This window comes from Pseudomonas sp. 51_B (genome assembly GCF_017491595.1).
Classification (GTDB): Bacteria; Pseudomonadota; Gammaproteobacteria; order Pseudomonadales; family Pseudomonadaceae; genus Aquipseudomonas; species Aquipseudomonas promysalinigenes.
Map to the genome: position 1 here is coordinate 1 of NZ_JAFGYW010000004.1, position 230,686 is coordinate 230,686.

At 59.5% G+C, this 230,686-nt stretch carries 189 protein-coding genes, 17 tRNA genes and 2 pseudogenes (1 of these 208 cut by a window edge); 138 read left to right on the plus strand and 70 right to left on the minus strand.

Annotation, left to right across the window (positions count from 1 at the left end; genetic code table 11):
- The first annotated feature begins 217 nt into the window (after positions 1–217).
- The 15 genes from gyrA to J5M56_RS06710 all read left to right on the plus strand — a co-directional run bounded on the left by gyrA (position 218) and on the right by J5M56_RS06710 (position 22,235).
- On the plus strand, positions 218–2,980 hold the full coding sequence (gene gyrA / locus J5M56_RS06640; protein WP_186476565.1) for a DNA gyrase subunit A: 2,763 nt from the start codon (positions 218–220) through the stop codon (positions 2,978–2,980).
- A 148-nt stretch (positions 2,981–3,128) separates the two neighbouring features.
- Complete coding sequence (gene serC, locus J5M56_RS06645; RefSeq protein WP_060480591.1) at positions 3,129–4,214, plus strand: 3-phosphoserine/phosphohydroxythreonine transaminase; 1,086 nt, start codon at positions 3,129–3,131, stop codon at positions 4,212–4,214.
- Positions 4,214–5,308, plus strand: a complete 1,095-nt coding sequence (gene pheA / locus J5M56_RS06650) for a prephenate dehydratase (RefSeq protein ID WP_027918183.1) — start codon at positions 4,214–4,216, stop codon at positions 5,306–5,308. The genes serC and pheA overlap by 1 nt, the downstream gene beginning before the upstream one ends.
- A gap of 139 nt (positions 5,309–5,447) precedes the next feature.
- The gene (locus J5M56_RS06655) at positions 5,448–7,655 is read left to right on the plus strand and encodes a bifunctional prephenate dehydrogenase/3-phosphoshikimate 1-carboxyvinyltransferase (protein ID WP_230849807.1); all 2,208 of its coding nucleotides are present in this window, start codon (positions 5,448–5,450) and stop codon (positions 7,653–7,655) included.
- Complete coding sequence (gene cmk, locus J5M56_RS06660; RefSeq protein ID WP_060480587.1) at positions 7,652–8,338, plus strand: (d)CMP kinase; 687 nt, start codon at positions 7,652–7,654, stop codon at positions 8,336–8,338. Before J5M56_RS06655 ends, cmk begins: the two co-directional genes overlap by 4 nt.
- Positions 8,339–8,462: 124 nt before the next feature.
- Positions 8,463–10,139: a 30S ribosomal protein S1 gene (gene rpsA, locus J5M56_RS06665; protein ID WP_186476568.1), complete on the plus strand. Its 1,677-nt coding sequence runs from the start codon at positions 8,463–8,465 to the stop codon at positions 10,137–10,139.
- A 352-nt stretch (positions 10,140–10,491) separates the two neighbouring features.
- Positions 10,492–10,788 (plus strand): integration host factor subunit beta, encoded by a 297-nt coding sequence (ihfB, locus tag J5M56_RS06670; RefSeq protein ID WP_012313292.1) that lies wholly within the window; start codon positions 10,492–10,494, stop codon positions 10,786–10,788.
- A 22-nt stretch (positions 10,789–10,810) separates the two neighbouring features.
- Positions 10,811–11,074, plus strand: coding sequence for a LapA family protein (locus tag J5M56_RS06675; RefSeq protein ID WP_060480353.1), 264 nt, complete (start codon positions 10,811–10,813; stop codon positions 11,072–11,074).
- Between the two features lie 102 nt (positions 11,075–11,176).
- Positions 11,177–12,631: an MBL fold metallo-hydrolase gene (locus J5M56_RS06680; RefSeq protein ID WP_207870389.1), complete on the plus strand. Its 1,455-nt coding sequence runs from the start codon at positions 11,177–11,179 to the stop codon at positions 12,629–12,631.
- Positions 12,632–12,885: 254 nt separating this feature from the next.
- The gene (locus J5M56_RS06685; RefSeq protein WP_207870391.1) at positions 12,886–14,331 is read left to right on the plus strand and encodes a mannose-1-phosphate guanylyltransferase/mannose-6-phosphate isomerase; all 1,446 of its coding nucleotides are present in this window, start codon (positions 12,886–12,888) and stop codon (positions 14,329–14,331) included.
- Between the two features lie 120 nt (positions 14,332–14,451).
- Positions 14,452–15,405 carry a glycosyltransferase family 2 protein gene (locus J5M56_RS06690; RefSeq protein ID WP_243430602.1) on the plus strand — a complete coding sequence of 318 codons (954 nt, stop codon included), beginning with the start codon at positions 14,452–14,454 and terminating at the stop codon, positions 15,403–15,405.
- A gap of 106 nt (positions 15,406–15,511) precedes the next feature.
- Positions 15,512–16,057 (plus strand): dTDP-4-dehydrorhamnose 3,5-epimerase, encoded by a 546-nt coding sequence (rfbC, locus tag J5M56_RS06695; RefSeq protein WP_207870393.1) that lies wholly within the window; start codon positions 15,512–15,514, stop codon positions 16,055–16,057.
- A gap of 99 nt (positions 16,058–16,156) precedes the next feature.
- Entirely contained in the window at positions 16,157–16,987 is an 831-nt protein-coding gene (locus J5M56_RS06700; RefSeq protein ID WP_207870395.1) for an ABC transporter permease, read from the plus strand.
- Positions 16,977–18,353: an ABC transporter ATP-binding protein gene (locus J5M56_RS06705; protein ID WP_207870397.1), complete on the plus strand. Its 1,377-nt coding sequence runs from the start codon at positions 16,977–16,979 to the stop codon at positions 18,351–18,353. Before J5M56_RS06700 ends, J5M56_RS06705 begins: the two co-directional genes overlap by 11 nt.
- Positions 18,354–18,389: 36 nt before the next feature.
- Positions 18,390–22,235, plus strand: a complete 3,846-nt coding sequence (locus J5M56_RS06710) for a rhamnan synthesis F family protein (protein ID WP_207870399.1) — start codon at positions 18,390–18,392, stop codon at positions 22,233–22,235.
- Between the two features lie 50 nt (positions 22,236–22,285).
- Here the strand turns inward: J5M56_RS06710 and J5M56_RS06715 are convergent, their stop codons facing one another.
- Genes J5M56_RS06715 through rfbB form a run of 4 tightly spaced genes read right to left on the minus strand, consistent with a single transcriptional unit; the run spans position 22,286 to position 26,098 of the window.
- Positions 22,286–23,230, minus strand: coding sequence for a glycosyltransferase (locus tag J5M56_RS06715; protein WP_243430583.1), 945 nt, complete (start codon positions 23,228–23,230; stop codon positions 22,286–22,288).
- A 2-nt stretch (positions 23,231–23,232) separates the two neighbouring features.
- Entirely contained in the window at positions 23,233–24,123 is an 891-nt protein-coding gene (gene rfbA, locus J5M56_RS06720; protein ID WP_207870401.1) for a glucose-1-phosphate thymidylyltransferase RfbA, read from the minus strand.
- The gene (rfbD, locus tag J5M56_RS06725; RefSeq protein WP_207870403.1) at positions 24,120–25,025 is read right to left on the minus strand and encodes a dTDP-4-dehydrorhamnose reductase; all 906 of its coding nucleotides are present in this window, start codon (positions 25,023–25,025) and stop codon (positions 24,120–24,122) included. Before rfbD ends, rfbA begins: the two co-directional genes overlap by 4 nt.
- The gene (gene rfbB / locus J5M56_RS06730; RefSeq protein ID WP_207870405.1) at positions 25,022–26,098 is read right to left on the minus strand and encodes a dTDP-glucose 4,6-dehydratase; all 1,077 of its coding nucleotides are present in this window, start codon (positions 26,096–26,098) and stop codon (positions 25,022–25,024) included. The genes rfbD and rfbB overlap by 4 nt, the downstream gene beginning before the upstream one ends.
- Positions 26,099–26,531: 433 nt before the next feature.
- Here rfbB and gmd point away from each other — a divergent pair, with 433 nt between their 5' ends.
- Both gmd and J5M56_RS06740 read left to right on the plus strand, forming a co-directional pair.
- Positions 26,532–27,563, plus strand: coding sequence for a GDP-mannose 4,6-dehydratase (gene gmd, locus J5M56_RS06735; RefSeq protein WP_207870407.1), 1,032 nt, complete (start codon positions 26,532–26,534; stop codon positions 27,561–27,563).
- Positions 27,564–27,585: 22 nt separating this feature from the next.
- Positions 27,586–28,542 (plus strand): GDP-mannose 4,6-dehydratase, encoded by a 957-nt coding sequence (locus J5M56_RS06740; protein WP_207870409.1) that lies wholly within the window; start codon positions 27,586–27,588, stop codon positions 28,540–28,542.
- Positions 28,543–28,557: 15 nt separating this feature from the next.
- On the opposite strand, the gene J5M56_RS06745 is transcribed toward J5M56_RS06740, so the two are convergent.
- Entirely contained in the window at positions 28,558–29,700 is a 1,143-nt protein-coding gene (locus tag J5M56_RS06745; RefSeq protein ID WP_207870411.1) for a glycosyltransferase family 4 protein, read from the minus strand.
- Between the two features lie 14 nt (positions 29,701–29,714).
- Complete coding sequence (locus tag J5M56_RS06750) at positions 29,715–31,802, minus strand: glycoside hydrolase family 99-like domain-containing protein (RefSeq protein WP_243430585.1); 2,088 nt, start codon at positions 31,800–31,802, stop codon at positions 29,715–29,717.
- Between the two features lie 462 nt (positions 31,803–32,264).
- Here J5M56_RS06750 and J5M56_RS06755 point away from each other — a divergent pair, with 462 nt between their 5' ends.
- The 3 genes and pseudogenes from J5M56_RS06755 to J5M56_RS06765 all read left to right on the plus strand — a co-directional run.
- Complete coding sequence (locus tag J5M56_RS06755) at positions 32,265–34,181, plus strand: acyltransferase family protein (protein ID WP_207870417.1); 1,917 nt, start codon at positions 32,265–32,267, stop codon at positions 34,179–34,181.
- A 296-nt stretch (positions 34,182–34,477) separates the two neighbouring features.
- Positions 34,478–34,585: an IS66 family insertion sequence element accessory protein TnpB gene (tnpB, locus tag J5M56_RS26725; RefSeq protein WP_347709419.1), complete on the plus strand. Its 108-nt coding sequence runs from the start codon at positions 34,478–34,480 to the stop codon at positions 34,583–34,585.
- A 38-nt stretch (positions 34,586–34,623) separates the two neighbouring features.
- A pseudogene (locus J5M56_RS06765) lies at positions 34,624–34,904 on the plus strand (transposase); the annotation flags it as partial.
- 289 nt (positions 34,905–35,193) lie between these two features.
- On the opposite strand, the gene J5M56_RS06770 reads toward J5M56_RS06765, so the two are convergent.
- The 9 genes from J5M56_RS06770 to J5M56_RS06810 all read right to left on the minus strand — a co-directional run bounded on the left by J5M56_RS06770 (position 35,194) and on the right by J5M56_RS06810 (position 52,746).
- On the minus strand, positions 35,194–37,506 hold the full coding sequence (locus J5M56_RS06770) for an asparagine synthase-related protein (protein ID WP_207870419.1): 2,313 nt from the start codon (positions 37,504–37,506) through the stop codon (positions 35,194–35,196).
- 136 nt (positions 37,507–37,642) lie between these two features.
- Complete coding sequence (locus J5M56_RS06775) at positions 37,643–38,839, minus strand: nucleotide sugar dehydrogenase (RefSeq protein WP_207870421.1); 1,197 nt, start codon at positions 38,837–38,839, stop codon at positions 37,643–37,645.
- A 1-nt stretch (position 38,840) separates the two neighbouring features.
- On the minus strand, positions 38,841–40,013 hold the full coding sequence (locus J5M56_RS06780; RefSeq protein ID WP_207870423.1) for a glycosyltransferase 61 family protein: 1,173 nt from the start codon (positions 40,011–40,013) through the stop codon (positions 38,841–38,843).
- Between the two features lie 9 nt (positions 40,014–40,022).
- Positions 40,023–44,132, minus strand: a complete 4,110-nt coding sequence (locus J5M56_RS06785) for a glycoside hydrolase family 99-like domain-containing protein (RefSeq protein WP_207870425.1) — start codon at positions 44,130–44,132, stop codon at positions 40,023–40,025.
- 15 nt (positions 44,133–44,147) lie between these two features.
- Entirely contained in the window at positions 44,148–45,296 is a 1,149-nt protein-coding gene (locus J5M56_RS06790) for a hypothetical protein (protein WP_207870427.1), read from the minus strand.
- 67 nt (positions 45,297–45,363) lie between these two features.
- Positions 45,364–47,784: a glycosyltransferase gene (locus tag J5M56_RS06795; RefSeq protein WP_207870429.1), complete on the minus strand. Its 2,421-nt coding sequence runs from the start codon at positions 47,782–47,784 to the stop codon at positions 45,364–45,366.
- Positions 47,784–50,255 carry a glycosyltransferase gene (locus tag J5M56_RS06800; RefSeq protein WP_207870431.1) on the minus strand — a complete coding sequence of 824 codons (2,472 nt, stop codon included), beginning with the start codon at positions 50,253–50,255 and terminating at the stop codon, positions 47,784–47,786. Before J5M56_RS06800 ends, J5M56_RS06795 begins: the two co-directional genes overlap by 1 nt.
- Before the next feature lie 146 nt (positions 50,256–50,401).
- Positions 50,402–51,850, minus strand: coding sequence for a DUF4214 domain-containing protein (locus J5M56_RS06805; RefSeq protein ID WP_207870433.1), 1,449 nt, complete (start codon positions 51,848–51,850; stop codon positions 50,402–50,404).
- Positions 51,851–51,867: 17 nt separating this feature from the next.
- A complete protein-coding gene (locus J5M56_RS06810; protein WP_207936318.1) occupies positions 51,868–52,746 on the minus strand; it encodes a hypothetical protein in 879 nt (292 codons plus the stop codon).
- A gap of 539 nt (positions 52,747–53,285) precedes the next feature.
- Between J5M56_RS06810 and J5M56_RS06815 the strand changes: the two genes are divergently transcribed.
- From J5M56_RS06815 to J5M56_RS06845, 7 genes are all read left to right on the plus strand, one after another.
- On the plus strand, positions 53,286–55,106 hold the full coding sequence (locus J5M56_RS06815; protein WP_207870435.1) for a type I secretion system permease/ATPase: 1,821 nt from the start codon (positions 53,286–53,288) through the stop codon (positions 55,104–55,106).
- Between the two features lie 12 nt (positions 55,107–55,118).
- Entirely contained in the window at positions 55,119–56,444 is a 1,326-nt protein-coding gene (locus J5M56_RS06820; RefSeq protein ID WP_207870437.1) for an HlyD family type I secretion periplasmic adaptor subunit, read from the plus strand.
- Positions 56,441–57,856, plus strand: coding sequence for a TolC family outer membrane protein (locus J5M56_RS06825; RefSeq protein WP_207870439.1), 1,416 nt, complete (start codon positions 56,441–56,443; stop codon positions 57,854–57,856). The genes J5M56_RS06820 and J5M56_RS06825 overlap by 4 nt, the downstream gene beginning before the upstream one ends.
- A 125-nt stretch (positions 57,857–57,981) precedes the next feature.
- Positions 57,982–58,947 carry an NAD-dependent epimerase/dehydratase family protein gene (locus J5M56_RS06830; protein ID WP_207870441.1) on the plus strand — a complete coding sequence of 322 codons (966 nt, stop codon included), beginning with the start codon at positions 57,982–57,984 and terminating at the stop codon, positions 58,945–58,947.
- Positions 58,947–59,951, plus strand: a complete 1,005-nt coding sequence (locus J5M56_RS06835; protein WP_207870443.1) for a glycosyltransferase family 4 protein — start codon at positions 58,947–58,949, stop codon at positions 59,949–59,951. Before J5M56_RS06830 ends, J5M56_RS06835 begins: the two co-directional genes overlap by 1 nt.
- Positions 59,952–60,056: 105 nt before the next feature.
- Positions 60,057–62,066: a nucleoside-diphosphate sugar epimerase/dehydratase gene (locus J5M56_RS06840; RefSeq protein WP_207870444.1), complete on the plus strand. Its 2,010-nt coding sequence runs from the start codon at positions 60,057–60,059 to the stop codon at positions 62,064–62,066.
- Between the two features lie 116 nt (positions 62,067–62,182).
- Complete coding sequence (locus tag J5M56_RS06845) at positions 62,183–62,512, plus strand: ComEA family DNA-binding protein (RefSeq protein ID WP_186476599.1); 330 nt, start codon at positions 62,183–62,185, stop codon at positions 62,510–62,512.
- A 142-nt stretch (positions 62,513–62,654) separates the two neighbouring features.
- Here the strand turns inward: J5M56_RS06845 and J5M56_RS06850 are convergent, their stop codons facing one another.
- Entirely contained in the window at positions 62,655–62,822 is a 168-nt protein-coding gene (locus J5M56_RS06850; RefSeq protein ID WP_081016687.1) for a DUF2897 family protein, read from the minus strand.
- 182 nt (positions 62,823–63,004) lie between these two features.
- On the opposite strand from J5M56_RS06850, the gene pyrF reads away from it, so the two are divergent.
- Entirely contained in the window at positions 63,005–63,706 is a 702-nt protein-coding gene (pyrF, locus tag J5M56_RS06855; RefSeq protein WP_060479702.1) for an orotidine-5'-phosphate decarboxylase, read from the plus strand.
- A gap of 36 nt (positions 63,707–63,742) precedes the next feature.
- On the opposite strand, the gene J5M56_RS06860 is transcribed toward pyrF, so the two are convergent.
- From J5M56_RS06860 to J5M56_RS06870, 3 genes are all read right to left on the minus strand, one after another.
- Positions 63,743–64,132 (minus strand): hypothetical protein, encoded by a 390-nt coding sequence (locus tag J5M56_RS06860; RefSeq protein ID WP_207870446.1) that lies wholly within the window; start codon positions 64,130–64,132, stop codon positions 63,743–63,745.
- Between the two features lie 139 nt (positions 64,133–64,271).
- Positions 64,272–65,114 carry a 3-deoxy-8-phosphooctulonate synthase gene (gene kdsA / locus J5M56_RS06865; RefSeq protein ID WP_207936319.1) on the minus strand — a complete coding sequence of 281 codons (843 nt, stop codon included), beginning with the start codon at positions 65,112–65,114 and terminating at the stop codon, positions 64,272–64,274.
- 118 nt (positions 65,115–65,232) lie between these two features.
- The gene (locus tag J5M56_RS06870) at positions 65,233–66,234 is read right to left on the minus strand and encodes an NADP-dependent oxidoreductase (protein WP_207870448.1); all 1,002 of its coding nucleotides are present in this window, start codon (positions 66,232–66,234) and stop codon (positions 65,233–65,235) included.
- Between the two features lie 174 nt (positions 66,235–66,408).
- On the opposite strand from J5M56_RS06870, the gene J5M56_RS06875 reads away from it, so the two are divergent.
- Together J5M56_RS06875 and J5M56_RS06880 are read left to right on the plus strand one after the other, a co-directional pair.
- Positions 66,409–67,170 (plus strand): SDR family oxidoreductase, encoded by a 762-nt coding sequence (locus tag J5M56_RS06875; RefSeq protein WP_060479699.1) that lies wholly within the window; start codon positions 66,409–66,411, stop codon positions 67,168–67,170.
- 169 nt (positions 67,171–67,339) lie between these two features.
- Positions 67,340–69,277, plus strand: coding sequence for a methyl-accepting chemotaxis protein (locus tag J5M56_RS06880; protein WP_207870450.1), 1,938 nt, complete (start codon positions 67,340–67,342; stop codon positions 69,275–69,277).
- 78 nt (positions 69,278–69,355) lie between these two features.
- Here the strand turns inward: J5M56_RS06880 and J5M56_RS06885 are convergent, their stop codons facing one another.
- Complete coding sequence (locus J5M56_RS06885) at positions 69,356–70,552, minus strand: benzoate/H(+) symporter BenE family transporter (RefSeq protein ID WP_186476603.1); 1,197 nt, start codon at positions 70,550–70,552, stop codon at positions 69,356–69,358.
- Positions 70,553–70,697: 145 nt separating this feature from the next.
- On the opposite strand from J5M56_RS06885, the gene J5M56_RS06890 reads away from it, so the two are divergent.
- Positions 70,698–71,300 (plus strand): glutathione S-transferase family protein, encoded by a 603-nt coding sequence (locus J5M56_RS06890; RefSeq protein ID WP_207870452.1) that lies wholly within the window; start codon positions 70,698–70,700, stop codon positions 71,298–71,300.
- Between the two features lie 111 nt (positions 71,301–71,411).
- On the opposite strand, the gene J5M56_RS06895 is transcribed toward J5M56_RS06890, so the two are convergent.
- The 5 genes from J5M56_RS06895 to J5M56_RS06915 all read right to left on the minus strand — a co-directional run bounded on the left by J5M56_RS06895 (position 71,412) and on the right by J5M56_RS06915 (position 74,119).
- Positions 71,412–71,783, minus strand: a complete 372-nt coding sequence (locus J5M56_RS06895) for a glutaredoxin (protein ID WP_207870454.1) — start codon at positions 71,781–71,783, stop codon at positions 71,412–71,414.
- Between the two features lie 58 nt (positions 71,784–71,841).
- Positions 71,842–72,387 (minus strand): GTP cyclohydrolase I FolE, encoded by a 546-nt coding sequence (folE, locus tag J5M56_RS06900; protein ID WP_054883671.1) that lies wholly within the window; start codon positions 72,385–72,387, stop codon positions 71,842–71,844.
- Positions 72,388–72,458: 71 nt separating this feature from the next.
- On the minus strand, positions 72,459–73,019 hold the full coding sequence (locus J5M56_RS06905; RefSeq protein ID WP_207870456.1) for a Smr/MutS family protein: 561 nt from the start codon (positions 73,017–73,019) through the stop codon (positions 72,459–72,461).
- Positions 73,020–73,119: 100 nt separating this feature from the next.
- Positions 73,120–73,440 (minus strand): hypothetical protein, encoded by a 321-nt coding sequence (locus J5M56_RS06910; RefSeq protein WP_060479985.1) that lies wholly within the window; start codon positions 73,438–73,440, stop codon positions 73,120–73,122.
- Positions 73,441–73,528: 88 nt separating this feature from the next.
- Complete coding sequence (locus J5M56_RS06915) at positions 73,529–74,119, minus strand: cysteine hydrolase family protein (protein ID WP_060479986.1); 591 nt, start codon at positions 74,117–74,119, stop codon at positions 73,529–73,531.
- Positions 74,120–74,298: 179 nt separating this feature from the next.
- On the opposite strand from J5M56_RS06915, the gene prmB reads away from it, so the two are divergent.
- Positions 74,299–75,207, plus strand: a complete 909-nt coding sequence (gene prmB / locus J5M56_RS06920) for a 50S ribosomal protein L3 N(5)-glutamine methyltransferase (RefSeq protein ID WP_060479987.1) — start codon at positions 74,299–74,301, stop codon at positions 75,205–75,207.
- A 36-nt stretch (positions 75,208–75,243) separates the two neighbouring features.
- On the opposite strand, the gene J5M56_RS06925 is transcribed toward prmB, so the two are convergent.
- The gene (locus tag J5M56_RS06925; protein WP_186476606.1) at positions 75,244–76,032 is read right to left on the minus strand and encodes a hypothetical protein; all 789 of its coding nucleotides are present in this window, start codon (positions 76,030–76,032) and stop codon (positions 75,244–75,246) included.
- 102 nt (positions 76,033–76,134) lie between these two features.
- Positions 76,135–77,094, minus strand: coding sequence for an alpha/beta fold hydrolase (locus tag J5M56_RS06930; RefSeq protein ID WP_060479989.1), 960 nt, complete (start codon positions 77,092–77,094; stop codon positions 76,135–76,137).
- A gap of 182 nt (positions 77,095–77,276) precedes the next feature.
- Between J5M56_RS06930 and aroC the strand changes: the two genes are divergently transcribed.
- The 3 genes from aroC (at position 77,277) to J5M56_RS06945 (ending at position 80,173) form a co-directional block, all read left to right on the plus strand.
- Entirely contained in the window at positions 77,277–78,368 is a 1,092-nt protein-coding gene (gene aroC, locus J5M56_RS06935; RefSeq protein ID WP_060479990.1) for a chorismate synthase, read from the plus strand.
- A 114-nt stretch (positions 78,369–78,482) separates the two neighbouring features.
- Entirely contained in the window at positions 78,483–79,640 is a 1,158-nt protein-coding gene (locus tag J5M56_RS06940) for an MFS transporter (protein ID WP_207870458.1), read from the plus strand.
- The gene (locus J5M56_RS06945; RefSeq protein WP_207870460.1) at positions 79,637–80,173 is read left to right on the plus strand and encodes an oxidase; all 537 of its coding nucleotides are present in this window, start codon (positions 79,637–79,639) and stop codon (positions 80,171–80,173) included. Before J5M56_RS06940 ends, J5M56_RS06945 begins: the two co-directional genes overlap by 4 nt.
- A gap of 117 nt (positions 80,174–80,290) precedes the next feature.
- Here the strand turns inward: J5M56_RS06945 and J5M56_RS06950 are convergent, their stop codons facing one another.
- On the minus strand, positions 80,291–80,563 hold the full coding sequence (locus tag J5M56_RS06950; protein WP_060479993.1) for a DUF3509 domain-containing protein: 273 nt from the start codon (positions 80,561–80,563) through the stop codon (positions 80,291–80,293).
- Between the two features lie 266 nt (positions 80,564–80,829).
- On the opposite strand from J5M56_RS06950, the gene J5M56_RS06955 reads away from it, so the two are divergent.
- Together J5M56_RS06955 and J5M56_RS06960 are read left to right on the plus strand one after the other, a co-directional pair.
- Positions 80,830–81,354 carry an ankyrin repeat domain-containing protein gene (locus tag J5M56_RS06955; protein ID WP_186476609.1) on the plus strand — a complete coding sequence of 175 codons (525 nt, stop codon included), beginning with the start codon at positions 80,830–80,832 and terminating at the stop codon, positions 81,352–81,354.
- 58 nt (positions 81,355–81,412) lie between these two features.
- Positions 81,413–81,943: a hypothetical protein gene (locus J5M56_RS06960; RefSeq protein ID WP_207870462.1), complete on the plus strand. Its 531-nt coding sequence runs from the start codon at positions 81,413–81,415 to the stop codon at positions 81,941–81,943.
- A gap of 59 nt (positions 81,944–82,002) precedes the next feature.
- Here the strand turns inward: J5M56_RS06960 and J5M56_RS06965 are convergent, their stop codons facing one another.
- Positions 82,003–82,941, minus strand: coding sequence for a ZIP family metal transporter (locus J5M56_RS06965; RefSeq protein ID WP_060479996.1), 939 nt, complete (start codon positions 82,939–82,941; stop codon positions 82,003–82,005).
- A gap of 124 nt (positions 82,942–83,065) precedes the next feature.
- On the opposite strand from J5M56_RS06965, the gene J5M56_RS06970 reads away from it, so the two are divergent.
- The 4 genes from J5M56_RS06970 to J5M56_RS06985 all read left to right on the plus strand — a co-directional run bounded on the left by J5M56_RS06970 (position 83,066) and on the right by J5M56_RS06985 (position 86,333).
- Positions 83,066–83,257: a PLD nuclease N-terminal domain-containing protein gene (locus J5M56_RS06970; protein WP_186476611.1), complete on the plus strand. Its 192-nt coding sequence runs from the start codon at positions 83,066–83,068 to the stop codon at positions 83,255–83,257.
- Positions 83,258–83,400: 143 nt separating this feature from the next.
- A complete protein-coding gene (locus J5M56_RS06975; RefSeq protein ID WP_207870464.1) occupies positions 83,401–85,458 on the plus strand; it encodes an LTA synthase family protein in 2,058 nt (685 codons plus the stop codon).
- Positions 85,459–85,588: 130 nt separating this feature from the next.
- Entirely contained in the window at positions 85,589–85,825 is a 237-nt protein-coding gene (locus J5M56_RS06980) for a hypothetical protein (protein WP_060479999.1), read from the plus strand.
- A 175-nt stretch (positions 85,826–86,000) separates the two neighbouring features.
- Positions 86,001–86,333 carry a ribonuclease E inhibitor RraB gene (locus J5M56_RS06985; RefSeq protein ID WP_186476613.1) on the plus strand — a complete coding sequence of 111 codons (333 nt, stop codon included), beginning with the start codon at positions 86,001–86,003 and terminating at the stop codon, positions 86,331–86,333.
- A gap of 31 nt (positions 86,334–86,364) precedes the next feature.
- Here J5M56_RS06985 and J5M56_RS06990 read toward each other — a convergent pair whose 3' ends face one another.
- Entirely contained in the window at positions 86,365–87,168 is an 804-nt protein-coding gene (locus J5M56_RS06990; RefSeq protein WP_207870466.1) for a cytochrome c, read from the minus strand.
- Between the two features lie 479 nt (positions 87,169–87,647).
- On the opposite strand from J5M56_RS06990, the gene J5M56_RS06995 reads away from it, so the two are divergent.
- Positions 87,648–88,382: an amidotransferase gene (locus J5M56_RS06995; protein WP_207870468.1), complete on the plus strand. Its 735-nt coding sequence runs from the start codon at positions 87,648–87,650 to the stop codon at positions 88,380–88,382.
- A 48-nt stretch (positions 88,383–88,430) separates the two neighbouring features.
- On the opposite strand, the gene J5M56_RS07000 is transcribed toward J5M56_RS06995, so the two are convergent.
- The 3 genes from J5M56_RS07000 to J5M56_RS07010 form a co-directional block, all read right to left on the minus strand.
- Positions 88,431–89,402 (minus strand): magnesium and cobalt transport protein CorA, encoded by a 972-nt coding sequence (locus J5M56_RS07000; RefSeq protein ID WP_186476615.1) that lies wholly within the window; start codon positions 89,400–89,402, stop codon positions 88,431–88,433.
- A 63-nt stretch (positions 89,403–89,465) separates the two neighbouring features.
- Positions 89,466–90,185 carry a lysophospholipid acyltransferase family protein gene (locus J5M56_RS07005; RefSeq protein WP_186476616.1) on the minus strand — a complete coding sequence of 240 codons (720 nt, stop codon included), beginning with the start codon at positions 90,183–90,185 and terminating at the stop codon, positions 89,466–89,468.
- A gap of 80 nt (positions 90,186–90,265) precedes the next feature.
- Entirely contained in the window at positions 90,266–90,955 is a 690-nt protein-coding gene (locus tag J5M56_RS07010) for a crotonase/enoyl-CoA hydratase family protein (protein ID WP_060480005.1), read from the minus strand.
- Positions 90,956–91,245: 290 nt separating this feature from the next.
- Between J5M56_RS07010 and J5M56_RS07015 the strand changes: the two genes are divergently transcribed.
- Positions 91,246–91,335: transfer RNA gene (locus J5M56_RS07015), tRNA-Ser, on the plus strand.
- A gap of 109 nt (positions 91,336–91,444) precedes the next feature.
- Here the strand turns inward: J5M56_RS07015 and J5M56_RS07020 are convergent.
- From J5M56_RS07020 to J5M56_RS07030, 3 genes are all read right to left on the minus strand, one after another.
- The gene (locus tag J5M56_RS07020; RefSeq protein WP_186476617.1) at positions 91,445–91,825 is read right to left on the minus strand and encodes a hypothetical protein; all 381 of its coding nucleotides are present in this window, start codon (positions 91,823–91,825) and stop codon (positions 91,445–91,447) included.
- A gap of 118 nt (positions 91,826–91,943) precedes the next feature.
- Positions 91,944–93,125: an MFS transporter gene (locus tag J5M56_RS07025; protein ID WP_207936182.1), complete on the minus strand. Its 1,182-nt coding sequence runs from the start codon at positions 93,123–93,125 to the stop codon at positions 91,944–91,946.
- Positions 93,126–93,175: 50 nt separating this feature from the next.
- On the minus strand, positions 93,176–93,925 hold the full coding sequence (locus J5M56_RS07030; protein ID WP_207936184.1) for a 3-oxoacyl-ACP reductase family protein: 750 nt from the start codon (positions 93,923–93,925) through the stop codon (positions 93,176–93,178).
- Between the two features lie 119 nt (positions 93,926–94,044).
- On the opposite strand from J5M56_RS07030, the gene J5M56_RS07035 reads away from it, so the two are divergent.
- Entirely contained in the window at positions 94,045–94,977 is a 933-nt protein-coding gene (locus tag J5M56_RS07035; RefSeq protein WP_207936186.1) for a LysR family transcriptional regulator, read from the plus strand.
- 136 nt (positions 94,978–95,113) lie between these two features.
- On the opposite strand, the gene J5M56_RS07040 is transcribed toward J5M56_RS07035, so the two are convergent.
- Both J5M56_RS07040 and J5M56_RS07045 read right to left on the minus strand, forming a co-directional pair.
- Positions 95,114–95,584, minus strand: coding sequence for a GreA/GreB family elongation factor (locus J5M56_RS07040; protein ID WP_207936188.1), 471 nt, complete (start codon positions 95,582–95,584; stop codon positions 95,114–95,116).
- A gap of 2 nt (positions 95,585–95,586) precedes the next feature.
- Positions 95,587–95,979, minus strand: coding sequence for a hypothetical protein (locus J5M56_RS07045; protein ID WP_207936190.1), 393 nt, complete (start codon positions 95,977–95,979; stop codon positions 95,587–95,589).
- A gap of 127 nt (positions 95,980–96,106) precedes the next feature.
- Between J5M56_RS07045 and earP the strand changes: the two genes are divergently transcribed.
- Positions 96,107–97,240, plus strand: a complete 1,134-nt coding sequence (gene earP / locus J5M56_RS07050; RefSeq protein WP_207936193.1) for an elongation factor P maturation arginine rhamnosyltransferase EarP — start codon at positions 96,107–96,109, stop codon at positions 97,238–97,240.
- A gap of 48 nt (positions 97,241–97,288) precedes the next feature.
- Positions 97,289–97,858, plus strand: coding sequence for an elongation factor P (gene efp, locus J5M56_RS07055; RefSeq protein WP_013971530.1), 570 nt, complete (start codon positions 97,289–97,291; stop codon positions 97,856–97,858).
- A gap of 55 nt (positions 97,859–97,913) precedes the next feature.
- Here efp and J5M56_RS07060 read toward each other — a convergent pair whose 3' ends face one another.
- The 3 genes from J5M56_RS07060 to J5M56_RS07070 all read right to left on the minus strand — a co-directional run bounded on the left by J5M56_RS07060 (position 97,914) and on the right by J5M56_RS07070 (position 99,951).
- Complete coding sequence (locus tag J5M56_RS07060) at positions 97,914–98,342, minus strand: organic hydroperoxide resistance protein (protein WP_060480605.1); 429 nt, start codon at positions 98,340–98,342, stop codon at positions 97,914–97,916.
- A 141-nt stretch (positions 98,343–98,483) separates the two neighbouring features.
- Positions 98,484–98,939, minus strand: a complete 456-nt coding sequence (locus J5M56_RS07065) for a MarR family transcriptional regulator (protein WP_186476626.1) — start codon at positions 98,937–98,939, stop codon at positions 98,484–98,486.
- A 55-nt stretch (positions 98,940–98,994) separates the two neighbouring features.
- Positions 98,995–99,951 (minus strand): LysR family transcriptional regulator, encoded by a 957-nt coding sequence (locus J5M56_RS07070; RefSeq protein WP_060480607.1) that lies wholly within the window; start codon positions 99,949–99,951, stop codon positions 98,995–98,997.
- Positions 99,952–100,062: 111 nt separating this feature from the next.
- Between J5M56_RS07070 and J5M56_RS07075 the strand changes: the two genes are divergently transcribed.
- Positions 100,063–100,812, plus strand: a complete 750-nt coding sequence (locus J5M56_RS07075) for a sulfite exporter TauE/SafE family protein (protein WP_207936196.1) — start codon at positions 100,063–100,065, stop codon at positions 100,810–100,812.
- 3 nt (positions 100,813–100,815) lie between these two features.
- Here the strand turns inward: J5M56_RS07075 and J5M56_RS07080 are convergent, their stop codons facing one another.
- Positions 100,816–101,667, minus strand: a complete 852-nt coding sequence (locus J5M56_RS07080; protein ID WP_060480612.1) for a LysR substrate-binding domain-containing protein — start codon at positions 101,665–101,667, stop codon at positions 100,816–100,818.
- A 96-nt stretch (positions 101,668–101,763) separates the two neighbouring features.
- On the opposite strand from J5M56_RS07080, the gene J5M56_RS07085 reads away from it, so the two are divergent.
- Positions 101,764–101,982 carry a DUF1127 domain-containing protein gene (locus tag J5M56_RS07085; RefSeq protein ID WP_207936197.1) on the plus strand — a complete coding sequence of 73 codons (219 nt, stop codon included), beginning with the start codon at positions 101,764–101,766 and terminating at the stop codon, positions 101,980–101,982.
- 120 nt (positions 101,983–102,102) lie between these two features.
- Here the strand turns inward: J5M56_RS07085 and J5M56_RS07090 are convergent, their stop codons facing one another.
- Positions 102,103–103,449, minus strand: a complete 1,347-nt coding sequence (locus J5M56_RS07090; RefSeq protein ID WP_207936200.1) for a 3-deoxy-7-phosphoheptulonate synthase class II — start codon at positions 103,447–103,449, stop codon at positions 102,103–102,105.
- A gap of 118 nt (positions 103,450–103,567) precedes the next feature.
- On the opposite strand from J5M56_RS07090, the gene J5M56_RS07095 reads away from it, so the two are divergent.
- Positions 103,568–104,323 carry a spermidine synthase gene (locus tag J5M56_RS07095; RefSeq protein WP_186476631.1) on the plus strand — a complete coding sequence of 252 codons (756 nt, stop codon included), beginning with the start codon at positions 103,568–103,570 and terminating at the stop codon, positions 104,321–104,323.
- 377 nt (positions 104,324–104,700) lie between these two features.
- Positions 104,701–106,414, plus strand: a pseudogene (locus J5M56_RS07100) (DEAD/DEAH box helicase).
- A gap of 88 nt (positions 106,415–106,502) precedes the next feature.
- Here the strand turns inward: J5M56_RS07100 and J5M56_RS07105 are convergent.
- Positions 106,503–107,255 carry a class III extradiol ring-cleavage dioxygenase gene (locus tag J5M56_RS07105; protein WP_207936202.1) on the minus strand — a complete coding sequence of 251 codons (753 nt, stop codon included), beginning with the start codon at positions 107,253–107,255 and terminating at the stop codon, positions 106,503–106,505.
- A gap of 102 nt (positions 107,256–107,357) precedes the next feature.
- Here J5M56_RS07105 and J5M56_RS07110 point away from each other — a divergent pair, with 102 nt between their 5' ends.
- Positions 107,358–108,008, plus strand: a complete 651-nt coding sequence (locus J5M56_RS07110; protein WP_207936205.1) for a thiopurine S-methyltransferase — start codon at positions 107,358–107,360, stop codon at positions 108,006–108,008.
- A 48-nt stretch (positions 108,009–108,056) separates the two neighbouring features.
- Here J5M56_RS07110 and htpX read toward each other — a convergent pair whose 3' ends face one another.
- Positions 108,057–108,944 carry a protease HtpX gene (htpX, locus tag J5M56_RS07115; RefSeq protein ID WP_054903704.1) on the minus strand — a complete coding sequence of 296 codons (888 nt, stop codon included), beginning with the start codon at positions 108,942–108,944 and terminating at the stop codon, positions 108,057–108,059.
- A 289-nt stretch (positions 108,945–109,233) separates the two neighbouring features.
- Positions 109,234–110,445 carry a pyridoxal phosphate-dependent aminotransferase gene (locus tag J5M56_RS07120; RefSeq protein WP_012313392.1) on the minus strand — a complete coding sequence of 404 codons (1,212 nt, stop codon included), beginning with the start codon at positions 110,443–110,445 and terminating at the stop codon, positions 109,234–109,236.
- A gap of 174 nt (positions 110,446–110,619) precedes the next feature.
- Between J5M56_RS07120 and msrB the strand changes: the two genes are divergently transcribed.
- Both msrB and J5M56_RS07130 read left to right on the plus strand, forming a co-directional pair.
- The gene (msrB, locus tag J5M56_RS07125) at positions 110,620–111,021 is read left to right on the plus strand and encodes a peptide-methionine (R)-S-oxide reductase MsrB (protein WP_186476634.1); all 402 of its coding nucleotides are present in this window, start codon (positions 110,620–110,622) and stop codon (positions 111,019–111,021) included.
- Between the two features lie 2 nt (positions 111,022–111,023).
- Positions 111,024–111,512: a glutathione peroxidase gene (locus J5M56_RS07130; protein ID WP_186476635.1), complete on the plus strand. Its 489-nt coding sequence runs from the start codon at positions 111,024–111,026 to the stop codon at positions 111,510–111,512.
- On the opposite strand, the gene J5M56_RS07135 is transcribed toward J5M56_RS07130, so the two are convergent.
- Positions 111,502–113,856, minus strand: coding sequence for a response regulator (locus tag J5M56_RS07135; RefSeq protein ID WP_060480272.1), 2,355 nt, complete (start codon positions 113,854–113,856; stop codon positions 111,502–111,504). The two genes, J5M56_RS07130 and J5M56_RS07135, sit on opposite strands and share 11 nt — an antisense overlap.
- Before the next feature lie 76 nt (positions 113,857–113,932).
- Here J5M56_RS07135 and J5M56_RS07140 point away from each other — a divergent pair, with 76 nt between their 5' ends.
- Both J5M56_RS07140 and J5M56_RS07145 read left to right on the plus strand, forming a co-directional pair.
- Positions 113,933–114,820, plus strand: coding sequence for an ATP-binding protein (locus J5M56_RS07140; RefSeq protein ID WP_207936208.1), 888 nt, complete (start codon positions 113,933–113,935; stop codon positions 114,818–114,820).
- Between the two features lie 2 nt (positions 114,821–114,822).
- Positions 114,823–115,305: a GAF domain-containing protein gene (locus J5M56_RS07145; protein ID WP_186476637.1), complete on the plus strand. Its 483-nt coding sequence runs from the start codon at positions 114,823–114,825 to the stop codon at positions 115,303–115,305.
- Between the two features lie 84 nt (positions 115,306–115,389).
- Here J5M56_RS07145 and J5M56_RS07150 read toward each other — a convergent pair whose 3' ends face one another.
- The gene (locus tag J5M56_RS07150; RefSeq protein WP_060480269.1) at positions 115,390–116,157 is read right to left on the minus strand and encodes a hypothetical protein; all 768 of its coding nucleotides are present in this window, start codon (positions 116,155–116,157) and stop codon (positions 115,390–115,392) included.
- A gap of 336 nt (positions 116,158–116,493) precedes the next feature.
- Between J5M56_RS07150 and J5M56_RS07155 the strand changes: the two genes are divergently transcribed.
- From J5M56_RS07155 to J5M56_RS07175, 5 genes are all read left to right on the plus strand, one after another.
- Positions 116,494–116,569: transfer RNA gene (locus J5M56_RS07155), tRNA-Glu, on the plus strand.
- A gap of 2 nt (positions 116,570–116,571) precedes the next feature.
- A tRNA-Gly gene (locus J5M56_RS07160) sits at positions 116,572–116,647 on the plus strand.
- A gap of 91 nt (positions 116,648–116,738) precedes the next feature.
- Positions 116,739–116,814 (plus strand) — tRNA-Glu (locus tag J5M56_RS07165).
- Positions 116,815–116,817: 3 nt separating this feature from the next.
- A tRNA-Gly gene (locus J5M56_RS07170) sits at positions 116,818–116,893 on the plus strand.
- A gap of 86 nt (positions 116,894–116,979) precedes the next feature.
- Positions 116,980–117,055 (plus strand) — tRNA-Gly (locus J5M56_RS07175).
- A 291-nt stretch (positions 117,056–117,346) separates the two neighbouring features.
- Here the strand turns inward: J5M56_RS07175 and J5M56_RS07180 are convergent.
- From J5M56_RS07180 to J5M56_RS07195, 4 genes are all read right to left on the minus strand, one after another.
- Positions 117,347–118,438, minus strand: coding sequence for a fimbrial protein (locus J5M56_RS07180; protein WP_186476639.1), 1,092 nt, complete (start codon positions 118,436–118,438; stop codon positions 117,347–117,349).
- Positions 118,435–120,969 (minus strand): fimbria/pilus outer membrane usher protein, encoded by a 2,535-nt coding sequence (locus tag J5M56_RS07185; protein WP_207936211.1) that lies wholly within the window; start codon positions 120,967–120,969, stop codon positions 118,435–118,437. Before J5M56_RS07185 ends, J5M56_RS07180 begins: the two co-directional genes overlap by 4 nt.
- A gap of 230 nt (positions 120,970–121,199) precedes the next feature.
- Positions 121,200–126,416, minus strand: a complete 5,217-nt coding sequence (locus J5M56_RS07190; protein ID WP_207936213.1) for an RHS repeat-associated core domain-containing protein — start codon at positions 126,414–126,416, stop codon at positions 121,200–121,202.
- 14 nt (positions 126,417–126,430) lie between these two features.
- On the minus strand, positions 126,431–127,495 hold the full coding sequence (locus tag J5M56_RS07195; protein ID WP_207936216.1) for a hypothetical protein: 1,065 nt from the start codon (positions 127,493–127,495) through the stop codon (positions 126,431–126,433).
- Positions 127,496–127,834: 339 nt separating this feature from the next.
- On the opposite strand from J5M56_RS07195, the gene J5M56_RS07200 reads away from it, so the two are divergent.
- From J5M56_RS07200 to J5M56_RS07230, 7 genes are all read left to right on the plus strand, one after another.
- Positions 127,835–129,562: a hypothetical protein gene (locus tag J5M56_RS07200; protein WP_207936219.1), complete on the plus strand. Its 1,728-nt coding sequence runs from the start codon at positions 127,835–127,837 to the stop codon at positions 129,560–129,562.
- Between the two features lie 27 nt (positions 129,563–129,589).
- Positions 129,590–132,034 (plus strand): hypothetical protein, encoded by a 2,445-nt coding sequence (locus J5M56_RS07205; protein ID WP_207936220.1) that lies wholly within the window; start codon positions 129,590–129,592, stop codon positions 132,032–132,034.
- Positions 132,031–134,913, plus strand: coding sequence for a hypothetical protein (locus J5M56_RS07210; RefSeq protein WP_207936222.1), 2,883 nt, complete (start codon positions 132,031–132,033; stop codon positions 134,911–134,913). The genes J5M56_RS07205 and J5M56_RS07210 overlap by 4 nt, the downstream gene beginning before the upstream one ends.
- Entirely contained in the window at positions 134,910–138,881 is a 3,972-nt protein-coding gene (locus J5M56_RS07215) for an RHS repeat protein (protein WP_207936223.1), read from the plus strand. The genes J5M56_RS07210 and J5M56_RS07215 overlap by 4 nt, the downstream gene beginning before the upstream one ends.
- 221 nt (positions 138,882–139,102) lie before the next feature.
- Complete coding sequence (locus J5M56_RS07220; protein ID WP_207936225.1) at positions 139,103–141,091, plus strand: hypothetical protein; 1,989 nt, start codon at positions 139,103–139,105, stop codon at positions 141,089–141,091.
- Positions 141,092–141,222: 131 nt separating this feature from the next.
- Positions 141,223–143,403 carry an autotransporter outer membrane beta-barrel domain-containing protein gene (locus J5M56_RS07225; protein ID WP_207936227.1) on the plus strand — a complete coding sequence of 727 codons (2,181 nt, stop codon included), beginning with the start codon at positions 141,223–141,225 and terminating at the stop codon, positions 143,401–143,403.
- Between the two features lie 60 nt (positions 143,404–143,463).
- Positions 143,464–144,918, plus strand: a complete 1,455-nt coding sequence (locus J5M56_RS07230) for a hypothetical protein (RefSeq protein WP_186476649.1) — start codon at positions 143,464–143,466, stop codon at positions 144,916–144,918.
- On the opposite strand, the gene J5M56_RS07235 is transcribed toward J5M56_RS07230, so the two are convergent.
- The 5 genes from J5M56_RS07235 to J5M56_RS07255 all read right to left on the minus strand — a co-directional run bounded on the left by J5M56_RS07235 (position 144,902) and on the right by J5M56_RS07255 (position 151,057).
- Positions 144,902–145,645, minus strand: a complete 744-nt coding sequence (locus tag J5M56_RS07235) for a molecular chaperone (RefSeq protein ID WP_186476650.1) — start codon at positions 145,643–145,645, stop codon at positions 144,902–144,904. The two genes, J5M56_RS07230 and J5M56_RS07235, sit on opposite strands and share 17 nt — an antisense overlap.
- 56 nt (positions 145,646–145,701) lie before the next feature.
- Positions 145,702–146,247 carry a fimbrial protein gene (locus J5M56_RS07240; protein ID WP_186476651.1) on the minus strand — a complete coding sequence of 182 codons (546 nt, stop codon included), beginning with the start codon at positions 146,245–146,247 and terminating at the stop codon, positions 145,702–145,704.
- A 215-nt stretch (positions 146,248–146,462) separates the two neighbouring features.
- Positions 146,463–146,873 carry a PA2817 family protein gene (locus tag J5M56_RS07245; RefSeq protein WP_186476652.1) on the minus strand — a complete coding sequence of 137 codons (411 nt, stop codon included), beginning with the start codon at positions 146,871–146,873 and terminating at the stop codon, positions 146,463–146,465.
- 78 nt (positions 146,874–146,951) lie between these two features.
- Positions 146,952–149,399, minus strand: a complete 2,448-nt coding sequence (locus J5M56_RS07250; RefSeq protein ID WP_207936233.1) for an acyl-CoA dehydrogenase — start codon at positions 149,397–149,399, stop codon at positions 146,952–146,954.
- A 131-nt stretch (positions 149,400–149,530) separates the two neighbouring features.
- A complete protein-coding gene (locus J5M56_RS07255) occupies positions 149,531–151,057 on the minus strand; it encodes a hypothetical protein (protein WP_207936235.1) in 1,527 nt (508 codons plus the stop codon).
- Positions 151,058–151,223: 166 nt separating this feature from the next.
- Between J5M56_RS07255 and J5M56_RS07260 the strand changes: the two genes are divergently transcribed.
- From J5M56_RS07260 to J5M56_RS07270, 3 genes are all read left to right on the plus strand, one after another.
- Positions 151,224–151,847, plus strand: a complete 624-nt coding sequence (locus J5M56_RS07260; RefSeq protein WP_186476655.1) for a glutathione S-transferase — start codon at positions 151,224–151,226, stop codon at positions 151,845–151,847.
- A gap of 132 nt (positions 151,848–151,979) precedes the next feature.
- A complete protein-coding gene (locus tag J5M56_RS07265; protein WP_060478265.1) occupies positions 151,980–152,912 on the plus strand; it encodes an ABC transporter ATP-binding protein in 933 nt (310 codons plus the stop codon).
- Positions 152,909–153,688, plus strand: a complete 780-nt coding sequence (locus tag J5M56_RS07270) for an ABC transporter permease (RefSeq protein ID WP_060478209.1) — start codon at positions 152,909–152,911, stop codon at positions 153,686–153,688. The genes J5M56_RS07265 and J5M56_RS07270 overlap by 4 nt, the downstream gene beginning before the upstream one ends.
- On the opposite strand, the gene J5M56_RS07275 is transcribed toward J5M56_RS07270, so the two are convergent.
- The gene (locus J5M56_RS07275; RefSeq protein WP_155500265.1) at positions 153,572–154,198 is read right to left on the minus strand and encodes a DUF2062 domain-containing protein; all 627 of its coding nucleotides are present in this window, start codon (positions 154,196–154,198) and stop codon (positions 153,572–153,574) included. The genes J5M56_RS07270 and J5M56_RS07275 overlap by 117 nt on opposite strands.
- Before the next feature lie 142 nt (positions 154,199–154,340).
- On the opposite strand from J5M56_RS07275, the gene J5M56_RS07280 reads away from it, so the two are divergent.
- From J5M56_RS07280 to murB, 8 genes are all read left to right on the plus strand, one after another.
- Entirely contained in the window at positions 154,341–156,548 is a 2,208-nt protein-coding gene (locus tag J5M56_RS07280) for a DNA internalization-related competence protein ComEC/Rec2 (RefSeq protein ID WP_207936238.1), read from the plus strand.
- Between the two features lie 197 nt (positions 156,549–156,745).
- Positions 156,746–157,381 carry a MotA/TolQ/ExbB proton channel family protein gene (locus J5M56_RS07285; RefSeq protein WP_186476657.1) on the plus strand — a complete coding sequence of 212 codons (636 nt, stop codon included), beginning with the start codon at positions 156,746–156,748 and terminating at the stop codon, positions 157,379–157,381.
- A complete protein-coding gene (locus tag J5M56_RS07290; protein WP_207936241.1) occupies positions 157,378–157,812 on the plus strand; it encodes a biopolymer transporter ExbD in 435 nt (144 codons plus the stop codon). Before J5M56_RS07285 ends, J5M56_RS07290 begins: the two co-directional genes overlap by 4 nt.
- Positions 157,812–158,813, plus strand: coding sequence for a tetraacyldisaccharide 4'-kinase (gene lpxK / locus J5M56_RS07295; protein WP_186476659.1), 1,002 nt, complete (start codon positions 157,812–157,814; stop codon positions 158,811–158,813). The genes J5M56_RS07290 and lpxK overlap by 1 nt, the downstream gene beginning before the upstream one ends.
- Positions 158,814–158,866: 53 nt before the next feature.
- Positions 158,867–159,052, plus strand: coding sequence for a Trm112 family protein (locus J5M56_RS07300; protein WP_003247142.1), 186 nt, complete (start codon positions 158,867–158,869; stop codon positions 159,050–159,052).
- Complete coding sequence (gene kdsB, locus J5M56_RS07305) at positions 159,049–159,813, plus strand: 3-deoxy-manno-octulosonate cytidylyltransferase (protein ID WP_207936243.1); 765 nt, start codon at positions 159,049–159,051, stop codon at positions 159,811–159,813. Before J5M56_RS07300 ends, kdsB begins: the two co-directional genes overlap by 4 nt.
- Positions 159,813–160,277 carry a low molecular weight protein-tyrosine-phosphatase gene (locus tag J5M56_RS07310; RefSeq protein WP_060478215.1) on the plus strand — a complete coding sequence of 155 codons (465 nt, stop codon included), beginning with the start codon at positions 159,813–159,815 and terminating at the stop codon, positions 160,275–160,277. The genes kdsB and J5M56_RS07310 overlap by 1 nt, the downstream gene beginning before the upstream one ends.
- Positions 160,274–161,293, plus strand: a complete 1,020-nt coding sequence (gene murB / locus J5M56_RS07315; RefSeq protein ID WP_207936247.1) for a UDP-N-acetylmuramate dehydrogenase — start codon at positions 160,274–160,276, stop codon at positions 161,291–161,293. The genes J5M56_RS07310 and murB overlap by 4 nt, the downstream gene beginning before the upstream one ends.
- Before the next feature lie 237 nt (positions 161,294–161,530).
- On the opposite strand, the gene rne is transcribed toward murB, so the two are convergent.
- Positions 161,531–164,809: a ribonuclease E gene (gene rne / locus J5M56_RS07320; protein WP_207936250.1), complete on the minus strand. Its 3,279-nt coding sequence runs from the start codon at positions 164,807–164,809 to the stop codon at positions 161,531–161,533.
- Positions 164,810–165,609: 800 nt separating this feature from the next.
- On the opposite strand from rne, the gene rluC reads away from it, so the two are divergent.
- Genes rluC through J5M56_RS07335 form a run of 3 tightly spaced genes read left to right on the plus strand, consistent with a single transcriptional unit; the run spans position 165,610 to position 168,273 of the window.
- A complete protein-coding gene (gene rluC / locus J5M56_RS07325; RefSeq protein ID WP_207936253.1) occupies positions 165,610–166,566 on the plus strand; it encodes a 23S rRNA pseudouridine(955/2504/2580) synthase RluC in 957 nt (318 codons plus the stop codon).
- The gene (locus J5M56_RS07330; RefSeq protein ID WP_207936256.1) at positions 166,556–167,236 is read left to right on the plus strand and encodes an HAD family hydrolase; all 681 of its coding nucleotides are present in this window, start codon (positions 166,556–166,558) and stop codon (positions 167,234–167,236) included. The genes rluC and J5M56_RS07330 overlap by 11 nt, the downstream gene beginning before the upstream one ends.
- A gap of 2 nt (positions 167,237–167,238) precedes the next feature.
- Complete coding sequence (locus tag J5M56_RS07335) at positions 167,239–168,273, plus strand: S49 family peptidase (RefSeq protein ID WP_060478220.1); 1,035 nt, start codon at positions 167,239–167,241, stop codon at positions 168,271–168,273.
- Between the two features lie 87 nt (positions 168,274–168,360).
- On the opposite strand, the gene J5M56_RS07340 is transcribed toward J5M56_RS07335, so the two are convergent.
- A complete protein-coding gene (locus tag J5M56_RS07340) occupies positions 168,361–168,939 on the minus strand; it encodes a nucleoside triphosphate pyrophosphatase (RefSeq protein ID WP_186476665.1) in 579 nt (192 codons plus the stop codon).
- A 96-nt stretch (positions 168,940–169,035) separates the two neighbouring features.
- Here J5M56_RS07340 and J5M56_RS07345 point away from each other — a divergent pair, with 96 nt between their 5' ends.
- From J5M56_RS07345 to J5M56_RS07420, 16 genes are all read left to right on the plus strand, one after another.
- Positions 169,036–169,563, plus strand: a complete 528-nt coding sequence (locus J5M56_RS07345) for a YceD family protein (protein ID WP_060478222.1) — start codon at positions 169,036–169,038, stop codon at positions 169,561–169,563.
- A 13-nt stretch (positions 169,564–169,576) separates the two neighbouring features.
- Positions 169,577–169,759, plus strand: a complete 183-nt coding sequence (rpmF, locus tag J5M56_RS07350; protein ID WP_010223221.1) for a 50S ribosomal protein L32 — start codon at positions 169,577–169,579, stop codon at positions 169,757–169,759.
- Between the two features lie 3 nt (positions 169,760–169,762).
- Positions 169,763–170,773 carry a phosphate acyltransferase PlsX gene (gene plsX, locus J5M56_RS07355; RefSeq protein WP_081016640.1) on the plus strand — a complete coding sequence of 337 codons (1,011 nt, stop codon included), beginning with the start codon at positions 169,763–169,765 and terminating at the stop codon, positions 170,771–170,773.
- Positions 170,774–170,899: 126 nt separating this feature from the next.
- Entirely contained in the window at positions 170,900–171,838 is a 939-nt protein-coding gene (gene fabD / locus J5M56_RS07360) for an ACP S-malonyltransferase (protein WP_186476666.1), read from the plus strand.
- Positions 171,839–171,853: 15 nt separating this feature from the next.
- Positions 171,854–172,594, plus strand: a complete 741-nt coding sequence (fabG, locus tag J5M56_RS07365) for a 3-oxoacyl-ACP reductase FabG (RefSeq protein ID WP_060478225.1) — start codon at positions 171,854–171,856, stop codon at positions 172,592–172,594.
- A 203-nt stretch (positions 172,595–172,797) separates the two neighbouring features.
- Positions 172,798–173,034, plus strand: a complete 237-nt coding sequence (gene acpP / locus J5M56_RS07370; protein ID WP_009685065.1) for an acyl carrier protein — start codon at positions 172,798–172,800, stop codon at positions 173,032–173,034.
- 173 nt (positions 173,035–173,207) lie between these two features.
- A complete protein-coding gene (fabF, locus tag J5M56_RS07375; RefSeq protein ID WP_060478226.1) occupies positions 173,208–174,452 on the plus strand; it encodes a beta-ketoacyl-ACP synthase II in 1,245 nt (414 codons plus the stop codon).
- Positions 174,452–175,267, plus strand: a complete 816-nt coding sequence (gene pabC / locus J5M56_RS07380) for an aminodeoxychorismate lyase (protein ID WP_207936258.1) — start codon at positions 174,452–174,454, stop codon at positions 175,265–175,267. Before fabF ends, pabC begins: the two co-directional genes overlap by 1 nt.
- Positions 175,268–175,271: 4 nt before the next feature.
- On the plus strand, positions 175,272–176,399 hold the full coding sequence (gene mltG, locus J5M56_RS07385) for an endolytic transglycosylase MltG (protein ID WP_207936261.1): 1,128 nt from the start codon (positions 175,272–175,274) through the stop codon (positions 176,397–176,399).
- A 9-nt stretch (positions 176,400–176,408) separates the two neighbouring features.
- A complete protein-coding gene (tmk, locus tag J5M56_RS07390) occupies positions 176,409–177,041 on the plus strand; it encodes a dTMP kinase (RefSeq protein ID WP_207936264.1) in 633 nt (210 codons plus the stop codon).
- Positions 177,034–178,020, plus strand: a complete 987-nt coding sequence (locus J5M56_RS07395) for a DNA polymerase III subunit delta' (protein WP_207936267.1) — start codon at positions 177,034–177,036, stop codon at positions 178,018–178,020. Before tmk ends, J5M56_RS07395 begins: the two co-directional genes overlap by 8 nt.
- Positions 178,021–178,050: 30 nt before the next feature.
- Entirely contained in the window at positions 178,051–178,833 is a 783-nt protein-coding gene (locus J5M56_RS07400; RefSeq protein ID WP_207936269.1) for a TatD family hydrolase, read from the plus strand.
- A 435-nt stretch (positions 178,834–179,268) separates the two neighbouring features.
- The gene (locus tag J5M56_RS07405; protein ID WP_060478232.1) at positions 179,269–179,904 is read left to right on the plus strand and encodes a TetR/AcrR family transcriptional regulator; all 636 of its coding nucleotides are present in this window, start codon (positions 179,269–179,271) and stop codon (positions 179,902–179,904) included.
- Positions 179,905–180,009: 105 nt separating this feature from the next.
- Positions 180,010–180,978, plus strand: coding sequence for a radical SAM protein (locus J5M56_RS07410; protein WP_060478233.1), 969 nt, complete (start codon positions 180,010–180,012; stop codon positions 180,976–180,978).
- A 66-nt stretch (positions 180,979–181,044) separates the two neighbouring features.
- Positions 181,045–181,650, plus strand: a complete 606-nt coding sequence (locus tag J5M56_RS07415; RefSeq protein ID WP_060478234.1) for a DUF4823 domain-containing protein — start codon at positions 181,045–181,047, stop codon at positions 181,648–181,650.
- Between the two features lie 9 nt (positions 181,651–181,659).
- Complete coding sequence (locus tag J5M56_RS07420; protein ID WP_207936271.1) at positions 181,660–182,220, plus strand: DUF1285 domain-containing protein; 561 nt, start codon at positions 181,660–181,662, stop codon at positions 182,218–182,220.
- A 110-nt stretch (positions 182,221–182,330) separates the two neighbouring features.
- On the opposite strand, the gene J5M56_RS07425 is transcribed toward J5M56_RS07420, so the two are convergent.
- Positions 182,331–182,406: transfer RNA gene (locus tag J5M56_RS07425), tRNA-Asn, on the minus strand.
- Positions 182,407–182,468: 62 nt separating this feature from the next.
- Entirely contained in the window at positions 182,469–183,665 is a 1,197-nt protein-coding gene (locus tag J5M56_RS07430) for an amino acid aminotransferase (RefSeq protein ID WP_207936273.1), read from the minus strand.
- A gap of 287 nt (positions 183,666–183,952) precedes the next feature.
- Between J5M56_RS07430 and uvrB the strand changes: the two genes are divergently transcribed.
- On the plus strand, positions 183,953–185,968 hold the full coding sequence (gene uvrB, locus J5M56_RS07435) for an excinuclease ABC subunit UvrB (protein WP_060478237.1): 2,016 nt from the start codon (positions 183,953–183,955) through the stop codon (positions 185,966–185,968).
- A gap of 233 nt (positions 185,969–186,201) precedes the next feature.
- Here the strand turns inward: uvrB and J5M56_RS07440 are convergent, their stop codons facing one another.
- Both J5M56_RS07440 and J5M56_RS07445 read right to left on the minus strand, forming a co-directional pair.
- Positions 186,202–187,692 (minus strand): MDR family MFS transporter, encoded by a 1,491-nt coding sequence (locus J5M56_RS07440; protein WP_207936320.1) that lies wholly within the window; start codon positions 187,690–187,692, stop codon positions 186,202–186,204.
- A 49-nt stretch (positions 187,693–187,741) separates the two neighbouring features.
- A complete protein-coding gene (locus J5M56_RS07445) occupies positions 187,742–188,797 on the minus strand; it encodes an HlyD family secretion protein (protein ID WP_207936275.1) in 1,056 nt (351 codons plus the stop codon).
- A gap of 143 nt (positions 188,798–188,940) precedes the next feature.
- Here J5M56_RS07445 and gltX point away from each other — a divergent pair, with 143 nt between their 5' ends.
- The 12 genes from gltX to J5M56_RS07505 all read left to right on the plus strand — a co-directional run bounded on the left by gltX (position 188,941) and on the right by J5M56_RS07505 (position 195,286).
- Positions 188,941–190,422: a glutamate--tRNA ligase gene (gene gltX, locus J5M56_RS07450; protein ID WP_060478239.1), complete on the plus strand. Its 1,482-nt coding sequence runs from the start codon at positions 188,941–188,943 to the stop codon at positions 190,420–190,422.
- 370 nt (positions 190,423–190,792) lie between these two features.
- Positions 190,793–190,868 (plus strand) — tRNA-Ala (locus J5M56_RS07455).
- A 72-nt stretch (positions 190,869–190,940) separates the two neighbouring features.
- Positions 190,941–191,016: transfer RNA gene (locus J5M56_RS07460), tRNA-Glu, on the plus strand.
- Between the two features lie 52 nt (positions 191,017–191,068).
- Positions 191,069–191,144: transfer RNA gene (locus tag J5M56_RS07465), tRNA-Ala, on the plus strand.
- A gap of 43 nt (positions 191,145–191,187) precedes the next feature.
- A tRNA-Glu gene (locus tag J5M56_RS07470) sits at positions 191,188–191,263 on the plus strand.
- Positions 191,264–191,327: 64 nt separating this feature from the next.
- Positions 191,328–191,403 (plus strand) — tRNA-Ala (locus J5M56_RS07475).
- Between the two features lie 42 nt (positions 191,404–191,445).
- Positions 191,446–191,521 (plus strand) — tRNA-Glu (locus tag J5M56_RS07480).
- A 164-nt stretch (positions 191,522–191,685) separates the two neighbouring features.
- On the plus strand, positions 191,686–192,225 hold the full coding sequence (locus J5M56_RS07485) for a TetR/AcrR family transcriptional regulator (RefSeq protein WP_186476677.1): 540 nt from the start codon (positions 191,686–191,688) through the stop codon (positions 192,223–192,225).
- 24 nt (positions 192,226–192,249) lie between these two features.
- Positions 192,250–193,077 carry an alpha/beta fold hydrolase gene (locus J5M56_RS07490; protein WP_060478241.1) on the plus strand — a complete coding sequence of 276 codons (828 nt, stop codon included), beginning with the start codon at positions 192,250–192,252 and terminating at the stop codon, positions 193,075–193,077.
- 85 nt (positions 193,078–193,162) lie between these two features.
- Complete coding sequence (locus J5M56_RS07495) at positions 193,163–193,597, plus strand: thioesterase family protein (protein ID WP_207936277.1); 435 nt, start codon at positions 193,163–193,165, stop codon at positions 193,595–193,597.
- A gap of 51 nt (positions 193,598–193,648) precedes the next feature.
- Complete coding sequence (locus J5M56_RS07500; protein WP_060478243.1) at positions 193,649–194,620, plus strand: tRNA-dihydrouridine synthase; 972 nt, start codon at positions 193,649–193,651, stop codon at positions 194,618–194,620.
- 222 nt (positions 194,621–194,842) lie between these two features.
- A complete protein-coding gene (locus tag J5M56_RS07505; protein ID WP_060478244.1) occupies positions 194,843–195,286 on the plus strand; it encodes an Hsp20 family protein in 444 nt (147 codons plus the stop codon).
- A gap of 63 nt (positions 195,287–195,349) precedes the next feature.
- Here the strand turns inward: J5M56_RS07505 and J5M56_RS07510 are convergent, their stop codons facing one another.
- Positions 195,350–198,646, minus strand: a complete 3,297-nt coding sequence (locus J5M56_RS07510) for a PAS domain S-box protein (protein ID WP_186476680.1) — start codon at positions 198,644–198,646, stop codon at positions 195,350–195,352.
- A 61-nt stretch (positions 198,647–198,707) separates the two neighbouring features.
- The gene (locus J5M56_RS07515; protein ID WP_060478246.1) at positions 198,708–199,586 is read right to left on the minus strand and encodes a LysR family transcriptional regulator; all 879 of its coding nucleotides are present in this window, start codon (positions 199,584–199,586) and stop codon (positions 198,708–198,710) included.
- Between the two features lie 131 nt (positions 199,587–199,717).
- Between J5M56_RS07515 and leuC the strand changes: the two genes are divergently transcribed.
- The 21 genes from leuC (at position 199,718) to J5M56_RS07620 (ending at position 219,860) form a co-directional block, all read left to right on the plus strand.
- Positions 199,718–201,151 (plus strand): 3-isopropylmalate dehydratase large subunit, encoded by a 1,434-nt coding sequence (leuC, locus tag J5M56_RS07520; protein WP_060478247.1) that lies wholly within the window; start codon positions 199,718–199,720, stop codon positions 201,149–201,151.
- Entirely contained in the window at positions 201,148–201,792 is a 645-nt protein-coding gene (gene leuD, locus J5M56_RS07525; protein WP_027919154.1) for a 3-isopropylmalate dehydratase small subunit, read from the plus strand. The genes leuC and leuD overlap by 4 nt, the downstream gene beginning before the upstream one ends.
- A 110-nt stretch (positions 201,793–201,902) precedes the next feature.
- Positions 201,903–202,667, plus strand: coding sequence for a class I SAM-dependent methyltransferase (locus J5M56_RS07530; protein ID WP_186476681.1), 765 nt, complete (start codon positions 201,903–201,905; stop codon positions 202,665–202,667).
- A 54-nt stretch (positions 202,668–202,721) separates the two neighbouring features.
- Positions 202,722–203,804 carry a 3-isopropylmalate dehydrogenase gene (leuB, locus tag J5M56_RS07535; RefSeq protein WP_060478250.1) on the plus strand — a complete coding sequence of 361 codons (1,083 nt, stop codon included), beginning with the start codon at positions 202,722–202,724 and terminating at the stop codon, positions 203,802–203,804.
- A 63-nt stretch (positions 203,805–203,867) separates the two neighbouring features.
- Entirely contained in the window at positions 203,868–204,980 is a 1,113-nt protein-coding gene (gene asd / locus J5M56_RS07540; RefSeq protein WP_060478251.1) for an aspartate-semialdehyde dehydrogenase, read from the plus strand.
- Between the two features lie 203 nt (positions 204,981–205,183).
- Entirely contained in the window at positions 205,184–206,188 is a 1,005-nt protein-coding gene (locus tag J5M56_RS07545; protein ID WP_207936279.1) for an aspartate-semialdehyde dehydrogenase, read from the plus strand.
- A 72-nt stretch (positions 206,189–206,260) separates the two neighbouring features.
- On the plus strand, positions 206,261–208,951 hold the full coding sequence (locus tag J5M56_RS07550) for a FimV/HubP family polar landmark protein (RefSeq protein ID WP_207936281.1): 2,691 nt from the start codon (positions 206,261–206,263) through the stop codon (positions 208,949–208,951).
- A gap of 187 nt (positions 208,952–209,138) precedes the next feature.
- Positions 209,139–209,993 carry a tRNA pseudouridine(38-40) synthase TruA gene (truA, locus tag J5M56_RS07555; RefSeq protein ID WP_202884445.1) on the plus strand — a complete coding sequence of 285 codons (855 nt, stop codon included), beginning with the start codon at positions 209,139–209,141 and terminating at the stop codon, positions 209,991–209,993.
- A gap of 64 nt (positions 209,994–210,057) precedes the next feature.
- The gene (locus J5M56_RS07560) at positions 210,058–210,678 is read left to right on the plus strand and encodes a phosphoribosylanthranilate isomerase (protein ID WP_060478255.1); all 621 of its coding nucleotides are present in this window, start codon (positions 210,058–210,060) and stop codon (positions 210,676–210,678) included.
- 221 nt (positions 210,679–210,899) lie between these two features.
- Positions 210,900–211,793, plus strand: a complete 894-nt coding sequence (accD, locus tag J5M56_RS07565) for an acetyl-CoA carboxylase, carboxyltransferase subunit beta (RefSeq protein WP_060478256.1) — start codon at positions 210,900–210,902, stop codon at positions 211,791–211,793.
- Positions 211,793–213,079: a bifunctional tetrahydrofolate synthase/dihydrofolate synthase gene (gene folC, locus J5M56_RS07570; RefSeq protein ID WP_207936283.1), complete on the plus strand. Its 1,287-nt coding sequence runs from the start codon at positions 211,793–211,795 to the stop codon at positions 213,077–213,079. Before accD ends, folC begins: the two co-directional genes overlap by 1 nt.
- Positions 213,080–213,083: 4 nt before the next feature.
- Positions 213,084–213,740 carry an SPOR domain-containing protein gene (locus J5M56_RS07575; RefSeq protein ID WP_207936285.1) on the plus strand — a complete coding sequence of 219 codons (657 nt, stop codon included), beginning with the start codon at positions 213,084–213,086 and terminating at the stop codon, positions 213,738–213,740.
- 219 nt (positions 213,741–213,959) lie between these two features.
- Complete coding sequence (locus tag J5M56_RS07580; protein ID WP_060478259.1) at positions 213,960–214,517, plus strand: CvpA family protein; 558 nt, start codon at positions 213,960–213,962, stop codon at positions 214,515–214,517.
- Between the two features lie 42 nt (positions 214,518–214,559).
- Positions 214,560–216,065, plus strand: coding sequence for an amidophosphoribosyltransferase (gene purF / locus J5M56_RS07585; protein WP_060478260.1), 1,506 nt, complete (start codon positions 214,560–214,562; stop codon positions 216,063–216,065).
- A gap of 15 nt (positions 216,066–216,080) precedes the next feature.
- Entirely contained in the window at positions 216,081–217,292 is a 1,212-nt protein-coding gene (locus J5M56_RS07590; protein WP_060478261.1) for an O-succinylhomoserine sulfhydrylase, read from the plus strand.
- The gene (locus J5M56_RS07595) at positions 217,292–218,062 is read left to right on the plus strand and encodes an SDR family oxidoreductase (protein WP_186476686.1); all 771 of its coding nucleotides are present in this window, start codon (positions 217,292–217,294) and stop codon (positions 218,060–218,062) included. The genes J5M56_RS07590 and J5M56_RS07595 overlap by 1 nt, the downstream gene beginning before the upstream one ends.
- Before the next feature lie 148 nt (positions 218,063–218,210).
- A tRNA-Val gene (locus J5M56_RS07600) sits at positions 218,211–218,286 on the plus strand.
- 67 nt (positions 218,287–218,353) lie between these two features.
- A tRNA-Asp gene (locus J5M56_RS07605) sits at positions 218,354–218,430 on the plus strand.
- 98 nt (positions 218,431–218,528) lie between these two features.
- Positions 218,529–218,605, plus strand: a tRNA-Asp gene (locus J5M56_RS07610).
- A 140-nt stretch (positions 218,606–218,745) separates the two neighbouring features.
- Positions 218,746–218,822: transfer RNA gene (locus J5M56_RS07615), tRNA-Asp, on the plus strand.
- Between the two features lie 192 nt (positions 218,823–219,014).
- A complete protein-coding gene (locus J5M56_RS07620) occupies positions 219,015–219,860 on the plus strand; it encodes a DUF2242 domain-containing protein (RefSeq protein ID WP_207936286.1) in 846 nt (281 codons plus the stop codon).
- Positions 219,861–220,082: 222 nt separating this feature from the next.
- On the opposite strand, the gene J5M56_RS07625 is transcribed toward J5M56_RS07620, so the two are convergent.
- Positions 220,083–221,123 carry an AraC family transcriptional regulator gene (locus J5M56_RS07625; protein ID WP_207936287.1) on the minus strand — a complete coding sequence of 347 codons (1,041 nt, stop codon included), beginning with the start codon at positions 221,121–221,123 and terminating at the stop codon, positions 220,083–220,085.
- A 4-nt stretch (positions 221,124–221,127) separates the two neighbouring features.
- The gene (locus tag J5M56_RS07630) at positions 221,128–222,246 is read right to left on the minus strand and encodes a nitrilase-related carbon-nitrogen hydrolase (protein WP_207936288.1); all 1,119 of its coding nucleotides are present in this window, start codon (positions 222,244–222,246) and stop codon (positions 221,128–221,130) included.
- A 184-nt stretch (positions 222,247–222,430) separates the two neighbouring features.
- On the opposite strand from J5M56_RS07630, the gene J5M56_RS07635 reads away from it, so the two are divergent.
- Positions 222,431–224,467, plus strand: a complete 2,037-nt coding sequence (locus tag J5M56_RS07635; protein WP_207936289.1) for an NADPH-dependent 2,4-dienoyl-CoA reductase — start codon at positions 222,431–222,433, stop codon at positions 224,465–224,467.
- 51 nt (positions 224,468–224,518) lie between these two features.
- Positions 224,519–225,409: a pyridoxal-phosphate dependent enzyme gene (locus J5M56_RS07640; RefSeq protein ID WP_207936290.1), complete on the plus strand. Its 891-nt coding sequence runs from the start codon at positions 224,519–224,521 to the stop codon at positions 225,407–225,409.
- On the opposite strand, the gene J5M56_RS07645 is transcribed toward J5M56_RS07640, so the two are convergent.
- Both J5M56_RS07645 and J5M56_RS07650 read right to left on the minus strand, forming a co-directional pair.
- Entirely contained in the window at positions 225,400–225,945 is a 546-nt protein-coding gene (locus J5M56_RS07645) for a cytochrome b (protein ID WP_060477754.1), read from the minus strand. The two genes, J5M56_RS07640 and J5M56_RS07645, sit on opposite strands and share 10 nt — an antisense overlap.
- A 45-nt stretch (positions 225,946–225,990) precedes the next feature.
- On the minus strand, positions 225,991–227,016 hold the full coding sequence (locus tag J5M56_RS07650) for a DUF1853 family protein (protein WP_207936291.1): 1,026 nt from the start codon (positions 227,014–227,016) through the stop codon (positions 225,991–225,993).
- A 44-nt stretch (positions 227,017–227,060) separates the two neighbouring features.
- Here J5M56_RS07650 and J5M56_RS07655 point away from each other — a divergent pair, with 44 nt between their 5' ends.
- The 5 genes in view from J5M56_RS07655 to J5M56_RS07675 are tightly spaced (at most 13 nt apart) and all read left to right on the plus strand, a layout consistent with a single transcriptional unit that may run on beyond the window.
- Complete coding sequence (locus tag J5M56_RS07655; protein WP_060477752.1) at positions 227,061–227,951, plus strand: NAD(+) kinase; 891 nt, start codon at positions 227,061–227,063, stop codon at positions 227,949–227,951.
- Positions 227,951–228,922 (plus strand): metallophosphoesterase, encoded by a 972-nt coding sequence (locus J5M56_RS07660; RefSeq protein ID WP_060477751.1) that lies wholly within the window; start codon positions 227,951–227,953, stop codon positions 228,920–228,922. The genes J5M56_RS07655 and J5M56_RS07660 overlap by 1 nt, the downstream gene beginning before the upstream one ends.
- On the plus strand, positions 228,919–229,785 hold the full coding sequence (locus tag J5M56_RS07665; RefSeq protein WP_186476694.1) for a rhomboid family intramembrane serine protease: 867 nt from the start codon (positions 228,919–228,921) through the stop codon (positions 229,783–229,785). The genes J5M56_RS07660 and J5M56_RS07665 overlap by 4 nt, the downstream gene beginning before the upstream one ends.
- 13 nt (positions 229,786–229,798) lie before the next feature.
- A complete protein-coding gene (locus J5M56_RS07670; RefSeq protein ID WP_054885767.1) occupies positions 229,799–230,059 on the plus strand; it encodes a DUF1315 family protein in 261 nt (86 codons plus the stop codon).
- Positions 230,056–230,686: the 5' portion of a DUF2797 domain-containing protein gene (locus J5M56_RS07675; protein WP_207936292.1), read on the plus strand. The gene runs 200 nt beyond the window's last position; 631 of the gene's 831 nt are visible here — the first part of the coding sequence; the start codon lies at positions 230,056–230,058; the stop codon falls past the right edge of the window. Before J5M56_RS07670 ends, J5M56_RS07675 begins: the two co-directional genes overlap by 4 nt.

A 230,686-nucleotide genomic window follows, 5' to 3' on the forward strand; every position in this document is an offset into this window, starting at 1 on the left:
CATCCCCCCAGCGCCCCATCTCCCCACCGCCCCGCCTTTGTGGTAACATCCGGCAGTTTCCAAGACCGCCCACGAAGGCGGCCTTCATTGCGCAGATCCATGCTACAACTCATTGATTTGTCGTAAGTCGTCGCACCCCTTTGCGCTGCGGCGGCGAGCTTCGTTCGGCCCTTGATGGAGCTGCGAAGTTTCACCAGAAAAAGGAATCAGGCTTCTCATGGGCGAACTGGCCAAAGAAATCCTCCCGGTCAATATCGAAGACGAACTGAGACAGTCTTACCTCGACTACGCGATGAGCGTGATTGTCGGGCGAGCGCTGCCCGATGCGCGTGACGGCTTGAAGCCCGTGCATCGTCGCGTCCTCTATGCAATGAGCGAACTGGGCAACGACTGGAACAAGCCGTACAAGAAATCCGCCCGTGTGGTCGGTGACGTGATCGGTAAGTACCACCCCCACGGCGACACTGCGGTCTACGACACCATCGTACGTATGGCCCAGCCGTTCTCGCTGCGTTACCTGCTGGTCGATGGCCAGGGCAACTTCGGTTCGGTCGACGGCGACAACGCCGCGGCCATGCGATACACCGAAGTGCGCATGGCCAAGCTGGCCCACGAACTGTTGGCCGACCTGCACAAAGAAACCGTCGACTGGGTGCCCAACTACGACGGCACCGAGCAAATCCCGGCGGTCATGCCTACGCGCATCCCCAACCTGCTGGTCAACGGCTCCAGTGGTATCGCCGTGGGCATGGCGACCAACATCCCGCCGCACAACCTCGGCGAGGTCATCGATGGCTGCCTGGCGCTGATCGACAACCCTGAGGTCACCGTCGACGAGCTGATGCAGTACATCCCCGGCCCGGACTTCCCGACCGCAGGTTTGATCAATGGCCGCCAAGGCATCATCGAGGCCTACCGCACCGGCCGTGGCCGCATCTACATGCGCGCCCGCTCCCACATCGAAGACATCGACAAGGTCGGCGGCCGTCAGCAGATCGTCGTCACCGAGCTGCCGTACCAGCTGAACAAGGCTCGCCTGATCGAAAAGATCGCCGAGCTGGTCAAAGAAAAGAAAATTGAAGGCATCACCGAGCTGCGCGACGAGTCCGACAAGGACGGTATGCGCATCGTCATCGAGCTGCGCCGTGGCGAAGTGCCCGAGGTGGTGCTGAACAACCTCTACCAGCAAACTCAGCTGCAGAGCGTGTTCGGGATCAACGTGGTCGCGCTGGTCGACGGGCGCCCGCGCCTGCTCAACCTCAAGGACCTGCTTGAAGCCTTCGTGCGTCACCGCCGTGAAGTGGTGACCCGCCGTACCGTATTCGAGCTGCGCAAGGCGCGCGAGCGTGGCCATATCCTTGAAGGCCAGGCCGTTGCCTTGTCCAACATCGACCCGGTCATCGCCCTGATCAAAGCCTCGCCGACGCCGTCCGAAGCCAAGGAGGCGCTGATCGCCAAGGCCTGGGAATCCAGTGCCGTGCAGGTCATGGTCGAGCGTGCCGGTGCCGACTCCTGCCGCCCGCAGGACCTCCCAGAGCAGTACGGCCTGCGTGATGGCAAGTACTACCTGTCGCCGGAACAGGCCCAGGCCATCCTCGACCTGCGCCTGCACCGCCTGACTGGTCTGGAGCACGAGAAGCTGTTGGCCGAGTACCAGGAAATCCTGGAACAGATCGGCGAGCTGATCCGCATTCTCAACAGCGCCCAGCGCCTGATGGAAGTGATCCGCGAAGAGCTCGAAGCGATCCGTGCCGAATACGGCGATGCCCGTCGCACCGAAATCCTCGATGCCCGCCACGACCTCAACTACGGCGACATGATCCCCGAAGAAGAGCGTGTGGTGACCATCTCTCACGGCGGCTATGCCAAGACCCAGCCGTTGTCCGCGTACCAGGCCCAGCGCCGTGGCGGCAAGGGCAAGTCGGCCACTGGCGTCAAGGACGAGGACTACATCGAACACCTGCTGGTCGCCAACAGCCATGCCACGCTGCTGCTGTTCTCCAGCAAGGGCAAAGTGTACTGGCTCAAGACCTACGACATTCCTGAAGCCTCCCGCGCCGCCCGTGGCCGCCCGCTGGTCAACCTGTTGCCGCTGGAGGAGGGTGAGCGCATCACCGCCATGCTGCAGATTGACCTCGAGGCTCTGCAGCAGAACGCCGACCCTGAAGAAGAGCTGGAAGACGGCGACGACGGTGTCATCGAAGGTGAAATCGTCGAGCCCGAAGAAATCGACGAAGAGGACGGCGACACGCCTGAGTGGGTGGCCGAACCGACCGGCGCTTATATCTTCATGGCTACCGCCTCCGGTACGGTCAAGAAAACGCCGCTGGCACAGTTCGCCCGTCCGCGCACCAGTGGCCTGATCGCCCTGAAGCTCAAGGAAGGCGACACCTTGATCGCTGCCGCGATCACCGATGGTGCCAAAGAAGTGATGATGTTCTCCGACGCCGGCAAGGTGATCCGCTTCGCCGAAAGCGTGGTGCGCCAAATGGGCCGTACCGCCCGTGGTGTGCGCGGCATGAAACTGGGCAAAGGGCAGCAGATCATTTCGATGCTGATCCCCGAATCCGGCGCGCAGATCCTCACTGCTTCGGAGCGTGGCTTCGGCAAGCGCACGCCGCTTTCCAAGTTCCCGCGTCGCGGCCGTGGTGGCCAGGGTGTGATCGCCATGGGGACCAAAGGGCGCAACGGCCTGCTGATCGGTGCTATCCAGGTGCAGGAAGGTGAGGAAATCATGCTGATTTCCGACCAAGGCACGCTGGTGCGCACGCGGGTGGGTGAAGTGTCCAGCCTGGGGCGTAACACCCAGGGCGTGACGCTGATCAAGCTGGCCAGCGACGAAACCCTGGTGGGCCTTGAGCGTATCCAGGAGCCATCCGAGGACGAGCTCGACGACATGATCGAGGCGGGCGAGGACGGTATCGAGGCCAATGCACCCGATGATGAAGCTGCGGGCGCCGAAGAGGCTCCACAGGAATAAACAAGTGTAAAACCCGAGCGGGGCGACCAAGGTCGCCCCGTTTGACTGTGTAGGAGCGAGCGCAGCTCGCGATGCAGGCGCCACTGTTCCTGCAGGGTATGTAGCAACCGAATCAAGATTTGTACTATTTGGCAGAGCGAGAGTGGATGTGAGCAAACGAGCCTTTAACTTCTGCGCAGGCCCTGCTGCGCTTCCTGACGCTGTGTTGCAGCGCGCCCAGGCCGAAATGCTGGACTGGAACGGCAAGGGCTTGTCGGTGATGGAGATGAGCCATCGCAGCGACGATTACGTGGCCATCGCCGAGAAGGCCGAGCAGGACCTGCGTGACCTGCTGTCCATCCCCTCCAACTACAAAGTTCTGTTCCTGCAGGGTGGCGCCAGCCAGCAGTTCGCTGAAATTCCACTGAACCTGCTGCCGGAAAACGCCACTGCCGACTATGTCGAGACCGGTATCTGGTCGAAAAAGGCCATCGAAGAAGCGCGCCGTTTCGGTACTGTCAACATCGCTGCCAGTGCCAAGCCCTACGACTACTTGGCGATCCCGGGCCAGAACGAGTGGAAACTGACCAAGAACGCAGCCTACGTCCACTATGCGTCCAACGAGACCATTGGCGGCCTGCAGTTTGACTGGGTACCTGAAACCGGCGACGTTCCGCTGGTGGTGGACATGTCCTCCGACATTCTTTCGCGCCCGATCGATGTCTCCCAGTACGGCATGATCTACGCTGGCGCGCAGAAGAACATCGGCCCAAGCGGCCTAGTGGTGGTGATCGTTCGCGAGGACCTCATTGGCCGCGCTCGCAGCAGCTGCCCGACCATGCTCGACTACAAGGTCGCTGCCGACAACGGCTCGATGTACAACACCCCGGCTACGTATTCCTGGTACCTCTCGGGCCTGGTGTTCGAGTGGCTCAAGCAGCAGGGCGGCGTCGAGGCCATGGAGCAACGCAACCGCGCCAAGAAGGACCGTCTGTACGGCTTCATCGACGCCAGCGAGTTCTATACCAACCCGATCAGCCACAACGCCCGTTCGTGGATGAACGTGCCGTTCCGCCTGGCTGACGAGCGCCTGGACAAAGCCTTCTTGGCCGGCGCTGACGCCCGGGGCCTGCTCAACCTCAAAGGTCACCGCTCGGTGGGTGGCATGCGCGCCTCGATCTACAACGCCCTGGGCCTGGAGGCCGTTGAGAGCCTGGTGGCCTACATGGCCGAATTCGAGAAGGAGCACGGTTGATGTCCGAACAGGAACTCAAGGCCCTGCGGGTACGCATCGACAGCCTCGACGAGAAGATCCTCGAGCTGATCAGCGACCGTGCCCGCTGCGCCGAAGAAGTGGCGCGGGTCAAGACGGCGTCACTGGCCGAGGGCGAAAAGCCGGTGTTCTACCGCCCTGAGCGCGAAGCTGCCGTGCTCAAACGGGTGATGGAGCGCAACAAAGGCCCGCTGGGCAACGAAGAGATGGCGCGGCTGTTCCGCGAAATCATGTCGTCCTGCCTGGCCCTGGAGGAGCCGCTCAAGGTCGCCTACCTCGGCCCTGAGGGCACCTTTACCCAGGCGGCGGCCATGAAGCACTTCGGCCACGCCGTGGTCAGCCGCCCGATGGCGGCTATCGACGAAGTGTTCCGTGAGGTGGCGGCCGGGGCCGTCAACTTCGGCGTGGTGCCGGTGGAAAACTCCACCGAAGGCGCGGTAAGCCACACTCTGGACAGCTTCCTCGAGCACGACATGGTGATCTGTGGCGAGGTCGAGCTTCGTATCCACCATCACCTGCTGGTCGGCGAGAGCACCAAGACCAATAGCATCACCCGCATCTACTCCCACGCCCAGTCCTTGGCCCAGTGCCGTAAATGGCTGGATGCGCATTACCCGAACGTCGAGCGTGTGGCGGTTTCCAGCAACGCCGAGGCGGCCAAGCGGGTCAAGGGCGAGTGGAATTCAGCCGCGATCGCCGGTGACATGGCGGCCAACCTGTATGGCCTGACCCGTCTGGCCGAAAAAATCGAAGACCGCCCGGACAACTCCACGCGCTTTTTGATGATCGGCCAGCAGGAAGTGCCGCCTACCGGCGACGACAAGACCTCGATCATCGTCTCGATGAGCAACAAACCAGGTGCGCTGCATGAGCTTCTGGTGCCGTTCCACGAGAACGGTATCGACCTGACCCGTATCGAAACTCGCCCCTCGCGCAGCGGCAAGTGGACCTACGTGTTCTTCATCGACTTCGTTGGCCACCACCGTGACCCGCTGATCAAGGCGGTGCTCGAGAAGATCAGCCAGGAGGCCGTGGCGCTCAAGGTGCTGGGTTCCTATCCCAAAGCAGTGCTTTGATTCGACAGAGTTGGGCCCTGTAGCAGCGGCTTTGAGTCGCGACGGGCTGCAATGCAGCCCCGTGGGGCCCACAGGCTGCCTAGATTTCTGAACAGGGTTCGCACCAGTGGTAAATGCAGCAAAAACCAAAGCCGCGCCAATCATCGACCGCCTGGTTGTGGTCGGCCTCGGCCTGATCGGCGGCTCTTTCGCCAAGGGCCTGCGTGAAAGCGGCCTGTGCCGCGAGGTGATCGGTGTCGATCTCGATGCGCCGTCGCGCAAGCTGGCGGTAGAATTGGGCGTGGTTGACCGCTGCGAAGCGGACCTCGCCGCAGCCTGTGTCGGCGCCGACGTCATTCAGCTTGCCGTGCCGATCCTGGCCATGGAGAAGGTGCTGGCGCGCCTGGCCCAGCTGGAGCTTGGCGATGCGATCATCACCGATGTGGGCAGTGCCAAAGGTAACGTCGTGCGCGAGGCGCGCGCCGTATTTGGCGAGCGCCTGCCGCGCTTCGTTCCCGGTCATCCTATCGCCGGCTCCGAGCAGAGCGGGGTAGAGGCGGCCAACGCCAGCCTGTTCCGCCGCCACAAGGTCATCCTGACGCCGTTGGAAGAAACCGACCCGGCCGCGCTGGCCATGGTCGACCGCCTGTGGCGTGCGCTGGATGCCGATGTGGAACACATGCCGGTGCAGCGCCATGACGAAGTGCTTGCAGCCACCAGCCACCTGCCGCACCTGCTGGCATTCGGCTTGGTCGATTCGTTGGCCAAACGCAATGAAAACCTCGACATCTTCCGGTACGCTGCGGGAGGTTTCCGCGATTTCACGAGAATCGCCGGCAGCGATCCGACCATGTGGCATGACATCTTCCTCGCCAACCGCGAGGCCGTCCTGCGCACCCTGGACACTTTTCGCAGCGACCTCGACGCCTTGCGCGACGCGGTCGATGCTGGGGACGGGCACCAACTGCTGGGTGTATTCACCCGTGCACGGGTTGCCCGCGAGCATTTCAGTAAAATCCTGGCCCGCCGGGCCTATGTGGACGCTATGAACGCCAACGATCTGATTTTCCTGGCCCAACCCGGTGGCCGCCTGACCGGGCGAATCCGCGTACCGGGCGACAAGTCGATTTCTCACCGCTCGATCATGCTCGGCTCGCTGGCCGAAGGCACGACCGAAGTCGAAGGGTTCCTCGAGGGCGAAGATGCCCTGGCGACCCTGCAGGCATTTCGTGACATGGGTGTGGTCATCGAAGGGCCCAACCATGGTCGCGTAACCATCCATGGCGTTGGCCTGCACGGCCTGAAGCCGCCACCTGGCCCGTTGTACGTCGGCAACTCTGGCACCTCGATGCGCCTGCTTTCGGGGCTTCTGGCCGGCCAGCCGTTCGATGTGACCATGACCGGTGACGCTTCGCTGTCCAAGCGCCCGATGAACCGTGTGGCCAACCCGCTGCGCGAGATGGGTGCCGTGGTCGAGACCGGCCCCGATGGCCGCCCGCCGCTGACCATTCGCGGCGGCAGCAAGCTCAAGGGCCTGACCTACACGCTGCCGATGGCCAGTGCCCAGGTCAAATCCTGCCTGTTGCTGGCAGGCCTGTACGCCGAAGGCGCCACCACCGTTACCGAGCCTGCGCCGACCCGCGACCACACCGAGCGCATGCTGCGCGGCTTTGGCTACGAGGTGCAGAGCAACGGCCCGGTCGCGTCGCTGCAGTCTGGTGGCAAGCTCACCGCAACCCGTATCGAAGTGCCGGCGGATATCTCTTCGGCTGCTTTCTTCCTGGTCGCGGCATCCATCGCCGAAGGCTCGGAGCTGGTGCTCGAGCATGTTGGCATCAACCCTACCCGTACCGGCGTGATCGACATCCTGCGCCTGATGGGCGGCGACATCACCCTGGAAAACCAGCGTGAAGTCGGCGGTGAGCCTGTGGCCGACCTGCGCGTGCGTGGCGCCAAGCTCAAAGGGATCGACATCCCTGAAGAGCTGGTCCCCTTGGCCATCGACGAGTTCCCTGTACTGTTCGTGGCTGCCGCCTGTGCCGAAGGGCGCACCGTGCTACGTGGCGCTGAGGAGCTGCGGGTGAAGGAATCCGACCGTATCCAGGTGATGGCCGACGGCTTGATCACCCTGGGCATCAAGTGCGAGCCCACCCCGGATGGCATCATCATCGAGGGCGGCCAGCTGGGTGGTGGCGAAGTGCATGGCCACGGTGACCACCGTATCGCCATGGCTTTCAGTGTCGCGTCGCTGCGTGCCAGTGCGCCGATCCGCATCCATGATTGCGCCAACGTTGCCACGTCGTTCCCGAACTTCCTGAAACTGTGTGCCGATGTGGGTATCCGCGTCGCCGAAGAGGGCAAGCTGTGAATTCGCAAGCGCCGGTCATCACCATCGATGGCCCGAGCGGTTCGGGCAAGGGGACCGTCGCTGGCATCCTCGCGCGTGAATTGGGCTGGAGGCTGCTGGACTCTGGCGCGCTGTACCGCTTGCTGGCGTTCAACGCCAGTAACCACGGCGTCGATTTGACCAACGAAGAGCTGCTCAAGGCCCTGGCCGCCCATCTGGATGTGCAGTTCATTGCGGCCGAGCCAGGTAAGCTTCAGCAGATCATCCTGGAGGGTGAGGACGTCAGCAATGTCATCCGCACCGAAACCGTCGGTGCCGGCGCCTCGATGGTCGCTTCGCTACCGGCGGTGCGCGCAGCGCTTTTGCAGCGTCAGCGCGCCTTCCGTGAAGCGCCGGGCCTGATCGCCGATGGCCGCGACATGGGGACCGTGGTGTTTCCAGATGCGCCGCTCAAGGTATTCCTCACCGCCAGTGCCGAGGAGCGTGCGAACCGCCGCTACCTGCAGTTGAAGGGCAAGGGTGAAGATGTTAGTCTGTCGAGTCTGCTAGATGAGATTCGTGCGCGCGATGAGCGCGACACCCAGCGCGCAGTGGCCCCGCTCAAGCCAGCGGCCGATGCCATTGAGCTGGACTCCACCGAGTTGTCCATCGAGCAGGTGCTGCAACGTATCAGGAACGAGCTCGCCCAGCGCGGCTTGGTCTGATAACCAGGAAAGCAGGCAGGGGCACCAGTCAACGTCCTGCCCGCTTTCCTTTACTTAAAACAAACCCACATTGTCTGGAATGTGGCGATGGGCGTCTGTTTCGCCCGAATCTACAGGAATTAAAATGAGCGAAAGCTTTGCAGAACTCTTTGAAGAAAGCCTGAAAACCCTCAATCTTCAGCCGGGTGCCATCATCTCCGGTATCGTTGTCGACATCGACGGCGACTGGGTTACCGTACACGCTGGCCTGAAGTCCGAGGGCGTCATCCCGCTCGAGCAGTTCTACAACGAAGCTGGCGAGCTGACCATCAAGGTCGGTGACGAAGTTCACGTTGCGCTGGACGCGGTCGAAGACGGCTTTGGCGAAACCAAGCTGTCCCGTGAAAAAGCCAAGCGCGCCGAGTGCTGGATTGTTCTGGAAGCAGCTTTCGCCGCCGAAGAAGTGGTCAAGGGCGTTATCAACGGTAAGGTTAAGGGCGGCTTCACTGTCGACGTTAACGGCATCCGTGCGTTCCTGCCGGGCTCCCTGGTTGATGTCCGCCCTGTGCGCGACACCACCCACCTGGAAGGCAAAGAGCTGGAATTCAAGGTCATCAAGCTGGACCAGAAGCGCAACAACGTTGTCGTTTCCCGTCGCAGCGTGCTGGAAGCCGAGAACTCCGCCGAGCGCGAAGCCCTGCTGGAAACCCTGCAGGAAGGCCAGCAAGTCAAAGGTATCGTCAAGAACCTCACCGACTACGGCGCATTCGTGGACCTGGGCGGTATCGACGGCCTGCTGCACATCACCGATATGGCTTGGAAGCGCATCAAGCACCCATCGGAAATCGTTAACGTTGGCGACGAAGTCGACGTACGCGTTCTGAAGTTCGACCGTGAGCGCAACCGCGTTTCGCTGGGTCTGAAGCAGATGGGCGAAGATCCGTGGGTAGCTATCACTGCACGTTACCCAGAAGGTACTCGTGTACAGGCTCGCGTTACCAACCTGACCGACTACGGCTGCTTCGCTGAGCTGGAAGAAGGCGTTGAAGGTCTGGTACACGTTTCCGAAATGGACTGGACCAACAAGAACATCCACCCGTCGAAAGTCGTTCAGGTTGGCGACGAAGTGGAAGTCATGGTTCTGGACATCGACGAAGAGCGTCGTCGTATCTCCCTGGGCATCAAGCAGTGCAAGTCCAACCCATGGGAAGACTTCTCCGGCCAGTTCAACAAGGGTGACAAGATCACCGGTACCATCAAGTCGATCACCGACTTCGGTATCTTCATCGGTCTGGACGGCGGCATCGACGGTCTGGTTCACCTGTCCGACATTTCCTGGAACGAAACCGGCGAAGAAGCCGTGCGTCGTTTCAAGAAGGGCGACGAGCTGGAAACCGTCATCCTGTCGGTTGACCCAGAGCGCGAGCGCATCTCCCTGGGCATCAAGCAGCTGGAAGACGATCCGTTCTCCAACTTCGTTGCTGTCAACGACAAGGGCGCTATCGTCAAGGGCACCGTGAAAGAAGTTGACGCCAAAGGCGCCATCATCACTCTGGCCGACGACATCGAAGCCACTCTGAAAGCTTCCGAAATCAGCCGTGACCGCGTTGAAGACGCGCGTAACGTCCTGAAGGAAGGCGAAGAGATCGAAGCCAAGATCATCAGCGTTGACCGCAAATCGCGCGTCATCAGCCTGTCGATCAAGTCGAAAGACGACGCTGAAGAGCGTGAAGCCATCCAGAGCCTGAAAAACGCTCCGGAAGCGGCTGCCGATACCACCATGGCTGCGCTGCTGCGCGAAGCAATGGCCAAGCAGAACTGAGTTCTGTTTGATCGGTGAAAGGGTGGCCTTCGGGCCACCCTTTTTTTATGCGTGTTGGAAATGTGTTTGGGCGGCGGGTTTCGGCGTGAAGGGGGGTTGCAGTTTTGAGATCGGGCGCTGCACGCGCGGAACTCGTTCTGAAAGGCGCTGCACCTCTACCGCCATCTCCCTTGCGCGACGCACCCCTACCGCCCCTTAGGCCATGCACTTCTCAGCCATGTCCCGCCATATTTCTTTTCTTTTCATTCTTGAATTTTTTTATTAAGTCAAGAACCACCCTGTTCAAATCCCTCCGAGCGTGCTACAACCTGATTAAGCAATGATCTAGCTGCTTGATAACGAAGGGAAAAATATGACGAAGTCGGAGCTGATCGAACGTATTGTCACCCATCAAGGGCTGCTTTCGTCCAAGGACGTGGAGTTGGCCATCAAGACCATGCTTGAACAGATGTCCCAATGCCTGGCCACTGGCGATCGTATCGAGATCCGTGGCTTTGGCAGTTTTTCCCTGCACTATCGCGCACCGCGCGTTGGTCGCAACCCCAAGACCGGCCAGTCGGTGGAGCTCGAGGGCAAGTTCGTGCCCCACTTCAAGCCAGGTAAAGAGCTGCGTGACCGGGTCAATGAAGAAGAGCACGAGCACCCTTGAGTTATAAAAAGGAGCAATTCTGATGCGTAATCTCAAGCGCGCCCTGGCGGCGTTGTTCGTGCTGCTGTTGGCGGCTGTGGTGCTGTTCTTCGTGTTGGAGAACCAGCAACCAGTGGCGCTGGTGTTGTTTGGCTGGGCTGCACCAGAAATGCCGGTAGCAGTGCCGGTTCTGGCCGCGCTGGTGGTTGGCCTAGCGGTCGGCCCGCTGCTCGGTGCCTACGGTGTACAGCGCAGCAAGCGCAAAATTCGCGCCTCCGCTCGCCAGGCAGCATTGAGCCAGAATTGATGATTAGTCCTACAACTATGTAGGAAATCTCCTCCTAGGCGTCCGCGCTCTGAAATGAAGTAATAGGCGCTTCATTTTTGCCCTAGGCGAGCGCGCGACAGCATGCAATTTCCCACCCTATCCCATCATGGTGGTACTAGAAGTGTCACCGGCTCGTGCCATCAGCTTCACCTAAGCCCAGCCACTAGCCTGCTTATCGACTGTGGCCTTGAACAGGGTGGCGAGGCGGCGCCTGGCGCTGAATTAGCGCCTATCGGCTTTGACATCGCCGGCATTGAGGCTCTGATCATCACCCATGTGCACATGGATCATGTGGGGCGCATCCCGGCACTGCTGGCTGCCGGCTTCCGTGGGCCCATCATCTGCAGCGTGCCGTCGGCCAAGCTTTTGCCCCTGGTGCTGGAGGATGCGTACAAGCTCGGCGTAAGCTCAGACCCCGTTCAGGTCGAGCGTTACCTGGCGCTGTTGCAGCGTCTTGTCGTGCCGCTCGCGTACGAGCAGTGGCATTGCGTGGTCGAGCAGGGTGGGCTTGCCTGTAACATTCGCCTTCAGCGCGCCGGCCACCTGCTTGGCTCTGCGTACGTAGAGTGCGATGTACGCATCGATGGGGCGCAATTTGCTTCGCGTATCGTTTTTTCGGGTGATTTGGGAACACCGGGCAATCCCTTGTTACGCCCAGTTCAGTCACCAGAACGCGCCGATATTCTCGTGCTGGAAAGCACCTACAGCGACCGGCTGCACTCGGGGCGCAGCGACCGTCAGCAACGGCTTGAGGCGGTGATTGATCGGGCGCTGGCTGATAACGGCACCATATTGATACCGGCATTCAGCCTAGGGCGCACCCAGGAGCTGCTGTACGAAATCGAAGACATGCTTCACCGCAAGGCATTGCTCAACGATGGGCGCCAGTTGCCTGGCGACGACCCATTACAGGCGATCGACTGGTCGCGCTTGCCGGTCATTCTCGACTCGCCGTTGGCGCAACGTATTACCAAGGCTTACCGCGAACTGCACGAGTACTGGAATGACGAAGCTCGGCAGCGGCTGGGCGAGGGCAGGGGGCCGCTGGCCTTCGACCAGTTGGTGTGTGTGGATACCCATGGCAAGCATCAGGCTGTAGTCAACCACCTCAAGAGTACCGGGCGGCCGGCGATCGTGATTGCCGGTAACGGCATGTGCTCCGGTGGGCGCATCGTCAATTACCTGAAAGCGATGCTGGGGGACCCTCGGCACGAAGTGGTGTTCGTCGGGTATCAGGCCAAGGGCACGCCGGGGGCAGTGATCCAGGCTAGCGAAGGGGCGGAAGGGTTTGTGCAGATCGATCTTGACGGGGGTATGTACGAAGTGCGCGCTAAGGTTGCTTCTGTGGGCGGCTATTCAGGACATGCCGATCAGGAAGGACTGCTAGGGTTCGTAGGTGGAATGGGGGCGTTGCCGCGCAGCGTAGTGCTTGTTCATGGTGACGCTCGTGCAAAGGCCGCGTTGAAGCAGGCCCTGGAGCAGCGATGTGCGGAACAGGGGTGGGAGATGCATGTACGCATTGCGTGCGAGCAATAGTCAATATGGGCTCTGCTTGAAATCCGAGTGGGCGTTGCGGTTGCATTGCCACGAACAATACCCTGCAGCTGTAGGTGGCAATCTCTGATATTCTGAGTGCCTTTGCTTGCGTCTTTCGCCTATGGACGGGAAGGGAGCAGGCCCGCTGTGCGGGTACTTCAAAGCCGTTATTTTTCAATGGAACGGTGCTCAGAACCAAGGCACACGGTGGCTACGCGAAGGTGTAGCCTCCAGTACCCGTTAAGGATTCGAATATGCAATTGATTCCGGTGATTCTCTCCGGTGGCGTCGGTAGCCGTTTATGGCCTGTTTCCAGAGAAACCCATCCTAAGCCATTCATGACCCTGCCTGACGGGCAAAAACTGATTCAGAAGACCTTCTTGCGTGCTGCTCGGCTGGATGGGGTGGTTGAGGTTCTGACTGTCACGAATCGCGAGTTGCTGTTCAAGACGGAAGATGAATACCGCACAATCAACGAAAAAGGCTTGCCTCAAAGCTACATACTTGAGCCTTTTGGGCGCAATACCGCTGCTGCAGTAGCGGCCGCTGCGCTTCAGCTGCGCCATAGCTATGGTCCAGAAGTAGTGATGCTTGTATTGGCTGCCGACCACCTCATCCAGAAGGAGCCTGCGTTTCGCGCTGCGGTAGCCAAGGCCTCCGAGCTGGCGTCCAAGGGATGGCTGGTGACTTTCGGCATCGAGCCGCGCTACCCCGAAACTGGTTTTGGCTATATTGAAGCTGCCAATGATGGAGATCTAGGTACCGGCTTGAGGGTTGAACGTTTTGTCGAGAAACCCGATCTGAAAACTGCAGAAGCTTATCTGGCGGCTGGCAATTACTTCTGGAATGCAGGGATCTTTTGTTTTCAAGTCGGTGCCGTTATTGACGAGTTCAGGCGACATGCAGGCGATGTGCTAGATGCTATTGAGCGAACGTTAGAGGTTTCCCGGTATGCTACCTCGACAGGCTACAGTTGCCTGGCACTGGAGCCCGAGAGCTTTGGCAAGGTTCCGGATATTTCCATCGACTACGCCCTGATGGAACGTTCACGCAAGGTGGCTACCGTCCCATGTGATATCGGCTGGAGCGACATAGGCTCTTGGAATGCCGTCAGCGAACTGACGCAGCCCGACGCCCAAGGTAATCGTTTCGAGGGCGACGTTATGGCCTATGGAGCGAGCGACAACTATGTCACCACCGAAAACCGTCTGGCCGCGCTGGTGGGTGTGCAAGATCTACTCGTCGTTGACACCCCGGACGCGTTGCTAATCGCCCATAAGGATCATGCTCAGGACGTTAAGCATATCGTCAAGCGGCTCAAGGAGGATGGGCATGCTGCTCATTTGCTCCATCGCACGGTTCATCGACCATGGGGTACATATACCACCCTTGAGGACGGTGATCGCTTTAAGATCAAGCGCATCGTGGTCAAGCCCAGGGCTTCGTTATCGCTGCAGATGCATCACCATCGCAGTGAGCATTGGATTGTCGTCAGTGGTATGGCGGTAGTTGTCAATGATGAGCAGGAGCTGATGCTCAACACCAATGAATCGACTTTCATTCGTGCCGGTCACAAGCACCGTTTGCGCAATCCCGGTGTCATCGACCTCGTGCTTATCGAAGTGCAGAGTGGTGAGTATCTCGGAGAGGATGACATTGTGCGATTCGAGGATAATTACGGCCGCTGTGAGGCAGAGTGAAACTGCTAATGCCGTCGGTAGCCCCAGCACGTAATATTTGGAATCAAGCATGTGAAGGACTTCATGAGAACCCGATTAACTTTCATGGATGAGCGGAGGGTTGAATGCGAGGGCGAACAAATGGGTTACCGATCCGCCGTCTCGGCCGGGGAACGTGCCGAAGTCGCGATTCTGATGTGTACGTACAACGGTGCAGCGTTTCTTCGAGAGCAACTCGAGTCTTTTGCAAACCAAACGTTCCACAGTTGGACCCTATTTGTGTCCGATGACGCGTCGACGGATGCAACACGCGAAATCCTTGCCGAGTATCAGCAGCGCTGGGGTGCAGAGCGCTTGCACGTGTTCGAAGGGCCTCGCCAGGGCTTTGCCAGGAACTTCTTATCTTTGCTGGGTCGCCCAGAAGTCAGAGCCCAATTTTATGCGTTCAGTGATCAGGACGACGTGTGGTTCGCTGACAAACTGGAACGAAGCGTTGATCGCCTGGTCGAAATTCGGGCTCATAAGCCTGCGCTGTACTGCTCACGCACTCAGCTGGTTGATAGTGCACGTAACCTGGCAGGCTACTCGCCCTTATTTTCGAAACCACCGTCCTTTAAAAATGCGCTGGTTCAGAGCCTGGCGGGCGCCAATACCATGCTGATCAATCAGGCTGCCCGTAACCTATTGATGCAACTGCCGGAAGGCATGAGCATTGTGGCCCACGATTGGCTTGCCTACATTCTGGTGACAGGGTGTGGAGGAGTTGCCATTTACGATGCCCGACCTAGCCTTGAGTACCGTCAACATGGTGACAATGTCATCGGTGCCAACAACAGTTTCAAAGATAGGGTCAACCGGGTCCGCAAGATGCTCTCTGGCCGTTTCGTGAGGTGGAATGATGCCAATCTGCAGATTTTGAAGGCGATGAGCCCGTTGCTGACTCAGGAAAACCGGGCTGTGCTGGCCGATTTCGAACGCAGTCGCAGCTCCGGGTTTTCCGTTCGCCTTCGTGCGTTGCGTCGGTCAGGCGTGTATCGCCAGACCTTCATAGGTAACATCACACTGATGATCGCTGCTTTCATGGCCAGGATTTGATGGCTCGCAGCGCCTGACTAACTTGCTTGCACGTACAAGTGCAGTATTCATCGAGGAACCCGCATTATCGGGTTCGCTCGTTCAGCAATTCGGAGACAAGTGTTAAATGAAAGCGACAAAACAAGACATCCCGGACGTCATCCTTTTCGAACCGCAGGTGTTCGGTGACGATCGTGGGTTCTTCTTCGAAAGCTTCAATCAGAAGGTATTCGATGAGGTGGTAGGGCGCCCCGTGACCTTCGTGCAGGACAATCACTCTCGTTCAGTGAAGGGCGTGCTTCGAGGGATGCATTATCAGATTCAGCAGCCCCAGGGTAAGCTCGTGCGCGTGGTGCAGGGTGAGGTTTTCGACGTAGCGGTGGATATGCGCAGAAGCTCCAGCACCTTTGGTAAATGGGTGGGCGTGCATCTGAGTGCCGATAACAAGCGCCAGCTCTGGGTACCGGAGGGCTTTGCCCATGGTTTCATTGTGCTCTCCGAAAGTGCAGAGTTTCTTTACAAGACAACCGATTACTGGGCGCCGCAGCATGAACGCAGCCTAGCCTGGAATGATCCTACCGTGGCGATCGAATGGCCCTACAAAGGTGAGCCTGCACTGTCGGCCAAAGATCAGAAGGGCAGTGCCTTCGAGGAAGCCGATACGTTCGCCTAACGTTCGTCTCCTGTATACGGCGCCCTTTGCTTACCGCAGAGAGCGCCTAAGCAGGTGTCTCGCGTGCGAGCCAACTGATTAATTCACCGAGGTAACTGAATGAACCCGCATTCGCAGGCTCCCATATCGCCGTGGGCGCTGGTTAGCAATCTCTGGCATTATCGCCGGCTAATTCTGCAAATGGCCCACCGAGAAGTGGTCGGCCGTTACAAAGGCTCCGTGATGGGGCTGTTGTGGTCGTTTCTGACGCCATTGTTCATGCTGGCGGTTTACACATTTGTGTTTTCCGTGGTCTTCAAGGCTCGCTGGACCACTTCACCGGACGAGGGCAAGGGGGACTTTGCCGTATTGCTGTTTGCGGGAATGATTGTGCACGGCCTGTTCGCAGAGGTGTTGAACAGGGCGCCAGGGCTGATTCTATCTAATGTCAATTACGTCAAGAAAGTAGTATTCCCGCTGGAGATACTTCCGGTCATCTCCATGTGCACGGCGTTGTTCCACAGCGGTGTTAGTCTATTGGTACTGCTGTGCGCAATTGTTGTTGTCAATGGCGAGTATCACGCCACCATGCTGCTCGTGCCGTTGGTGGTGCTGCCGTACATCATATTTGTCCAGGGGCTGGCCTGGGTGCTGGCCTCGCTGGGCGTTTACTTGCGGGACGTAGGCCAGACCATCGGCATTATCACCATGGTCATGCTGTTTATGTCACCGGTGTTCTTCCCGGTGAGTTCGTTGCCGGTGGAGATGCGCCCGCTGATGGAGGCTAACCCGCTCACGTTCATCATCGAACAGGTCCGAGACGTATTGATCTGGGGGAAACTGCCTAACTGGAGTGGGTTGGCTGGCTATTCGTTGATGGCGCTGGTCACCGCGTGGGTGGGTTATGCATGGTTCCAAAGAACACGAAAGGGTTTCGCTGATGTCTTATAACGCTTCGCAGACCACCGACACAGCAATCGTCGTTAAAGCCGTATCGAAGTGCTATCACATTTACAGTAAACCTCAGGACCGTCTTAAACAGTCGATCATGCCGCGCCTGCAGCGCGCTTTGGGTATGCAGGAGAAAGCCTATAGCCGTGAGTTTTGGGCGCTGAGAGATGTGTCGTTCACGCTAAAGAAGGGTGAGACGCTAGGCATCATTGGCCGCAATGGCTCCGGCAAATCGACTTTGTTGCAACTGATCTGTGGCACGTTGAGCCCAACCGAAGGCCAAGTGCAGACGTTCGGCAGAGTTGCAGCACTCCTGGAGCTGGGTGCGGGCTTCAACCCGGAATTCACCGGTCGCGAAAACGTGTACCTCAGCGCTGCCTTTTACGGGCTGACCAAAGAGCAGACAGACGCGCGTTTTGATGACATCGTGGATTTTTCCGAAATCAGGGATTTCATCGACCAGCCGGTAAAAACCTACTCGAGTGGCATGTTCGTGCGCTTGGCTTTTGCCACCATCGCTCACGTAGACGCGGACATTCTGATCATCGACGAGGCGCTGGCGGTCGGTGATGCGATCTTCACTCAAAAATGCATGCGCTTTCTACGCAAGTTCAAAGAAGAGAAGACCCTTCTGTTCGTCAGTCACGACAGCACGTCGGTCATTGCTTTGTGCGACAAAGCCCTATGGCTTTCGGATGGAAGTATGAAAGAGCTCGGCGAGGCCAAGGAAACCTGTGAGCACTATTTGAACTTCATCCTGGGTGCGACACAGGCCAAGGAGTTGCAGGAGCAGACCGAGGCTTCGGCTTCTGCCCGCAAGCTGCGTGAAATCTGGGCCGGTGAGCATCGCTATGCATCTGCTGGCCCGTTGAGCCTGTTCCAGTCCAATTTGCAAGCCTCTGCTCAGACAGACCCTTTGGGTGCGCAGATCAAGCATGTCAATGTAACCGCTGAGGACGGCAGTGACATCAGGGCTATCAAAGGTGGGGAGGTGGTTAGGCTGTCGATCCATGCTGTCGCGTTCACTGAATTGAAAAGCCCAGTTCTCGGCTTCTACATCAAGGATCGGCTTGGCCAGTTTCTGTTCGGCAGCAACACCCTGAGCATTGAAAATCATCTTCCTCCGGTTGCAGCGGCCGGGCAGGCCTTCCGCGCAGATTTCACCTTCGCCATGCCCTGGTTGGCAGGTGGAGACTATTCCATCCAGGTTGCCGTCGCCGACGGCACACAGCAAGACCATACGTCGCACCACTGGGTTCACGACGCTGTAATTTTCCACTGTAGCCACGACCCTTCGGCATCGGGATTGATAGGTATTCCGATGTTGGACATTCAGCTCAGTATCGACTCCGAAACAGGTCACTAAATGCACCTCCCTGCACATAACTATGGTTGGCTCTTCATGGAGACCTACCGCAATAGCCTGCCTGCTGGCGCCAAGGTTGTCCTTGTTGGTGCTCAGCGCCGTGACGAATCGATCAAAGGCATTTGCACGCAAAACATTGAATATGTCGCTGCAGACTTTGCTGCGGGCAACGGCATCGACATTGTTCTCCAAGACCGTTATGCCTTGCCGTTCGAGGACGAAAGCATTGATGCAATCGTGTGGCAGGCCGCCTTCAAGCGCTCCGACATGTACTGGCTGACATTCAATGAATGCCTTCGTGTCCTCAAGCCGGAGGGGCTGCTTTGCATTGGCTTACCCTATCATGATGCCGGCGCGCAGCTGATGAACTGGGCACAGCGCGGTGGCCACGCGCCCGCTTTGCTGGAGTCGTCTCTGCAGGCTAGGTCGGAGGACAATATCTCGGGTGACCAGGTCTTTGTCTGCGTGTTTGCAAAGAGCGAGGCCGATTCAGCGGGGTATCAGAACCGTATGTTCAGTTCAGATAACGTATTGGCTACTGTTGGGCAGGCGGGTGCGGTGGAGTTGGAAAACGTCGCGCAATATCAACCTGACGCCCAGTTGCTTGCCCGACTGCGTGAAGAAAACGCTGCGTTGCACGGGAGCCGTCTCCACTTACAAGCTCTACTGGCCGAAGCGCAGCAGGCTCAGCATAATCTCCAGAACAAACTGACAGATGCGTGTAAAGCACCCCAGCAATTGCAAGCGCAACTGCAGGCGCAGTTGGCTGACGCCCAACGCGCTTTGGCCGAATCACATACAGCACTCGCCTGCGCAGCGGTAGATCAGGACGTGGTGATTGCGCTTCGTGACGAAGTGGCCAATGCGCGCAATGACACGGCGAGGGTCGGTGAAGAGGTTGAGAGCCTGCGTCTGCAGCTTGCCCAGAAAAATGAGCTGATAAAACGTTCCGCTGATGAGTTCGCCGCCATCGTGCAGGGTATTCATCGATCCAGCAGTTGGAAGCTGACTGCGCCGCTACGTCTGCTGTCCCGTGCCGTGCGCGGCCAGCGGCCCCTGGTAGCCAATGGTCTGCGTGCCCGCGTGCTTGACCAGATCAAACCTATGTACTGGGCTATTCCGCCGAAATTCCGTAATCCTGTGCTGAACTGGGGTTATCGTAATCTCGCGTTCGTTTTCCGCGGCAGCCCGCATTACGAAATGTGGAAGAACGGTAGCAAGGCCACCATCGAGGTGGTTGACAACACGCTGATCGTGCTGGATGACGTTTTGCCGGCCGAGCATATAGCAGGCACCATAGCCATTCACCTGCATATGTATTACGACGACTTGGCTCCCGAGTTTGCTGGCTATCTGCGGAATATGCCTTACCCCTATGACCTCTATGTATCTGTGAAAGATGCTGAGGGTGAACGGGCATGCCGTGCAGCCTTCGCGGGGCTGGAGAATTGTCAGAGGCAAACCTTTGTGGTTGTCGATAACCGCGGCCGAGATATCGCTCCGATGTTTTGCACGTTCGGTGAAGCGTTGCGCCGCTATGACTATATTGCGCATTTGCACAGCAAGAAGTCGCTTTACAACGCTGGCGCTACCGAGGGCTGGCGCCAGTACTTGGCAGGCAACCTCCTAGGCAGTCCATTGACCATTCGCCGCATCTTTGCCTTGATGGCCGGAGACAAAGGCATTGTCTACCCTCAGAATTTCAGGTCCGTGCCGTCCCAAGCCAACACTTGGCTCGCCAACAAGGGGATGGGTAGTGCCTGGTGTGCCCGATTGGGGATCGCGCCGGTACCGCAGGGCTATTTCGACTTCCCGGCCGGTTCCATGTTTTGGGCGCGGGGTGACGCCATGCGACCTTTATTCGATGCTGGCATAACCATCGATGACTTCAACGAAGAGGCCGGCCAGACTGATGGCACTTTCGCCCACTGCCTAGAGCGGTTGCTGGCGCTCAGCGGTCGCAAACAGGGTTTGCAGCCTGGCATCATTGCGGACACCGAAACCCCTTCGTGGTCTTCCTGGCGACTTGATCAGTCGGTCGGCCGCCCGCTGGACTGGATGCTGGGGCAGTTCACAAACCCGGTAATCAAGTGCATCGGTTTCGACATTTTCGACACCCTGCTGATCCGCCCATTGATCGACGCCGAAACCACCAAGCATATTGTCGCTGCCGGCCTGCCGGAGCACCTGGGCACACTGTTCGCCGAGTATCGCGCGGTGGCCGAAGGAGAGGCGCGCAATCAGAAGGGCAAAGACGTTGACCTGGACGACATCTACGCGATGTTCCAGCAACTCACCAAACTGTCCGGCCAAGATATCCAGACTATTCGCAATCTCGAAGAGCATACTGAGTACAAGTCGTTGTCGGCCCGTAGTGGCGGTGTCGAGTTGTTTGAGGCCGCCAAGGCATCGGGCAAGCCGGTGGTGCTGATCTCCGATATGTTCTTGCCCAAGGCTTTGATCATCCGGGCTTTGAACGCTAATGGCGTTCATGGCTGGAGCGAGTTCTATTTGTCCAATGAGGTGGGGCTGCGCAAGGATACTGGGCAGCTATACGACCATGTGCTGCAAGCCCACAACTTGCAACCTGGCGAATTCGTCATGGTTGGCGATAACGAACGTTCGGATCTGCAGATCCCCTGCGATAAGGGCTGCGTAGGCCTGCACATTCTCCGCCCGACAGAATTAGCCAGGGGCACGCCGCGCCTGCGTCGTATCGTGGAGCAGTATGAGATCGCCGGCGACCTCAACGCCGAGCTGACCCTGGGCCTGCTGTTCCGGAAGAACTTCCCGGCGGTGATCTATCCCAACCTGAACCCGGGTTCACTGTTTCATGCCACACCGTACAACATCGGGTACAGCCTGGTGGGACCGATGCTCACAGGTATGTCGCAGTGGCTAATCGACAATGCCCAGCGCGACGGGGTCGAGCGTTTGCACTTCTTGGCACGTGAAGGGCAATTGATGAAAGCCGTCTATGACGTCTGGGCGCAGGGTGCGGACGATGCTCCTCCAGCGGATTACCTGGTGGTATCCCGCCGTACGTGCAGCGTGCCGTTGCTTGAAACCTTGGAAGATGTGTTTGCCCTCGGCAAGGGTGACTATTATCTGAACACGGCGGCCAACTACCTTCTTGAGCGCTTCGGCCTGGAGTTGAGTGATGCAGACTGGAGTGAGTTGCAGAGCGAGTTGCAAATCGGCAAGGACACCCAGGTAGAGGTTCGCAACGACAACTTGATGGCCCTCAAGCCATTGTTGACCAAGCTAGCCGATACCATCTTCAAACAGGCCGCGCAGGAGCGTGAGGCACTCACCCTGTACTTGAAGAGCATGGGCCTGGATACCGGGAAGAACGCGGTTGTGGACGTTGGTTATGGTGCCACCATCCAGAACTACCTGTGCAAGCTCACAGGCCAGCCTGTGCATGGTTACTACCTGGCAACCGATGAGCGTTCGATCCCGGTGGCCGAGCAGCATGGTGTGATTGTTCGCGGCTGCCTGATGCACAATGTCGAGCACAGCTTGGCGGCGCCAATAATGTATCTGCGAAGCTTCGAGTTGGAGAAGCTGTTCAGTTCCAGTGATGGACAAGTGGTGAAGTACGCTTTGGGCGATGGTTTGAGCGTCAAGGCACTTCACCGTGAGTTGTCCCCCGAAGAACGTAGAGGTGATGTATTCCGCACCGAGCTACGCCATGGGGTGCTGCAATTCGCGAAAGACGCGTTGCAGATCCGGAGCACGTTGTTGAGCAGCTTTGCGCCGTCACTTGAAGTTAGCAGGGCGCTGGCCGACGAGTTCTTCTCGAAGCACTCCGCTGACGAGCTGAAGCTGCTGGGGCATGTGATGCTGGATGACCACTACTGCGGGCGCGGTGTGGTGTGAGGAAGCTGCCCCGGGGTGAGTCATGCCCGCTCCGGGGTATCCACGTGCAGTCAGCGCTGGCCGATGACTGCCTTGTAAAGGCAAATGATCGACAGTACCGCTCGATCGCGGGCGCGACGGCGGCACTTGGCACTATTACAAGCCAGCTTCAACCAGGCGAAACCCTTACCATGTTTGCCATCTGAGCCCATGAACGGGTTGGCAATCTCCAGCAGCGAAGCAGTCAGCCAGACCTGGCTGAACCACCAGCCGTCGGTGATCTTTCGCCACCGAGCTATGGCAGAAGCCACACCATTGTTGACCCCGACTTGATTGCGTTCATGCTGCCGGTAATCTAGCCCAGGCTCAGGATCAATCAACCATCGGTAACCCTGGCTGCGGGCAAAGGCGTAGCAGAACCAGTCGTGTAAATCGACCTTCTGCGCTTGCTCCCAGCAACTCAGCAGCTTTGTCTTGAACGCTGACGCCAACCCTTGGCTCAGCACATAAGTGCAACCAGGGCCTGCCGCTTCGAACAGGTGATCCCAGCGCACCTGGGGCTGTGCCTTGTTTACCAGCAGACGCCGCCCATTCTTCCAGAACGCAACTACGTTGCTGGAGTAACCATCAGCACCGTTGGCGCGGAGTGCTGCCACTGCCCGCTCGAGTTTGTCCGCGTACCACAAATCATCCTGATCGGAGAATGCCACGTAGTCGTAAGTGGACAGATCGACATCTTTGATCAAGCGGAAGAAGTTGCGTGAAGCACCCCCGAATGGGCCGCAGGGGGGGAGGAGGACAATGTTGGCGTAGGTGAGGGCATAATTGGCGCACCAAGCCTCAGTACCGTCGTTGCACGGATCGACGCTGATGTAGATATCAACGCCGACCCCTCGTTGGGCTTGGATAGAAGCCAATTGAGCCTCTATCCATTCGCTGCCGTTATAGGCCGCGAGCAGCACAGCTACCTTTGCGGGTTCGGCGCCCATGCCGAGCGTATGGGTAGCGGCTGGCATGCTCAGTGGTGACCCGGCTCCAGGAGGCGCTGCAAGTACTGGCCGTAACCGGTTTTCTTGAGCTTTTCTGCTTGACTAGCCACCTGCTCCTCGCTGATCCAGCCGTTGGTGTAGGCAATTTCTTCCAGGCACGCCACTTTCCAGCCTTGACGCTCTTCGATGGTCTGGATGAAGTGGCTGGCTTCCATCAGCGACTGGTGGGTTCCGGTATCGAGCCAGGCGAAACCGCGGCCTAGAATCTCGACGCTGAGGTTCTTCTGCGCCAGATAGGCGCTGTTCACGTCGGTGATTTCCAGCTCGCCACGTGGCGAAGGCTTAATACTCTTGGCGATTTCCACAACCTGGTTGTCGTAGAAGTACAGGCCGGTCACAGCGTAGCTGGATTTGGGCTGGGACGGCTTTTCTTCAATGCTCAAGGCGCGGCCATTGGCATCAAATTCGACCACGCCAAAGCGTTCAGGGTCTGCCACGTGATAGCCGAACACGGTGGCGCCTTCGGTCTGGTTGGTTGCTGTGCGCAGATTGTCCGAGAAGTGTTGGCCGTAGAAAATGTTGTCGCCCAAGATCAGGCAGCAAGGATCCTTACCGATGAACTCTTCGCCGATGATGAACGCCTGTGCCAAACCGTCCGGGCTTGGTTGCTCGGCGTAGCTCAGTTGGACACCGTACTGGCTGCCGTCACCCAGCAGCTTGCGAAATGCTGGCAGATCTTCGGGTGTGGAGATGATCAGGATTTCGCGCATGCCGGCCAACATCAGCACCGACAATGGGTAGAAAATCATCGGCTTGTCGTAGATAGGCAGCATCTGCTTGGAAACACCAAGGGTCAGGGGGTGCAGGCGCGTCCCCGAACCACCAGCCAGAATGATCCCTTTACGATTGGTCGTGTTCATTTATTCAAAGCTTCCATAAGCATGCGGGTAACACCACTTTGCCAATCCGGCAAGTGCAGAGAAAAAGCGTTACGCAGTTTTGAAGTAGCCAGACGCGAGTTCAACGGCCGCTTGGCGGGCGTTGGGTAATCGGTGGTCGGGATCGGGTTGACCGTTTCCACCGCCAGGGTTTCACCCAAACTGCGCGCGAGCTCAATCACATAGCTGGCGTAGGCGTGCCAGCTGGTTTCGCCAGCTGGGGCAAGGTGGTAGATGCCACCCAGCTCAGGTTTGCGCATGGCCTGTTGCAGAGCGGCCACGGCCACGTCGGCCAACAGGTCGGCCCCGGTAGGCACGCCGACCTGGTCGGCGATGACGTTCAGAGTCTGCCGATCCTTGGCCAGACGCAGCATGGTCTTGGCAAAATTGTTGCCACGCGCGGCATATACCCAGCTGGTGCGGAATACCAAGTGCTTGCAGCCCGAGGCAACAATCAGTTGTTCACCTTCGAGTTTGGTAGCGCCGTAGTAGTTGACCGGCGCTACGGCGTCGGTTTCCTCCCAAGGGACCGAACCGTTGCCATCGAAAACGTAGTCGGTGGAGTAATGCACCAGCCAGGCATCGAGGCGCTTGGCTTCTTCGGCCATTACCTGGCTGGCCAGGGCGTTGACCGTATGGGCCAGCTCGCGATCGCTCTCGGCCTTGTCGACCGCAGTGTAGGCTGCTGCATTGACGATGACTTGGGGTGCGACCGCGCGGATGGTCGCGCGCAGCCTGCTGAGATCCGACAGGTCGCCTGCAAGTTCGCCATAGGCAGTCAGCGCTGAGTGACGGTCCAAGGCTACCACTTCGCCAAGCACACTCAGTGCCCGTTGCAGCTCCCAGCCGACCTGGCCGTTTTTACCGAGCAGGAGGATCTTCATGCCTGGCCCGAGCGCGTGGTGTAGTTGGAGTCAATCCATTGCTGGTAGCTTCCGCTTTTCACATGCGCGACCCACTCGGGGTTGTCCAGGTACCATTGAACGGTCTTGCGGATGCCCGATTCGAAGGTTTCTTCTGGCACCCAGCCCAACTCGCGTTGAATCTTGCTGGCATCGATTGCGTAACGTAGATCGTGTCCTGGGCGATCCTGGACATAGGTCAGCAGTTCGACATGAGGGCGGAACGCCGAATCGGGGCGGAGCTCGTCGAGCAAGGCGCAGACGGTGCGCACTACTTCGATGTTCTGTTTCTCGTTGTGGCCGCCGATGTTATAGGTTTCGCCTACCACACCTTCGGTCACCACTTTGTACAGCGCACGGGCGTGGTCTTCGACGTACAGCCAATCGCGAATCTGGTCGCCTTTGCCGTAGATAGGCAGCGGCTTGCCTTCAAGGGCATTGAGAATCACCAAAGGGATCAATTTTTCAGGGAAGTGGAACGGGCCGTAATTGTTCGAGCAGTTGGTGACCAATGTCGGCAGGCCGTAAGTACGGGCCCAGGCGCGAACCAGATGGTCGGAACTGGCCTTGCTGGCCGAATACGGAGAGCTCGGTTGATAGGGGGTGGTCTCGGTGAACAGATCTTCCGGGCCTTCCAGGTCGCCGTATACTTCATCTGTAGAAATGTGGTGGAAGCGGAACGCCGCCTTGCGCGTGTCGTCCAGTGCCGCCCAGTAGCCGCGGGCGGCTTCCAGCAAGTTATAGGTGCCGATGATGTTGGTCTGGATGAATTCGGACGGGCCGCTGATGGAGCGGTCGACGTGAGATTCGGCAGCGAGGTGCATCACAGCGTCAGGCTGGTGCTCGCGAAACACTCGATCGAGTTCGGAGCGATCGCAGATGTCGACGCGTTCGAACGCATAGCGTACGTTCTGCTCGACTGACTGCAGCGATTCGAGGTTACCGGCGTAGGTCAGCTTGTCGACGTTGACCACGGCGTCTTCGGTATTGGAAATGATGTGACGCACGACTGCAGAGCCGATGAAGCCGGCACCACCTGTTACTAAGATCTTCACGAGAATTTTCTACCTTGAGGTTCTGACAGAGTCACTGAGCTCTGAATAAGTCCATGCACGTATTACTTAGCATCATGTAGACGAATAAGTATACCCGATTGGATCGAAAAGTCGGGAATTGGTGCCCGGCACTTGGCACATTTTGCTAGCCATGCTGGAGAGCGCGGTTTACACGGGCTCCAAGCGGATACGGCATCAATCGATTGCGGCGTCTAGGTATCGAATAATCCTATCTTGTCGGGGGATTATTCTGACTCCCTATGGAGGGCGCAATGATAAATAGTCGCCATTTTTCATACAGCCGCCATCAGAGAGCTGGCTTGCCTGCCTCGTGTTGCCGGCGTTGACTCAGTATCATGCTGATATGCGCATTATCTAACCCATCGAGGCATTTCCCGGCAGGGACCTCGAAGGTGATCTTTCTGGAGGAATCATGATCGCTATCGTCACCGGTATCACAGGCCAGGATGGAGCGTATCTGGCGGAACTGCTGCTTGCCAAAGGCTATACCGTGTATGGCACCTACCGGCGCACCAGCTCGGTCAATTTCTGGCGCCTGGCCGAACTGGGCGTCGAGCAGCACCCGAACCTGCATCTAGTCGAATACGACCTCACCGACCTGTCTGCCAGCATTCGCCTGCTGCAGACTACCCAGGCCACCGAGGTCTACAACCTCGCTGCCCAGAGCTTCGTGGGCGTGTCATTCGACCAGCCGATTACCACTTCTGAGATCACTGGGCTCGGCGCCGTGAATCTGTTGGAGGCGATTCGCATCGTCAATCCGAAGGTGCGCTTCTATCAGGCTTCGACTTCGGAAATGTTCGGCAAGGTGCAGCAGACACCACAAGTAGAAACCACCCCGTTCTACCCGCGCAGCCCCTACGGTGTCGCCAAGCTTTACGCGCACTGGATGACCATCAACTACCGCGAGTCGTACGGCATCTTCGGCGCAAGCGGTATCCTTTTCAATCACGAATCGCCGCTGCGTGGCCGTGAATTCGTCACGCGCAAGATCACCGACAGCGTGGCCAAGATCAAACTGGGAAAACTGGGCCTGCTGGAGCTGGGCAACCTCGATGCCAAACGTGACTGGGGTTATGCGAAGGAGTACGTAGAAGGGATGTGGCGCATGCTCCAGGCCGACGAGCCGGACACCTTCGTGCTGGCCACCAATCGCACCGAGTCGGTACGCGATTTTGTCACGCTCGCGTGCAAGGCTGTGGATATCGAAATCGTCTGGAAGGGTGAAAACGAATACGAGACCGGCATTGACGCTGCAACCGGCCGCACCCTAGTGGCGGTCAACCCCAAGTTCTATCGGCCTACCGAGGTCGACCTGCTGCTTGGCAACCCGGAAAAGGCTCGAAGCGTCCTTGGCTGGGAAGCCCGTACCTCCCTCGAGGAGCTGTGCCGCATGATGGTGGACGCCGACCTGCGCCGTAACGAAACAGACGCTTGCTTCTGAATGTGCTGCGGGGAGTATCGAAATGGCCAGAATTCTTCTGACAGGGGCCAACGGCTTCGTCGGCAAGGTGCTGCTGCAGCGCTTGCTCAATGATGGGTATGCGCTGACCGGCACGGTGGCTTCTGCGCCATTGCCGGTGGCTACAGGTTGCGTTTACCAATTGATGGATGTGTGCGAACGCCATCAAGTAGACGGGGTGATCCGGCAGGTCAAGCCAACCCATGTGATCCACCTGGCGGCAGTGTCTAACGTGGCCGTCAGCTTCAAGGACCCGCTGCTGACATGGCACACCAATGTCATCGGCACCCTGAACCTGATGGAGTCGCTTAAATACAACGCGCCAGATTGCTTCACCCTGTTTGTCAGTTCATCCGAGGTGTACGGCGAAACCTTCAAAAGCGGCCAGCTGCTGGACGAGCAGGCTGCCTGCGCCCCGATGAATCCTTACGCTGCCAGCAAGCTCGCCGCCGAGCAGGCCGTAACACAGTATCTGCGTCAAGGTATGCAGGGGGTGATCGTGCGGCCGTTCAACCATATCGGGCCGGGGCAGAGTGCCGACTTTGTCACCGCCTCGTTCGCCAGGCAGATTGCCTTGATCGAGGCAGGTTTGCAGGCGCCGGTGCTCAAGGTCGGCAACCTTGAGGCCAGCCGCGATTTCCTCTGTGTCGATGACGTCTGCGAAGCTTATGTCAGGCTTATAGCGAGGGGCGCCGGTACCCTGCAGCACCGGGTCTACAACATCGCGTCGGGTACGAGTACAAAGATCCGTGCCGTTCTCGACGCTTTGCTGGCTCACGCTACGGTACCCATCGAAGTGCAGACCGACCCTGAACGCTTGCGGCCTTCCGATATTGCGCTGGCCGCAGGGTCGAATGCACGCATCAAGGCGGCCGTGGGCTGGGAGCCGACCACGCCCTTGGCGCAAACCGTGCGCGCCATCCTCGACGACTGGCGCGCGCAGGTTAGGCAAAACGCCTGAGCCGTCAGCCCAGGCTCAGTTGCCCGCCAGGTTCTTGCGGATTTCCGCCAGGCGGGCCTGATAGCGCAAGCCGGTGTAGCGGTAACTGAAGTAGCTCTGCATGTGCAGCCGGGCCTTGCGCCCCAGCGCCCGGCCCATTGCAGGGTCATCCACCAGTTGCAGCATGTAGGCCACGGCCTGCTCGCCATCTGGGTCGGCCCATTGCTGGTCCTCGAAATGGGGGTATTCGCCCTCCTGCACAGGGATCAAGCGGTAGCCCACCGGCAGGCTGGTGTCGGCAGTCATGAAGTCCATGTTGCCCGAATACGCCGTGGCAATTACCGGCTTGCCCAGCACCATGGCCTCGGCAACCCCGAAACCGTAGCCCTCTGAGCGGTGCAGCGAGACGAAGCAGTCGCTGCAGCGCAAAAGGTTTTTCACCTCGGTGCTGCTCATTGTGCGTTCGATCAAGGTCACGCGGCCTTGCAGTGTGCGTACTTCGGCCTGCAATTGGGCGAAGGCTTGCGGGTTCATGTCGACCCCGTTCACCTTGATCACCAGATGAGTACGTGTATACGGCCGTTTGGCCAGCAGTTGCTTGAATGCCTCGAACACGCCTTGCGGGTTCTTGCGCGCCGAATAGGAACGCAGGTCGTAAAAGAACAGGAACAGGTAATCCGCTTCTGGCAAGCCGAAGTAGCGGCGGCCGTGGAAGGTATCGAGCTGGACTTCGGTCGCCAGTGGCATGTGGTAGACCGGCTTGCTGCATGCCTCTTTGAGGGCGTCCATGACATAGTGTGAAGCCGCCCAGATTTCGTCGAAGCGGTCGAGTTCAGTGGCCCACTCCTGCGGGTAGCGCGGTAGCTCCCACAGTGGGTAAATAATGTTGTAGCCAGACCAAGGCCGCACCTGGTTGATGTGATCCAGGGCGTGTGCGACCTCATTGCCATTGATGTGGAAGATGTTGATGGGCGCCGGCCTGTCAACCAGTGCCGGGCCGAATTCGATGCCTTCAGCTTCGCCTGCGGCAACGATCTTATAGATGTCGTGCAAGCGGGGTGGCGTGTACACGGCCCGCAGCGAGCGGAACGTGGCGCGCACGTGCTCGCCCATGCCGATGGGGGCGAAAGGGTGCCCGGCCAGGCATACGTCGCTGCGGGAATTAACGGTATCAGTCATCAGGTTTCAGCCACTCAGTTCTTCTTCAACAAACGCGATGCGTCCAGCGCGTTGCTTACGGCTTCCAGGTAGGTGTGCCCGAAGCGCCGGTCTGGCTCCAGATAGGCGCCTTCAGCCCACTCGTTCCAGGCATTGATGAACACTAGGCGCTCGTCGCCGATGTGCTGCTCGCGGGTGTCGTTGATCGCTTCTTCCAGCCAGGCCTGGAAGGCACCCGGCGTCGAGTGCTCGAAACAACCGCCAGCATGCTGGCGTCGGGCGGTGTTGTCCCAGCCTGGCATGACGCCTTTGAAGCGCGTATAGCGTGGGCCTGGTCGTGAGGCGAAACTCACCGCAAGGTCACGGTAGTCTGCAGAGTGCCCCGTGAATTGCGGATTGAGCATTTCGCCGCTGGGCGGCTTGGGCTCGACTAGGCCGCCTGGCGGAAACTCCACCGCCGCGTCACAGCCAAACTGCGAAGGGTGGAAGCCGGCCGTTGCCAGTTCGAACGATTCGACCATTGCAATGTAGATTTCACCTACCCCTTGTTCGCGACATACCTCACGCCAGCGCGCGGCGGTCTTGGCAAAGTCGGGGAACAGGGTTGGGCGATAGATCACCATCAACGGCCGGTCGCCGACCTTGATGTAGCGGCGGTCCTTGAAGAAGCGGATCAGGTCGTTGATCACCGCGGTATCGTCTTCGTCACTGTGCGCCTGGGCAATCAGCACCTCTTGCTCCAGCCCGTCCCAGCGCCGCGTCCAGTTTTCATTTGCCCAGCACAGGCAGAACGGAATATCGGGCTTGTCGCTTTGCAGCAATTGTTCAACCGGGCGCTCCAGCAAGCGCTTGCCGTCGAACCAGTAGTAGTAGAAGCAGAAGCCATGCACGCCATAGCGTTGGGCCAGGTCTGCCTGGGCTTGCAAGACTTCCAGCAGACGCAGGTCGTAGTAGCCCAGGTCGGCGGGTAGGCGCGGTTGATAGTGCCCGACGAAGTTTGGCTGGGCTTTGCTGACGTTGGTCCATTCAGTGAAGCCTTTGCCCCACCACTGGTCGTTCTCCGGCACGGGGTGGAACTGCGGCAGGAAGAACGCGATCAGCCGCGGGTCGAAGTGCTGCTCGATGGTTGACGCCCATTTACGGTTGAGCACACTGACGTTTTTGGCAATGGCGGCCATCTTGAACTCATCACCCGTTGCCGCAGTGGTCTTGGACAGGTGATGGATGATGGTGGCGTAGGGGTTGTAGTAGATCTCGTAGCCAGCAGCCCGCAGCGTCAAGCACAGATCGCTGTCTTCGCAATAGCAGGGCAGGAAGGCCTGCGAAAAGCCGCCGATTCGCTGGAGCAGGGCAGTGGGGACAATCAGACAGGCGCCAGACACATAATCGACGCGGCGTGTGTAGTTGAACCGCGGCTCGTCAGGGTGCTCGGCGAAGCCGATCATGGTCGATACACCCTCTGGCGATAAGGCTGCCCCTGCCTCCTGCAGATGGCCGCTTGGGTATACGAACTTTGGTCCCACGGCACCCACCTTGGGGTAGTCAGCAAAGGTTGCCAGCAGAGCCTCGAGCCAGCCGGCGGTGACCTGAACGTCGTTATTCAGATAGACAGTGAATGCACCCTTGAGCTGCCCAAGCGCCCGGTTGCAGTTACGCAGAAACCCCAGGTTTTGCTCATTGCGCAAATAGCGAATGTTCTCGAGCGAACTCAACAGCGCCTGGGTCTGGTCGGTGGATGCATCGTCAGCAACTATGATTTCCACATCCAGACCGTCTGGCAGGTGTTGCTGAATCGACGTCAGGCATTCCAGGGTGAGCTTGATGTTGTTGAATACGGGAATCAGGATCGACACCAGCGGCAGGGGGCTAGGCGCCATGAACCGCAACTGCCTGGCTCGCGCCGGCAGTTCGGCCGGCTCGAAGTCCAGCACTGCGTAGGGCGTAATGGGGTGGGCTGCACGGTGAGCCGCTTTGGCTTCGGCAATGCGAGCCTTGACCTCAGGATAGTCTTGCCACTCCCAGTGGCCGTCGGCGCTGGGTAGCTCCCTGGCGGCCAGGGGAAGCAAAGGAGAGGGATGTGCGGTGGCAGCCGGCTCGGCAGGTTGCTTGGAGTGTTCCGTCATGGCGGGTGCGGGTTCCTGTGGTGACGCTTGCGCTGCAGCATACCCGCGTCTGTGCGGCCATGCCTGAAAGGCGAGATGCATGATCAAATGCGGAGACAGATAGGTGTGCTGCGCGGTGAAATATCCGTAGACACCAAGGTCTTTTGTACATGTACGAGAAATGATGTGACAGTCGGTTTGGTGATTTCAAGCGAAAACTGCCGGGCAGCCTCAGATTTGCACATGCCCGTCGGCGCCAATGAGATGCCTCTGCTTTCTACCATCAGGCATAAACAGACAATGGCAAAAGTGCCAAGTTCAGGACACGCGCGCCGGCGTATTGCGCGAATTTTGTTCCAAGGTCAGGTATGAGGCGGTTTTGAGGCAGGAACTTCGTCGTCACAGGCCATTTTTTTTTGCCTGTTGTGATACTGTCACGCGCGCTCATTACTTCAGAGCGGTTTAAATTTTACAAGGATCGTTATGCGTTTTCGTGATGACGTAAACGGGCTGCGAGCACTGGCAGTCGTTGCTGTGGTGTTGTTCCATTTCAAGCCATCGCTGCTGCCAGCAGGGTTTGCGGGCGTGGACGTATTTTTCGTAATCTCCGGTTACTTGATGACAGGGGCCATATTTCCCAAGGTCGAAGCGGCGGCGTTCTCGCTTGCTGGCTTCTATTGGGGGCGGGCGAAGAGGTTGATTCCCGCTTTGCTCGCCTTGGCTGCGGTACTGCTGATATGGGGCTATTTCAACTTATTGCCTCTGGAGTACAAGCAGCTGGGCGAGCATGCCGCCAGTGCATTGGTGTTTGCATCCAACCTGGTGTTTTATAGCGAATCAGGTTATTTCGACTCGTCATCGCATTTGAAATGGTTGTTGCATACCTGGTCTTTATCAGTCGAATGGCAGTTCTATCTCATATACCCGTTGATCATCATGGCGGTTGTCAGGACCATGGGCGCCAAGGCGGGCCGCTGGTCGATAGTGCTAATGATGGGGCTGTCTTTCGTGTTCGCCACCTGGGCGTCCTATCGCTTCGAAAGCTTTGCTTACTACATGCTGCCGGCCCGGGCCTGGGAAATGTTGATCGGCGGCGTTGTCTACCTGTACCCCATCGAACTCAAGGGCTTAAAGAAAGTGGCCACCGCACTGGCCGGGCTGATGCTGATTATCGGCTCGTTGCTGGCGCTCGATAGCCATACGCCCTGGCCCGGCCAGTGGGCGCTGTTGCCGGTACTGGGGACCTGCCTGGTGATTGCCGCAGGCGTTACCGGTTCGCGACTGGCTCGCAACGGCTTGGTTGCCTGGCTGGGCAAGACCTCATACTCGACCTACCTTTGGCACTGGCCTATTTGCGTGTACCTCTACAGTAATGGCTTGGCCGAGCTGCCGCTTGCGGTGGCACTGGGCGTAGGATGCTCGTTCGTGCTGGGTTTGGTGTCCTACCTGACAGTCGAAAATATCGGAACCCAACGTCGACACCCGCGCGCGGTCGTCAACGGGCGTCAAGCAAAGGCTCGGCGTCCCGCCGCGATTGTCGCATTCTGCATGGTGCTGTGTGCTGGGATGGTAGTGGTGAACAGCAACGGCGCAGCCTACCGCGTCAAAGGCGACATTAAGGCTTTATCAGAAATCACCAATGTGTACGAGCATTTCGACTTCAAGAAGAACATTCGCTACGGCGAATGCCATTCGGTGCCCCGCGAAGTCGGTTTTGCCCAGTGCATCGAACGTCGGGGCAAGATGCTGTTTATCTGGGGCGATTCCTATGCGGCAGCGCTTTATCAAGGCTTGCTCAACGCCCGTGACCAGTACTACACCGACTACGGCATCGCCCAGATGACCGATGGCAACGGGCCGCCCTTTTTCTCAGTGCCCGGCAAGACCGACGAAGGCAAGCCAGTACAGCAGGCGAACAACGACAGGCTCGACGCCGTGGCGATAAACAAACCCGATGTAGTGGTTATGACGTGGTTGGTGTTCGGCAGCAATGCGCCCCAGAAAGCCCAGACCTTGGCCATGCTCCAGCAGACCGTGAACAGGATCAAAGGGGTTTCGCCGTTGACCAAGGTGGTGGTCGTCGGTCCCGTACCGCATTGGAACGGCAATCTGAGTTCGATGGTGTTGGACTATTGGGCCAAGAACAAGACTCTGCCGCCTGCCTACATGACTCATGGGCTGAACCCTGACGTAGCGGCGTGGGATGACTACCTCAAACACAGTGTGCCGACCATTGGCGCTAATTACGTCTCGGCGTACGACATTTTTTGTGGGGCCGACGGTTGCTTAAGCCGATTGGGCGACGATGCTGCCGACTTGCCATTTGTCGATTTCGGTCACCTGACCAAAAACGGTTCAATTTATTTGCTGGATAAGATACAGCGTGAAGTATTCAGGTGAATCCTGAATTTCTCGTTGGAGCATGTCTGTAATGTTTTACGGCTTCTCTTGTGACGAGGCGCCGCTTCGGCGGTTCGCCTGAGAGATTGCCAATTGAAAGATTAATGGGCCGTAAGCGCTCCATAAACCTTACATTCAAAGCACTTATCTGATCCCCGATGTTTTGCTCCCGATTACGTTCTGGAGCTCGCCGACCACAATTCGACTCGACGCCAAAGTCGAAAAGTTACCTCTAACCCAAGCCTGTCGACATTCGAAAATCAATCGACGGCCTGGCCGCGCTGGTCGAACTCGATATCAATGTGGCGGTGTTTGACCCGGTGCTTTTCGTGTTCCTCAACAAACCGCGCAACCGCGTGAAGATCCTGTATGGGGAATGCAACGGCTTCTGCCTCTGGCTCTAACGCCTTGAGTCTGAACGTTTCAAAACTTCACCCGATCCGCCAGCAACTGGAGAAAATTGGAACGCTACGTCGAGCACGGCTACTTGCCGATGGACAAGAACGCGGCCGAGGGTGCGATCCGCCCGTTTGTCATCGGGAGAAAGAACTGGTTGTTCAGTGGCACGCCCAAAGGTGCCACTGCCAGCGCACAACTTTACAGCTTGGTAGAAACCGCCGAAGCCAACGGCCAAGAACCCTCTGCGTGGTTGCGCCACGCACTAGAACGCGTACCGCAGGGGTTCCAGTGGAAGGCTACGAAGCACTACTCCCATGGAATTGAATACCTCAAATACACAGCTGGGTGCGCTGCCCGTCTTTGGTTAGGTGGGGTATATGGAGCGCTTACGATTGAATTGGTAAATCGGAAGCGGGCGCAGAACCCTTGGCTTATCCAGCGCAACTATTGAATGCCGCGACTTTGGGGCTAACGGGGCGACGGATTCTGAAAGCGTCAGCACAACGAAGCGGCACGCACCAACGGCTGCCAGGAGAGGCGAGCCGTGTGCGGATATTACTTTTTTGCCTTGATAGAGCTGTCTCCTTAAAAAATAAGAGTTGGCCGAGGTTACTCAAATACGTTGAGAATACATGTCATGGCGGCTGAAGCCTGATCCCGTATCAAAGAAAACTTCTACCAAAGAGTTTTCAGGGGTTGTTAGTTCAATTATAAGCTTGGCATTTTGTAGGCTAGGTAAGTCACTAAATATTGCCTGGCTGAAAGCGAAGTGGGGATCATTTCCAGAACTGATCATCACCAGACTTTCTGCGTTTGCAGTGAGCTTGAGCTGGTTGTTAGGGTGCACGCTGTTGATGAGAGGGAGTTTGATATCAATGTTAAGCGCTGCATCGATGATGTGTGCTTTGTGGAAAGTACAGTTGCCAGGTTTATCTAGGGGATCAATACGGATGTTATAAATTTTTCCTTTAGGCATATTGATCTCACAGGTGTGTTTTTTTTGCTTTATAGTTGATGGTTGATGGCCTGAGGAAAAGAATTCATACATTTTTTTGAATTCGGGGATATTGGTCTCAAGGGCAGTCTTAGTGACGAACTGATCCTCAATGTCGTCTTTGTCATTTGTCCACTCACCAGTGAGTAGAATCATAAGCTCTGTTAGGTTGATAATGCTTCTAATGGCTGGCGTGGTTTTTAGTAAGCCAGGGTTGTCTAATATTTCCGAAACTCTTTGTTTATTGATTAGATCAAAAATTCCTGTGCGCTCGTTTTCGAGTAGGTATTCTTTGATTCGTTTATTGCCATGTTTTGCTAATAATACTTGCCACGGCTGAGAAGTTCCTTGTGATGACTCGAAGTTGAATTGAGTTCCAGGTAATTTTATTGATGGAGATGATGCTGCGAAATGCTCGGGCCATTGTTTGTTCAGGTATGGTATCTCCAAAAGCTCCGGAGATAATCGCTTCATCATTTCAAAAATGAATTTTCTATCTCTTCTATCTTTTAAGTTTTGTTTTAGGCCAATAGCTGCCGCCAGCTTGCTGGACATTGGAGATACTCTAACTTGTGTCAGTACATTGGAGTTAAGTGCTCCGGACCACCAAGTGAATCGATTGTCTTGATAATAAAGCTCCGGCAGTTCATTAAGGGCCGCTCCTGCGGAAAGTTTGGCGTCAATCCACTCTTGAATTTGCGATGACTCGTATTGTCTTGGTAAGGAACGAACCAGGTCAAGTGGGTCGTAGGGTTGCTGGAACTCTAGTAAATGCTCGCTTGCTTGCGCTCTCGAGCGAATGTCTACGGCCGCGTTCGAAGGACGAATGCGCTTGAAGAAGAAATCTGAAAACCCTGTTATATCGAAGTTCATCTTGGATGCTTTAGCCCAGCCGCCATCCCACGCACCGGTAGCGCCTTCGAACCTAAATGCATGCTTGCTAAGGCCATTCCAATAGCCATTGATATCAACAGGGCCAGGAGCTTGTGACGCGAAAATTTTCTTCTCGTGCGGGACCTTTACAGCGCTCGCAACGATTTCAGCTGCTTTTATATCTGGATTATCTGCCTGGCCGTAAGTGAAAGTCGTAATTCGACTGCGAATATTACTGTTCAATCCCATAGCAAGAACTAAGCGGGAGTCCTCACCACCTGTTAACGACAATCTAATCGGTTTGTCGTTAAGTGCTGGTACATCGCGTATCCAGTTGAAATTGTCGACAAGAGCATCACAGGCGTCGTCATAGTCAGAAGAGGAGGGGATTGGTCGGTCATCCCATAGTTGGCTTGAAAATGGGGTTATAACGATATCTCCTTTGCTGCAAATTCTTAGAAAATTACCAGGCGGAAGCAGGTGAACACCATCAAATATGGACTGACTTCCGAATTTATTGCCTTGCGTAATTAATGATGACGCCTGTGGTAAGTCGAATAAGGGTTTGTAAGATTGTGTGCAAATAGGGTTTAGCAAAAACTGTCGGTTTGACACTGCGGAAAAATCATTATTATCTATATAAAATAATGGTTTTAGTCCCGTATAATCAGAAAAGGCAGTGATCTCATTACTCGATGACGTGTATGTTGCTACACTGAATTCACCACGAAGGCGCTCGAAGCTGGAGTTAATGCTGGCAGAATGTGATAACCATAATTGAAGAGTCTGTGCCCCTTTGCCGGCATCAAGGGGACGCCCGTCAGGAAGGGGGAAGCCATCAAAAACAGTCGCTTTTTGTTCTTCAATGAAGTAGTTTTTACCGAAACCAAAGAAATCATCGGCTTGTAAGCTTAGTAGCAGCTTGTCTGTAGAAAGCATGTGTACTGCAGTTAACTTTGGTTTAAATTGAACTGCGGCATCATAGGATTTGGCAAGTTTTTCAAGAAAATTTCGGCGTGCCCATTCGCTTTTCAAGTGTACTGCTAGAAATTTGTTCATATATAGTAAGCGCCTGACTTGATTGCTGGTGTTTCTGTGTAGTAATTGGCTTGTATGTAGTGGTTGTGCGGTGAATGGGATAGATTTTAATATCCTATCCTATTCGGGCTTTACTTAGGTAGTGATGCTTGGAAAGTTAGTCTTTTCCATACAAGTCTCTGGTGTATACTTTTTGGCATACGTCGGCAAGATTTTCTGATTGGCGGTTTGCGATAATGATGTCGCATTCTTTTTTGAACTCATCTAGATCTCGTATGACGCGCGAGTTATAGAATGTATCATCTGTTAATGTAGGTTCATAAATAACTACATCAGTTCCCTTGGCTTTAAGTCGCTTCATGATTCCTTGGACTGATGAGGTGCGGAAGTTATCTGATCCGTGTTTCATGACCAGTCGGTAGATTCCAACTTTCTTTGGTTGGAGTTTTAGTATAGAGTCCGCGACGAAGTCTTTTCTTACGCTATTAGAATCTACGATCGCTTGAATTAAGGTTTGAGGAACGTCTCGGAAGTTTGCTAGAAGTTGTTTGGTGTCTTTCGGCAAACAGTATCCACCGTAGCCAAATGATGGATTGTTGTAGTGGTTGCCAATTCTGGGGTCGAGGCCTACGCCTTGAATTATGTTAGATGTGTTGAGGTTGTGGACCTCTGCGTAGCTATCAAGCTCGTTAAAATATGCAACGCGCATGGCTAGGTATGTATTAGAAAAAAGTTTGATGGCCTCTGCTTCGGACGGACCCGTAAAGAGCGTTTCGACATTGTCAGCAAGAGCTCCGCCCAATAGAAGCGCAGCGAATGCTTTAGCTTCCGAAGAGCTATCACCGACTATAATTCGTGAAGGGTAGAGGTTGTCATGTAGTGCCTTCCCTTCTCGCAGGAATTCAGGAGAAAAAATGATCTGCTTATTATGTAGTTTTCTTTGTTGCTCGGTAAAGCCCACGGGGATTGTAGACTTTATGACAATAGTTGCTTTGGGGTTGAGTGATATAGAATCTTGTATTGTAAGTTCAACCGAAGAGGTATCGAAGTAACCCGATTCAACATCGTAGTTTGTAGGAGTTGCAATGATAACAAAGTCACTGTCTGCATAAGCTGTTTCTTTGCAGGTCGTAGCTTTGAAGTTGACAGAGTTGATCAGATGTTTTTGAATTTCGTCGTCACTAATAGGCGAGCATTTTTGATTCAGAGAATCCACTCTTCGCTGATCGATATCTAGAGCGATCACGTTATTGTTCTTGGCTAGAAGCATTGCGAGTGACAAACCAACATAGCCGGTTCCTACTACAGTGATTTTTACTGAGTCGCGGACTACAGCGGGCGTGCTAAAAGTCATCTTAAGCTTGATCCTTGAGTATTTTTAATGCAGAGGTGGTGTCCAGAGTCCATTGGTTCGCTGATAGTCGAGACCCAACCACATAGTGCAGGCGAGAATTGCGCAGTTGTGAAATTATCGCGTCATCTTTGAGTGTGAAGTCAAAAGGCGCATAGACATGGTTGTTTCCATGAGGCTTTTGGAATAAAGCTAGATACATATTGCTTCCAGTGCAGCCGGCGATAGAGTCTGCGTTGGCTGCTATTCTAATTTGATCACCAATGGGTAGTTCTTCTGGGCGTAAGATCCAGTATCCGGCCTCCCTGTAAATTGACTCAAGTGCAAGTTCATCCTTAAGTTTCCTTGCTGGTACGTTGTTGCGCGAAAAGAATACCTTCTTAGGAAAGTTAGTTGCTCTTTCACTTATTGCTGCGTTGGCCACGCGATCGAAAACAAAATTCATTACATCGCGCGCCCAGAGATGAGTGCAATAACCTACTCCAGGAGCTATCAAGCTTTCTACGATGCATGGTTCGCTGAGAAACTCAAATTGAGATTTATTGATTCCAAGATATTCTAAAATTTTGGTCGCGGGGGGAATTAGCCCTGGCTCATAAATAATAATTCTTAAATTGGTTAGTTCAATGTCTGTAAAATATTTAAGAATCCAAAGTCTGGCTAAGCCCTCTACCAAAAAATGGCCAAAATGATCATGCATGCTACCTAGAAAAAGATAGTGACCCTTTAAGAATTTCTTGGGCTTAGATTGAAGTAATCTATAATTCCCTTTTGTGTCTGATGGCGTTAATAGGTCGCTAGGGAGCGTATGCCTTCCATCCATAACACCATATGACCCCGGGAAAAGAGCATTGTTCGAAGTCAGTACGAGTTGCCCATGTTTGTGCCAATTGTCTTTGCGTAAGCGAATTTTCCCAGGATATATCGCTGCGCAGTGCAACTTGTGTACTAAAAGACTTGGGATTGAAATCACTTCTTGGAGGAAGGAGCAGCCAGATTGACTGGCTAGTAAATCGCTTAGGGTTTCATGAGGAGCGGTTAATGTATGGCGGCTGCTATTTGTTTTATAGTCAGCCGCCGATTCCTGTTCGACAAAAACAGCATCAGAGGAAGAATTGATTAACCCGTTGAAGCTATCGGCGATATCGAATCTTACGCTGCTGATTACTTTTGTCATTTGTGCACCTTATGCCGAAATATCGCTCATGGCTCGGAGTTTATTCATCTGATCCGAGTGGAAGGCGACTCTGACTCGTTCACTGTAGTCAGGAAATTTTTTGATTACGGTATCAACGCCTGATTTAACAAGCTTGTCTTTTTCGCCCTTGAAGCTCGCAGTGCGGACGTGATAAATGAAAACCCAAGGGGAAACAACGTTTTTCCACCCGCTGGCATTAGCCCTCAGGCAGAAATCGTTCTCCTCTCCATAGCCTCGGGGGAAGAGTTCGTGATCAAAGTCACCTATGTCGTTCAAAAGGTTTCTGCGGATATAGAAGCAGAAACCAGACCCAGTCGGAACCTCTACAAAACTGCAATTGAAGGTTCGATCTACCAAGTGTGTAGCATATTCATCATGTGTAAAATGTTCTGGCTTGAGATTGTGGATGCCCTGTTTGGGGAATGAAAATGCACCAGCGTTATCGCTCATTGCCGTGACCGTGCCAATTCGGGGCTCCATATAAGCGCTTGCGCGCATTGCTTCAGTCCAGTTAGGGGTAACGACAGTATCACTATTTAAAAGAATAACATCGTTGTCCTCGGCAAGCTTTATGCCTAGATTGACTGTCCGCGTGTAGCCAATGTTCTGCTCGTTATCTACCACCTTAATCCGACTTTCCTTATAGGATGCAAGAAGAGTAGAAATTTTGGGGTCGGTACTGCCATCGTTAATAACGATGATCGAGACATCAGCTGGGGTATGGATAAGTACCGATTCAATACAGTTTTTTACTTCGGTTGGTGCGTTATATACTGGTATGATAACTGTCAGGTCATTAACTTGGCCTTTGGTAAGACCTTTCGAAGAAAGATTTTTCCAGTCTGTGCTTTTCTTTATGCTGTTAAATGCCGTGCTGAGTTTGTTGTAGAGGGCTTCATGGGAGAAGTTAGTTGTTACATGTTTAAATCCAGCGTTGCCAAGTTTGGGAATTAGTTTGGGTTCGGCAACGAGTTTTCGTACAAAGTTGGCTACTGTCACTGTGTCGCCGAATGGGGCTAAATAGCCATTTTTTCCGTGAACAACGAGTTCGGGCAGCGCTCCCCATTCATAAGCAATAACTGGACGTTTTGCTGCCATGGCTTCAGCTACAGTTCTCCCAAAGGACTCGGCAAACTGTGAAAGATTCAGTAATACGTTGATTTCACTGATGGCTTGTTTTGGCGTTTCTCGATAGCCTGCAAATTTAATATTGTTTGGTAGGGTGCCGTTTGTGATCTGGTCTTTCCAGTTTTTTGTGAATTGGTTGTCTGGCCCTATTACTACGAACTCTGCTTGGGCTGCAATGTCCACGCATTGGCGTGCCACATCAATGAAATCTGAAATTCCCTTCTTAGGTATGTTGCTGCTAACTATGCCAAAGCGTATTATCTCGCCGATGTCATTTGGTGAGCTGAGCTCTTCGTGGTCTACCGCGTTGGGTGCATAAAAAGTCTTACCTTTGCGAGCGAATACGAGTTCGGTGGCAGCTGAATTTGCAATCGAAAAGTCGTATCTCTCGAATACGGTTTTCACAATATCCTGCACGGGGAGCCCGATTCTTTCTCTTAAAGAGTCGTCAAAAGTGATGAGTTCGCGAATGTGCGTCAGCGAAATACGGCCCATTTTCCTAGCGGCAGCAGCTGGTTCTAGAAGTACAATAGTGTTTGAGTAGACGATGCTTACATTGTATTTAGCAATAAGGTTTGCAAATTGAATAGTCAGTCGATTATCCGGTGCGCGGTTTGCCATCCATTGAGGGTATGGGAACGCGTAAATGGCATGTGTGTATTCGCTGATAAGCGAGATATATTCCTTGTTGTTGCTACTCGGTATAGTTGCAATGACGTTGAAGTTAAGTTTTCGCAGCGTTTTGAGCATGTCGATAAAGCTTCGCTCGCCGCCAAAAAGTTGATGGCCGGAGATGTGCGCGCAAAGCAAAATAGTGGGCTGATTAGGCAGGATGGCAATTTTCCCTTTCCAGGACTGCTGCTGCACTAATGGCGAGTATTTCTTGATAAATTGATTTGGTTTTGCTGGGCTTTGCTCTTTTATAAGTTTCGTTTCTTCGGTTTTGAAATTAACATTATAATTTTGGAAGACCGACCTAGTAGCTTCGAGATAGCTGCGGCCATATTGTTGATCAGGCTCAAGAGTAGTCCCCTCAGCCCACTCGTTCCAAGCATTGATGAAAAGCAAGGACTCGTGGTTAGGGTTGTGCTTATCTTCTTGTTCGAGAATTTGTTTAATCCAGCTGCGGTATCTCATGGGGGTGCAGCCAACGAAGACACGTGACGAGGTAAGACGACGTGCAGTATTGTCCCAGCCTAGCATCGCCCCTCGATGAACGGGCCACTCGTAGCCGGGCTTGAAGCGAGTGATATCTGCGTCAACCACTTCATCATAACTATATATGGTGCCGCCGAAGTTTGGGTTCAAGTCGTGAACTTTAGTCTTTGCATCGACGAAACGCATATCTTGTGGGGGGAACAACACGTATGAGTCTAGGCCATGTTGCTCAGGCATCCCCTCCAAGGGCTCTAACCCAAAACGGATCGAACATAGATGGATTTCGCCGAGACCAGCTTTTCTGCACTCTTCGCGCCAGATTTTTGCTGTTTCTAGCCAATTAGGAATAATCTTGATACGGTACACCAGAAGCACGGGTTTGCCGTTGTGTCTGATATAGCGAGGGTCTTTCATCATTTTGATGAATTCATGGATCAGCGCAAGATTGCTTTCCGGTGAATAGTGCTGCTCCATGAGTACATGCTTGTTTTGCCCATCCCAGTTACGAGACCAGTTCTCGTTGGCCCAGCAGACGCAGAATGGAAAGTCAGGCTTGCCAGAGTTCAGCATGTTTTCGATCGGTTGGTTCAGTAGCTTTTGACCGTTAAACCAATAGTAGTAATAGCAAAATCCGTGAATGCCGTACTGCGTTGCCAAGTCAGCTTGCGCTTCTTGCACCGATTGCGAACGCAGATCATAAAATCCCATGTCCGCAGGTAGTTTTGGCTGATAATGACTGCGGAACAAGGGTTTAGCACGAACTACGTTCGTCCACTCGGTGAAGCCTTTCCCCCACCAGGCATCATTTTCAGGAATGGGATGAAACTGCGGCAGATAAAATGCGATGGACTTCACAGTCCGTTTCACACCATGGCGAGTAGTTACTGCGGGTAGAGTAGGTTGCCATTTTGCATCAGCAGCTGTGAATAGCCCCTCATTAGCAGTGATCCCGATAGCAGCGGCCAATGTCTGGAACGCACTTTGCTCGACTATCTCCGACATGGAGTCGAACTTTGCCGGTTTCAGGTTCATCGCAAGTACTTGATTCAATATCAAGGTTTTGACACAAAATGAACCCTGAGGTACTGCGATCTTTGTGTTTTTATTAGTGCGATGGATGCGCGCGAGCCAGCTTCCGAGGTGCCGGTCCTTGAAATCAGACTTGACTTGACCAGTTTGAATTAGGGTGTCAGCGAGTACACCAACATCGCCAAACTCATTCTTGACAAATTTTTCAATGTTAGTTGGGTCGAGAGCGAAATTTCTAGTGTCGGTTAACCAGAGTAAATCACTATATTTATTGAAGATGCCGGTGTTAAGTGTGCGGACAAATGCACCCGTTCTACTTGTTTTGTTAGGGAAGTAAATGAAATGCTGCGCGCCACAGTTGGATGGCAATGCAGTAGCAATCAGTGAGTCGTATAGGTTACGAGGCGCGAGTACGATAAACTCAAAGGGACCGTGTAATTTCGCAGCAGTTTGAGTGATACTGAGGTAATCGTTAAAGGATTCAACCCAGGCGCAAACAACAAGTTCTGCAGTTATCGGTGTGGACTTAATGGTAAAAAAGTCTGGTTGATGCTCAGGGTGCTCGGAAATATTTTTCGTAATACGAGTGATGTCACTTTTATGTGCTGTTGTAAGCGTCTGTGCCTGCTTGCTTCTCGTCAGGTCAATATTGGTCTTGATCACCGACTGCAGGCCAGGATTGTCTATAAGTGCTTGGGTGTAGTGTACGAGTGCTTCATCATAGCGTTTTTCTCGGAACGCCTGGTTGCCTTGTTGGAGCAGTGTCATAGAGTTAGTGGTCATGATACGATTCTTTAATTAGTTCGAAGTCTTGGCGATGCGAGGTTCTTGGCTTTTTACAGTGCTCGCCAAGATTTTTTTGACTTTTGCCGATAGTTTTTCCCAGGCGTCCAAATCCAGGCCAATATTACCTTGATCTTTTAGCTTTTTTAACGCTTCAGGGAGAATGGAAATATTGGCAACAATCAAAAGTTGATCGCGTTGTGATAGTTTTTTCCAGACTCCGATGTCCATCTGGTCCGGGTCTGCGAACCTCAACTCTAGTCGGTTGCCACGGTGATCGGAAGTTTCTTTGAACCAGTTGTCAAAGCAGTTAGTGGTGCTTTCGCCAAACTCAAGGCGTGGGAATTGCCCAAAATGCTTCCCTGGCTCATTAACGCTTGAGATTCGATATGTGAACGACGCAATCAGTGATGAGTCAACTTCCAAGTTGGAAATGCTAATGTCCAGTGCTTGGTATTCATCCGTATGCACAGATTCTTTTAGCTCGATTGCATCATAGCGAGGAATATTTGGCCAGTGATCGAATACATGCTTAAGTCTGTTCAGGCCAGACGCGACGTCAGTGTTGAAATCGTTAGGGATTTCAGGGAACTCGTTGTTGATCAATGCTGCTCTAAGTTTGCTGGCGAGGTCCTTGATTGCTTTCCAGTCAGAAGTGCCGATAGAACTTATGCACTTGTTGTTTTCTGCTGAATACGCCCCATTTACTGGCAGGCAATTCAAATACTTTGCTCTGGTGTTGAATTTAAAAAAGTCCAGGCCTTGTGAGGTGTTGAGGATTTTGATACCGGTAACACCTCCGGAGAGGGCTGTTTCAAATTGGAGGTATTTATAGTAATTATTGCCAAGCTCAGTATCAGAAACGCTCCAGATTATTTTTCTTACGCCATTATTGTCTTCGCTGATGGAGTAGTCAATCGACTCTGCTTCCCAGTAATCCGGAAATTTTGCAAGCAGTCTATTTAACTTTGATGTCATTTTTTCGATTGTGAGATTTTTCTCACATAGCTCAATAGTTGTGCGCTCGAGCTGTTCTTGTGTCGTGTGTAGTGCTGAAACAAGAAGATCATTCTCAAGTGCTTGCTGGCTGGAGTCGACCGAATCGGCATTGGCGACACCATTCAAGGCGGCAAGTGGACTCATAGGTGGGGTGATGCTAGTCATAATATCGAGGTCACTATAGATTTATCGGTGTCTCGAAGCTCCGCGAATAGCTGAGCTCCCATGTGACTTAAGCGTTTGATAGTTTTGTGCTGATGGCTAGATCTGCAGTCCTAGGTTTCATGTGCTGTTGTCTAGGCGGAAGAGCCAAAGCGCCATAGGGGGTGCTAATGTAGTCTGAGCTAAGCGCCGGATGATAACTGGGGTCTTGCCAGTTATCCAACGTCCAGCGCAACATGAATTTTTCTTGCTCGCGATGGGCTCGCGCTTTCTTCTCGTTAATGACATCCTTGCCTCGGCTCGCGGATTCGGCGTGAATTAGCTTCGCAAATGGGGTCCAAATTATATGGTGCCCCTTTATAAGAGTTTTCATGCAAAAGTCTACATCGTTAAATGCGACTGGAAATGCTGAAGGATCCAAGCCTTTAAGCGAATTGTAAGTTTCTGTTTTCGTAACTAAGCAAGCGGCAGTGACCGCGGAAGTGCGCCTCGTTATTTGATTGAAGCCAAGATAACCTGCGTCCTTTTCGTGCCAAGTATTACCGACATGAGCTGCCAAACCATTTACGCCCACCGTGACGCCAGCATGTTGGACCATTTTAATTGGCCACAACAACTTCGCCCCCACCGCACCGACCCCAGGGCGATACAGCTGCGCAACCATTTCCTTGAGCCAGCCACCTTCGATGATCTCGATATCGTTGTTCACCAGACCAATCACTTCCCCCGTGGCAATGCTGGCCGCGTGGTTGTTAATGGTCGAGTAGTTGAACGGGTAGGGGTGCTCTAGCACGGTCACGCCACGGTCCTTGATGCTCTCAAAGTAAGCAAGGGTATCGGGATCGCTCGACTGGTTGTCGACAACGATGATTTCCAGGTCAGGGTAATCGGTGTCGTTCAGCAGCCCTTCGACGCAGGCGTGCAACAGCTTGTACTGATCCCGCGTGGGCACGATCAGGCTCACGCGTGGCAGTTTCTCCGGCAGCGGCCAATGGGCCCTGAGCAAGGCAGGGTAATCGGTGACCCGGCTTACCTCCGAGCCAGGCGCCAGGGCCTGGCACAACCACGTCATGGCCTCTAGCCGTTGTGGTGTTGGTACTGCCTGCTCGGGGCTTGCCGGCCAATGGCTGGCGCGATGGTAGAGCACACGCGGTAGGTGGGCGACAGAAGCCTCGGTATTCTGCGTCGCCAGTGCAATGGCGGCGGTGAAGGCGTGCCAGTCAATGGCAGCGCCTTGCGTACGCGCGGCCAGCAGCGCCAGGGCTTGCTCGACGATATCCGCACCGAAGATCGCACCGGCGGTGAAAATGTCTGCACCGATGAACAGGTCGATGTCCCATACCGGCTTCAACCAGGGCAGGCTACGCTCACCCTGCAGGCCATCGCGGTCGCAGTCGGCAAATGCCCAGGCACAGCCGTCATCCAGCAGCGCACTGAGGTGCGGCAAGGCCAGCGGTGCCAGGCGATCTCCACTCATCAGTGGGAGGATGCGGTCACAGCCTTGGGCTAGCAGCTGCTGCAGGGCGGGCAGCAGGTCTTCATTGGTCGCCATGGCTTGCCCATGTAGCATCGCAAGGTCATCGCCCAGGCTGGCCAGGCTCACCTGCTGAGCTTGCGGGCCACTGTCGCCGATCAGCAGCAGGCCGACCTTGCCCTGCAGTGCTGGTCTCGAATGGCCTTCCAGGCGCTGGAACACTTCGAACCATTGTGGGTAGTGCTGCCAGCCGGCGCTTTTGGGTAGCAGCAGGCTTTGTTCATTGGCCACTGCAGTCAGCAGTGCCACGGTTGCCGCGTCATGGGCGGGGTCGAGCTGGCGTATTAACCCTTCCATGCCTTCCGGCCGGCAGCATACGCGTATCGGGCTACCCGCCAATGGCTGGCCCAAGTCGTTTATCACGTCCAGCACATGCAGTTCGCCATCGGCCAGCTCCCAGGGCAGGTCGAGGTTGAAGCCGTGGTCGCTAGTGGCGCGGTAGCTCAATGCATGGTGATGGTGATTGCAAGTGACCTGGGCGATAACCCGGCCGCCTTCGCTGATGGTAAGTTGCACGTGCCGCCGGGGCGCTTGTGGGTCCCACGACCAGCCAGCGACGCGCAGGCCTCCGGTGTACCAGACCTGCGAAGCAACGGCAGCGGCTTCTTTGCTGGGCTTGCAGGGCAACAGCACTTGCCCGTCCAGGGCATAGGCCTGATTAGCGATAAGCGCCGAGATCACTCGGGCTTCGGCTAGCCAGCTTGGGCGCAACTGCACGGTGAAGCCATGAAACTCATCGCCCATGGGCGCGAGTGGTTCGTACTGGTCGGCTCGCACCAAAGCCACACTGGCACCGTCGATGCACACTTCCACCACCGGACGTTGCTCCGGTTGCGCGGTGTTCATGGCCCAGCCGTGCAGTACGTCACCTTGCAGGCCCAGGATGGCGCCACTGAAGGATTGCAAAGCGACGGGGGGCTGGCCCACCTGGGGCTTTTGCAGCAGGTCTTGGGTCATCAGGCTTGGCTCAGGGTAAAGGGTAAAGACGTCAAGGCGATCGCGCCCACTTCATTTGCTACCGGGCCAGGGCAAGCGAACAACGGCAAACCCAGCTCAGCCGCCAGCGCCGGTGCGTGCCAGCCGGCGCCGGGTTCGTCGTCCAGGCTGAGTACGGCGTCGCATCCCGCGGCTTTGGCGCATTCGGCAAGGCTGAAGCCATAGAGCGTCGGTAGTGAGTGGATGATGCCGGGTATTTGCAGCGTCTTGAGCCACGGGCTGTCGTCGCTGGCCAGCAGTACCATTGGCAACTGGTCACGTACTATCTGCCTGGATAGAGCCAGCCAGCGTTGGGCACAGCGCGGGTGGTTCAGGGCGTCGCCAATCAGCAGAACGCGGGGCGTGCCACTGGCGCTGGCCGGTTGCGCCAGCGACGCAGGCGGCTGCCATTGGGCTTCGGGGTGGGCGCTGGCATAGGTTGCGAGCAGGGCGTTCCACGGCAAGCGAACGCTTGCAGCGTCGCGGACGAAGCTTTGCCAATCGCGAGGGTCGGCCGAATTCAGCAGGCTGTCGTCCCGGCAGTCGATTTGATAGGGCAGAGCTAGTTCACCGGGCAGCTTGCACAGGGCGGCTGGGCAGCGAGCTAGATGCGTGTAGGCCAAGCCGGTTAGGGGCAAAACGCGCAGCGCTTGTAGCAAGGCATCGAATTCGTTCGGCAGGTCAAAGTCCAGGTACAGGGGCAGCGGTTGCAGCGGTGCCCGCAACGTGACCCAATTGCGGTGGCTTTCTCGGTGCCAGGCCAGGCTGAATCCGGTCACCTCGCAGGCGCCATCGTGCAGGTACAAGGTCGTGTCGCCCTGAGCCGGCCAGCAGTTGCCGCGGGCATTGGCCGGCAGGCGCGCCAGCCGGGCCAGGCGGGCTCGCTGCAAGGCGTCGCGGGCCGGCTTGATTGGGTCGCGCAGGGTGAAGGCGTTGTAACGAGCCGAAGCGTCCGGATAGCGTTGGCGCAAGATGGCGTTATTCTGGGCCACGCGGAGGGTCTTTTCGGCACCGAACGAAATGCCACCCTGGTGGGCGACGAACACACTGGGCGCGCCCATGTGCCGCCAGCCTAAGGTGCGCGCACGCAAGCACCAGTCGGTTTCTTCGCCATAGCCGCGGGCGAGGTGCTCTTCGTCCAGGTAGCCGACTTCATCCAGCGCTGCGCGCTTGATATACAGGCAGAACCCGCAACCAGTTTCGATTTCCATGGGGGCGCTGGCGGTTTGCTTGGCCAGGTCATCCAGCTCGGCCTGTTCTTTGGCGCTGGGCATGGCGTGGCTGGCCTGGCTCTGCGGGAAACTCATCAGCTCGCCGTTGTTGGTGAATGGCGTCACGGAGGCGATGCGGGCTTCGCTATAGGCCACCTCGCGCAAGCGGTCGAGCCAGGCGCCGTGCACTCGGGTGTCGGCGTTCAGCCAGACCACGTCCTTGTTCGGGCTCAGCGCCATTGCGCGGTTCATGCTGCGAATGAAGCCCAGGTTCACCGCGTTTTGCACTAGAGTGATCTTGCCCTTGCCGGCCAGCACCTTTAGGGCTTTGGCCAGCATGGGCAGCGGTGTCTTGTCTTCGATGACCACCAGCCGGTGCGGGGTTCGGTTGAGCTTGCGGGCCTCAAGCGCGCTATTGATGCACTCGAGAGTTTCGTCGAGGCCGTCGTACACCGGGATCAGCACATCCACCGGTTGCTGCTCGCCACGCTTACTCGCGCTCTCAGGTGGGACGAATACCGGCATGGCATACACCGGGCTGCCAAGCAAAGGTGTGCCGTTGATGAATTGCAGGTGCACCGCCAAGAGCGGGCTCGGCACGCTTATCCGCAGGCCTCCATGGGTGCTGGACAGCCCGGCGGCGCTGAGCAACGGGTGCGCTGCGCTAGCCTGAGTGTCGAACGTCGAGCCGTTGGCCTCAACCCGCAGTGCCGCAGGGGCCTGCAGATTGGCCAGGTCGATGGCCCACCCCTGGATTTCCTTTTTCTCAGGCAGATAGCGGACCACACCGACGGTGCGCGGGGTATCGGCTAGACTGGCGAGCAATTTCAGCACGTGCGCCAGCTCTTTGCCTGTGTGGATCTCGGGCAGATGGGCGAGGATCATCCGCTGCAGGTCGGCCGGATTTTGCGAGCGGCTACGGGCATCCCACAGAGTCAGGCGCAGGGCTAGGTCGTTGGGTTGGCTTTTCCACGCTGTGGTCAGGTAGCGGGTGGCCAGTTCGACGTGGTTTTGCGCCAGTAGGCTACGGCCAATCAGGGCGTGAACATCCGCCCGATCCGGCAGTGCCTTGGCGGCATTGGCAAAAAACAAAAACGCCAGCTCAGGCGATTGCGGCAGGGCCGCGATACCTTTCCATACCAGAGCTTCCGGCCGGTACTCGGCGATCTGTAAGGCGCGCTCGAGTGCGGCGGCCGCCTGGCCTTGCTCGTTGGCTTGGCGGTGGCGGTGGAAAATGTCCATGAGCGTTTCTCGCCCATGGTCGAGGAGTCTGGACATAAGCTTTGGCTTGGCTACATAAAATAAAAAGAGGGGCGACCCGAAAGTCGCCCCTTTTTGCATATGCCTGGCCTTGCGGCCAAGCATACGCTTCGCTACGGCAGGGCTAGTTAGACTTGGCCGTGCAGCACAACGACGTTGTCGATGTGAGCAACAGCTTCGTCGGAACCAACGATGCCCAGGGCGACGTCAGCGTGGGTGCCGCCGTTGGCCAGCAGGCCCAGCCAGTCGGCTTTACCGTCAGCATCGGCAGCGCGGCCCAGAGCGGACTGGTACAGGCCATCGATGAAGTCGCTGTCGGACTTGGTGCCGGCTTCAGCGGAACCAACAATGGCAGCAGCCACTTCAGCACGGCTTGCGCCGTTGAACAGCTGACCTACCCAAGCGTTCAGGCCTTCTTCTTCTGCAGGGCGACCCAGTACGTTTTCGTACAGTGCGCTCACGAACTCGGCGTTCGACTGGTCGGCAGCGATCGCTTCCTGCGAGGTAGCGATGGCAGCAGCAACGTCGCTCAGCGACAGGTTGCCGTTGGCCAGCTGGCCAGCCCAGGCGGCCGAACCGTCTGCATCAGCGTCGCGACCCAGCAGAGCTTGGTACAGCTCGTTGATGTCGGTAGCGTTATTGGCGCCAGCGAACTCGGTGGAGTTCAGGAACAGGTTGGCGATGTCGGACAGCGAAGTGCCGCCGTTGACAGCGCCTACGAACGCCTTGGCACCGTCCAGGTCAGCGTCGCGGCCCAGGATACCTTGGTACAGACGCAGCGCGCTGGCTTCGTCATCACTGTGAGCCAGGGCGACGGTTTCGGTGGTGTCACCGTTTACGAAGGTCAGGAACTCAGCGTTGCTGATGGCGGCAGTCTGGTTGCCGGTCAGGGTAACGTTGAAGTTGTTGCCGACATTGAATTCGTAGTCAGCACGCGAGCCGTCCAGCTGCACGACGTCGTAGCCTGCACCAGTGTCGACCACGTCAGAGTGGTTGCTGCCGCTCAGAACGACGGTGTCGTTGCCGCTGCCAGTGGTCACGACGTTGTTGCCAGCGCCAGCGATCACAGTGTTGTTACCGTTGCCGGTAGTGATGACATCGTTGCCGTCGCCAGCGTCGATCAGAGTGTTCTGGTCACCTTTGACGGTGATGATGTCAGAGCCGTTACCAGTGGCGACTACCAATTGAATGGCGGAGTCGTCAGCGGTTACAGCTACGTCGGCAGCCAGGGCAGCGAAGGTCTGAACTGCTGGAGCAGCAGAGTCGCCTTGCAGGTTGACAACCAGGTTAGCATTGCTTTCCAGGACGTAGGCGCTGGCACCAGCAGCTTCTGCTTTAGACAGGTCCAGGGTGATCTGGTCGCCTTGGGCACCGGCGACGACACCAGTAACAATGTCGATCGCGCCGGAGGTCGGCACTTGCAGATTCACGCCGTCGAAGCTGGCTACGTTGACGGTAGCACCTTCGTTGCCCAAGCCCAGCAGGGAGCTGATAGCGTCTACGGTGCTGGTCGACAGGGTGGAAGCGTCCAGGTGTGCCTGGAGCTGATCGGCCGATACGGGATTATCGTATTGCATTGTATATTCCTGTTACTTCAAGCCGGTTGGCTTGCTGCAATGATATTCTGCTGATAGGCAGAGTTTTCCCACGGAGACTTAAAGCGGGCAGCGTTCATCTTCGTAACGGGTGTAATGGTGATATGCAGCGCCACCAAAGGCTCAGTGCCGGTGGGGCCATGCATCATCTGATTGGTGACAAGGCGTTGTGGCTCGGCGTTGCCGAATACAATGTGCCCTATGAGTTCGTAGTGTTTGCGATGTGGCCCGACCAGGCTGAAACCTGCGCAGATCAGCGGCAGGCCTTCGCCGCGTAAACCTACGAAGTTGCCGGTGGACACATTGCGGCTCGGGCCAGAGCCGGCCACCATGCAGGTGTACAAAAGGTCTACGCCGGCGGGCTTGTTAGGCCAGTCGATGGCGAAGCCTTCGATGAATTCATCACTCCCCGGAGCGCCAGCCCACCCTTCGCTGGACACGACTTCGCCGTGCTGCTGCAGGTGCACGGTGAGTTGCAGCGGGAAGGGGGCGGTTTCGGATGAAATGGCTGGTGCCGAGTCGCTGCTCACCACGGCGAACGTGCGCATGATGGCGGGGGAATTATCGATGCGGTCGATGCGCAGGTCGACGGGCTCGATGGCATCGTCGAACATGTGGTATTCAGTGATCAGTACGGTGGTCACGCCACCTTTGACCCGGGCGATAACCGTATCGCCGAGCTTGGTCAGCATGTTCTTGCTGACCCCTTCAGCGGGGAAGAAATCGATCGAGCCTTTGCCCAGGGGTGCTTGTTGCAGCGCAATGCACACGGGCTTGTCTGCAGGCGGGTTGGAGGCATACCGGAAGATGTACATGCCCGGCTCGAGCAGGATTACCCGGGAGCTGATTTTCAAACCGTCAAGCGGCTGCGAGGGCATAGACATGGCTTTGTTAAGCTCCTTTTAATCAAAACACTGGTAGCTAACTTGCTCAAACCCGTGCATACACAAAATCTGGCCAGTGACGGCTCCCTGCGAGGGGCGAAGATGAAGGCATGTGAAATTCTTGTCAACTCGCAATGATAAAAAAAATTTCATTTTTTGATTGAACTATCCGTGTTGTGGATCAGTCGCAGTGCCGCTTACGGGCGCGATGGAAATCAGCCTTTTCCTATTTTTTTTTCAATAAAATCAATAGCTTGGTCGATTCGAATTCGGGTGCGTCAAATAACTTTCACCGTTTACGTCGCGCTTAGCGTGGCCCCAGGGCCACATGCCGTCGGTCGCTTTGAGAGGTGCAGGGGTGGCAACGTGATGTGCAACTAGCTCTTGTCCTGTTATTGACGTCCGTCATTGTTTTTTCATAAAAACGTGTCCTTTCGGACGTGCACACGCGCCGCTGGGTAATCAAGCAGGCTGCGTTCATCCCGGGGGGTGTTACACTGCCGGCCGTTTCAGCCTTTCTCAGTATGGATACCATGCGTTCACTATCCGAAAACAACCTGCAGTCCGCCCTCAAAGCCTGTAAAAGCAGCTTCCTTTCGGTCGGTTTCTTCAGCCTGTTCGTCAATACGCTGATGCTCGTGCCAACCTTCTACATGATTCAGGTCTCTGGCCGGGTCATCCCTTCCAGCAGTACCTCGACACTGTTGATGCTCACGCTGATCCTGACGGTGCTGGTTGCGACGATGGGGTCGCTGGAGTGGGTGCGCTCCCGGATCATGGTCCGCATCAGCAATCGCCTGGACGTGATGCTGAGCCGAGATGTCTACCGGGCAAGTTTCAAACGAGCATTGAGCAGCGGCGGTTCAGACGCCACTGCGCAGTCGCTGAATGACCTGACCGCTCTACGTCAGTTCTTCACCGGCTCTGGCCTGTTCGCGTTTTTCGATGCGCCATGGTTCCCGATCTACACCATCGTCATGTTTTTGTTTCATCCTTGGTTCGGCTTCATGACCCTGGCATGCGGAGTGGTGTTGAGCATGCTGGCCGTGGTCAACCACCGCATGACCGCCAACACGCTGGCCGTTGCGAACAAAGAGAACGTGGCTTCGAACCTTGTCACCTCAAAAACCTTGCGCAATGCCGAAGTGATTGAATCGATGGGGATGCTCGAAACCCTGATGAATCGCTGGGCAAAGCGTCAGCGTCGTATCATGCTCTTGCAGTCTGAAGCCAGCGATAAGGGCGGCATCGTCAGCTCGGTTTCGAAAACTTTCCGCACCTGGTCGCAGTCGATCATGCTGGCCATTGGTGCTTATCTTGTAGTGACGCACCAGATCAACCCGGGCCTGCTGATGGCCGGCTCCCTGTTGCTTGGTCGCGCGCTGGCACCGATCGACCAGATGATCAGCAGTTGGAAAGGCTTCGTTGCCGCCAAGGTGCAATACGACCGCCTGAGTAAGGTGCTGGAAGATCTTAGCAGCGAGCCGGAGCGCATGCCGCTGCCGGCACCTGAAGGCCATATACAGGTGGAAAATCTGGTGGTGGCCCCGCCTGGTGCAAAAGCGCCGGTCATCCGTAACATCAGTTTCGTTGCGCCTGCAGGCTCCATCGTTGGTATCGTCGGGCCGAGTGCAGCCGGCAAATCCACCTTGGTACGTGCGTTGATGGGCATCTGGCCGCCGCAGCATGGTGTAGTACGCTTGGACGGCGCCGATATCTCCAGCTGGGACAAACAAGCTCTGGGCAAGTATGTCGGTTACTTGCCCCAGGATATCGAGCTGTTCGAAGGCACCATCAGCGAGAACATCGCCCGCTTCGAGAAGGTTGACCCAGAAAAGGTTGTGCAGGCGGCACAGATTGCCGGTGTGCACGAAATGATCCTGATGTTGCCCGATGGTTACGACACTGTCATTGGCAGTGATGGAGTTAATCTGTCCGGTGGTCAGCGCCAGCGGGTCGGCCTGGCCCGGGCAATCTATGGCAGCCCGCGTTTGATTGTGCTCGATGAGCCCAACTCCAACCTCGATGACGTCGGTGAGCGTGCCCTGGGCGTGGCCCTGCAAAAGCTCAAGGAGACAGGCGCCACGGTGTTCATTGTGTCTCACCGCCCAAATATTCTCACCCGCCTGGATCGTATTTTGGTCATGGCCGGCGGCACCATTTCGCTGTATGGCGAGCGTGATCGGGTCATCGCCGAACTGGCTGCGCAACAAGCCAAGGCACAGCAGCGCGTCGCCCAGCCCGCCGCTGCGCACCCTCCTGCGGCAGCGCCAGCTGCACCTCACCCCGCTGCCCCCGCTGCCCCCGCGGCACCTGGTGCAGCATCCGCCAGCCCGACCAGCACTGGCGCGTAAAAGGATTTATCGATGAGCAGTAAAGCGATTACCTCTTTCGACCACAATTTCGACGACATGCCCACCTCCGACCGCGGCATTCGTCGTGTCGGCCTGACCATCGTGCTCGTCACCTTCGGCATTTTCGGTACCTGGGCGGCGTTTGCGCCTTTGAGCAATGCCGTGCATGGTTCAGGTGTGGTCACAGTGCAGAACTACCGCAAGACTGTGCAGCACCTGGAAGGCGGCATCGTGAAGGAATTGCACGCCCGCGATGGTGACCGGGTGAAGAAGGGTGACCCGCTGATCGTGCTGGACGAGAGTCAGTTGAGCGCAGAGTACGAGTCCACTCGTAACCAGCTGATCGTGGCCCGGTACAAAGAGGCGCGCCTGCGCGCCGAGCGCGATGGCCTGCCAGCGATTCCGGTCGTGACCATGGAAGGTACTGATTCGGATCGCGCCACCGAGGCGTTGGGCGGCGAGCAACAAGTCTTCAAGGCGCGTCGGGACTCGCTGCAAGGCGAGATTTCGGTCAACCGCGAACGCATCGAGCAAATGAAGCAGCAGATCGTCGGCCTCAAGGATATGATCCGCACCAAGACCGGGCTCGAGAAGTCCTACAGCGGCGAGATCAAGCAATTGAAAGAGCTGCTTGCCGAGGGCTTTGTCGACAACCAGCGCCTGCTCGAGCAGGAGCGCAAGCTCGATATGCTGAAGACTGAGGTCGCCGACCACGAATCAGCCATCACCAAGACCAAGCTGCAGATTGGCGAAACTGAGCTGCAGATCGTGCAGTTGAAGAAGAAATTCGACGCTGATGTGGCAAATGAACTTTCCGACGTGCAGGCCCAGGTTTTCGACCTTCAAGAAAAAGAAGCGGCGCTGCGTGACCGCCTTTCGAGGGTAGTCATCCGTGCGCCAGAAAGCGGCATGGTATTGGACATGAAGGTGCACACCATTGGTGGTGTGGTGAGCCCCGCTACGCCATTGTTGGACATTGTGCCGGCCTCGTCCGAGCTGGTCGTCGAAGCTAAGGTCTCGACTAGGGATATCGACCGCCTGGAGTTGGGCAAGACTGCCGATATCCGGTTTAGTGCGTTCAACCAAGCAACCACACCGGTCATCGAAGGTACTCTGACCCGCATCTCGGCGGACAGTCTCACCGAGGAGCGTACCGGCGACCAGTACTACCTGGTACGCGTCAAGGTCACTGACGATGGTATGAAAAAACTCGGCAACCGCAAGCTGCAGCCCGGCATGCCGGCTGACGTCCTCATCAACGCAGGCGACCGAACCATGTTGCAGTACCTGTTGAAACCGGCGCGCAACATGTTTGCCGAATCGCTGATCGAGGAATGATTGTGTTGCGTTTGCTATCAGGTGTACTGATTTGCGTGGCCGCGTGGCAGGCCATGGCGGATGAACCAAGCGCGGCGAGCCCTGCACCGGCAAAAGGAATTTCGGCGTCTACCTATGCCCTGGATCTGGCCGGCCTGTACCGCGAAGCGCGCCTGGAGGACCCACGCGTTCTAGCCGCTTACGCCCAAGCCCGTGCGGCTGCCGAGAGGCAGCGCGAGGCGATGGGCCAACTGCTGCCGCAGGTATCGGCCAATGCCAACTCCAGCCGCGTGTTGCGCAAGAACGAAATCACCCGAGACATCTACAACAACGAGTCCTACTCTCTGAGCCTGACCCAGTATCTCTACAACAAGCCGGCCTGGGAGCGCTATCAGAAGTCGAAGAGTGTCAATGTGCAAAAAGGCCAGCAAGCTGAAGACACCCTGGCCGAGGCAACCGTTGACCTAGCTAAGCGTTACTTCGTCGCCCTGGCCGCCGATGATGAGCTGGCCTTGGTGCAGGCCGAGCGCCGTGCCACCGAAAAGAACCTTGACCGCGTCAGCATGATGTTCGACCGACAGATGGCCAAGATCACCGACAAGCTCGACATGCAGGCGCGGGTCGATGCCTTGGCGGCGCAAGAAGTGGATGCGCGCAACCAAGTGCAGGTCAGTCGTGAGGCATTGGCTGAGATCATCGGTCGGCCGATCACCGAGCCGTTGAGCCGGGTGCGTAACGATGTCACCTTGCAGGCCCCAACCCGGCCTCTGCAGAGCTGGATCACTCAGGCCGTCGAAATTAACCCGATGCTCAAGGCCTCGCAAAGTAACGCAGAGGCCGCTAATGCGGCGGTGCGTGAAGCTAAGGGCGAGCATTACCCGCAGTTGGCGCTGAGCCTCAGTGCGCAGCAGAGCGATCAGGGCTATGACAACACCCAGGCGCCGCGCAGCGACAGTTATGTGGCTACGCTGGGAGTGAAAATACCCATCTACAGCGGTGGCTCCACATCTGCGCGGGTGCGCGGCTTGTACGACGATCAGCTTGCAGCTGAGGTGCAGGCCGAAGGTATCCGTCGGCAAGTGGTGAAAGAAATCACCACTGCTTACCTCACGGCCCAGTCCAGCGTCGATAAGATTCGCGCCAACCGTAATGCTTTGTCCTCGGCGCAGCAGTCGAGCGTGGCGGCGCAAAAGGCTTTCAGCTTCGGCGTGGTGAACGCAGTGGATGTGCTGACTGCAGTGCAGAACGAATTCAAGGCGCGCCGCGATCTGCTGAAGTCTCAGTATGACTTCATCACAAACCTGTTCCTGCTTAACCGGTGGGCGGGTGAGCTTAATCAGGACAGCGTCGACCATGTGAACGTCTGGCTCAGCCCAGTCCCCGAAACAGGCCTGCCCGGCGGTGACGTGGCGAGCCTGAAAGCAAGTCGATGAGACCCTTTGCAGCGCGGTGGTAGTCGTTGTCGAGCGTAATGCCCAACATCGGTATACTGCCTGACTGAACTCTCACCGGCGTTGCTGCCGGTGAAGGTTCGTAAGTAGGTTGTCGAGCAGTTTTCATGGAACGAGCCATTCTTGTCACCGGTGCCAGCGGGTTCGTTGGCAGCGCACTCTGTCGCACCTTGGTCGCACAAGGCGGCTTGGCCGTGCGTGGCGCCGTGCGCAGGCCCGGGTTACCAATGCCTGCGAATGTGTCGACCTTCACTGTGGGCGAGCTAGATACTAGTACCGACTGGGCAGCGGCACTGGCTGGGGTGGAGGTGCTGGTGCACGCCGCTGCACGAGTGCATGTAATGCATGAGACCGCTAGCGACAGCCTGGCCGCGTTTCGTCGGGTCAATGTCGATGGCACCTTGCATTTGGCCAGGCAAGCCGCCGCAGCAGGTGTGCGACGTTTTGTCTTCATAAGCTCGATCAAGGTCAACGGTGAAGCTAGCCAGCCGGGGCGGCCGCTATGCGCGGACGACGTACCGGCGCCAAGCGATGCCTATGGTATCTCTAAGCATGAGGCTGAACAGGGTCTGTTTCAGCTGGCGGCCACCACGGGCATGGAGGTGGTGGTGGTGCGGCCGGTGCTGGTCTATGGTCCGGGCGTCAAGGCCAACTTCCACACTATGATGCGATGGGTGGCGAAAGGTTTGCCACTGCCCTTCGGAGCGGTCGACAATCGCCGCAGCTTGGTCTCGTTGGGCAATTTGGTCGACCTGATCATCACTTGCATGAAGCATCCCCAAGCCGTTGGTCAGGTGTTCATCGCCAGTGATGGTGATGATGTGTCGCTGCCGCGCCTTTTGCGGGGCCTGGGTCGGGAGATAGGGCGGCCCGCCCGTTTGCTGCCAGTGCCCCCCGCACTGTTGCAACTGGCTGCTGGTCTGCTGGGCCGGCGGGACCTCGCCCAGCGCCTGCTGGGGTCGTTGGAGGTGGATATCTCCAAGAACCGCCAAGTGCTGGGTTGGGTGCCGCCGTTCACCCTCGACCAGGGCCTGCGCACCACGGCGCACTCTTTTCTGGAAAACCGACACTGATGATCTGGCTTCTTCTGGCCGCAGGCCTTAGCTCGCTGTTGTTGACTGCGGCACTTCGCCGCTACGCGCTAGCGCGCAGCCTACTGGATATTCCCAATGCCCGTAGCTCGCACACCCTACCAACTCCGCGCGGGGGAGGGCTGGCGTTCGTGTTGGTTTACTTGTTCGCTGTTGTTGGTTTGGCCGCGGTGGGTGTAATTGCCACAGCGCCGCTGCTCGGGCTGCTGGGGGCCGGTGGTGGGGTGGCACTAATTGGCTTTATGGATGACCACGGGCATATCGCGGCCCGCTGGCGCCTACTCGGGCATTTTGCCGCTGCTGGCTGGGGCCTTTATTGGCTCGGTGGCCTGCCGCCGCTCGTAGTCTTCGGTTTACACGTGAGCGCGCCCTGGCTGAGCACGATCTTTGGCATTCTGTTCCTGGTGTGGTTGCTCAACCTTTACAATTTCATGGATGGCATCGACGGTATCGCCAGCATTGAAGCGATCTGCGTGTGCCTTGGCGGCACATTGTTGTACTGGCTGAGCGGTCAGGCAGATGCCATTTGGCTGCCTATGCTTCTGGCAGTCACGGTAGCTGGTTTCCTGTACTGGAATTTTCCTCCCGCCCGCATATTCATGGGTGATGCCGGGAGCGGCTTTCTCGGAATGGTACTCGGGCTGCTGGCATTGCAGGCAGCTTGGATAAACCCGCTATTATTCTGGGCGTGGATAATACTTTTGGGCGTATTTGTGGTCGATGCCACGTACACGCTTGTACGGCGTCTGCTGCGTGGGGAGCGGGTTTACGAGGCTCACCGCAGTCACGCTTATCAGGTTGCCTCGCGTTGGCACGGCAGCCACCTGCCGGTCAGCCTGGCAGTAGCAGCCATTAACCTGTTTTGGTTATTGCCGATCGCGGTGGCGGTGCTGGCCCTGGGCCTCGACGGCGCAACAGGAACATTGCTGGCTTATGCGCCTCTAACGATGCTCGCGGTCAAGTACCGGGCGGGTGAACAGGAATAAGATGCTTGAATGTACTGAACATCGCGCAACTCAGGTGTATGTGCGGATTGGCTGGCAGGGCCCCAAGGTGGGTGAGCGAGGCTCCATGACACTGAGGAGAGCGGGATGAGCGGCAGCGACAGAGAAGGGTTCCGCCAGTTTCTGGTGAACCTGTCACGGCGGCAGAAGCGCCTGATACAAGTCTGCACCGATGTATTGCTGATCTGGATGGCGCTGTGGTTGTCGTTCATCGTGCGCTTGGGTGTCGATGAAATGTACAACCCAATCTTGGAGCACACTTGGCTGTTCCTGGCCGCTCCGATGGTGGCGGTGCCTTTATTCATCCGTTTCGGCATGTACCGTGCGGTGATGCGTTACTTCGGCAACGACGCGCTGATCACCATCATCAAGGCTGTCACCCTCTCGTCGTTGATTCTTGCCGTAGTGGTGTACTGGTACAGCAACCACAAAGTGGTGGTTCCCCGCTCGATCATCTTCAACTACTGGTGGCTGAGCCTGGTCATCATCGGTGGCTTGCGCCTGGTGATGCGGCAGTTCTTCCTCGGCGACTGGTTCACCGGCAACCACCAGATTCCTTTCACCAACCGCGACGATGGCCAGATCAAGGTCGCCATCTACGGTGCTGGTACGGCCGGTAACCAATTGCTGGCTGCGCTGCGCATGGGCCGGGTGATGCGGCCGGTGGCCTTCATCGATGACGATGGTGACCTCGCCAACCGAGTCATTTCCGGGCTTCAGGTCTACAAGCCCAAGCACTTACAGCAGATGATCAAGGAAACCGGTGCCCAGGAAATCCTCCTGGCTTTGCCCCGCGCTTCCCGTGCGCGGCGCAAGGAAATCCTGGCTTTCCTCGAGCCTTACCCGCTGCACGTGCGAAGCGTACCTGCGTTTGCCGACTTGGCCAGTGGTCGGGTCAAGGTCGATGACATTCAGGACGTCGATATCGCCGACTTGCTCGGGCGTGACCCAGTGCCAGCTCAGGATGAACTGCTCGAGCGGTGCATCAAGAAGCAGACAGTGCTGGTCACTGGCGCAGGGGGCTCGATCGGCTCGGAGCTGTGCCGACAAATCATCGGCCTGGGCCCCAAGACCTTGCTGCTGTTCGATCACAGCGAGTTCAACCTTTACAGCATCCTCAGTGAGCTGGAACGACACGCCGCTCGTGAGTCGCTCTCGGTTCGCTTGCTGCCGATTCTGGGCTCGGTGCGCAATCAGCAGCACCTGGCCGATATCATGAGCACCTGGCGGGTGGACACTGTCTACCATGCAGCTGCCTACAAGCACGTGCCGATGGTCGAGCACAATATGGGCGAAGGCGTGCTTAACAATGTGTTCGGTACTCTATGCACCGCGCAAGCTGCCTTGCAGTCGGGAGTGGCCAACTTCGTGTTGATCTCCACCGACAAAGCGGTGCGGCCTACCAATGTGATGGGCAGTACCAAGCGCCTGTCCGAACTGATCCTGCAGGCTCTGAGCCGGGAAGCTGCGCCAGTGATGTATGGCGACAGCGGCAAAATTTCACGGGTGAACAAAACCCGTTTCACCATGGTGCGCTTCGGTAACGTGCTGGGCTCTTCGGGCTCGGTGATACCGTTGTTCCACCAGCAGATCAAGGCCGGTGGGCCGCTCACCGTTACCCACCCGAAGATCACGCGGTACTTCATGACCATCCCCGAGGCTGCCCAACTGGTGTTGCAGGCCGGGGCCATGGGGCAGGGGGGCGACGTCTTCGTCCTGGACATGGGCGAGCCAGTCAAAATCGTCGAGCTGGCCGAAAAAATGATTCACCTTTCGGGCCTGAGCGTGCGTAGCCCAGGCAACCCCACTGGCGACATCGCCATTGAATTCTCAGGCTTGCGGCCGGGTGAAAAGTTGTATGAAGAGCTGCTGATCGGTGATGACGTATCGCCCACTGTGCACCCCATGATCATGACGGCCAAGGAAGACTTCCTGGCGTGGGATGTATTGCGCGAGCGCTTGGCAGCGCTGCTCAAAGCGGTTGCAGAAGATGATTTCAGCCGCATCAGGCACCTGCTGCGCGAGTTGGTCAGCGGCTATTCGCCGGAGGGCGATATCGTCGATTGGCTGTACTTGCAGCAGCATCAAGATCGATAAAGCGGCTTCCTACAGTACAAGGGGATTAGCCCCCTTCGCGGGCACTTTGGGGATCGATAATCTGGCCTGGCAGCCAAGGAAACGCTGCCTCGCCAATTACTCCAAGGAGTGCTTCTATGCGTAATACCGTGCTTTCGTACCTTCTGCTGCCCCTGTTCGCGGGCCTTGCGTTTTCGGTTAACGCCGCACCTGCCGAGGGGCCAATGACTCAGCCGGTAGCGGCGATGAGCCAGAAGAGCACCGGGCCCGCACTTGTAAACTTGAACCAGGCCGACGCTGCTACTTTGCAGAAAGAACTCACTGGCATTGGCAAGGCCAAGGCTGAGGCCATCGTAGCGTACCGCGAGGCTAACGGGCCGTTTGCGACGGTTGACGAGTTACTGGAAATCAAGGGCATTGGCAATGCATTGCTGGAGCGTAACCGCGATAAGTTAAGCGTTGAATGACTACGCTCATCGGGCTCATCGCAGTCAGTTAAATCAATTGGGCCGCAAAGCGGCCCAATTGATAAGTATGAAACCTTAATTTCAGGCATCAGCCAAACAGCTTTCAGCATGATTGCCAGCCGCCGTCACGCTTAAGTCCGCGTTATCTGTCCTGCGCGTCCTTGGCATCGGCTTGTGCATTGCGTTCATGCACTTTGCGCAGTTGTTCATCAGTCAATGGGAGTTTTTTGGCCGTATCGCGCAGCATCATCAACCCGCCGACGATAGAACCCAAGGCTACGATGAGTATCAGCCAGGCGTACCAGGGCATTTGTATTCTCCTGTCAGCACCATGGGGCAATGCTTGTACTCATATCGAGCATCACCCGGTTGGGTTGGTTCAATTATAGGCAGCGCCCACCTCTGGGCCAATCCGATGACCTGCGGCCCCCAAAGCCTGCGCCACTTCGTTTACAATGCGCGCCGTTTACGACTTGCCAAGAGACCCCGACCATGTCCGCCTGCCAGACGCCCCTGATCGTCGCCCTGGATTTTCCCACCCGTGACGCTGCCCTGAAGCTGGCTGACCAGCTCGACCCCTCCCTGTGCCGGGTCAAAGTTGGCAAAGAACTGTTCACCAGCAGCGCCTCGGGAATTGTGGAAACGCTCTGCGCGAAAGGCTTCGAAGTATTCCTGGATTTGAAGTTCCATGACATCCCCAATACTACGGCCATGGCTGTGAAGGCTGCTGCCGAGATGGGGGTATGGATGGTCAACGTGCACTGCTCCGGTGGCCTGCGGATGATGGCCGCCTGCCGCGAAGCGCTGGCAAAGCGCACGGGCCCGCAACCACTGCTGATCGGTGTGACCGTGTTGACCAGCATGGAGCGTGAGGACTTGGCGGGCATCGGCCTGGATGTGGACCCGCAGCAGCAAGTGCTGCGTTTGGCCGCGCTGGCCGAGAAGGCGGGTATGGACGGCCTGGTGTGCTCGGCGCTGGAAGCACCCGCGCTCAAAGCCGCGCACCCGGCACTGCAACTGGTCACTCCAGGCATTCGTCCTGCTGGCAGCGCCCTGGACGACCAGCGCCGTATCCTAACCCCGCGCGAGGCATTGGATGCAGGCTCCGATTACCTGGTAATCGGCCGCCCTATCAGCAAAGCAGCCGACCCCGCGCAGGCACTGGCCGCGGTGGTGGCCGAGATTCGCGGCTGAACTGGCAACCGGGCTACCGTCGGGTAGCCCATTGCTTCAATGGGCAATATCCATGGTGCTGGCTTGGGTTGCACGTATGAGGGCGACGTCCACATGGTAGGTGGCGAAGTCGCTGGAACGCACGGTGGTGCCCAAGGTGGCGCTCAAGACCACATCGTGGTGGCGCTTGATGTCCTGCAAGGTGCTGGCGAACTGATGTTCATGCGTTATTATCAGCAGAGCGCAATCTGCGCCTTGGGCAAAAGCCTGTTGTAACTCTTTGGCATTGAACGCCAACGCTACCCCACGCTGATAGGCTTCGACCAGCTCGTGGGTGGCGGTCACATTCAGGTTCAGGCCCCCTTGCGGTGTATGGCGCTGGGCTATCTTCGCCTGGGTCATCACATGGGCGCAGGCCTGCAGAAACAACGATTCGTACCACTCCACAATGTTCTCCTCATGAAAGCGCGCACATCGATACCTGAGTTTGAGCGTGAGCGCCACGGGCATTGCCCATATTCACAGGCGAAATGAAAAAGGGCCGACCTGCAATGTGCAGGTCGGCCCTTTTCTCATTGCTTTCGAATCAGGCGATGACCAACGGGGCGAAGCCTTTGACCAGGTCATCCAGGGCTTTGATCTGCGCCAGGAACGGCTCCAGCTTGTCCAGCGGCAGAGCGCTCGGGCCGTCGCACTTGGCTTGGTCTGGGTTAGGGTGGGCCTCCAGGAACAGCCCAGCCAGGCCCACCGCCATACCAGCGCGGGCCAGGTCCACGACCTGCTCGCGACGGCCACCGGAAGCCGCGCCAGATGGGTCGCGATTCTGCAGCGCGTGGGTGACGTCGAAGATTACCGGCAGGTCTTCGCAGGTACGTTTCATTACCCCGAAGCCCAGCATGTCGACGACCAGGTTGTCGTAACCCATGCAGGTGCCACGGTCGCACAGGATCAGTTGGTCGTTACCGGCTTCCTTGAACTTGTGCACGATGTTCTGCATCTGCGAAGGGCTGAGGAACTGCGGCTTTTTGATGTTGACTGGCTTGCCGGTCTTGGCCAGGGCTACCACCAGGTCGGTCTGGCGGGCCAGGAAGGCGGGCAGCTGTAGCACGTCGACCACTTCGGCAACTGGGGCGCATTGGTGAATTTCATGCACGTCGGTGATGATCGGTACGCCGAATTCGGCTTTTACCTTTTCGAAGATACGCAGGCCTTCTTCCATACCGGGGCCGCGGTAGGAGTGGATCGAGGAGCGGTTAGCCTTGTCGAAGCTGGCCTTGAACACGTAAGGGATGCCCAGTTTCTCGGTAACCCGAACGTACTCGGCACAGGCGGTCAGGGCGAGGTCCTCGGACTCGAGTACGTTGACGCCGCCAAAGAGGACGAACGGGGCGGTGTTGGAGCACTCGATGGTGGGGGTGATCTTGATCATGGTCATCTCTACAAATCCCTTGTCACTGGTTTCAGTGGCGAGGGGCAATCTTACAAGATCTGTGCTGCCTGTGCCGGCCCTTTAAGGGGGCGCGGCACAGTCCAGGGCTACACCCGCGTCACACCTTCAACACCAACTTGCCGAAGTTTTCCCCGTTGAACAGCTTGAGCAATGTTTCTGGGAACGTCTCCAGCCCCTCGACCACATCCTCCTTGCTCTTGACCTTGCCGCTGGCCAGCCAACCGGCCATCTCCTGCGCGGCCTTGCCATAGTCCTTGACGTGGTCCATCACCACGAAGCCTTCCATGCGTGCGCGGTTCACCAGCAGCGCCAGGTAGTTGGCCGGGCCTTTGACCGCTTCTTTGTTGTTGTACTGGCTGATGGCGCCGCAAATCACGATGCGTGCTTTGAAGTTGATGCGGGTGAGGACCGCGTCGAGGATTTCGCCGCCGACGTTATCGAAGTACACATCGACCCCTTTCGGGCATTCGCGCTTCAGGCCGGCCAGCACGTCCTCGGCTTTGTAGTCGATCACGCCGTCGAAGCCCAGTTCGTCTTTCAGGTATTGGCATTTCTGCGCACCACCGGCAATGCCGACCACATGGCAGCCTTTGAGCTTGGCGATCTGCCCGACGATGCTGCCCACCGCACCGGCTGCGCCAGAAATGACCACGGTGTCACCGGCCTTGGGCTGGCCGACTTCGAGCAGGGCGAAGTAGGCGGTCATGCCGGTCATGCCCAGGGCCGACAGGTAGCGGGGCAGCGGGGCGAGATTGGGGTCGATCTTGTGCAGGCCCTGGGGCTCGCCGGTGAAGTAGTCCTGCACACCGAGGGCGCCGCTGACGTGGTCGCCGGGCTTGTAGTCCGGATGGTTGGAAGCCACCACCTCGCCAACGCCCAGGGCACGCATCACCTGGCCCAGGGCAACGGGTGGGATGTAAGACTTGCCTTCGTTCATCCAGCCGCGCATGGCTGGGTCCAGGGACAGGTACAGGTTGCGCACCTGGATCTGCCCTTCGGCAGGCGCCTGGGCGGGCACGGTCTCGAAGGTGAAGTCGTCACGGCGCACGGCGCCGGCCGGGCGTTTGGCAAGCAGGAAGCGGCGGTTGGTCTGGGTCATGGCAGGTCCTTGTGATGGAATGAGGCTCAGCGGTCAATTTAACCTGCTGATGCTGGTTGGTCCGCAAAATCACTGGTAAGCATGGTAGCTCAACCGCTGCCCTGATGATGCTGCCCAGCCCGGTGGTAGGCTGACTAGACTCTCAGCCCATCCATTCCCCTTCTGGAGCAGACGATGAGCATGACCTTTTCCGGCCAGGTAGCCCTGGTCACTGGCGCTGGCGCGGGGATCGGCCGGGCTACGGCGCTGGCCTTTGCCCGCCAAGGCCTGAAGGTGGTGGTAGCCGATCTTGACCCGGTCGCAGGCCAGTCTACCGTCGACCTGCTGCATCAAGCGGGGGGCGAGGCGTTGTTCGTGGCCTGTGACGTGACCAAGGACGCCGAGGTACGGCAACTGCACGAGCGGGTCATCGAGGTGTATGGGCGCTTGGACTACGCCTTCAACAACGCAGGCATCGAAATTGAAAAAGGGCGTTTGGCCGAGGGCAGTGAGGCCGAGTTCGACGCCATCATGGGCGTCAATGTCAAAGGCGTATGGCTGTGCATGAAGTACCAGTTGCCGCTGCTAGTGGCTCAAGGCGGCGGGGCGATCGTCAATACCGCCTCGGTGGCGGGCCTGGGCGCAGCACCGAAGATGAGCATTTATGCCGCCTCCAAGCATGCGGTGATCGGCCTGACCAAGTCGGCGGCCATCGAATATGCCAAGAAGCGTATCCGGGTTAACGCGGTGTGCCCGGCGGTGATCGATACCGATATGTTCCGCCGTGCCTATGAAGCTGACCCGCGCAAAGCTGAATTTGCCGCTGCCATGCATCCGGTGGGGCGTATCGGCAAGGTCGACGAAGTGGCCAGTGCCGTCTTGTACCTGTGCAGCGATGGGGCGGCCTTCACCACGGGGCACAGCCTTGCTGTGGACGGCGGAGCCACGGCTATTTGAGCCGGCCCCGATCAGCCCTGCAATTTCCCCTGCAGGGCGACCCTTAGTTAGCTGATAACGACAGTACATAGCTATTTGACACCATTTTTCTGTCGCCCCCTTGTTTGCAGGCCAAGAACGTTGCAACGCTTAGCCTTCGGCAAACCTTGCACGGTGAAGAGGATCGGCGATGGCGGCGAGCAGGCGCGGTGTTCTGGCTAACCTGGGCATGGCCCGCAAACTGGGCCTTGGCTTTGCCCTGGTGTTGCTGCTGACCGTGGCGGTGGCGGCCATCGGTGTAGCCGCGCTGCATGGCGTCGGCCAGCGTTTCGACGGGCTGCGTGAGCTAGGCCAGTTCAATACCGACCTGCTGCGGTTGCGCCAGCGCGAGCAGGCGTTTGCTTTGCGTTCGGATATCAAGGAAGCCGAGGCTTTGCGCAGCGGGTTGCAGAACCTCGCCGAGCGCGCCCGCACCCTGCCGGCAATGAGCGCGGCCGAGGCTGACCTGGCGGCGTACGGCCAGGCCTTTGAAGCCTTCGTCGAAGCGGTGCAGGCCAAGGAGCTGGCGCTGGACATGGCCAGTTGGTCGGTGTCCAGCGTGGCCAATAACCTCGATGTGCTGCAATCGGGCTTGGCCGATGATGCCACTTACACCCTTAAACAATCCCAAGGCCAACAAGGTGGCGAGTTCCTCGAACAGGCCGGGCAGGTGGCGCAAGTTTCGCGGTTGATGCTGCAGGCCATGGAAGAGGCGCGGGTGCGCTTGGACAAAAGCCGCAAGGGCGAAGAAGTCGAGCAAGGGCGCATCGCCCAGACTGTCGACGCAGCGCAGTTGGTCGAGCAGCTCAAGGCCAGTGTCAGTGACCCCGGCTACCAAAGTGTGCTGGGTGAAGTGGCTGGGCACATTGCCAGTTTCTCCGACAAACTCAACGAATACACCGATCTGCTGGGTAAAGAACAGGGCATCAAGGCACAGTTGCAAGCCAGTGCCGAGCAGGTCACCAGCCGGGTCGACCAGGCCTATGTGGCCGACCAGCAAGCCATGCAGGCGGAACTTGCGCGTAATAGCCTGGCGATCGCCTTGGCCACTGGCCTTGCGCTGCTGGTGGGCATTCTCGCTGCCTGGCTGATTCCCCGCGCGGTGATCGGCCCACTCAAACGCGTAATCAGCCGTGCCCAGCGCATCGCTGCCGGGGAATTGAGCCTGGAGCACGAAGCGCCGCGCAGCGACGAAGTGGGCCAGTTGATGCAGGCCATGCAGCAGATGGCTGCCGGGCTGTCGGGCGTGGTCAGTGGTCTGCAGCAGGGCATCGAGCAGTTGGCAGGTAGCGCCCAGGCACTGTCAGCTGTGACCGAGCAGACCAACCGTGAAGTTGGCAGCCAGAAGGAAGAGACCGAGCAGGTGGCGACTGCCATGCAGCAGATGACTGCCACCGTGCACGATGTGGCGCGTAACGCCGAGCAAGCCGCACAGGCGGCACAGGCGGCCGACGAGAAGGTCGACGCTGGCCAGCGTGTGGTGCGCGAAAGCATGCAGCGCATCGAGCAATTGGCCAGCGCCGCAGACACCGCCAGCGCGGGTATCGATAGCTTGAGCGCCGAGATCCACACCATTGGCGATGTGCTGGAGGTGATCAAAAGCGTGGCCGAGCAGACCAACCTGCTGGCGCTGAACGCGGCTATCGAGGCGGCGCGGGCCGGTGAGCAGGGGCGTGGCTTCGCCGTGGTGGCTGATGAGGTGCGCGCCCTGGCCCGGCGTACCCGGCAGTCGACCGAGGAAATCGAACGGCTGGTGGCCAGTCTGCGGGGCAACGCCCAGCAGTCGGTGACGCAGATCCGTGGCAGTACCGAGCTGGTCCGCCTGGCCGTAGCCGATGCGCTACAGACCGAAAGCGCGCTGGGCAGCATTGCCGCGGCGGTGTCCTTGATTCAGCAGATGAACCAGCAGATTGCTGCGGCAGCCGAGCAGCAGAGTTCGGTAGCCGAAGAGATCAGCCGCAGCGTGACGCAGATCCGCGGCAGTGCCGACCAGGCGGCGCTGGCGATGCAGGACAATGCCCGTTCCAGTGTCGAATTGGCGCAATTGGGCAGTGATCTCAAAGGCATGGTCGGGCATTTTAGGCTGTGAGTGGCTGGCGGTGGATTTTAGTGGGGTTCGAGATCGAGCGCCGCGCGGGCGGCGCTCGATCTCAACCGCAACACTGAACTACCGCCGAGCCCCCTGAGCGTTCAGAATCAACAAGGTCAAAACCCCCGCCACAATCCCCCAGAACGCCGAACCAATCGAGAACAGCGTCAACCCCGATGCCGTGACCATGAAGGTGATCAAGGCCGCTTCCCGCTCGCGTGCCTCGGCCATGGCCACGGTCAGCCCATTCATGATCGAACCAAACAGTGCCAGGGCGGCAATCGACAGCACCAGCTCCTTGGGCAGCGCGGCGAACAACGCCGCCAGGGTTGCGCCGAACGTACCGGCTATGCCATAGAAAATCCCGCACCAAACCGCCGCCGTGTAGCGTTTTTGCGGGTCTTCATGGGCATGCGGCCCGGTGCAGATCGCCGCACTGATCGCCGCCAGATTCACCCCGTGGGAGCCGAAAGGGGCCAGCAGCAGCGAGGCAAAGCCAGTGGCAGAAATCAGCGGCGATGCAGGTACTTGGTAGCCGTCGGCCCTTAGCACAGCCACGCCCGGCATGTTCTGTGAGGTCATGGCCACCACGAACAGCGGTATGCCGATGCTGATGGTCGCGGCCAGAGAGAAGCTCGGCGTGGTCCAGACCGGTGCCGCTACCTCCAGCTTGAAGCCGCTGAAGTCCAGCAGGCCAAGGGCGCCGGACAGCGCGGTGCCCACCAGCAAGGCAGCCAGCACGCAATACCGCGGCGATAGCCGCTTGACCAACAGATAACTAAAGAACATGCCCAATACCAACAAGGTACGGTGCTGGGCGGCCACGAAGATTTCGCTGCCGATCTTGAACAGGATCCCCGCCAGCAGCGCCGAGGCCAATGACGCGGGAATACGCTTGACCAGGCGTTCGAAGCTGCCGGTCACGCCGCAGATCACCACCAGCAGTGCACAGGTAATGTAAGCGCCGATGGCTTCGCCGTAGCTGACACCGCCCAGGCTGGTAATCAACAGCGCTGCACCGGGGGTAGACCAGGCCACGGTGATAGGCGTGCGGTAGCGCAGTGACAGGCCGATGCTGCACACCGCCATGCCGATCGACAAGGCCCAGATCCACGAAGAAATCTGTGCACTGGTCAGCCCGGCAGCTTGCCCTGCCTGGAACATCAATACCAGGGAGCTGGTGTAACCGGTGAGCATGGCGATGAAGCCGGCGACCACGGCCGACGGGGAGCTGTCTGCCAGGGGCCTCAGGCGCGCGGAGGTGGCATCGGTCATTGGAGGGATCCTTGTCCATGTATAAGCTGTTTTTGCAGCCTAACGCGGCGGTGATTGATCCTTGCCATACAGCAGGCATTGCTTTTGGCCGTACAGTCGCCAACTATTGAGCAAATCTGCGTAACTGCATGGGAGGGGAGGGGCGATGTACAAGGTGTATGGTGACTACCAGTCGGGCAACTGCTACAAGGTCAAGCTGATGCTCAGCCTGCTGGACCGCCCGTATCAATGGCAAGCGGTGGACATCCTCAAGGGCGAAACCGAAACCCCAGAGTTCCTGGCCATGAACCCCAATGGCAAGGTGCCGGTTCTGCAGCTCGAGGACGGTACCTGCCTTTGGGAGTCGAACGCCATCCTCAACTACCTGGCCGATGGCAGCGCGTTTCTGCCCAGCGAACCGCGCCTGCGCACGCAGGTTCTGCAGTGGCAGTTTTTCGAGCAATACAGCCATGAGCCGTACATTGCCGTGGCCAGGTTCATTCAGTTCTACCTGGGCTTGCCGGATGAGCGTGTGGACGAATACCGCAAGCTGCACAAAGGCGGGTACAAGGCGCTGAAGGTGATGGAGCGGCAGTTGCAGATGACGCCGTACCTGGTTGGGGACCAGTACTCGATCGCCGACGTCGCGTTATACGCCTACACCCACGTGGCGCATCAGGGCGGTTTCGATCTGGCCGACTATCCGGCAGTGCGTGCCTGGCTTAAGCGGGTGGCGAGCCACCCAAAGCATGTGCCGATGGTTGAGTAAGGCGAGTTCGGCCTATTCGCGGGTGAACCTGCTTTCACCCGCTTGCCACAGGGTTCGCGCACTGCGTGATCCCTGTGGGCGTTCACTGGCGATAAAGCCGACGCTTATGCCTCAGGCTGACGCGAAACGCTTGTCCAGGTAATCAATGATGGCCTTGGACTCATACATCCAGGTCACGTTGCCCTGTTCTTCGATGCGCAGGCACGGCACTTTGACCCGGCCACCCCCTTCGAGCAGCGCCTGGCGGTGCTCTTGGTCGTTCTTGGCATCACGCAGCGCAACTGGCACGTTCAAACGATGCAGGGTACGGCGGGTTTTCACGCAGAACGGGCAGGCATGGAACTGATAGAGCGCGAGGCTCTTGGCCTGCTGCTCGACACGCGACTGGGCCGCCGCGTCACGCTTCTGCTTGGCCGGGCGGCTGATCCAGTCGCCGAACACGATAAGCTGGCCAAGGCCAACCCGCAGGGCTTTGACGATCATGGGCTACTCCTGAAAGTAAAAAGCCGACCCCTGGGGGCCGGCTCGGGATAGGCACCGATCACTTGATCAGGCTGAGGAACTCGCTGCGGGTGGCGGCGTTTTCACGGAATTCACCCAGCATCACCGAGGTGAGCATGGTCGAATTCTGCTTTTCCACACCGCGCATCATCATGCACATGTGCTTGGCTTCGATCACCACGGCCACGCCGGCAGCCCCGGTAACCTGCTGCACGGCCTCGGCGATCTGGCGGCTGAGGTTTTCCTGGATTTGCAGGCGGCGGGCGAACATGTCGACGATGCGGGCGACCTTCGACAAGCCCAGGACCTTGCCCTTGGGCAGGTAAGCCACGTGAGCCTTGCCGATGAAAGGCAGCATGTGGTGTTCGCACATCGAATACAGCTCGATGTCCCGGACCAGCACCATCTCACTGTTGTCGGAGGTGAACAGCGCGCCGTTGGTGACTTCTTCCAGCGTCTGCTCATAACCGCGGCAAAGGTACTTCATGGCCTTTGCAGCCCGTTTGGGCGTGTCGAGCAGGCCCTCACGGGAGACGTCCTCGCCGAGTTGGCTGAGGATCTCGGTGTAGTTCTGTTCCAGGGACATGTATCTACCTGTGGGTAAAAAATCGCAAAAAGGAAGGTTACGGCGGCGCGGGCGGCGCTGCAAGCACGGCGTTACTCGTCGCGCCCTTCCATCATGGTTCGCTTGAGCATCACATACACAGCGCCGGTGCCGCCATGGCGGGCCTGGCACGAGGTGAAACCGAGCACTTGCGGGTGCTGGCGCAGCCAGGTGTTGACGTGGCTCTTGATCATCGGGCGCTTGCCGTCCAGGCGTGCAGCCTTGCCGTGGGTCACCCGTACACAGCGCACTTCGAGCTGGGTAGCTTCGGCGATGAAGGCCCACAAGGTTTCGCGGGCTTTTTCAACGCTCATGCCATGCAGGTCGAGGCTGCCCTCGAAGGCGATCTGGCCAAGCTTGAGCTTGCGGATCTGGCCTTCCTGCACCCCGTCGCGGCGCCACATGAGCTCGTCTTCGGCGCCCACGTCGATGACGAACTGGTCCGACAGGCCATCGATTACCAAGGTCTGGTCGCTGCGCACGGTCGCGGCCTGGCGCAGGCCGGCCAGTTGCTTGCGGTCGGTTTTCGGCTTGCCCACATCGGCGCGGTCGTGCTTGATCGGCTTGACGCCGCGCACCTCTGCGCTGAACAGGGAAAAATCGTCGTCTTGCATGGTGCCTCCACGTGGGAGGCGTAGTTTACGCCATCAGCCTTGTGGCGTCAGTACTGCCCCTTCGCAGGTTCACCCGCGAATAGGCCCGCAGCACAAACCGCTAATCGTGCTTCTTCATCAAGTGCGGTGACATGTTCAGTTCGCGCCCGCGGCGCAGGCGGATGCGGCTACGACGCCAGAGGCGCACGCCCAGATACAGCAGCAACAGCCCAACCAGCGCCACGATGCTGGCCAGCGGGCGGTTTGTGTTGAGGTCGGCCAGGGCCGCGTAGTTGCCAAGTAGCCCGGACACGCCTGCCATGGCTAGCAACACACCCAAGGTAGCGATCAGGGCCGACAGGCCGGCGGCAATGCGCGCGCCCCAGTTGCGCGGTTCTCGCGGGCGCAGACGCTTGGCGTCGAAACTGCCTTTAAGCTTCATTCCAGTCACCTCTGTGGACATCCGGAATTCGACCTGGCCCTGGTACAAGGGTTCCGCGCGGCTGCCGGGCGGTCATCGCAACACCGGCTCAGATCAGGCTGGCGGTGGGTGCGACACAGGCGAAGTTATCGGCCATCACGGCCATTTCGCACGCGTGGATCTGCGCGGCGGGGATCACCTGATCCTTCAGCGCCAGGTCGCGGGTGGCTGAAGCATCTTCTACCAGGGTGCAACGATAACCATAGTCCTTGGCACGGCGCACGGTGGTGCTGACGCTGGAGTGGCTCATGAAACCGCACACGATCAGGTCCAGATGCCCAAGAGCCTGCAAGGTGTCATGCAGTTGGGTGTTTTTGAACGCGTTGGGCATGCGTTTTTCGATGACGATTTCACCTTCGTGCGGCTCCAAGCCCGGAATGAACTGGCCGGCCGGGCCTTGCGGGTCGAAGCGCCCGCCAACGGTGCCGAGGTGGCGAACGTGGATGATCGGACGGCCTGCCTTGCGGGCAGCGTCGAGCAACCGGGCGATGTTGGCCACGGCCTCGTCCATGCCCGACAGCTGCAGAGGCCCGCTCAGGTACTCTTTCTGCGCATCGATGATGATCAAGCTGGCTTGGCTCAGCTTGGCCGGCGGATAGTCGCGGCCCGTGAGGCGGAACATCGTGGGTGGAACTGACATCAAGGGCTCCTCGGGTAGGGCTTTTGTATACCTATTCTCCCTTGCCTTGGCGCCAATGGGAATGGTTGACATCGCAAGCGGCATGGATACTGGCCTGTGGCTTGCCATCAGGGCATGGTGACGAACAATTGTGCCGGTAGGGCTGTTAGACTTTTGTACGGTCTGAATAGGAGTTTCCCGTGATCACATCTCGTCTGCGCACGCTGCGCGACTACATCCGCTGGGCGGTCAGCCGCTTCCACGAGCATGAGTTGTTCTTTGGCCATGGTGCCGACAATGCCTGGGACGAGGCCCGTCTGCTGGTGCTGGGCGCCGTGCACCTGCCCTGGGAGATTGCCGACAGTTACCTGGACTGCCAGCTCGAGGACGACGAGCGGGTGCGCCTGCAGCATCTGCTCAAGCGCCGTATCGAAGACCGCGTGCCGACGGCTTACCTGCTGGGCGAGGCGTGGTTCTGCGGCATGTCGTTCATCGTCGACGAGCGCGTGCTGGTACCTCGCTCGCCGATTGGCGAGCTGATCGAAAAACGCTTCGAGCCATGGCTGGCGGCCGAGCCCGCCCGCATTCTGGACCTGTGCACGGGTTCTGGCTGCATTGGCATAGTGGCCGCCGAGGTGTTCCCCGAGGCCGAAGTGGTGCTGGCCGACTTGTCGTTCGATGCACTGGAAGTGGCTAATCAGAACATCGAACGCCACGGTTTGGACGAGCGAGTGTTTACCGTGCAGGGTGACGGCTTCGCTGGCCTGCCTGGGCAGCGCTTCGACCTGATCCTGTCCAACCCGCCGTATGTCGATGCCGAAGACTTTGGCGACATGCCGGCCGAATACCACCACGAGCCGGAAATGGGCCTGGCCTGCGGCAACGATGGCCTGGACTTGGTCCGGCGAATGCTCGCCGAGGCGGCTGATCACCTGACTGAAAAGGGGTTGTTGATCGTCGAGGTCGGCAACAGCCAGGTGCATGTCGAAGCCCTTTACCCTGAAGTGGACTTCGCTTGGCTGGAATTCGAACGTGGCGGGCACGGCGTGTTCATGCTCACCGCCGAGCAATGCCGTCAGCACCAGGCGCTGTTCAAGTCGCGCGTCTGAGGCCGGGCAGGGTGGGCCGCACGACGGCCCCGCAGCTCACCGGGTAGCGATCCAGATCAGCAGCCCGGCCTGGAACACCGCGAACGCCACCAGGCAAGTGATGGTAAAGCGCAGCCCGCTGTCTTCGCGTCGATATTTGGCCACCCGCTCGTCGCGTTCGCGCAGCTGCCCCTCTTTCTCCTGCAGTTGCTGCTCGGCCTGCTGCAGCATGCCGGCTGCATCGAGCATGCTCACCTGCTGCACTTTTTCGGTGTTCCAGCCGCCTTTGAGCTGGTTCACGGTGGTATCCAGGGTGCGGCCTTTGAGGTGCTGCGGGTCGGCGTATTCCACTTCCAGGCCCGTGGCGGTGATGAACCGGTCGCGGCGCAGGCGGGTGTCTTCGTTCAGCGCATCCTTGTTCGGCAGCGCCATGCCTTCGACCCGGTAGTTCGACCAGCGCCGCTGCAGCCACTGCACCGCCTGGGCCAGCATGAAGCGGCCGACCCCGCGGTTCAGCGGCTCCAGTTGCAACCCGCTGTCACTGCCCAGGGTCACCCGCCGCTCGCCGTGGTCCACCCGCACATCCAGTTGGTTCTGCTCCTTGCGAACTTTCTGCCCTGGCAGGCGGATTTCCATGCGCAGCAGGCTGTGGGCCTTGTCATGGCGTTCGGCGTAAGCGAACTCGACGAAGCGCAAGGGCCGTGCGCCGCTGTTGCGGTCGATGGGCAGGGGCGCCAGGCGCAGCAGTTGGAAGTGTTCAACAGCAAGGTCTGCCCAAGGCAGGGCGGCTGGCTCCGGGGCGGGCGGCTCTTGGCCGGGCTCTACGGCAGCGGGGGCATCGGTCATTGGGGCATTTCCTCGGGGACGGGCAGGTAGCGAACTGGGCTGCATGCCGCCCAGATCACTGCCGATACCGCTTTATCGGCAGGGATTGCCGATGTTTGAGGGTCAGGCCGATGGCAACTGGTGAATGAAGCTGACCAGTCGTTCGCCAAGCTCCCGCGCCAGGGGCAGCTCTGGATTGAGGTAGCTGTCACGCTGCAGGTGCATGTCTTTCGGGCTGATGCGCAGCATGTGGTTCATGCCGTCGATCAACACCAGCTGAGCATCCGGCTTGGCTGCCTTGAGGCGTTCAGCGTCGGCTACATCGACCTGCACATCGTTGCGTCCTTGTACGATCAGAGCAGGCATCGGCAAGCGCGCGAAAGCCTGGGCTGGGTTCTGCTGCAGCAGGGTGATCAGGTAAGGCTGCACGCTTGGGCGAAACACCTGGCGTAGCGGGGCAGGTATGTCCAGGCTGGTCTGCCCAGCTTGCAGGCGGTCGAGCAGGGCGCTGCCCTGAGCCACCTGCGCAGGTGGCAGGCGTTGAGCCAATTGCTCACGCAACACGTCCGCCAAGGGGCGGCCCATGCCGGCCAGGGTGACCACTGCACTGGCACCGGCGCGTTCGGCGGCAAGGGTGGCGATCAGCGCCCCTTCACTGTGGCCCACAAGGATCAGCGGGCCAAACCTTGGGTCGGCCTTGAGCTTTTGGCTCCACGCCACGACATCGTCGACGTAACGCTGCACGCTCAGGTTGCGCTCGTCAGGCGTGGCTGGCTGGCTGGCGGCCACGCCGCGTTTGTCGTAGCGCACGCTGGCTATGTGTTCGTTGGCCAGCACCAGGGCCAGGCGTTTGAGGTTGTCGACACGGCCTGAGGCTGGGTTGTTACCGTCTCGATCAGTGGGGCCGGAGCCGGCAATGATCAACACCACTGGCGGCGGGGTGGCTTGTTGCGGCAACAGCAGGCTGCCGTGGAGCACACCTTGGCCGGTATCGAGGTCGATAGGGCGTTGCAGTACGGTAGGGGCGGCGGCCTGGGCCAGGCCGGTACACAGCAAAAGGAACAGAGCGACCAGGCGCGACATCTTGGGTTACTACATAGGGAGATGAACGTATGACTCGATGCTGGAGGGAAGGTTCGCAGCCTCGATAAGCACCGTGCAGGCGGGCCGGGGGCTGGTTAACCACCAACAGGCCAGCACAGCCCCTTCATCCATCTGTATACTGCCGGCTTTCGTTCACCTCAGGCAGATTTCGCGGAGCGTCCATGTCCGGCAATACCTACGGCAAGCTGTTCACTGTCACCACCGCTGGCGAAAGCCATGGCCCGGCGTTGGTCGCCATTGTCGATGGATGCCCACCTGGCCTGGAGATCTCCCTCGCCGACCTGCAGCACGACCTTGACCGGCGCAAGCCTGGCACCAGCCGGCATACTACCCAGCGCCAGGAAGCCGACGAGGTTGAAATCCTCTCTGGCGTCTTCGAAGGCCGCACCACCGGCTGCTCGATTGGCCTGCTGATCCGTAATACCGACCAGAAGTCCAAGGACTACTCGGCGATCAAGGACCTGTTCCGCCCCGCCCACGCCGACTACACCTACCACCACAAATACGGTACTCGCGACTACCGTGGTGGCGGGCGCAGCTCGGCGCGCGAAACGGCCATGCGTGTGGCTGCTGGCGCCATCGCCAAGAAGTACCTGGCTACCCAGGGCATTCAGGTGCGTGGCTACATGAGCCAATTGGGCCCGATCGAAATCCCCTTCAAGGGCTGGGAATCGGTTGAAGAAAACGCCTTCTTCAGCCCTGACCCCAGCAAGGTGCCGGAGCTCGAGGCCTACATGGACCAACTGCGCCGCGACCAGGATTCGGTTGGGGCGAAGATCACCGTAGTGGCCGAGGGCGTCATGCCAGGGCTGGGCGAGCCGATTTTCGACCGTCTCGATGCGGAACTGGCCCACGCGCTGATGAGCATCAACGCGGTTAAAGGCGTTGAAATCGGTGCGGGTTTCGCCAGCGTTGCCCAGCGCGGCACCGAACACCGTGACGAGCTGACCCCTGCAGGTTTTCTCAGCAATAACGCAGGCGGCATCCTCGGTGGCATCAGCTCCGGTCAGCCGATCGTCGCCCACCTGGCGCTCAAGCCGACGTCCAGCATCACCACGCCAGGCCGTTCGATCGATGTCGATGGCAACCCTGTCGACGTCATCACCAAAGGCCGCCATGACCCGTGCGTGGGTATCCGTGCCACACCGATCGCCGAAGCGATGATGGCGATCGTGCTGATGGACCATTTGTTGCGCCATCGTGCGCAGAATGCCGAGGTGAAGGTGAACACACCGGTATTAGGCCAGCTCTGATCCAGCCTGTGTCGGCCGCTTCGCCGGTGAACCCGCTCCTACAGCGATAGCACTGAATCTGTGGGAGGGGGTTGGCCTTGAAAGGGCCGATACAGGTCCCTAGAGGGCCACTCCATGCACCCGATTCCTTATTGGCGCCTGTCCAGCTTCTACCTGTTCTACTTCGCCCTGCTGGGCTCCACTGCGCCGTTTCTGGCGCTGTATTTCGACCACCTGGATTTCCCCCCGGCGCGCATCGGCGAGTTGGTGGCCATCCCCATGCTGATGCGCTGCGTCGCGCCTAACATGTGGGGCTGGCTGGGTGACCGCAGCGGGCAGCGCCTGCTCATCGTGCGCCTGGGGGCCTTGTGCACCCTGGCGACCTTCTCGCTGATCTTCTTCGGCAAGAGCTATGCCTGGCTGGCATTGGTGATGGCGCTGCATGCGTTCTTCTGGCATGCGGTGCTCCCGCAGTTCGAAGTCATCACCCTGGCTCACCTGCATGGCCAGACCGCGCGCTACAGCCAGGTACGCCTGTGGGGCTCGATCGGCTTCATTCTCACTGTGGTTGGGCTGGGCCGGCTGTTCGAATGGTTGAGCCTGGACATCTACCCCATAGCCCTGGTGACCATCATGGCCGGTATCGTTGCCGCCAGCCTGTGGGTGCCTAATGCACAGCCGGTAGAGCAGGGCGAGCGCGCTGGTGCGGGTGGTTTCCTGCGCCAGCTGAGTGCTCCGGGGGTGATCGCCTTCTACCTGTGCGTAGCGTTGATGCAACTCAGCCACGGCCCTTACTACACATTTCTCACCCTGCACCTTGAGCACCTTGGCTACAGCCGTGGCGCCATTGGCTTGCTGTGGGCACTGGGCGTGGTGGCCGAAGTTTTGATGTTCATGGGCATGAGCCGCCTGTTCGCCCGCTTCAGCGTGCAGCGAGTGTTGCTGGCCAGCTTCCTGTTGGCCGCGCTGCGGTGGCTGCTGCTGGGTAATCTGGCAGGTGAACCAGGGGTGTTGATTTTCGCTCAGCTGCTGCATGCTGCCACCTTCGGCTGCTTCCATGCCGCGAGCATCGCCTTCGTGCAGGCCAGCTTCGGCGCCCGGCAGCAGGGCCAGGGCCAGGCGTTGTACGCCGCGCTGTCGGGTACGGGTGGGGCTTTGGGCGCTTTGTATTCGGGCTACAGCTGGAAATTGCTGGGGCCGAGCTTCACCTTTGGTATGGCCAGCGCCGCAGCGCTGGCTGCAGCCGTTATCATTGCCACTCGTTCGCAATCGACCAGGACCAGCCGCCGATGAGCATCCTCTGTGTTTTCCACCCGTCCAACCCTGGCTTGCCGCACAAGGTGCTGACCCACCACGACGATATCGTCACCACCCTCGCTGAGCAGGGTGTGCGCTTGACCCATAACCCGCTGGCGCTGCGGGTGCGCCCTGGCAGCAGCCAGGCTGAGGTGCTGGAGGTTTGCCGAGAACACTTGGACCACCTGATGACAGCCCACGGTAGTGCGGCGTTCACCCTGCTCAACCGTGACGGCCCCGCGCCGACGCAGGTCGACGTGCGCGATGAACATGTGCACAACAGCGAAGAGGTGTTTGCCGTAGTTACAGGGCGTGCGCAGCTCGGCCTGCGCCTAGGCGAATACGTTTATGCCGTATTGTGTGAAAAAGGTGATGAGTTGGTCGTACCAGAAGGTACGCGGCGGTGGGTGGAGTTGGGTGGAAACCCGTTCTGCTTGGCGTTGCGCCTGTTCGGTAGCGAACGGGATGTCGAGCCAGACTTCACCGGCGATGTGAGTGCGCGGGCGTTTCTGGGTATCGACGAGTTGTAATGCCTGCCCTGGCCTTTTCGCGGTTAGAGCCGCTACCACAAGCACCCCGCCATCCCTAAGGGCAATGCAGTACTAGCGGTGGCAACTTGGCCGCGAAAGGGCCAGTACAGACAAATCTCAGCGGTAAGTCGGCAGCGCGAAACGCTGCTGGCTTTGCAACATCGAAATTACTGGCAGCTCGCTGGCCTGCTCGGCCAAGTCGCGGCGAATGGCACTGATCGCCCAGGACAGCTGTTCGGCACTGTGCAGTTGGCCGTAGGTCAGCACTCGGCGAGTGACCTTGCCATCAGCAGCGCGCAGGGTCAGCAATACGCCACCATCAGGACGGGACTGGGTGGCAACCTGATAGGCCGGGAAGACCGAAACGAATTTTTCCTGGATGAGGTCCATATCAACTCCTGACTGATGTGTTGGCAGACGTGAGTTGAATATTGCAGTGACCGTGCCAGGTTTTGGCTTAATGAAAAAGCCAGTAAATTCAGTAGGTTAGAGCGGAATTCGAGAAGTGATATCGTGCAGCCTGCATGGTCATGCATTTTGCACAGTGCATTTTGCACGGATCGGGATTTGCCTATAGCCGCAATAGAATCTGAACCTTTGACCCCATGGCATGCCTGATTAAGACTAGGGCAACGAATTATGCCAGGAGGTTCCCGATGTCCGCTCAACCCGCCGCATCTGCGATGACCAATGATGAAGCCGCTGCTTTCGCCGAGCAGGTGTTCGACTGCGCCCGCCAGGGCGATGCGCAAATGCTCGAGCGCCTGCTAGCCAGTGGCTTGCCTGCGAACCTTCGCAATCATAAAGGTGACACCTTGCTGATGCTGGCCAGCTACCACGGTCAGCACGACGCAGTCAGGGTGCTTCTGGCCAACGGTGCCGACCCGCTGATCGCCAATGATAACGGCCAGTTGCCCATCGCCGGGGCGGCGTTCAAGGGTGACCTGGCAATGATCCGCCTGCTGCTCGACAGCGGTGTGCCGGTGGATGCTGCTGCCCAGGACGGGCGCACGGCGTTGATGCTGGCGGCCATGTTCAATCGCATCGAGATCCTCGACCACCTGCTAGCGCAAGGCGCTGATCCTGCACGGCGCGATGCTAGAGGCGCTACGGCACTGATGGCTGCGCAGACCATGGGCGCACAGGACGCTGCCGCGCGGCTGCAAGCACTGGCCAGCTAACGGTTCGGGGGCATTTGCGGCTATCCTTGGCGCCTTTGACCTGCCGCAGGCCCCCCTCATGAAAAACCAGTTGCTCGAATTCATCAGCCTGATTGGCGCCGGCTGCATGCGCGCTGAGGAAATCGAGCGCATCGCCGATGAGGCCGCCCAGGCCTACGCCGACCCCGCCGCCTTCCTGGCCGCCAACCCGGACATCAACTACGACGACAGCTTCCCGATTCCGCTCGGCGAATGGGTAGTGCTTGGCAGCCTGCCGGATACGGTGGTGTTCCAGGCCGACAGTTATCAAGCGCTGTTCCAGCAAATCAGTGATTCGTTCGACCAGAGCGTGCCGTTCACCCTCAAGCCCAAGCAACTGGCGCGCACCGAACCGCTGACAGCCCTGAATCGTATCCAGGTGCAGATGGGCGCATTGAACAAAGAGGCCGGGGGGTATGTGTTGCTGAACTTCAGCCAGTTGCTTGATGACGAGCTGCAAATGGTGATGGTTGGCCAACAGGACCTGGCGCGGGTCCTGGAGCTGGGCGCAGCGCTCAACATCAAGGTGGAGCCGGCGCTGGAGGCCCTGAAGGTCGCCGTTCACGTCTGATTTCACGTTCTGCCTGTTCGCGGAAGGCCGCGAACAGGGCAGTACAGGCAAACGGTAACTCAGCCCAATGCGGTATCGAGAAACATCATCACCGCGAACCCACCCATCAGCCCAAGGGTGGCTGACGTCTGATGCCCATTACGATGGGTTTCCGGTATCACCTCATGAGACACCACGAAAATCATCGCTCCCGCCGCCAGCCCCATGCTGATCGGGTAGGCCAAGGCGAAGCCGGTGGAAATCCCCAGGCCAATCACCGCGCCCAATGGCTCCATCAACCCGGAGCCGATCGCCACCAGCGCAGCCTTCATGTTCGACAGGCCCGTCGCCCGCAAAGCCAGGGCCACGGCTAGGCCCTCGGGGATGTCCTGAATAGCGATGGCACTGGTCAGTGGCAGGCCAATGTTCAAATCGCCATTGGCAAAGCTCACCCCGATCGCCATACCCTCTGGCAGGTTATGCAGGGTGATCGCCAACACGAACAGCCATACCCGGTTGATGCGTTCAGCCTGCGGGCCACAGGGGCCGGTGCTCTCGTGCTCATGTGGGGTGAAGCGGTCCAGGCCCAGCATCAGCAGCACACCCAACCCCATGCCCAGCACAACGGTGAAAGCCGCAGCAGGGCCATTGCCGGTGATTTCGCGAGCTGCGTCCAGGCCGGGCAAAATCAGCGAAAACGAACTGGCGGCGAGCATCATGCCGGCGGCAAAACCCAGCATCACATCCTGGGTGCGGGTGCTGACATCGCGCAGTACCACCGCTAGCACTGCTCCCAGTGCCGTGGCTGCGAAGCCGGACAGCCCGCCGATAGCTGCCAGGTGCAGGTTTTCGGCATGGTCACCGGTGAAGGCGTTCCAGAAGCTGGCCGCCAGCAACACGATGACTGCCAGCAAGCTCAACGCCAAGCCTGCGCTTAGCCACGGAGCGTCGTGGGCTTGCTGGCGCCAGGCGTTGATCATAGAGAGCGGGGTGGCGCTGTGGCTGTGAGCGGGTGGCATAGAAACCTCGAAATCCATCAGTACTGGCAGTCTAAGCAGTGACCTGTGCAGCTGGCCAAGGATTCCCTTCTATCGTTGCGATAGAAGGCTATGCTCAGCAACAGCCTTTCAAGGAGAACGTAACATGGGCTCTACTTTCAATGGCCTGGTCGGCCTGATCATCCTCGCTCTGGACATCTGGGCGATCCTCAACGTCATCAAAAGCAGCAGTGAAGTGGGCGCCAAGGTCCTGTGGATTCTGCTGATCGCCTTGCTCCCGGTGGTGGGCCTGGTGATCTGGGCGATCGCCGGGCCGCGGGGGAACGTGCGTTTATGAAACCTGCTTGGCAGACAAAATCTGCAATAGTGGCGTGACAAAATTTTCACACTGGTTTAAACAGAATCCGCACCCGCACAACGCAGCGTTGGGCACCCCCCAACGCCACCTTCGCAAACCGCAATCCTAGGACATTCCCATTCATGGCTAACACGGATGCCTTGAAGCAACAGGGCGCGCGAGCCTATACGCCGACCTTGAAATCGCACCTGGCCTACACGCTGCTCAGCGCCCTGGTGATCATGTTGATGCTCAGCCTGGTACGCCTCGCGCTGCTGGTCTACAACAGCGACATGATCGGCGACACCCCTTACTCGACCGTCGCCGAAGGCTTCCTCAATGGTTTGCGCTTCGACCTGCGCGTGGTGGTCTACCTGAGCATCCCGCTGCTGCTGGCGATGCTCAGCCCCTGGCTGATGGCCCGGCGTGGGCTGTTCCGTTTCTGGCTGACCCTCACCTCCAGCGTGGTGATGTTTCTCGGCTTGATGGAGATGGACTTCTACCGTGAGTTCCACCAGCGCCTCAATGGCCTGGTGTTCCAGTACATCAAGGAAGACCCCAAGACCGTGCTCAGCATGCTCTGGTATGGCTTCCCGGTCGTGCGCTATCTGTTGGCCTGGGCCTTCGGCACCTGGCTGCTGAGCCTGCTGTTCAAGGGCATCGATCGCTTGACCCGGGGTACCGGGCAACAGCGCGTGGCGCCTTGGTACAACCGCCTGGCGGTGTTCATGGTGGTCTTGCTGGTAGCGGTGGTCGCTGCCCGTGGCACCCTGCGCCAGGGCCCGCCGATGCGTTGGGGTGACGCCTTCACTACCGATTCCAACTTCGTCAACCAGTTGGGCCTCAATGGCACCCTTACCCTGATCGACGCTGCCAAAAGCCGCTTCGGCGAAGACCGCGCCAATATTTGGAAGCCCGTATTGAAGCAAGAGCTGGCTACCGAAACCGTGCGCAAGCAACTGCTGACCGCCCATGACACCCTGGTCGATGCCGACGAGGCTGCCGTGCGCCGTGACTTCCTGCCACCGGCCGACCGCACCCTGCCGATCAAGAACGTCGTAGTTATCCTCATGGAAAGCTTCGCCGGCCATTCTGTCGGCGCCCTGGGCAGCCCGAACAACATCACCCCGTATTTCGACAAGTTGGCCAAAGAGGGCCTGCTGTTCGACCGCTTCTTCTCCAACGGCACCCACACCCACCAGGGCATGTTCGCCACCATGGCCTGCTTCCCCAACCTGCCAGGCTTCGAATACCTGATGCAGACCCCGGAGGGTGGCCACAAGCTGTCGGGCCTGCCGGCGCTGCTCGGTGCCCGTGACTACGATGACGTGTATGTCTACAACGGTGATTTCGCCTGGGATAACCAGTCCGGGTTCTTCGGCAATCAGGGCATGACCACCTTCATTGGCCGTAACGACTTCGTCAACCCAGTGTTCTCCGACCCCACCTGGGGCGTGTCCGACCAGGACATGTTCGACCGTGGTAACGAGGAGCTGGCCAAGCACGATGGCAAGAAGCCGATCTATGCTCTGCTGCAAACCCTTTCCAACCACACGCCTTACGCGCTGCCTGCCAACCTGCCGGTTGAGAAAGTCACAGGCCAGGGCCGCCTGGACGAGCACCTGACCGCCATGCGCTACTCCGACTGGGCACTGGGCCAGTTCTTCGAGAAAGCGCGTAAAGAGCCTTACTTCAAGGACACCCTGTTCGTCATCGTCGGCGACCACGGGTTCGGCAACCAGCAGCAGGTCACCGAGCTGGACCTGGGGCGCTTCAACGTGCCGCTGCTGCTGATTGCGCCGGGCATCCAGGAGAAGTTCGGTGCGGTCAACCACACCGTCGGTACCCAGGTCGACATCGTGCCGACCATCATGGGCCGCCTGGGTGGCCAGACCCGCCACCAGTGCTGGGGGCGCGATCTGCTCAACCTGCCTGAGGGCGACCCGGGCATTGGCATGATCAAGCCGTCGGGCAGTGAACAGATCGTAGGCCTGGTCAAGGGCGACCACCTGCTGATCGAATCCAAGGACATGAGCCCTCGCATGTACCGCTACCAGCTGGGCAAGGAGTTCAAGGCCGAGCTGATCGAAAGCCCGGAGCAGACGCAAATGCTGCAGCAGCTTGAAGCCTTCATCCAGACCGCTACCAAGAGCTTGCTGGACAACACTGCCGGTGTGGTCCACGGCACTCCAAAGAAATAAGCCGCAACCCTGGCGCTGAACCCAAAGGGCCGCATAGCGGCCCTTTTTTTGCCTGAACGAATGCCCTGGCCCAGGGTCTGCTTCTACAGGCGCTACACACCAGGCGCTGTACGATCCAGAGGGCTATTCAATGAAAGAGTGGGAAGTCATCTTTGCCGATCAGAAGGGCGAGCCAACCACCTTGCTGATGCACGGTGAGCAACGCCCTAGCGAGGAAGAGGCCGCACGCGCCATCCGTTCGCATCTGTTTCCGATCATGGATGAATTGGACCTCAACGACTTCCAGGACCGCGCTACATCACCAACGGCACGCTGGCTCAAGGAGCAGAACGGCGTGATCATCACCAGCATCCAAGAAGCCCCTTGAATCAACGGTTGGCGTGGTGCCTGTGCAGGCACTACGCTGTTTGAAGGTGCCGGTCTTTTCTGCAGGCCTGCACCTGCGTCAATTCGCGTCTCTCATCAGCTCGATCTGCCGGCGGTGCCTGCAGGTGCGTAGTGCACGGAAAGTCTATCCATCGCTTTACTCGGGAGGACGATTCATGAGCAGCCTGAACGACGATATCAGCAGCAACGTTTTGCGCCAGATGAAAGCTGGCGGTTTCGATTTCACTCGCATTCACCCCATCGAGTTCTACGCGGTATTTCCAGATGAAGCAGGGGCCCGCCGCGCGGCCAGGCAGTTTCGGGGCGAGTCGCTTAACGCCCAGGTGCATGAGCGCGACGATGGTGCGTGGCACTTGGAGCTGAGCAAGGTCATGTATGCCACATACTGCGGGATTGGTGACTTCGAGGAGGCCTTCGAGCAATTGGTTTCACCCTACGGCGGCGAAGTCGAAGGGTGGGGCGTCAAGCACGAAAGGCAGACTGCCTAAGGTTATGGGGCTGCTTGGCAGCCCCGCACATTCAATGCTTCTTGCGCTCAGCCATGTGCGCAAGATACGCCAGCACAGCATCGAGCTCCTGTTCATTCAATACATTCTCCGCGAAGCCCGGCATGCGCGCCTGAGGCCATTGCCTAAGGCGCTGTGGGTCGCGAATGTACATACGTAGGTATTGCGGCTGGAAATATTCAGTGGGATTGTGCGGCAGATTGAGGTCTGGCCCGAACTGCGCATCGCCCGCACCATTGAGCCGGTGGCAGGCCAGGCAGTTCTGCTGAAATAGCGCGAACCCTCGGCGTACCGGGTCATTGGCCGGTAACCGCGGGTCAGGCAGCAGCGCGGGAAAACGTTGTTCTACCGGAGCAAGGCTGCGGATGGTGCCGATCTGAAAGGGCCACTGTTCGGGGCGGATACCGCTTGCCTGCGGATTGGTCCACACCAAGTAGAACGGCCCTGCGCTGGGTTTGCCCTTGCCAAGGGGTGGCCAGGGTTTGGCTGGGTCTTGCACCGCGAGCCACGCCTGTGCGGGGCCTTTTTGGAGCAGCGGGGCGGCGGGCATTTCCGCGGCGAACCCGTCCAGTGCAACGGCCTGCAGATGGTCCTCTGGCTTGACCCCTTGCAGCAGTAACGCCACGGGTATGGCGCGATAACGCATGGGGCGTTTGTAGGCCACATCCTGGTCGACATTGATGTCGCGCGCCTGTGGGTGCTGCAGCAATTGCTCACTGGACCACTGCACGCTTTGGTCGCCCAATTCAAGGTGCAACTGCGCCGCCGATAACGGCAGGCTCAACGATAGGGCAAGCGCGGCGAGACATTGACGCATGGGTGCTCTCCAGTCCTAAACACGGGAGATTAACCCAAGCAAGGCACTTGGCGCTCTCAGCCGAACAAGCGTGTAAGGTTGGGGAGAATCAACAGCAATGTCGTAGCGAACAATATCAGCCCAGCTTGGCGAAGCTTCGAATGTCTGAACATGGCGGACCGCCTTTTTGTTGTTATTCCTGATTACCCGGTGGCTTCCTTGTCGGGTCTGCTTGTGTCGTATAGGTGGATATAAACCACCCACAGAACTAGCGTTACCCTCACTTGAGAACCCTTTATGCTAAAAGACTGCATCTTTAGCGCTGGTGGCTATGAAGCATTGGGCCATACCGCTGACAGCTGCTGCGTAGACACCCGCAAATACCTTCACCCTCGTCCGACAGAATGTGACCGTTCGTCAGTGCAGCCTACTTGCTTGTACGTGGCTTTCGCGGCAGTCTCTACAGCTGATTTCCACCCATGTCGTTCAGGACTATCCCTATGTCGTTACGCATCTGCATCCTTGAAACCGATGTCCTGCGACCGGAGTTGACCGCGCAGTACGAGGGCTACGGAAGGATGTTCGAGCAGCTCTTTTCGCGTCAGCCCATCGCAGCCGAGTTTTGCGTGTACAACGTAATGAACGGCGATTACCCGCCCGATGGCGAGCGCTTCGATGCTTATCTAGTGACCGGCAGCAAGGCCGATTCGTTCGGTAGCGATCCGTGGATTCAAACTCTCAAGGCGTACCTGCTCAAGCTATACCAGCGCGGCGAGAAGCTGCTGGGCGTGTGCTTTGGCCACCAGTTACTGGCGCTGACTCTGGGCGGCAAGGCCGAACGTGCCGATCAGGGCTGGGGCGTAGGGATCCACCGCTATTCGCTGGCGGCCCACGCGCCGTGGATGGACCCAGAGGTTTGCGAACTGTCCCTGCTGATCAGCCATCAGGACCAGGTCACCGAGCTGCCTGAAGGCGCTACGGTCATTGCCTCGAGCGACTTCTGCCCGAACGCCGCTTATCACATCGGTGACCAGGTGCTGTGCTTCCAGGGGCATCCGGAATTCGTCCATGACTACTCACGGGCGCTGCTCGATGCGCGTCAGCAGTACTTGGGCGATGAGGTCTATCACAAAGCTGTCGCCAGCTTGGCCGCCGAGCACCAGGGTGACTTGGTGGGTGAGTGGATGATGCGGTTCATCCAGCAGCCGACCAAAGCCCGCGACAGCGCTGCATGATCGACCCTGGGTAGCAGCGCAGCGTAGGGAAGGGGCCCGCCTAGGGCCCTACAACCAGCCAGACTTCTTGAAGCTGGCGAACAGGCCGGTACAGCCCAGTACTATCACGCCTAATACCCCGTAGTAGCCGTAGTGCCAGCTTAGCTCTGGCATGTTCTGGAAGTTCATCCCGTAGATCCCCGCAATCGCCGTGGGGAAGGCAAGAATCGCCGCCCAGGCGGCGAATTTGCGCTGCACAATGCTTTGCCGTGAGGCTTCCAGCAGCATGCCGATTTCGATGGTCTGGCTGGCGATGTCGCGGATTCCTGCCAGGTCCTCCAGTTGACGTGTGACGTGGATCTGCACATCACGGAAGTACGGGCGCATGTTTTTGTCGATGAACGGGAAGCTCAGGCGCTGCAGTTCTTCACCGATCTCCACCATCGGCGCCACGTAGCGGCGCAGGCGCAGAATGTCGCGGCGCAAGCTGTGCAGGCGCTGAATGTCCGATTCGCGCAGCGAGTTGCTCAACACGCTCTGCTCCAGCGCTTCGATCTCGCCATGGATGGCCTCGCTGACCGGCTGGTAGTTTTCCGTGACGAAGTCGAGCAGGGCGTAGAGCACGAAGTCCTCGCCGTGCTCGAGCAGCAGCGGGCGTGCCTCACAGCGCTGGCGCACCAGGGCGTAGGATTTGGAGTGGCCGTTGCGGCAGGTGATGATGTAGCCGTTGCCGGCGAAGATATGAGTTTCGATGAACTCCAGCTTGCCCTCGTGGCGTACCGGCGAGTAAGTGACGATGAACAGCGCGTCACCGAAGGTTTCCAGTTTGGGCCGGCTGTGTTTTTCCAGCGCATCCTCGATAGCCAGTTCGTGCAGATTGAACTGGCACTGCAGGTTGGCCAGTTCCTCGGCGTTGGGCTCTTCGAGGCCGATCCACACGAAGTGCCCAGGCTTGCGCGCCCACTCGCTGCCTTCGTCGATACTGATATTGGTGACCTTTCTGCCTGCGGCATACACCGCCGATGCCACGACTCGACCCATGGTTGTCCACTTATCCGGTTGCACACAATTTACAGCTTGGGCTGTAGTTGAGCGTAGAGCAACCTAAAGGCCGGCCAGTTCATTTTCCATGTGGTCGATGCACTGCTGCATCTGGGTGCGGCACTGTTCGATCAATGCTGGCAGGTCCTGCTGGCTGAGGCCGCTGGTAGCGATCGGCGGCAGTGATCGCACGATCACGCTACGCCGCCGCCAGCTGTTCAAGCCAAGGCGCCGGGCATAGCGGCTGACGCACACTGGCACGATCGGCACCCCGGCTTCGACAGCCATATGAAATGCCCCTTTCTTGAATGCCAGCAACTGATCCGTGGGGTTGCGGGTGCCTTCAGGAAAGATCCAGATCGAGGTGTCTTCACGCAGGATGCGGGTGGTGGTCTGCATCGCCTTGCGCGCCTGGTAGGCGTTCTTGCGGTCGACCAGCACATTGCCGCCCAGCCAGAACAGCTGGCCGAACAGTGGAATCCAGCCCAGGCTTTTCTTGCCGATGGCAACGGTGCGCTGCGGCACCACATGGCCGAGGATGAACAGGTCGAAGTTGGACTGGTGATTGGCGACGATCACACAGCCGGGCGGCTGGTCCCATAGTGGGCCAACTTCGGCCTTGACCCTGATGCGCAGCAGCCAGGTGGCCGGCAGGCTGTAGAGGCGAGCGAAGATGCGGCTGTTGTCACGGTTGAAGGGGCGCAGCAAGCCGATCAGCAAGCCAACGGCGCCCACCAGCAGAAAATGCAGCCCCAGCAGGAGCATGCGAAGGGAGTAGAGCATGGTACGACTCACACCAGACAGTCGTGGCGCAGTGTACGACCGTGCACTGGCCGGGGCAAACCGGTGTGAGCCGCAGGCAGTCAGCCCATATGGCCCTGGTCCAGCAGAATCGCCTCGTCCAGGGCGTCCAGCAGCGCCTTGCGCACTTTCAGCTTGGTGTTCTTGTGCGCCAACATGTTCAGCTTTTTCAGCTCATGGGCTACGCCTTGTGCGGTTTCCAGCAGCTGCTCAGCTGGCACCAGGCGGTCGAGGAAGCCGGCGTCCACCGCGTCTTTGGGCTCGAACATCTCGGCATTGATCACCGCGCGGTGGAAGGCCGAACGGCGCAGGCGGTCGCGAGCCAGCTCAATGCCGGCGTGGTGCATGGTCATGCCGATCTGTACTTCGTTCAGGCCGATCTTGTACGGGCCTTCGACGCCGATGCGGTAATCCCCCGACAACAGCAGGAAGGCACCTTTGGCCACGGCATGGCCGGAGCAGGCGACGATCACCGGGAACGGGTGCGATAGCAGGCGCCGCGCCAAAGTGGAGCCTGCGGTGACCAAGGCCACAGCTTCCTTTGGGCCGCAGGTCATCACTTTGAGGTCGTAACCGCCGGAAAGGATGCCCGGCTGACCGGTGATGATCACCACGGCGCGCTCTTGGGTGGCACGGTCAAGGGCAGCGTTGAAGGCCGCAATGACGTCGGGGGAGATGGCATTGACCTTGCCGTTGTTCAGGGTCAATGTAGCGACGCCGTCTTCGGCGTGGTAGTTGATCAGCTCGCTCATGGCGCAGTCCTTGAATTGGCGTGGCGATGACGTTACCCAGCGCGGTGAGCCAGGTAAAGCGCAAAGGCTGACTGGGCAGTCAGCGTCAGGGCGCAAGCCCTTGCCGGGCCAGGAATGCGCGCCCCAGCCTTGGAAAAGCGCTGGCCAGATTGGCAGCTATGCCCTGGCTGCGAAGGTTTTTCTGTGGGTTGGCTTAAATACATGAAAAAATTGAAAAAAATGCTTGCCAAAGAAAAGATCTTCTACTAAATTAGCGCGCCTCGACGGGGTGAAAGCCTTGGAGAGAAAACGGTGAAGTGTCCGAGTGGTCGAAGGAGCACGCCTGGAAAGTGTGTATACGAGAAATCGTATCAAGGGTTCAAATCCCTTCTTCACCGCCACATTCCGAAAAGCCCCCGAGCTGAAAAGCCGGGGGCTTTTTGCATTGCGGCCAAAGCCGCTCCTACAGGTTGGGACTTATCCCACGGCCTGCGCGAGCCGCGTGGGGACTCAATCAGGCGCTTTGACAGGGCGGTGCTGGCGCCAAGTGTCGTCGATCTTCGACCAGGTCTTGCCGTCGGTGATGGCCATCAGTTTGCGGCCATCTTTGAAGGTGGCCAGGAAGGTGGCTTCTTCCTCTTTGCCGCCCAGCCAAAGCCCGGCCAGCAGGCCCACCGGGCCGGCCACCAGCGCACCGGCCACGCCCCAGCCCAAGGCGCTGCCCAGGCTGCGGTTGGATTCAAGGCTCGCCAGGCGCAGGTCAGCGATACGCGCCAATGAAATTCGCTCGCCGGGTGAAGGGCTGCGCGAAGTCTTGAGTGTGAGCGATCCATTGCGAAACTCGCCTTCACCTTGCAAGAAATCGCCGGATTGCACCGTGAGTCTTGTCATTGCTTCATCCTGTCAGTGAAAGGTCCTTGGCCTGCGTCTACTCAGCGCCACCGGGGCAGGCAAGTCAACGAGCAAGCGACAGAGGGTAATGCGGCGCGATGTCGCGACCTACGCTGGCTCAAGCCAACTGCGCAGCTGCCTTGCGCTGCGCCATGCCCCATGTCGCCAAGGCCAGGGTGCCTATCACCAGTCCTGCTACCACGATGCCCATCCACCCTTGCCGCTGGAACAGCTGCGTGCCCAGCAACGAGCCTAGCGCACCACCGATGAAGTAGCAGGTGATGTAGCCGGCATTGAGCCGAGTTCGTGCTTCAGGTCGCAAAGCGATCACCGCGTTCTGGTTGCTCACATGCACCAGTTGCACGGCCAGGTCCAGCAGCAGCACGCCGACCAGCAACGCCAGCAGCGAGTGTTCGGCAAAGCCCAGCGGCACCCACGATACCAGCAGCAGCACCAGGCCAACGGTGGTCCCGAGCGAACCCTTGCCACGGTCGGCCAGGCGCCCAGCCCAGTTGGCAGCCAATGCCCCCGCCGCCCCGGCCAGGCCGAACAGGCCGATGGCGGCGTCTGAATAGTGATAAGGCTCGCGCGCCAGCAGAAAGGCCAGCGGCGTCCAGAACAAGGCAAACAGGCTGAATGCCAACAACCCCAGTAACGAGCGCAGACGTAGCACCGGCTCTTCGATGAATAGGCGGAACACCGAGCCAATCAGCGCTGGGTATTTGAGCCCTGCATGGCTGTTGTGCTCTGGCAGGCTGCGGTACAGAGCCAGTGCAGTCAGCGCCATCAGTACTGCAGCCAGCACATAAATGCTGCGCCAGCCCCCCAGTTCTGCCATGAACCCCGCCGCGGTACGTGCCAGCAAGATGCCCAGCAACAGCCCGCTCATCAGCGTACCTACCACGCGCCCACGCAGGTCAGGCTCGCTCAACGCGGCGGCCATCGGCACGAGTATCTGCGCGACCACCGAGAATAGGCCGGTCAGGGCGGTGCCTAGCAGCAGCCAGGGCAGGCTGGGCGAGCAGGCACTGATGACCAGGCCCAAAGCGGACAGGGCTGTCATGAACACGATCAACCGCCGTTGCTCGAACAGATCCCCCAGTGGCGCCAGCAGCAGCAGGCCGGCGCCATAGCTGAGCTGTGCAGCGATGACGATACTCCCTGCACTGGCAGTGCTCAGCCCCAATTGCTCGGCAATGCTGTGTAGAAGCGGTTGCGCGTAGTAGTTGCTGGCCACGGCCAGGCCGGTGGCGGTCGCCATCAGCAGGATCAGCGCGCGGCTGAGGGTTGGCGATTTCATGCGTCTCTCATATTCAAAGGTGAATCCGGGGGCGTAAGGCCCCCGGTTCATCAGGCGGCGAACCCACCATCGGCGGTCAGGCTGGCGCCGGTGATGTAGCCGGCCTCAGGTCCGGCCAGGTAGGCGACGAAGCTGGCGATTTCATCGGCCTGCCCATAGCGCCCGATCGCCATCAGCGGGATCAGGCTATCGGCGAACTCGCCACTGGCGGGGTTCATGTCGGTATCCACCGGCCCAGGCTGCACATTGTTTACGGTGATCCCCTGGGGCCCCAAGTCTCGCGCCATGCCTTTGGTCAGGCCAACCAGCGCCGATTTGCTCATGGCATATGGAGCGCCCCCGGCAAAGGGCATGCGTTCGGCATTGGTGCTGCCGATGTTGATGATGCGCCCGCCGGGGCCCATGTAGCGCGCGGCTGCCTGGCTGGCGACGAACACACTGCGCACATTGACCGCGAGCATGCGGTCGAATTCTGCCAGGTCGAACTCGGCCACCGGTGCCACTGCCAGCACGCCTGCGTTGTTCACCAGGATATCGAGGCGGCCGAAGGCCTTCACGGTATCGTCGACCGCCAGCTGCAGTGCAGCGGCTTCGGCGCTGTCGGCACGCAAAGCCAGGGCTTTTCCGCCGCTGACCTGGATCTCTTCGACCAGTGCTTGCGCAGGGCCAGCGGAGCTGACGTAGGTGAAGGCAACCTGCGCACCGTCGCGGGCCAGTCGCCGTACGATGGCCGCGCCTATACCGCGCGAGCCGCCTTGAACGAAGGCGACTTTGCCTTCCAGGGTAAGTTGCTGGGACATGCTGATCTCCTGCTCGAATAGCAAGGCCGAATGCCTTGGATGCACGCAGTATCGACCGATGATTACCTGCTGATAAGATGGCAATCACTATCATCAGAGTAAACCTTTGGTTGGCAATCATGGCCATGGAATCTTTCAACGCCCTCGAGTGCTTCATCCGCAGCGCCGAGGTGGGCAGTTTCGCCGAGGCGGCGCGACGCCTGAGCATCACGCCTGCGGCGGTCGGCAAGCATGTGGCTCAACTGGAGGCGCGTCTTGGCGTGCGGCTGTTTCAGCGTAGTACGCGCAGGCTGACATTGACCGAGGCGGGGCAACGTTTTCTGGGTGAGGTCAGCGACAGTTTTCGTACCATCCAGTACGCGGTGGCCAACCTCGCCAGCGCCGAGGGCCAGCCTGCCGGGTTGTTGAGGGTCAGTATGGGCACTGTGTTCGGGCGCCTGTACGTGCTGCCGTTGCTGGGTGATTTTTTGCGTCGCTACCCGGCAATCACCCCGGACTGGCATTTTGACAACCGCCAGGTCGACCTTATCGGCCAGGGCTTCGATGCCGCTATTGGTGGCGGTTTCGAGCTGCCATTGGGAGTAGTGGCGCGCAGGTTGACCCCGGCACATCGGGTGTTGGTGGCAGCGCCCGGTTACCTGCGCCAGCATGCCGATATCGATGGCGCTGAGGCATTGCAGGGCCACGACGGGGTTCTCATCCGCTCGCCACAGACCGGGCGCGTTCGCTCCTGGCCATTGACCAGCCGCTGGGGAGAACAGCAGCCGTTAATGCTACGTCAAGCGATGACCATGAGCGACTCGGATGCCGCTTGTGCGGTTGCGCAGCAGGGCCTGGGCATCGCCTTGGTAAGCTTGCCGTTCGCCGTGCCCTATCTGCAGGCGGGGCAGCTTCAAAGGGTGCTCCCGGACTGGTATGTAGATGACGGGGCGATAAGCCTGTACTACGCCGAGCACAAACTGTTGCCCGGCAAGACCCGAGCGTTCATCGACTTTGTGGTGGAGCAGTTTGCCGAAAGGCGGTTGGCAGAGCGCTTCGATGCCTTGGCCTAGAAGGCTATCGCTAGCGCTGGCCGTTTCGCAGCGCCTGCAAGCACGGGTAGGCGTGAGCCTCAAGCAGCGGGCGCGGCGTTTGCCGCGAAGAGGCCAGTTCCGGTAACTCAGAAAGTTGTTCTTGTCATTTCATGGGTCAGGCAGCACCGATGATGAAGAACACCTGAGCCCCGAGATTCACTTCATCCTCGACCTTCTTGCCCAGCAGTTGCTGGCCCAAGGGCGAGCGCGAGGTGATCACGGTCACCTGCTCATCACCTTCGCCAATCTTCAGCCCCGCTGCCTCTGGCCCGAGGAACAACAAGCGCTGCTCACCCTGTTCATCCTCAAGGGTCACCAGATTGCTCACCTGCACCCCGAGAGAGTCGTCGTAATCACGCAACAACAGCTGTTGGTAAGTCAGCAGCGCCTGGCGGATTTCGGCTGTACGTCGCGCTTGGCCTGTGGCCAGATACGACGCCTCAAGCCCCAAAGTGTCGTACTTGTTCTCGGCGATGTTTTCTTCGGCGGTTGCCGCCTCATAGGCGGCCTGCGCTGCGCGGCGTAGCACCTGCATGTCGTTTTCCAGGGTTTGCACAATGCATGTGAGCAGGGTGGCCTTGTTCATGATCAGTAGCAGAACTCAAGCACGTTGGCCTGGCTTTTGTCGGTTGGCGCGGTGCGATTCTGCGCAAGCCAGAACTGACACTTGGGGCTGTTGAGATTGCGCGGGTTGCCCTGGGCGGCTTCAGCAGCCTGCTGAGCTTCCTGTTTGTGCAGGATGTCCTTGTAGCGCTCGAACATCTCGGTTTGTGCATCGGCCGGTTGCTTGGGCGCCGCCGCAGGAGTTGGCTCGCGATAGGCAGATGGCGGTAACTCCGGGTCGAGCTGCTCGGGCCACAGATGCAAGGCCAGCGCCGCACTCAGGCCGATCGCCACGGCGCCAAGCCATAAGCCCAGGGCTATGCACAAAACCAGTTGCAGCGGTTTGAGGGTGATTGTCAGTTCACGGTGGCGCGGCATGGGGCCTCCTGGCGGAGCGGGGTGGTGGGGCATTGTCGCATGGGTTGGGCTTTTTTCCGCGCTGTGCTTTTGTAAGTGGCCATTTATCCGCAAAATGCGCGTTTTTTGCGCGGCACAAGGCAGGCACATGAAAACCACCTGGGATATTTTCTGCTCCGTCGTCGACAACTATGGCGACATCGGGGTGACCTGGCGCCTGGCCCGGCAATTGGTCGCCGAACATGGTGTCGCGGTGCGCTTGTGGGTAGATGACCTGCGGGCCTTCGTGCCGCTGTGCCCGCAAGCCGATGCCGATGCGCTGCAGCAATGGCAGCAGGGGGTCGAGGTACGCGCCTGGCCTGCGCAATGGCAGCCAGTGGTGCCTGCCGACGTGGTGATCGGCGCCTTTGCCTGCCAGTTGCCCGCAGCCTACGTCGATGCGATGCACTCACGCCCTCAGCCGGTATTGTGGTTGAACCTTGAATACCTGAGCGCCGAGGATTGGGTAGAAGGCTGTCATGGCTTACCTTCGCCCCAGCCCAATGGCCTGCGCAAGCTATTTTTCTTTCCAGGGTTCACGGCCAAGACAGGTGGCCTGTTGCGTGAAGCTAACTTGCTGCACCGCAGGCAGGCTTTCGAGGGATCGGCCGAGGCACGTGCGGGCTTTCTCAAGGGGCTGGGTGTACAGCCGCAGCCGGATGCTTTGCTGGTGTCGCTGTTCGCCTACGAAAATCAGCGGCTGGGCGGTTGGCTCGATGCGCTGCGCGCAGACACACAGCCGGTTCACCTACTGGTCCCGCAAGGGCGCATTCTCGGTCAGCTGGGTGCCTGGCTGGGTGAGCCGCACTTGCAAGTTGGGCAGGTGTATCAGTGCGCCAGCCTGACGGTACAGATTCTGCCATTCGTCAGCCAGGACGATTATGATCGCCTGCTTTGGAGCTGTGATTTCAACGCCGTTCGCGGTGAAGATTCGTTCGTACGTGCCCAATGGGCTGGCCGGCCGATGCTATGGCACATCTATGTCCAGGATGAAAATGCCCACTGGGACAAGCTCGAAGCCTTCCTCGCCTTGTACCGACAAGGCTTGTCAGCCCCCGCGGCCGACGCACTGATGGCGTTATGGCGCGCTTGGAACATGGATCGCGACATGCACGCGGCCTGGCAGACTGCCCGTAAATACTGGGCAGAACTGCAGCAGCACGCCCGTGATTGGGCCACGGCCCAGGCCGCTCGGCCGGACCTTGCCAAGGCGCTGGTACAGTTTTACCGAAATTGGCTATGATATGCGGCCTCGATTTTTATAAATCCATCCAGATTCGGATACTTCGTAATGAAAACTGGTAAAGAACTGAAACCCGGCACCGTACTGCGGATCGACAATGACCCGTGGCTGGTTCAAAAAGCCGAGTTCACCAAGTCGGGTCGCAACAGCGCGATCATGAAGACCAAGCTGAAAAACCTGCTGACCGGCTACAAGACCGAAACCGTATACGGTGCAGACGACAAGCTGGACGACGTGATCCTGGATCGCAAAGAAGCGACCCTGTCGTTCATCAACGGTGACGAATACACCTTCATGGACACCACCGACTACACCATGTACGAGCTGAACGCCGAGGACATCGAAGCCGTTCTGCCGTACATCGAAGAAGGCATGGAAGACGTCTGTGAAGCGGTGTTCTTCGAAGGCCGCCTGGTATCGGTTGAACTGCCGACCACCATCAGCCGTCAGGTTGTCTACACCGAGAACGCTGCACGTGGCGATACCTCGGGCAAGGTAATGAAGCCTGCCAAACTGAAGAACGGTACCGAGATCTCGGTCGCTGACTTCATCCAGATCGACGAGTGGATCGACATCGACACTCGCGACAACAGCTTCAAAGGTCGCTCCAAGAAGTAATTTCTTGAGTAACGCAAAAAAACCCGGCCTTGGCCGGGTTTTTTTTGCCTGCGATTTATACGGTCACATGCAGCCGTACATCGACGTTGCCGCGGGTAGCGTTGGAGTATGGGCAAACCTGGTGCGCCTTTTCCACCAGTGCCTGGGCGTCAGCCTGTGCCAGGCCCGGCAGATCAATGTGCAGGTCGATGTCCAGGCCGAAGCCTCCAGGTATCTGGCCGATACCGACCTTGGCAGTGATGGAGGTTTCGCCGGGCAGGGCCTTCTTATCCTGGCTGGCGACGAACTTCAGTGCGCCGATGAAGCAGGCCGAATAACCAGCGGCAAACAACTGCTCGGGGTTGGTGCCGTCACCGCCCGCGCCGCCGAGCTCTTTGGGGGTGCTCAGCTTGACCTGCAACTTACCGTCGCTGGACTGGGATTTGCCGTCGCGACCGCCGGTGGAAGTAGCTTGTGCGATGTACAGCGCAGTGACCTTTTGCATTTTGAGCCTCGCTAGGTGAGCTTGCGCCCCTGGGCATCCTGGGGCATCGGGTGAACACAGGGTTTAAATTAGCGCGCAATTATTTAGCGTGCAAGATAAAAACCTGCCATTCATCGGAATGCCCGACACACAGCCTAGCCGTCAGAGGTTTTTCTGCAGGCTTTCGCGCAGCTCGAGCAGCTCGGTTTGCAGTTGTTGGAGGCGCTCCAGGCTGCGGCCGCTGGCCTTGAGGATGCACTGTGGTACTTCCCGTGCCTGTTGTTGCAACGCCCGGCCTTTATCCGTCAGTTGCACCAGCACTACCCGTTCATCCTCGCGGCTGCGGTTGCGCTGCAGCAGGCCTTCGCTTTCCAGGCGTTTGAGCAACGGGGTGAGTGACCCTGGGTCGGTCAAAAGCCGCTGGCTGATTTCTCCGACGGTCAGGCCATCCTGTTCCCACAGAACGAGCATGGCCAGATATTGCGGGTAGGTCAGACCCAACGCTTGTAGCAGAGGTTTGTACACCTTGGTCATCAGCAACGAGGTGGAGTGCAGGGCGAAACAGACCTGGTTGTCCAGCAGCAGCTCGTCACAAGAGGCTTGGTTGTTGGCGTTCATGCAGGTCCTTGAATGTCATCAATTGGGGAATCTACCACGCTCAAGGTAGGGGCGCTCATTGCCAGCGCAGCTCGCTGCGCAGCGCCAGGTCCCAGGGTGGAATGGGGCTGAAGCGGCTCTTGAGAAATTCGAGCAGCAAACGGCTGCGAGAGTTCGTTTCATGTTCAAGGCGCAGCGCATAAATGCCACTGTTCTCGGCTGCTGGCAGCCCCGCTTCGCAGAACAGAGGCAACAGTTCGCCACGCAGCAGGTACTCGCTGATCAGCCAAGTAGGTAGGTGGGCGATGCCCAAGCCTGCCAGCGCGCCGAATAACAATGTCTCGGCATTGTTGGCCGCCATGCGCATGCGCGCCGGGCGGTAGAGGCGCACTTGGCCGTCTACTGCGAAGCGCCAGGCGAACGGTGGTGCCAGGCCATCCCAGTCGAGGCCGTCGTGGCCGGGCAGCTCGCTGGGGCAAGCGGGCAAGCCGCGGCTGGCCAGATAGCCCGGGCTGGCACAAGCTATGCGCACCATCGGTGCCAGGGTTGTTGCGACCAGCCGGGTATCCGCCAGTGGGCCGGCGCGCAGCACCAGGTCGACTTCGCCCAGATGGCTGCCATGCAGGTCGACGAAGCTGTCTATCAGCCGCAGTTGTACGTCCAAACCCGGATAGGCCACCAGAAAGTCGGCGATCGCCGGTGCCAGGTGGCGGCGCCCGAAGGCGGCTGGGGCGTCGATGCGGATCAACCCTTCGGGGGCGCTGCTCAGCGACACTGCCTCGGCGCGTGCCAGGCGTAACTCCTCGATGATGCGCCGGGCACGCTCGGCGAACGCATTGCCGGCAGGGGTCGGGCGTACGGCATGGGTGCTGCGGGTGAACAGGCGGCTGCCGACAGCGTTTTCCAGGCTGTCGATGCGCCGGGCAACGGCGGAGGGAGTCAACGGGTGGCGGCGTGCGGCTGCTGAAAAACTGCCGGTTTCCAACACGTCGAGGAACAGGCTCAATTGGTCGGTCAGAATATCGGGGCTCATGATCTCGATGCTTTTGCGAAGAACGCACAGCCATTGTGCGTGGCTGTGCGTTTCCCTGCCAGCACGCAGTCGTTAGCATGCTCATATTGATAACCGGCGGGTGAGGCCCTGATGATCGAGTGGTTGATGTATATCGTGCTGGGCGCAGCCCTTGGCACCATGGGGGGATTGTTCGGCATTGGGGGTGGCTTGATCGCCATTCCGGCGCTGGGCGTTCTGTTTGGCCTTGATCAGCAACTGGCCCAAGGCACGGCGTTGGTGATGGTGGTGCCGAACGTGCTGCTGGCACTGTGGCGCTACCATCAGCGCAACCGCATCGAAGTGCGCCACGCGTTGCCGCTTTCTCTATGCAGCTTTTTGTTCGCCTGGCTGGGCTCGATCTGGGCGGTGGGTATCGATGCCCATTCCATGCGCTTGGGTTTTGTCGGTTTTCTGGTCGCGCTGGCGGTGTGGAACGTGCTGCGAATGTTCCTCAAGGTCGCACCGCCCAGCACTGAGTTGCGCTATCCATGGCCGTGGCTGGCAGTACTGGGCAGCTTCGCCGGCACCATGGGCGGGCTGTTCGGCGTAGGCGGCGCGGTGGTGGCCACGCCCATCCTGACCAGCGTGTTCGGTACTACCCAAGTGGTGGCTCAAGGCTTGTCGCTGGCGTTGGCGGCCCCGAGCACGCTGGTTACCCTGGTGACCTATGGGGTGCACCACAGTGTGGACTGGCAGGTGGGCATCCCTTTGGCGATTGGTGGCCTGCTGAGCATCAGCTGGGGGGTCAAGCTGGCCCATGCATTGCCCGAGAAGGTGCTGCGGGGGATGTTCTGTGTGTTTCTGGTGGTTTGTGCGGTGATGCTGGGCTTCGAGCTGTAGGGCTTACATGAACCCTTCGATGATGTAGTCGGCCATGCAATCGGTGATTGGCGATTGGCTCTGGCTGTTGCGCAGCAACATCACGTTGGCCATGGGCAGTTGGGGTAGCCCCTCGCTTTCGCCCAGAATGCGCATGTTGCCGCCAATCAGGCTCTGCAGTTGCGCCGTCACCGCCAGGCCGGCGGTGACGATGGCAAAAATCGCGGCAAGGCTGGGGCTGGTGTAGGCGATGCGGTAGTCGATGCCTTGGGCTTCCAGAGCATTGCAGGTCCAGGCGCGGCAGAAACAGTCGGTGTTGAACAGTGCCAAGGGGATCGGCCGCTGCTCCTGGGGGTAAAACCCCTCGGCAGCGGCCCACACCAGCCGCTCCTGACGCAGCAATTGGCCGACCTCGTTGCCTGGCTCGCGGGTGACGATGGTCAAATCCAGGTCCTGGCGCAGCAGCAGTTGCCGGGACGAGTCGCAATGCACCTCTACCTGAACCAGTGGGTATGCCTGGGCGAAGCTGGAGAGAATGGTTGGCAGAAAGCGCATGGCGTAGTCATCGGGTGTGCCGATGCGCACCAGGCCGACCATGTGCGGCATACGTAATGTGTTGAACACCTCACCGTGCAGTTTCAGAATGCGCCGGGCATAGCCCAGCAATACCTGCCCCTCGGCAGTCAGGCGCACCTGGCGGCCATCGCGCTCGAACAACTGGCGCTGAAGAATGTCCTCCTCCAGGCGTTTCATCTGCATGCTGACCGCCGATTGGGTGCGGTTGACCACCTCACCGGCGCGGGTGAACCCACCTTGCTCGGCAATCGCAACGAAGGTGCGCAGTACATCAGCGTCGAGGCTCTGGTATTGGGACATTGCATCAATCTCCGAGATGCATTGCATCAGAAACATTCGTTGGATTGATCTTAAGCCTGAGCCGAGACTGAAGCCATCAACACGGAGGGCTTCACGATGAAAGGTCATGTCAGCAATATTCAGCAACCTGCCTTTACCCTGACCCACCTATGGCATGTGGCCATTGAGCGTCCGGCCAGGTGGGTGCAGCTTTACCGCCAGCGCCAGGAGCTTGCGAGCCTGAGTGACGCGACACTGCATGACCTGGGCTTGAGCCGAGCGGACATCCAGCAAGAGTCCGAGCGGCATTTCTGGGATGACCCGCTGCGCAAATAGGCCAAGGCTGCAATGGGCAATTCGCCGGTGAGCCCGCTCCTACTAGCGCTGCGCACGCTTTGCGGCGAGCGCTAATCGGTAGGAGCGGCTTGAGCGGCGAGGCAACTGCACAGCTTGCGCTTAGCGCCGCACTTGCTTGAGGGTCTCTGCGATCAGGAAGGCCAGCTCCAGCGACTGATCGGCGTTCATACGCGGGTCGCAGTGGGTGTGATAGCGGTCGGACAAGGCGTCCTCGGTGATCGGACGAGCACCGCCGATGCACTCGGTGACGTTCTGCCCAGTCATCTCGATGTGGATGCCGCCGGCATGGCTGCCTTCGGCCTGGTGCACCTGGAAGAACTGCTTCACCTCATCGAGGATCTGCGCAAAGTCCCGAGTCTTGTAGCCGCTGCTGGCCTTGATGGTATTGCCGTGCATCGGGTCGCAGCTCCACAGCACCTTGCGCCCCTCGCGCTCGACGGTGCGGATCAGCCCAGGCAAGTGCGCGCCTACCTTGCCCGCGCCCATGCGCACGATCAGGTTGAGGCGACCAGGGTCGTTGGCCGGGTTGAGGGTGTCGATCAGGCGGATGAGCTCTTCGGGGTTCATGCTGGGGCCAACCTTGACCCCGATCGGGTTGTGCACGCCACGCAGAAACTCGACGTGGGCCCCGTCCAGCTGGCGGGTGCGGTCGCCAATCCAGAGCATGTGCGCGGAGCAGTCGTAGTAGTCGCCGGTCAGGCTGTCCTGGCGTACGAAAGCTTCCTCATAATTGAGCAGCAAGGCTTCGTGGGCTGTGAAGAAACTGGTTTCGCGAAGCTGCGGCGCGCTGTCCAGGCCGCAGGCGCGCATGAAAGCCAGGGTTTCATCGATACGGTTGGCCAACTGGTGGTACTTGTCGGCCAGCGCCGAGTTGGCGATGAAGTCCAGGTTCCATTTATGCACCTGATGCAGGTCGGCAAAACCACCCTGGGCGAAGGCGCGCAGCAAGTTCAGGCTGGCGGTGGCCTGGTGGTAAGCCTGCAGCAGGCGCTCCGGGTCCGGCACGCGGCTTTTTTCATCAAAGCCGATGCCGTTGACGATATCGCCACGGTAGGCGGGCAGGGTGACGTTGCCAATGGTTTCATCACCGGCTGAGCGCGGCTTGGCGAACTGCCCGGCCATGCGGCCGACCTTGACCACCGGGCAGCCAGCAGCGAACGTCATCACGATGGCCATCTGCAGCAGCACCTTGAAGGTGTCGCGGATCTTGGCCGCCGAGAATTCGGCAAAGCTTTCGGCGCAGTCGCCGCCCTGCAACAGGAAAGCGCGGCCTTCGGTGACCTCTGTGAACTGCCGGCGCAACTCGCGGGCCTCGCCAGCGAATACCAGCGGTGGGTAGCTGGCCAGGGTCTGCTCGACCCGCAGCAGGTGCGCGGCATCGGGATAGGTCGGTTGCTGCTGGATCGGCAGGGCACGCCAGCTGTCAGGGCTCCACGGTCGGTTCATCACAGGCTCGGTTATTGGCTGTTTGGGCTGACTGCCATGGTAACAGTTGGCACCGCGCTTGTTGCATCCGGGGTGTTGGCGGACAATGCGCGTTTTTGCGCGGGTGAGTGGCAGGTAAATGGCGACGGAGCGGGAAGAAAAGCTGCTGGCCCGGGTGGAGGATGCGTTCGGTGTGATCAGCGTGTACGAGGTGGACGATTACCGCTTCCTCGAGTTTGGTGACGCCATCGAGCAAAGCTGTGTGTTCACCGCAGACCCGAGCTGGCTCGAATACGACTACACCCGCGCCATGCTGGTGGGCGCGCTATGTCATGAGCAGCCGGAAAGCGCGCTGTTTCTTGGTCTGGGCGCTGGCACCTTGACTCAAGCGTGTATGAAATTTCTGCCGCTGGAGGACATCGAGGCCATCGAGTTGCGTGCAGACGTGCCGCGCCTGGCCATGCAATACCTGGGGCTGGACGATGACCCGCGCCTTTATGTGCGCATTGGCGATGCCGTGCAGTTACTGACCACCGCAGAGCAGGCCGACCTGCTTTTCGTCGACCTGTATACCGACCATGGGCCGGGTGTCGGGCACCTGGCGTGGAATTTTCTCGAAAACTGCCAGAAGCAGCTCAACCCGGGCGGCTGGCTGGTGATCAACCAGTGGGCCACTGACGATGGCAAGCCGCTGGGTGCCGCGTTGCTGCGAGGTTTGTACCATCGGCACTACTGGGAACTGCCGGTCAAGGAGGGCAATGTGATCTTGCTGGTGCCGGCAGACCTGGACCAAGCACTGGACATCGACGGCCTGCGGGCGCGGGCCGAGGCCTTGGCGCCGCGGTTGGGATATAGCCTGGAAGGCCTGATCCGCGAGATCCGGCCTGCCACTTGAAGGCCGTGCTGGCCTCTTCGCGGGTCAACCCGCTTCTAGCTGGCTGGGCGGACCCAATAGAACGGGTTCACCCGCGAAAAAGCCAAGGCGGTGCCTGTAGGCAAAAACGATTCAGTCAATAAGCATTGATGGCGAGATACTGGCCGAAGGGCCAGAAAAATTTCCTCACTCCCTGGTGTATTTCAGGTATAGTACGCGCCGGTCTTTTAGCGGGCCTCAAAATCAGGTGGTGCAAATCCCCCGAGTCCAGCTTCGGCTGCACGTCCGCTAGGCGGACCTTCCTAAAGTTTTCTTTTTCAATCGTTTTCGCAAATCCCCGCCGACAAAGCTGCCTGGGTGACCGTTCCGGTCTTTCAAGGCACGTGCAGCTTTGCAGCATGGGTCTTTGCGGATGCACTTAGAGGCAGACCCATGACCCAGGAAACCGGCGGCTTCGCCGCTCTCGATCTTAATCCGAACATTGTTGCTGCCGTTCTGGCTACCGGCTATGAAGAGCCGTCCGCTATTCAGCAACAATCGATCCCGATCATCCTCGCCGGTCACGACATGATCGGCCAGGCGCAGACTGGCACCGGCAAGACCGCTGCCTTCGCCCTGCCGATCCTCAACAAGATCGATGTGAGCAAGCGCGAGCCGCAAGCCCTGATCCTGGCGCCAACCCGTGAGTTGGCGCTGCAAGTAGCCACCGCTTTCGAAACCTACGCCAAGCAGATGCCGGGCGTTAATGTAGTGGCGGTATACGGTGGTGCTCCAATGGGCCCACAGCTGCGTGCCATTCGCAACGGTGCGCAAATCGTCGTCGCTACCCCAGGCCGCCTGTGCGACCACCTGCGCCGCGACGAAAAAGTCCTCTCCACCGTTCAGTACCTGGTGCTGGACGAGGCGGACGAAATGCTCAAGCTGGGCTTCATGGACGACCTCGAAGTGATCTTCGACGCCATCCCGGCCAGCCGTCAGACCGTATTGTTCTCCGCAACCCTGCCATCGTCGATCCGCTCGATCGCCGAACGCCACCTGCGTGAGCCCAAGCACGTCAAGATCCAGAGCAAGACCCAGACCGTTACCGCGATCGACCAGGCCCACCTGATGGTCCACGCTGACCAGAAGATCCCGGCTGTACTGCGTCTGCTGGAGGTCGAGGAATTCGATGCGCTGATCGCCTTCGTGCGTACCAAGCAAGCCACCCTGGACCTGGCTGCCGCCCTGGAAGCCAAAGGCTACAAGGCTGCCGCGCTGAACGGCGACATCGCCCAGAACCAGCGTGAGCGCGTGATCGACTCGCTCAAGGACGGCCGTCTGGACATCGTCGTCGCCACCGACGTCGCTGCCCGTGGCCTGGACGTACCGCGTATCACTCACGTGTTCAACGTCGACATGCCGTACGATCCAGAGTCCTACGTGCATCGTATCGGCCGTACCGGTCGTGCTGGTCGTGATGGCCGTGCGCTGCTGCTGGTCACCCCGCGCGAGCGTCGCATGCTGCAGGTGATCGAGCGTGTGACCGGGCAGAAGGTGGCCGAGGCGCGCCTGCCGAACGCTCAGGCTGTGCTCGATGCCCGCATCAAGAAACTCACCTCGAGCCTGGCGCCGCTGGTTGCCGAAGCCGAGGCCACCCATGGCGAGCTGTTCGACCGCTTGACTACCGACCTCGGTTGTAGTGCCCGTGCCCTGGCTTCGGCCCTGCTGCGCAAGGCCACCAATGGTCAGGCGCTGGACCTGGCTGCGGTAGAGCGCGAGCAACCGCTGGTGCCAAGCTTCGCACCGCGTGGCGAGCGTACCGAACGTGGCGAGCGCACTGAGCGTGGCGAGCGTGGTGACCGCGAGCGTCGTGCGCCAATGCCGCTGGCCGAAGGCCGCGTGCGCTGCCGTACCGCGTTGGGTGCCCGTGACGGTATCGCTGCCAAGAATCTGTTGGGTGCGATCCTCAACGAAGGTGGCCTGGCTCGTGATGCCATCGGCCGGATCCAGGTACGCGACAGCTTCAGCCTGATCGAGCTGCCGGAAGATGGTCTGGAGCGTCTGCTGACCAAGCTCAAGGACACTCGTGTTGCCGGTAAGCAGCTGAAGCTGCGCCGTTATCGCGAAGACTGATCCTGTCACGAAAAAAATCCCCGACATTGGTCGGGGATTTTTTTTGCCTCTGGTGTTTTCAGCGCAATGGCATTGCCGCTGGCAAGGCTCAGTCGAACCGATAGATGTCCATGCCCAGCGCCCCCAGGGTGAAGCCTTGGTGCACGATGCCGAACTTGTCTCCAGCGCCTAGCGCGAAAAACAGCGGTAGCAGATGCTCCTCGCTGGGGTGGTTGCGAGCGGCAAAAGGCGCCTGTTTGCGGTAATCCAGTAGCGCTGCCTGGTCGTTAGCCTTAAGTCGCTCTACAACCCAGTCCCGGAATGCCAGCGCCCAGGGTTCAATCACGTCGGGCCCGGCGTGCCAGTCGAGTTCACCGAGGTTGTGCGTGATGCTGCCAGAGCCAATCAGCAGAATACCTTCCTGGCGCAACTCAGCCAGCGCCTTGCCGACCTTGAGCTGAAGGTCCGGCCCCGACTGGCTGGGTAGCGATACCTGAATCACCGGGATGCTCGCATCTGGGTACATCAGTGACAGCGGCACCCATGTGCCGTGATCGAATGGTCGTTGCAGGTCCTGGCGTGCCTGTAGGCGTTCGGCCACGCGGCTGGCCAGGGCGGGCTCGCCAGGCGCCGGGTATTGCACAGCGTAAAGTGCGGGTGGAAAACCGTAGAAGTCATGCCAGGTTTCTGGCTGTGCAGCGCTGGTCACCAGCAATTCACGGCTCTCCCAGTGCGCCGAGACAACCACGACCGCCTTGGGTCTTGGCAGGGCGTTGGCCAGCGCAGCCAAGGCCGGCCCGCTGGCGCCAGGTTGCAGGGCGAGCATGGGCGAACCGTGGGAAATGAACAGGCTGGGCAGCATGGTGAGGGTCCTGAGGTTTAAGATGCAACCATCTTCGTTCAGCTATCGATCGAAATCCAAATCAAGTTTTACCGGTAAATCATCTAAATATTGGGAGTGATCATGGAGCCAGCGTTCTGGCAGCAGCGATGGGCCGACAACCAGATCGGCTTTCACCAGGCGCAGGTCAACCCGTACTTGCAACAGTACTGGCCACACCTGCAGTTAGCCCACGGCAGCCGTGTGCTGGTGCCGCTGTGCGGTAAAACTCTGGACCTGGCCTGGCTGGCAGGGCAGGGGTATCGCGTGCTGGGTGTGGAGTTGTCGCAGCGGGCGGTGGCAGCGTTTTTTCATGAGCACGGGCTTGAGCCCCAAATTGTGCAAAAGGGGGCCTTCGAGATTTGGCGCCACGGCGACGTCGAGGTGTGGTGTGGCGATTTTTTTGCCCTTCAGCCAGAGGACCTTGCTGATTGCGTGGCGCTCTATGACCGAGCGGCGCTGATTGCCCTGCCGGTGCACATGCGTTTGGCGTACGTGCAGGCCTTGTCGCGTTCGCTGCCCGACCGCTGCAGCGGGCTGTTGGTGACTTTGAATTACGACCAGGCGCTGCTGGCCGGGCCGCCATTCTCGGTAGGTGACGAAGAAGTTCGAATGGGCTTGGCCGGGTGGCAAGTCGATGAGCTCAAGGCCGTGGAGCTTATTGAGCAAAGCCCTAAGTTTTCACAGGCGGGGATTTGCAGCCTGGTGGAGCGGGTTTATCAGATCAGCAGGTAGCGATGAAAAAAAGGGCGACCGAAGTCGCCCTTGTCTGCCCGTGAAGAGTCAACCGCGGCGACGCAGAGCCTCGATACGCTCTTCCAGCGGCGGGTGGCTCATCAGCAGGCCCGCCAGGCCATGCTTGAGGCCACCGTTGATGCCGAACGCCTTCAAAGTGTCAGGCATGTGCACCGGCAGCCCTTGCTCGACACGCAGGCGCTGCAACGCACCGATCATTGCGGCGGTGCCGGCCAGCTGGGCGCCGGCTTCGTCGGCACGGTACTCGCGGCGGCGCGAGAACCACATGACGATCATGCTGGCGAGGATGCCCAGAACCAGCTCGGCAACGATGGTCGCCACGTAATAGGCGATACCCTGGCCCTCTTCGTTCTTGAAGATCACTTTATCGACGAAGTTACCGATGATACGGGCGAAGAACATCACGAAGGTGTTCACCACGCCCTGCACTAGCGCCAGGGTGACCATATCGCCGTTGGCTACGTGGCCGATCTCATGGGCCAGTACGGCACGCACTTCATCGGGCGAGAAGCGCTCGAGCAGGCCCTGGGACACCGCCACCAAGGCGTCGTTACGGTTCCAGCCGGTGGCGAAGGCATTGGCCTCGTAGGCCGGGAAAATACCCACCTCGGGCATTTTGATGCCGGCCTCGCGTGACAGCTCCTCGACGGTCTGCAGCAGCCATTGTTCATGGCGGGTGCGCGGCTGGCTGATGATCTGCGTGCCGGTGGTCATTTTCGCCATCCACTTGGAGATGAACAGCGAAATCAGCGAGCCGGCGAAGCCGAACACGGCGCAGAATACCAGCAGGCTGCTGAGGTTGAGGTCAACCCCGTTGGCGGCCATGAACCCGTTGAAGCCGAACAGGCTCAGGGTAATGCTTGCAACCAGCACCACCGCAAGGTTGGTGGCTACAAACAACAGAATGCGCATCATGGTTGTTACGTTCTCCTGACGGATGAGTCATTGCTTACTGCGGGGTATATAAGGTGCCTGCCGCCTGGATTCAATCGGGCGACTATTTCAAACTGTGTACGGCGCAGTATGGCAGAGGATTCATCGCGGGCTCTGGGATAGAGCGTTGCAGGATGTAAGAAATTTCCTTTGAGCATGGCAGGGCGGCAGTGCGGCCCATTCGCGGCAGCGCCGGCTCCCAAGCGGCTGGCGCAGTGCTTGAGGGCTGCGCTGTAAGTGGGAGCCGGTTTACCCGCGAAGAGGTTGGTGCCTACTGCGAATAAGTGCGCAGGAAATTGCCAATGCGGCCGATCGCGGCTTCCAGGTCATCCACCCGCGGCAAGGTCACCACGCGGAAATGGTCCGGCCACGGCCAGTTGAATGCAGTGCCCTGAACGATCAGCAGCTTTTCCGACAGAAGCAAATCGAGGGCGAATTTCTCGTCATTGAGGATCGGGCACACCTTCGGGTCGATACGCGGGAAGGCGTAAAGCGCGCCCATGGGCTTCACACAGCTGACACCTGGAATATCGTTGAGCAGCTCATAGGTACGGTTGCGCTGTTCCAGCAGGCGGCCCGGCGGCAGTACCAGGTCGTTGATGCTCTGATAACCCCCAAGCGCTGTCTGAATGGCGTGCTGGGCCGGTACGTTGGCGCATAGGCGCATGTTGGCCAGCATGTCGATGCCTTCGATATAGCTCTGGGCGTGATGCTTGGGCCCGGAAATGATCAGCCAGCCAGACCGGAAGCCGGCCACCCGATACGACTTGGACAGGCCGTTGAAGGTCAGGCACAGCAGATCCGGAGCCAGCGACGCGGTGCTGATGTGCACCGCTTCGTCGTAGAGGATCTTGTCGTAGATCTCGTCGGAGAACACCACCAGGTTGTGCTGACGGGCCAGCTCCAGCATGCCCAGCAGCAGCTCTTTGGAATACACAGCACCGGTCGGGTTGTTCGGGTTGATGATCACCAAGGCCTTGGTGTTCGGTGTGATTTTGGCTTTGATATCTTCAAGGTCCGGGAACCAGTCGGCCTGCTCGTCGCACAGGTAGTGCACCGGCTTACCACCGGCCAGGCTCACCGCAGCGGTCCACAGCGGGTAGTCGGGTGCCGGGATCAGAACTTCGTCGCCATTGTTGAGCAGGGCCTGCATCGACATCACGATCAGTTCGGAAACACCGTTGCCCAGGTAGATGTCCTCGATGGTGACGCCCTCGATCTCCTTCTGTTGGCAATACTGCATCACCGCTTTGCGCGCGCTGAACAGGCCTTTGGAGTCGCTGTAGCCCTGGGCGGTGGGCAGGTTGCGGATCACATCCTGAAGGATTTCGTCCGGCGCTTCGAAGCCAAACGGTGCCGGGTTACCGATGTTCAGCTTGAGGATGCGGTGGCCTTCCTCCTCCAGGCGTTTGGCGTGCTTGAGCACTGGGCCGCGAATGTCGTAGCAGACATTGGCGAGCTTGTTCGATTTGCTGAACTGCATGATGTGATCCCGATTGAGAAGACGCGCCGCCACCGCCCGCTCATCGAAAGGTTTGAAAGGGCGGCGGGCGGGTGCCAGACTTGAGGCCTTGCGCACGAAGCCAACTAATATACGTGCCACCCGCGTTACGGAAAAGACGGCGCGAGGTGAAATTCAGCCTGCCGAGGTTCACACATGCAAAAGATCGACAAGACACTTGAACAATGGCGCGAAATGCTCGACCCCGAGCAGTATCAGGTCTGCCGGCTCAAAGGTACCGAGCGGCCGTTCAGTGGCAAATACAACAGTGAGCACCGCGCGGGTATCTACCGTTGCGTGTGCTGTGACCTGCCACTGTTCGATGCGCAGACCAAATTCGATGCCGGCTGCGGCTGGCCGAGCTTTTACGCGCCCATCGAGCAAAGCGCGATGATCGAGATCCGTGACACCTCCCACGGCATGATTCGCACCGAGGTCACCTGTGCCCAGTGCGATGCTCACCTGGGCCATGTATTTCCCGATGGCCCTCCGCCAACGGGCCTGCGTTATTGCATCAACTCGGTGTGCCTGACCTTCGAACCCTGTAAAGGAGCCTGAGAATGGCCGCATCGATGCTGGACATACCCTGCGTTACCCTAGGCGGCGAGCAGAAAAAGCTCGGCGATTTCGCCGGCAAGGCGCTGCTGGTGGTCAACACCGCCAGCCAGTGCGGTTTCACCCCGCAGTACAAAGGCCTGGAGCAGCTGTGGCAGCATTATCGCGAGCGCGGGCTGGTAGTGCTGGGCTTTCCCTGCAACCAGTTCGGCAAGCAGGAGCCGGGCGATGCACGGGACATCGCGCAATTTTGTGAAGCCAACTTCGGCGTGAGTTTTCCTTTGTTCCGCAAGGTCGAGGTCAATGGCCCAGGCGCCCATCCGCTGTTCGTTGCGCTCAAGCAGCGTGCGCCAGGGCTGTTGGGCACTGAGAAGATCAAGTGGAACTTCACCAAGTTCCTCCTCGACCCAGCCACCGGCAAGGTTACCCGCTACGCACCCACCACCAAGCCGCAGGCGTTGGAAGCCGACATCGAGCGCCTGCTCAGCCGTTGAGCGGTACCCAGTGGTCGATCAGCGCCAGCAGTTCCTCGCGGCGAAACGGCTTGGCCAGGTAATCGTTCATGCCGGCCGCCCGGCAGCGTTCGCGCTCCTCCGGCATGGCATTGGCCGTCAGGGCGACGATCGGTAACTGCGGCCAGCGCCCGCTCTGGCGGATGCGCCGGCTGGCCTCATAGCCGTCCATAACCGGCATGTTGCAGTCCATCAGCACCAGGTCGAAGTCTTCTCGATCCAGCCACTCCAGTGCCTCGGCGCCTTGGGTGGCGAGTTGCACCTGGCAGCCGAGCTTGGCCAGCATGCCTTTGGCAACCAACTGATTGACCGGGTTGTCTTCCACCAACAGGATGCGTGCGCGACCCTCAGCGGCGGTCAGTAGTGGAGTGGCCAGCGGATGCTCAGGGGCATGGCCCTGCAAGGTTCGGCTCAAGGTCTGGTACAGCGCGTTGCGCGACAGAGGGCGGGCCAGTTGGTGCAGGGGCGCCAGTTGAGCCGACTGCTCGCCGGGCAAGAAGTTGCCGTAGGCGGTCACCAGCAGGATCGGCGCCTTGAGTGCCGGGCGCAGTTGCAACAACTGCTGCAGGTCGTCAGTGATCAACAGGTCGATACCATTGTCTAGCGCAGCGCTGCTGTCGTGCCGTTGGTAGTCCAGGCCCCAGCCAGGCAGCAGGCTCTGCAGCAACTCGCTCAGGCCACTGCCGGCATCGCTGAGGGCAGCTACCTTGCCGCTCAGTGCTGGCGGCTCAATGGCCTCGGTATGGGCAGGCAGTGGCAGGTCGGCACTGAAGCGGCTGCCAAAGCCAGGCTCGGAGTGAATGTGCAGATGGCCCTGCATGGCTTGGCACAGGTTGCGGGTCAGCGCCAGGCCCAGGCCGGTGCCGCCATATTGTCGGGTGATGCCGGCGCCAGCCTGGGTGAAAGGCTGGAAGATGCGTGCCTGAGCGGCCTCAGGGATGCCGATGCCAGTGTCGCTTACCTCCAAGCGAACGCCGCCGACAATCGGCGCCAGACGCACGTCCACGCGCCCGAAGCGGGTGAACTTCAGTGCGTTGGACAGCAGGTTGCTGACCACCTGACGCACCCGCGTGGGGTCGCCCAGTACCGAGCTTGGGAAATCCCCTGCGATCAGGCATGTCAGCTCGACGCTCTGTGCAGCATTCTGCGACAGCAGGTTAGCGGTGTCCTCGACCATGGCACCCATGTCGAAGGGGATACGTTCCAGTTCCAGTTGCCCGGCATCGAACTTGGAAAGGTCGAGAATATCGTTGAGCAACTCCACCAGCACTTTGCCCGAATCGTGGGCGATCGACAGTTGCTGGCGCTGCTCGCCGGCCAGCGGGCTGTCCAGGGCCAGGGCGATCATGCCGAGCATGCCGTTGAGCGGGGTACGGATCTCATGGCTCATGTTGGCCAGGAAGGCGGCCCGCGCCTGCGCCATGTCCAGGGCGCGTTGGCGGGCCGCTTCCAGCTCCTGGTTGGACTGGCTGAGGCGGCCGTTGCTGGCCTTCAGTTCCTCGGTGCGTGCCGACACGATATCTTCAAGCTCGTTGAGGTACTGGGTCAGGCGGTTTTCTGCTGTGCGCCGCTGCTGGATTTCGGTACTCATGCTGACGAACTGCTGGTTGGCTACTTTGACCAGCACGCCGATTTCGTCATATTCATGGCCTGGTGGGCAATCCACTCGGGTTTGCCCAGGCTGGCGCGGGTCGCGGCCGCTGAGGGCGCCGATTAGCGTCACCAACGGCTTGGTCAGCATCATGTAGAACAGCGCCAAAAGGATGCCGGTCAGCACCAGGCTGCGGGCGAAGCCGTTGAGTAGGGTAACCCCTGCGCGGTCCAGGAAGCGGCTGCCGAACGCATAGGTGTCAACGTCCAGGTACAGCGTGCCGAGGGTTTCATCGGGCATGTGGGTCAGGAACAGGCGCGCCTTGAGCTGGCGCTTTTCGCCGAACAGAAAGTCGCTCAGCGGCCGGTAGCGGTCCTCCAGGCGGGGGCGTTCGACATCGGCCAGGACCGTTTCGTTATTGTCTACCAGCCGCGCGCGGATCACCGCCGGTGACTGCAAAAGGCCCCGGGTCAGCTCCAGCGCAAGCTCCGAATCGATGTTGTAGGCAATGCGTGAGGCGGTATTGTGGCTGATTTGCAACAACGCCCCAACTTCGCGGTTGATGGATGCGTCTTCGCTGGCATAATCGATGCCGATCTGGATGAGACTGAGCAATGTACCCAGGATGAAGCCGACCAGGACTGTCAACCGGGCTTGCTTGTATGACAGGCGATTGGTGAACTTGATATCCATGAGTCCCGAGCCGGTTTCCCGTTCCTTGCGCTGCGCAAGCATAGCCGATCAACCTCGGCTGCTGGCGTGTCTGTCACACATTCAGCGTTAAATCTCACCTGTCTTGCAAGGAGTCCTCATGGACGCTCGCTTGAATGCTTTCCTGGAACGTGCCGAATCGGTGCTGGCGCGTCTTGAACCCTTGCTGCCAGCGCCGCGCCCGCACATCGACTGGAACACCACGCTGGCCGCACGCTGGCAGCGCGATGGGCGCAGTGGCTACCTGTTGCCACTGGACGTCAGCCTGGACATCCGCCTGAGCGACCTGATCGGCGTCGACAAGCAACGCGATCAGTTGGGTCGCAACACCCACCAATTCATCAATGGCCTGCCTGCCAACCACGCTCTGCTGTGGGGCTCGCGTGGCACCGGCAAGTCGTCGCTGGTGCGCGCCTTGCTGGCTGAGCATGCAAGTGCCGGGCTGCGCCTGATCGAGATCGAGCGCGACCACCTGGCCGATCTGCCACGTGTGGTAGAGCAACTGCACAAGCTGGCGCAACGCTTCCTCCTGTTCTGTGACGACTTGTCGTTCGAGGCCGGGGAGGGCGATTACCGGGTGCTCAAGAGCGTGCTCGATGGGTCGCTGGAGCAGGCACCGGATAACGTGCTGCTGTATGCAACGTCCAACCGTCGGCACCTGGTGCCGGAAAAACAGAGCGATAACGAAAACTGGAAGATGGTCGACGGTGAGCTTCACCCCAATGAAGCGGTGGAAGACAAGATTGCCCTGTCCGACCGCTTTGGCCTCTGGTTATCGTTCTACCCCTTCACCCAGGAGCACTTCCTCGACGTTGTCGAGCATTGGATCGGCCAACTGGCCCGGCCTGCAGGCCTTGCCTGGCAGCGTGACGAAGCCCTGGAAATTCTCGCCGTGCGCTGGGCAACCGGGCGCGGCAACCGTAATGGCCGCTGTGCCTATCAGTTCGCCCGCTACTGGGTGGGGCTGCAATTGCTGGAGCAAAAGTAAAAATGATCGACCTCAATGCCAGTGGCGCCGGCCTCGACGGCTACGACTTGCTGGCGGCGCAAGTGCAGGCGCTGTTCGCCGACGAGCGCGACTTCATCGCCAATGCCGCACAGTTTTCGGCGTTTCTCTATAACCAGGTGGATGACCTGAACTGGGCCGGGTTTTACCTCAACCGCAGCGAAGAGCTGGTGCTGGGGCCTTTCCAGGGCCAGGTGGCTTGCGTGCGCATCCCGTTCGGCAAAGGTGTGTGCGGCGCGGCTGCGGCCACCCGGCAAACCCAGCGGGTGGAGGATGTGCATGCGTTTGCTGGGCATATCGCCTGCGACAGCGCGTCCAACAGCGAGCTGGTGATTCCGCTGATCAAACAAGGGCGGTTGATTGGCGTGCTGGACCTGGACAGCCCGAAACTTGCGCGATTCAGTGAGGCCGATCAGGCTGGGTTGGAAAAGCTGGCGGCGATCTTTCTGGAACTGACCGACTGCTGAAGGCTGTGCTGGTAGTTGCGGCCTTTTTGCCGCTCCCACGAAGATCAGCGGGAGCGGCTTGAGCCGCAAAGAGGACGGACCAGGTCAGTCGTAGATCACGCGCTTTTTCCAGGTTTCGTCTTCGTCGGTCTTGAGCCCTTCGGTCAGTTCGTTCTGCTCGTTCTCGGCGGGCTCCATCTGGTCCATCACCTGAGCGTTGGCGCGCGCCAGCAGCTTTTCCAGGTAGGTCAGCTGTTCTTCGTACTGTTTAGGCTCAGGCTGCTTGCGCAGATACTGCACCCCACGCTCGAAGGCCAGCCGCGCCTGGCCAGGTTGTTCCTGTTGCAACGCCTGTTGGCCGAGGTTGTTGAAAAACTCGATGTGCAACAACACCAGGATGTGGCGGATCTCCCGTACCCACTGTTTGCCCTCGGCGCTGGGCAGGACGTTGTCCTGGGTGGCCTTGACGATCTGGGTGTGCAGCGCTTCGAGCAGAAAGCGCACATCTTTGGCCTTGGCTTCGGTCTGAATCGGGCAGGGCGGGTTGTTCACCGGGATCCGCTCGCCTTGGGCTATCAGCTCTTCGAGCTCGGCGATGCGTGCCTTGAACACTGCGTTGTGCTTGTCCAGCGCCAGTTGCCGTTGAGTGAGGTTCAGCTCCAGGCGCGCCAACAGCAGTTTCAAAGGCGCAGTCATGAACTGCCCGGGGAAGGTCTCGGTGATTTCGCCACAGCGCCGCACCCGGTCGGCAAGGTCGAGCTTGAGCCGCGCACGTTCGAGCTTGCTGTTTTCGACCACGTTGTTGAGGTAGCCGATCACGATCAGCAACGCGATACCCGCCACGATGAGCAGAGTGATCAGAAGTGGTGTCACCGTTAGCGCCTCATCAAGAAGTTGCTTAATAAGAGTGTAGTTGTAGCGGCCGGTGCCGCGAAGGATGCCGCACTCGGCCCTTGATGCAGTGTGTCGGCCGGCTGCTGCTTTCCTCGAGTGATGGCACTTTGCGACGGACGTGTCAGAAAATCAACGCCAATCCATCGCCGGGCACTCTCGGCGCCCTGTGGAAGAGCCGAAGTCATTGATTTAAATAAATTTCTATAAAAGGGTTGACGCCTGTTCGAAGGCTCCATAGAATGCGCGCCACTTGCAGCGTAAAGCACACAGCGAAACGCAGCAGGGAGTGAAAGCAGGCAGTAATGCCAGCAGCGTGTCCCCTTCGTCTAGTGGCCTAGGACACCGCCCTTTCACGGCGGTAACAGGGGTTCGAGTCCCCTAGGGGACGCCAATGCGGGAATAGCTCAGTTGGTAGAGCACGACCTTGCCAAGGTCGGGGTCGCGAGTTCGAGTCTCGTTTCCCGCTCCAGTTTCTCCGGCAACGCTTAATTGCGAGGCAGGAAAAGAAAATCCAGGGTGAATCGTGAGGTTCAAGCCTGGTGCACTGAAAAGTGTCGTGTGTCCCCTTCGTCTAGTGGCCTAGGACACCGCCCTTTCACGGCGGTAACAGGGGTTCGAGTCCCCTAGGGGACGCCAAATGCGGGAATAGCTCAGTTGGTAGAGCACGACCTTGCCAAGGTCGGGGTCGCGAGTTCGAGTCTCGTTTCCCGCTCCAGTTTAAATACTGTGGCGTCTATGCGGTGCAGTGGTGGTGAAGGTCTTCATGGCGCTTCACGCCAAAAGCGGTAAAGGTTTCACAATGCGGGAATAGCTCAGTTGGTAGAGCACGACCTTGCCAAGGTCGGGGTCGCGAGTTCGAGTCTCGTTTCCCGCTCCAATTATCGATCTTCAGAGTTCCTTGGAATTCTGTAAGTCCTTGAAAAAGACGCTTCGGCGTCTTTTTTTCGTTTCAGCGCAGTCTGCCTCAACCCAACGGCAGCCACGAACCTTGAGTGCATCTCTAAGTACAGCGATTGCGCGCAGTTGGCGTAGCGGATCGATGGCTGAGCTGGCCCTTGGGTATCGATATACACCTGCTCGACTTTACGAGCAGATGTTGTTGCGTGGGAACGCCCGCTGTTCCAATAAAACCGCCAACCTCAAAGCAGGGCTTAAGGCTGGCCGGGTCTTAGCGATAAGTGATGGTGAAATTGAGCGCGCCATTGGCGTCGCCAGCAGTGACGGTGGGGGCGGTCTGGTAATAGCGGGCCTGAAAATCCAGGGCGATGTCGCCGGGGCTGAGCGGTTTTACGGCAATGTCTTCTTCCAGCCGAAACGGGGTGATGCCGTCCGCTTGCAATACCTGGATGCCAAGGCCGGTAGCCCCCGAACCGCTGGACAGGCTGAATACGCCCTTGTCGACGTCGATCGGAGTCGAACCATTGGCTCCGTCGAGCCGAACGTAAGCCTGGGTGCCGCCAGACGCATCGCTCTCACAGTCGTTCAGCCTGATCTGGAAGGGGATCGCTTTGGTGACGTCACCGGGTTTGCCGAATGCCTTCAACTCATGTGCGCCAAGGTCGACCGGATCCGGGTTGACCGCATCAGCCCTTAGCGTGCACTGTGCGGCGGTCACCGTGCCGTGCAGGTGATAGCGCATGACTGTACCCACGTCGCTGTAGGTGCCACTGAACAGCTGCACGCCATTGAATGACTGGGGCCCGGGCGCTATGGGGCCGGTTTTGATCAGGGTAATGAATGCACGCAGGTTGCTCAACTGGATGCCGGTAGGCCCGGGATCGTGGTCAGCATAGCCTTGCCAAGGGACCGACGTCCATTTGATGTAGGTCCACGCATTGTCGGGCGAGCCACCTGCGCCGTGATAGGGGGCGTCCAGGCGCACATGAATCCCGACACCGGCGACGCCGGTCTCGATCACTCGACCGGTCAAGTCTTCGCCGTTAACCGGCGGCAGCGAACCGGTGAACAGTGGCTGGGTATTGTCCACACGGGCTGTAAGGGTCGGGCCCAGGGCTGCGAAGTTGGTACAAATTACCCGAGTGCCAGTTTCGTTAGGTAGGTTATAGCGCACGTTGGCCTGGCCGATCACGGAGCCGATAGGCGCATCGCGGGCTACATATCTGGAGCTGAGATCGAGGTTGTGCACTAATTCGCCACTAACGCCGCCCGACCAGTCGCAGGCCGCTAGTGCAAATGCTTCACCGCTGGCCAGCAATGCCAGGCACAGGGGGGGCAACGAGGCGCAGGTGGATAGTTTCATGGGTTAAGGTCCCGGGGGCTGTCTGTGGTGGGTTGCGGGCATTGCAGGGTGTTCAGGTGGTAGCCTTGCTCTTCGCGCATGCTGTGAGGGTCAATGGCCACCAAGCAGGTCTGCTCACCCCACTGCGCGCGCAACAGTTGAGGTTTGTCATCGGTGGCCACCAGCGTTTGGCCGGCTTGGCCAACGACCGCCAGCACCTGACCCTGCTCATCACTGACTCGGGCGCCGAAGGGTAGCGGCTTGCCGTTGGCCTGTAACAAGGTCAGGATCAGGCGGCTGACCTTGCGGGCAGAAAAGCTTGCCTTGACCACTGCGCCGCGGCGGGGCACTACCTGGGTGCTGCCGTTGTCGATCTGCACCTGTGGGCCGAGGTTGGCGGTTTCCAGGTGCAATGGGTTGTTGCGATAGGGGCGCAGGTGGGGTGCGATCAGAAAGCCTGCGCTGTCGGTGCTGGCGCCTGGGGCGTTTTGCACCCCCAGGCCAGGCGTCCCAGGGACCTCGACCAAGGCATTGGTTTCACCAAGCTGGCTGGCCAGGGTCAGGCCGTCTGCGTGCAGTAACAGGGCGCCGCTGGCGTTGACCGAGAGTGACTGATAGTCGTTGCCTTGAGTGTAGCCGGCACCAATGTTGGCCCTGGCACCCTGGTAACCAACCGAGAGTGCTCCGGAGGTCTGTTGTTGGGCGTCGCGGGTGGCCGACGCTGTGTATCTGAAGCGGTTGTCCAGGGCGCCGCCGCTGAGGCTGGCGCGTTGGCTCTGACGCCCATTACTGGCCTGGGTGGCGAACGTGGCACTGGCGCCGTTGAACCAGTCCAGCGGCAAGGTCATGCTCAAGCCGAACAGGCGGTCCTGGCGACTGTTGCTGGCCAGCGATTGCGAGGCAAACAGGTTGAAATTGATGTTGCGGTACTGAGTGGTGTACTGCAGCTGGTACTGCCTGCGCTGCAGGTTGCTGCCCCAGTAGTCGTCCTGGGACAGGGTCAGGCTTAGCGAGCCATGGTTTCCCAGGCTCTGGTATACCGAAGCTTCGAGGCGGCTGCGGCGGTTGCCCAGGTAACCGCTGTAGGCGTGGCGTTCACGTACAGCCTCGTCGTAGTCGCGGTAGCCCTCACTCGAGTAGCGGTAGCCGGCGAACCGCAGGTTGGTCCCGGTGCTGAAGGTCTTGCCGTAGCGGGCAGAGTAGCTTTGGCCTTGCACCTGGCCGAGCCGCTCGCCAAGGTCGGCGCTGGCCTGGGTGATATCCAGCGACACCGCGCCCAGATTCCCCAGGTCGCGGGCCATGCCGAGCAGTGCGGCGCGGTAGTAATCGCCGCCCTGCACGCCGCCATACAAAGTACCCCAGCTGCCGCCGCGGGCCAGGGTCGCCTGCCACAGCAGTGGGGTGTCGAGGTGTTCGGCGCCATTGTAGCGACCCAAGGTGGCGCTATAGCGCCACACGCCAGGACGCAGCAGGTTGGCCAGGCTCGAATACGGCTGGATGAAGCGGCGTACCTGGCCGTCGGCTTCGGTCAGCACCACTTCCAGTTCACCGCTGCCGCCACCAATACCCAGGTCGTCTATCTCATAGGGCCCAGGGGCGACGAAGGTGGTGTAGATGGGGTAACCGTTGAGCAGCACCTCCAGTTTTGCCCGGGTCTGTGCGACACCACGGATGACCGGGGCGTAGCTTTGCATCACGTCAGGCAGCATGCCCATGTCAGAGGCCACCTGCACGCCCTTGAATGGCAGGCTGCGGAAGACCTCGCCTTGGCTGAATGTTTCACCCAGGGTGAAATTGCCGTGGTTGTCAGGCAGGTCATGTTGCAAATACGTGTTGCTGCGGGTCCAGTTGCGTTCGCCTTGGCCGTCGTCGCGAAATGCCTGGCTGGTGCGCAGGCGCCAGGCGCCGAGGTTGACGCCGCTGTTGAGCAGCAAGTCATGGCTGGCCTGGCTGCCTCCACGGCGGTTGAGGGCCTGGGTAGCAACCTGGTAGTTGAGAAAGGCGGCGTTGATACCGGCGTCCCAGCGCTCGGCCGGTACCGCGTTGGCATTGCTGCGGCGCAGGGCGAACTGTGGGAGCGAAACGGCCAGTTGCAGCTTGCCAGGGTCCAGTTCGGTACTGGCATCAGGCAGCAGGCTGGCCAGGTCCTGGCAGGGCATGCTTTCATCCAGCGGCTGCTCCAAAGCCTCCTCGCGCAGGCCGAATTCGCGCAGCAGCTCAGCCGACAGGCACGCTTGCAGGCCTTGCTGGCCGAGGCCGGGCATGAAGTCCAGTTCGCGCTCGCCAAGGTAGTCCAGGTTCAGCGTGATGCCGACGCGGTAACGGCCGGGTGCTAGGGCTTCCCCATCGGCCAGTGACTGCAGCGCCAGCTGCGCGGCGTCGACCGACTCGCCGGGGGCCTGGCGCATGAAGCTGGCGTTGAACAGCGGTGCTGGCGAGCTCGCCAGCACTGGCCGGTGGGCACACAGCAGCAGGCTGGTGCCACCCAGCGCCAGCAACGGCGCAAGGCGCAAGCGGGATGGCATGCGTGAGCGTTGGGGGAAGGGGGGCATGGACGTTTACCTATCGGGGGCGACGGGCCTGGCCTTTGCGCAGGTCGGCCGTGGCAGCGGGAACGAAGGGCTGCACGATAGGAATTAATGGCGATACGGGATGTAGGTGGTTTCTTTTTGAGGTAGGGAAAAGTTTGCAGTGGCAGGGCGTCAAAAATCAGGGCCCCGTAGGGCCCTGAAGAACAGAGGTGTGTTGCTCTGTAGGTACAGTATGAAGTTATTGCGACAAGTTAAGTTTCGGACCTAAGTACGCCTTTTTTACTTCCGTAAAGAGCGGCTCCTTCCCAGTCAATTCCTGCAGTGTTATTTTCTGGATCATTTAAGGCACTTTCCAAACTTACATGCCTTAGGAGGCGACGGCGTTGCAAGATGGCAGGGAGCAGTTTCGGGTTCGGTTTCGGGTTCGGTTTCGGTTTCGGTTTCGGCGGAGGGGGTGGTGGTACCTTTTTGATAACTTCAACGTCATAATCGGGAGGTGGAATCTCTGGGTATTCTGTGGCTGTTGAGGATTGAGGGGCTGGTGAGTCTGGTCGAGCTAGTGGGGCTGATGAGACTGATGAGCGCACGCTCGCACTAGATGAAGAAGCCGCCTCGCTTGGCTGAGCACTTGTTTCCACAGGACTATTGGCAGCATCGCCAGTGGTTGGGCCATTCTGCTGAGGTGCTGTAGAAGTTTTAGCTCCACCTTTGCTGGCAAAGTTAAAGTTAAAGTTAACTTTGACCCCTTTGGAAAACCTGGTGACTACTTGGGCGAGCGACATTAACACAGCACCAATATTGGACATGATCATGCCTATTTGTTTAGCGCGATCGTTATTGGTCAATGTGCCGTAAACCGTCACACCTAGCCCAGCAAATGCAAGAGCACCACCAACGATAGCTACTCCAATGCCTAGACCAGCAGGTGGGAAGGCAATTACGAAGGCCAGGCCGACGGCAATGCCTATTGCGGCGAACAGCACGTTTTGCCACTTATCCAAGAAGGATGGCTTGGCCTGTTTAGCGATTGGATCGATGACGGGGGGGAGCGGGTCGTTGTAGCTCTCGGCGTAGTGCCCGGTGGGATCGCGCCAGTTGACCGGGTTACCCAATACGTACAGATACGGATTGACGCCCGATTGCTCAGGGGTGAGCGAGTCTGGGCTGTGGAATCGCATCAGGCCTGGGTTGTAGGCACGGTAGCCGCATCCCAGCAAATACCAGCCAAAGGCGGCTTCGCGCACCTCGCCATTGAACGCCAGTAAGCTGAACAGGTGCTTCTCTTCATCATCCTCATTGTCCAAGGTGCGCTCACCGTAGGCACTGTAGCGGGTATTGTGCAGGCCACTGTCGGCATACTCGCCAACCACGCTGCCATTGGCATTGGTCAGCAGCAGGCGTGTGTCGCCCGGTTGCCCGTCTACCTGCATGGCCGATGCGGTGTCCCCGTGATACTGATAGTGGGTGAGCACGCCATTGTCGAGAGTAGCGTCGAGGCGATTGCCCTGGTAGCGGCGCTTTACCTCGGCGGCATTGCCGTGCTTAGCCCCAAGTAAGTGGTCATGGCCATCATAGCGGTACTTGGCAAGGACCTCTTTATCATCACTGGCGCGAACTTCGATCAGGCGGCTGCTGTCATCGTAGTGCAGCATGCGGCCCCATTCATCGTTGCGCATGTTGCCATCGGCGTCGTAGCTGAAGGATTGGTCGGCCGGGTAGTCCGGCTGCAGGCTGTTGGTCACGCGCTCGAGCTGGCAGCTGCCATCGGGCTTGTAGGTAAAGCGGGCGCTGTTGGTTTCGCCGTCTTCAAAGGTGGTGTTGCAGCGGGTAAGTTGATCCCTTTCATCGAAACGCATGATCTGGCTGGTCATGGCGCGCCCGGCGGTGTTGCAGGGCAATTGCGAGCCTTTGTATTCAACACTTTCCAGGCGATCCAGGCCGTCGTATGCGAAGAGCTCTTCAAGCAGTAACACGCCGTTCTGGTGGCGGGTACGGGTGTGCAGTTGATCGTCGTCACGCCAGATCTGCTCCAGCACCTGAACCGTACCGTCGTCCAGGGTCAAGGTGCGTTGCACCTCGCGACCGAAGCTGTCGTACTGCTGTTCGCACGTGACCTTGCGTTCGCTGTGATGGTCCACGGTCTCGGTTTTTTTCAGCCGGCCATCATCGTCGTATTCAAAGCTGGCCTCGAGTTTGCCGCGCAGGGTTTTTTGCAGGCGGCCGAGTGGGTCATAGTGGTGAACGGTGCTTTGTTCGCCACTGCTGCGCTCCAAGAGGCGGCCTTGCAGTGAGTAGCGGTAATTGATGGTGTGGTCATCGTTGGTGAAGCTGTTGGCCGGGTCATCCTGCCAGCTTTCCTGCAGCAGAAAGCCCTGGTCGGTGTAGTGGTAGGTGCGTGTGCCCTCAAGGTTGGTGGCCGAGGTAATGGCAGCGTCCGGGCGCTCGAACGCAAAGATCGGGTTGTCGATGCTTGTCGTTAGTTGCCCATTTTCCTCGGTGAGGGTGGTGCTGATCTGGGTGGGCTGGATCGTGACTTCAGGTTGATAGCTGTAGGTATGGGTGCGTTTGCTACTGCGGTGATGCTGGTGCACCAGTGTACGCCCCTCCTGGTAGTCATAGCGCTCTACGCGCGGGCCTACTGCGAGTGTGCTCATGCGGCCCAGGCCATCGAAGGTGCGTGTGCAGATAGGTATCGTATCGCCTTCGAGTTCCAGCCGGGTAGTGAGTTCGTCACTGGTGAAGTCGGCAAACTTGCGCAGCAAGGCGCTCTGGTCGGGGCGTTCGTTGCGCTCCATGCGGCCCCAGACATCGTAGCTGAACTTCCAGGTATGGCGCAGAGGCGCTTTGAGCGCGGCTGGCGTACTCAGCGGGTCGCGCTGGGTACGTGTTTCCTGCACGCTACGGCCAAGGCCGTCGTACAGGTAATCGCGCCTGCCCACCTCTTGCCCGTCCAGATCAATGCGCTGTTCATAAACGGGTTTGCCAAAGCGGTTCAGTTCCGTTACCAGCCGCTGGCGTTTCACTGGTTGTTCTGGCGTACCTTCATCAGCGCGCTCTTGCCAGGTTTCGATGATGTCACCGTCTTCGCCGAAGGGTGTGCGTTGCTGACGATAAATGACGCCATCAGGCCCAATGGTCTTGCTCAGGTTGCCCCAGTCGTCGTACTCGAAGCGGGTGGTCAGTTCGAGGCGTTGATTGTCATCGAATTCGTCATGCACCGTTTCAGCGCTTTGGCGCCCTAGGCTATCGTATTGCTTGCTCGATACCTGGAATGTCTTGCGCACGGGGTTTTGTGAATCGTTGGCGGTATCAATGTTGCGCGTTTCGCCCACATTGCGGTTGAGGCCGTCGAGCAATAGTGTACTAACAACCATCTGCACGTCGGTCGCAGCCTGTGCTGGCTGGGAGCCATTTACACTCAAATGATAATCGTAGGTGCGCGATGCCTCGAACTCGGTATTGGGGGCCACGGTTTCGCGGACCAGGCGGCGCAAGGCATCGTAGTAGAGATGCTTGTACACACCGTTGCTGTCTTGATGGCGCAACAACTGGCCGGTGTATCGGGAGGTGGCACTGTACAAGACGCGTTCGATCAGGTCGTGGCCCTTGATGGTGGAGCGAAGTTGGAGCAGGCTCTGCTGGCCGTCATCGTCGTTGATCAGGCTATAGAACGATGTGCTGGTTGTGGTCCTGTCCTTCAGCGGGTCGTCGCCGTATTTCATGGTCTGGCGCACGCTGTCCTGGCGCATGTGCAGCAGGTGGTTATCCGGCTTTTCAAGGTAGGTAAGTTCGGAGTGCTGCAATAAGGTAGTGGCGGCGTTTTCGTCCGCACTGGCCAGTTGCAAGGTACGTTGATCCTTGACCACCGCTTCGCCGAAGGTTTTGCGCGCGTTAGCGAGAGGGGCTATTTCTTTGTAGCGATAATGGCTGCGCAGGATTGCCGCTTGACCATTTGCTTGGCTAGCAGGGTAGGTGGTTTTGCACTTGATTCGGCGCACGAAGTGCTGTGGGTCGGCTGGGCAGGCGACTTGCTCTTTGCCGTCGATGGTTTCATTTTCGCCTTCGATGGGGTAGTAGGTGTATGCCGTGCGGGTACCGTCGGGCTCGATCTCTTCGAGCAAGTTGCAATGCTCGTCGAAGATGGTCGTTTTGGTTTCTTCGCGGGGCCACGTCGCCCCGTCCTCGAACATCCAGCGCTGGGTCACCTTGTGCGGCAGCTGGAAATAAGCCGGCTGACGGGCGAATTCCAGCCCCTCCTGCTCGTGGTACTGGGTGTAGATTTCCTGCACGCAGCCGTTCTGCGCTTCGGTTTCGTGGGTCATCAGGTGAAAGCGATTATAGCGACGGGTAACGGTGCGCAGCACCTTGCCATCGCCTGGTGAAGTGTCACCGGCGGCCTTGAGCCAATGGCTGACGGTTGAGCCATATTCAAAATCGCGGCCGGTGAACTGGTACAGATTGTCCAGGCCATCATCGCGCCATGTGATGCCACTGGCCCCTCGGCCGAGATAGTTATTGTCGGTGTATTGGTAGGTGGTGACCATTACCGGCTGATCGAAGCGCGGGTCGACGGCAAGGCGCTTGACCCGGGGCAAGGGCGGGCGGGCGTCGTTGGGGAACCGGTGACCATTGTTTGCGACCCAGTATTCGACGGTTTCCACTGCACCAAAGGGGGTGGTGACTTTTTGCATTAGCGCCAGGTTCTGACCCAGCTCCTTATCATACTCGATGTGTTGGTAATCAAATGCCCAGCCGGCGCCTTGCTCGGCGGGTAGCAGCACCTGGCGCGCAAGCCTGAGCGCCGGGGTGCCGCGCTTCTCGAGTTTGACCTCGTAACGCGCCGCGGCCAGTGTCTTGCTGTCGACGTTCGGGTACAGGTCGAACATTACGCTGCCACTGTCGTATGTAATCTTCAGCAGCGTTTCGTTATTTCCGTCAACGATGCTGGTCAGGCAGGGTATCTGGTTGAAATCGTCATCGTAGTTCAGGGTGATGCCGTGCCCTGACGCTGCTTCGATACGAACCGGCAAGGCAACGCGCCGGTTGCTGGGGCCTTTGAGTTGGAGAAATTCCACCAGGCCATTCTTGTACTCCACACGCCAGTTCTCGTCATCTTCCTGGTGCAGGTGGAAGCTTTCCAGCTTGCGCTCGTCCATTGCAAGCCCAGTACCGTCGCCTATGTCGCTGCCGGTGACTTTCAGGGTCTCGCCGGTCTGCAGGCTGAGCAGGTTGCTGGCAGGCATATACTGGCTGAGGTTCAGGCTCCAGCCGTGGCCGAATCCCGCGTCCAGATGGTTCATTGGGTTGAAGCTAAGGCGCAGTGGCAACATAGGGCCCATCTGATCGTTACCTACCAATTCTGGCAGCACGATGGCCAAGGTGTACTGCCCGGTGCGCGGATCCACACTGTTTTGCACGAAAGTGCTGAAGTTGTAGGCGTTGGATTGTGCAGTTGAGGTCGTGGACATATCAGTGCCCTCCTTTATTGTGCGGCAGGACGAAGTGTTGCGCAGAGGTACCGGGTTTCACCTTTCTCATCATTCTTGTGCGCACGACCTATCATGATTTGGTTAGTGGGGCATGTTTCGTAAATTTTGCTGCTCTCCTCGAACTCGGGCGACCACTGTGTGGGTTCGACTAGCACAATTCGGCCATTATTCGCGTCGACCAGAGAAGCGCATTGATACCTCGTGTTCCCATTTTCATCCCCAGTGTGCTGGCGGCCAGTCATCACGGTATTGATGGGGCAAGTAAAATAGATGTAACGCTTGTCTTTGGCTGACGGGGTTGCGCTAGCCTCCTCGGGGTCGAGCCCCGACTCGCGAAAACTTACAGACCATTTTCGATCGCGGATTTCGTAGTGTTCAGCCAGACGGCAGCCATAAGAGGTATTTTTAGTTTCGTCACCTGAGTGCTTTCGCTCATAGATCATCGACGACCCTAAGCAGACCCGTTCGTCGCCCCTGTGCTCTGGTCCGGCAGGTATTCCGGTGGTGTCTGCAAGTGTCAGCGAGTCCAGGGCTTCAGGCGTGTCAATGTTGCCGGATGCAGTGAATTTTACACAGCTCGTCGCATCGCGCATTCGGTCTCCGGGCGCTTGTTTTTTGTCCACAAGCTTCAGGCCGCGAAAGATGATTTGGTTCTTGGCGTAGTTTTGAAGTTCTTCAAATGAATAAATGTGAGGGGACCCTGTATTGGTGGCCGTGGTTTTGAATTTTATCCAGTATTCATTATCTTCAGCGGCTTGAGTATTACAGTCAGGGCGCGAGGAGAAGATGATTTCCATGGCTGAAGGCAGACGGTCAAATTGAACGCTGCGCGCAGTGGCGGGATAACAACTATAAGCTGGGCTGTTTGTCGCGTAATTGTACGTTAGCCCCGAGCCCTCTGCGGGTGGAATCATTTTGCAAGGCTCGTTGTTTTTGCTCATCAGTGTGACACCGCCGATCGGGTCGACCGGGTCACTGGCTAATGCCTGCATGTTCAGAGTGGCACTGAGGATGGCAAGCGTTGCGGGTATCAGGATGTTGCGTCTTGATAATTCCATCGTAATGCCCTATGGCGGAATTTGTGAGTGGTTTTTTCCATTATCGGGAAAACGCGCTATCAGCCTAAAAGGTTGTGTGGCCGCGAGCACCTGGTAAAAATGACAGGAAGGACCTGGTAAAACTGTCAGGTGCGTTTATTTCAATAGTGTGATAGGCCAAAGCCTACCTATTACTTTTACCAGTTGGTGCGGCAGTTGATTGGGCTTATAACTCAGGGAAAGTCAATCTGAGTAAGGCGATTTTTCATGCGAGCCCCCCCTATAGCAAACCGCCTAGAGTTGCTGTCTGCACCTTTCATTGAAATCCGTAATGCGTATGACGAAATCGACCTGGAGGAGTTGGGCGATGACGATTTAGAAACGTACATCCAGTACGATGGTATTGCCGAAGGCGATCAACTCAGGATTCATTGGCGGGGCGCCACGGCCTCGGGAGAAGCCCTGGATTCGGTAGGTACCGTAGTTGAAGTTGAGCAACCAGATTTTGACCCGCTCAAAAAACGCCTGCGCGTATTGATTGGCAATCGTTATGTCAGCCAGGGCGATCAAGGCTATGCCTTTTATTACTATGAGCGCATTAGCGGCAGCCCTGCCGAATCGCTGCGCACATTCAGTTTCGTTGGCGTACGGCCGCACCGCATGGAGCACATGCCCGTCACCCAAGCCGTCGAATCCCATGCCCTGCATATCGACCCCGATGCGTTGGGCAGCAGCGGTGCCACCTTCGTAGCGCCGCCCTATGCGGCGATGCAAGAAGGGGACACGGTGACATTGGTGTTTCGCGGTTACGAAGCCAGTGGTGATTTCGATGAGGAGAAGCGCTATGCGCTGAAGGTAGAGAAGGACCTTATCGGTTACAGCCTGAATTGGAAGGTGCCCAAAGGGCAGTTCAACTTCATCAAGAAGGGCAGTGCGCAAGTTCATTACCAGATTGATTTTGTCGGTAGTGCAACACCGCTCGAGGGGCCAGTCCAAACCTATTGGATTGACTCGATTCCCACTGAACCAGCGCTTCTGCCTGCCCTTGAGATCGAAGGCTACACCGGTGGATCGCTTGATCCTGAAATGTTCCCTGATGGTTTGATGGTGCGTGTGCCTGCATACCCAGGCTTGCATACCGCTGACTGGACATTGCTGCATGTCAACGATGAGCCGGGCGCTGCGGTGCTACGTGCCGACCTGACTACGCTGGCCGTTGGAGTGCAGGGTGTTCAACTGGATGCCTCGGTGCTCCAGGGTGCTACGCGCTTGGCGATGGGCTATCAGGTTGGGCGCGAAGGGTTGGGCCTGAGCGGTCAGTTGCTGGACATCGAAGTGCTGCAGCCACGCCATCTGCGGCCTGTTGTCGTGCAGGATGGGAACCTGGAAAACCCCGAACCGAACATGTGGCTTGATGCTGAGCTTGCCACTACCGGTGCCATTGTCACCGCGCCCGACCCTGGATTGCGTCCGGGTGAGCGACTGCAGCTGGCCTGGCAAGGGCGCTCTAAGGCAGGGCAATACGAACACACACTGCCGCAGGGGAGTGTCCCACCGTTTCGCTTCGCTGTTCCTGCCACTGCAGTGGCCGCCAATATGGAGGCGACGCCCAGTGCAGCGGCCAAGCGGTTTCCGGTGTTGTTCCGCGTGCTGCGCGACCACCTGCCCCCGCTGGAATCGCCGCCTGTGCAACTGCGGATCTTGCCGTTGCTGACCAATAGATACCCGATCATTCAATGCGATGAAGCGCCGGGCGGCACGACGTTATCGCTGGCTGCAGTGCCGGGGGCAGGTGCCACGCTGCGGCTGGGCGACTGGGCATTCATGGCGCCGGGGCAGCGGCTCCAGGTTCTGTACGAGGGAGTGAAAAAAAATGGCTCTGCCCTCGTGGAGTTGTTGCGCAACGAAGTCGCCAGCGACGAGGAAGTACGCAAGCGCGAAGTCGTGGTCATGCTGGATAAGCGCATTTTGAATGAGCAGAAAATCAATGATCAGTTTGACCTGAAGGTGAAAGTTAACTTTGAGAATGAGGCTGACGGAGACACCTGGGTGGATTTTCCCTCGTTAAATTTGCAGCTGATTGCGTAAATGTCTCGAAACATTGATAGAGGGCTGATGATGAAAAATAATACTGTGCACGTTGAGCCGGGTGGGCGCTTGCCACTGGAAGACTATCTGACTCTGATGGCCAGGGAGGTCGACGGGCTTGGATGGGATGCCATTCTCGTTTATGACAGGTCCAAGACAAACGTGATCCTCCTGCAGGAGTATATTCAGCGTTTCAACGGGCAGTCCTGGTTCCCGCCTGCTACTTTCGACTCAGCTACGACGCCCGGCGTGATTGAACGTGTCATCGATTACCGATTTGATAAGCCACGTTTGTCCTTTGCAAACGCCGACCTCGAGAGTTCCAAGCTCGACTTGATCATGAAAGTCGTCGGCGGTAAACAGCTTACGATCGAAAATCCGCAGAATGAAAAAATCAGGCAGCTGACCCGTATCAAGATGGCGGATGCTTTGAATGGTCCAGTCCTGCGTGCCCGTGTGAACCTGGAGGAAATCAGCGTCGGGGTAAGTGACGGGGTGGTTGGCGTAGATTTGAGCAAAGGAACGGCATACGAACTTTCCTTTGCCGATACCCCCGTCGAGGAAGCGATTGGTGGGGAGAGCGTTAAGAGAGTATTTGAAGAGTGGCTCGGCGACAAGAGAATTTTTGAACTCAGCCACCTACCGCAGACTTCGAATTTGATGAATCCTGAGACCATCGCTATACGGACCCAAGCTTCTGCGGACAGCAACGTAATGGGTGCTGCGAGCGAAGGCGATGGGGCTGTATTGATTTTTGTCAAAATGGAGGGTAATACATCAGATCTGAAATTGCCGAGCAAAACCTTCAGCTACTTCATTCCGGGTCGTCAAAGCGAATTCTCGGCTGTCATGCTTTTTTCGAAGTTGAAGATGTTCGATAGAATAGCGCCTGTACTCATAGAGAATATCAGGCGTGAGGGTATTAGTTTTGATGCGGCATATAGGGATGGAGTGATCACTGCTACAAACGGTGGTAGGTTGCAGCGTCCTGGAAATAAATATCTCGACAACGGCTATATGATGGACGCGGATGTGATAGGTGCGGTGTATTCGGATCAAAGGGCTGATAACGGTCATTTCGGAGAAATGACGTTGCGACTAGTTGGAAACGATATTCAGCTGCGATGGACGGGGCATGGGGAGACTGCTTCAAGTTTGTGGAAAGAAAAGAGGGTGGATTCGGGGGTGCTAGTATTCGACTACGAGTACAGTTGTGGGTATGACCTGTTGCCTAATGCCGATGGTATTATTAGCTTCAAAGCTAAAGATAAGTTTTACAGTTCTAGGATGGTGGCGGAAAATTGGTCAGATCAGGCCCGTGCGGCGCAGTCGCTATCGATGTCAGGCTATAAAGCTACGGTCGACTTTATACGCATTCCGGAGTTGTCGAAAGGTTTCGGTGATCTGGATACGCAAATCCATCTGTTCCTTCTGCACGGTCTGCTCTTCCGAGGAAACCAAATATTCCAATCCGAGAGCCTGCATGTTCCCGGCCCACTAGTCATGCTCGGGCAATTGAGCCCAGCCTTGACAACTTTCCAGATCGATCCGGTAGAGACCGTCATCGGCGCAGGTCGCACGTTCACGTTCAAGACCACCGGTGAACAACTGCCCGTAACCTGGTCGGTCGCCAACCTTCCGGATGGTAGTGGCGATGCTGGGGTTATCAACAGCGAGACAGGGGTATATACAGCGCCCTCCAGGGCAAATCTGCCCGACAACCAAAAGCGGGTAATCGTCACCGCAAGAGCAAAAACCGGTGGTGCTGTGAGCCAGGCATTGGTCGGCATCGTCAGCCGCGATATCGGCCTGGATCCGATCGTAATGATGGCCAACAAAGGTGCCAGTGGCTACAAGATCCGCGCCACGCCACTGGACACCACCGAAACGCTCACCCTGCGCATGTCGGCGGGCGCAATGGGCAGGTTGATCGACGACCCGAACGCCGACCCGGACGTCCCCTATTCGAAACTGTATGTCCCTCCTGCCAGCCAGGCAGGCATGCCTGCGGGGCCCCAAGCCATCCCGGCACAATGGCTGGCCTATCGCAAAACTTCGGACTGGACCCTTGAAGAAGAGCTTGCCGAATACCTGCAGGTCGAGCAGGTGATCGCAGAAGGTTCCAATGGAAGCAAACAGGAAGTCGAAGTGCTGCTGCTCTTGCAAAACATTACCAACTGGTTCGTGTTCAAGCCGTCTGGCCAAGGCATTCAGCTGGAGCACTGGAGCACCAACAAAAAGAGCGGTGATCACATCGTACCTGAAGACAAGACGTACTGGTTCAAGGTCAAGGGCTCCGGAACATTGGTTGACGGCGTATACACGCCCGATCCTTCGTCCGATGAAACCTACGCCGTCATCGTGGCCATCGAGGAGAACGACGACGTTTATAAATGGGTGCCCGCAATTGTGCCGGTCCCGTTCGTTGGCGTTGAAACCTACCTGGGAATGTTGCAAGAGGACCTGAAATGAACCTCTATTCCAAAGATGCCTTGCTCGAACGCCTGAGCAAAGGTGGTGTGATGCATGACTGGGGTGCGATCGTGGCGATCGAGGCTGCACAAATCAATCGCATGCTCGAACAACAGTTCCTAGCCGCATTCGACGACCAGCGGTTCATTCTGCCCTTCGATGATGAGTTTGCCCTGGATGAAAGCCAGACCGAATTCCTCACCCTTTCCAATGTGGTGCTCGGGCCACCGCGCCTTTCCTTCGAAGGCGCCTCCATGGCCAATGCCAAGGTCAATGTAACGCTGCCCATCCTCACCGGCAGTGTCGTTTCCAGGCTGCATTTCGCCGGCCGGCCGCCGCGGCTCAATTACAGCATGAACCTGCATGAGCGCATGGGTTATCAGTTGAGCATGACCAGCGCGTTGCACGTTCAGGCGACCGACGTTAGCAACCAAGGCCGTTTGACGCTCGACCTGGCCAAGGGCGAGGTGCCAAGCTGTAACCTTGGGTTGACCGAAAAAGCGGCCTTGCTCATAGGCCAGCGCATCAACCGAAAAATTCTGGAACACCCTTCCTATAGACAGAATACTGTAGCCGTCACCCTGGACTTCAATGATTTCGGGCCATTGTGCCCTGTGAATTTCACCGTGCGCACCCAGCCACACCCCGAAGCCCTGTTGACGAATTCGCCCCATGCTGGAAAGGGCGCAGTGGTGCTGTTTTGCAGGCTCAAGGTCGGCGGCCGGGATGGCACTTTGCCGGCCAACCCGGCTACCTTCCCTTACCTGATTCCGGATGATACCCACGTTAACGGGATGGCCAAGTTCAATACCACGGTGTTATTGAACCAGGACCTCAAAGGTCTGTTCACCCAGCACCAGTCAGGCATGTTGAGCCAATTGCTGATGCCCAACGCCCAGGCAGTGGGCGTGCTGGAGCAGCACGATCCTCTGGACCGAGTGCTGTTCGGCAGCATCGATCCAACCCCAGACACCTACGATGTCGAGCCGCTGCGCTCGCAGATGCAGGCCGGCCAGCAGCGTCAGTTGAAATTGGAGGGGAGCGCCTCTGCCGCCGACGCTACTGCGCAGAGGTGGGAGGCCGAATTGATGCAGTTTTCCACCGGCTCCAAGGACATCACCCAGGGCGGAAGCTATACCTCGCAGCCCGGTGACTTCCGCATGTCGCAGCAGGTGGTGGTGGTTTCCAACCACTTCCAGTCATCGCAGGGCGAGCAAGTACGCAACGCCCTGATCGTCGAGTCGGTCAAGGCTTTGGAGGTATCACCGCGGGTCGCCACCTGGTCGGAGGGTGACCGCGCTATCACGCTTTCGAGTTCTGAAAGCTCGGTCACCTTTGCCCTGGCAGCGGGTGAACCCGAGCTCGGTAAGCTGACGGATCAGGGAGGGGGAATTGCGATATTCGAGCCGTACACCCCTGACGCCTATATCCCCGAAGTACTGATGCAGCGCATCGTGGCCACTGGCAGTGGTGGGGATATGTCTGAAGCTGTGGTAATCATCTTTGCCTATCCCGGCACGCTTACCCTTGAGCCCGATTATGTGCCCGAGATCGATGCTTCAAAACCTATCGAGTTCAAGCTCCCTGCGCAGCAGGTGACGTTGGCCGACAGGCAGCTTCTGAGCCTGCCAGGCCCGGCTGTGGCTACCCGTTGGGCAGTGTTCGGTGAAGGCAGCATTGACCAGAATGGGGTGTACACACCGCCGGCCATGCGCTCATCGATAGCCGCTGTGGTCATGGCAGAAGTCAACGAAGACGCCAGCGGGTATGCAGTGATCGAGCTGGCCGAAAAATCGACGATTCCGCCGGTCTGGCGAAGTTTGCTGCGGTTCGAGCTGGAGGTGCGTGGCGTCGCTGAATGCTTGGCCAATGGCATGCAACAGGTGGAGGTGCTGGTCACCATCGAGACCGACAAGGTGGGCGACCTGGAGATCCCGTTGAGCCCGACCGAAATGTCGACGTTGAGATTCTACAACTACATCAGCAACGCGGAAGTGCCTTTCGTGGAGGCGGGGGCCGATGGGGTAGTGCCTGGGGAAGGTGTTGGGGATTGGTATGTCAACCTGGCCCGCAACCCGTTCAAGCGCCGGGAGGTTCCGACCCTGCAAGGTGAGGTGCAAGGGGAAGGTGCTACCAGGCGCAAGCTGTTCTACTTCCAGAGCCTCAAGGATGGCACCGAGGAATTCTACGCCAGGTTCACCAAGGACGGGGGAGGTGACGTCAATTCCTGGGAAAAGCAAAGCACACTGAAGTTGAAGAGCCTCCCCAGACCCTACTTTCCTGTATCGGACTACCGCTTCGAGCGTAAGCGGAAGTTCCAAAATCCACCCCCTCCGGCCGGCAGCACGGATGAATTCAGCTTCAGCGAAGAAACCATCGATTACTGGATCCTATCGTGCATTCACCTGTCGCTTCCGGTGCAGTTCCTGATCTGCAATCTGAAAACGGCATCTGCTGTTCGCTGGGAAAGCGAGCAAGTCAAGGAAACCTACTTCAGCTACCTGTCGTATGCATTCAATCCCCCGGGCAAACCTGCACCCACGCAACTCACGATCGACGGCCGCCTGTTGGCGATGGCTGAGGAGCTGGGATACGAAGGGCTCAAAGCCGATTTCGTCGAGAATCATGTACCTGGCAAAGGCGAGCTGATGATCTCCCTGCATCGCGTACCCGACATGCCGTACTGGCACGACAAGATGGCCAAGGGCAGCGTCCAGAAATTGTATCGTGCCGGGCTGGATCAAGGGCTCGTAGCCCGTTTGTACGATGAGGAGGGCAACATTCATGAGCTGCGGATCGACTTCCTGGAACGCACCGTGCTCGATAGCCGCAACCTCCTGCAACTCAACATAGGTGCTGAGATGGGGACTAAACCATGAGCACTCAAAAGTGGTTGCATTCCAACGCGTTCAATTTCATGAGTTTCGTGCAGAACAGCGTCGATCCTCGTACTGGCCAGTACACCTTGGGTATCGCCTTGCCCGAATTGGTGGGCAACCAGCTCATGGGCCCCTCGTTATCTCTGCGCCTGGTGTTCAACCCGTTGAGCAGCCAGGACGCAGGCTTTGGTCATGGCTGGGGTTTGAACCTGACGCAATATACGCCGGCCACCAACATGCTCGAACTGCATACTGGGGAGCGTTACAAAATCACTGGGTCGGACACCGGCGATGGCACAGGGCTAGCCATCGATGAGCGCAAGCTGGAAAGCTTCCACATCCATGAAGACACGCCGGGCACCCATTGGCGGGTGGTGCACAGTTCCGGCCTGGTGGAGTTTCTGCAGCTCAAGGGCAGCAGTGACAATACCGTTGCATTGCCGGTGCGCATCGAGGGCCCGCTGGGGCACGGGATTACCTTGGCGTACAACCATAGCTTCAATGGCGTACCTTGCCTGACCAGCGTCGAAGACGACGCAGGGCTCAAGCTGCTTGCTTTGTTGTACAGCAGTTCAGATATACACCTTGACCTGCATCCAGAAGCAGGTCGCCTGGGTGAGCCGCTGGCACGTTACACCCTGGGCCTGAGCAGTCAGGGCACACCGGCATTGCGCTTGCCGGTATCGGTGGTGTTGCCCTTCGACCAGGATGATCCGTCCGCTAACAAGGGCAGTTGGCGCCTGCAATATCAACACATCGCCTACGAACGCGATCGCAACCTTGCAGTGTTGCGTAAGGTGGACAACCCAGCAGGTGGCAGCGAAACCATCGAATACGAGCACGGTGAAAAGTTTGGCCATCGCTTCCCAGGGGATGTGCATCCGGCGTTGCCAAGGGTTAAGCGCCATCTCTTCGAGCCTGGTGCTGGCCAACCTGCCATGTTGACCACGTACGCCTACTCGGACAACAACTTCCTGGGTCGAGGGGCTGCTGGCGTTAGCTGGGTCGATAATGGCCTTGACAATCTCTACAAGTTCACGGGTTCGGAGTTCGAGTATTACACGCAGGCGACGCACTATTTGCATGCCGACTTGCCGGAGAATGCTCCAGAGCAGGTGGTGAAGACCGTTACCCAGTACTACAACCGTTTTCACCTCATGACTCGTCAGGTCAACGCGCAGAACGAGCACGTGCACGAAGTGGCCACGAAGTATCATGAGTCACCCGGCTTGCCCTTCAGCCAGCAGGTGAAGTTTTTCCAAATGCCCGACACCGTGACGCGGCGCTGGCGGGTAGGCAGCGGCGAAACATGGCCACGGGAAGAAACCGACAAGACACTTTACGACGACTACGGCAACCTGCTCGACGAGACGCTGGCCAACGGTGTGCGCACCCGATACTCGTTTTACCCAAAGGAGGGCGCGGGAACCGACTGCCCGCCGGACCCGCAGAGCTTTGTGCGCAGCCTGCGCGACACGTCGGTGATACCGGGTGCTGGCGATCAGGGTCAGCCGGTGGCCCCAATGCGCTGCACTCGCCTGACTTACCAGCACCTGCCGGCCAAGGCAGGCGCCCATGACACAGCGGGTGCGCTGGTGGTCAAGAATGAGACCTTGCTGAAACTTGCCAGTGAAAGCGACCCGGTCGGTCAGCCCTACAGTGCAACGCAATACACTTACTACAGGGCGCAACAAGACGTCATGGAATATGGCCGCCTGCAATCTCAGGTCACCACACTGGACAATAAATCGACCCAGGTTTCCTACGTCTATGAAATGTCGGACGGGATCGGTGCCAATGTATTGCAAACGGTGCAGACACATACTGGCTTTGACCACGGCACGGCACAGGAATACGGTAACCCGCATCATGCTCTAAAGGTGATTACCCTGCTTCAGGATGTGTTGATAAACCAACCGCTGCTCAACCGTGACGACAATGAAGTAGAAATTGCATACCGCTACGATGCGCTACGCCGGGTGGTCGAGGAAATTGTTTCGCCTAACGACACTGAGTTCAGAGCTTCGCGCCTTTATACCTACAGCCTGGTTACCCTGGCCGGTCAACAGGCTGAGCAAACCAGCGAGGATGTCAAGGGTGTGGTCACTCGAACTTGGGTAGACGGCCTCAACCGCGCCGTGGCGCAGGAACGCCAGGATGCCGACAACTCCGACCTATTGCGTGCCGAAGCAATGCGCGCCAGTTACAAGATGACCCATGACGGCTTTGGCAACCTCGTCGAGGAAACCGAATACGACTGGCTGGATTATGAACCGGACAAGGTCGATGCCCGGGCCATCCAGCAGGCTGGCAAGCCGGTGTCGGCCACGGCGGCAGAGACCGCCTACACCACACGCTACCTGTTCGATGATTGGGGCCAGCAGTACTGCCAGATCGGCCCGGACAAGGTCAGGCATTTCGAGCAGACCGACCCACAGGGCAATGAGCAGTGGAGGGACGGCCCAGTGCAAACCAGCTGGCGCGAATCGGAAGATGGCGAACTGCGGGACGCGAGCACGGGAGAACTGCTGGAACCTGGTGCAATGGGCCGAACCGGCAAAACTGTCAGCTGGCTTAACCTGTTCGAAAAGCCCGTGCAGGTGGAGCGGTTCACGCTCGATCAGCCTGGCCAGTCCGCTTCATCCTACAGCGTGCAGCAAAACCGTTACGATGGCTTGGGGCGGCTGACGCAAGAGATAGACCCTCGCAAGGCCAGCACACACTTCGCCTACGACCTGTTTGACAGAAAGGTAGACGAAACCCTCGCAGACGGGAGCGTGGTGCACCGCGATTATGCCTCGCACAGCGGTGAAGACTTGCCAGTGCTCATCCAAGTTGGCGACAAAGTGCTCGGTGAACAAGTGTTCGATGGCCTGGACCGCATGGTCGTGTCGATTACCGGTGGGCGCAAGCGGCAGATGTTCTACCAGCCAGGTCAGCGTCAGCCAGAAACAGTGATTACGCCAGCCGGGCAGACCATTCACTACCAGTACAACCCTAAATTGAACGCGGAGCCTGTGACGCGCAAGGTTGTCGACACGGGGCCTCAGGAGGCTGCGCAAAGTTTCGAGGCCAGCTACGAATACGACCCAAAGAATGCGCGCCTGAGCACTGCGGTAGAGGGTGGGGAGCTGCTCGAGCGCACGTACTTCAGTACTGGAGCGATCAGAACCGAAGTGCGTAACGATCATGTCATGCATTACCAGACCAGCCTGCGTGAACGTGCACTGACCTACACCGATGTGCTTGGCCAGGTTCAGCGCTATGTCTACAACGCAGCGGGCCAACTGGAGCTGACGACGTTAGGGGAATTAACGGCCCATTTCACCTATGACACCCTAGGCCGACAATTCAAGATTGATACGCGTGACGCGGAGCAGTTTCTGACAACCGAGCTGCGCTATGACGCGTTTGACAGGGAGGTATCGCGCACGTTCACGATGAGTGATACGGGGCAAAGCTTGACGCAGGAATATGATGTACGGGATGCGTTGACGTCGCGAACGTTGCACGAGGGTGAGCATTTACTGCGTAAGGAGACCTATGATTATGATGATCGAGGGCGGTTGGAAGCCTATACCAGCGACGGCGAGCTTTCACCGGTTGATCCATTTGGCAAAGTGATCCGTGAGCAGTATTTCCGTTTCGATGATATCGACAATATCACCCGGGTTTTAACGGTGTTTCCCGGTGGCAGCAATACAGCGAGATACGTATTCGACAATGCTCAGGATCCGGCGCAATTAACCGGCATCGAAAATGATCACCCTGATTATCTGGAGGGTAATGTGGCGCTGGTGTATGACGCCAACGGGTGCCTGATCAAGGACGAGGCAGGGCGTGCATTGAAGTACGACGGTTTGAACCGCCTGATCAATGTGACCGTACCTGCAAGTGACGATCTGCCCGAACAAACGAGCCGCTATGGGTATGACCCTGTGGACCGATTGGCCAGTCAAGAAAAATAGTACAAAGCGGATGCGAACCTAAATGAAAGGCCCGTGCTTGCACGGGCCTTTTTATTGGCTGCCAAGCCCGGATAAGTGTCCAGTACCTAGTAAAAATGCCAGTTGTGAGACGGCGTGATTGAGCACAGTCTTTCACCAAGACCAAGGCATCCGGGTTGTTGTTTCGGGCAGGTGCCTGAGTCGCAGCACAGTGCTTTCGCCGACTAACAGGAGATCTCGCAATGAGTGATTCATCGGGTAAACGACCTGCAGTGAAAAAGGGCCAGCCCAAGCTGCGCTCGATTCGAGTTCAATATGCTCAGCCACAAGAGTTAGCCGCTCCGGGCGTAGACGCAGCTTTGATTGCTGACCCTGCCGATAATACAGTCAAGGTCGAATACCTGGAAGATGATAGTAAGGTATTTCAGATTACCATTCCTGCCTGGGCTTCCATGGCGCCACCTACCATGTTTGACACGCTGACTGTCACACATGTGCAAACCGGCAAGACTGTTCTCGAGGAGCAGTATAACCGTGATGATGCCGCTGATTTTCCACTGTCGATCACATTTGATCGCGCGCAGCTGGACGGGTGGACAGATGGCGACAACACCTTTCGGTACGAGGTACTCACCTACAACAGTTCTCATGATGTGTCAGATGATTTGACACTTAGATTTGACCGAAAACCCCCGTACGATAAAGCCACGCCTTTGCTATTCCCGCCTATTCCCGATATCACTGATGCCAATAAAGCTTCGGTAAAGCTTACGTTGCCCGTTTATGCGGATCGGGCCGACGGCGACGAAGTGCACTGGCTCTGGCTCAAAGAAAAACCGGAACCGGGTGACGACATCACCCCTACCGGCTCCGTTGCGGTGGGGGTATTGCCGCAGGAGATATCTGTGCCTGCCAGCGTCATTGAGGGGGTAGGTGACGGCGGTGTATGGGCGCTCTACGTATTAAGCGACAAGGCGGGCAATGTCAGCCGAATTTCGCTCCCGCAGGAGGTGGGGGTTGCCATAGGCCCGTTACCTGCAAATTTGCAGCCCCCGCTGGTGGCGGCCGCTGATGATGGCGTGATCGATCAGCAGGATGTATTCGAGGGTGTCGTCGTGCAAGTGCAGGCCTTCGATAACGCCAAGCCCACCGACGAGGTGCGGGTGATTTGGGACGGCGTTGCGTCCGAATGGCGCGAAGTGGGTAACCTCAAGACATTTCCGATGGACTTTCGGATGACAGCGAAAGATGTCTGGGACAGCTACGGTGCCAGCAGCACGGGTGAGGTCGCCGTCACAGTTGGCTATGAAGTGCGCAGGGGCACCGTGCCTCAAGGGGGAATGGACATCGAGGTCATGGTCAATCTCGAGCGAGTTGGCCCTGTCGACCCTGGCCCCGGCCCTGATCCGGAATGGCCGGACCCGGTGAACCCACGACTGCCGCTTGCTGCTGTTTACGGCAAAGTTTCTGACACCGAGAACACATTGCTTCCTGAGGATGAATTTGAAGATGCGCGCTTGCTTGTGCATATCCATGATTCATTGCAGGAGGATGATCAGCTCACGTTCTATTGGGACGACGCCCATCTCGACACGTTGGACTATGAATTGGAGAGCGGTGATATCGATGATGAATTGGAGTTAGAGGTGCCATGGGCGGCCATCGCAGCCAGGGGCAACGGTACCGTTGCGGTCCACTACACGGTAACCCGACCGCGCAACCCGAACGTTGTATCGTCCCAGAGCGCCGATGTAGAAGTGACGGCCATTGACATTCACCCGGTACAACCAGAATTCCTGGGCGGCAACACCAGTGCCCCTATTGGCTGGCTAACCTGCAGTGCACTTTACGATGATGCTAATCCTAGCCCGCTTGACCCCGCAATCCGTGTTCAAGTACCAGACCTGACGGAATATGGGCTTAAAGTGGGTGACACGGTGAAGCTATGCTGGACTGCCGTTCAAGGCTTTGTGGGCGATGTCCCGGTAGATGGAGTGGATCTGGAAGAAGAAATCACCCTTACAGCGAGCAATAGCAAAGGTTTCATTTGGCGTGTTCAGCCTTATGCAGATCATATCCTGCCGATTTTTCACGCCGCACCGCCTGACCACGATGGGCGAGGGAGGGTCTGGTATGAGTTCGTGAAAGATGGTCGCACGTATAAATCGGAAGTCGAGGAGCAAGTGGTGTCAATGCACGATGCTTCAGGCTCTTGTCCGTTGAGGCCCTGAGGATTAGAGGAAGGGTCGGCCGCTTGGCGCTTGTCGACTTTTCCTACATATCCCGATGCCGTTTCTTTGTAGTTTTGCGAGCCTTCGTCCCATGCGCCGTTTTTCGCATTTCTTACAGGCAAGCCTTACTTATGAAGTCGATTCCTAGTTTCACTCTTAATGTTGTAACACGCAGCCTCAGAGCACCCTTGTTGCTACTTTGCACCGCACCGGCTTGGGCGCAAACCACAGTTGATGGCGAACTGAACATCGATGCCTCGACCGCCTCTGACAGTTACTTGGTCAATCCAGGCGGGCAACTGAATGCCACGGGCGCCACCACCCAGCGCATCAGGGCAAACACAGGCAGTGGGTTGAACCTGCAGGGCACTACTGTCGATGGCGGATCATCGGAGGGCGTGACACTCATTTCGGCGAACGGGACCATCAGCGGTAATAGCTCCATACGCGCTGACCTGTTCGGTTTGCGCCTTGCTCGCCAAGGCAGTGTGGGCTCGACGGTGACGGTCAGTGACAGCCGTATCGAGGGGGGACGTGGCGGCGCTTCGTTGAGCGCTGGCTCTAAACTGGTGCTGGAAAACAGCACGCTGGTCAGCAATGGCAGCTCAGGGGCGGTACAAATGTTCGGCGACGCTAGCCTGAGTGCTAGCGGTAGCACCATTCGAGGGGCCCGTACCGGTCTGGAGATTCTTGCCGACCCAGATGTTGCCAGTGCGGCCAAGGTTAGCCTGGTCGGAACTGAAGTCGAAGGCCTGGACGGCTCGGCCATCGTTGTGGGTGATACGTTCCTGGGGCCAGCGAGCGCCAATATCCTTGTGGGTGCGGGGTCAACCCTCAAGGGCAGTAATGGCATCCTCTTGGAGGTATTGGGCGATTCCACGGCAAACTTTAGCGTCGACAGCGCCCAGCTGGTGGGTGACATACGTGCCGAAGCGGGCTCGACTGCGAACGTGAGCCTGGACAACCATGCCAGTCTTACCGGTCGCCTGGAAAACGTTGCCACCCTGACGCTTGCCAATCAGGGCCGTTGGACCATGGTCGAGGACAGTCAGGTTGGCAAGCTGCAGATGAACGGCGGTGAGGTACGCTTTGGCGAAGCCAATCAGTATCAACGTTTGACCCTGGGGGAATTGTCGGGCAACGGCACATTCATCATGGACGCCGACTTCGCTACCGGGCAGACCGATTTCCTTGAAGTGACCGGCAATGCCACTGGTAACCATAGCTTGCTGGTCGGTAGCAGCGGTGCCGAGCCGACCGCACCGAATTCGTTGCACCTGGTTCACGTTGACAGTGGCGATGCTTCGTTCTCATTGGTCAACGGGTCAGTCGACCTTGGCGCGTTTTCCTATGCCTTGGCGCAGCGCGGCAACGATTGGTTCCTGGATGGCTCCAGCAAAGTCATCAGCCCAGGCACTGCATCGGTACTGGCGCTGTTCAATACTGCGCCGACGATCTGGTACGGTGAGTTGACCACCTTGCGTGGGCGCATGGGCGAATTGCGCCTGGACCAGCGCAAGGCTGGCGCCTGGGCCAGAGCCTACGGCAACCAGTACAACGTCAACGGCCAATCAGGTTACAAGCAGACGCAACAAGGCTTTTCCCTTGGGGCCGACACGCCTCTGCCTTGGGGTGATGGGCAGTGGCTGGCCGGTGTCATGGCCGGGCACAGTTCTTCTGACCTCAACCTGACCCGGGGCGGTTCTGCTGAAGTCAAAAGCGCCTACCTCGGCCTGTATGCCACTTGGCTGGATGCAAATAGTGGCTACTACTTCGATAGCGTGGTCAAACTCAACCGCTTCGACAACGACTCGAAAGTCACGTTGAGCGACGGCGAACGTGCCAAGGGCAGCTATGACAACCTGGGCGTCGGTGGGACTGTAGAGTTTGGCCGCCATATCGCCTTGGGTGATGGTTACTTCGTCGAGCCTTATACTCAGTGGTCGGCAGTGAGCATCGCGGGCAAGGATTACCACCTGGACAATGGCCTCAAGGCGCAGGGTGACGACACCAGGTCGTTGCTTGGCAAGGCTGGTGCCACGCTGGGGCGTACCTTCGATCTGGGACAGGGGCGTTTTGCCCAGCCCTACGTCCGCGCCGCGTATGCCCATGAGTTCGTGAGCAATAACCAGGTGAAAGTCAATGATCACCGCTTCGACAATGACCTGGCCGGTTCGCGAGGTGAACTGGGAGTTGGGATTGCGGTGGCGCTGGGCGAACGCCTGCAGATGCATGCTGATTTCGACTACAGCAATGGTCAGCAAATAGAGCAGCCGTGGGGTGCGAATATCGGCGTGAGTTATCGCTGGTGATGGGGGCCAAGGGCGAGCGAAAGCTCGCCCTTGGTGTTTTCGGTCCTGGAGGAAAGCATCATGCCAGTGGGTTCAACACGTAATGACGAAGTCCTTGACGCTCCGTCGGCACCGGTTGCGCTGCCCGACATTCCCGATGGCGAGCCGGGGTTATTGCCCGTTGCACACATCAACAAGCCCTTGCGCATAGAAGTGCCGCAGTGGCCGATATCCCGGCCGGGGCCGACACATCCAGAAACCCTCTCCCTGTACTGGGATGGCGAATTGGTCGGTGAAAAGACTTGGTATGCGGCCATTGATCCCGATGAGCGATTCATCGATGTGCCGGCCGACTCATTGCTCAAAGAGGGTGAATTCAAGGTTAGCTACTGTGTGGCAAGCTACAACGGCACGACAACCGATTCAAAGCCCCTGACCTTGACTATTGACCGCACCGCGCCTGTTCTGGGAGGAGACAGAGGGCGCCTGGAGTTTCCAGACCTGGGCTCGCAGCCGGTGACAGACAAATTTCTCAAGGATCATGACGAAGTATTGCGCGCGCAGCTACCGGACTACCGTGTGTTCATGCCGGGCGATACCATCGTGTACTACTGGGACGATGAGCCTCTGGACAACACCCAGGTAGGCGAACTTACTTTGACCAGTGTGGATGCCGGCAAGCCCGTGATCATCGAGTATGACGGCCGGGTGATCCGGGGGCGCGGTGATGGTGGCCGCTACGCGCAATATCTGGTGCGTGATCGTGCCGGAAACGAAAGTCAGACGGCCGTACCCAAGGCCGTTACTGTCGATGCCAAACCGGTGCCGCGGGCACTTCCCATGCCCGTGGTGGTGCTGGCGCCTGGTAGTCAGGAGACGGTGACTTTGATGCTTGAGGACATTGATGAGCCTCTGGAAATACGTGTACCTGAAACTGCGGTCATCTATCCGGGCGAGCCGTTCACGGTGGAGTGGGCTCCCGGGCTGTTCGGTGAGCAGTCGTTGCCAGGTGTAGAGGGGGTGAGCAGCTATCGCGTTGCCGAGCGTAATGTGGTTGCACTAAGTGGCAAGACAGTCCCGCTGCGTTATGCGGTAGAAGGAAGCGACGGCCGATGGTGGTCGGCTGTGAGGCGGGTCAAGGTAGAGCCGATACCGCCCTCGCGCTTGAGTATTCCACAGCTTTCGGGTGTGGACGGTAGAACGTTGAGTTTGAAGGATCAGGTGCGAGATCTGACAATCACTCTGGCGCCCTGGAAGTTGATCACCGAGGATCAGTGGGTCCGTATCGAAGTGAACGGGGTGTCTAGCGACGGCTCGAGTAGTAGGCTGCAGGTCATGCACAATCATGCGGTTACCCAGAGTGAATTGGCGTCCGGGCTCGGTGCAGCCGGTGATGTAACGCTGCCGCTTGCGTTCCTGCGTGGCTTGCAGCTGAATCAAGACTTCTATGTCGAGGTGAAGGTCAGTTACGACGCCGGCCGCACCTGGCCGGCGTTGCCGAATTTCGTGATTCTCGCGATCACTCTGCGGGCTTGAGCGTCAAAGGCTGCTGCATGATGGCGGTAGAGACGCCATAGTCGTTCAGGGTATTGAAGGTCACTTGAAGCCCATGCACCCTGCGTACTTGCGTCAGGCGATAGGACTGTTGGGCGAACGGCAGTGCCATGGCCATGGTGCTGGGCTTTTCAGATTCCCCTGCGCCACTGACTTCCAGTCGGTCGAACGTGAAGTGAAAGGGCGTCGGGTTATCGACCACCAGATACAGGTTGCCATCACGTTGCTGCAGGAACCAGCTCAGTTGCTCGACGCTATCCTGCGGCAGACCCTTGAGTTGGCTAGGCCGGTAGAACAGCTTGATGCGAGTGCGCATGGCGATATTCAGTTGGTTCTGTCCGGACGTTCCCTGCTGAGGGATTTCCTGTACATTGAAGAAGAACAGCGACTCACGGTCTTGCGGCAGGTCGTTGGGAAGTCGGTTGATCTGCACAAGCTGTTCTTTGCCAGGGGGCAGGCGGAACAGTACGGGAGTGGGGACCAGGGGTACGGCCGTGAGCGTATCATCTGACTGGGTGTTGACCCATGTCTGCACGGCAAAAAGCCTTTTGGTCGGGTTGGCGACCACCACTGATGAACTGCGAGCGTCGCTGGGGTGAATGATCCGGGTGGCGTTGATGGTGAGAGCGGCTTCGGCAGCTGGCAGTGAAAGGGCCAGGCACAAAGGGAGTAGGGCGCGTCGAAGGCGTTGGTATCCGGAGTTAGACATGATCTGTACAGGTGGTGTGGAGAAGGGGCCGCGCAGTGCACGGCGCGGCCTGGGTGCTATTTCAGATCGAACACGAAAGGAACCGTCGCGTTAACTGGCCCTGCGCTGACAGTGGCTGCGGTCGCGCGCAGGTTGGCGTAGAACACCATCGTGCTTTTGCCAGTGTCCGCCAGGTCATACTCCTTGGATTCAGCCCCCCAAGGGATGATTGTGCGGTTCTCGTCTTTGATTGCCAACGCTACCCCAGCGGCGCTGCCAGCGTGCAGTGCGTGCAGAGTATCGCCGGTGCCCGCAGGGCCATCGATGCCGGAAAAGGACACGACACCTTTCATGCCTGTTGGGTCGCAACTGGCGCCGGCGGTGATGCTGATGCCAAAGCGCAGAGCCCCCGACTCGTTGCCAACAGCCCCTGTGAGCTTAGAGGCATCTCCATCCGGCAGCGTGATCGGGTTCAGTATCGCACCGTTGCTAGGGTCTACAATCTCGATGGAGCAGGTGTTACCGGTGACTTTGCCGGTGAACAGGATGGTGCCGGTGTCCGGCAAGGCATGGGCGGTGCTCGCGGCCGCGGCCAGGCCGAGGGCGATCAAGGTTTTCTTCATTGGTGATACCCGATGGTCAGTTGAAGGGCGCGATCATCGTTATTGATGATGGGCTCATTTTCAGCCCTGGACAGCTGCTCAGCAGTCACAGGGACGCGTGCAGATTAGGCGCGGTGGCCCTGAGCGTCTGTAAGGCGAATCAACTTGAAGGCGGGGCTTTGCGATGGCTCGCGGCGTCGAATCGCGCCTGGAATCAGGCGCGACTGTCAAGGCGGTCAGTGGTTGGCAGAGTCATCCGGCAGGGAGAGCAGTTGCTTCTCCTGATGCCAGTCGAAAGGCTCATCGTTCTGCTCTGCCTCGTAGCGGCGTTCTTCGAGGCGTTGATAGAGGTCGAGCTCCTCGTCAGGCATGTAGTGCAAGCAGTCTCCACCAAAGAACCACAGCAGGTCGCGCGGTACCAGGTGAGCGATTTGCGGATAACGCTGGATGACCTGGCAGATCAGGTCCTGGCCCAGGTATTGGCTTTCCAATGGGTTTTGCGGCAGCAAGGTCAGCAATTCGTCGAAGCGCTCGAGGAACAGGGCGTGGCTTTCCTCCGGGACCTGCTCAGCATCGCCTAGCGCAACCAGGATAGTGCGCAGATGGTTCAGCAGTTGTAGGTGATACTCCAGGTGTGGGTTGGCCATGGGCAGTCCTCGGGGGTGATCGAAACGGGGGCGGAGTATACGCGGGTTACGCAGGGGGCCGCAAAACGCCCCCCTTGCTCAGCGCACCTTGCCAGGTTCGGGCAGCAACTGCGCCTTGTCGAAGGCGTCCACATCGATCACTGCGCGGCGGGCGTGCTCTGCCTCGTGTAACCGCTGCCCGTCATCAGGCTGCAGCGCACCGCTTTGCACCGCCGCATCGATCAGCGACTCCCCAGGTGCAGGCTGCACCCTGCCTTCTTTGACAGCCTGGTATAGCGTTTTATGCAGCGGAGCTGCCTCATTCAGCAACTCGGTGGCCCGTTGCAGTGCAGCCACTGGATCGCCATCGGCCTGCGGGCGGAAGCAGCCTGCAAGTAGTTCTTCCAGAGCCGGATCGCCCTTCCTGCGGCCAATCAGCGCCGCTACTTCGGCATCCAGTTCGTCGCTCGGCCCGGTATGACGGCGGCCGAAGGGGAATACAAGCACGCGAAGTGCACAGCCGACCAGGCGGTTGGGGAAGTTATCTAGCAGCCTATCCAAAGCCTTCTCCGCCTGCCCCAGGCTTTCTTCCAGGGCCCAACGTAGCAGAGGTTGCATGTGCTTGGGCGAGCCCAGATCGTGGTAGCGTTTGAGCGCGGCACTGGATAGGTATAGGTAGCTCAGCACATCGCCCAGGCGTGCACTCAGGCGTTCGCGGCGCTTGAGCGTGCCACCCAGCAGCAGCATCGACAGGTCGGCCAGCAGGGCAAAGGCCGCAGCCTGGCGATTGAGGGCACGGAAGTAACCTTGGCTCAAGGCATCGCCAGGAACGGCTTCCAAACGGCCGAGTCCGAGGTTGAATACTAGCGTGCTGGCCGCATTGCCAGCTGCGAACATGATATGTTCGATCAGCAGTTCGTCGAATGCTTTCAGTGCCTGCCCCTGATCCTCACGCCCGGCCAGGGCCATTTCCTTCAGCACGAACGGGTGGCAGCGGATAGCACCCTGGCCGAAGATCATCAGGTTACGCGAAAGGATATTTGCGCCTTCGACCGTGATAAAGATTGGCGCCCCTTGCCAGTTTCGGCCCAGGTAGTTGTTCGGCCCCATGATAATAGCCTTGCCGCCGTGCACGTCCATGGCATGCTGGATGCATTCCCGACCGCGTTCGGTCAGGTGGTATTTGAGGATTGCCGATAGCACCGAAGGCTTCTCGCCCAAGTCTACAGCCTTGGCGGTCAGCAGACGGGCGCTGTCCATCAGCCAGGCGTTGCCGCCGATGCGTGCCAGCGACTCCTGAATGCCTTCGAACGCGGCCAGCGGCACATTAAACTGCTCGCGGATGTTGGCATACTGGCCGGTTACCAGGCTGGTGTACTTGGCAGCGCCAGTGCCCACTGCGGGCAATGAAATAGAGCGGCCTACCGAAAGGCAGTTCATCAGCATCATCCAGCCCTTGCCGAGCATGGCCTGGCCGCCAATAAGAAAACTCAGCGGCACAAACACGTCTCTTCCGCTATTGGGCCCGTTCATGAACGCAGCGCCCAGTGGCAAGTGGCGTTTGCCAATCTCGACGCCGGGCGTGTCGGTCGGGATCAGGGCCAGGCTGATGCCCAGTTCTTCCTGGTCACCCAGCAGGTGTTGCGGGTCGTAGGCCTTGAAGGCCAGCCCCAACAGTGTAGCGACCGGGCCCAAGGTGATGTAGCGTTTTTCCCAATTCAGGCGCAGGCCCAGCACTTCTTCGCCTTCCCACAGGCCTTTGCAGATGATGCCGGTGTCAGGCATCGCGCCTGCATCGGAGCCGGCCAGTGGGCCGGTCAGGGCAAAACAGGGAATCTCGTCGCCTCGGGCCAAGCGTGGCAGGTAGTAGTTGCGCTGCTCTTCGGTGCCGTAATGCAGCAGCAGTTCGGCGGGTCCCAAGGAGTTTGGGACCATCACAGTCGAAGCCAGGTCCCCGCTGCGGGTGGCCAGTTTCATCGCCACCTGCGAGTGCGCATAGGCCGAAAAGCCTTTGCCGCCGTATTCTTTGGGGATGATCAGGGCGAAAAAACCATGCTGCTTGATGTGATCCCAGGCTTGGGGAGGCAGATCCAGGTCCTGGCCAATCTGCCAGTCGCTGACCATGGCGCACAGCTCTTGCGTGGGGCCGTCGATGAAGGCCTGCTCTTCTTCTGTCAGCTTCGGTGCCGGGTAGGCCAGCAAGGTGCGCCAGTCGGGGCGGCCGCTGAAGAGTTCGCCGTCCCACCACACGGTGCCGGCTTCGATTGCTTCGCGCTCGGTTTGCGACATGGGCGGCAGGGTGCGTTGGAACCAGCCGAACACTGGGCCGGTGAATACTTTGCGGCGCCAGTCAGGCAGCACCAGCAGGGCGAATTTCAGTGCCAGGACCACCCAGATCAAGGCCAAAAGCCAGCCTGGCACGGTGCTGAAAATGCCCATGATCAGTACATAGATCGCCATGACGCCGAGTATCTGCAACGGGGCGAGGCGCCGATGCAGCAGGTACGCCGCGCCGCCCACCAACCCTAGCAACCACAACAGCCACATAGTCTTTCCTCCATGGAACCAGGTATTCGAAACCTTTGCCAGGAGCTTAGACGGCTACCCGGCCAAAGCCTACCTGAACAGTGACAAGGTGTGGCTGGAGGAGTTCGTTTGAAAGCCAACAGGGTGAGCAGTCAGGCCTTGTTCCACTGGTCTACGAAGGCTTCGGCCGTCATCAAAGGGATCGGTAAGATGATATAGGCCCAGTACCAGTCATCTGGGTCAATCTTCTCGGCTTGGATAACGGTGTACCGACTTAACAGGCTTGGGGAGAATATCCCTTCCTGGCTGACCTTGCCTTGGCCCGCCAGGACTGTCCATTTGATCCGGTCGGCTGGCACTTCAATGTCTTGTTTAGTTTTCTTGTCGATGTAACAGAAGCGCAGTTTCACACGACCTTGACTCAGCTCGGTCTTGAAGAAGAAATTGGGCTCCATGTTCAATACTACGAAAGTTGAAATAGGGGATAGCAAGGTGTTGCCCGTGAGAACCGCTTCGATCCGTGCAGGTTCATCAAAGGACGTTTTTGTCGCAGTCGGTTCCTGGCAAACGCTGTTGTCTGATAGGTGAATTGGCGGTTGGCTGGGAGGGGTGTAATCACATACGAAGTGGCCGGGGGCGATCTTACCTTGGCCTCCGTCCGCCAATGCCCAGACAAGAGCGGTAGATACTTGCGGGCTAACAGTGATCTGTTTTGCAGTGTCGCCAGCTCTGATCGCGGCGACCAGGGGGTCGGCGTGAAGGATCAACGGCTCGGGGGCGGCAGCGGGCTCCCTGGTGTCGGAGTAGAATTTATAGGTTGCCTTGTACACCCCAGTGGCGTGGTCCTGGGAGAACGTGTCGCACCACGCATACCCCAAGGGCAATAGCAGGCCGGCGAGGTCTGTGAAGGTGTTTACATCAGTCGAGCCAGGCACGTCGTTAGCATGAATGTAGGCCGCTAGCTCGTCCTTGGGCGTGGGGTCGCGCAGGGGAAGTGGCGAGCCTGAGGTATCACCCCTGCATACTTGCAGAACGTGAGAGCCCGTCAGCGGGTGCTTGCGAATCTGGAAATTCATTTCTTTCAGTAGCCAATCTGCCTCATTGCGCGCATCGACCTCGTAAAGTTCAACAGTGCGTTGCGCGTCCGGCAGGGCATCGAAGTAGCTTCGAAAAAACCATCCCAGTTGTGTGTCGCGTGTTTCTGCGCCGTCGGCCTGCGAATAGAAAGTTGATTGTGTGCCTATTTTAAGGACTAGCGGCCTACCGGGGCCTGCGCAGTAACCTACGCAGTCATCCAGTGGAATCTCGTGATAGAGGAATTGCGGTTCGTTAGGCCAAAATGCAACGACACTGTCCAGATTAGCCCTGGGCTTGCCACCGAACACCGGATGTGTCCAGATAGCATTGACACAGGACAGGACGGGTGATTTCACCTGGATACAGTCGTCCAGGTACTTCACAGAGGGCGCGGCGAGTTTGCAATCGAGCACTTCCCGCGTGCTGCTGTGGGGCTGTTCAATATGAAAAGTTCTCTGACCAGGGGGTGGCGGTCTGGCGCTGCTGAATTCCTCGCGAATATTATTGATCTTGTGAGCGTCGAAGACGACGTGTATACGCCAACCCCGCATATCGTGATTATGCAGAATCGACGCATCAGTGCTTACTCGTGGTTGTTTCATGATTGACCCCGTGAGTTGGCGCTGTAAGGGATTTAATCAGCAGCTGCCCACGGTGGGTACTGGCAATTTTATCAGGTGCCCGAGCCACACGCGGGGGGTGTTTTTGGCTGCAACATGCAAGTAGCAGGGTTAGACTCTTGCTTCTTGTACATTCAGGGATGTCATCATGCTTAAAATCTGGGGCCGCAAGAACTCAAGCAATGTACGCAAGGCGTTGTGGATCGCCCACGAGCTGGGTCTGGCCTTCGAGTCGATCGATGCCGGCGGCGCCTTCGGCGTGGTGGACGAACCGCACTACCGGGCGCTCAACCCCAACGGTCTGGTGCCTATGCTCGAAGATGGCGACCTGACCTTGTGGGAGTCCAATACCATTGTGCGCTACCTATGTGCCGAATACGGCGGTGACCAAGGCTGGTACCTGGAAGACCCACGCCAGCGCGCCCTGGCCGACAAATGGATGGACTGGACCACCTCGTCCTTCGCCACGCCGTTCCGCCCGCTGTTTTGGGGCCTGCTGCGCACTGCGCAAGACCAGCGCGACTGGGTGGCGATCAACGCGGCGCACAAGCAGTGTGCTCAATTATTGGCAATCGCTGACCAGACCTTGGCCAAACAACCGTACCTGTCCGGTGACCAGATCGGCATGGGCGACATCCCACTGGGCAGCTTCATTTACGCCTGGTTCGAAATGCCCATCGAGCGCCCGGCCATGTATCACCTGGAAGCTTGGTATGAACGCCTCAAGCAACGGCCGGCCTACCAGGCTGCGGTGATGACCGCGCTCACCTGAACCTCCTTCGATAGTCATTATCAATAGATGTGACTGTACTTGCGCGGCATGGGCTTGCACCATGGCTGCACTCACTGCGCCAGTGACTTTACCTGGCGTACCCTTCACCTTTTCTTCGGTAAGTGGCCCGCTATGAGTTCCGCCCTGTCCATCCGGCAGCTGACCAAGACCTACGGCAACGGCTTCCAGGCCTTGAAAGGCATTGACCTCGATGTTGCCGAAGGCGATTTCTTCGCTCTGCTTGGCCCGAACGGCGCCGGCAAGTCCACCACCATCGGCATCCTGTCCACCTTGGTGAACAAGACCACTGGCACGGTAAACGTGTTCGGCCACGACCTGGACCGCGAGCCCTCCGCGCTCAAGCGCTGCCTGGGTGTGGTGCCCCAGGAATTCAACTTCAACCAATTCGAGAAAACCTTCGACATCGTCGTGACCCAGGCCGGCTACTATGGCATCCCGCCCAAGCTGGCCAAGGAGCGCGCCGAGCAGTACCTGACCCAACTGGGCCTGTGGGACAAACGCGATGTGCAGTCGCGCTCGCTGTCGGGCGGCATGAAGCGCCGCTTGATGATTGCCCGCGCATTGATCCACGAACCACGTCTGCTGATCCTCGACGAGCCGACAGCCGGGGTGGATATCGAGCTGCGTCGATCAATGTGGAGCTTCCTTACCGAGCTCAACCAGAAGGGCATCACCATCATCCTCACCACGCATTATCTGGAGGAGGCCGAGCAGCTGTGCCGTAACATCGGCATCATCGACCATGGCACCATCGTCGAGAACACCAGCATGCGCCAACTGCTGGGCAAGCTGCATGTCGAAACCTTCGTCCTCGATCTCAAGCAGGACCTGGCCTCGGCGCCAGTACTGCAGGGCTACCCGTGCCGGCTGCTGACACCGCATACCCTGGAAGTGCAAGTGGACAAGGACATCGGTATCACCGCGCTGTTCGGCCAACTGGCATTGCAGAACATCGAAGTGCAAAGCCTGCGCAACAAGACCAACCGACTTGAGGAGCTGTTCGTGTCTCTGGTGGAAAAGAACCTGTCGAAGGTGGCCGTATGAGTGTGGAACTGCGCACCAACTGGGTCGCCCTGAACACCATCGTCTATCGCGAAGTGCGGCGCTTTTTGCGCATCTGGCCGCAGACCCTGCTGCCACCGGCCATCACCATGGTGCTGTATTTCGTGATCTTCGGTAACTTGATCGGCCGGCAGATCGGCGACATGGGTGGCTTCACCTACATGCAGTACATCGTACCGGGGCTGATCATGATGTCGGTGATCACCAACTCTTATGGCAATGTGGTGTCGAGCTTCTTCGGCAGTAAGTTCCAGCGCTCCATCGAAGAACTGATGGTGTCGCCGGTATCGCCGCACACCATTTTGGTGGGCTATGTGCTGGGCGGTGTGCTGCGCGGGCTGGCAGTGGGGGTGATCGTAACCATCCTGTCGATGTTCTTCACCGACCTGCAGGTGCACCACCTGGGCGTGACCATTGTCGTGGTCTTCCTGACGGCGACCATTTTCTCGTTGCTGGGCTTCGTCAACGCCGTGTTCGCACGTAATTTCGACGACATTTCGATCATCCCGACCTTCGTGCTGACCCCACTGACCTACCTGGGCGGGGTGTTCTACTCGATCAACCTGTTGCCGCCGTTCTGGCAGACCGTGTCGTTGGCCAACCCGGTGTTGCACATGGTCAACTCGTTCCGCTACGGCATCCTAGGGGTGTCGGATATCAGTATCGGCACGGCGATCACCTTCATGCTGGTGGCCACTGCGGTGCTTTACGGGCTGTGTGTTCGCCTGCTGGTCAGCGGCCGCGGCATGCGCGCCTGATACCCGTTGCTTGCGCCGGCGCCACTGCCGGCCGATCCACCAGCGCCAGTACAGCAAGGTGGTGAGCCAGGCGACCACGCCAAGCACCACCGCGCACACCACCGAACCCAGCAAGAACGGTTGCCACACCGTTGCCAGCTGGTCGGTGATCCATTCGAACGTCAGTTCTTCAGGCAGGCTGCGCGGTGGCACCTGCATCAGCCAGGCGCCGGTCATGTAAGTGACGAAAAACACCGGTGGCATTGTCAGCGGGTTGGTCAGCCAGACCAAGCTGACCGCGATTGGCAGATTGCCGCGCACCGGGATGGCCATTGCGGCAGCCAGCAGCATTTGCATGGGAATGGGGATCAACGCCGCGAACAGGCCTACGCCCATGGCCCGTGCCACCGAGTGGCGGTTGAGGTGCCAGAGGTTTGGATCGTGCAGCAGCTTGCCGAAAAAACGTAAAGACTTGTGTTCCCGAATGCTGCTCGGGTCCGGCATGTAGCGTTTGAAAAGTCGGCGCGGCATGTAGGCTCCCGGAGCGTTGATTCGGGAAGTATGCCTCGATTCACGTGGCGCCTCTTTTAGAGTTTGTGACAATTGTTTAGCGGGCCACGCCGGCTTTTCGTCTATGCATGAGTGAGCTATTGCGCTTCTGGAGCTCTAACTCATGCGCACAGGGATGTTTGCGCTCGCCCTCGGGCTGTTATGCCTGGGCTTTCTCCCGGTATTGCCATCGGTCGGTTGGCTGTTGTTGCTAGTGCTGGCAGGGGCTTGTTGCCTGCCCACGCGGCTCTGGCCGCTGGGCTGCTTCGCGCTGGGATTAGCCTGGGCCTGCTGGTCGGCACAGCTGGCATTGAATGACCGGCTAGAGGCAGGTTTGGACGGCCGTACGCTGTGGTTGGAGGGGCGGGTGGTTGGCTTGCCCACGCGCACTGCGCAGGGCGTGCGTTTTGAGCTGCAACAGGCGCATTCGCGCCGCGCTGAACTACCGCAGCGCCTGCAATTGAGCTGGTTCGATGGCCCACCCATTCGTGCTGGCGAGTCTTGGCGTGTGGCGGCGACCTTGCAGCGCCCGGCAGGGCTGCTCAACCCCCATGGCCCTGATCGAGCGGCGCAGTTGCTGGCCCGGCGTATCGGTGCCACAGGCACGGTCAAAGCCGGTGACCTTACCCGCGCGGTGGCCCCCGACTGGCGCGACGCGCTACGTGAGCGGCTACTGAGGGTCGACGCCCATGGGCAGCAAGCGGGCTTGGCAGCCTTGGTGCTCGGTGACGGCGCGGGCCTTGCCCGGGAACAGTGGCAGGCGCTGCAGGCAACTGGCACGGTGCATCTGCTGGTGATTTCTGGGCAACACATTGGCTTGGTCGCCGGCATGCTCTATGCCTTGGTGGCAAGCCTGGCACGCTGGGGCCTGTGGCCGCGTAGTTGGCCATGGTTACCCTGGGCATGCGGCTTGGCGCTGGTGGCAGCGCTGGCCTACGGCTGGCTGGCCGGCGCCGGCGTGCCGGTGCAGCGCGCCTGTCTGATGTTGGCAGTTGTGCTGTTATGGCGATTGCGGTTTCGGCAGCTGGGGGCACTGTTGCCTTTGCTGCTGGCATTGACCTTGGTATTGCTGGTCGACCCCTTGGCTGCGTTATTGCCAGGGTTCTGGCTGTCATTCGCGGCGGTGGCGATACTCATCTACAGCTTCGCTGGCCGGCTTGGCAACTGGCGCCCCTGGCAGGCCTGGACGCGGGCGCAGTGGGTGATTGCCGTCGGTTTATTGCCGGTATTGTTGGCCACAGGGTTGCCGGTGAGTCTGACTGCGCCGATGGCGAACCTGCTGGCGGTGCCATGGGTGAGCGTGGCGGTGTTGCCCCCGGCTTTGCTCGGGACCTTGTTGTTGTCAGTGCCGGGGGTAGGGGAGGGTTTGCTATGGCTTGCGGGCGCGGCGCTGCACCTGCTGTTCGCCCTGCTTGCGTGGGTGGCCGCATGGCAACCGGCATGGGTGCCGCCAGCGCTACCGTTAGGGCCCTGGTTGCTGGTGTGCCTAGGGGCGCTGCTGCTATTGCTGCCTGGCGGCGTGCCGCTGCGCAGCCTGGGCGCGGTCATGTTACTGGCCTTGTGGGCACCGAAGCCGCCTGTGCCCCATGGGCAGGTCGAGGTCTGGCAGCTCGATGTCGGCCAAGGCCTTGCGGTTTTGCTGCGTACTCGACATCACACGTTGCTATACGACGCAGGGCCTGCCAAAGGCGATTTCGACCTGGGGGAACGAGTAGTGCTGCCCACCCTGCGTAAATTGGGTGTGGCGGGCCTGGACCTGATGCTGATCAGTCACGCGCATGCGGACCACGCCGGTGGCGCCGTGGCCATCATCAAAGGCTTGCCGGTGGCCCGCGTGATAGGTGGCGAAGCGCTGGAAGAGGTACACGTGCAGCCCTGTGCGTCCAGTGAACGGTGGACTTGGGACGGCGTGGATTTTTCGCTGTGGCGCTGGGAAAGCGGGCAAAGCAGCAATGATCGTTCCTGCGTGCTACTGGTCGAGGCGCAAGGTGAGCGTTTGCTGTTGGCCGGCGATATCGAGGCAGGCGCCGAACGCGCCTGGCTCAAGGCCCATGAAGCGCCACGCATCGACTGGCTTCAGGCCCCGCACCATGGCAGCCGCAGTTCATCCACCGAGGCGTTCATCCGTGCCACTACGCCGCATGGGGTGTTGATTTCGCGCGGGCGCAACAACAGCTTCGGGCACCCCCACGCACAAGTGGTCGAGCGGTATCGGCGCTATGGGATGGTGATGCATGACACTGCTGTGGAGGGTGCGTTGCGGCTGGTGCTCGGTGCGCAGGGTGAGGTCGAAAGTGTGGGGCGCCAGCGAAGGTTTTGGCGAGTGCAGTGAAGTGCGGTTGGCAGATCTTATGCGTTCACTACCAGCGCCTTTAAATCGGGCGCATTTCATGATGCACCGCGCAGATGGTACTCGGCGCCCCAGGCGCCAAGCATCCTGAGCCCAGTACCACTTCCCTGACCTCCGGCAGATGAGCACCCGGCGCGTGTATGTTAGAGTGGCGGCCTTTTTCCAGAGGGGCGTTTACTGTGTGGGAATTGGTCAAGTCCGGTGGTTGGATGATGCTGCCGATCATTCTGAGCTCCGTTGCCGCCATGGCGATCGTCGTCGAACGTCTGTGGACTCTGCGCGCCAGCCGCGTCACCCCGCCGCACCTGCTGGGCCAGGTGTGGATGTGGATCAAGGACAAGCAACTCACCAGTGACAAGCTCAAGGCCTTGCGCGCCGACTCGCCACTGGGCGAGATCCTCGCGGCAGGCCTTGCCAACTCGCGCCATGGCCGCGAAATCATGAAAGAGTGCATCGAGGAGGCCGCCTCGCGAGTCATTCACGAACTCGAGCGCTACATCAGTACCCTCGGCACCATTGCCGCCATGGCGCCACTGCTTGGCCTGCTGGGCACCGTGTTGGGCATGATCGACATCTTCAGCGCTTTCATGGGCTCGCAAATGACCGCAAACGCCGCTGTGCTGGCCGGGGGCATCTCCAAGGCTCTGGTTACTACCGCAGCCGGCCTGATGGTGGGGATCCCGGCGGTATTCTTCCACCGTTTCCTGCTTCGCCGCATCGATGAGCTGGTGGTGGGCATGGAGCAAGAAGCGATCAAACTGGTGGAGGTGGTCCAGGGCGACCGGGAAGTGGAAGTGGCCGGAGGCAAGGCGTGAAGTTTCGGCGCAACCGCCAGCGCGAGAACGTCGACATCAACCTCGCATCGCTGATCGATGTGGTGTTCGTGCTGCTGCTGTTTTTCGTGGTCACCACTACCTTCACCCGCGAAACCCAATTACGCGTCGAGTTGCCTGAGGCCACCACGGCCGAGCAGCCTCCGGCCGGTCAGGGCAAGCTGGTGGAGGTGACCATCAGTGCCGACGGTGTTTATTCGGTGAACAACCACCTACTGCCCAAGAGTGACCTGGCGGCTCTCACCGAGGCAATCGAGCGTGAGTCCGGTGGCGACAACACACTGCCGCTGGCTATCAGCGCCGATGGTAAAACCCCTCACCAGGCCGTGATCACTGCGATGGATGCTGCCGGCAAGCTCGGTTTCAGCCACCTGCGCATGACCACCGTCGAGGCCGCTCAGGGGACACCTTGATGGCGCTCGCCGATCGCTTGCTCGCCGCCTGGTACGCCGGGCATCCTGCCCTGGCTTTGCTGCGCCCGCTCGAAGTGCTGTACCGCCGCGTGGTGATGCGCAAGCGCGCGCGATTCCTCAATGGTGAAAGCCCAAGCTATCGGGCCCCTGTGCCAGTGGTGGTGGTGGGCAATATCACCGTCGGAGGCACCGGCAAGACCCCCATGATCCTCTGGTTGATCGAGCATTGCCGGCGCCAGGATATCAAGGTAGGCGTGGTCAGCCGTGGCTATGGTGCCAAACCGCCGCATTATCCTTGGCGCGTGAGCGCAAACCAGCCGGCTGAGCAAGCCGGTGACGAGCCCTTGCTGATCGTTCAGCGCACGGGCGTGCCGCTGGTGATTGACCCTGACCGCGCCGGCGCGGTGCAGGCGCTGTTGGCCAGCGAGCGGCTGGACCTGATCCTGTGCGATGACGGTATGCAGCACTATCGCCTGGCCCGTGACCTTGAACTGGTGCTGATCGATGCCGCGCGCGGGCTGGGCAATGGCCGCTGCCTGCCTGCTGGCCCCTTGCGCGAACCTAGAGAGCGCCTGCAAGAGGCCGATGCCGTGCTTTACAACGGCGCCGATGGCGACCGCGCCGATGGTTTTGCCTTTCAGTTGCAACCTACAGCATTGGTCAACCTGCGCAGCGGCGAACGCCGTGGGCTTGACCATTTCCCGCCAGGGCAGCGCCTGCATGCGGTGGCCGGTATCGGCAACCCGCAACGTTTCTTCAATACCCTGCTGAGGCTAAACTGGCAGCCGGTGCCGCATCCTTTTGCCGATCATGCACAGTTCAGTGCTCAAAGCCTGGCCTTCAGCCCGGCTCTGCCGCTGGTGATGACCGAAAAAGATGCGGTGAAATGCCGGGCCTTCGCTGCTGACGACTGGTGGTACCTGGCAGTCGAAGCCCAGCCCACGCCGGCCTTCACCGCCTGGTTCGACAGCCAGTTACAGCGACTGCTACCCAAGCCCTGAGCTCACTTCTGCGACTCAACCGTTTCGGCCACCTGGCCCAAAGGAACCCTTTCATGGACACCAAACTGCTCGATATTCTGGCCTGCCCGATTACCAAAGGCCCGCTCAAGCTCAGCGCCGACAAGACCGAGCTGATCAGCAAGGGCGCGGGTCTGGCCTACCCCATCCGTGACGGCATCCCGGTCATGCTGGAAAGCGAGGCCCGTACCCTGACCGACGACGAGCGTCTGGACAAATGAGTGTGGAGTTCACTGTAGTCATTCCGGCGCGGCTGCGTTCCACGCGCCTGCCGGGCAAGCCGCTGCTGGCGATCGCTGGCAAACCGATGGTCCAGCACGTATGGGAGCAGGCGCGCAAGAGTGGCGCCAGCCGTGTAGTCATCGCTACCGACGACGCCAGCATCTTCGATGCTTGTAATGCATTCGGCGCCGAAGTGCTGATGACCCGTACCGACCACGAATCGGGCACTGACCGCCTGGCCGAGGTGGCCGCTCATCTGGGGCTGCCCGCCGATGCCATCGTGGTCAACGTGCAGGGCGATGAGCCGTTGATTCCTCCGGTGATCATCGACCAGGTGGCCGATAACTTGGCAGCCCACCCGCAAGCGGGCATTGCGACCCTAGCCGAGCCGATCCATGACCCGCAGACCGTGTTCAACCCCAATGCGGTCAAGGTTGTCAGCGACAAGAATGGCCTGGCGCTGAGCTTCAGTCGCGCGCCGCTGCCCTGGGCCCGCGATGCCTTTGCAACCCAGCGCAATCTGTTGCCCGAGGGTGTGCCTTACCGCCGTCATATCGGCATGTATGCCTACCGTGTCGGCTTCCTTCAGGACTTCGTCAGTTGGGGCCCATGCTGGCTCGAGCAGACCGAGGCCCTCGAGCAACTGCGCGCCCTGTGGCACGGCGTGCGTATCCACGTCGAAGATGCCATCGAGGCACCCGCCGTGGGTGTCGATACCCCCGAAGACCTGGAGCGCGTAAGGCGCTTGCTGGAGGCGTGATGCGTGTCCTGTTCGTGTGCCTTGGCAATATCTGTCGTTCGCCCACCGCAGAAGGCGTGCTGCGCCATCAATTGCAGCAGGCGGGCCTGGCTGAACAGGTGCATGTGGCATCTGCCGGCACGGGTGACTGGCACGTGGGCAAGGCCCCGGACAGCCGCACCTGCAAGGCGGCGCTGGCACGTGGTTATGATTTGTCGCGCCAGCGCGCCCAACAAGTCAAAGCGGCGCATTTCGCCGAGTACGATTTGATCCTGGCCATGGATGAAAGCAACTTGAGCCATCTGCGCGCCATGCGCCCGCACAATGCCAATGGCGAGCTTGACCTGTTCCTGCGCCGCTACGGTGCAGCCCTGGATGAAGTGCCAGACCCTTACTACGGCGGTGCCGAGGGCTTCGAGCAGGTGCTGGATTTGATCGAAGCGGCGTGTCGCGACCTGGTGGTGGAAATCAAGGGGCGGCTATGACGGTGGTTTGGCAGGAGCATATTTCACTAAAGCCCTACAACACGTTCGGCATCGACGTTGCCGCGCGGTATTTTGCCCAGGCCCATAGCGATGACGAGGTGCGCGAGGCATTGACGCAGGCGCGCCAGCGCCAAGTGCCAGTGCAGGTGATTGGCGGTGGCAGCAACCTGCTGCTTACCCGCGATGTCGATGCACTGGTGCTGCATATTGCCAGCCGTGGGCGACGGCTGCTGAGTGACGACGGCGAGCGAGTGGTGGTGGAGGCCGAAGCGGGTGAACCTTGGCACCCATTCGTACAGTGGTCGTTGGCGCAAGGCTACTGTGGCTTGGAAAACCTCAGCCTGATCCCTGGCACGGTAGGTGCTGCGCCGATGCAGAACGTCGGTGCCTACGGTGTGGAAATCAAGGATGTCTTCGCCGGGTTGACTGCGCTGGACCGCGAAACCGGTGGGCTACGCGACTTCACGCTGCACGACTGCGCCTTTGCTTACCGCGACAGCGTCTTCAAGCGCAACCCAGGGCGCTGGCTGATCCTGCGGGTGCGTTTTGTCCTGAGTCATGCCTTGCAAGCGCACTTGGACTACGGCCCTGTGCGTCAGCGCCTGGCAGAGCAGGGCGTTGAGCAACTGACTGCCCAGGCGATCAGTGATGCCATCTGCAGTATTCGCCGCGAGAAGCTGCCGGACCCGGCCGAGCTTGGCAATGCCGGGAGCTTCTTCAAGAACCCGGTGGTGGCTGCTGAGCTGGTCGAGCGTATTCGGCAACAATATCCCGCCGTGGTGGCCTACCCGCAAGCAGACGGCCAGGTGAAGCTTGCAGCCGGTTGGCTGATCGAACAGGCGGGTTGGAAAGGCTACCGTGAGGGCGATGCTGGTGTGCACCGGCTGCAATCGCTGGTGCTGGTCAATTACGGCCAGGCGAGCGGGGCCCAGGTGTATGCCCTGGCGCAGCGTATTCAGGCCGATATCCTGGCGCGGTTCGGGGTGGCGTTGGAGATGGAGCCTAACCTCTACTGAGGTCTTACTTCAGCGGTCTTTTTAAGTCAGCGCTTGAACGCGAGGTGCAGTTCCTGAGCTCAGTTGGGCGCAATCGGCTCGTTGGCCGGTGTAGACTTGTTCGCCGCTCGCACTGATTCAACATCCACTCAGTTCGCCGGACACTCACCCGGACGCTTACGATATTGAGTCACCCACTAGCCAAGAAAAAGCCCCGCCAGTTCGCACTGGCGGGGCTTTTTCATTCAGCTTGAGCGATCAACCGTGATGTGGTTTTTGCTCATCGGCAGTTTCCAGTACAGGCTCGGCCGCTTGCTGAGCCGCCTTGGCAGCAGCCTCGGCTTCACGCTTGCGACGACGCACTTCACGTGGGTCATTCGGAGCACGGCCGTTGGGCAGCATGACGGTTGCAGGCTCGACGGCTGCCGGGGTTTGCACCGGTGCGGGCTCTGTAGGCGCTGGCGCAGCTTGCGTAGTGGCCGGCTCTGCTACAGCCACTTGCGGCTCGGCTGGGCTGATAGCAGCGGGTTGCTCGGCAACGGGTGCCTCTTTTGCCTCCAGCGGAGCTTTCTCGGCTTCACCGCCTTCGACCACTGGCGCCGCGCCGGCCACCTCGGCTTTTACCACGGGGGCTTGCACCGGTGCTTCGCTAGGTGCTTCAACGGGCTCGGCAGCAACTACCGGTTCGACCGCTGGCTGCGCCGCGACTTCGACCACTGGTTCGACGCCGGCTTCGACCACGGTGACTGGCTCGCTGACGGGTTGCTCAACGGCTGGAGCGATGACAGCTTCTTCGGCTTGGGCAGCCGGTGCGGTCGGCACGTCTGCTTGGCTGCTTTCGCTGGTGGCGGCTTCAGCGCTGGCGCGTTCGGCCTGCTGGTTGGCTTGAGCCTCAGCACTGGCGCTGATCTTGCTGCTGGCTACAGCGGCAGTTACGGCGAGGCCTGCAGCCAGATCAGCGCCAAGCTCAGTGGCCTGATGCTGCTGTGGCTGCTCCTCGCTGCCTTCTTCATCGCTACCTTCGATCAGCTCGCCATTGGCATTGCGCTGGCGCTCACGGCGGTTGCTGCGACGACGCTGGCCGCGAGAACGGCGGCGAGGACGCTCGTCGTCGGTGCCTTCCTGCTCGTCCTGCAGCAGTTCCTCATTCGGCAGTTGCTCTTCGGCCAGTGCTGCAGCCTGCTCAGCCGCCTGCTCCGCAGGGCGTGGCTGACGTTCTTCGCGGGCAGGGCGAGGCTGGCGGTCTTCACGCGGAGCGCGCTCTTCACGAGGGGCGCGTTCTTCACGTGGAGCACGCTCCTCACGAGGGGCACGCTCTTCACGCGGAGCACGCTCTTCACGAGGTGCACGTTCTTCACGCGGAGCACGCTCTTCACGAGGTGCACGTTCTTCACGCGGAGCACGCTCTTCACGCGGAGCGCGTTCTTCACGCGGAGCACGTTCTTCACGCGGAGCACGTTCTTCACGAGGTGCGCGCTCGTCACGCGGCGTACGCTCTTCGCGTTCTACGGCTGGGGCGTCCAGGGGCTCGCGCAATTCACGCACACGCTCCTCGCCACGGTTGCCGCGACGGTCTTCGCGAGGCTGACGTGGTGCACGTTCTTCACGCGGGGCGCGCTCTTCACGAGGTGCGCGCTCTTCACGTGGGGAGCGCTCGGCACGTTCTTCGCGTGGTTTGCGTTCTTCATCACGGCGGCCGTTGCGGTTACGGCTCTGCTGGCGGCCGTTGCGACGCTCTTCGTTGCGGCCATTGCGCTCGGCAGCGGGCTTCTCTGGGGCGGCTACCACTGGCGCGGCAGCAGGTGCCTCCTTACCGGCGAACAGGCTGACCAGCGATTTCACCAGGCCTTTGAACAGGCTTGGCTCAGGTGCACTCACTACAGGCGCTGCAGGTGCAGCCGACTGCGGTTGCTCTTCGCCGGCGCTCGGTACCGGTGCATTGGCACGGGCCGGCGCGGTTTTCACGGCGGCTTCCTGGCGCACCAGGGTGCGGGTAGCGGTCGGCTGCGGAGCCTCTTCGGCTTCGGCGGCGGCGATTTCGTAGCTGGACTGGTTGTTCAGCACTTCCGGGTTGTCGTCGCGCAGGCGCTGGACTTCGAAGTGCGGCGTTTCCAGGTGATCGTTCGGCAGGATGATGATGCGCGCACGGGTTCGCAGTTCGATCTTGGTGATCGAATTGCGTTTCTCGTTGAGCAGGAAGGCCGCTACCGGGATCGGTACCTGGGCGCGGACTTCGGCGGTGCGGTCCTTCAGGGCTTCTTCTTCGATCAGGCGCAGAATCGCCAGCGACAGCGACTCCACGTCACGGATGATGCCGGTGCCGGAGCAGCGTGGGCAGACGATGCCGCTGCTTTCGCCGAGTGACGGGCGCAGGCGCTGACGGGACATCTCAAGCAGGCCGAAGCGCGAAATACGGCCAACCTGCACGCGAGCACGGTCGGCTTCCAGGCATTCACGCACGCGCTCTTCAACCGCGCGCTGGTTCTTGGCCGGGGTCATGTCGATGAAGTCGATGACGATCAGGCCGCCGATATCACGCAGGCGCAACTGGCGGGCGATTTCTTCGGCCGCTTCCAGGTTGGTCTGCAGGGCGGTTTCCTCGATGTCGCTGCCCTTGGTGGCGCGCGCCGAGTTGATGTCGATAGAGACCAGGGCCTCGGTCGGGTCGATCACGATCGAGCCACCGGACGGCAGGTCGACGACGCGCTGGAAAGCGGTCTCGATCTGGCTTTCGATCTGGAAACGGTTGAACAGCGGGACGCTGTCTTCGTAGAGCTTGACCTTGCTGGCGTACTGCGGCATGACCTGGCGGATGAAGGTCAGGGCTTCTTCCTGGGCATCGATGCTGTCGATCAGTACTTCGCCGATGTCCTGGCGCAGGTAGTCGCGGATGGCGCGGATGATGACGTTGCTTTCCTGGTAGATCAGGAATGGCGCGGCGCGGTCAAGGGAGGCTTCCTTGATGGCGGTCCACAGCTGCAGCAGGTAGTCCAGGTCCCACTGCATTTCTTCGCTGCTGCGGCCAAGGCCTGCGGTGCGCACGATCAGGCCCATGTCGCCCGGTACGGTCAGGCCGTTGAGGGCTTCGCGCAGTTCGTTACGCTCTTCGCCTTCGATGCGGCGGGAAATGCCCCCGGCACGCGGGTTGTTGGGCATCAGCACCAGGTAGCGGCCAGCCAGGCTGATGAAGGTGGTCAGGGCGGCGCCTTTGTTGCCGCGCTCTTCCTTCTCGACCTGAACGATGACTTCCTGGCCTTCGCTCAGGACTTCCTTGATGTTGACCCGGCCTTCAGGGGCTTTCTTGAAGTATTCGCGGGAGATTTCCTTCAGCGGCAGGAAGCCGTGACGTTCGGAGCCGAAGTCGACGAACGCGGCTTCCAGGCTTGGCTCGATCCGGGTGATCTTGCCTTTGTAGATGTTGGCCTTTTTCTGCTCACGCGCCCCGGACTCGATGTCCAGGTCGTACAGACGTTGGCCGTCCACCAGAGCTACACGCAACTCTTCGGGTTGAGTTGCGTTAATCAGCATTCTTTTCATGTTGTACCGTCGGTTTCCGGGCTGCCGGAAACGGCGTTCGGCACACACGACTTCTCATGGTCGGTGCCAAGGTGCGCAAAGGGTGGCCGGGCCACCCCCGTGTCGAGCAACGTTCGGCACCAGCCGTTACCCAGCCTGCCGTTGTCGCGACGACGCGTCCTGTTTGCTGCGGTGCCTACCAGGCCCCGGTGGCTTCGAATGGGTATCCGAATCAACCAAGCGGGCCTCGTGCACTCAGTCAGGAGGAGGAATCAACCGTCAGCCGTGGACGCCCTAGGGCATCTGTTCAGGACCTTATCCGCTCGCCGGCCAAGTCAGTGGGCCGGTGGCCGGACGCGGTGCTACACGGTCCGAGGGCTGTGCATCTCCACCCTGCACGTATCCCTGATAATTCGGGTGCTGCCGCGCGCTGAATCCGCAACGGGTTGCATTTTTCGCCAGCTTCGAACGCGAAGCTGACGCCATTACATATCCAAGGCAGGTATTTCCGAAGCATTCGCCTTGCGTTGCGTGGAAGCGACGGGGCGGGCAGAGGTGCTGCGAAAAGAATCGGGAAGCAGGTGAACAACCACACTTGTCGTTTTTTTTCGGTCTTCTCTACACGGCGCTGGTGGCGATTCCAGGCAATTCGGTAAACTGGCGAAAACCCCGTAGGACGGCCTCGCGTCCTGGAGAGCTGCTTAGGTCAGGAACCGGCCAAGGGCCCGGTTTCGCTGGCCTGCCGCTTTTGGCGGCGTTCGCGACTATAGCAGTAATGATTAAGTGCTTCAATTCCATAAATAATTGTTATGATCCCCTCCATGACGACCAATACCCCTCCGACTTCCGGCGTACAGCTGATAGAAGTCGCGCCGGAACTTGCCGGCCAACGTATCGACAATTTCCTTATCACCGCACTCAAGGGCGTGCCCAAGACGCTGGTCTATCGCATCCTGCGCAAGGGTGAGGTGCGCGTCAACAAGGGGCGGGTCAAACCTGAGTATAAAATTCAAGCTGGCGATATCGTGCGCGTGCCGCCGGTGCGTTTGCCAGAGCGCGATGAGCCGGCGCCAGTGGCTCAGGGGCTGCTGCAGCGCCTGGAGGCGGCCATCGTCTATGAAGACAAGGCGTTGATCGTGATGAACAAGCCAGCCGGTATCGCCGTACATGGTGGTAGCGGCCTGAGTTTCGGGGTGATCGAAGCACTGCGCCAGTTGCGCCCGGACGCCAAGGAGTTGGAGCTGGTGCACCGCCTGGACCGTGACACCTCTGGCCTGTTGATGATCGCCAAGAAGCGCAGCATGCTGCGCCATCTGCATGCTGCCCTGCGCGGCGATGGGGTGGACAAACGCTACATGGCCCTGGTGCGCGGCCACTGGCCTACCTCGAAGAAGCAAGTCAATGCACCGCTGCTAAAAAGTAACCTGCGCTCTGGTGAGCGCATGGTCGAAGTCAATGACGAGGGCAAAGAAGCGCTGACCCTGTTCCGAGTGCTGCGCCGGTTCGGCGAGTTCGCCACCATCGTCGAAGCCCGCCCGATCACCGGCCGCACCCACCAGATCCGCGTGCACACCCTGCATGCCGGGCACATGATTGCTGGCGACAGCAAGTACGGCGACGAAGACTTCAGTCGCGAGATTCGCGAGTTGGGGGGCAAGCGCCTGTTCCTGCATGCCTACGCCTTGACCGTGCCACTGCCCGACGGTGGCGAGCTCAAGGTCGAGGCGCCTGTGGATGAGGTCTGGGCCAAAACCGTGGAGCGACTCAGTGCGCCGTGATTACCAACTGCTGATTTTCGATTGGGATGGCACCCTGGCCGATTCGATCGGCCGCATCGTCGAGGCGATGAACGCCGCTGCCGAGCGAGCGGGCGAGGCGCCCAGTGCCGAAGGTGCGGTCAAGGGCATCATCGGTCTGGCGCTGGGGGAGGCGATCTCGACGCTGTATCCGCACCTCGATCCCCGGCAGGTCGGAACCTTCCGTCAGCACTACGCCGACATCTATATGGCCCTGGATCAGCAGCCCTCGCCGCTGTTTGAGGGTGTGGTCGAGTCGCTGGATGCCTTCCGGGCCGAGGGTTATCGCCTGGCGGTAGCTACCGGCAAGGCCCGCCGCGGACTTGACCGGGTACTGAGGGTTAATGGCTGGGAGCACTTTTTCGATATCACGCGGGCCGCCGATGAAACCCGCGGTAAGCCCCACCCGCTGATGCTCGAGGAAATCCTCAAGCATTGCGCTGTAGAACCGGGGCGGGCACTGATGGTCGGAGATTCTGCATTCGACCTGCAAATGGCCAGCAACGCGGGCATGCATTCGGTGGCGGTGGGCTACGGTGCCATGTCGCTAGAGGCGCTGGCCGAGTTCGGGCCGCAAGTGTGCATCGATCATTTTTCCCAGCTGCGCGAGTGGCTGGCCGGTTCCAGGCAAATTCAATTCCAGGGTAGGTGAGCATGGCTGACGAGTGGAAAGCGCCGGTTAACGAAACCGAAGAGGAGCGCCTCGCTCGCGAAGCGCGCGAAGCACGTAACGAAGAGGTTCGTGTCGAGCAAAAGAGCTGGAAACTCTTGGAAAAGACGCTGCTGGCAGGCGTTCAGGAGCAGCGTCGGGCGCGGCGCTGGGGGATATTCTTCAAGCTGCTGACCTTCGTCTACCTGTTCGGCATTCTTGTGCTGTTCACGCCGTTGATGGATATGGATGCAGCGGCTACCCGAAGCGGCAATCATACAGCGCTGGTTGAGGTGCGGGGTGTGATCGCCGATCAGGAAGCTGCCAGTGCCGATAATCTGATCAAGAGCCTGCGCGAAGCGTTCAAGGACCCAAAGACCAAGGCGGTGGTCATGCGCATCAATAGCCCAGGTGGCAGCCCGGTGCAGGCAGGGTATGTGTATGACGAGATCCGTCGGCTGCGCGCCGAGCACCCGGACACCAAGCTCTATGCGGTCATCACTGATCTAGGGGCCTCCGGCGCCTATTACATCGCCAGTGCTGCGGATGAGATCTATGCCGACAAGGCGAGCCTGGTGGGCTCCATTGGCGTGACGGCGGCCGGCTATGGCTTTGTCGGCGCGATGGAGAAGTTGGGTGTCGAGCGCCGTAGTTATACCGCAGGGGAGCACAAGGCCTTCCTTGATCCGTTCTCGCCGGAAAAGCCTGATGAGCGTGCGTTCTGGCAGGGTGTGCTCAACACCACGCACCAGCAGTTCATCGCCATGGTCAAGCAGGGCCGCGGTGACCGCTTGAAGGACAAAGAGCATCCGGAACTGTTCAGTGGGCTGATCTGGTCGGGTGAGCAGGCCAAGTCGCTGGGGTTGGTGGATGGCTTGGGCAGTGCCAGTTACGTAGCGCGTGAAGTGGTCGGTGAGAAGGATCTGGTCGATTACACCGTGCAGGAGTCGCCGTTCGACCGGTTCTCCAAGCGCATCGGTGCCAGTGTGGCTGAGCACCTGGCGATGTGGATGGGGTTCCAGGGCCCGCAGTTGCGTTGAGTGTGCCTTGAGTTTCGTGGTGCTGGTCAGATCAAGTGCCGCCCCTGCGGCGCTTGATCTCGACGGCACCATAGCCCCCAAGCCAGGCTAGGGAACAGCCACGCCTTCACGGGTCAGCATATCCACCAGCCGAATCAGCGGCAGCCCGATCAAGCTCGTCGAATCGCACCCATGGGTGCTCTGAAACAAACTCACTCCCAGGCCCTCGGCCTTGAAGCTGCCGGCGCAATCCAATGGCTGCTCCGCCCTCACGTAGCGCTCGACACGCTCCCTGCTCAATTCGCGCATCGTTACCGTGAACGGCACGCAGTCGACCTGGCATTGCCCGCTCGCTGTATTGAGCAGTGCCAGCCCAGTCAGGAAGGTCACTTGCTGGCCGCTGGACTCGAGCAGTTGCTCGCAGGCGCGCTCGAAGGTGTGTGGCTTGCCGATGATCTGCTCACCCAGCACGGCCACCTGGTCTGAGCCAATGATCAGATGCTGGCGGTGATCCTCGGCAAGCGCTTCGGCTTTCTGCCTCGCTAGGCGCTGAACCAGCTGCGTGGCGGGCTCGTCAGCCAGGCGTCGTTCATCTATATCGGGGCTGGCCCAGGTGAAGGGCAGGCGCAGGCGCGCGAGCAGTTCGCGCCGGTAAGCAGAGCTGGAAGCCAACAACAAAGGCAGCATGATAGACTCCTGGTCAGTTGAACCTGATTCTAACATGCGAGATGCCGCCTAATTTCCTTTGACAGGGGCGGGGGGCATCCCTAGAATGCTGCGCCTATGTTGAATGACCCGATTCCACCTCACGTTGACCCGCGCAAATTAGCCGATCGAGGCGTATCCATCACTGGTACGCTGCAACTCGCTGATTTGGAAAGACTCTGCGACCCGCTTTCCGACGATGTCGGTACGGTGCAGGCGAAGTTCGATTTTGAACGAGATGAACAGCACGTGGTGGTTATCCACAGCGAGCTGGACGTCGAAGTCAAAATGGTTTGCCAGCGTTGTCTTGAGCTGGTCACCCTGCCGATCCACAGCGAGTGTACTTACGCTGTGGTGAAGGAGGGTGCGAATACCCAGTCGTTGCCGAAAGGCTATGACGTGCTGGAACTGGGCGAAGATCCTTTGGATCTGCAGGCTTTGGTCGAGGAGGAGCTGCTGCTCGCCTTGCCTATCGTGCCTGCTCATCATCCGGAAGAATGCCAGCAGCCGGCGGGCGCAGACGAGCCCGACTCGAGCAAGGACGAGGTATCGCGGTCCAACCCGTTCAGTGTTTTGGCGCAGTTAAAGCGTGACCCAAACGTTTAGGAGTTAATCAATTATGGCTGTTCAGCAGAACAAAAAATCCCGCTCTGCCCGTGACATGCGCCGTTCGCACGACGCTCTGTCGGAAAACGCGCTGTCGGTAGAAAAAACCACCGGTGAAGTACACCTGCGTCACCACGTTTCGCCAGAAGGCGTATACCGTGGTCGCAAAGTGATCGACAAGGGCGCTGACGAGTAATCCTTGTCCGCTCAGATCATCGCGATCGACGCAATGGGCGGGGACTTCGGTCCCCGCAGCATTGTCCAGGCTAGCATTGCTTGCCTTTCGGCTACCCCTTCGCTGCACCTGACCCTCGTCGGTCAACCCTCCCTCCTTGAAGAACTGGTCAGCGGCCTATCAGCTGCGGATCGCGCGCGCCTGCAGATTGTCGCCGCCAGTGAGGTGATTGACATGGACGAGCGGCCATCCCAAGCGTTGCGTGGTAAACCGGATTCGTCGATGCGCATTGCCCTCGAACTGGTGCGTGACGGCAAGGCTCAGGCCTGCGTCAGTGCCGGCAATACCGGCGCGCTGATGGCGTTGTCGCGTTTCGTGCTCAAGACCCTCCCAGGTATCGACCGGCCGGCCATGGTCGCGGCAATCCCTACGCAGTCAGGCTATTGCCAGTTGCTCGACCTGGGTGCCAACGTGGATTGCAGTGCCGATAATCTGTACCAGTTTGCGGTGATGGGCTCGGTGGCGGCCCAGGCCTTGGGTATCCACAGGCCGCGGGTCGCTTTGCTGAACATCGGTACCGAGGACATCAAGGGGAATCAGCAGGTCAAGCTGGCAGCCGGCTTGCTGCAGGATGCCCGTGGCCTCAATTATGTTGGTTTCGTCGAGGGTGACGGCCTGTATCGTGGCGAAGCGGATGTGGTGGTGTGCGACGGCTTCGTTGGCAACATCCTGCTCAAGTCCAGCGAAGGCCTTGCTACCATGATTGGTCAGCGTATCGAGCAATTGTTCAAGGGCGGCGCGTTGTCGCGGATAGCTGGGGTATTGGCGATGCCGCTGCTCAAGCGCCTGCAGGCTGACCTCGCGCCAGCGCGGCACAATGGCGCAAGCTTTCTCGGCCTGCAGGGCATCGTTATCAAAAGCCATGGTTCGGCGGGCGTCCAAGGATTTCAAAGCGCGATCCAACGGGCGCTGATCGAGATCCAGGAAAACCTCCCACGGCGGCTGCATGGCCGGCTTGAAGACCTGTTACCTTAGGCATTTAAAAGATGAAGTGCTTAAATGTGACCGCTTGGTCTGCGTTTCCATCCAAGTTTCCAGATTCCGCGCCTGGCCTTTGGCTGGCGCACTCTATCCGATGACAAGATCATAAGGGCTTGTTCAATGTCTGCATCCCTCGCATTCGTCTTCCCCGGTCAAGGTTCCCAATCCCTGGGCATGCTCAAAGAGCTGGGCGCCGAAAAGCCGGTGATCATCGAGACCTTCAAGGAGGCCTCCGAAGCTCTGGGCTACGACCTTTGGGACCTGGTCCAGAATGGACCGGAAGAAAAGCTCAATCAAACCGACAAGACCCAGCCGGCGATTCTTACCGCCTCGATCGCCCTGTGGCGCCTGTGGCTGGAAGAAGGCGGCGCGCAGCCAGCTTTCGTTTCCGGGCATAGCCTGGGTGAGTACAGTGCACTGGTCGCCGCTGGCAGCCTGACCCTCAAGGACGCGGTGCGTCTGGTCGAGCGCCGTGGCCAGCTGATGCAGGAAGCCGTACCTGCAGGTCACGGCGCCATGGCGGCCATCCTTGGCCTGGATGACGCGGTGGTAGTCGAGATCTGCGCCAAGGCCGCCGAAGATCAAGTGGTCAGTGCGGTGAACTTCAACTCCCCTGGCCAGGTGGTGATCGCCGGCAACAAGGCTGCAGTGGACCGTGCCATCGAACTGTGCAAAGAGGCGGGCGCCAAGCGTGCTCTGCCGCTGGCGGTCAGTGTGCCGTCGCACTGTGCGCTGATGAAGCCTGCCGCCGAGCGTTTCGCCGAGGCGGTCAACGCCATCGAGTGGAAGGCCCCGCAGATTCCAGTGGTGCAGAACGTCACCGCGGCCATCGCCGCCGACCTCGATGCGCTCAAACAAGACCTGTTGGCGCAACTGTATCAGCCCGTGCGCTGGGTTGAGTGCGTGCAGACCTTGGCCGCCAATGGCGCGGTGAACCTGGTGGAGTGCGGCCCGGGCAAGGTGCTGGCCGGCTTGAACAAGCGTTGCGCCGAGGGCGTGACCACTTACAACCTCAATACCCCTGATGCTGTCGCCGCCACCCGTGCGGCGCTGGCCTGATTTGGAGAAGCTTGCATGAGCCTGCAAGGTAAAGTTGCACTGGTCACCGGCGCTAGCCGTGGTATTGGCCAGGCTATCGCCCTCGAGCTGGGCCGCCAGGGCGCGACCGTGATCGGTACCGCCACTTCGGCTTCCGGTGCCGAGCGCATCGCTGCCACCCTCAAAGAGCATGGGATCGCTGGCACTGGCATGGAGCTGAACGTCACCAGCGCCGAGTCCGTGGAAGCTGTGCTGAGCGCTATCGGCGAGCAGTTCGGCGCCCCCGCCATTCTGGTCAACAATGCCGGCATCACCCGTGACAACCTCATGCTGCGCATGAAGGACGACGAGTGGTTCGACGTGATCGATACCAACCTGAACAGCCTTTACCGTCTGTCCAAGGGCGTACTGCGCGGCATGACCAAGGCGCGTTGGGGTCGTATCATCAGCATCGGCTCGGTCGTCGGTGCCATGGGCAACGCCGGCCAGGCCAACTACGCGGCGGCCAAGGCCGGCCTCGAAGGCTTCAGCCGTGCGCTGGCGCGTGAAGTGGGCTCGCGGGGTATCACCGTCAATTCGGTTACCCCAGGCTTCATCGACACAGACATGACCCGCGAGCTGCCAGAAGCGCAGCGCGAAGCCCTGCAGACGCAAATTCCGCTGGGCCGCCTGGGCCAGGCTGAGGAAATCGCTAAGGTGGTTTCGTTCCTGGCATCGGACGGCGCTGGCTACGTTACCGGCGCAACCGTGCCGGTCAACGGCGGGATGTACATGTAAAACTGCAATGCGATGTGACGGATTGCTTCAAAAAAGAGTCATACTGCGAGCCTAAAATCCGTTATAAAGCTGCAACCAGATTCCAGGCAGCCGGTGAGGTTGCTCAAGGGAAGGATCGTTCCGCTTGAAAAGCGAACGTCTTTCTATAAACTTGGTCACCGGCCAGCTGCCTGACATATGTCCATTAGGAGTGAAAACTAGGTATGAGCACCATCGAAGAACGCGTCAAGAAAATCGTCGCCGAGCAACTGGGCGTCAAGGAAGAGGAAGTGACTGCTGAGAAGTCCTTCGTCGATGACCTGGGTGCCGATTCGCTTGACACCGTTGAGCTGGTGATGGCTCTGGAAGAGGAATTCGAGACCGAAATCCCTGACGAAGAAGCCGAGAAGATCACTACCGTTCAAGCTGCAATCGACTACGTCAAGAACCACCAGGCTTAAGACGTTGTAGTCGACGCTTCTTGTCGAGAAGAACCGCACTGCCTTTGCTGGCGTGCGGTTTTTTCTTTGCAAGCCCATGGCGTCATTTCGCTCGCTGCGAGAGCTTGTTGCCATTTCATTCCATTGCTTGAATGCAATGGCAAGAAACTCTGTGATTAGAAAAGGAGAGTACTGTGTCGCGTAGACGCGTCGTGGTCACCGGTATGGGTATGCTGTCGCCACTGGGTACCGATGTACCGAGCACCTGGCAGGGCATTCTGGCTGGCCGCAGTGGCATTGGTCCGATCGAGCACACGGACCTGTCTGCCTACTCCACCCGTTTTGGCGGCTCGGTGAAAGGCTTCGAGGTTGAGCAATACCTGTCGGCAAAAGAAGCCCGCAAACTCGACCTGTTCATCCAGTACGGCTTGGCAGCCGGTTTTCAGGCGGTGCGCAACGCCGGCCTTGAAGTCACCGATGCCAACCGTGAGCGCATTGGCGTGGCCATGGGCTCGGGTATCGGCGGCCTGACCAACATCGAAGAAACCAGCCGTACCCTGCACGAGCAGGGCCCGCGCCGTATTTCTCCGTTCTTCGTGCCGGGCTCGATCATTAACATGATCTCTGGCTTCCTATCGATCCATCTGGGGCTGCAGGGGCCGAACTACGCCATCGCCACGGCGTGTACCACTGGCACCCACTGCATCGGCATGGCTGCGCGCAACATCGCTTACGGCGAAGCTGATGTGATGATTGCCGGTGGCGCCGAAATGGCCGCTTGTGGTCTGGGGATGGGAGGCTTCGGCGCATCCCGTGCGCTGTCGACCCGCAACGATGAACCAGCCCGTGCCAGTCGTCCCTGGGACAAGGGCCGTGACGGCTTCGTGCTGTCTGACGGTGCCGGCGCCCTGGTACTCGAGGAGCTCGAACACGCCAAGGCACGCGGTGCGACCATCTATGCCGAGTTGGTTGGTTTTGGCATGAGCGGCGACGCTTACCATATGACCTCGCCACCCGACAGCGGTGAGGGCGCAGCCCGTTGCATGGCCAATGCCTTGCGTGATGCTGGTATCGCGCCTGAGGCGGTCAGCTACATCAATGCCCACGGTACTTCGACGCCAGCCGGTGACATCGCCGAAGTAGCGGCGATCAAGCGTGTGTTCGGTGATCATGCCTACAAGCTGGCTGTCAGCTCGACCAAATCGATGACCGGGCACCTGCTTGGCGCCGCCGGTGCGGTGGAGGCGATCTTCAGCGTGCTGGCGATCAACAGCCAGATGGCGCCGCCGACCATCAATCTCGATGAGCCGGATGAAGGCTGCGACCTCGACTTCGTGCCACATCAGGCGCGCAGCATGCCAATCGATGTAGTGTTGTCCAACTCGTTCGGTTTTGGTGGCACCAACGGTTCGCTGGTATTCCGCCGGTTCGCTGACTGATGCACTGCTGGGTCGACGGCCAGGACGCTACTGCAATCAATCTGCAGAACCGCGGCCTGGCCTACGGTGATGGGCTGTTCGAGACCATCGCCGTGCGTGGTGGGCGTGCCAGCCTGATGGACGGGCATCTGGCCCGCTTGGCCCTGGGGTGCAAGCGCCTGGCAATCGATGCTGACCTGGCGCTGGTAGGTGACGAAATCCAACGCTTCGCTCGCCAGCTGGGTGACGGTGTTGCCAAGCTGGTTCTCACCCGCGGTGACAGCCAGCGCGGGTATGCGCCCGCTGCCGGTGTTGCGCCGCGGCGTATTCTGCAGGGCGCGCCACTGCCCAGCTATCCTGCCGAGCACGCCGAGCATGGCGTTAGGTTGTTCCCCTGCCAAACCCGGCTTGGGGAACAACCGTTGCTGGCTGGGCTCAAACATCTCAATCGCCTGGAGCAAGTGCTGGCCCGTGCCGAATGGCAGGACGGCGAACATGCCGAAGGCTTGATGCGGGATGGGCAGGGCAGGGTGGTCGAAGGGGTGTACAGCAACCTGTTCATGGTAAGTGCTGGCGTGCTGGTAACGGCCGACCTCAGCCGTTGCGGTGTTGCCGGTGTGATGCGTGGTGCCCTGCTGGAGCTTGCGCCGCGCATGGGCATGCCAACCCAGGTTCGTGACATCGCTTTCGAAGAACTGCAGCAGGCTAATGAAGTGTTCGTCTGCAATAGTGTCTACGGTGTCTGGCCGGTGCGTGCAGTTGGCGCGCTCAACTGGTCGCCGGGGCCGCTCACCCGTAAACTGCAGGCCGTTGCTCGTACGTTACTGGATACCTGAATTCGTGAGACGCAAATTCCTGCTGCTGCTGGAAATGGGCTTGATCCTCGCCGGCCTCGCCCTGGGCTGGTCGGCGTGGAAGGTCCACTCTGTCCTGGAGCAGCCCCTGCATGTGGCGCGAGAGCGCCTGCTCGATGTGCCCAATGGCACCAACCCCAATCGCATGTTCTATCGCATGCAGGCCGAGGGCCTGTTGGACGATGCTGTGTGGCTGCGCCTTTACTGGCGCTTCAATATGGCCGGTACGCCGCTGCATACCGGTGAGTACCGTCTCACGCCGGGTATGACCGTGGCACAGTTGTTCGATGCCTGGCGCCGTGGCGATGTGGTGCAGTACAACCTGACACTGGTCGAAGGTTGGACCTTCCGCCAGGTGCGCGCCGCAGTGGCCAGGCATGAAAAGATCAAACACACGCTCGATGGATTGTCCGATGCCGAGGTGATGGATAAGCTCGGCCACACGGGTGTTTTCCCTGAAGGCCGTTTCTTCCCCGACACCTACCGCTTCGTGCGCGGCATGAGCGATGTGGAACTGCTGCAGCAGGCCTATATGCGCCTGGACGAAGTGCTGGCCAAGGAGTGGGCAGAGCGTACGACGGACTTGCCCTACCGCGACCCGTATCAGGCACTGATCATGGCCTCGCTGGTGGAAAAGGAAACCGGCATCCCCCAGGAGCGTGGGCAAATTGCCGGGGTATTCGTACGCCGCCTGCGCCTGGGCATGATGCTGCAGACCGACCCGACGGTCATCTACGGCATGGGTGAGCGTTACAACGGCAAGATCACCCGCGCCGACCTGCGTGAACCGACACCCTATAACACCTACACCATGACCGGGTTGCCGCCTACACCCATTGCCATGGTCGGGCGTGAGGCAATTCATGCCGCGCTCAACCCAGCCGATGGCACTAGCTTGTATTTTGTTGCTCGTGGCGACGGCAGCCATGTTTTTTCCGATGACCTGGACGATCACAACTCGGCGGTGCGCGAGTTCCAGCTCAAACGTCGCGCGGATTACCGCTCCAGCCCGGCACCGCAAAGTGCGCCTGCTGGCACTGCCGAACCTGCAGAGCAGGGTGCCGCCGGCGAAGCTGCACCGGCAGATGCGCCAACGCCCGACGACCAACACTAAGGACTGCCTGTGAGCGGCTTGTTTATTACTTTGGAAGGCCCCGAAGGCGCGGGCAAGAGCACCAACCGTGATTACCTGGCCGCGCGCCTGGGTGAGCAGGGCCTGGACGTGGTCCTGACGCGCGAGCCTGGCGGGACCCCGCTGGCCGAGAAGGTCCGTGAGCTGTTGTTGGCGCCCAGTGATGAGCTGATGGCGGCAGATACTGAACTGCTGTTGGTGTTCGCTGCCCGTGCCCAGCACCTGGCCCAGGTGATTCGCCCGGCCTTGGCCCGTGGTGCCGTTGTCTTGTGCGATCGATTTACCGACGCTACCTATGCCTACCAAGGTGGTGGCCGTGGGTTGTCCGTGGCGCGCATCGCTGAGCTTGAGCGCTTCGTGCAGGGTGATCTGCGCCCGGACCTGACCCTGGTCTTCGATTTGCCAGTTGAAGTCGGCCTGGCCCGTGCCGCTGCGCGTGGTCGCCTGGATCGTTTCGAGCAGGAGGGGCAAGCGTTCTTCGAGGCCGTGCGCCAAGCCTATTTGCAGCGCGCCCAGGCCGAGCCGCGACGCTATACCCTGCTCGATGCGGCGCAGCCGCTCGAAGCGGTACAGCTCGCCATCGATGTTCTGCTGCCCGCTATCGTGGAGCGCTGCCGTGGCTGAGGCCTATCCCTGGCAGCAGGCACTTTGGCAGCAACTGGCCGGCCGTGAACGCCATGCCCATGCTTACCTGCTACACGGGCCGCAGGGTATTGGTAAGCGTGCGCTGGCCGAGCGGCTGATGGCGCGGTTGCTGTGCCAGCAGCCACATGGGCTGGATGCCTGCGGCCAGTGCAAGTCTTGCCTGCTGCTCAAGGCTGGTAGCCATCCGGACAACTTCGTACTGGAACCTGAAGAGGCTGAAAAGCCGATCAAGGTAGACCAGGTACGCGAACTGGTGTCGTTCGTCGTGCAGACCGCGCAGCTGGGCGGGCGTAAAGTGGTCTTGATCGAGCCGGTCGAGGCGATGAACGTCAATGCCTCCAATGCCTTGCTCAAAAGCCTTGAAGAGCCGTCTGGCGATACTGTGCTGCTTCTGGTCAGTCACCAGCCCAGTCGCCTGCTGCCGACCATCAAAAGCCGCTGCCAGCAAGTGGCGTGCCCCCAGCCGAGCGTTGAGCAGAGCCAGGCGTGGCTGGCCTCGGCGCTACCCGATTGTGATGAATCCGAGCGTCAGGAGCTGCTGACTCTGGCTGCAGGGTCGCCGCTAAGGGCTGCGAGCCTGCAGGCTCAAGGTATTGTGGAGCAGCGCGCGCTGGTGACCGATGGGGTCAAAAAGCTGCTCAAGCAACAGCAGTCGCCGAGCCAATTGGCCGAGGCCTGGGGCAGTGTACCGTTGTTGCTATTGTTCGACTGGTTCTTCGAATGGTCGCAGTTGATTCTGCGCTACCAATTGACCCAGGATGAAGAGGGCCTGGGCTTGGCCGATATGCGCAAGGTCGTGCAGTACCTGGCGCAGAAGGCCCGCCAAGATAAAGTGCTGCAAACCCAGGCCTGGGTCCTCGAACAGCGACAGAAGGTGCTGGGCAAAGCCAACCTCAATCGCGTATTGCTGCTAGAGGCGCTACTGGCCCACTGGGTGCAACTGCCGGGTTCTCGTTGATTTTCCATTCTTTCATGTGTGCCGTTTGCCATGCTCGTAGATTCCCATTGCCATCTCGACCGTCTTGACCTGAGCGCCCACCAGGGCTCCCTCGACGCTGCATTGCAGGCAGCGCGCGAGCGTGGGGTAGGGCATTTTCTGTGCATCGGTGTCAGTGCTGAAAACGCCGGTGCGGTGAAGGCGCTGAGTGAACAGTACCCCGATGTCGATTGCTCCGTGGGCGTGCATCCGCTGGACCTTGCGCCCGGGGAAACTCCAGCGCTGCAATGGCTGCTGAGCGAGCTTGCCCACCCGCACGTGGTAGCGATCGGTGAGACGGGCCTTGACTATCACTACGAACCCGAAGCCGCCGAGTTGCAGCAGGCGTCGTTCCGACTGCATCTGGAGGCCTCGCGCCAGACCGGCAAGCCGGTGATCGTGCATACCCGTGCTGCGCAGGCCGATACTTTGGCCTTACTGCGTGAAGCCAACTTGCCCCAGGCAGGTGTGTTGCACTGCTTCACCGAAGACTGGCAGATGGCCAAGGCAGCGCTGGAGCTGGGTTACTACATTTCGCTATCGGGAATCGTCACCTTCCGCAATGCCGAGGCCCTGCGTGAAGTGGCTCGGCAGGTACCGGTTGATCGCCTGCTGGTCGAAACCGACTCGCCCTACCTCGCACCCATCCCGCATCGCGGCAAGCCGAACTTGCCTCAGTATGTGCGCGAAGTGGCCGAGTATGTAGCATCGTTGCGCGGCGTCAGCTACGAGCAGTTGGCTGAACAAACGACGAACAACTTCAAGCGCCTGTTCCCCCAAGCTCGAGTACGGTGACCCTTTCCCCGCTGCCTGGGCAAAAAAAAACCCGGGTTCTGGGGGGGGAATCCGGGTTAAGACCATTAGGAGTAAAACAAAGGTACGCGGTCCCTGAGCACCTTTATCGGCGCGCCACTTGGGGGGATGCGCCGCGCCAACACTTTAAGTATTGGCCATGATTTCCGCCGTGCCAGTGCTTTCTGTACGTTTTTTAAACAGATTTGGAATACGCGTGCCGTTCCTTCCTCTCTGAACGCATGGCACGGCCATTCTGACGTGGGGCGGCGGTCCTGAGCGCAGCGGGTATGGGCTGCTGATCATGGTCGCTTGTCTGAGCAGTTGCCTTGCTAGCCAGCCCGATCTCATCATGAAACATAGACATGCGTGGATGATCCGTGCAATTTGCTGCAAGTTAGGCATAATAAACCGCTTCAATGTCATCCAGTCCTTCCTATGCAGAAAGAACCTCGTAAGGTCCGTGAATTTCGCCGCCGCGAACAGGAAATCCTCGACACAGCCCTGAAGCTGTTCCTCGAACAGGGTGAAGACAGCGTCACCGTCGAGATGATCGCCGATGCTGTAGGTATCGGCAAAGGCACGATCTACAAGCATTTCAAGTCCAAGGCCGAGATTTACCTGCGGTTGATGCTCGATTATGAGCGTGACCTGAATGCGCTGCTGCATTCGGCCGATGTCGACCGCGACAAAGAAGCACTGTCGCGCGCCTATTTCGAGTTCCGTATGCGCGACCCACAGCGTTATCGGCTGTTCGATCGCCTCGAAGAAAAGGTGGTCAAGGGTAATCAGGTGCCGGAAATGGTCGAGCAACTGCACAGCATCCGTGCGTCCAACTTCGACCGCCTGACTCAACTGATAAAGGGCCGCATCAGCGAAGGCAAGCTCGAAGACGTCCCGCCGTACTTTCACTACTGCGCTGCCTGGGCATTGGTGCACGGTGCTGTGGCGCTGTATCACTCGCCGTTCTGGAGCAATGTGCTGGAGGATCAGGAGGGCTTCTTCCAGTTCCTCATGGACATCGGCGTGCGCATGGGCAACAAGCGCAAACGTGATCCGGAACCTAGTCACTGATCAAGCGGTGCATGAGCGGGTGAGTCAGGCATGAAATGGGGCTTGCAAAAACCTGATTCTTGAGTCAAGTTTTGCCGGCCCGATTCATCCATGCTGGAGTTACCCATGATCGTCGATCGTCAAGGCAGGCGTTTTCGCAATCTGCGCGTCAGCCTGACGGCTGCCTGCAACTACGCTTGCGGCTATTGTGTGCCGGATGGCAAGCGTCTGGTCGCGGCCCAGGATGAATTGTCCGCTCAAGCTCTGGCCCGGGGTGTCGCCTACCTGGTTGAGGCGGCTGGCATCGAGCGTTTGCGCATTACCGGCGGCGAACCCTTGGTCAGTCCGCGGTTGGATGAGTTTCTCACGGCGGTGGCCAAGCTCGGGCTCGACGACATTGCCCTTACCACCAACGGGCAATTGCTGGCACGCAAGCTGCCCCAGTTACAGGCAGCCGGCATTCGGCGCCTGAATGTGTCCCTTGATACGCTGGACCCCATGGCGTTCCGCCGCATTGCTCGCGGCGGGGATCTGGGCAGTGTGTTGGCGGGCATGGACCAAGCCAGCGCCGCAGGCATGCGAATCAAGGTCAACATGGTGCCAATGCGTGGTCAGAATCTTGAGCAGGTATTACCCATGCTCGAGTACTGCATGGCCCGAGGCTTTGAGCTGCGCTTCATCGAGCTGATGCGTATGGGGCATCTGGCTCGGGATAACAAGGCCTTCGTGCAACAGTTCGTTGGGCTCGAAGCTTTGCTCGATGTGATCGGTAGCCGGTACGGCTTTGAGCAAGTCGATGCTGCGGTCGATGCTACCGCACTGCGCTATCAGATCCCCGGGCACGGCCATTTCGGCGTCATCGCCAATGAAAGCGTGCCGTTCTGCCGTACCTGCTCGCGCCTGCGGCTATCCTCCACTGGCTGGTTACACGGCTGCCTGTCTTCGAGCAACCGCCACTATGTCGCCGACCTGCTGGAAAAACCCCGCCATCTGGCACTGCCCGCGCTGCAACGGTTGTTGGTCAAGGCGCTGGCAGACAAGCAGGAGCTGGCGTTTTCCGGTGACGTGATGGTGATGAAGGTGATAGGCGGCTGAAGCTGGCGCAAAAGCTGCATCCGCCGGCTATTCGCCGGTTTTTCGTCACCGGCCACTGGAGGAAAAATGCGTAGCCTGGTTTTGCTGCTGGCGCTGATGGCGCTGGGCGGCTGCATGAATGTCAGCGATATGGGCGAGGGCGTCCGTTACCATATGAGCGATGCCGGTTTGCTGGACCATAGCGATACCCGCCGAACGCTGTCGATTCGCCTGCAGCCTGACTCGTTCATATTCATCGGCCAAGGCGCGTTCATGCCGCCCGGTAAAGGCCCGGTGCCAAAGCAAAATGTGGTAGCCGAGGAGGCCTTCAAAGGATTTGTCGAGTATTTCCCGCTGGTGCGGCGCGCACAAGGGCCGCTGGGGCTTGAGGAGGCGATCGCCCAAGCCAGGTCGTTCGGCGCCGATTATGTGCTCTATACCCGCTTCGCCCGCAGCGATGACCGTATTGGCAACGGCGACGAATGGTACGACGAGCAGGCTGTCGACCGCCTCGGTTGGGACACTGGTGTAGTTCAGATGATGCTTATCGAAACCAATACGCGTTACCTGATCGACACCGCGCGGATCAAGAGCCGTGGCGGTTTGTTGACGTTCCATGACCAATCGCCCCAGGATTTGCTCGCAAGGCCCATGCGCGAGTACGCTCGTAGCCTTCTGGGCATGAGCGAGTAAGGGCAGCGTATGAGCGATTCCGGCATGGCCAACGACCTACTGGCGCAGATCCCCAAGCATAAAGGCCTGCCGCCGGTGCATCTGTGGCACCCGGATTTCTGCGGCAACATCGACATGCGGATCGCCCGGGACGGCACCTGGTTCTACCTGGGTACACCGATCGGGCGCAAGGCGATGGTTCGCCTGTTTTCTACAATCATGCGCCGCGACGGCGATGATTATTTCCTGGTGACGCCGGTAGAGAAGGTCGGTATCCGGGTGGACGACGCGCCGTTCGTGGCGGTAGCGCTGCAAGTGCTGGGCAGTGGCCAGGCGCAGGTGCTGCGCTTTACCAGCAATGTCGAGGATCAGGTCGAAGCTGGGCCGCAAAACCCGCTGCGGGTCGAAACCGATCCGGTCACTCAAGAGCCGTCGCCTTATATCTTGATGCGCACGAATCTGGAGGCGCTGATTCATCGCAATGTGTTTTACCAACTGGTCGATCTGGCCGTGCCGCGCATGATCGACGACCAGGAGTGGCTCGGGGTTTGGAGCAACGGCGAGTTCTACCCAATCGGGCGCCCTTGCTGAGAAATCTTTGCCACAACGTGCCGGCGCTGGATCTCATCGGCACAATAGCCGTTCAGCCAGGCAACGAAAAAGCCCCCGATGCTTGCGCAACCGGGGGCTTTTTCAGTGTTTGGCTCCGCGACCTGGACTCGAACCAGGGACCCAATGATTAACAGTCATTTGCTCTACCGACTGAGCTATCGCGGAATGTGCGCGTATCTTACCGTCTGCCAGGAGGAAGTCAAGCCTCCTCCTGACAAATCAATCAGTTACAGCACTTGAACGATGGCCTTGGTGACCACATGGATGTTGCTCTGGTTCAGCGCGGCAACGGCGATACGGCCGGTATCCAGTGCGTAGATGCCGAAGTCGTTCTTCAGTCGCGCAACCTGCTCAACGGTCAGGCCCGAGTAGGAGAACATACCCACCTGGCGGCCAACGAAGCTGAAGTCGCGGTTGGCGCCGTATTCGGCCAGCAGCGCGACCATCTGCTTGCGCATACCGTGAATACGCTCACGCATTTCGCCCAGTTCGGTCTCCCACATCTGGCGCAGTTCGGCGCTGTTGAGCACTGTAGCGACGATGGTGGCGCCGTGGGTCGGCGGGTTGGAGTAGGTGGTGCGGATCACGCGCTTGACCTGCGACAGCACGCGCGTGCTTTCGTCCTTGGAGGCAGTGACGATCGACAGCGCCCCGACGCGTTCGCCATACAGCGAGAACGACTTGGAGAACGAACTGGAGACGAAGAACTCCATGCCCGATTCGGCAAACAGGCGCACGGCGAAGGCGTCTTCGGCGATGCCGTCACCGAACCCCTGGTAGGCCATGTCGAGGAACGGCACGTGACCTTTGGCCTTGACCACTTCCAGCACGTTCTTCCAGTCTTCCAGGCTCAGGTCGACGCCGGTTGGGTTGTGGCAGCAGGCGTGCAGCACCACGATCGAGCCGGACGGCAAGGCATTGAGGTCTTCGAGCATGCCGGCACGGTTGACGTCGTTGCTCGGCGCATCGTAGTACCGATAGTTCTGCACCGGGAAACCTGCGCTTTCGAACAGCGCACGGTGGTTTTCCCAGCTCGGGTCGCTGATGGCCACCACCGCATTCGGCGAGATGCGCTTGAGGAAGTCGGCACCGATCTTCAGGGCGCCAGTGCCGCCAACGGCTTGCACGGTGACCACACGACCAGCGGCCAGCAACGGCGACTCGGCACCGAACAGCAGCTTCTGCACAGCCTGGTCGTAGGTGGCGATCCCATCGATAGGCAGGTAGCCGCGCGAGGCGTGCTGGGCGGCACGCTGAGTTTCGGCTTCGATCACGGCGCGCAGCAGCGGAATGCGGCCTTCCTCATTGCAATAAACGCCTACGCCCAGGTTGACCTTGTCGGTACGTGGGTCGGCGTTGAAAGCTTCGTTGAGGCCCAGAATAGGGTCGCGGGGTGCCAGCTCGACAGCGGAAAACAGGCTCATTGTTACTTCGGCTCTGATTGGAGAGTGATAGGGCGTACACGCTCCAGCCGAATGCACTGAAGCGGTGCACAAACGGGGAGTCAGTATAGTGATACCGACCGGTCACTGCGACAGCCTGGCGCAGGTTTTCCGGCGATTTGCGCAAATATTTTTCGACCGTTGGTCCAATTGCCCGGTCAACCGTAATGTGCGCTGACAGCCTGGCCTTTAATCCGGCCCACTTCGGGCGTTTTTGGGTATAGACTACTGGCTAAATTTACAGTTACTGCGTTGCCGCGAGGTCCGTCATGTCCGAGTTTCAGCTCGTCACCCGTTTCCAGCCGGCAGGCGACCAGCCCGAGGCCATCCGTCAGATGGTCGAAGGCATCGAGGCCGGCCTCTCACACCAGACGCTGCTTGGGGTGACTGGTTCGGGCAAGACCTTCAGCATCGCCAACGTCATTGCGCAGGTACAGCGGCCAACCCTGGTACTGGCGCCAAACAAGACGCTGGCGGCGCAGTTGTATGGCGAGTTCAAGGCGTTCTTCCCCAACAACGCCGTCGAATACTTCGTCTCCTACTACGATTACTACCAGCCAGAAGCCTATGTGCCGTCGTCGGATACCTTCATCGAGAAGGATGCCTCGATCAACGACCACATCGAGCAGATGCGTCTGTCGGCTACCAAGGCGTTGTTGGAACGCCGCGATGCGATCATCGTCACTACGGTGTCATGTATTTACGGCCTGGGCAGCCCCGAGACGTACCTGAAGATGGTGCTGCACGTGGACCGCGGCGACAAACTCGACCAGCGCGCCTTGCTGCGCCGTCTGGCCGACCTGCAGTACACCCGCAACGAAATGGACTTTGCCCGTGCCACTTTCCGGGTGCGCGGCGACGTCATCGACATCTTCCCGGCTGAATCGGACCTTGAGGCTATCCGCATCGAGCTGTTCGATGATGAAGTGGATAACATCGCAGCCTTCGATCCGCTGACCGGCGAGGTGTTTCGCAAGCTGCCACGCTTCACCTTCTACCCCAAGAGCCACTACGTGACGCCACGAGAAACCTTGCTGCAGGCGGTGGAGGGCATCAAAGAAGAGCTGGCGGATCGTCTGGAGTACCTGCACAAGGCCAACAAGCTGGTCGAGGCTCAGCGCCTGGAGCAGCGTACCCGCTTCGATCTGGAAATGATCCTTGAGCTTGGCTATTGCAACGGTATCGAAAACTACTCGCGCTACCTGTCCGGCCGCCCGGCCGGGGCGCCGCCGCCCACCCTGTACGACTATTTGCCGGCCGATGCGCTGCTGGTGATCGACGAGTCCCACGTCAGCGTGCCCCAGGTCGGCGCCATGTACAAAGGCGACCGCTCGCGCAAGGAAACCCTGGTCGAATACGGCTTCCGGCTGCCGTCAGCGCTTGACAACCGCCCGATGCGTTTCGATGAGTGGGAGGCTGTCAGTCCACAGACTATTTTCGTTTCGGCCACCCCGGGCCCTTACGAAGCCGAACATGCCGGCCGGGTGGTCGAGCAGGTGGTGCGCCCGACCGGTCTGGTCGACCCGCAAGTGGAGGTGCGCCCGGCGCTCACCCAGGTCGACGACCTGCTGTCGGAGATCCGCAAGCGTGTGGCTGAGGGCGATCGGGTTCTGGCAACCACGCTTACCAAGCGCATGGCCGAAGACCTTACCGATTACCTGGCCGACCATGACGTCAGGGTGCGTTACCTGCACTCCGACATCGATACCGTCGAGCGGGTCGAAATCATCCGGGATCTGCGTTTGGGCACCTTCGATGTGCTCGTGGGTATCAACCTGCTGCGCGAGGGTCTGGATATGCCCGAGGTGTCGCTGGTGGCCATCCTCGATGCTGACAAGGAAGGTTTCCTGCGTTCCGAGCGTTCGCTGATTCAGACGATCGGCCGTGCTGCGCGCAACCTCAATGGCCGGGCGATTCTATACGCCGACAGCATCACTGGCTCCATGCAGCGTGCCATCGACGAAACCGAGCGGCGTCGCGAGAAACAAATTGCCTTCAACCAGGCCAACGGCATCGTGCCAAAGGGTGTGGTCAAGGACATCGCCGATATCATGGAGGGTGCCACCGTGCCCGGTGCGCGCAGCAAGAAGCGCAAGGGCATGGCAAAGGCAGCCGAGGAGAGCGCCCGCTACGAGGCCGAGCTGCGCACGCCAGGCGAAATCACCAAACGCATCAAACAACTGGAAGAGAAGATGATGCAGTTTGCACGCGACCTGGAGTTCGAGGCCGCCGCGCAGTTGCGCGACGAGATTACCAAGCTGCGCGAGCGCCTGATCACCAGTTGATCATCACCCAGCTTTTCGCGGGTTGAGCCGCCCCCACAGAGGTGCGCAACCTGAAATTGCTGGGTCGTGCGCGAACAGGGTGGTACGCGCAACTTGAACCCTCACTGTGTGAATTGTAGGTCGGGCTACGGCACTAACAGCCGAAGAAAGCGGCGTTTGCGGTTTTTAAATCAGCATCGAACGCCGGCTTTCAATACAGCTTCACCCCAGCAGCGAGGCCTGTCATACAGGGCCTAGTGAGCCTCACCCGCTTTCAGCCCCTGGGGCAGCTTGCGGGTCAGCAACACGGCGACCATGCTCACCGCCAAACCTATTCCGACAAGGTGAAAGGCGTCGTTATAAGCCATGATCAGCGCCTGCTGATGGGTGATCTCGCTGAGCTTGCCAAGCGCCGCACTGTCACTGCCCAGCCGCTCTGCCAATTGGGCAAGGCGCTCCGCCACTTGCGGGTTGCTCGGTACCACCGATTCGCGCAAATAGTCGAAGTACACTTTGGTTCTAGCATCCAGCAGGGTGGCCAACAAAGCGATGCCGATCGCACCGCCTAGATTTCGCAGAATATTGAATAGGCTCGACGCCGAGCCAGCATCTTGCTGCTGGATGTAGGCCGTGGCAATCAGCGAAATGGTCACCATGATCATCGGTTGGCCGAGGGCGCGGATGATCTGGATGTGGTTGAACTGAGGTCCGGCGAAGTCTGGGTTCAGCACCCCCGAACCGAAGCTGGCCACCCCGAACAAGCAGAAGCCCAGAGCGCACAGCAGCTTGGGTGGCACGATCTTCATCAGCTGCGGCACCAGCGGGATCAGAAATAACTGCGGGATACCCATCCACATGATCACTTCGCCGATCTGTAGCGCGTTATAGCCTTGGATTTGTGCCAGGTATAGCGGCAGCAGATAAATCGAGCCATACAGGCCCACGCCCATGCCCAGGCTGGCGATGCTCGACAGCCCGAAGTTACGATTGCCCAGAATGCGCAGGTTGATAAGCGGTTGTGCCTTGGAAAACTGCACGATTACGAACGTGATCAAGCTGACCAAAGCTACGGTGCCAAGGCCGACGATCAGATTCGACTCCAGCCAATCCTTGCGGTGCCCCTCCTCGAGAAAGACTTGCAGGCAGCCCAGGCCAAGGCCCAGCGTGACGATGCCGGCATAGTCGGTGCTTTTGAGCAGTTCCCAATGCGCCGGCTTTTTCTCAAGGCCGTAGAGCAAGCCGGCGATCATCACCAGCCCGGGTGGGATGTTGATGTAGAAAATGTATTGCCAGCCCCAGTTTTCAGTTAGCCACCCTCCCAAGGTGGGGCCAATCGAAGGGGCGAACGTCGCCGTCATGGCGAACATGGCCATGCCTTTGGCGCGGTGATGTTCGGGTAACTTGATCAGGGTCAGCGTGAAGGCCAGCGGAATCAAGGCACCACCTGTGAAGCCCTGCAGGGCGCGGAACAGGATCATGCTCTCCAGGTTCCAGGCCATCGAGCACAGCAATGAGGACAACAGGAAGCCACCTGACACCCAGACCGCCAAACGTCGCGCCGACAGCAACTGCACCAGCCATGCGGTCAGCGGAATCATGATGATCTCCGCTACCAGGTACGAGGTGGAAATCCACGAGCCTTCTTCCAAAGTGGCCGACAACGCTCCCTGGATGTCCTTGAGCGAGGAGTTGGTGATCTGGATGTCCAGCACGGCCATGAACGCACCGAGCATCACGCTCATCACCGCTATCCAGTCGCGCCGTGTTGGCTCGGCAGTGGGGCGCTGCAGTTGGTCACCGGCCATCGCGGCCATCATCCTCGTGGCGCAAATCGACGGTGGCAGTCACCGACATACCCGGGCGAATGCGCCCGTGCAGGGGGTTGTCGGCGGCGAAGGTCAATTTCACCGGAATGCGCTGTACCACTTTGGTGAAGTTGCCGGTGGCGTTATCAGGCGGCAACAGGCTGAACTGTGCGCCGGACGCCGCGAACAGGCTATCGACGCGGCCTTCGATCGGGGTGTCGGGATAACTGTCGAACAACAGGGTGGCACGCTGCCCGGGGTGCATCTTGCCAATCTGGGTTTCCTTGAAGTTGGCCTGCACCCAGATATTTTCATCGGGCACGATCGACAGCAGGTAGGCGCCTGCCTGCACCACCTGGCCGCTGCGGGCGTTACGCTGGCCGATGGTGCCGCTCAAAGGTGCGCGTATCTCGCAACGGGCAAGGTTCAGCTCTGCCTGAGCCACGTCGGCTCGGGCATTGGCGATCTGCGCATCAAGGCGTTTGAGGTCGGCACTCAGAGCGTTGATCTGCTGGCGTTGGCTCTGCAGGTCAGCGCGGGCCTTATCCACTTGGGCGCCGGCCACATGATTCTCGGCCGACAGGGTGGTCACCCGTTCTTCGGAGATGAACCCAGGCTTGCGCAGTTTTTCGGCGCGGCCCAGGTCCAGCCGCGAGCGCTCGAGCGTGGCCTGATTGGCTGCCACTTGAGCCTGCCCAGCGGCAATCAAGCTGCTCTGTTGGGTCAACCGGCTTTGCGCCTGGGCGTATTCGGCCTCGCGTGTGGCTAAGGCTGCTCGGGCACGTGCCACGGCCAGTTCGAAGTCGGCCGCCTCCAGGCGCAGCAGCAGGTCGCCCTTGTTGACATGCTGATTGTCGTCGACCAGTACCCCATCGATGCGTGCACCGAGCTGGCTGGAAATACGGGTGATTTCGCCCTGAACATAGGCATTGTCAGTGCTTTCGTAGAAGCGGCCGCGTAGATACCACTCTGCCAGGAAGGCCAAGGCGATGAGGGCTACCAGGGCGAAAAAGATCGCCAGGCGGCGTTTGAGTTGGGCAGGCATGAGGACTATCGTTCCAGAAATGTAAGTAAATTTAACAGCGGCATATAGCCATTAGACAAGTGGCGTTCGCGCCATTGCTGGAGCCCAGTGCCTGCTCCCTGCTAACATCCCGCCTTTGTTTCATCTTTCGTTCGAGACCCTCCATGACCACCGTTCGCACGCGTATCGCGCCATCGCCCACGGGCGACCCCCATGTCGGCACCGCCTACATCGCCCTGTTCAACTACTGCTTCGCCAAGCAGCATGGCGGTGAGTTCATCCTGCGTATCGAAGACACCGACCAGCTACGCTCCACACGCGAGTCGGAGCAGCAGATCTTCGATGCCTTGCGCTGGCTTGGCATCGAATGGAACGAAGGCCCGGATGTCGGTGGCCCGCACGGCCCATACCGGCAGAGCGAGCGTGGCGAGATCTACGCCAAGTACGCCAAGGAATTGGTCGATGCCGGCCATGCCTTCTATTGCTTCTGTACGGCCCAAGAGCTGGAACAGATGCGCGCCGAGCAGATGGCCCGTGGTGAAACCCCTCGCTATGACGGCCGTGCGCTGTTGCTCAGCGACGAGGAAGTCCAGCGCCGTCTTGCCGCAGGCGAGCCCCACGTGATCCGTATGAAGGTACCGAGCGAAGGTATCTGCGTAGTCCCGGATATGCTGCGTGGCGATGTCGAGATTCCATGGGACCGCATGGACATGCAGGTGCTGATGAAGAACGACGGCCTGCCGACCTACTTCTTGGCCAACGTGGTCGATGACCACCTGATGGGTATCACCCATGTGCTGCGCGGCGAAGAGTGGCTGCCGTCGGCACCGAAGCTGATCAAGCTTTACGAGTACTTTGGTTGGGAGCAACCCAAGCTCTGCTACATGCCACTGCTGCGTAACCCCGACAAGTCCAAGTTGTCCAAGCGCAAGAACCCGACCTCGGTGACTTTCTACGAGCGCATGGGTTTCATGCCCGAGGCAATGCTCAATTACCTCGGCCGCATGGGCTGGTCGATGCCCGACGAGCGTGAGAAGTTTTCCTTGGCTGAAATGGTCGAGCATTTTGACTTGTCGCGCATCTCTCTGGGGGGGCCGATCTTCGACATCGAGAAGCTGTCCTGGCTAAACGGCCAATGGCTGCGCGAGCTGCCAGTGCAGGAGTTTGCCGCACGCGTGCAAAAGTGGGCGTTCAACAGCGATTACATGATGAAGATCGCCCCCCATGTGCAGGGTCGTGTCGAAACCTTCAGCCAGATCGCGCCGCTGGGTGGTTTCTTCTTCGAAGGCGGCCTCAAGCTCGATGCCAAGCTGTTCGAAAGCAAGAAGCTGTCCGCTGACCAAGTGCGTCAGGTGATGCAGTTGATCCTGTGGAAGCTCGAGAGCCTGCGGCAGTGGGAGAAAGAGCGTATCACCGATTGCATCCAGGCCGTGGTCCAAGCGCTGGAACTGAAGCTGCGCGACGCCATGCCGCTGATGTTTGCGGCCATTACCGGCCAGGCAAGCTCGGTGTCGGTGCTCGATGCCATGGAAATCCTCGGCCCTGATCTGACCCGCTATCGCTTGCGTCAGGCCCTTGACCTGCTCGGTGGTGTGTCCAAGAAAGAGAACAAGGAATGGGAAAAGCTGCTGGCCAGCATCGCTTGACGGCACGTTCGAAGCGATAGCTCAACGGGTGGGAGCAACTGTCGAAGGCCGATTAGTGGCTTAAGTCGCTCCCACAGGTTGTGGCTTGTCTGCAAGCCTGCGCAATCTGTGTGGCGCGGGTTTCCTGACCAATACGACGAGCCATGGTGGGCAGTATTCGCGGATCAGCCCACTTGCACAGTGCTCAGTGTTGGGGTTTTGGGTTGGGCAGGGCGGTAAGTGATTGTTATCTGTGAAAAAAATTTTGATTAATTTCAAAATTTAGTTTGACAGCCCTGCAATCCGATCTTAATATGCGCCCCGTCCACAGCGATGAACGTAAACGAAACGCACGGCACCCAGCCAGCGCTTCTGTTCAAAGCGGCATTGTGGGGCTATAGCTCAGCTGGGAGAGCGCCTGCATGGCATGCAGGAGGTCAGCGGTTCGATCCCGCTTAGCTCCACCAAATTCCGTTTGTCAGCCAAGGCTGGCAAGCAAGAGCTGATCCAGCAATCAGCTCTTGAAGGTAAGAAGGTTCGTCCCCTTCGTCTAGTGGCCTAGGACACCGCCCTTTCACGGCGGTAACAGGGGTTCGAGTCCCCTAGGGGACGCCAGTTTTGCACAAGCGATATTTTGCATGTCGCTGGGCCGAGAGGCTAGAAATCTGGGGCTATAGCTCAGCTGGGAGAGCGCCTGCATGGCATGCAGGAGGTCAGCGGTTCGATCCCGCTTAGCTCCACCAATTATTGCCGCGGTTCGCGTAAGCGGATCGGCACGAAGGTTACGTCCCCTTCGTCTAGTGGCCTAGGACACCGCCCTTTCACGGCGGTAACAGGGGTTCGAGTCCCCTAGGGGACGCCACTTTTTCCCGCGTTTTGCGGGGCTTAAAAAGGCTCGTTCGCATATTGAATGAGTCTTTTGTTTCGGGGCTATAGCTCAGCTGGGAGAGCGCCTGCATGGCATGCAGGAGGTCAGCGGTTCGATCCCGCTTAGCTCCACCAATTTTGCCGCGGTTCGCATAAGCGGATCGGCACGAAGGTTACGTCCCCTTCGTCTAGTGGCCTAGGACACCGCCCTTTCACGGCGGTAACAGGGGTTCGAGTCCCCTAGGGGACGCCAATTTTTACCCGCGTTTTGCGGGACTTTAAAGGCTCATTCGCATATTGAATGGGCCTTTTGTTTTTTCTCTCCCTGATAATCGGCTGACGAACGGCATGCAGTTTTGTTTGCCAAAAAATATGATGTGAATAATATTACCTACATCATATTTTCAGGGGCGAGCCATGAGCGACAAGAAAAGCAGAACCCGCGAACGCATTCTGGAGGCCGCCCGCAGTGCTTTGATTCTGCACGGCCCAGCCGAGCCCAGTGTCAGCCAGGTGATGGGGGCGGCAGGGCTGACGGTGGGTGGGTTTTACGCGCACTTTCAGAGCAAAGATGAACTCATGCTCGAAGCGTTTCGCCAGTTGCTCTGCGAGCGTCGTGCCCTGTTGGCTCAGGTCGATCCGCATCTGGATGGGGAGGGGCGACGCGCGCTCGTAAGCGCTTTCTATCTTTCTCGCAAGCACCGGGACGCCGAAGTTCACGCGTGCCCCTTGCCCAATTCGCTCAGCGAAATGCAGCGGCTGCCCGATGTTTTTCGCGAAGTGCTGGCCGAGCACATCGAGTTGATGACGGCGGCCATGGTCGACCGCCCCGAGGATGCCGACAAAGCGTTGGCTGACCTGGCCCTGATGATTGGTGGCTTGGCCCTGGCGCGCGCGCTGGGGCCGGGTGAGTTGTCCGACCGACTGTTACGTGCCGCCAAATCGGCTGTTCTCTGATACCGAAGGTTCTGGAGCAAGGCAATGACTACCCTGAGCTGGATTCGAAGCGTAAATGGCACCCTAGGCCGGCTGATGCCGACGCATATCGCCGGCAAGATGCGCCGGGCCTTCATGACGCCGCGCAACTTCGCGCCTCGGGATTGGGAGCTGCCGTTACTGGCCAGTGCCGAGCGCATGACCTTGCGCTTCGGGCTGTCGGCTCTGCGCTGGGGCAAAGGGCCGACGGTACTGCTGATGCACGGTTGGGAAGGGCGCCCGACGCAGTTCGCGTCATTGATCCACACCCTGGTGCAGGCCGGGTATACCGTGGTGTCGCTGGAAGGCCCTGCTCATGGCCACTCTCCAGGGCGCAAGGCGCATGTCGCGTTGTTCGCTCGCGCATTGCTTGAGGCTGCAGCGCAGCTGCCGCCGTTGCGAGCGGTGATCGGTCATTCCATGGGGGGCGCCAGCGTGCTGCTGGCGCTACAGATGGGGCTGCGTGCCGAAGCTGCCGTAAGTATTGCAGCGCCAGCACAGTTACTGGGCGTGCTGCGGCGTTTCGCTCGCCACTTGGGATTGCCGGCGCGTGCCAGGGCGGCGTTTATTAGTCAGGTCGAACAAGATATCGGCATCCAGATAGCCCGCCTCGATGTCGAGGGCTATCAGTTGGACCTGCCGGGCCTGGTGGTACATGCCGTCGATGATGCGCTCGTGCCTGCTGACCAGGCGCAGCTAATTCACAAAGCCTGGTTCGACAGCCGGCTCATGCTTTTAGACCAGGGTGGCCATCAACGCCTCTTGGCTGATCCGCGGCTGAGTGCGGCAGTCCTGGAGCTGCTCGCCCGAGAACCTGCGCGGCAGCGTGCCTGAACATCCGTTACACTCGGCCAGATTACTAGAGGGGGCTGAGTATCAGCTTCTCGAGCTTTTTCGCCATCGATCAGCAGGAGCGGGCATGAGTTGGGACCTGGCAACGCCATTCATCATCGACCTGCGTGTGGGCAGCGAGGACATCGACGGCCTCGGCCATGCCAACAACGCGGTCTACGTTACCTGGTTGGAGCGCTGCGCCTGGCGCCACTCCCAGCGGCTGGGCCTTGACTTGGCCGAGTACCGGCGGCTGGACCGGGCCATGGCAGTGTTGCGCCACGAAATCGACTACCTTGCCGCCGCTTACGAGGATGACGAGCTGCAGCTGGCTACCTGGATTGTCGACTGGGACCTGCGCCTGCGCATGACTCGGCGCTTCCAGCTCAAGCGTCCACGTGACGGGGTTACCTTGTTGCGCGCACAAACCACCTTCGCCTGTATCGAGCTGTCCAGCGGCAAGCCCAAGCGCATGCCTGGCGAATTCCTCGAGGGTTACGGCCCGGCGCTGATCGGCAGCTGAGGCAAGCGGTTTTTTTGCTAGACTGGCGCCTTTTTGCGCCGAGACCCAGCCATGCAAATTGCCCTGGCCCCCATGGAGGGGCTGGTCGACAACATCCTGCGCGACGTTCTGACCCGAGTAGGTGGCATCGATTGGTGCGTCACTGAGTTCATTCGCGTCTGTGATCGCTTGCTGCCGGCTTCTTCGTTCGACAAGCTCGCGCCCGAATTGCGCCACGGCGCACGCACGGCGTCGGGCGTGCCGATGCGCGTGCAATTGCTCGGCTCGGACCCAGTGTGCCTGGCGGATAACGCCGCCCTGGCGTGTGAGCTGGGCGCGCCGGTCATCGATTTGAACTTCGGTTGCCCGGCCAAGACGGTGAACAAGTCCCGTGGCGGTGCAGTGCTGCTCAAGGAGCCGGAGCTGCTGCATGCCATCGTGCATGAGGTGCGCCGCGCCGTACCGGCGCATATCCCGGTCACCTCGAAAATGCGTTTGGGTTTCGATAGCCCGGACGGTGCCCTGGATTGTGCCACGGCCTTGGCCGAGGGCGGTTCGGCACACCTGGTTGTGCACGCGCGCACCAAAGCCCAAGGCTACAAGCCACCGGCCCACTGGGAATGGGTGGCGCGGGTGCAGGATGTGGTTCAGGTGCCGGTGTTCGCCAATGGTGAAATCTGGACTGTCGACGACTGGCGGCGCTGCCGAGAGGTCAGCGGTGCCGAGGACATCATGCTAGGGCGCGGCCTGGTGTCGCGGCCGGACCTGGCCTTGCAGATCGCCGCTGCGCGGGATGGAGTCCAATACCAGCCGATGAGTTGGGATGAGCTGATGCCGTTGTTGCGCGAGTTCTGGCGCCAGGCCCAGGCCAAACTCTCGCCGCGATACGCGCCGGGGCGAATGAAGCAATGGCTGGCGATGCTGACCCGCAGTTATCCCGAGGCAGTGGTGCTTTTTGCCGAGTTGCGTCGTGAGGATGATTGCGCACGCATCAGCCGGTTGCTTGGGGTCGAAGCTACATCTTTGGAAGTATGCGTCGCCTGATCCGGCCCCTTCGCGGCTAAAGCCGCTCCTACAGAGGCTCAGCCGCTTTGGACCTGTAGGGGGCGGCTTTAGCCGCGAAGGGGTCATCTATGCAGACGCTGCTTTCAGATTTTTTTATCCGTCCCCTTGAAAGCTTTTGCGCAGGCCATATCTCTTGAGTACGCGATGCCGAATTCGGGTCGCGCAGTGACTTTACTTGCTGAATCTCAGGAGTTTATGACCATGACTACCGCTTTCTCTCTCGCTCCATTGTTCCGCCACTCCGTTGGTTTCGACCGGTTCAACGACCTGTTCGAATCTGCGGCACGTAACGAGGCCGGTAGCAGCTACCCGCCCTACAACGTTGAAAAGCACGGCGATGATCACTACCGCATCGTGGTTGCCGCAGCTGGTTTCCAGGAGCAGGACCTCGATCTGCAGGTCGAAAAAGGTGTCCTGACCGTGACCGGTGGCAAACGCGAAAACGCAGCGGCTGAAGTGACCTATCTGCATCAGGGCATTGCCCAGCGCGCATTCAAGCTGTCGTTCCGCCTGGCCGATCATATCGAAGTCAAGGCCGCGGGCCTGGCCAACGGCCTGCTCAGCATCGATTTGCTGCGCATCGTGCCGGAAGAAGCCAAGGCCAAGCGGATCCCGATCAACGGTGATCAGCCTGCGCTGAACTGATGTTCACGGGCTACGCCCGGAACCCAATGAGAAAGGGCACCTTCGGGTGCCCTTTCTGCGTTTTCAATAGTCGGCGGGTGCCTCGATGAGCATTTGCCGAAATTGCGCCAGTGGCAGAGGGCGGCTATGCAGATAGCCCTGGTACAGGTGGCAGCCTAGGCCTTCAAGGAAGGCCAACTGCTCGCTCAGCTCCACCCCTTCGGCAATCACCGCCAGGTCAAGGCTGTGCGCCATCGCCACAATAGCGCGGACAATTTCGGCGTCATTAGGGTCTTGGGGCGCGTCACGCACAAAAGTCTGGTCGATTTTCAGCGCGTCCACCGGCAGGCGCTTGAGGTAGGTCAGTGATGAGTAGCCAGTACCAAAGTCATCCATGGCGAAACTTACGCCGTAGCGCTTGAGCTCGCGCATCTTGCTGATCGTGTCTTCAAGGTTTTGGATGACGATACCCTCGGTGATCTCCAGTTTCAGAATGTGCCGCGGCAAGCAGTATTCATCGAGGCTGCGTAGTACGCGCTCGACAAAATCGTTCTGGCGAAATTGCCGGGGGCTGATGTTTACGCACAGGCTGAAATCATCGGCATCGATCAGCCGGTCTTGCAGCATGCCGGCGCAGGCGTTGCAGGCTTCATCGAGGATCCAGCTGCCCACTTCGAGGATCAGCCCGCTTTCTTCCAGCACCTGAATGAACTGGCTCGGCGGTTGCTGCCCCAATTGCGGGTGGTGCCAGCGCAGCAGTACCTCGGCCCCGACAATGCGGTTGTCCCTGGCGTCCACCTGCGGCTGGAAATTCAACGCGAGCTCGCCACGGGCCAAGGCCAGGCGCAGATCGCTCTCCATGCGCAGACGTTCGCTGGCGGCCTTTTGCATCGTGGTGTGGAACAGCTCGGTAGTGTTGCGCCCTGAATCCTTGGCCCGGTAAAGCGCGATATCGGCACGTTTGAGCAGGTCGGCAGGGGTAGTGCCGTGGTCAGGAATCAGTGCCACACCGATGCTTGGGGTCACTTGCAAGCGTTGGCCGTCCAGTGACATCGGCTCGGCCAGCAGCTCGCGCAGCGTGTCGGCCAGTTCACGCACCTTGGCTTCCACTGCTTCGCGGCTGCCTTCCAGGCCGCTGAGCAGCACCACGAACTCATCGCCGCCCAGGCGCGCCACCGTGTCTTCCAAGCGCACGCTGGCCTCCAGGCGCGCGGTGATGATTTTCAGCACGGTATCGCCCACCGGGTGCCCGAGAGAATCGTTGATGTGCTTGAAGTGGTCCAGGTCGAGGAACAGCAGCGCGCCGCGCAGGTTATGCCGGCGCAACAGCGCGATCTGCTGGCTCAGGCGGTCCATCAACATGGCGCGGTTGGGCAGGTTGGTCAGCGGGTCGTGATAGGCCAGGTGGCGTATTTGCGCTTGGGCGTTCTTCAACTGGCTCACATCGCGGGCAGTCATCAGCAGGCAATCGGCCTCGTTGAGGCTGATCGGCTCCACTGATACTTCAACGGTCAGGATGTCGCCTCGCTTGTTGCGCCCGAGCATCTCGCGGTGATGCACGCGGCCGCTCTCCTTGAGCTCGTTGAGCAGCGCACTGCGCTGCTTTTCGTCTGCCCAGATGCCGATTTCATAGACGCTGCGGCCGACGACCTCGCTGGTGCCATATCCGGTCAGGCGACTGAAACCGTCGTTGACTTCCAGGTAGCGGCCGGTGTGGCGCTCGGTGATGGTGATAGCGTCGGGGCTGGAGTGGAAGGCCTTGGCGAATTTCTCTTCGCTGGACTTCAGCGCCGCCTCGGCCCGTTGCTGTTGAGTGATGTCGCGTAGAGTAGTGACGCTGCACGGTTGGTCGTCGACGCTGATCAAGCGGCTGGCGATCACGCAGGTCAGCGGTGAGCCATTGCGGTGGTTGACCACCACTGCCACGTTGCTCAGTGCCTGCTCGCGGATCACCCGCTCGATGCGCTGCGCGCGTTCGACCGACTCGGCCCACAGGCCGATTTCTTCGGCCGTGTGGCCTATCACCTGTTCGGCAGTCCAACCGAAGGTCTGGGTGAAGGCGGGGTTGATTTCGATGAACTGACCGGTGTCCTGACGGGTGACGCAGATGGGGTCTGGGCTTGCCTGGAACAGGCTGGCAAATTTCTCTTCCGAGGCGCTCAAGCGCTGTTCCCGTTCTACCTGTTCGGTGATATCCAGTAGCGTGCCAGCCATGCGCAATGGGTTGCCTTGGTCATCGCGATAGAGCCGTGCACGGCTTTCGATGTAGCGTGAGGTGCCGTTTTCCAGCTGTACGTGGTACGTGATCTGGTAATTGCCGGCAGGCCCTTCACGCAGGCTGCGATAGGCCTGGCGCATGTTGGCCCGCTCATGCTCCGGAACGCCTTCGAAGAAAGCCTCGAACGATTCATGGAAGGGTACCGGGGGCAATCCATGCAGCTGCGCGGCGCGAGCCGAGCCGTACAGCATCCCGCTGGGTATGTGCCAGTCCCAAGTCCCTAGCTGCGCCGAGTCCAGCGCCAGGTCAAGCCGCTCCTGGCTGTCCTTGAGCGCCTGTTCGGCGCGCTTGCGCTCGGTGGTGTCAACGAAGGTGCTGATCAGGTAGGGAACCCCCTCCATATCGATGCTCTGGGCGCAGAGGATGCCATCGTGGAGCTTGCCCGTGCTGGCACGAAACTGCACTTCCATGATCGCTGGGCCCTGGCTGTTACGGGTGGCCTCGATGACCTGATGGCGCTGGTCAGGGTTCACCCACAGACCTAGCTCGATGCTGGTCTTGCCGATCACCTGGTCGCCCGGCCAGCCGAACATGTCCTCGAAATGCTGGTTGACCTCGATGATCATGCCGTCATGCCGGCGGCTGAGCAAAATGGCGTTGGGGCTCAGGTGAAACAGCGTAGCGAAGCGCTTTTCCGAGTTGATCAGCGCAGCTTCGCGTTCGCGCTGGCGGGTAATTTCCCGGATCACTCCGATCATCTGGCGTCGGCCGTTCTGGTCCTGAGTCAGGCTGCCGTTGATTTCCAGCCAATGAACGCTGCCGTCCGGCCACAGGATGCGATGGCGCATAGCCTGCTCCACCGGTTCGCCGTTGACGACAGCGTGGAACAGTTGGCGGGTGCGGGCACGGTCTTGCTCTGCCAGCAGGTCGAGGTAGTCGATGTCGGCGGGTAGCGGCCGATGTGGGTCGAAGCCGAACAGCGCCTGCGTACCCCGTGACCAGCTGATTCGGCCGCTATCGATGTCCCACAGCCAGGCGCCCAGCCTGGCGCCGTTGAGCGCGGCCAGCAGTTGCGGTGCGTTCTGCCACGCCTGCTCTGATTCCTGGGGATCGGCCGCAGGGATGCGCGGCAGGCGCGGAAAGCGATTTGCTGATTTGGGCATTGGTACCAGACCTTTGGCGTGGGACGCGTCCATGAATTGGAAATGCCGAGCTGACGACCGGTCAGGCGGACCCTGCGTGGCTGTCGAGCAGGGCCATGAAGGCCCTAGCAGCGTTCGATAGCGTGCGCTCCGTGTGCAGAATGTAGCCTAGCTCGCGCGACAGCTGTATGCCGGGCAATGCGATGGGTGCAACCTGATCGTCCAGCATGGTCCTGGGCAGCACGCTCCAAGCCAGGCCGATCGACACCATCATCTTGATGGTTTCCAGGTAGTTGGTGCTCATGGCGATGTTTGGGGTAAGGCCCTGGCTTTCGAACAGCCGCTGGACAATATGGTGGGTGAAGGTGTTGCCGCCGGGGAAGACCGCCGGGTGGCGGGCGACATCGGCCAGGGTGACCGAGTGGTTGCTGGCCAGCGGATGTTCGGGCGCGGCCACGAAGTCCAGTGCGTCGTTCCACACCGGTATTGCCTTGACCACAGGGTGCGGCTCGGGTGCTAGCGTGATGACGGCAATCTCGGCCCGGCCATGGAGAATTTCGTCGTAGGCCTGTTCCGAATCCATGAATTGGATGTCCAGGGCCACCGCCGGATGCTGGCGGGTGAAGGCTCGCAGCAGCGGCGGTAGGCGGTGCAGGCCGATGTGATGGCTGGTAGCCAGGGTCAGGCGGCCGCTCACTTCGCCGTTGAGGTTGGTCAAGGCTCTGCGGGTATCATCGAGCACGTTGAGGATCTGGTAGGCACGCGGCAATAAGGCGCGACCGGCTTCGGTCAGAGTCACTTCACGGCCCAAGCGATCGAACAAGCGCACATCCAGTTGTTGCTCAAGGCCGGCAATGCGTTTGCTGATGGCTGGCTGAGTCAAAAACAGCCGCTCCCCGGCACCGGAGAAGCTGCCGGTTTCAGCAACGGCAATGAACGCGGTGAGGTTGGCCAAGTCCACGTGGTCGAATTCCTTTTGGTTATCCAAAGCATAAAAATTATGAATTTGAGTTATTCAATCTAAACCCCTAGCATCGTCCGTACAAGCCAAGGGGTTTTTGGCATAGAAACACGCTGATGAGGAACAGTCCGATGGCTGGCAAAACGCTTTACGACAAACTCTGGGAAGCCCATGAGGTCAAGCGCCGTGATGACGGCTCGTCCTTGATCTACATCGACCGCCATATCATCCACGAGGTGACGTCGCCCCAGGCTTTCGAAGGCCTGCGCTTGGCCAATCGCAAGCCTTGGCGCATCGATGCCAACATCGCAACCCCCGATCACAACGTGCCGACTACGCCAGAGCGCAAGGGCGGTATCGAGGCCATCGTCGACCAGGTTTCGCGGCTGCAGGTGCAGACCCTCGATGAAAACTGTGACGAATATGGCATCGTCGAATTCAAGATGAACGACGAACGCCAGGGCATCGTCCACGTCATCAGCCCGGAGCAGGGCGCGACCTTGCCAGGCATGACCGTGGTCTGCGGCGATTCGCATACTTCCACCCATGGCGCATTCGGTGCCCTGGCCCATGGCATCGGTACTTCCGAGGTGGAGCACGTGCTCGCCACCCAGTGCCTGGTCGCCAAGAAGATGAAAAACATGTTGGTGCGTGTCGAAGGCCAGTTGCCGGCCGGCGTTACCGCCAAGGACATCGTGCTGGCGGTGATCGGCAAGATCGGCACCGCCGGTGGTAACGGCCACGCGATGGAATTCGCGGGCAGCGCCATCCGCGATCTGTCGATGGAAGGCCGCATGACCATCTGCAACATGTCCATCGAAGCCGGTGCGCGTGTGGGGCTGGTGGCGACCGATGCCACCACCGTGGCCTACGTTGAAGGCCGCCCGTATGCGCCCAAGGGCGAGGACTGGAAGCGCGCTGTTGAAGCGTGGAAAGACTTGGTTTCTGACGACGATGCCGTGTTCGACACTGTGGTCGAGCTCGACGCTGCGCAGATCAAGCCGCAAGTCAGCTGGGGTACTTCGCCAGAGATGGTGTTGGCCGTGGATCAACGTGTGCCGGACCCGGCCGCCGAGCCAGACCTGATCAAGCGCGGTTCTATCGAGCGCGCCCTCAAGTACATGGGCCTGGCCGCCAACCAGGCGATCACCGACATCAAGCTTGACCGCGTATTCATCGGCTCCTGCACCAACTCGCGCATCGAAGACCTGCGCGCAGCTGCCGAAATCGCCAAGGGCCGCAAGGTTGCTGCCACCGTCAAGCAGGCGCTGGTAGTGCCAGGTTCGGGCCTGGTCAAAGCCCAGGCCGAGCGTGAAGGCCTGGACAAGATTTTCATCGAAGCTGGGTTCGAATGGCGTGAACCGGGCTGCTCGATGTGCCTGGCGATGAACCCAGACCGCCTGGAGAGCGGCGAGCACTGCGCCTCGACCTCCAACCGTAACTTCGAAGGCCGCCAAGGCGCCGGTGGCCGTACCCACCTGGTGAGCCCGGCCATGGCCGCCGCCGCCGCAGTGACCGGCCACTTCATCGATGTCCGCGAGTTGATCCAAGGGAGCGCAGCATGAAAGCCTTTACCCAGCATACCGGTCTCGTCGCGCCGTTGGATCGTGCCAACGTCGACACCGATCAGATCATCCCCAAGCAGTTCCTCAAGTCGATCAAGCGAACCGGCTTTGGCCCCAACCTGTTCGACGAATGGCGTTACCTGGATGTCGGCCAGCCGTACCAGGACAACAGCAAGCGCCCGCTGAACCAGGAATTCGTACTCAACCATGCGCGTTACCAGGGTGCCAGCGTGCTCTTGGCGCGCGAGAACTTCGGTTGCGGGTCGAGCCGGGAGCACGCGCCGTGGGCATTGGACGAGTACGGCTTCCGTAGCGTGATTGCGCCGAGTTTTGCTGACATCTTCTTCAACAACAGCTTCAAGAACGGTTTGCTGCCGATCATTCTCAGCGATGAGGAAGTGGACGAACTGTTCAAGCAGGTGGAAGCCAACCCAGGTTACCAACTGACCATCGACCTGCAAGCGCAGGCGGTGACGCGCCCGGACGGCAAGGTACTGCACTTCGAAATCGATGCTTTCCGCAAGCATTGCCTGCTCAATGGTCTTGACGACATCGGCCTGACCTTGCAAGACAGCGACGCGATCAAAGCATTCGAAGGCAAACACCGCGCCAGCCAGCCTTGGCTGTTCCGTGATGCCTGAATGCCGTAGTCGGCGTCGCTGGCTTTGACGCACAAGGGTCGTGTACTCAGTAGCAGCGGCTTGAGACGCGAGATGGCCAGCACTGGCAATAAAATATAAAGGACTGACCCATGACCAGCACCCAACACACCGACGTAGTCCAGCGCCAGTTCGGCGAACAGGCCAGTGCATACCTGAGCAGCGCCGTACACGCTCAAGGCAGCGAATTCGCGTTGCTACAGGCCGAGCTGGCTGGCCAGGGCGCTGCCCGTGTGCTGGATCTGGGTTGCGGTGCCGGGCATGTCAGCTTCCATGTCGCCCCGCTGGTCGCTGAAGTGGTCGCCTACGACCTGTCGCAGTCCATGCTCGACGTGGTGGCCCGCGCCGCCGCAGAGCGGGGCCTGAGCAATATCGCTACCGAACGCGGTGCGGCCGAGCGCCTGCCGTTCGCCGATGCCTCCTTCGACTTCGTTTTCAGCCGGTACTCGGCGCACCACTGGAGCGACCTGGGGCTGGCGCTGCGGGAAGTACGACGGGTACTCAAGCCTGGTGGCGTAGCAGCGTTCATCGACGTTATGTCGCCGGGTAGCCCGCTGCTCGATACTTACTTGCAAACGGTCGAGGTGCTGCGCGATACCAGCCACGTGCGTGATTACTCGGCGGCCCAGTGGCAGCGGCAGGTCAGCGAGGCGGGCCTGCACGTGCGCAGTCACAGCCGCCAGGCGTTGCGGCTGGAGTTCACCAGCTGGGTCGAGCGCATGCGCACCCCTGAGCCGATGCGTGTTGCCATCCGCCAATTGCAGCAAGCCATGGGCGAAGAAGTACGGCAGTATTACCAAATCGAGGCCGATGGTTCGTTCAGCACCGATGTGCTGGTGCTGTGGGCCGAGCGTTGAGAATTTTTCGGTGGGGCCCCATCGGGCACGCCGCGTGAATGGATAGAGGAAAGCATGAGCAAGCAGATTCTGATTCTCCCAGGTGATGGCATTGGCCCGGAAATCATGGCCGAGGCGGTCAAGGTGCTGGAGCTGGCCAACGACAAGTTCCAGCTTGACTTGAGCCTCGAGCATGACGTGATCGGCGGCGCCGCCATCGACAAGCACGGTGTGCCGCTGGCCGATGAAACCCTTGAGCGCGCACGCAAAGCCGACGCCGTACTGCTGGGCGCCGTTGGCGGCCCGAAGTGGGACAAGATCGAGCGTGACATCCGCCCTGAGCGCGGGCTGCTGAAAATCCGTTCGCAACTGGGCCTGTTCGCCAACCTGCGCCCGGCGATTCTCTACCCGCAGTTGGCCGATGCTTCGTCGCTCAAGCCGGAAATCGTTGCGGGCCTGGATATCCTCATCGTCCGTGAACTCACCGGCGGTATCTACTTCGGCGCACCGCGCGGCCAGCGCGAGCTTGAAGGCGGCGAGCGTCAGGCCTACGACACCCTGCCGTACAGCGAAAGCGAAGTCCGTCGCATCGCCCGCGTTGGTTTCGACATGGCGCGCGTGCGCGGCAAGAAGCTGTGCTCGGTGGACAAGGCCAACGTTCTTGCCTCCAGCCAGCTGTGGCGCGAAGTGGTCGAGGATGTGGCCAAGGACTATCCGGACGTCGAACTGAGCCACATGTACGTCGATAACGCCGCCATGCAGCTGGTGCGCGCACCGAAACAGTTCGACGTGGTGGTGACCGACAACATGTTCGGCGACATCCTGTCGGATGAAGCTTCCATGCTCACAGGTTCCATAGGCATGCTGCCTTCGGCCTCCCTGGACGCCAACAACAAAGGCATGTACGAGCCTTGCCATGGCTCGGCTCCGGACATTGCCGGGCAGGGTATCGCCAACCCGCTGGCGACCATCCTCTCGGTGTCGATGATGCTGCGTTACAGCTTCAACCAGCAGGCTGCGGCCGAGGCGATCGAGAAGGCGGTCAGTGTGGTGCTCGATCAAGGTCTGCGCACCGGCGACATCTGGTCGGCTGGCTGCGACAAAGTAGGCACGCAGGAAATGGGCGACGCAGTAGTCGCAGCGCTGCGGAATCTGTAATCTCTCTGGCCCGCCACCACGAACCCGAGGTGGCGGCCCACTTTTAGCAAAGGTGTAGTTGCGATGAAACGTGTAGGTCTGATCGGTTGGCGCGGTATGGTCGGTTCCGTGCTCATGCAGCGGATGCTGGAGGAGCAGGATTTCGACCTCATTGAGCCGGTGTTCTTCACTACCTCCAACGTAGGTGGCCAGGGCCCGAACGTGGGCAAGGACATTGCTCCGCTCAAGGACGCTTATTCGATCGAAGAACTCAAGACCCTCGACGTGATCCTGACTTGCCAGGGCGGCGACTACACCAACGAGGTGTTCCCCAAGCTGCGTGAAGCCGGCTGGCAGGGCTACTGGATCGATGCCGCTTCGTCGCTGCGTATGCAGGACGATGCAGTGATCGTTCTGGACCCGGTCAACCGCAAGGTCATCGATCACCAGCTCGATGCCGGTACCAAGAACTACATCGGCGGCAACTGCACCGTCAGCCTGATGCTGATGGGCCTGGGTGGCTTGTTCGAAGCCGGCCTGGTGGAGTGGATGAGCGCCATGACCTACCAGGCAGCCTCGGGTGCTGGCGCACAGAACATGCGCGAGCTGATCAAGCAAATGGGAGCCACCCATGGGGCAGTTACCGATGACTTGGCCAACCCAGCCAGCGCCATCCTCGATATCGACCGTAAGGTGGCCGAAGCCATGCGTGGCGAAGCGTTCCCCACCGAGAACTTCGGCGTGCCGCTGGCAGGCAGCCTGATTCCGTGGATCGACAAGGAACTGCCGAACGGGCAGAGCCGTGAAGAGTGGAAAGCCCAGGCCGAGACCAACAAGATCCTTGGTCGCTTCAAGAGCCCGATCCCAGTTGACGGCATCTGCGTGCGCATCGGCGCCATGCGCTGCCACAGCCAGGCGCTGACCATCAAGCTGAACAAGGACGTGCCGCTGGCCGACATCGAAGGCATGATCAGCCAGCACAATCCATGGGTCAAACTAGTGCCCAACCATCGTGAAATCAGCATGCAAGAGCTGACCCCGACCAACGTCACCGGTACCCTGAACGTTCCGGTTGGCCGCCTGCGCAAGCTGAACATGGGCTCGCAGTACCTGGGCGCGTTCACCGTAGGTGACCAATTGCTGTGGGGCGCCGCTGAGCCGCTGCGCCGCATGCTGCGGATCTTGCTGGAGCGTTGATCGCTTTTGCGGTGCCGAAAACCCGTGCTGGTGACAGCGCGGGTTTTTTTATGCCTGTGCGGGCCTCTTCGCGGGTGAACCCGCACCACGCCATAATAGGATCCCTGCAAGAGCAGGTTCACCCGCGAAAGGGCTAGCACAGACAAACCACTACAATCCAAGTAAAGTGCCGCCCCCGCCGTTTCAGTAAAAGGACCTCTACCATGACCACTCCCCTGGATATCGCCATTGTCGGTGCTACCGGCAGCGTGGGTGAAACCCTCGTGCAGATCCTCGAAGAGCTGGCTTTCCCGGTCGCAACCCTGCACCTGCTGGCCAGCATGGAATCGGCGGGCAGCAGCGTGATGTTCGCTGGCAAGAAGATCAAGGTGCGGGAAGTCGATAGCTTCGACTTCGCCCAGGTCAAGCTGGCCTTCTTCGCCGCCAGCCCGGCGGTCAGCCGCAGCTTTGCAAGCAAGGCTCAGCAGGCCGGCTGTACCGTCATTGACCTTTCCGGCGCTCTTGAAAATGCCCTGGCCGTGGTCCCCGAGGCCAATGGTGACAGTATTGCCACGCTCAAGCTGCCGGCGCTCATCACCAGCCCTAGCTGCGCCGCCGTTGCCTTGGCGGTCGCCCTGGCTCCACTGAAGGGTCAACTGGGCATCGAACGGGTGCAGGTAATGGCCGCGCTGGCCGTGTCCGCCCAGGGTCGCGAGGCGGTCAGCGAGCTGGCCCGGCAAACGGCAGAACTGCTGAACGCCCGCCCGTTAGAGCCACGTTTCTTCGATCGGCAGATGGCTTTCAACCTATTGGCTCAGGTCGGCCCGGTCGATGAGCACGGCCATACCGGCGTGGAGCGCCGCCTGGTGGAGGAGTTGCGCGTACTGCTGGGGCTGGCGAAGCTGAATATTTCCGTGAGCTGCATTCAAGTCCCGGTGTTTTTCGGCGATAGCTTCAGTGTGGCATTGCAGTGCCGCGAACCCGTCGATCTGGCGCAGGTGAACCAGGCGTTAGAGCAGGCCGACAGCCTCGAGCTGGTGGAAAACGATGACTATCCCACCCCAGTCGGTGACGCAGTCGGCCAAGACGTGGTCTATGTTGGTCGTGTACGCCGTGGAATTGACGACAGCCAGCAACTGAACCTGTGGCTGACCACCGACAACCTGCGCAAGGGCGCAGCGCTGAACGCCGTCCAGGTGGCGCAATTGTTGATTAAACACATGGTGTAAAAGATACTGGCGAGCACTTTTGTCCCGCGCCACGTACGGGTTTTTGGGACGATTCATACAAGGGAAGAGGTCATGCTTCGAATTCGCAAATTGGTTCTGGCCATGGCGGCAGCGTCTGCGCTGACGTCGGGCATGGCGAATGCCCTGGGGTTGGGTGAGCTGACATTGAAGTCGGCGCAGAACCAACCGCTGGATGCCGAGATCGAACTGCTTGATGTGCGCGACCTCACCGCAGCCGAAGTGGCCCCAAGCCTGGCACCGCCCGAAGAGTTCAGCAAAGCCGGGGTTCCGCTTGCGGCTTACCTGCAAGACCTCACCTTCACACCGGTGATCAACCCTAACGGCAAGAGCGTGCTGCGGGTCACTTCGACCCAGCCGCTGCCGGGAACGGTGGTCAAGTTTCTGGTTCAGGTGATGTGGCCCCAGGGCCGCCTGCTGCGTGACTACAGCGTGCTGCTCGACCAGGCGCAGGCTCAGGGCCAGCAGTCAGCGGCGGGCAACATCACGCCGGCTACCAGCAGTGCCGCCAGCTATACCACCAAGCGGCGCGACACCCTGTGGCAGATCGCAGCTCGCAACACCCAGGGCGGCGGTTCGGTACAGCAGACCATGATCGCCATTCAGGCGCTCAACCCCGATGCATTCATCGGCAACAACATCAACCAGCTGAAAGTTGGCCAGGTATTGCGCCTGCCTGACCAGCAGCAGATCCAGAGCATTCCCCAAGGGGAGGCCAACCGCGAAGTGGCTGAACAGTACGCAGCCTGGCGTGAGGGCCGGCGTCTGGGGCCGCGGGCGCGCCAACTCGACGCTACCCGGCGGGGTGCCGCCGATGCAGCGCCTGAGCGTATCGCCCAGGGTGACAACCTGCGCCTGGTGACCCCGGGCAACCAGGCTGGTGCTGACAGCGCCAAGGCTGTCAGCGACAAGCTTGCGGTGGCTCAGGAAAGCCTGGACACCAGCCGCCGTGACAACGAAGAGCTGAGAAGCCGCGTCAGCGATTTGCAAAGCCAGATGGACAAGTTGCAAAAGCTGATCCAGCTCAAGAACGATCAACTGGCCCGTCTGGAAGCGCAGGGGGCTGCAACCGAAGCGCCGGCAGCTCCGTTGCCGGGTGAATCAGCGCCGGTACAGCCAGCGGCGGCCGATGTTGCCCCTGCCGAGCCAGTGGTGGCGCCTGCGCCAGCTGCTGCAGACACCGCACCTGCTCAGGCTCCTGTCGATGAGGTGCCAGCTGCGCCAGAGCCGCCAAGCGCACTCGATGACATGCTGGGCAACCCACTCTTGCTGGGGCTGATTGCCGGTTCCGCCTTCCTGGTTCTGCTGCTGCTTTTGCTGTTGCTGGCGCGCAAGCGCAAGGCCCAGCAGGAAGCGGAAAAACATTTGCGCATGGCCCGTGCGCTGGCTGAGGAAGGCGAGCGCAGCCCAGATCTCGACCTGCCGCCGAGCAGTTTCGATGAGTTGGAAGTGTCCGCACCTAGCGTGACCCTTTCGCCTGCAGTGGTAGCCGCTTCGGCTGCTGCCGCCGTTGCCGCCGAAAAGCCCGCAGCCCCAGCAACGCCAGCGGCTGAACCTGAGCCGCAGCTGGACCCGAACGCCGCATTACTGGCCGAAGTCGATTTGAGCCTCTCGCGTGGTCGCCTCAACCACGCGGCCGATCTGCTGGAAGCAGCCGTGGCGGCGCAGCCCGAAAATGACGCCTTGCGCCTTAAACTGATGGACGTCTATGCCCGTCAGGGTGACCACAGCGCATTCGTCGACCAGGAGCGTAAGCTGGCTGGCAGCGAGGTGAACGCTGCGCAGGTCAACAGCCTCAAAGAGCGCTACCCGGCGATGCTGGGCCTTGCTGCCGGCGCCGTGGGTGCCGCCGCGCTGGCCGCTGAAATGGACGAGCAGTATGTCCATGAGCTGCTCAAGGAAGAGCCACAAGCGCCAGCGGCGCCCGAGCAAGCACCGCAGCCTGCAGCAGAACCTGAGGTGGATCTCGACGCCGCTGCCGAAGCTTTCACCGAGACGTCGGTCCTTGATGATCACGACCTGGACAGCGCCTTCGACTTGAGCCTGGAGGACGAGTTGCCAGCGGGTGAGCCGGCCGAACCGCCGATGCTCGATGAAATGTCTTTGGCCGAGCCGCAAGCGGCAGTCGAACCGCCAGTCGACCAGGCGCCGACCGATGCCGATGACGATTTCGAAGCCATGCTGGCCCAGGCTCAAGCCCAAGCCGAGCCCCAGAACGTCGACGACCTGGCTGATTTCGACTTGGCCGATTTCGATCTTGATGCGGGGCAAGCAACGACCCCGGCTGCTTCGGTCGTGCAGGACGAAGAGCCAGTGGATGTCGCAGCGGAACTTGCAGCTTTCGACGCCATTCCAGAATTCGACCCGATTTCCGAGCTGGAATTGCCGGACGACTTCGACCTTTCACTGTCGCTGGATGACGACTCGCCCGCTGCCAAGAATTTCGCTTCGGAGCTGAACGACGTCAACGCCGAGCTCGACAAGCTGTCCCAGAGCCTGGAATCACCTTCACTGGAGCCGCACTTCACCGCTGAAGACGCTGCCGCTGAGCCTGAGCCGCTGGACGATCTGGACTTCGACTTCTTCTCCGGTGCCGATGAGGTGGCGACCAAACTCGACCTGGCGCGTGCCTACATCGACATGGGTGACCATCAGGGCGCCCGTGACATCCTCGACGAGGTGGTCAAGGATGGTGATGACGGCCAGCGTCAAGAAGCCGAAGACATGCTATCGCGCTTGGTTTGAGCATACAGTCCCGGCTTCTTCGCCGGTGAACCGCCCCCGCGAGCGCTGCACCGGTCTTTAGCCGTTGCCATGCTCTGGGTTCACCTGCGAAGCGGCCCTCATGCCCATACACATTCAATGGCAGCCCTATGGCTGCCATTGTCGTTATAATCCCCGCCATTTCGTATCACCCACAGGTTTCATGCTCTTGGACATCATCGACACCGCCGCCGCCGAATCGGCCGCCGAAGGCTTCACCCGCATTGCGCTGGGTGTGGAATACAAAGGTTCGCGCTACCGTGGCTGGCAGCGCCAGGCCAGCGGCGTGCCCAGCGTCCAGCAGGCCCTGGAGCAGGCGCTGTCGAAGGTGGCCGACGAGCCGATCAGCGTGATTTGCGCCGGGCGCACCGACGCCGGTGTACATGGCTGTGGGCAGGTCGTGCACTTCGACACCCGCGCCGTGCGTGACGAGCGCGCCTGGACCCTTGGCACCAATTTCAACCTGCCCCACGACATCAGCGTGGTATGGTCGCGGCCAATGCCGGCAGATTTTCATGCGCGCTTCAAGGCCTGCGCCCGGCGTTACCGCTACGTGATCTACAACGATCCGATTCGCCCCGCGCACCTGGCCGAAGAAGTCACCTGGAACCACCGCCCGCTGGATGTCGAACGCATGGCCCAGGCTGCTCAATACCTGCTCGGAACCCACGATTTCAGTGCGTTCCGTGCCAGCCAGTGCCAGGCCAAATCACCGATCAAGCACATCCATCATCTGCGGGTCACTCGCCACGGTCAGATGATCGTCCTGGATGTGCGTGCCACTGCTTTTCTGCACCACATGGTGCGCAACATTGCCGGCGTGCTGATGACCATCGGTGCGGGCGAGCGCCCGGTTGAATGGGCACGGCAGGTGCTTGAGGGGCGCAACCGCCGCGAGGGCGGGGTGACCGCACACCCATACGGCCTATACCTGGTGCAGGTGGAGTACCCGCAGGCCTACCAATTGCCGCAGCGCTACATCGGCCCACACTTTTTAACCGGTTACCAAACGCTGGCTGACTGACTGACGCATCGGTAGTCATTTGCTACCATCGGACTTTTGACCAATCACCTAGGGTTTGCTGTTCATGAGCAACGTTCGCAGCAAGATCTGCGGGATCACCCGCATCGAAGACGCGCTGGCCGCCGCCGAGGCGGGGGCCGATGCCATCGGTTTCGTCTTCTATGCCAAAAGCCCGCGTGCGGTGGACGTCCGCCAGGCCCGCGCGATCATCGCTCAGCTGCCTGCTTTCGTAACTACCGTGGGCTTGTTCGTCAACGCCTCGCGCTGTGAGCTGAATGAGATTCTCGAGGTGGTGCCGCTGGACCTGCTACAGTTCCACGGCGACGAAACCCCGGCCGACTGCGAGGGCTATCACCGCCCTTGGATCAAAGCGCTGCGGGTGCGCCCTGGTGATGACCTGGAAGCGGCCTGCCAGCACTATGCCGGCGCCCGTGGCATTCTTCTGGACACCTACGTGGCCGGTGTACCTGGTGGTACCGGCGAGGCCTTCGACTGGTCGCTGGTGCCGGCACGCCTGAGCAAGCCGGTCATCCTCGCCGGTGGATTGTCGGCTGAAAACGTGGCTCAGGCCATTGCCCAGGTGCGGCCGTATGCGGTGGATGTCAGCGGCGGTGTGGAATATGCCAAAGGCATCAAAGATGCAGCGAAGATCGAAGCCTTCATGCGTGCGGTGAAGCAGGCGTGAAGGCAGATGTGACGGCTGGCGGCGCGCCATCGTCCATAGCTTTCGCAGCCCTGCGGGGCGGCCAGCGGCATGCCGCCTGGCAAAATGACAGATTGAAGACGGTGCGCTACGCGGGCAGCCCCTGCGGCCGGGCCGTCATCGTTTCATAGAAGAATTTGAGCTCAAGGGCAGGGCAGGCCGGCCAGTCCGGTCCCCGTCCGCCAATACTGGAGAAAGAAAGCATGAGCAACTGGTTAGTCGACAAACTGATCCCTTCGATCATGCGTTCCGAGGTGAAGAAGAGCTCGGTGCCCGAAGGCCTGTGGCACAAGTGCCCGGCCTGCGAGGCCGTGCTGTATCGTCCGGAGCTGGAAAAAACCCTGGATGTCTGCCCCAAGTGCAACCATCACATGCGCATCGGCGCGCGTGCCCGTATCGACATCTTCCTCGACCCGGAAAACCGCACCGAGCTGGGTGCCGAGCTTGAGCCGGTCGATCGCCTGAAATTCCGTGACGGCAAGAAGTACAAGGACCGCCTGACCGCTGCGCAGAAGCAGACGGGCGAAAAAGACGCGTTGATCTCCATGAGCGGCACCCTGATGGGCATGCCGATCGTGGTCAGTGCGTTCGAGTTCTCGTTCATGGGTGGTTCCATGGGCGCCATCGTCGGTGAGCGTTTCGTGCGTGCCGCCAACTACGCCCTGGAAAACCGCTGCCCAATGATCTGCTTCTCTGCCTCGGGCGGTGCGCGGATGCAGGAAGCGCTGATCTCGCTGATGCAGATGGCCAAGACTTCGGCGGTACTGGCACGCCTGCGTGAAGAAGGCATTCCGTTCATCTCGGTGCTCACCGACCCGGTCTACGGCGGCGTATCGGCCAGCCTGGCCATGCTCGGTGACGTCATCGTTGGCGAGCCAAAGGCGCTGATCGGCTTCGCCGGCCCGCGGGTAATCGAGCAGACCGTGCGCGAAAAACTGCCTGAGGGCTTCCAGCGCAGCGAGTTCCTGCTCGAGCACGGCGCCATCGACCTGATCATCTCGCGTGGCGAGCTGCGCCCGCGGCTGGCTCGCCTGCTGGCGCAGATGACCGGTCAGCAAACCCCAGAGCAGGCCCGTGAGGTGGCTGCGGTCGCGTGATGACACAACGATCTCTGGGCGAGTGGCTCGCCTACCTCGAGCAGTTGCACCCTTCGGCCATCGACATGGGCCTTGAGCGGTCGCAGAAGGTGCTTGCCCGGCTGGCGCTGGGCAAACTGGCGCCTCGAGTCATCACCGTCACGGGCACCAACGGCAAGGGCTCGACCTGCGCCTTCGTGGCCTCGTTGTTGCGCGCCCAGGGCCTGAAAGTGGGCGTGTATAGCTCGCCCCATCTTCTGCGCTACAACGAACGGGTGCTGATCGATGGCCAGCAAGCCAGTGATGAGCGCCTGTGCCAGGCCTTTGCCGCTGTCGAAGCGGCGCGAGGCGAAATTTCCTTGACCTACTTCGAGATGGGCACGCTAGCTGCGTTCTGGTTGTTCTACCAGTCGCAGCTCGATGCTGTGGTGCTGGAGGTAGGCCTTGGCGGTCGCCTGGACACCGTGAACGTGGTCGATGCAGACCTGGCGTTGGTGACCAGCATCGGCGTTGACCATGTCGATTACCTGGGCGATACCCGCGAACTGGTGGCCTTCGAGAAGGCCGGCATCTTCCGTGCTGGCAAGCCTGCACTGTGCGGCGATCTGGACCCACCACAGCCACTGCTGGACAAAGCCGCCGAACTGGCCGCGCCGCTTTTCCTGCGTGGCCGTGATTTTGATCTGGTCAGCACCGACGATGCTTGGAGCTGGCGCGGCGTGGCCGCGGACGGCCAAGCGGTAGAGCTGCAGGGCATGCCGCTGCTCGACCTGCCCATGGAAAACGCAGCCCTGGCGCTGCAGGCGTTTGTGTTGATGGGGTTGCCCTGGGATGCAGGGCAAATTCGCCAGGCATTGCTCGATACTCGCATCACCGGTCGCCTTGATCGTCGTCAGCTGACCTGGCAGGGCAAGTCGGTCGAGTTGCTGCTCGATGTGGGTCACAATCCCCACGCGGCACAGTATTTGGCTCGGCGCTTGGCGTCGCGCCCTCTGGCAGGTCGGCGGCTGGCGGTGTTCGGCCTGCTAGCCGACAAGGATCTGGAGGGTGTGGTCGCTGCGCTGCACGGGCTCGTCGACGACTGGGCGGTTGCGCCATTGCACTCGCCCCGCAGCCGCCCCGCAACCGAATTGGCCACGGCACTGGCGAACCACGGCGCAGTGGTGAAGTCTTACGCCAGTGTCGACGCTGCCCTCGAAGGGCAATGCGCGCAGGCGACAGCAGATGACCAGATTCTGCTGTTCGGTTCGTTTTTCTGTGTCGCCGAGGCTCTGGAGTGGCTGGAGCGGCAGGCCCTGGAGGGGTGATTAGATGGCAGTGCTGGACAAAGGGATGAAGCAGCGCATGGTGGGTGCTTTGGTGCTGGTGGCCCTGGCAGTGATCTTTCTGCCGATGTTGTTCACTCGCCAGGACGAGATGCGCCAGGTGCATGTCGAGGCCCCCCAAGCCCCTGCGATGCCGGCTCTGCCTGAGGTCAAGGTCGACCCGGTGACCGTGCCCGAGCCGCAGCCGTTGGCAGAGGAGCCCGAGCAGCCGCCCGTGGTGGTCAATGAGTCCAGCGCACCAGTCAAGACGCCAAGCCAGCCCATCACGCCATCGCCGCAGACTCAGCCTCAAGCCCAGGCCCAGGCCAAGCCACAGGTAGCTGCGCCGACCCCTGCGACCGCTGCCAAGTCAACTGCGCCGGTCGCGACGGCGCCTGCAGCGTCGAAAATCGACGTCAATGGCTTGCCGGTGAGCTGGTCGATTCAGTTAGCCAGCCTGTCCAACCGGGCCGGCGCGGAAAACCTGCAGAAAACCTTGCGCAGCCAGGGTTACAACGCCTACATCCGCTCGGCAGGTGGCATGAACCGGGTATATGTCGGGCCATTGATCGAACGTGCCGAAGCGGACAAGCTGCGTGAGGCGATCAATCGCCAGCATAAGCTCAACGGTTTCGTAGTGCGTTTCCAGCCCGAAAAAGGCTGACAAGACGGCGGCCTTGGCGGCGGCGGACCCACCCGTCAATGGGCGCTACAGACGCCCATTCGCTCGGGCGTTTTCGCCAGGGTTCGAGTAACACGCAAGGCCTTGTGCAGGGCAGGCCAAAAGCGAAAAACCTGACCCAGGGATCCACCTGACATTCCGCTTACTACCGGCCTTTGGCTCTGGTAAAATGCGCCGCCTCAAACGTCTGTAGGCAGCACCGTGGCCTTTACCCTGGTTGATTGGGCGATCATCGCGATCATCGCCGTCTCCACACTGATCAGTCTCAAGCGTGGCTTCGTCAAGGAGGCCCTGTCCCTGCTCATCTGGATCGTTGCAGGGGCAGTGGCGTGGATGTTCGGCGGGTCCCTTTCGGTGTACCTTGAGAGCTACATTCAGACGCCGTCCATGCGCACCATTGCCGGCTGCGCCATTCTTTTCGTCGCCACCCTGCTGGTGGGGGCCATGCTCAACTTCCTGATTGGCGAGTTGATCCGAGTGACTGGGCTGTCCGGGACCGATCGGTTTCTGGGTATGGCCTTTGGCGCCGCCCGCGGCGCCTTGCTGGTGGTGGTGGCAGTCGGCCTGCTCAGCCTGGGGCCGGTGCAGCAGGACGCGTGGTGGCAGGAATCACGCCTGATACCACAGTTTCTATTAATCGCTGACTGGTCGAAAAACCTGATTCTGGGTTTCACCAGTCAGTGGTCTTCCAGTGGGGTGATCAGCGCTCCGGCTGATCTTCCATTCAAGGAGCAGTTGCTCGGGCCGGCAAAGCCCTGAGCGCTGTTCGTTCAAGTTTCATCAAAGTAGGGGTTGCGTCGCATGTGTGGCATCGTCGGTATCGTCGGTAAGTCGAACGTCAATCAGGCGCTGTATGACGCGCTTACGGTCCTTCAGCACCGCGGCCAGGACGCTGCCGGTATCGTGACCAGCCACGACGGCCGGTTGTTCCTGCGCAAGGATAATGGCCTGGTGCGCGATGTTTTCCAGCAGCGCCACATGCAGCGCTTGGTCGGTAACATCGGGATCGGCCACGTGCGCTACCCGACTGCGGGCAGCTCGACCTCGGCCGAGGCTCAGCCGTTCTACGTCAACTCGCCATACGGCATCACCCTGGCGCACAACGGCAACTTGACCAATGTCGAGCAGTTGGCCAAAGAGATCTACGAATCGGATCTGCGCCACGTCAATACCAATTCCGATTCGGAAGTGCTGCTGAACGTGTTCGCCCATGAGCTGGCCGTGCGTGGCAAGCTGCAACCGACCGAAGAAGACGTGTTCGCCGCCGTTTCCCACGTTCACAGCCGCTGCGTGGGCGGTTACGCGGTGGTGGCGATGATCACCGGCTACGGCATCGTCGGCTTCCGTGACCCGAACGGCATCCGCCCGGTGGTGTTCGGCCAGCGCCACACCGACGAAGGTGTGGAATACATGATCGCCTCCGAAAGCGTTGCCCTGGACGTGCTCGGCTTCACCCTGATCCGCGACCTGGCGCCCGGAGAAGCGGTGTACATCACCGAGGAAGGCCAGCTTTACACCAAGCAGTGCGCCGAAGCGCCGAAACTGCAGCCGTGCATCTTCGAGCACGTCTACCTGGCCCGCCCAGACTCGATCATCGACGGTATTTCGGTATACAAGGCGCGTCTGCGCATGGGTGAAAAGCTCGCTGACAAGATCATGCGCGAGCGCCCTGACCATGATATCGACGTGGTCATCCCCATTCCGGACACCAGCCGTACAGCTGCGCTGGAACTGGCCAACCGTCTGGGCGTGAAGTTCCGCGAAGGCTTCGTCAAGAACCGTTACATCGGCCGTACCTTCATCATGCCTGGCCAGGCCGCGCGCAAGAAATCCGTGCGTCAGAAGCTCAATGCCATTGAGCTGGAGTTCCGCGGCAAGAATGTGATGCTGGTGGACGATTCGATCGTGCGTGGCACCACCTGCAAGCAGATCATCCAGATGGCCCGCGAAGCCGGTGCCAAGAACGTCTACTTCTGCTCCGCAGCGCCTGCGGTGCGTTACCCCAACGTCTACGGCATCGATATGCCGAGTGTTCATGAGCTGATCGCCCACAACCGGACCACCGAGCAGGTGGGCGAACTGATCGGCGCCGACTGGCTGATCTATCAGGACCTGCCGGACCTGATCGATTCGGTTGGCGGCGGCAAGATCAAGATCGATCAATTCGATTGCGCGGTGTTCAACGGTGAATACGTCACCGGCGACATCGACGAAGCCTATCTCGACCGCATCGAGCAGGCCCGTAACGACATGGCCAAGGTCAAGAACCAGGCCGTCAGCGCGATCATCGACCTCTACAACAACTGATTGGGGAGCGACGGCATGACAGATCAATGGGATGCCGGGCGACTGGACAGTGACCTCGAGGGTGTCGGCTTCGACACCCTGGCGGTGCGCGCCGGTCAGAACCGTACACCGGAAGCCGAGCACAGCGAAGCGCTGTTCCTGACTTCCAGCTATGTATTTCGCACGGCCGCCGATGCTGCTGCGCGTTTTGCCGGCGAAACGCCGGGCAATGTTTACTCGCGCTACACAAACCCGTCGGTGCGCGCTTTCGAGGAGCGCTTGGCTGCGATGGAAGGTGCCGAGCAGGCGGTGGCGACTTCCACCGGCATGGCTGCACTGCTTGCCGTAGTCATGTCGCTCTGCAGTGCTGGCGATCATGTGCTGGTTTCCCAGAGCGTGTTCGGCTCGACCATTAGCCTGTTCGAGAAGTACTTCAAGCGCTTCGGCTTGCAGGTTGATTACGTGCCGCTGGTCGACCTGGCTGGTTGGGAAAAGGCCATCAAGGGCAATACCAAGCTGCTGATCGTCGAGTCGCCTTCCAACCCCTTGGCTGAACTGGTCGACATCAGCGCCTTGGCCGAAATTGCCCATGCCCACGGCGCCATGCTGGTGGTGGACAACTGCTTCAGCACGCCGGCGTTGCAGCAGCCGCTCAAGCTCGGTGCCGACATCGTGTTCCACTCGGCCACCAAGTTCATCGATGGCCAGGGCCGTTGCATGGGCGGGGCGGTAGCTGGCCGTGCCGAGCAGATGAAAGAAGTGGTGGGCTTTTTGCGCACCGCCGGGCCGACGCTTAGCCCGTTCAACGCATGGATCTTCACCAAGGGCCTGGAAACCCTCAAGCTGCGCATGCGTGCGCACTGCGAGAGCGCCCAGCGCCTGGCAGAGTGGCTGGAGCAACAGGATGGCGTGGAAAAGGTGCATTACGCCGGCCTGCCGAGCCACCCGCAGCACGCGTTGGCCAAGCGCCAGATGAGCGGCTTCGGCGCGGTGGTCAGCTTCGAGGTCAAAGGTGGCAAAGAGGGCGCCTGGCGCTTCATCGATGCGACCCGAGTGATTTCGATCACCACCAACCTAGGCGACAGCAAAACCACCATCGCTCACCCGGCCACTACCTCCCACGGCAGGCTGACGCCGCAGGAGCGTGAAGCCGCGGGTATTCGCGACAGCTTGATCCGCGTTGCCGTTGGTCTTGAAGACGTGGCCGATCTGCAGGCTGACCTGGCTCGTGGATTGGCGGTGCTTTGATGGAAATCACAGGCGGTGTACCTGGCCATAATGGTCGGGTTGCTCTGGTCACGGGTGCTGCGCGCGGCATCGGCTTGGGTATTGCCGCCTGGTTGATCTGCGAAGGTTGGCAAGTGGTGCTCAGTGATCTGGACCGCCAGCGCGGAGCTAAAGTGGCCAAGGCCTTGGGCGACAACGCCTGGTTCATCACCATGGATGTGGCCGATGAGGCCCAGGTCAGTGCCGGCGTTTCGCAGGTGCTTGGCCAGTTCGGGCGGCTGGATGCGCTGGTGTGTAACGCGGCAGTCGCCAATCCGCATAACCACAGCCTGGAAAGCCTCAGCCTTGCGCAGTGGAACCGGGTGCTAGCGGTGAACCTCAATGGCCCTATGCTGCTGGCCAAGCATTGTGCGCCGTACCTGCGCGCGCACAATGGCGCGATCGTCAACCTGACCTCCACCCGTGCCCGCCAATCGGAGCCCGACACCGAGGCTTACGCGGCAAGCAAGGGTGGCCTGGTAGCCTTGACCCACGCCCTGGCGATCAGCCTTGGCCCTGAGATTAGGGTCAATGCCGTGAGCCCAGGCTGGATCGATGCCCGTGATCCCTCCCAGCGACGTGCCGAGCCTTTGAGCGATACCGACCACGCCCAGCATCCAGCGGGCCGGGTAGGCACCGTGGAAGATGTCGCGGCCATGGTTGCCTGGCTACTGTCGCGCCAGTCAGGGTTCGTCACCGGGCAGGAGTTCGTGGTCGACGGTGGTATGACCCGCAAGATGATCTATACCTGAGCAGGCAGCGATCACCCGAAGGGACCGAAAGGTCCCTTTTTCGTTTTCCGCTTTTTTGAAAAAAATTCAATGGGGCTATTGACTTAGCTTCGGTACCTGCGTAAATTTCGCGGCCTCAGCGAAGCAAACGCAACAAGCAACATCGCGAGGGTGATTAGCTCAGCCGGGAGAGCATCTGCCTTACAAGCAGAGGGTCGGCGGTTCGATCCCGTCATCACCCACCACTTCCTGAGAGTGTTTCTAGTGCTTGAAGCTTCAAAGAAGCCGATAAGCCGGAGAGAAACGCACTGCGCAGCGGTAGTTCAGTCGGTTAGAATACCGGCCTGTCACGCCGGGGGTCGCGGGTTCGAGTCCCGTCCGCTGCGCCATTTTTCAGTAACAGATGGGTGTCAAACACCGGTCTGTAGCCAAAGGCAAAAGCCTGAGGCTGATCCCAGTTTCAATCAGGCGCAAGCCTGTACGATACGCAGCGGTAGTTCAGTCGGTTAGAATACCGGCCTGTCACGCCGGGGGTCGCGGGTTCGAGTCCCGTCCGCTGCGCCATCTTCGTTTCAAGGGCCCTAGAACACCTTGAAGCAAACGCAAATGAAGCGATCGAACATCGCTTTTTTTGTGCCTGCCCTAAGGCCATCGTGCTTCCGGGGTAGACCCAGGTTTCAATCGGGCGTAAGCCTGAGTGATACGCAGCGGTAGTTCAGTCGGTTAGAATACCGGCCTGTCACGCCGGGGGTCGCGGGTTCGAGTCCCGTCCGCTGCGCCATATTCGCTACAAGGCCCCTTGAACGCCTTGTAGCAACGAAAAAGCGACCTTAGGGTCGCTTTTTTCGTTTCTGGACTTGCTTGCGGTAACGATATTTACACGAACCTAACAGACTCTTCACCGATCAACGGTTCCTGTGGCTGCCTGCTGTGATGCACAATAGGCCTCTTTTAGACTCACCCGGAATTTGCAATGACTCGATCATCCGTCTTCAATGCGCTCGGGCTGGCCCTGGTGCTGGCGGGCGTGGCTGGCTGCTCTGCGAAGAAACCTGCCATCTACGAGCATGAGCATTTCGATGACTCGGGGACCTACTCGCGCAGCTTTGCGGTAAGTGACGCAGGGTCTTGCGAAGCGGCTCGTCGCGCTTTGCTCAGCCAGGGTTACATCATCACCAGTAGCGGCGCCAATCAGGTGATGGGCAACAAGAGCTTTCAACAGAACAGCGAAAACCATCTGCAGATCAGCTTCAATGTCACGTGCGCGCCAGACGTGAATGACGAAAAGCGTTCGACCATGTTCGCCAACGCCCTGCAGGACCGCTACAGCCTGAAAAAGTCCAACAGCTCGGCAAGCCTGGGTGTAGGGGTGCTTGGCTCGGTTTCCATGCCTATTGGCTCCAGTGACGACTCGATGGTGAAAGTCGCCAGTGAGACGGTCACGGCCGCCCAGTTCTATGATCGCTATTTCGCCCTGGTCGAAAGTTACCTGCCCAAACCCAAGAAGGCCGTCAAAGCCAAAGTCGAAACACCTGTGACCAAGCCCGAAAAGCTGGCACCCGATTTGGGTCTGCCTGAGCAGGCTGCCGCGGCCGCTGCTGCCAGCCCGGTGAGTGACGCTGCACCTGCGGTTGTGCCAGCCAGTGAAGCGGCGGCCTCCGCCCCTGTAACCACGCCTGCGCCCGCCAGTGAAGCCGCTGCCAAACCGGTGGTCGATGACAGCCAAGGTTCGCAGCCGATTGCGCCGCCGGCGCAGCCCGCACCGATTCAGGTGGAGCAGGGCGCATCACCCGAAGCGGCAACCTCGCCATCGCTTTAACGCGTTGTTACAGGACTGTCGCTAACGCTTGGAACGCCTGCTACGTTTAGTACTCATAAGCTTGTCATCATTTCGTCACCGTGCCCGCTTAGGTTGATGACATGACAAACGAAGACAGATGAGAAGAGGACGCAGGACCATGGACGACTATCAGGAAGAGCTGCTCGAGTTTCACGCTTACGAACTGGATCCGCCCGAACCGGCTGACGACGCTACAGAGCTCTAGCCTGCTCGCCGCTGGCTGCGGCGAAACTCTCCCGGCGTAAGGCTTGTCCAGCGCTTGAATGCGCGCTGGAAAGCCTCTGCCGATGCAAACCCCAACAGATAGGCGATCTCCCCGAACGCCAGCTCCGTATCGCGTATGTAGGCCTCGGCGAGGTCGCGCCGCGTGTCATTGAGCAGGTCGCGAAAGCGCGTGCCTTCTTCAGCCAACTTTCGCCTGAGTGTCCAGGTGGGCAGCTGCAGTTGTAACGCCACTTCTTCCAGGTCAGGTTCTCGGCCTCCATTGAGTAAAGGGCCTAGCAAGTGGGTGATACGTTCGCCCAGGCTGCGAACGCGTGTGCGCTGCAGCATTTGTGCTTCACACAACTGCATCAAGTGCGCGAAGGTGCTGGGGCAATGCTGAGGGTTCGCCTGCTCGAGCGTGCTGCGTGCAAGGCGCAAGCGGTTCCCGCTGCCGGCAAACTGCACAGGGGTGCTGCACAGGCTTTGGTAAGCGGCGGCATAGCCGGGGGCGTTGAATTCGAGCTCCAGTCGCTCGGCTTGCAAGGGTGCGTTTGTCAGTGCCCCCAGTTGAGCCAACCAGCCGGCTAATAGCGAATCGACCACAAAGCGGTTGTAGTCGTTATAGGGGCTGATCGAATAGAAGTGCAGCCAGGCGCCCTGGGGGTCTTCCTGGTAACTGGAGTGCCCACGGTAGTTGGCAGCGTAAAGAGGTTCGAACCGCAGCAACGTACGTGCAGCGTCGCCTACCGTCGGGGCCTGTGCCGCGGTCACGCCGGCCAGCCCGGCCTGTGCGATGCGACTCAAACGCCCCATTCGCAGCCCAAGTGCCGGTTCGCCACTCAGTGCGATGGCGGCATGCCCAAGGTGCATATAGCGTGGGATCGACAGACGTGCCCCAGGCTCGGCCAGCCGCGCGGCATCCAGCCCGTATTGCCCAAGCAGGGGAGCCGGGTCATGGCCCAGCTCGAGCAGGGCTTCTGCCAGTGGTTGCACAAAGCCCACCGACAGATCGCCCAGACGTACCCGTGGGCGGCTCATGAGCTTATAGCCACAGGTTCAGCAGGCGCGCGCCGTGACTGGTGGAACCCGTCAACAGCTCGCCTGCCTGGTGGGCGAAGCCCTGGCCATCGCTGCCCACCTCCCAGAATTGCCCGCGCATGAACACGCTCATACTGCTCACGCCATCGCCGCCAACTTGGGTCAGGCGCTGCCAGGCGCTCTGTTCACTGACTTCGCCACGTTTGAAAGCCAGTGCGGCAGCGGCATCCTGATGACGATTGCCGCGCCAAGGTGCCTGCCAGCTACCTTTGCCGCTGAGAAACACCGGGTTGGCGATCAATTGCACCTGCTGTTGCTGCAGCTGACGCAGGTTTTCAGGGTACCAGCTGTCACTGCCCACAAGCACCCCGAGGCGTCCGGCAGGGGTCTGCAAAACCTGTAATGGAAACGGGTGACCAGAGTGGATAAACCGCCGTGTTTCGCTATCCGGGTATTGCTGGTGCTGGGGCTGACCCATGAGCGAGCCGTCGGCGGCGAATACCATGCTGCTGTTGAACAGCGGCCCCCGGCCGATGTGCAAAACCCCCTGCTCGACATAGGGTGCTGGCAGCACGATAGAGCCTGCCACCAAGGTAACGCCAAACTCTTTGGCGAGGCCGCCGAACAGCTGTTGGTAGTCGCTAGCCATCTGCTGCGCCTTCATACGCAAATGGGCGTCGGCACGCCGGTCATCGCCCCTGGCAGCGAGCATCGCCAGGCCATAGCGAAGCGGGTTGCTAAGCTCAAGCCATTGCTCGGCGTCGCGGTTGCGGGTGGCCTGATACAGCTCGTTCTTTTCGCCGCGCGCCCAAAGCCAGGTGCCGATGTGCTCTGGCAGCACCACCACGGTGCGCGGGTTTACCAGGCCTTGGTCGCGGGCCTGTTCCAGGTAGGCGGCAAGCTTGCGGTGCAGGCGTTGCAAATTCTGGTAGTCGCTGGGGAACAGTAATGGCTCGATACCGAGCAGGTTGCCCCGCTCGCCGGGCACCCCATGGTTGAGCGCCACCGCGATGCGCAGATCGGAAAGGTAGTGACCTTCAGGCCGCTGTTGAGTCCACAAGCCATAGCCGCCGATGGCGGCAATCATCACCAGCGCCAGGGCGCCTGCCAGGAGTTTACGCATCGAGCGGTACAGCACCTTGAAAATGGCGGTGACCTAGGGTAGTCCTGCTGTGCGATTGGATCAATAAGTTGTCAGTTTCGATCATTGAGCCCTTTCAAACGGCTGTTTAATGTCGCAGCTAGACAACGACGGGCCCCGCCGAGGTGCCCGCACTCCGTGATCATGCCACCTTGGGAACCGAACCATGGCTGCCGACCGCTACCCACATCTGCTGGCCCCTTTGGATCTGGGCTTCACCACTTTGCGCAACCGTACCCTGATGGGCTCGATGCACACCGGCCTCGAGGAGCGTCCGGGTGGCTTCGAGCGCATGGCTGCTTATTTCGCCGAGCGCGCGCGCGGCGGTGTAGGCCTGATGGTCACTGGTGGCATTGCGCCGAACGATGAGGGCGGGGTGTACGCCGGTGCTGCCAAGCTCAGCACCGATGAAGAGGCAGAAAAACACCGCATCGTCACCGAAGCGGTGCATGCTGCAGGCGGCAAGATCTGCCTGCAGATCCTGCATGCCGGGCGCTATGCCTACAGTCCACGGCAGGTGGCGCCAAGCGCCATTCAGGCACCGATCAACCCGTTCAAGCCCAAGGAGCTTGACGAGGCAGGTATCGAGAAGCAGATCGCCGACTTCGTCAATTGCGCCGTGCTGGCCCAGCGGGCCGGGTACGATGGCGTTGAAATCATGGGTTCGGAAGGTTACTTCATCAACCAGTTTCTCGCTGCCCACACCAACCAGCGCAGCGACCAATGGGGCGGCAGCTACGAAAACCGTATGCGCCTGGCGGTAGAGATCGTCACCCGGGTGCGTGAGGCAGTCGGGCCGAACTTCATCATCATCTTCCGCCTGTCGATGCTCGACCTGATCGAGGGTGGCAGCACCTGGGATGAAATCGAACTGGCGGGCAAGGCGATCGAGCAGGCTGGCGCGACCTTGATCAATACTGGCATCGGCTGGCACGAGGCACGCATCCCGACCATCGCCACCAAAGTACCGCGCGCGGCATTCACCAAGGTCACCGCCAAGCTGCGCGGGGCTGTCAGCATTCCACTGATCACCACCAACCGCATCAACACCCCGGAGGTTGCCGAAGCAGTGCTTGCCGAGGGTGACGCCGACATGGTGTCGATGGCCCGGCCGTTCCTTGCCGACCCCGAGTTCGTCAACAAAGCGGCCGAGGGCCGTGCTGACCAGATCAACACCTGCATCGGCTGCAATCAGGCGTGCCTGGACCACACCTTCGGCGGCAAGCTCACCAGCTGCCTGGTCAACCCGCGGGCCTGCCATGAAACCGAGCTCAACTACCTGCCGGTGCGCACCGTGAAGCGCATCGCCGTGGTGGGCGCTGGCCCGGCCGGCCTGGCAGCCGCCACCGTGGCCGCCGAACGCGGCCATGACGTGACCTTGTTCGATGCCGCCAGCGAGATCGGCGGGCAGTTCAATGTGGCCAAGCGGGTGCCGGGCAAGGAAGAGTTCTACGAAACCTTGCGCTATTTCCGTAACAAGTTGAAAAGCACCGGTGTTGACCTGCGTTTGAATACTCGAGTGGATGTACAGACGCTAATAAACGCAAAGTTCGACGAGATCATCCTGGCTACCGGTATCGCACCGCGTACACCGGCCATTCCCGGCGTTGAGCATGCAAAAGTCCTGAGCTACCTGGATGTACTGCTCGAGCGCAAACCGGTGGGCAAGTCGGTCGCTGTGATCGGTGCCGGTGGTATCGGTTTCGACGTTTCCGAGTACCTGGTGCAACAGGGCGTGGCCAGCAGCCTGGACCGCGAAGCGTTCTGGAAAGAGTGGGGGATCGACACCCATCTGCAGGCACGTGGTGGCGTGGCCGGGATCAAGCCAGAACCCCATGCGCCTGCGCGCCAGGTGTACCTGCTGCAGCGCAAGAAATCCAAAGTTGGCGATGGCCTGGGCAAGACCACTGGTTGGATTCACCGTACCGGGTTGAAAAACAAACACGTGCAGATGCTCAACAGCGTGGAGTACCTGAAGATCGATGACGACGGCCTGCACATTCGTATCGGTGAAGGCCAGCCGCAGGTTCTACCGGTGGACAATGTGGTGATCTGTGCCGGGCAGGAACCGTTGCGAGAGCTGCAGGACGGGCTGCTGGCCGCGGGGCAGTCGGTGCATCTGATCGGTGGCGCCGATGTGGCGGCTGAGTTGGATGCCAAGCGGGCTATCAACCAGGGTTCGCGTCTGGCTGCCGAACTTTGAATTCGCTGGGGTGCACAGCGCCCCCGTGGATTTCCCTGTAGACTGGGTAGCATGTTTGAGCATCTACCCAAAGCCCCTCTTCAGCCACTGCACCTGCCGTGGCTGGCAAGCGCCGGCGTTCAGGCTGCGGTCCTGCGCCTGGATCTGACTGACCCGCTGATCAGCGGTAACAAGTGGTTCAAGCTCCGCTACCATCTGCAGCAAGCTGATCAAGCCGGTGCCCCTGGCCTGATCAGTCTGGGCGGTAATCACTCCAACCACCTGCATGCCTTGGCTGCCGCCGGCAAACGCTTTGGTTTCGCCACCGTTGGTCTGGTGCGTGGCCACCCCCAGGAGACGCCTACGGTACGTGACCTCCAGGCACTGGGCATGACGCTGCATTGGTTGGGCTACGGTGGCTATCGGGCACGCCATCAGGAAGGGTTCTGGCAGCCCTGGCAGGCCCGCTATCCTGGCTGGCACTGTATCCCGGAAGGGGGCAGTGGCGTCGAGGGTGCCCAGGGGTGCTCGCTGATCGTCGAGCAAGCCCGTGCTCAGTTGTCGGCCCTGGGGTGGTCAGGTTATGACGCCTGGTGGCTGGCGGCAGGCACGGGGACCACCCTGGCAGGGCTGGTACTGGCCGAGGCAGGCGCGCGTACCGTCCATGGCGCCCTAGCGGTGCCCATGGACCACGGCGTGCCGGACTATGTCGCCGAATTGGCTGGCAACCAGGGCTACCGGTTGCACGATGCCTGCCGTGGGGGTTTTGCCAGGTTCGATGAGCAGCTGTTGGCTTTCATCGCCCAGAGCGAGCAGCACAGTGGTGTGCCGCTGGAGGCGCTTTATACCGGCAAGGCCTTGCTGGCCCTGCACGATCAAGTCGAGGCCGGGCTGTTTGCGGCCGGGACTCGACTGATCTTCCTGCACACCGGTGGCCTGCAGGGGCGGCGCGGTTACTTGTAGGGCAGCATGCGCTGCAGTGTGTTGTCGCGTTGCACGTAGTGGTGGTAAAGCCCAGCCAACGCGTGTAGGCCGATCAGCCAGTAACCCCAACTCGCCACTCGCTCATGCCAGCCTTTGATGAACTTGGCCTGGTCCGGGTCCGGCCCGATCAGGTGGGGCAGTTCCAGCCCATAGAACGGCACAGGCTTGTCGGCAGCGCTGAGAATCAGCCAGCCGGCAAGCGGCAACCCGATCATCAGCAGGTACAGCGCCAAGTGCATCAGGTGCGCAAGGCCTGTCTGCCAGGCTGGCGGCTTGGGCACGATAGGGGGAGTCGGGTTGATCAAGCGTACGGCCAGGCGCAGCCAGACCAACACAAATACACTCAACCCGAGCATGAAGTGCAGGTCTTTCATCAAGTTTCGTTCGGCGCTGTCCTTGGGAAATATGCCGCGAAATTCCATACAGGCGTAAACAGCGGCCAGCAGCACCAACATCAGCCAATGTAGGGCGATGGACAGGCGTGCGTAACGGGGTGAAGGGGTGGATGAAACCATGATCGGTCCTCGTCATCAGGTTTAAGTGGCGCTCTGGGTAGCACTCTAGATGCTTTTTGCAGCAGATATTTGCGCTAGGCCGGTGAAAATTGTGTTGTCTGGTGAATGCGGCCAATCATCGGGCACCAGAAATAGCCGCTCGGCTTCCTGCCAGGCGCCATCACCGTCCGGCTCCAGCCTGGCCAGCAACTGCGCTGGCGCCTGTGGAGCCAGCGCGGCCAGCCAGGCTTGGAACTGCGTCGAGGACCATCGCACATCAGCCTGCACCCGTGCTGGCGCAAGCCAGGCGTGGCGTTGCAGCGGTTGCCAGACCTCGCCCGGCATCGCTGCCCAATCCCGCCGGCGCATCCAGCGCCCGCGTAAATGAGCGGGGTGGGCACCAGCCGGTGGCTCGGCATGCCCGGGGCTTGGGTAAAACAGGTAGCCGCCCAGCCACAGATGCGCCTGCACTTGGGTGACCCCGATGGCTGCCAATGCTTGGCGGCTGTGGGCATCGCGTGACATGGGCAACTGATGTGTGGCCAAGTGCGCCAGCTTGCTCCCCAGGCGATCATGACAGCCTGGCCCCAGCCAATTCGTAGCATCACCTGCGTCGCCCACGGTCGGCCCGAGATAGAGCTTGATCGCCAACTCCAGATGATGGGTGCCTTGGCCATCACGCAGCAGGATGTCCAGCTCGCCCAGGGTGCGGCCCCCAGCCCGAATGGCAAGGTTGGATGCCAGCAGCTGCACGCCGGGCGCGCGGGTCAGGGCAAATTGCCAAAGCCCTTCGTAATACAGCCCAAGGCGCTTGCTGGTAATGGTTGCCAACCAGTTGCGCAATGGCAGGTCATCGGCATCCAAGGCGCGTAACCAGTCGCACAGGCATTGTGGGTCGCCCGCCCAGGCACTGCCCGCCAGCGGGTGGCGCTGGGGGCAGGGCGGTGCGCTCAGCAGTGGCGGCGACAGCAGCGTCCAGGCCAAGTCACGCACGGCAGGGCGGTGCAGGCAGCGGGGCAGTTCGTTGAGTTCGGCAAATGGCATCATGCTGCGAGCATAGCCGGTTTGCCGCTGCCCGGTCGTTTCGCCCATAATCGCCACATAGTCACCCCGCCGCAGAGCCTCCCAGGAGCCCCATGGAGCAATTTCGCAATATCGGTATCATTGGCCGCCTTGGCAGCTCGCAGGTGCTCGACACCATTCGCCGACTGAAAAAATTCCTTATCGAGCGCCACCTGCATGTGATTCTCGAGGACACCATCGCCGAAGTGTTGCCCGGCCATGGCCTGCAAACCTCGACGCGCAAGCTACTCGGTGAGGTCTGTGACCTGGTGATCGTGGTCGGTGGCGACGGCAGCCTGCTTGGCGCTGCCCGCGCGCTGGCCCGGCACAATGTACCGGTACTGGGTATCAACCGCGGCAATCTGGGCTTTCTGACCGACATCCGCCCCGATGAGCTTGAGCAGAAAGTCGCCGAAGTGCTCGACGGCCACTACCTGGTAGAAAACCGCTTCCTGCTTCAGGCCGAGGTACGTCGCCATCATGAGGCTATCGGCCAGGGCGATGCGCTCAACGATGTGGTACTGCACCCTGGCAAGTCGACGCGGATGATCGAATTCGAAATCTACATCGATGGCCAGTTCGTCTGCAGCCAGAAGGCCGACGGCCTGATTGTCGCTACTCCCACCGGCTCGACTGCCTACGCCCTGTCGGCCGGTGGCCCGATCATGCACCCCAAGCTCGACGCCATCGTGATCGTGCCCATGTACCCGCACACCTTGTCGGGCCGGCCGATCGTGGTCGACGGCAACAGCGAGCTGAAGATCGTCGTAGCCAAGGACCTGCAGATCTACCCGCAAGTGTCCTGCGACGGCCAGAACCACTTCACCTGCGCTCCCGGCGACACCATCACGGTCAGCAAGAAACCTCAGAAACTGCGCCTGATTCATCCGCTGGACCACAATTACTATGAGGTGTGCCGTACCAAGCTCGGCTGGGGCAGCCGCCTGGGGGGCAGGGACGACTGATGCTCGATCCGGCGCGCAGTTTCGACATCATCGGTGACGTGCATGGTTGTGCACAGACCCTCGAACGCTTGCTCGATGCCCTTGGCTACAAGCGCGTCGGCGGTGTATGGCGCCATCCATGGCGCCAAGCGTTGTTTCTGGGTGACATCGTTGACCGCGGCCCACGTATCCGCGAGGCCCTGCATATCGTTCATGACATGGTCGAGGCTGGGCAGGCCTTCTGCATCATGGGCAACCACGAGTACAACGCCCTGGGCTGGGTAACACCGGCCTTGCCTGGTAGCGGCAAGTCGTTCGTGCGCGAGCATACCCCCCGCCACGCACGGCTGATCGACGAAACCCTGACCCAGTTCGCCCACCACCCTGGCGACTGGCACGACTTTCTTCAGTGGTTCTATCAAATGCCATTGTTCGTCGACGCCGGGCGTTTCCGGCTGGTGCACGCCTGTTGGGATGCGCGGCTGATCGAGCCACTGCGCCAGCAGTACCCCGGCGGGGTTATCGATGAGCACTTCATTCAGTCATCGGCGGTGGCCGGCAGTTTTGCTGCCACGGTGTGCAACCGCTTGCTGCGCGGTACCGACATGCGCCTGCCTGATGGCCTGACGTTGACCGGTGGCGACGGCCTGACCCGAGCCTTCTTCCGCACCAAGTTCTGGGAAGAAGACCCACAAACTTATGGCGACATCGTCTTCCAGCCCGATGCGTTGCCCGAAAATGTTGCCCGCACCCCTCTGAGCCACACCGAAAAGAACGCACTGTTGCGCTATGCCGAGGACGAACCGATGCTATTCGTCGGGCATTACTGGCGCAGCGGTCGCCCTGGGCCGATCCGCGCCAACCTGGCCTGCCTGGACTACAGTGCGGTGCTGTACGGCAAGCTTGTGGCCTATCGGCTGGATGATGAAACCCGCATCGACCCGCACAAGTTCGTCTGGGTCGACGTCGAACGCCCGCAGGCCAACCCATGAATATCATCGAAGTGATGCGCTTGCCGCTGGCAGTTGACCTCAGCGGCTTCGTTAACCTGCTGCAGCGCCTGCAGGTGCCGCACCGGGTCAGCGAGGAGGGCGAGGACCAGGTGCTCTGGGCCCCCGACAGCATGGCTACGCAGGTGCGCGAGCTGTATCAGCGCTACCCCGATGGCAATGCCGATGTGGTGCAAGACGCCTCGGCGCAGGTTACCACCCAGCCGTCGCTGGCCGAGCAGGCCAAGGCCTGCAAGGTGACTGCCACTGTGCTGGTGATGTGCCTTGTGGTCGCCGGCCTCACGGGCCTGGGCGACAACCTCAATGCCATCAGCTGGTTCACCTTCCTCGACTTTCGCGTGCAGGGTGACTACCTGCATTTCACGCCGCTGGCCCAAAGCTTGGCCGACGGCCAGTGGTGGCGCCTGGTGTCGCCCATGTTGCTGCATTTCGGTGTGCTGCACCTGGCGATGAACGGCCTGTGGTACTGGGAGCTGGGTAAACGCATCGAATTGCACCAGGGCCCCTGGAAGCTGTTGGGCCTCACCTTGCTGTTCAGCCTGGTGTCGAACCTTGCCCAGCACTACACCAGCGGCCCGAGCTTGTTTGGTGGCCTGTCCGGGGTACTGTATGGCTTGCTTGGCCATGTCTGGTTGTACCAGTGGCTGGCGCCCAACCCTTACTTCAGGCTGCCCAAAGGCGTATTGGTGATGATGCTGATCTGGCTGGTGATCTGCCTGAGCGGTGTGGTCGGCCAGCTGGGTTTTGGCCAGATCGCCAACGCCGCCCATGTGGGCGGGTTGCTCATCGGATGCCTGACCGGCCTCTTGGGTGGGGCGCTGGCCCGGCGTAAACTGTCGGCTTGAATCAGGAGACTGTATGTCCACTTTCGCGCAAATGATTGAAAACATCACCCCGGAGATCTACCAGAGCCTGAAGCTGGCGGTGGAAATCGGCAAATGGTCGGACGGCCGCAAGCTCACCGCCGAGCAGAAAGAGCTGTCGCTGCAGGCGGTGATCGCCTGGGAAATGAAAAACCTGCCCGAAGAGCAGCGCACTGGTTACATGGGCCCGCAGGAGTGCGCCTCGAAGTCCGCGCCCATCGCCAACATTCTGTTCAAGTCGGACTCGGTACATTGATCGAAATCGCTCGTGGCTCTTTGAGCAAGATGTCCGTCAGCCTGCAGGCGCCTGTGGTGCAGTACAGCTTTCGGCTCGATGACACCCTGGTGCCGGTCAATCCCCTGATAGGCCAGCGTCTGCGTCTGCAATACCTTGGCGCCATCCACTGCAGCCATTGCGGTAAACGCACCAAGACCAGCTTCAGCCAGGGTTACTGCTACCCCTGCATGACCAAGCTGGCCCAGTGCGATGTATGCATCATGGCGCCGGAGAAGTGCCACTACGATTCGGGCACCTGCCGTGAGCCGTCATGGGGCGAGCAGTTCTGCATGACCGACCATGTGGTTTACTTGGCCAACTCGTCGGGTATCAAGGTCGGCATTACCCGCGCCACTCAGTTGCCCACCCGATGGCTCGATCAAGGCGCCAGCCAGGCGCTGCCGATCATGCGCGTCGCTACCCGCCAGCAATCGGGCCTGGTCGAAGACATTCTGCGCAGCCAGGTGCCAGACCGCACCAACTGGCGCACGCTGCTCAAGGGCGATGCCGAAGTGCTCGACCTGCCCGCGATTCGCGAGCAGATTTTCCACGCCTGCGCCGATGGCTTGCGCGAGCTGCAAGGGCGCTTTGGCTTGCAGGCGATCC

Bases quoted from the DNA above. Each gene is read 5' to 3' on its own strand.
- gyrA (WP_186476565.1), top strand. From the start codon at position 218: ATGGGCGAACTGGCCAAAGAAATCCTCCCGGTCAATATCGAAGACGAA.
- pheA (WP_027918183.1), top strand. From the start codon at position 4,214: ATGTCCGAACAGGAACTCAAGGCCCTGCGGGTACGCATCGACAGCCTC.
- rpsA (WP_186476568.1), top strand. From the start codon at position 8,463: ATGAGCGAAAGCTTTGCAGAACTCTTTGAAGAAAGCCTGAAAACCCTC.
- ihfB (WP_012313292.1), top strand. From the start codon at position 10,492: ATGACGAAGTCGGAGCTGATCGAACGTATTGTCACCCATCAAGGGCTG.
- J5M56_RS06675 (WP_060480353.1), top strand. From the start codon at position 10,811: ATGCGTAATCTCAAGCGCGCCCTGGCGGCGTTGTTCGTGCTGCTGTTG.
- J5M56_RS06680 (WP_207870389.1), top strand. From the start codon at position 11,177: ATGCAATTTCCCACCCTATCCCATCATGGTGGTACTAGAAGTGTCACC.
- J5M56_RS06685 (WP_207870391.1), top strand. From the start codon at position 12,886: ATGCAATTGATTCCGGTGATTCTCTCCGGTGGCGTCGGTAGCCGTTTA.
- J5M56_RS06690 (WP_243430602.1), top strand. From the start codon at position 14,452: ATGGGTTACCGATCCGCCGTCTCGGCCGGGGAACGTGCCGAAGTCGCG.
- rfbC (WP_207870393.1), top strand. From the start codon at position 15,512: ATGAAAGCGACAAAACAAGACATCCCGGACGTCATCCTTTTCGAACCG.
- J5M56_RS06700 (WP_207870395.1), top strand. From the start codon at position 16,157: ATGAACCCGCATTCGCAGGCTCCCATATCGCCGTGGGCGCTGGTTAGC.
- J5M56_RS06705 (WP_207870397.1), top strand. From the start codon at position 16,977: ATGTCTTATAACGCTTCGCAGACCACCGACACAGCAATCGTCGTTAAA.
- J5M56_RS06710 (WP_207870399.1), top strand. From the start codon at position 18,390: ATGGAGACCTACCGCAATAGCCTGCCTGCTGGCGCCAAGGTTGTCCTT.
- J5M56_RS06715 (WP_243430583.1), bottom strand. From the start codon at position 23,230: ATGCCAGCCGCTACCCATACGCTCGGCATGGGCGCCGAACCCGCAAAG.
- rfbA (WP_207870401.1), bottom strand. From the start codon at position 24,123: ATGAACACGACCAATCGTAAAGGGATCATTCTGGCTGGTGGTTCGGGG.
- rfbD (WP_207870403.1), bottom strand. From the start codon at position 25,025: ATGAAGATCCTCCTGCTCGGTAAAAACGGCCAGGTCGGCTGGGAGCTG.
- gmd (WP_207870407.1), top strand. From the start codon at position 26,532: ATGATCGCTATCGTCACCGGTATCACAGGCCAGGATGGAGCGTATCTG.
- J5M56_RS06740 (WP_207870409.1), top strand. From the start codon at position 27,586: ATGGCCAGAATTCTTCTGACAGGGGCCAACGGCTTCGTCGGCAAGGTG.
- J5M56_RS06745 (WP_207870411.1), bottom strand. From the start codon at position 29,700: ATGACTGATACCGTTAATTCCCGCAGCGACGTATGCCTGGCCGGGCAC.
- J5M56_RS06750 (WP_243430585.1), bottom strand. From the start codon at position 31,802: ATGACGGAACACTCCAAGCAACCTGCCGAGCCGGCTGCCACCGCACAT.
- J5M56_RS06755 (WP_207870417.1), top strand. From the start codon at position 32,265: ATGCGTTTTCGTGATGACGTAAACGGGCTGCGAGCACTGGCAGTCGTT.
- J5M56_RS06770 (WP_207870419.1), bottom strand. From the start codon at position 37,506: ATGAACAAATTTCTAGCAGTACACTTGAAAAGCGAATGGGCACGCCGA.
- J5M56_RS06775 (WP_207870421.1), bottom strand. From the start codon at position 38,839: ATGACTTTTAGCACGCCCGCTGTAGTCCGCGACTCAGTAAAAATCACT.
- J5M56_RS06780 (WP_207870423.1), bottom strand. From the start codon at position 40,013: ATGACAAAAGTAATCAGCAGCGTAAGATTCGATATCGCCGATAGCTTC.
- J5M56_RS06785 (WP_207870425.1), bottom strand. From the start codon at position 44,132: ATGACCACTAACTCTATGACACTGCTCCAACAAGGCAACCAGGCGTTC.
- J5M56_RS06790 (WP_207870427.1), bottom strand. From the start codon at position 45,296: ATGACTAGCATCACCCCACCTATGAGTCCACTTGCCGCCTTGAATGGT.
- J5M56_RS06795 (WP_207870429.1), bottom strand. From the start codon at position 47,784: ATGACCCAAGACCTGCTGCAAAAGCCCCAGGTGGGCCAGCCCCCCGTC.
- J5M56_RS06800 (WP_207870431.1), bottom strand. From the start codon at position 50,255: ATGGACATTTTCCACCGCCACCGCCAAGCCAACGAGCAAGGCCAGGCG.
- J5M56_RS06805 (WP_207870433.1), bottom strand. From the start codon at position 51,850: ATGCAATACGATAATCCCGTATCGGCCGATCAGCTCCAGGCACACCTG.
- J5M56_RS06810 (WP_207936318.1), bottom strand. From the start codon at position 52,746: ATGCCCTCGCAGCCGCTTGACGGTTTGAAAATCAGCTCCCGGGTAATC.
- J5M56_RS06815 (WP_207870435.1), top strand. From the start codon at position 53,286: ATGCGTTCACTATCCGAAAACAACCTGCAGTCCGCCCTCAAAGCCTGT.
- J5M56_RS06820 (WP_207870437.1), top strand. From the start codon at position 55,119: ATGAGCAGTAAAGCGATTACCTCTTTCGACCACAATTTCGACGACATG.
- J5M56_RS06825 (WP_207870439.1), top strand. From the start codon at position 56,441: ATGATTGTGTTGCGTTTGCTATCAGGTGTACTGATTTGCGTGGCCGCG.
- J5M56_RS06830 (WP_207870441.1), top strand. From the start codon at position 57,982: ATGGAACGAGCCATTCTTGTCACCGGTGCCAGCGGGTTCGTTGGCAGC.
- J5M56_RS06835 (WP_207870443.1), top strand. From the start codon at position 58,947: ATGATCTGGCTTCTTCTGGCCGCAGGCCTTAGCTCGCTGTTGTTGACT.
- J5M56_RS06840 (WP_207870444.1), top strand. From the start codon at position 60,057: ATGAGCGGCAGCGACAGAGAAGGGTTCCGCCAGTTTCTGGTGAACCTG.
- J5M56_RS06845 (WP_186476599.1), top strand. From the start codon at position 62,183: ATGCGTAATACCGTGCTTTCGTACCTTCTGCTGCCCCTGTTCGCGGGC.
- J5M56_RS06850 (WP_081016687.1), bottom strand. From the start codon at position 62,822: ATGCCCTGGTACGCCTGGCTGATACTCATCGTAGCCTTGGGTTCTATC.
- pyrF (WP_060479702.1), top strand. From the start codon at position 63,005: ATGTCCGCCTGCCAGACGCCCCTGATCGTCGCCCTGGATTTTCCCACC.
- kdsA (WP_207936319.1), bottom strand. From the start codon at position 65,114: ATGATCAAGATCACCCCCACCATCGAGTGCTCCAACACCGCCCCGTTC.
- J5M56_RS06870 (WP_207870448.1), bottom strand. From the start codon at position 66,234: ATGACCCAGACCAACCGCCGCTTCCTGCTTGCCAAACGCCCGGCCGGC.
- J5M56_RS06875 (WP_060479699.1), top strand. From the start codon at position 66,409: ATGAGCATGACCTTTTCCGGCCAGGTAGCCCTGGTCACTGGCGCTGGC.
- J5M56_RS06880 (WP_207870450.1), top strand. From the start codon at position 67,340: ATGGCGGCGAGCAGGCGCGGTGTTCTGGCTAACCTGGGCATGGCCCGC.
- J5M56_RS06885 (WP_186476603.1), bottom strand. From the start codon at position 70,552: ATGACCGATGCCACCTCCGCGCGCCTGAGGCCCCTGGCAGACAGCTCC.
- J5M56_RS06890 (WP_207870452.1), top strand. From the start codon at position 70,698: ATGTACAAGGTGTATGGTGACTACCAGTCGGGCAACTGCTACAAGGTC.
- J5M56_RS06895 (WP_207870454.1), bottom strand. From the start codon at position 71,783: ATGATCGTCAAAGCCCTGCGGGTTGGCCTTGGCCAGCTTATCGTGTTC.
- folE (WP_054883671.1), bottom strand. From the start codon at position 72,387: ATGTCCCTGGAACAGAACTACACCGAGATCCTCAGCCAACTCGGCGAG.
- J5M56_RS06905 (WP_207870456.1), bottom strand. From the start codon at position 73,019: ATGCAAGACGACGATTTTTCCCTGTTCAGCGCAGAGGTGCGCGGCGTC.
- J5M56_RS06910 (WP_060479985.1), bottom strand. From the start codon at position 73,440: ATGAAGCTTAAAGGCAGTTTCGACGCCAAGCGTCTGCGCCCGCGAGAA.
- J5M56_RS06915 (WP_060479986.1), bottom strand. From the start codon at position 74,119: ATGTCAGTTCCACCCACGATGTTCCGCCTCACGGGCCGCGACTATCCG.
- J5M56_RS06925 (WP_186476606.1), bottom strand. From the start codon at position 76,032: ATGACCGATGCCCCCGCTGCCGTAGAGCCCGGCCAAGAGCCGCCCGCC.
- J5M56_RS06930 (WP_060479989.1), bottom strand. From the start codon at position 77,094: ATGTCGCGCCTGGTCGCTCTGTTCCTTTTGCTGTGTACCGGCCTGGCC.
- aroC (WP_060479990.1), top strand. From the start codon at position 77,277: ATGTCCGGCAATACCTACGGCAAGCTGTTCACTGTCACCACCGCTGGC.
- J5M56_RS06940 (WP_207870458.1), top strand. From the start codon at position 78,483: ATGCACCCGATTCCTTATTGGCGCCTGTCCAGCTTCTACCTGTTCTAC.
- J5M56_RS06945 (WP_207870460.1), top strand. From the start codon at position 79,637: ATGAGCATCCTCTGTGTTTTCCACCCGTCCAACCCTGGCTTGCCGCAC.
- J5M56_RS06950 (WP_060479993.1), bottom strand. From the start codon at position 80,563: ATGGACCTCATCCAGGAAAAATTCGTTTCGGTCTTCCCGGCCTATCAG.
- J5M56_RS06955 (WP_186476609.1), top strand. From the start codon at position 80,830: ATGTCCGCTCAACCCGCCGCATCTGCGATGACCAATGATGAAGCCGCT.
- J5M56_RS06960 (WP_207870462.1), top strand. From the start codon at position 81,413: ATGAAAAACCAGTTGCTCGAATTCATCAGCCTGATTGGCGCCGGCTGC.
- J5M56_RS06965 (WP_060479996.1), bottom strand. From the start codon at position 82,941: ATGCCACCCGCTCACAGCCACAGCGCCACCCCGCTCTCTATGATCAAC.
- J5M56_RS06970 (WP_186476611.1), top strand. From the start codon at position 83,066: ATGGGCTCTACTTTCAATGGCCTGGTCGGCCTGATCATCCTCGCTCTG.
- J5M56_RS06975 (WP_207870464.1), top strand. From the start codon at position 83,401: ATGGCTAACACGGATGCCTTGAAGCAACAGGGCGCGCGAGCCTATACG.
- J5M56_RS06980 (WP_060479999.1), top strand. From the start codon at position 85,589: ATGAAAGAGTGGGAAGTCATCTTTGCCGATCAGAAGGGCGAGCCAACC.
- J5M56_RS06985 (WP_186476613.1), top strand. From the start codon at position 86,001: ATGAGCAGCCTGAACGACGATATCAGCAGCAACGTTTTGCGCCAGATG.
- J5M56_RS06990 (WP_207870466.1), bottom strand. From the start codon at position 87,168: ATGCGTCAATGTCTCGCCGCGCTTGCCCTATCGTTGAGCCTGCCGTTA.
- J5M56_RS06995 (WP_207870468.1), top strand. From the start codon at position 87,648: ATGTCGTTACGCATCTGCATCCTTGAAACCGATGTCCTGCGACCGGAG.
- J5M56_RS07000 (WP_186476615.1), bottom strand. From the start codon at position 89,402: ATGGGTCGAGTCGTGGCATCGGCGGTGTATGCCGCAGGCAGAAAGGTC.
- J5M56_RS07005 (WP_186476616.1), bottom strand. From the start codon at position 90,185: ATGCTCTACTCCCTTCGCATGCTCCTGCTGGGGCTGCATTTTCTGCTG.
- J5M56_RS07010 (WP_060480005.1), bottom strand. From the start codon at position 90,955: ATGAGCGAGCTGATCAACTACCACGCCGAAGACGGCGTCGCTACATTG.
- J5M56_RS07020 (WP_186476617.1), bottom strand. From the start codon at position 91,825: ATGACAAGACTCACGGTGCAATCCGGCGATTTCTTGCAAGGTGAAGGC.
- J5M56_RS07025 (WP_207936182.1), bottom strand. From the start codon at position 93,125: ATGAAATCGCCAACCCTCAGCCGCGCGCTGATCCTGCTGATGGCGACC.
- J5M56_RS07030 (WP_207936184.1), bottom strand. From the start codon at position 93,925: ATGTCCCAGCAACTTACCCTGGAAGGCAAAGTCGCCTTCGTTCAAGGC.
- J5M56_RS07035 (WP_207936186.1), top strand. From the start codon at position 94,045: ATGGCCATGGAATCTTTCAACGCCCTCGAGTGCTTCATCCGCAGCGCC.
- J5M56_RS07040 (WP_207936188.1), bottom strand. From the start codon at position 95,584: ATGAACAAGGCCACCCTGCTCACATGCATTGTGCAAACCCTGGAAAAC.
- J5M56_RS07045 (WP_207936190.1), bottom strand. From the start codon at position 95,979: ATGCCGCGCCACCGTGAACTGACAATCACCCTCAAACCGCTGCAACTG.
- earP (WP_207936193.1), top strand. From the start codon at position 96,107: ATGAAAACCACCTGGGATATTTTCTGCTCCGTCGTCGACAACTATGGC.
- efp (WP_013971530.1), top strand. From the start codon at position 97,289: ATGAAAACTGGTAAAGAACTGAAACCCGGCACCGTACTGCGGATCGAC.
- J5M56_RS07060 (WP_060480605.1), bottom strand. From the start codon at position 98,342: ATGCAAAAGGTCACTGCGCTGTACATCGCACAAGCTACTTCCACCGGC.
- J5M56_RS07065 (WP_186476626.1), bottom strand. From the start codon at position 98,939: ATGAACGCCAACAACCAAGCCTCTTGTGACGAGCTGCTGCTGGACAAC.
- J5M56_RS07070 (WP_060480607.1), bottom strand. From the start codon at position 99,951: ATGAGCCCCGATATTCTGACCGACCAATTGAGCCTGTTCCTCGACGTG.
- J5M56_RS07075 (WP_207936196.1), top strand. From the start codon at position 100,063: ATGATCGAGTGGTTGATGTATATCGTGCTGGGCGCAGCCCTTGGCACC.
- J5M56_RS07080 (WP_060480612.1), bottom strand. From the start codon at position 101,667: ATGTCCCAATACCAGAGCCTCGACGCTGATGTACTGCGCACCTTCGTT.
- J5M56_RS07085 (WP_207936197.1), top strand. From the start codon at position 101,764: ATGAAAGGTCATGTCAGCAATATTCAGCAACCTGCCTTTACCCTGACC.
- J5M56_RS07090 (WP_207936200.1), bottom strand. From the start codon at position 103,449: ATGAACCGACCGTGGAGCCCTGACAGCTGGCGTGCCCTGCCGATCCAG.
- J5M56_RS07095 (WP_186476631.1), top strand. From the start codon at position 103,568: ATGGCGACGGAGCGGGAAGAAAAGCTGCTGGCCCGGGTGGAGGATGCG.
- J5M56_RS07105 (WP_207936202.1), bottom strand. From the start codon at position 107,255: ATGCTGCCCAGCCTGTTCATTTCCCACGGTTCGCCCATGCTCGCCCTG.
- J5M56_RS07110 (WP_207936205.1), top strand. From the start codon at position 107,358: ATGGAGCCAGCGTTCTGGCAGCAGCGATGGGCCGACAACCAGATCGGC.
- htpX (WP_054903704.1), bottom strand. From the start codon at position 108,944: ATGATGCGCATTCTGTTGTTTGTAGCCACCAACCTTGCGGTGGTGCTG.
- J5M56_RS07120 (WP_012313392.1), bottom strand. From the start codon at position 110,445: ATGCAGTTCAGCAAATCGAACAAGCTCGCCAATGTCTGCTACGACATT.
- msrB (WP_186476634.1), top strand. From the start codon at position 110,620: ATGCAAAAGATCGACAAGACACTTGAACAATGGCGCGAAATGCTCGAC.
- J5M56_RS07130 (WP_186476635.1), top strand. From the start codon at position 111,024: ATGGCCGCATCGATGCTGGACATACCCTGCGTTACCCTAGGCGGCGAG.
- J5M56_RS07135 (WP_060480272.1), bottom strand. From the start codon at position 113,856: ATGCTTGCGCAGCGCAAGGAACGGGAAACCGGCTCGGGACTCATGGAT.
- J5M56_RS07140 (WP_207936208.1), top strand. From the start codon at position 113,933: ATGGACGCTCGCTTGAATGCTTTCCTGGAACGTGCCGAATCGGTGCTG.
- J5M56_RS07145 (WP_186476637.1), top strand. From the start codon at position 114,823: ATGATCGACCTCAATGCCAGTGGCGCCGGCCTCGACGGCTACGACTTG.
- J5M56_RS07180 (WP_186476639.1), bottom strand. From the start codon at position 118,438: ATGAAACTATCCACCTGCGCCTCGTTGCCCCCCCTGTGCCTGGCATTG.
- J5M56_RS07185 (WP_207936211.1), bottom strand. From the start codon at position 120,969: ATGCCCCCCTTCCCCCAACGCTCACGCATGCCATCCCGCTTGCGCCTT.
- J5M56_RS07190 (WP_207936213.1), bottom strand. From the start codon at position 126,416: ATGTCCACGACCTCAACTGCACAATCCAACGCCTACAACTTCAGCACT.
- J5M56_RS07195 (WP_207936216.1), bottom strand. From the start codon at position 127,495: ATGGAATTATCAAGACGCAACATCCTGATACCCGCAACGCTTGCCATC.
- J5M56_RS07205 (WP_207936220.1), top strand. From the start codon at position 129,590: ATGATGAAAAATAATACTGTGCACGTTGAGCCGGGTGGGCGCTTGCCA.
- J5M56_RS07210 (WP_207936222.1), top strand. From the start codon at position 132,031: ATGAACCTCTATTCCAAAGATGCCTTGCTCGAACGCCTGAGCAAAGGT.
- J5M56_RS07215 (WP_207936223.1), top strand. From the start codon at position 134,910: ATGAGCACTCAAAAGTGGTTGCATTCCAACGCGTTCAATTTCATGAGT.
- J5M56_RS07220 (WP_207936225.1), top strand. From the start codon at position 139,103: ATGAGTGATTCATCGGGTAAACGACCTGCAGTGAAAAAGGGCCAGCCC.
- J5M56_RS07225 (WP_207936227.1), top strand. From the start codon at position 141,223: ATGAAGTCGATTCCTAGTTTCACTCTTAATGTTGTAACACGCAGCCTC.
- J5M56_RS07230 (WP_186476649.1), top strand. From the start codon at position 143,464: ATGCCAGTGGGTTCAACACGTAATGACGAAGTCCTTGACGCTCCGTCG.
- J5M56_RS07235 (WP_186476650.1), bottom strand. From the start codon at position 145,645: ATGTCTAACTCCGGATACCAACGCCTTCGACGCGCCCTACTCCCTTTG.
- J5M56_RS07240 (WP_186476651.1), bottom strand. From the start codon at position 146,247: ATGAAGAAAACCTTGATCGCCCTCGGCCTGGCCGCGGCCGCGAGCACC.
- J5M56_RS07245 (WP_186476652.1), bottom strand. From the start codon at position 146,873: ATGGCCAACCCACACCTGGAGTATCACCTACAACTGCTGAACCATCTG.
- J5M56_RS07250 (WP_207936233.1), bottom strand. From the start codon at position 149,399: ATGTGGCTGTTGTGGTTGCTAGGGTTGGTGGGCGGCGCGGCGTACCTG.
- J5M56_RS07255 (WP_207936235.1), bottom strand. From the start codon at position 151,057: ATGAAACAACCACGAGTAAGCACTGATGCGTCGATTCTGCATAATCAC.
- J5M56_RS07260 (WP_186476655.1), top strand. From the start codon at position 151,224: ATGCTTAAAATCTGGGGCCGCAAGAACTCAAGCAATGTACGCAAGGCG.
- J5M56_RS07265 (WP_060478265.1), top strand. From the start codon at position 151,980: ATGAGTTCCGCCCTGTCCATCCGGCAGCTGACCAAGACCTACGGCAAC.
- J5M56_RS07270 (WP_060478209.1), top strand. From the start codon at position 152,909: ATGAGTGTGGAACTGCGCACCAACTGGGTCGCCCTGAACACCATCGTC.
- J5M56_RS07275 (WP_155500265.1), bottom strand. From the start codon at position 154,198: ATGCCGCGCCGACTTTTCAAACGCTACATGCCGGACCCGAGCAGCATT.
- J5M56_RS07280 (WP_207936238.1), top strand. From the start codon at position 154,341: ATGCGCACAGGGATGTTTGCGCTCGCCCTCGGGCTGTTATGCCTGGGC.
- lpxK (WP_186476659.1), top strand. From the start codon at position 157,812: ATGGCGCTCGCCGATCGCTTGCTCGCCGCCTGGTACGCCGGGCATCCT.
- J5M56_RS07300 (WP_003247142.1), top strand. From the start codon at position 158,867: ATGGACACCAAACTGCTCGATATTCTGGCCTGCCCGATTACCAAAGGC.
- kdsB (WP_207936243.1), top strand. From the start codon at position 159,049: ATGAGTGTGGAGTTCACTGTAGTCATTCCGGCGCGGCTGCGTTCCACG.
- J5M56_RS07310 (WP_060478215.1), top strand. From the start codon at position 159,813: ATGCGTGTCCTGTTCGTGTGCCTTGGCAATATCTGTCGTTCGCCCACC.
- murB (WP_207936247.1), top strand. From the start codon at position 160,274: ATGACGGTGGTTTGGCAGGAGCATATTTCACTAAAGCCCTACAACACG.
- rne (WP_207936250.1), bottom strand. From the start codon at position 164,809: ATGAAAAGAATGCTGATTAACGCAACTCAACCCGAAGAGTTGCGTGTA.
- rluC (WP_207936253.1), top strand. From the start codon at position 165,610: ATGACGACCAATACCCCTCCGACTTCCGGCGTACAGCTGATAGAAGTC.
- J5M56_RS07335 (WP_060478220.1), top strand. From the start codon at position 167,239: ATGGCTGACGAGTGGAAAGCGCCGGTTAACGAAACCGAAGAGGAGCGC.
- J5M56_RS07340 (WP_186476665.1), bottom strand. From the start codon at position 168,939: ATGCTGCCTTTGTTGTTGGCTTCCAGCTCTGCTTACCGGCGCGAACTG.
- J5M56_RS07345 (WP_060478222.1), top strand. From the start codon at position 169,036: ATGTTGAATGACCCGATTCCACCTCACGTTGACCCGCGCAAATTAGCC.
- rpmF (WP_010223221.1), top strand. From the start codon at position 169,577: ATGGCTGTTCAGCAGAACAAAAAATCCCGCTCTGCCCGTGACATGCGC.
- fabD (WP_186476666.1), top strand. From the start codon at position 170,900: ATGTCTGCATCCCTCGCATTCGTCTTCCCCGGTCAAGGTTCCCAATCC.
- fabG (WP_060478225.1), top strand. From the start codon at position 171,854: ATGAGCCTGCAAGGTAAAGTTGCACTGGTCACCGGCGCTAGCCGTGGT.
- acpP (WP_009685065.1), top strand. From the start codon at position 172,798: ATGAGCACCATCGAAGAACGCGTCAAGAAAATCGTCGCCGAGCAACTG.
- pabC (WP_207936258.1), top strand. From the start codon at position 174,452: ATGCACTGCTGGGTCGACGGCCAGGACGCTACTGCAATCAATCTGCAG.
- J5M56_RS07400 (WP_207936269.1), top strand. From the start codon at position 178,051: ATGCTCGTAGATTCCCATTGCCATCTCGACCGTCTTGACCTGAGCGCC.
- J5M56_RS07405 (WP_060478232.1), top strand. From the start codon at position 179,269: ATGCAGAAAGAACCTCGTAAGGTCCGTGAATTTCGCCGCCGCGAACAG.
- J5M56_RS07410 (WP_060478233.1), top strand. From the start codon at position 180,010: ATGATCGTCGATCGTCAAGGCAGGCGTTTTCGCAATCTGCGCGTCAGC.
- J5M56_RS07415 (WP_060478234.1), top strand. From the start codon at position 181,045: ATGCGTAGCCTGGTTTTGCTGCTGGCGCTGATGGCGCTGGGCGGCTGC.
- J5M56_RS07420 (WP_207936271.1), top strand. From the start codon at position 181,660: ATGAGCGATTCCGGCATGGCCAACGACCTACTGGCGCAGATCCCCAAG.
- J5M56_RS07430 (WP_207936273.1), bottom strand. From the start codon at position 183,665: ATGAGCCTGTTTTCCGCTGTCGAGCTGGCACCCCGCGACCCTATTCTG.
- uvrB (WP_060478237.1), top strand. From the start codon at position 183,953: ATGTCCGAGTTTCAGCTCGTCACCCGTTTCCAGCCGGCAGGCGACCAG.
- J5M56_RS07445 (WP_207936275.1), bottom strand. From the start codon at position 188,797: ATGCCTGCCCAACTCAAACGCCGCCTGGCGATCTTTTTCGCCCTGGTA.
- gltX (WP_060478239.1), top strand. From the start codon at position 188,941: ATGACCACCGTTCGCACGCGTATCGCGCCATCGCCCACGGGCGACCCC.
- J5M56_RS07485 (WP_186476677.1), top strand. From the start codon at position 191,686: ATGAGCGACAAGAAAAGCAGAACCCGCGAACGCATTCTGGAGGCCGCC.
- J5M56_RS07490 (WP_060478241.1), top strand. From the start codon at position 192,250: ATGACTACCCTGAGCTGGATTCGAAGCGTAAATGGCACCCTAGGCCGG.
- J5M56_RS07495 (WP_207936277.1), top strand. From the start codon at position 193,163: ATGAGTTGGGACCTGGCAACGCCATTCATCATCGACCTGCGTGTGGGC.
- J5M56_RS07500 (WP_060478243.1), top strand. From the start codon at position 193,649: ATGCAAATTGCCCTGGCCCCCATGGAGGGGCTGGTCGACAACATCCTG.
- J5M56_RS07505 (WP_060478244.1), top strand. From the start codon at position 194,843: ATGACTACCGCTTTCTCTCTCGCTCCATTGTTCCGCCACTCCGTTGGT.
- J5M56_RS07510 (WP_186476680.1), bottom strand. From the start codon at position 198,646: ATGCCCAAATCAGCAAATCGCTTTCCGCGCCTGCCGCGCATCCCTGCG.
- leuC (WP_060478247.1), top strand. From the start codon at position 199,718: ATGGCTGGCAAAACGCTTTACGACAAACTCTGGGAAGCCCATGAGGTC.
- leuD (WP_027919154.1), top strand. From the start codon at position 201,148: ATGAAAGCCTTTACCCAGCATACCGGTCTCGTCGCGCCGTTGGATCGT.
- J5M56_RS07530 (WP_186476681.1), top strand. From the start codon at position 201,903: ATGACCAGCACCCAACACACCGACGTAGTCCAGCGCCAGTTCGGCGAA.
- leuB (WP_060478250.1), top strand. From the start codon at position 202,722: ATGAGCAAGCAGATTCTGATTCTCCCAGGTGATGGCATTGGCCCGGAA.
- asd (WP_060478251.1), top strand. From the start codon at position 203,868: ATGAAACGTGTAGGTCTGATCGGTTGGCGCGGTATGGTCGGTTCCGTG.
- J5M56_RS07545 (WP_207936279.1), top strand. From the start codon at position 205,184: ATGACCACTCCCCTGGATATCGCCATTGTCGGTGCTACCGGCAGCGTG.
- J5M56_RS07550 (WP_207936281.1), top strand. From the start codon at position 206,261: ATGCTTCGAATTCGCAAATTGGTTCTGGCCATGGCGGCAGCGTCTGCG.
- J5M56_RS07560 (WP_060478255.1), top strand. From the start codon at position 210,058: ATGAGCAACGTTCGCAGCAAGATCTGCGGGATCACCCGCATCGAAGAC.
- accD (WP_060478256.1), top strand. From the start codon at position 210,900: ATGAGCAACTGGTTAGTCGACAAACTGATCCCTTCGATCATGCGTTCC.
- folC (WP_207936283.1), top strand. From the start codon at position 211,793: ATGACACAACGATCTCTGGGCGAGTGGCTCGCCTACCTCGAGCAGTTG.
- J5M56_RS07575 (WP_207936285.1), top strand. From the start codon at position 213,084: ATGGCAGTGCTGGACAAAGGGATGAAGCAGCGCATGGTGGGTGCTTTG.
- purF (WP_060478260.1), top strand. From the start codon at position 214,560: ATGTGTGGCATCGTCGGTATCGTCGGTAAGTCGAACGTCAATCAGGCG.
- J5M56_RS07590 (WP_060478261.1), top strand. From the start codon at position 216,081: ATGACAGATCAATGGGATGCCGGGCGACTGGACAGTGACCTCGAGGGT.
- J5M56_RS07595 (WP_186476686.1), top strand. From the start codon at position 217,292: ATGGAAATCACAGGCGGTGTACCTGGCCATAATGGTCGGGTTGCTCTG.
- J5M56_RS07620 (WP_207936286.1), top strand. From the start codon at position 219,015: ATGACTCGATCATCCGTCTTCAATGCGCTCGGGCTGGCCCTGGTGCTG.
- J5M56_RS07625 (WP_207936287.1), bottom strand. From the start codon at position 221,123: ATGAGCCGCCCACGGGTACGTCTGGGCGATCTGTCGGTGGGCTTTGTG.
- J5M56_RS07630 (WP_207936288.1), bottom strand. From the start codon at position 222,246: ATGCGTAAACTCCTGGCAGGCGCCCTGGCGCTGGTGATGATTGCCGCC.
- J5M56_RS07635 (WP_207936289.1), top strand. From the start codon at position 222,431: ATGGCTGCCGACCGCTACCCACATCTGCTGGCCCCTTTGGATCTGGGC.
- J5M56_RS07640 (WP_207936290.1), top strand. From the start codon at position 224,519: ATGTTTGAGCATCTACCCAAAGCCCCTCTTCAGCCACTGCACCTGCCG.
- J5M56_RS07645 (WP_060477754.1), bottom strand. From the start codon at position 225,945: ATGGTTTCATCCACCCCTTCACCCCGTTACGCACGCCTGTCCATCGCC.
- J5M56_RS07650 (WP_207936291.1), bottom strand. From the start codon at position 227,016: ATGGGCGAAACGACCGGGCAGCGGCAAACCGGCTATGCTCGCAGCATG.
- J5M56_RS07655 (WP_060477752.1), top strand. From the start codon at position 227,061: ATGGAGCAATTTCGCAATATCGGTATCATTGGCCGCCTTGGCAGCTCG.
- J5M56_RS07660 (WP_060477751.1), top strand. From the start codon at position 227,951: ATGCTCGATCCGGCGCGCAGTTTCGACATCATCGGTGACGTGCATGGT.
- J5M56_RS07665 (WP_186476694.1), top strand. From the start codon at position 228,919: ATGAATATCATCGAAGTGATGCGCTTGCCGCTGGCAGTTGACCTCAGC.
- J5M56_RS07670 (WP_054885767.1), top strand. From the start codon at position 229,799: ATGTCCACTTTCGCGCAAATGATTGAAAACATCACCCCGGAGATCTAC.